The organism is Rhizobacter sp. OV335, assembly GCF_900142965.1.
In the GTDB taxonomy this organism is placed as follows: domain Bacteria; phylum Pseudomonadota; class Gammaproteobacteria; order Burkholderiales; family Burkholderiaceae_C; genus Rhizobacter.
Map to the genome: position 1 here is coordinate 109,564 of NZ_FRCQ01000003.1, position 226,411 is coordinate 335,974.

Here is a 226,411-nt window from a genome sequence, read left to right on the forward strand (position 1 = left end):
CGCACTGGCACCGGCCGCGCCGCCGGCCTACGCCGGCCCGGTCAGCCAGGCGCTCACCCGCATGGCCGGCCAGTCGCAGGCCATGCAGCAGGTGCGCCAGCTGATCGACAAGGTGGCGCGCAGCATGGCCCCGGTGCTGGTGAACGGCGAGTCCGGCACCGGCAAGGAACTGGTGGCGCGTGCGATCCACGAGATCAGCCCGCGCACCGGGCAACCCTTCGTGCCGGTCAACTGCAGTGCCATTCCCGAGCAGTTGCTCGAGGCCGAGTTCTTCGGCTACCGCAAGGGCGCGTTCACCGGCGCGGCCGAAGACCGCGAGGGCTTCTTCCAGGCCGCCAACGGCGGCACGCTGTTCCTCGACGAGATCGGCGACCTGCCGCTCGCGATGCAGAGCAAGCTGCTGCGCGCGATCCAGGAGCGCTCGGTGCGACCTGTCGGCGCGGTCGTCGAGCAGCCGGTCAACGTGCGGCTGCTCAGCGCGACCCACAAAGATCTGGGCGCCGAAGTGCAGGCCGGCAAGTTCCGCCAGGACTTGTATTACCGCCTCAACGTGATCCAGATCCGCGTGCCGCCGCTGCGCGAGCGCCTCGAGGACCTGCCATTGATCTGCGACCGCGTGCTCGACCGCATCGCGCGCGATGCCGGCGTGTCGCCCGCGCCGCGCCTGACGCGCGACGCGATGGTGCAGCTCAGCCGCTACAGCTTCCCCGGCAACGTGCGCGAGCTCGAGAACCTGCTGCACCGCGCGGTCGCGCTGACGGTGGGCGACGTGATCGACGTTGCCGACCTGGGCGTCTCCGAGCTGGTGTTCAGCGACAGCGAGTCGTCGGAGTTCGATGCCACGCCGGTGGTGTCGGCCAAGCCGTCGGCCGGCAGTGCGCCGGCCGCCGCCGAGGCGGCACGCGCGCCGGTCGTGCCGGTGCAGGCGCCGCTGCCGAGCGACCTCGCGGCCTACCTCGACGACATCGAGCGCGACGTGCTCGAACGTGCGCTCGAGCGCTACCGCTACAACCGCACCGCGGCCGGCGCGAGCCTCGGGCTCTCGCTGCGCCAGATGCGCTACCGGATGGCCCGCCTGGGCGTCAACGTCGGCGGCACCGACGACCCGGTCGATGTCGAACGCAGCGAACCGACCTGAGCCGCCGCTGCTGATCGAGGCCGACGGCTGGTGCAGCGGCGCCCGCCGCTGTGCCTGCCCGAACTTCGGGCCGCGGCCGGCCGGCTGCGCGGTCGAGCTGGCCGTCATCCATTCGATCAGCCTGCCGCCCGGCGAGTACGGCGGCGATGACATCGAGCGCCTGTTCGCGAACCGGCTCGACTGGGACGCGCATCCCTATTTCCAGCAGATCCGCGGGCTGCAGGTCTCGTCGCACTTCGTCGTGCGGCGCGACGGCGAGCTGCTGCAGTTCGTCTCGTGCAACGAGCGCGCATGGCATGCCGGCCGCTCGGCCTGGCGCGGTCGCGAGGGCTGCAACGATTTCTCGGTCGGCGTCGAGCTCGAAGGGCTGGAGGGCGAGCGCTTCGAGGACGCGCAGTACGCGCGGCTGCTGCCGCTGCTGCGCGCGATCGCGCGGCGCTATCCGCTGCAGGGCGTGGCCGGGCACGAGCATGTCGCGCCCGGCCGCAAGATCGATCCGGGCCCGGGCTTCGACTGGCCGCGTGTCACCGACGGGCTGCGTTGGCACGGTCGGTATTTTCCCGAGGGCCTGCGCGCGCCGCGTTGATCGCTGCGCGCCGATGCACGGGTTCGGGCATCGCGGCAAGCCAGTTTCCATCGGCGTCGCGGGCGCAAATCGGGCGGAGCGCAAGGCTGCTGGCGGATGCACCGATGCAGGTGCAGCGTTGGTGGGTGCCGAGGCCGCGCGATGCACTTTCACGATGCGTCGCGGGGCATCGCCGGAGCATCCCCCTTGTTTGTCGGGACGCTACAGCTAGTGCTTGAAGCCTGCCGGACCCCCAGATATAGTGTCCCTCGTGGTATCCTCTTGTCTCAGCAGCTTCAGACCCGTGCCCGTCCTCGCCATCTGGAATCCAGGGGCCTGCGCAGCGGGCGGCATCGACGGAAAACACGTCGGGCATCCGGGTCGCGCATGTTGGCAAGCCGTTCCACAGCCTCAACCATCGCGCTCGTCCTTCGTTCTTCATCGTTCCTCTCATGCGTCACCGGCGACTCAGCGCCGTGGGCGCGCCGCAGTCATTGGCTGCGGGGTGGTCGGCGTGAACATCGGGCATTGAATCCATACCGCGTCGACAGACCACAAGAAGGGGTATCCATGCAAGCAGTCAGCAACGTCACTCCCAACGCCGCCTCCACGTCCACCAGCACGCCGCGCAGCGGCACCGGCCCCGCGGCTTCCGCGTCGGCCTACCAGGGCTACCAGATCATCCGCCGCAACGGCGCGGTGGTGTCCTTCGAACCCAACAAGATCGCCGTCGCGCTGATGAAGGCCTTCCTGGCCGTGCACGGCACGCAGGGCGCGGCCTCGGCCAGCGTGCGCGAGACCGTCGATGGCCTGACCGAATCGGTCGTGCGTGCGCTGCTGCGCTCGCGCCCGGGCGGCGGCACCTTCCACATCGAAGACGTGCAGGACCACGTCGAGCTCGGCCTGATGCGCGGCGGCCACCACGAAGTGGCGCGTGCCTACGTGCTGTACCGCGAGCGCCGTTCGCAAGAGCGTTCGAAGCAGGGCCCGGTGGCCGCCACCGCCGCCGAGCCGGTGCTGACGGTGATCGACCGCGGCCAGCGCGTGCCGCTCGACTTCGCACGCCTGCAGGTGCTGATCGAATCGGCCTGTGCCGACCTGGGCGCCGACGTGAAGCCCGACCCGATCCTGGCCGAGACGCGCCGCAACCTGTATGACGGCGTGCCGATCGACGAAGTGCACAAGGCCGCGATCCTGGCCGCGCGCACGCTGATCGAGAAGGACCCCGGCTACACGCGCGCCACCGCGCGGCTGCTGCTGCACACGATCCGCAAGGAAATCCTCGGCGAAGAAGTGCTGCAGGGCGAGATGCCGGCGCGCTACGCCGACTACTTCCCCGGCTTCATCAAGAAGGGCGTGCAAGCCGAGCGGCTGGACGAGAAGCTGCTGCAGTACGACCTGGCCCGCCTGGGCGCGGCGCTGAAGGCCGAGCGCGACCTGCAGTTCGACTACCTCGGCCTGCAGACGCTGTACGACCGCTACTTCCTGCACATCAACGAAGTGCGCATCGAGATGCCGCAGGCGTTCTACATGCGCGTCGCGATGGGCCTGGCACTGAACGAGATCGACCGCGAAGCGCGCGCGATCGAGTTCTACGAAGTGCTGTCCAGCTTCGACTTCATGAGCTCCACGCCGACGCTGTTCAACGCCGGCACGCAGCGCTCGCAGCTGTCGAGCTGCTACCTGACGACCGTCGCCGACGACCTCGAAGGCATCTACGAGGCGCTGAAGGAGAACGCGCTGCTGTCGAAGTTCGCCGGCGGCCTGGGCAACGACTGGACCAACGTGCGCGCGCTCGGCTCGCACATCAAGGGCACCAACGGCAAGAGCCAGGGCGTCGTGCCGTTCCTGAAGGTGGTCAACGACACCGCGGTCGCGGTGAACCAGGGCGGCAAGCGCAAGGGCGCCGTCTGCGCCTACCTGGAAACCTGGCACCTCGACATCGAGGAGTTCCTGGAGCTGCGCAAGAACACCGGCGACGACCGCCGCCGCACCCACGACATGAACACCGCGAACTGGATTCCGGACCTGTTCATGCGCCGCGTGATGGAAGGCGCCGACTGGACGCTGTTCTCGCCGTCCAACTGCCCCGACCTGCACGACAAGTTCGGCAAGGCCTTCGAGGAAGCCTACACGCGCTACGAAGACAAGGCTGCGCGCGGCGAGATCAAGCTGTTCAAGAAGATCCCCGCCAAGGACCTGTGGCGCCGCATGCTCTCGATGCTGTTCGAGACCGGCCACCCGTGGATCACCTTCAAGGACGCCTGCAACGTTCGCTCGCCGCAGCAGCACGTCGGCGTCGTGCACTCGAGCAACCTGTGCACCGAGATCACGCTGAACACCAGCGAGACCGAGATCGCCGTCTGCAACCTGGGGTCGGTGAACCTGGTGCACCACCTGAAGCAGGTCGACGGCGTGGTGCAGATCGACCACGCGAAGCTGAAGAAGACCGTCTCGACCGCGATGCGCATGCTCGACAACGTGATCGACATCAACTACTACGCGGTCAAGAAGGCGCGTGACTCCAACCTGCGCCACCGCCCGGTCGGGCTGGGGATCATGGGCTTCCAGGACGCGCTGTACGAACTGCGCACGCCGTACGCCTCCGACGACGCGGTGTCCTTCGCCGACCGTTCGATGGAAGCCGTCTGCTACTACGCCTATTGGGCCTCGACCGAGTTGGCAGCCGAGCGCGGCCGCTACTCCAGCTACCGCGGCTCGCTGTGGGACAAGGGCATTCTTCCGATCGACTCGCTCGACCTGCTGGCCGAAGCGCGCGGCGGGTATGTCGACGTCGACCGCAGCACGACGCTGGACTGGCCGGCGCTGCGCGGGCGCATCGCCGAGCACGGCATGCGCAACTCCAACTGCGTGGCGATCGCGCCGACCGCGACCATCTCGAACATCATCGGCGTCAGCGCGTCGATCGAGCCGTCGTTCGGCAACCTGTCGGTGAAGTCCAACCTGTCGGGCGAGTTCACGATCGTCAACGAGTACCTGGTGCGCGACCTGAAGAAGCTCGGCCTGTGGGACGACGTGATGGTGATGGACCTGAAGCACTTCGACGGTTCGCTGCGCCGAATCGACCGCGTGCCGGCCGACCTGAAGGCGCTGTACGCGACGGCCTTCGAGGTCGAGACGCAGTGGCTGGTCGAGGCCGCCGCGCGCCGCCAGAAGTGGATCGACCAGGCGCAGTCGCTGAACATCTACATGGCCGGCGCATCGGGCAAGAAGCTCGACGAAACCTACAAGCTCGCGTGGACGCGCGGCCTGAAGACGACCTACTACCTGCGCACCGTCGGCGCCACGCACGCCGAGAAATCGACGGTGAAGGCGGGGCAGATGAACTCGGTGTCGAGCGGTGATGGATCGTCGTCGATGGGCGCGGCGCCGGTCGCTGCGGTGCAGGCCCACAGCGTGATGGCTGCGGCCGTTGCGCCGGTGATCTCGGCATCGCAAGAGCCTGCGACCGACATCAAGTTCTGCGCGATCGACGACCCGACGTGTGAGGCCTGCCAGTGATGCGTTGAACTCGCGCGTGCTTATCGAGATTGATCATCGAAGCACGCGCGTTTTTTCGATGCGACACAGCAACAGCGAAGTGCTCGCGATGTCAATAAGTGCTTGGTGTTTCAACACAACACTCTCATAATTCAACGCGTCAAGGAAGTCCACCATGTTGGTTTGGGAAGAAGACCTTAAACCCTCGATCTCTCACAAAGCGAGTCCCGCGCAGAGCCTGCCCTCTCAAGCGCGTGCAGTCGCTCCGTCTCCGGACTTCGATGCTGCGATCGCAGCACCTGCCTCCCTCTTGAACGACACCTCCTCCAGCATTTCCAGCACGACGACTCCCGCTGCCGCGCAGCGCGTGAAGGCCGCCGACAAGCGCATCATCAACGGCCGCACCGACGTCAACCAGCTGGTGCCGTTCAAGTACAAGTGGGCGTGGGAGAAGTACCTCGCGACCTGCGCGAACCACTGGATGCCGCAGGAAGTGAACATGTCGCGCGACATCGCGACCTGGAAGGACCCGAACGGCCTGACCGACGACGAGCGCCGCATCATCAAGCGCAACCTCGGCTTCTTCGTCACCGCCGATTCGCTGGCCGCCAACAACATCGTGCTGGGCACCTACCGCCACATCACGGCGCCCGAATGCCGCCAGTTCCTGCTGCGCCAGGCCTTCGAGGAAGCGATCCACACGCACGCCTATCAGTACATCGTCGAGTCGCTCGGGCTCGACGAGAGCGAGATCTTCAACGCCTACAACGAGGTGAAGTCGATCCGCGACAAGGACGAGTTCCTGATCCCGTTCATCAACGCGATCATGGACCCGAACTTCAACACCGGGACACCCGAGAACGACCAGACGCTGCTGAAGTCGCTGATCGTGTTCGCGTGCCTGATGGAAGGCATGTTCTTCTACGTCGGCTTCACGCAGATCCTTGCGCTCGGCCGCCAGAACAAGATGACCGGCGCGGCAGAGCAGTACCAATACATCCTGCGCGACGAGTCGATGCACTGCAACTTCGGCATCGACCTGATCAACCAGATCAAGCTCGAGAATCCGCACCTCTGGACGGCGGAGTTCAAGGCCGAGATCAAGGCCTTGTTCATGACGGCCGTCGAGCTCGAGTACCGCTACGCCGAGGACACCATGCCGCGTGGCGTGCTGGGCCTCAATGCATCGATGTTCAAGGGTTACCTGCGCTACATCGCCAACCGGCGTGCAACGCAGATTGGTTTGGAAGAGCTCTTCCCGAACGAGGAAAACCCGTTCCCGTGGATGAGCGAAATGATCGACCTGAAAAAGGAGCGCAATTTCTTCGAGACGCGCGTCATCGAGTACCAATCCGGTGGCGCCCTCTCGTGGGACTGACGCTTCGCTGACTGCATCAAACGATCAGCAACAGGTCATGGACGAGATCAAGATTCGCAAGCCGTCAAGAGATCACCGTCAAGCAAGCGGTGGCCAACGGTTTGCAACCCCATTCACCGTACCGGGGCGTCCCTCCTGGGCGACTTCGGACAGTGAATAACTGCCTCGCATCGGCATCCCGCCGGCGCAGGGCAGTGCTCTTTCAACTTGATCAAGGAGAAATGTAATGGCAACTGCAAAGAAGGCTCCGGCCAAGAAGGCGGCAGCGAAGAAGGCTCCGGCAAAGAAGGTCGCGGCGAAGAAGGCCCCGGCGAAGAAGGCCGCAGCGAAGAAGGCTCCGGCCAAGAAGGTCGCGGCCAAGAAGGTCGTCGCCAAGAAGGCGCCGGCGAAGAAGGCGGCAGCCAAGAAGGCTCCGGCGAAGAAGGTTGCAGCGAAGAAGGTCGCGGCGAAGAAGGCTCCGGCGAAGAAGGCCGCAGCCAAGAAGGCGCCGGCGAAGAAGGCTGCTGCCAAGAAGGCGCCTGCCAAGAAGGCCGCTGCGAAGAAGGCGCCTGCCAAGAAGGCTGCCCCTGCGAAGAAGGCCGCGAAGCCTGCTGCGAAGCCCGCTGCAAAGAAGGCTGCGAAGAAGCCTGCAGCGAAGAAGGCGGCACCCGCGGCGCCTGCTGCGCCTGCTGCTGCGAAGCCTGCGGCTGCTCCTGCAGCCAAGACCGCACTCAGCCCCGCTGCTGCGTGGCCTTTCCCGACGGGCAACAAGCCCTGAGGCCGGAAGGCATTCAGACAAAACCCGGCCTCGGCCGGGTTTTTTTATGGCCGTTACATCGGCTGCGTATCAGCGAAGCCGTTCGGGGGCAACGCGGGAGCGCCATCGCCGCCTGACGAATGACCGCTCGCCATCGGCAGGTCGACGTCGAGCTGCGATTGCATCACCGCCTGCAGGTCGCTGCGTTTTTGCTGCAGCACGGCCATCTGCTTGTGCAACTGCTCGATCTGCTTGCGGGCCTGCTGCGCATGCAGCCCGGCGACGTGCCGCGCCTTCTCCATCTTGTCGACCCGCTGCTGCAGGATCTTCAGGCGGCGGCCGTACCACCAATGGCAGGCGCCCCACGTCACCGCGCACAACGCGAGTGTCATGAAGGCCAATATGAGTGACTGGAAAGCCTGCATCGTGTTCCCTTTGCCGGCTCTTTCTGAACGACGAGCCGATCAACCCAACGAAGGTATCAACATTTGTCTGACGCAGGGCGTGAAGATATCCCGGAAACCCCGATAGGTCACCCCCTCGCTTCCGGGAACTTCCGCTTCACACCCCCAGCAGCGTGCGATCGATCACATGGTTCTGGCCGCCGCGGCTGGCGATCTTCAACGCGCCGATCCGGTTGCCGAGTTCGACGCAGCGCTCGAGCGTCCAGCCGCGCTCCAGGCCGTACAGCAACGCGGCGCGGAAGGCATCGCCACAGCCGGTCGGGTCGAGCACCTCGCTCGCCGGCACGCCGGGCACCAGCGTGCGCACGCCTTGCTGCCACAGCTCGCAGCCTTCGGCCCCCAGTGTCACGACGACGCCCTTCAGGTGCGAGCGCGACATCGCCTCGATGCTCAGCCCGGTGCGCTCCGACAGCATCCGCGCCTCGTAGTCGTTGACGGTGACCCAGCTCGCCTGCGCGACGAAGCGGCTCAGCTCGGCACCGTCGAACATCGGCAGGCCCTGGCCCGGATCGAAGATGAACGGGATCTGCGCATCGGCCAGCTGCTGCGCGTGCTGCAGCATCGCGTCGCGGCCATCGGGCGCGACGATCGCGATGCGCACGCCGCGGTCGGTCGGCACCGTGGTCGTGTGCGCCGCCTGCATCGCGCCGGGGTGGAAGGCGGTGATCTGGTTGTTGTCGGTGTCGGTGATGATGATGGCCTGCGCGGTGTAGCTGTCAGGCACGTTGCGAACGAACTCGGTGCTCGCGCCCCACGACGCGATGCGCGCGCGGTACTCCTCGTCGTCGGCGCCGACCGTGGCCATCACCAGCGGTTCGCCGCCCAGCTTGGCCAGCGTGTACGCGATGTTGCCGGCGCAGCCGCCGAACTCGCGGCGCAGCGTCGGCACCAGGAAGGACACGTTCAGGATGTGCACCTGCTCCGGCAGGATCTGCTGCGCGAAGCGGCCGGGGAACATCGTGATGGTGTCGAAGGCGAGGGATCCGCAGATGAGGGCTGACATGGAAGCTCCAGGAAAGAAGGGACGCCGGAGACGCGGTGCGCGCGTGCCCAGGCTCAGGGGTAGAAGATCTCGACGGTGTAGCCGCTGACACGGCGCCCGTCGGTGGCCAGCAGCAGCTGCAGGCTGCTCTCGGCACCGGCCGCGACGACCGGCGTCGCGACATGGAAATCCGACGGCGCGAGCGCGCGCCGTGCGACCAGCTGGCCGCTCGGGTCGCTCAGGCTCAGGTCGATCGACGGCATCGCGAGCGCGAGCGCGCTGCGGTTGCGCAGCACCACCGACAGCTTGTAGGCCGCGCCGCCATTGGCCGGCGCCAGCGCGCTGCTCTCGACGACGAGGTCATCGATGCGGCGCGGCGCACCGATCTCGCAATGCCATTGCTGGCAGGCCATCGCGAGCCAGGGCTTCGTCTCGGGCCACTGCGCGGCGACGGTGTCGCGGAAATGCAGCGCCGCCTGCCCGGCCAGGCCCGCCAGCAGCGCGAGTGTCAGCAGCGACAGCAGGCCACGCACCCACGGGCTGCGCCAGCGTTCGCGCTGGCGGGCCTCGCGCACGAAGCCGGGGGCCGCCGGCCGGGGCGGCGACGGCCGCGCGGCAGGCTTCGACGATGGCTTGGTCGACTTCGCGGCCGGCTTGGCCGTCGGCTTGGACTTGCGCGGCGGTGCCGGCGGCGGCGCACCGCCGTGCACCTCGCTCTCCAGCAGGTCCATGTTGAACTGCGCGTCCGAGAAATCGACGCGGTCGCGTTGCGCCACGCCTTGGGCCGGCGTCTGCGCGACGTCTTGCTGTTCGGGGTGGAAGAAGCGCGAGTGGATGCGGTCGTCTTCGCTCAGCTGGAAGATGTCGTCATCGTCCGGCGGCTCGGGCAGCGGCTGGAACGATGGCGTGGCCGGGGCGGCGGCGACCGGTATCGGTGCGCTCGGTGGCGGGGTCGGGGGGCGCCATTCGGGCGGCGCATCGCGTTCGAGGTCGAACAGGCCTTCGAGCGCATTGAAGACCTCGTCGCAGCGCCCGCAGCGGACCCAGCCTTCGGAGACCTTGAGCTGGTCCTGGACGACCCGGAAGACGGTACCGCAGGCAGTGCAACGAGTGGCCAGGCTCATGGCGAAATCATGCCATGGCCTTCTTCCGCGCCGTCATCAGGATCCAGCCTTCTTCCTGGTCGCTGACGTCCAGCGTGCACCAGGGCGCATAAGCCGCCTTCAGTTCGTCGGCCTGGCGCTCGAGGATGCCGGCCAGCACCAGGTCGCCGCCGGCCGCCACATGGCCGCACAGCAGCGGGGCCAGCAGCTTCAGCGGCGACGCGAGGATGTTCGCCAGCACCAGCGGGTACTCGCCGTGGGCCGCGTCGGGCAGGCCGGCGTCCAGCGTGACGCCGTTGGCGCTCGCATTGGCGCGGGTGGAGTCGACGGCGGCCGGGTCGATGTCGACCGCGTCGATGCCGCGCCCACCGTGCAGCGCCGCGCCGATCGCGAGGATGCCGGAACCGCAGCCGTAGTCGAGCACGCGCTGCCAGCCGGCCGCGCGCGCCGGCGCCTGCGTCGCGATCCAGCGCAGGCACATGCGCGTCGTCGGGTGCGTGCCGGTGCCGAACGCGAGGCCGGGGTCGAGCCGGATCACGGTGCGCGCCTGCGCCGGCGGCTCGTGCCAGGTCGGCACGATCCAGAAGGTGTCGGTGACCGGCACCGGTGCGAACTGCGATTGCGTCAGCCGCACCCAGTCCTGCTCCTCGACCTTCTGCAGCGCCTGCAGCTGAACGCCGGTCGCCCAGTCCTGCGCGAGCAGCAGCGCGCCCGCCTCGGTGGCGGTGTCTTCCTCGGCGAACAGCGCCTTCACGACCGAGCGTTGCCAGCCGCCGCGCGGCGCCGGCATGCCCGGTTCGCCGAACAGCGCGTGCTCGGCGTCGGTGTCGGCATCGGCGTCCTCGACCGACACGGACAGCGCCTGCAGCTCGTCCATCAGCGCATCGGACACCGGCTCGACCAGGTCCTCGGGCACCAGCAGCAACAGCTCGTACATCAGGGTCAGGGCCTCAGCGCTTGTGCTGGCTCATCCAGCCTTCGAGGTAGTGGATGCTGGTGCCGCCCTCGACGAACTTCGCATCCACCATCAGCTCGCGGTGCAGCGGGATGTTGGTCAGGATGCCCTCGACCACCGTCTCCGACAGCGCGATGCGCATGCGGGCCAGCGCCTGGTCGCGGGTGTCGCCGTGCGTGATGATCTTGCCGATCATCGAGTCGTAGTTCGGCGGCACGAAGTAGTTGGCATACACATGCGAGTCGACGCGCACGCCCGGTCCGCCCGGCGCGTGCCAGGTCGTGATGCGGCCCGGCGACGGCGTGAACTTGTACGGGTCCTCGGCGTTGACGCGGCATTCGATCGCATGCCCGCGCATCTGGATCTGGCGTTGCTGGAACGGCAGCTTCTCGCCGGCCGCGACGCGGATCTGCATCTGCACGATGTCGATGCCGGTCACCAGCTCCGTCACCGGGTGCTCCACCTGCACGCGGGTGTTCATCTCGATGAAATAGAACTCGCCGTTCTCGTACAGGAACTCGAAGGTGCCGGCGCCGCGGTAGCCGATGCGCTTGCAGGCGGCGGCGCAGCGGTCGCCGATCTTCTCGATCACGCGGCGCGGGATGCCCGGCGCCGGCGCCTCTTCGATGATCTTCTGGTGGCGGCGCTGCATCGAGCAGTCGCGCTCGCCCAGCCAGACGGCATTCTTGTGCTCGTCGGCCAGCACCTGGATCTCGATGTGGCGCGGGTTCTCGAGGAACTTCTCCATGTAGACCGCCGGGTTGCCGAAGGCCGCACCGGCCTCGGCGCGCGTCGTCTGCACCGCGTGGATCAGCGCGGCCTCGGTGTGCACGACGCGCATGCCGCGCCCGCCGCCGCCGCCGGCCGCCTTGATGATGACCGGGTAGCCGACCGCGCGGCCGATCTTGATGATCTCCTTCGGGTCGTCGGGCAGCGCGCCTTCGGAGCCGGGCACGCAGGGCACGCCGGCCTTGATCATCGACTGCTTGGCCGACACCTTGTCGCCCATCGTGCGGATGGCATCGGGGGTCGGGCCGATGAAGACGAACCCGCTCTGCTCGACGCGTTCGGCGAAATCGGCGTTCTCCGACAGGAAGCCGTAGCCGGGGTGGATGGCCTCGGCGTCGGTCACCTCGGCGGTCGAGATGATGGCCGGCATGTTGAGGTAGCTCAGCGCCGATGCCGCCGGGCCGATGCACACCGCTTCATCGGCCAGCTTGACGTACTTGGCGTCGCGGTCAGCCTCGGAGTAGACGACGACCGACTTGATGCCCATCTCGCGGCACGCACGCTGAATCCGCAGGGCGATCTCGCCGCGGTTCGCGATCAGGATCTTCTTGAACATGCGGAGCGCCTTATTCGATGATGAACAAGGGCTGGCCGAACTCGACCGGCTGGCCGTTGGCGCACAGGATCTTCGTGACGGTGCCGGACTTGTCGGCCTCGATCTCGTTCATGATCTTCATCGCCTCGATGATGCAGATCGGCTCGCCTTCCTTGATGGTGCTGCCGACCTCGACGAAGGGCTTGGCGCCCGGGCTGGCGGCGCCGTAGAAGGTGCCGACCATCGGCGACTTGACGGTGTGGCCGGCCGGCGCGGCGGGGGCCTCGGCCGGGGCGGCTGCCGCGGCGGCCGCCGGTGCGGCAGCCACCGGGGCCAGCACCGGTGCCGCGTAGGCCACCGGGCCTGCCGCGACGAGGTTCGGGTCGGCCTTGACGATCCGCACCTTGCCGTCCGCCTCGGTGATCTCCAGCTCGGAGATGTTCGACTCGGAGACGAGATCGATCAGGGTCTTCAGTTTGCGCAGGTCCATGGGTTCTCCAACTTCTGTCGTCTTTGTTGTCGGGCTTGTTGCCGGTCTCGGGCGCCACCGGCCCGGGTCGGGCCGTCGGCGCCGTGGGGTCAGGCCGTCCGCTGGGGAGGGCGCTTCACGTCACGCTGCAGCACGTGGCGCAGGGCGCAGGCATAGCCGTCCGCGCCCAGGCCGACGATCACGCCGTCGGCCAGGTCCGAGAAATAGGAATGGTGGCGGAAGGCTTCGCGCCGGTGCACGTTCGACAGGTGCACCTCGATGAACGGGATCGCGACGCCGGCCAGCGCATCGCGCAGCGCGATGCTGGTGTGCGTGAACGCGCCCGGGTTGATCAGGATGAACTGCGTGCCGTCGAGCCGCGCGGCCTGCACGCGGTCGATCAGCGCGCCTTCATGGTTGCTCTGGAAGCTGACCAGCGTCGAACCGGCCTTGGACGCGATCTCGGCGAGATCGGTATCGATCTGCGCCAAAGTCGTCGCGCCATAGACCTCCGGCTCGCGTGTGCCGAGCAGGTTCAGGTTCGGGCCGTGCAGGACCAGGATGTGCATGAAGCGCGGATCGGGCACCTGGAGCAGGCGGCCCGGAATTTTGCGAAGGCTGAACTTTACGCGCTTTAGGGGCCGAAGACTGCAATATAGAAAAATCTCGGCCGAAGGGCCCCGCTCGGCCGGTCAAGCGAGCTGTCGGACCCAGCCGGCCAGGTCCTGCTCGCCGATGCTGCCCAGTTTGCGCGCGATGATGCGCCCATCGCGGCCGAAGACGGCACTGAATGGCAGGCCGCCACGTTCGTTGCCGAGCGAGCGGGCCAGGTCGACGCCGGTCAGGCCGGCCAGGCCGATCGGGAACGTGACCGGCACGTTCTTCAGGAACTCGCGCACCGGGGTCGGGCTGTCGACGGCCAAGCCGACCACGCGCCAGCCGGCCGGCTGGTGGGTGCGCTGGAAGGCATCGAGCAGCGGCATCTCCTTCACGCAAGGCGCGCACCAGGTGGCCCAGAAGTTCAGCAGCAGCGGCTGGCCGCGCAGCCCGGCCAGCGGCAGCGAGCCGCCCTCGGGGCGGTCGAACTGGAGATCCCACAGCGCGCGTTCGGCTTCGGGCAGCGCCGTGCGGCGCTCACGCCACCAGCCGAAGCCGGCGCCCGCGGCCAGCGCGACGGCACCCACCCCGATCGTCAGTGCCTTCCGGCGGTTCATGCCGACGCCTCGTCCGAGGCCAGCAAGCGACGCAGCCCGGCCAGGTCGCCGCGCTCGCTGCGGCCGCGGCTGTCGGGTTTCAACGCACCGCGCAGGTCGTCGTGGTCCAGGATGGTCAGGTGCACGGTCACTTCCTCGCCGAGCGCGGCGCTCGGGCTGCTGACGGTCAGCACGTCGATCGGATCGCCGCGCGGGCCGTCGAGGCTGCCGACGTCATAGGACACGCGGCGGTCGATCAGCGCGAGCTCGGCTTCCTTCGAGTCGTCGCAGAACAGCTCCAGCCGCACGCTGTTGAGCCGCGTCGCGGTGCCGCGCCACACGGCGCCGTACAGGTGCGGGCGGAATTCCTGCAGCCGCTCCATCCACAGCAGCGCCACCTCGCGCAGCGCGCGCAGCTCGGCGGGCTGGGTGTCGGCGCAGAACAGCGCGAGGTAGGCCCGGACCTCGTCCTCGACCTGGTCGTTGTCGGGCAGGTCGACCTGGCGCGTGCTGCGCTTGCCGAGGTCGCGCGCGGCACGGCGCTTGGCCGGGCCGTATTCCATGCCCTCCTCGACGATCAGTCGCGCGGCGGCGCTGGCGAGTTCGGTGGCGAGGTCGGAAGGCATCGCGGGATTCTAGGAGGCATCCGGGCTACGGGAGTTCGACTGCCCCCATGCGAGACACGACCGTCCCCGCCCGCCCGACCACGTACGCCGACCCCGGCCGCTTCTCGAAGCGCTTCGGCGCCGGCAGCATCACCGCCAGGCGTGCCGCCTGGAGCGGCGCGAGCCTTGCCGCGTCGACCCGGAAGTAGTGCCGCGCGGCGGCCTGCGCGCCGAACACGCCTTCGCCCCACTCGACGTTGTTCAGGTAGATCTCGAGGATGCGCTGCTTCGACAGCAGCCCCTCCAGCATGAACGTGATGACGAACTCCTGCGCCTTGCGCGGCAGGCTGCGTTCGCTGCCGAGGAACAGGTTCTTCGCGAGCTGCTGCGTGATCGTCGAGCCGCCGATGATCTTGGGCTCGGCACGGCGGGCCGGCGTGGCGTGTGCCTTCGGCGGGCGTTGCTCGAGGCGATCGTTGATCCGGTCGGCCCGCGCCTCGGCCCGCTGGTTCTTCTCCCAGGCCTTCTCGACCGCTTCCCATTCGACACCGCTGTGCTCGGTGAAGCCGGCGTCTTCCGACGCGATCACCGCCCGCTTCAGCGTGTCGGCGATGTGGTCGTACGGCTGCCACTCCTGGCTCCACGGCACCTGGTGCTGCTCGGTCAGCAGCCGCCAGGCCTCGGAGCGCTGGAAGGTCGTCGACTGCGGGTCGACGACCAGCATCAGCGCGACGCGCGCCAGGAAGTACAGCTGCAGCGCGAGCACCGACAGCACCGACAGCGCGATCAGCCGCGCGACCTGGCGGACCGCGTTCTTCATCGGCTGGCGGCGGACAGCCGCGCCTGCAGCTCGGCCAGCACCGGCGCGGTGTCGGGGCGCACGCCGCGCCAGACGAAGAAGGCCTCGCCGGCCTGCTCGACCAGCATGCCCAGGCCGTCGCGGCCGACCGCGCCATGTTGCGCGGCCCAGGCGACGAAGCCCTGCGCGGCCGGGCCGTACATCATGTCCAGCGCCAGCGAGCCGGCGCGCAGCACGCGCGGCGACACCGGAATGCCGGCGCCCTGCAGGCTGCTCGCGCTCGCGTTGACGATGACGTCGAAGGCCTCGCCGCAGTCGGCCAGGCCGGTGGCGCGCAATTCGACCCCGGCATGGCGCGCCGGCCCCGCATGGCGGGCCACCAGCGCCTGTGCCTTGTCGATGCTGCGGTTGGCCAGCACCAGCTGCGCCGGGCGCGCCGCCAGCAGCGGGCCGAGCGCACCGGCCGCGCCGCCACCGGCGCCGACCACCAGCACGCGCTGCCCGGCCAGCGCCCGGCCGGCATTGCGCTCGATGTCGCGCACCAGGCCGCAGCCGTCGGCGTTGTCGGCCAGCCAGTCGTTGCGTTCGTCGAAGCGCAGGATGTTGGCGGCCCCGGCCAGCGCCGCACGGTCGGTGCGCCGCGCGGCCAGCGCGAACGCATCGAACTTGAACGGCACGGTGACGTTGCAGCCGCGCCCGCCCTCGTCGGCGAAGCGGCGCACGGTGCCGGCGAAGCCGTCGAGCGGGCACAGCAGCCGGTCGTAGTGCAGCGCCTGGCCGGTCTGCTCGGCGAAGCGGGCGTGGATGAACGGCGACTGGCTGTGCTCGACCGGATTGCCGGCGACGACGTAACGGTCCATGGAGGATTCTTCGAGATCAGCGCTGCTCGGGAGCGGTCAAGGTGGTTTCGAGGCCCTCGTCACGCGTGAAGCGGAAGCGCGACGTGATCACCAGCTGGTCGGCGCGCTTGCGCATCTCGGTGCTGAACTGGCCGAACGGCGCGGCCGCCCGCACGATGGCCTGGGCGCGCTTGTCGAGCAGCGGCGATTTCGACGGCCGCACGATCTCGGTCTCCATCACGCGGCCGGCGGCATCGATCGTGATCACCATCATCAGCTCGCCGTAGATCTTCTTGCCCTGCGATTCGGGGAAGTTGCGGGTGCCGCGGTCCTCGATCTTGCGGCGCAGCGAGTCGTAGTAGATCGCGTACAGCTCCTCGCGCGTGGCCGGGCTGATGTAGCGCTTCTTGGGCCGCGAGTTCTCCTCGTTGATGCGCTTCTCGATCTCGGCCAGCAGCTGCATCAGCTGGCGGCGGCGCTCTTCCTGCGCGCGCGCGGCGGGGTCGCCGCGGTCGCGCTTCGGGTCAGGCGCCGGCAGGTAGGCCAGCTCGCGGCGCACCTGCGCGAGCAGCTGCTGCTGCGTCTCCTGCAGCTGCTCGATCTGCTTGTGGGCCTCGTCGGCCGCGTCGCCGAGCTCCATCATCGGCGACGACGGCAGCGGCGAGGTCGCGCGGCCGCGTTCGGCTTCGCCGCCGCCGGCCAGGTTGCGCTGCGCGATCGCCTGCGCCTTGGTCGGCGCCTCGGCCGAGCTGCCGTTGACGAGGATGACCTCCAGCGGCGTGTCCTGGAACACGCGGTTGAAACTCTCCGGATCGACGAAGCGCACCACCAGCAACAGGGCGTGCACGCCGATCGACACCGTGAGCGCGATCTGCAGGGTGGAGAACTTCTTCAGCATCGATCTCTCAGGCGGCAGGGGTGGTGGCGGCCGCATCGGCCGGCGCGTCATCGGCATCGTCCGCGGCCACGTCGATCGCCAGCGTCAGCGGGCCGGCGGCGACGTCCTCGTTCTCGGCTTCGGCGTCCTCGACGACCGCGTCATCGGCCGTGGTGTCCGGATCGTCGATGCGCGACAGCACGCTCGCATGCACGTCCAGCGTCAGCAGGTCGGTGCCGGTGATGCGCACCTTCACGCGCGCACCGCGCGGCAACCGCTCGGCACCGACGGCGCGGAACACCAGCGGCAGCGTGTCGGCACGCACCAGGCCCTCTTTCATGACCGCGGCGTCGAGTTCGGCGATGCCGTTCTGCTCGAGGTACTTCAGCGTCCAGTAGCGCTCGATGCCCGACTGGAAGCCGTTGTAGGCGCTGTAGGCCGCATCGAAGCTGGAGATGACCGAGAACAGCGCCGCATCCTTCGGCTTGAACGGCGCGGCCAGCGCCGCGGTGCGGCCGTGGCGCGCGCAGGCGACGATCTGCCACTGGTTCAGCAGGTCGACATAGCGGCGCAGCGGCGAGGTGGCCCAGGTGTATTGCGCGACGCCCATGCCGGCGTGCGGTGCCGCGCGTGTGCCCATGCGCACCTTGACGCCCGGCGCCATGCTGGCCTGGCTGCGGTAGATGCCCGGCACGCCGAGGTCGTTGAGCCAGCCGCCCCAGGTGCTGTTGGCGAGGATCATCGCCTCGGCGACGATCAGGTCCAGCGGCGAGCCGCGCTGGCGCGTGCCGATGCTGACGCGCTCATGGCCCTGCGGCTCGGCGCCGTCGTTGCCGTCGAGCTTGAAGTTGTAGTCGGCCCGGTTGAACAGCTCCGGCTTGCCGCGCACCTGCTCGCGGCCGGCCTTCAGGTGGCGCGCCAGGCGGAAGCAGAACGCCAGTTCCGGCGCGAACTCGTAAGGCGCCGGCGCGTCGCCGAGCAGCGTGGCTTCGGTGATCACCGCGTCGAGCTGGTCGTGGCGCAGGTTGGCGGCGATCGGCACGCGCTCCAGCTTCGTCTCGCTGCCGGTCACTTTCAGCGTCGCCTCGTCGAAGCTGACGTACAGCGACACCGCAGGGCAGTCGCGCCCGGCCATCAGCGTGTAGGCCTGCACCACCTCGTCGGGCAGCATCGTCAGCTTGTAGCCCGGCATGTAGACGGTCGACAGCCGGTCGCGCGCGACCTTGTCGACCGGGCTGTCGGGCGCGATCGCGAGGCTGGGGGCGGCGATGTGCACGCCGAACACCACGGTGCCGCTGCCCAGGCCCTGCACCGACAGCGCGTCGTCGATCTCGGTGGTCTGCGAATCGTCGATCGAGAACGCCTGCACGGCCGCGACCGGCAGCACGTCCTTGATGGCCGGGGCCGACAGCGGCGGGAAGCCGGTGCCCTTCGGGAAGTTCTCGAACAGGAAGCGCCGCCAGTGGAACTGGTACGGCGAATCGATCGCGCCGGCCGCCGTCAGCAGGTCGAGCGGCGCCTTCTGCGCGCGGCGCGAGGCTTCGACGACGGCCTTGTACTCGGCGGCGTTCTTGTCGGGGCGGAACAAAATCTTGTAGAGCTGCTCGCGCACCGGCACCGGGCACTGGCCGGCCACCAGCTCGGCGGCCCAGCCCTCGATCTGCGCGGCCTGCTGCTTCTTGCGCTCGATGCCGAGCAGCGCGGCCTTCACGATCTCTTCCGGCGCCTTCTTGAACTGGCCCTTGCCGAGGCGGCGGAAGTAATGCGGCGCCTCGAACAGCCGGAACAGCGCGGCGGCCTGCTTCTCGGTGCCGGCCTTGGCGTCGAAGTAGTCGCGCGCCAGGTCGGCGAAGCCGAACTCGGTGTCGGGCGCGAACTCCCAGGCCAGGTCGAGGTCGATCTCGCGGGCGAGCCGCTGGCCTTCGGCGATCAGCTCGGCCGGCAGCGGCTTCTCGAACTTCAGCAGCACGTTGGCCGCCTTCACCTTCACGCGCTTGCCGGAGTCGAGCTCGACCTGCATCGAGCTGTCGGCTTCAGTCATCACGCGGCCGGCGAGGAACTTGCCGGCGTCTTCGAACAATGCATACATGGGGTGGGATTGTCGCGGAAAGCTCGGGCGTTCCCGGTCACGGGGAGGGCGCGAGCTGCAGGAAATGCATCAGGTGGGGCAGGTGGTGCTCGAACCCGCTGAGCGCGTGGTCGCTGCCCTCGACGATGCGCAGGTGGGCGCCGCGGTAGCGCTCGCTCATCTCGCGCCAGTCGAGCACCTCGTCGCCGGTGGCGATCACCGCGAAGTAGCGCGACGGCTTTGCGAGCGCGCCCGGCGTCATCGCGCGCAGCTGGTCGACGTAGGCCGGCATGAAGTAGAAGCGCTCCTCGCTGTGCCAGGCCTTGGTTTCGCCGATGTGCTTCGCCAGGTCGCGGGCCGGGTCGACCGCCGGGTTCAGCAGCACCGCCGGGCAGCCGAGCTGCTCGGCCAGCACCGTCGCATAGAAGCCGCCGAGCGAGCTGCCGATGATCGCCGTGCGCCCGCGCGGCCACCAGGCCAGCTCGGCGTGCAGGCCGTCGATCGCCTCCTGTGGCGACGGTGGCAGCTGCGGGCACCACCAGCTGACGCGCGGGGCGTGGCGCCGCACCCAGGCCTCGGCTTGGCGCGCCTTGGTCGAGCGTGGCGACGAACGAAAACCGTGCAGGTAGAGGAGGTGGGTGATCATGAAGCGTGAGGAATGCACATCCGGTGCAGCGCTCGCAGGCCGCGGGCGTCCGATAGGCGGGAGGCACGGAACCTGCAAAGCGCGACGGAGTCTAGCTCGGCGTTCCACGGGGTGGACGCCCGGTGCAAGGCTCTACACTTTGTTTCCACGCGGCCTCCATCCGACAGCCCGTGATTGCGTCCAATCGCTTCCAGAAGCCGCTCCCGGTCCCCTCCCACAAGGACATCACAAGGACACCGTTGACGTGAATGACTCCCTGAACCTCCCGAGATCCACGGCACCTGCCGGCCTGTCCCTGGCGCTGGCCGGCCTGCTGCTGCAAGGCTGCGTGACGACCGTGACGCCGACGCCGCCGGTCGTCGTCATCGCCCCGGCCGGCGCCGCGTCGGCACCGGTCAGCGCGGCGGCTTCTGCCGCCGCCGCCTCGGCTGCTGCTGCGGCCTCCGCGCCGGGCGCCATCGTGGTGCGGCTCGACCCGACCGCCCCGAAGCCCTTCGACGAGGTCATCAAGGGCGCGACCCACCAGGACGGCTTCGTGCCGGTGTGGCGCAAGGACGAGAAGACCTGGCTCGAGATCCCGGTCGAGCGCCTGGATCAGCCGTTCATGCTGTCGATCAACATCTCGAACTCGATCGGCGAGCGCGGGCTGTACGCCAGCCAGATGGGGCCGCAGTGGCTGGCCAGCTTCCGCAAGATCGGCAGCAACCTGATCCAGCTGGTGGCGCTGAACAGCAACTACGTCGCGACGACGCCGGCGATGCGCGCGAGCGTCGAGCAGGCGTTCTCGAACAGCCTGCTGGGCGCGGCCAGCATCGTCAGCGCGCCGCACCCGCAGCGCAAGTCGGTGCTGGTCGACGCGAACTTCCTGCTGGCGGACATGCCGGGCTACGCCACCGCGATCGAGACGGCGTTCCGCCTGCCGTACGCGCTGGACCGCGGCAACTCGTACTTCGAGAAGATCCGCGTCACCGACGACCTGACGACGCTGAACGCGCGCATGCACTACGCGACCGCGCGCATGCCGGCGCCGCCGCTGACGCCGAGCCCGGTGCCCACGCCGCCGCCGCCGCAGACCACGCCGGACCCGCGCAGCATGTTCGTCGGCTACGTCTACAACTTCGCGAAGCTCGGCGAGCCGATGGCGGCGCGCAAGACCGACCCGCGCCTCGGCCACTTCTTCGACGTCGTCACCGACCTGACGAGCGACACCAAGGCCAACCCGCGGCTGCACTACGTGACCCGCTGGCGCCTGGAGAAGCAGGACCCGCAGGCCGCGCTGTCCGAACCGAAGCAGCCGATCGTCTACTGGCTCGACAAGAACATCCCGGTGCAGTACCGCGGGGCGGTCGAGGCCGGCGTGCTGGAGTGGAACAAGGCCTTCGAGCGCATCGGCTTCAAGAACGCGATCGTCGCGAAGCAGCAGCCCGACGATGCCGACTGGGACAACATGGACGCGCGCCATGCGTCGATCCGCTGGTTCACCGGCGCCGACGTCGGCTTCGCGATCGGCCCGAGCCATTCCGATCCGCGCACCGGCGAGATCATCGATGCCGACATCGGCATGAGCGACGTGTTCGGCCGCGGCGCGCGGCGCTTCCTGGTCGAAGACGTGGGTCGCGCGACGCCGTTCGCGTCGCCCGCCTTTGCCGCCTGGAGCAAGTTCGGCGGTGCCGACTACTGCAACTACGCGCAGGAGGCCGCCGGCGAGATGGACTTCGCGATGGACCTGCTCGAGGCGCGCGGCGAGATCGCGCCGGACGGTCCGGAGGCGGATGCCTTCGTGCAGTCGCGCATCAAGGACGTGGTGATGCACGAGGTCGGCCACACGCTGGGGCTGAAGCACAACTTCAAGGCCTCGACGGTGGTCAGCCGCACGCAGCTGCAGGACACGGGTTTCACCGAGAGCAAGGGCATTTCCGGCTCGGTGATGGACTACAACGCCTACAACCTGGCGCTGGCGGGCGAGCACCAGGCGAGCCTGAACAACACGACGCTCGGGCCGTACGACTACTGGGCGATCGAATACGCCTACAAGCAGATCGCGCCGGCCGACGAGACGGCGGAGCTGGCGCGCATCGCATCGCGCAGCACCGATCCGCTGCTGGCCTATGCGGACGACGCCGAGGCCGGCGGCCAACGCGGCAACGACGGCATCGACCCGCTGGTCAACCGCTTCGACCTGGGCGACGACCCGCTCGCGTACTACGAGAAGCGGCTGCAGCTGTCACGCGAGCTGTGGCAGCGCGTGCAGGACCGTGCGCCGCAGCCGGGCGACGAGGCGATCCGCCAGCGCCGCGTGCTGCTCAGCGGCTTCCAGCAGCTCAACCGCGCGGCCGACCTGGTCGGCAAGTACGTCGGTGGCATGAACACCGTGCGCGACCTGCCGGGCTCGACCAAGCGGCCAGCCTATGCGCCGGTGGCGCCGGCCAAGCAGCGCGATGCGCTGCAGTTCCTGGCGAAGGGCTTGTTCAATGCGGACAGCTTCCGCTTCCGGCCGCAGTTCCTCGCGGGCCTGTCGCCCGACTACAACGAGTGGGACCGCGGCGGGCCGGTGAGCATTCCGGCCGCGGTGCTGCAGGTGCAGGTCACGGCGCTCGACCGGCTGATGAGCCCGGGCACCGCGTCGCGGCTGCTGGACCTGCCGCTGTACGTGGCCGATGCGAGCAAGCGCAACGTCATCTCGCTGGCCGAGGTGTACGGCACGCTGCAGGGCTCGGTGTGGAGCGAGCTGAAGACCGGCAGCGACATCGACCGGCTGCGCCGCAACCTGCAGCGCGAGCATCTGCGCCGCGTGCAGGCCTTGCTGATCCGCGGCGCGGGAACGCTGCCGCCGGACGCACTGAGCCTGGTGAGGATGGAGGCGGTGGAGCTGCAGGGGCAACTGCGTGCTGCGGTCAACGGGCCGAGGTTGTCGATCGAGAGCCGGGCGCATTTGCAGGACAGCCTGTCAACGCTGAACGAGGCGCTGAAGGCTTCGATGCTCAGGAGCTGACGAACACACACCCGTTCGCCCTGAGCAGGGACTGAGCCTGTCGAAGGCCCGTCCGTCGAAGGGTTGTGCCCGAAGCGCGCAGGGTCTTCGACAAGCTCAGTCCGACCCTTCGACAAGCTCAGGATGATCGGGCCCTTCGACAGGCTCAGGGCGAGCGGGGTTTCTTTGCCTTCGCGGGAATCTTCAGCCTGCCAGGGCTGTCAACAGCTTGTCGTGCACCCCGCCGAACCCGCCGTTGCTCATGCACAGCACATGGTCGCCGGGCTTCGCGGCCCGGCGCACCGCGGCCACCAGCGCGTCGATCGTGTCGCAGACGATGGCCTTGTCGCCCATCGGTGCCAAGGCCTCGCGCGCATCCCATCCCAGGTTGCCCTGGTAGCAGAACGACAGGTCGGCTTCTTCGAGCGACCACGGCAGCTGGGCCTTCATCGTGCCGAGCTTCATCGTGTTCGAACGCGGCTCCAGCACCGCGAGAATGCGGTCGAGCCCGACCTTGCGGCGCAAGCCGTTGACCGTGGTGCGGATCGCCGTCGGGTGGTGCGCGAAATCGTCGTAGACCTTCACGCCGCCGGCCTCGCCGCGCAGCTCCATGCGCCGGCGCACGTTCTGGAAGCTGGCGAGCGCCTTCGCAGCGACCTGCGGGTCGACGCCCACGTGCTCGGCGGCGGCGATCGCCGCCAGCGCGTTCAGCTGGTTGTGCTCACCGAGCAGCGGCCATTCGACGTGCGCGATCTTCAGGCTGCCACGCAGCACGTCGAACACATGCGGCTCGCCGCGCGCGCGCAGCGCACCCGGCGTTTCCTTGCGCGCGCCGAAGCGCACCACCTCGCTCCAACAGCCGCGCGCCAGCACGCGTTGCAGCGACTCCTCGCGCGCATTGACCACCAGCCGCCCGGCCGCCGGCACCGTGCGCACCAGGTGGTGGAACTGGGTCTCGATCGCCCCGAGGTCCGGGAAGATGTCGGCGTGGTCGAACTCGAGGTTGTTCAGCACCGCGGTGCGTGGGCGGTAGTGCACGAACTTGCTGCGCTTGTCGAAGAAGGCGGTGTCGTACTCGTCGGCTTCGATCACGAAGGTCTTGCCTTCGCCGAGCCTGGCGGAGACCCCGAAGTTCTGCGGCACGCCACCCACCAGGAAGCCCGGCTTCAGCCCCGCCTGCTCCAGCATCCAGGCCAGCATCGAGGTGGTGCTGGTCTTGCCGTGCGTGCCGGCGACCGCCAGCACATGGCGGCCCTGCAGCACGTTCTCGGCCAGCCACTGCGGCCCGCTGGTGTACGGCAGGCCGGCGTCGAGGATGGCCTCCATCAGCTCGTTGCCGCGCGAAACCACGTTGCCGACGACGAACAGGTCGGGTGCGAGCTTCAGCTGGTCGGCGCCCCAGCCTTCGATCAGCTCGATGCCGAGCGCGCGCAGCTGGTCGCTCATCGGCGGATAGACGCCGGCGTCGCAGCCGGTGACCCGGTGGCCGCCCTCGCGCGCGAGCGCGGCAATGCCGCCCATGAAGGTGCCGCAGATGCCCAGGATGTGGATGTGCATGCCTTACTTCAGCACGGATCGTGCCGCGGCGAGTGTGGCCGCTATGTCGTCGGCCGTGTGGGCGGCGCTGACGAAACCGGCCTCGTACAGGGCCGGTGCGATGTAGACGCCGTGGTCCAGCAGGCCGTGGAAGAAGCGGTTGAAGCGCTCCTTGTCGGTGGCCATCACGGTGGCGTAGTTCTGCGGCAGCGTGTCGGCGAGGAAGAAGCCGAACATGCCGCCCTCGCAGTCGGTCGACCACGGCACGCCGTTCTCGCGCGCGACCGCGGCCAGGCCGTCGACCAGGCTGTGGGTGCGTGCCGACAGCGCCTCGAAGAAGCCGGGGCGCTGGATCTCGCGCAGCGTCGCGAGCCCGCAGGCGGTGGCCACCGGGTTGCCCGACAGCGTGCCGGCCTGGTAGACCGGACCGAGCGGCGCGAGCTGCTCCATCACCGCGCGCTTGCCGCCGAAGGCCGCCAGCGGCATGCCGCCGCCGATCACCTTGCCGAACACGCTGAGGTCGGGCTCGAAGCCCGGCAGCGCGCGCGCGTACAGGCCTTGCGCGCCGTGCAGGCCGACGCGGAAACCGGTCATCACCTCGTCGAACACCAGCAGCGCGCCGTGCTGCGTGCACAGCTCGCGCAGCCGCTTCATGAAGGGCAGCTGGGTGCGCACGAAGTTCATGTTGCCGGCGATCGGTTCGATCATCACGCAGGCGATGTCGTGGCCGTGCAGGCTGAAGGCCTCCTCGAGCTGCGCCAGGTGGTTGTACTCGAGCACCATCGTGTGCTGCACCACCTCGGCCGGTACGCCGGCGCTGGTTGCATGACCGAAGGTCGCGAGGCCCGAGCCGGCCTTCACGAGCAGCGCATCGGCATGGCCGTGGTAGCAGCCCTCGAACTTGACGATCCGGTTGCGGCCGGTGGCGCCACGCGCCAGGCGGATCGCGCTCATCGCGGCCTCGGTGCCGGAACTGACCAGGCGGACCTGCTCGAGGCTCGGCACCAGCTTCAGGATCTCCTCGGCGAGCTCGATCTCGCGCTCGGTGGGGGCGCCGAACGAGAAACCGTCGAGCGCGGCCTTCTGGACCGCCTCGAGCACCGCCGGGTGGCCGTGGCCGAGGATCATCGGCCCCCAGGAGCCGATGTAGTCGATGTAGCGCTTGCCCTCGGCGTCGAACATGTAGGCGCCTTGCGCGCGCGCGATGAAGCGCGGCGTGCCGCCGACGGCGCGGAACGCGCGCACCGGCGAATTGACGCCACCGGGGATCACGCGGCGGGCGCGCTCGAACAGGGCTTCGTTGGTCTGGGTCATCTTCTGGATCTGGTAGCCCGGATGTCAATCCGGGATGCGGTCAGTGCACGTGCCGGGGGTCTTTCGGGGCCTCTTCGTCGTTGGCGGCGGCAGCTGCCTCGCCTTCTTCGCCTTCTTCGCCGGGCGGCAGCGCCCAGAAGAAGCGGTCGGGGATCACGTTGCCCATGCCGGGGCGGAAGCCCGCATCCAGCGCCTGGTCGAGGAAGGCGAGCGATTCGCCCACTGCCGCGTGCAGCTCGCTGCCGGCGGCCAGCAGCGCCGCCAGCGCCGACGACAGCGTGTCGCCCGCGCCGACGAAGCTGACCTCGAAGCGCTCGAACTTCTCGCCGGTGATCGCGCCCTGCGGCGAGGCCAGCACGTTGTCCATGAACTGGTCGGGCAGCGGCACGCTCGTGACCAGCACGAAGCGCGTGCCGTGCTGCGCCGCCGCCACCGCCAGCTCGCGCGGCGAGGCCGGGCGCTCGCTGCTCCACTCGGGCAGCAGGAAATCGGTCAGCGTCTGGTGGCTGCCCACCAGCACCTCGGTCTGCGGCAGCACCAGCTCGCGGAACGCGTCCAGGTAGGCCTGCTGGTCGTCTTCCTCGAGCCACGACAGGTTGGGCATGTAGGCCACCAACGGCACTTCGGGGTAGTCGGACAGCACCTCGGCCACCGCGCTGACACCCTCGGCGGAACCGAGGAAACCGACCTTCCAGGCGGCGATGCTGACGTCTTCGAGGATGCTGCGGGCCTGCTCGACGACCACGTCGGCGTCGATCGCGCTGTGGTCGAACACCTCGGCGGTGTCGCGCAGCACGATCGAGGTGACCACCGGCAGCGCATGCGCGCCCATCGCCGCGATCGTCGCGACATCGCCGGCCAGGCCGCCGGCACCGCTCGGGTCGCTCGCGTTGAAGGTCATCACGCAGGCGGGTGCGGGCGCTTCCTGGTTCGGGTCGGCCTGGGGGTCCGCGGAGGGGGCGTCTGGGGTCATTGGAAGTCCGTCGGGAAAGGTGAAGACGAGCCGCGTTTGCCGGCACTGACTTCTAGAAAAATGTGAGGAATGTGGCGTAGGTGCCTAGAAATCAATGTATTTTTGTCAATCTGCATCGCTACAATCTTTTCTCATTGTAGTGATGCGACAAAAACAAAGTGAGCAATGACCTCAGCGGTACCCGAACCTGGATGTGCCTGATCTGCGGCTGGATATACGACGAAGCCGCGGGCGATCCTGAACACGGTATTGCACCGGGCACCGCATGGGAAGCAGTACCCATGAACTGGACTTGCCCGGAATGTGGCGCACGCAAGGAAGATTTCGAAATGGTCCAGATCTGATGGTCGCTGAGGCTCTTACATGGCGTGCCGGGCAAGTGCCACGGCCGCTTTCAGTCATTGAGGGGATTCTCGGTGAGCAATGAAGCCATCGCAGGCATCAAGGTGCTGGTGATCGACGACAGCAACACGATTCGCCGCAGCGCGGAGATCTTCCTGAAGCAGGGCGGCCATACCGTGCTGCTCGCGGAAGACGGTTTCGACGCGCTGTCCAAGGTCAACGATCACGCGCCCGACCTGATTTTCTGCGACATCCTGATGCCGCGCCTGGACGGGTATCAGACCTGCGCCATCATCAAGCGAAATGCCAAATTCGCCGACGTGCCGGTCATCATGCTGTCCTCGAAGGACGGCCTGTTCGACAAGGCACGCGGCCGGATGGTCGGCTCCGAGGACTACCTCACGAAGCCGTTCACCAAAGACCAGTTGCTGCAAGCCGTGGCACAGCACCGGCCGGCCCGCGCCTGACGCGGCCACCGATGTTGCCCTGCAAGAATTGAAGGAGTAAGACGATGGCGATTCAGAAGATTCTGTTGGTCGACGATTCGAAGACCGAACTGCACTACCTGTCGGAGCTGCTGACCAAGCGCGGCTACGCGGTGCGAACTGCCGAGAACGGCGAAGACGCGATGCGCCGGCTGGGCGAAGAGAAGCCCGACCTGATCCTGATGGACGTCGTGATGCCCGGCCAGAACGGCTTCCAGCTGACCCGTGCGATCACGCGCGACCCGCGCTTCACCGACGTGCCGGTGATCATGTGCACCAGCAAGAACCAGGAAACCGACAAGGTGTGGGGCATGCGCCAGGGCGCACGCGACTACATCGTCAAGCCCGTCGACGCCGACGAGCTGGTGTCGAAGATCCGCGCGTTCGACTGAACGTCATCGGTACCGTTTCCATCACCTCACCGTCACACGTCGCCCCGCAGGCAGAGAACTGAATGGCCAACAAGGAAGCATTGCGCGAGCTGCAAAGTCGCCTGGCCGAAAGGCTGCAGGCGGCGCGTACGCAAGAGCGCGGCCGCGCCTGGCTGGCCGTCGAGTGCGGCAGCCACGGGTTCCTGTTTCCGCTGCAGGAAGCCGGTGAAATCTTCCCGTTCGCGCCGGCGATGCCCGTGCCCTACACCAGCCGCTGGTTCATGGGCGTGGCCAACCTGCGCGGCCGGCTGCACGGGGTGGTCGACCTGGCGGGCTTCCTGGGTGTGCGCGGCAACGAGCCGGTGCGCGAGCAGTCCTGGTTCGTCGCGTTCAACAACGATCTGAACATCAACTGCGCGGTGCTGGTGGACCGGCTCGCCGGCCTGCGCAACCTGCAGCAGTTGAAGCCCGAACCCGACGACGGACAGGTCAAGCCGGCCTTCGTCGGCACGCATTACCGCGACGAAGGCAACCGCCTCTGGCGCGAACTGAATCTGGCACAGCTGGCCACCGAGGCCGCTTTCCTGAAGATCGCAGGCTGAGGCGCGATGCGCGCCGGCCCTCCTGACTGCATTACCCAAGACGACGCAACGAGGCACCTATGAGCTTCCTGAACAAAATCAAAGGCAAGGGCAAAGGCCGTGACGACGCATATGGCGCCGACGGTGCCGTTGCGCTGGACGACGTGGCCGGCCTCGACCTGCACGACGATGGGCGGCCGGACGGCGGCGCCAACACGGTGAACCTCGACTCGTCGATCATCTCGGAGGCCGCGCCGTCCGAGATCGCCGACTTCTCCGAAACCCGGCTGCCGAGCGGCGACAACGCCGCGCTGATGTCGGGCACCGGCGTGCCGCTGATCGGCAACCGGCCGGTGGGACAGCAGCAGCGTCTGCTGGGTGCCATGGTGCTGATCGGCCTGGTCGGCCTGGTCGGCATGACGATCAGCTCGCTGAACCAGGCCAACAAGGGCGCCGCCCAGGTGGGCTACTCCGGTCAGGCGCTGATGCAGTCGCAGCGTCTGGCGAAGTCGGTGTCGCAGGCCTTGATCGGCAGCGCGCAGGCCTTCCCCGAGGTGAAGGAAAGTACCGAGGTGCTGGCGCGCAACGTGCGCGGCCTGGCCAAGGGCGATGCGAACGTCGATGCGGCGCCGGGCGTCGTGCAGGACACGCTGGAACCGCTGCTGCCGCTGGTCGACCGCGCCGAGAAGAACGCGAACACCGTGCTGCAACAGCAGAAGATCCTGACGCAGGTCGGCCAGGCGCTGCGCGCGATCAACCGCCAGTCGTCCGACCTGCTGGAAATCGCCGAGACGGTGTCGTCGCTGAAGCTGCAGCAGGAAGCCTCGCCGGCCGAGCTGTCGGCGGTCGGCCAGCTCGTGATGCTGACCCAGCGCATCGGCAAGTCGGCCAACGAATTCCTGACGATGGAAGGCGTGAGCCCCGAGGCCGTGTTCCTGCTGGGCAAGGACTTGAACTCGTTCCGCGAAATCGCCGACGGCCTGTCGAACGGCAACGCCGAGCTGCGCTTGCCGGGCACCAAGGATCCGCAGACCAAGGAGCGCCTGACCGCGCTGCTGAAGCAATACGAAGAGACGCGCACCCAGGCCAGCTCGATTCTGGGCAACCTGCAAGGCCTGGTGTCGGCCCGTGAAGCGCAGGCCGCGATCATTGGCGACAGCGAACCGCTGCGCAAGGGCCTGGAAACGGTGCAGGACCGCCTGTCCACCGTCACCGGCTTCAACGTCGTGAACCTGGGCCTGCTGGTGCTGTCGGCCGTCGTGCTGGCCCTCGGCGGCGCGGGTTTCCTGCAGCTGTATGTGCGAGACCAGGCGCAACGTGCCGCGCTCGCCGAAAACCAGCGACTCGAAGCCGAACGCCAGGAACAGGAAGCCAAGCGCGTCAACGACGCGAACCAGGCGGCCATTCTGCGGCTGATGAACGAATTGCAGACGGTTGCTGAAGGCGACCTGACGCAGCAGGCGACCGTGACGGAAGACATCACGGGCGCCATCGCCGACTCGGTGAACTACACGGTGGAAGAGCTGCGCACGCTGGTGTCGCAGGTGCAGGGCACGGTGGGTCGGGTGACCGAAACGACGCAGCAGGTGGAAGCCACGTCGACCGAACTGCTGGCCGCCTCCGACGAACAGCTGCGCGAGATTCGCGAAACCGGCGAGTCGGTGCTGCAGATGGCAGGCCGAATCAACGACGTGTCGAGCCAGGCGCAGCAGACGGCCCAGGTGGCGCGTCAGTCGCTGCAAGCTGCAGAGACCGGTCTGACCGCGGTGCAGAACACGATCGGCGGCATGAACTCGATCCGCGACCAGATCCAGGAAACCTCCAAGCGGATCAAGCGACTGGGCGAGTCGTCGCAGGAAATTGGCGAAATCACCGAACTGATTTCCGACATTACCGAACAGACCAACGTGCTGGCACTGAACGCCGCCATCCAGGCCGCATCGGCCGGTGAAGCGGGTCGGGGCTTCTCGGTGGTTGCGGAAGAAGTGCAACGGCTGGCAGAACGCTCCGGCGACGCCACGCGGCAGATTGCGGCCCTGGTGAAGACCATTCAGACCGACACCCAGGATGCTGCGGCCGCCATGGAACGCTCGACGCAGGGCGTGGTGGAAGGAACCCGGCTGTCTGACGCGGCAGGTAACGCACTGGGCGACATCGACCGCGTGTCACGCCAGCTTGCCGACCTGATTGCGCACATTTCGAGCCAGGCATCGCGAGAAGCCGAATCGGCCAACGTGGTGGCAGCGAACATCCAGCACATTTTCGCGGTGACCGAGCAGACCGGTGAAGGTACCCGTTCCACCGCACAGATGGTGCGCGAGCTGTCCCGGACGGCCGAGGAACTGAAGCAATCGGTTGCACGGTTCAAGATCGCTTGAGCTAGTGTGTTGCCTGCGGCCCTGATCGGGCCGCAGCCCTTCACCCCACACAGGCAGATGGATTGCCACCGCCCCCAACGCGACGATGAGCGACACCATGAGTGAGACCACAGACGACCTCAGCGCGCTCGCGTGGGTTCACGATGAACTGCGCAAGTCCCTGGACACGGCCCACAAGGCGTTGCGCCGCTACGTGAAGGAAGCCGAGGCGAACAGCGGCTCCGACGTCGACAGCGTCGATCCGTCGGTGCTGCGCACCGCGCGGCAACAGATCCACCAGGGCGTCGGTGCGCTCGAACTGGTCGGCCTGCCGGCCGTCGCCCGCCTGCTGGCCGCCAGCGAGGCGGCGGTGCAGCGCTTCGTCGCGAAGCCGCAAAAGCTCACGTCGGCCGAGGTCGACACCATCGAGCGCGCCTCGTTCGCGCTGCTCGACTACCTGCAGCGCCTGCTGGCCGACAAGCCGGTCTCGCCGCTCGCGCTGTTCCCGCAGTACCAGGCAGTGCAGACGCTGGCCGGTGCCGAGCGCGTGCACCCCGCCGACCTGTGGAACATCGACTGGCGCTGGCGCGAGCTGCCCAACGACACCACGGTCAAGCCGCGCGCCCCCGATTCGATCGCCCGCGGCCTGATGGAGCGCCAGCTGCTGCTGATCATGCGCGGCGAGCAGATGCCGGCAGTGCAGCGCATGAGCGACATCTGCGCCGGCCTCGGCGCGCAGGCGTCCGACCTGACCCACTCCACGCTGTGGAAGCTCGCGGCCGCGTTCTTCGAAGGCCAGGCCAACGGCCTGCTGAAGGGCGACGTGCACACCAAGCGCGTGGCTTCGCGGCTGCTCGCGCAGCTGCGCACGCTGGAGCGCGGCCAGCCCGACGTCTCCGAGCGCCTCGCGCAAGACCTGCTGTTCTTCTGCGCGCAGAGCGCCTCGCCCGGCGACGGCCGCAAGACGCCGCGCCTGGCCGCGGTCCGCCAGGCCTACGGCCTAGCGCAGCACCTGCCGGTCGACTACGACACCAGCCGCCTCGGTCGCTTCGACCCGGCGCTGATCGTGCAGGCGCGCAAGCGCGTCTCGACCGCCAAGGACGCCTGGTCATCGGTCGCCGGCGGCGAAATGCACCGCATGAGCGGGCTGGCCGAGCAGTTCTCGCTGGTCGGCGATTCGGTCAAGCGCCTGTACCCGAGCGGCGAGCTGCTGGCCGATGAAATCCAGCAGGCCGTCGTGCAGACGCAGCAGTCCAACGCTGCACCCGAAGCCGCGCTCGCGATGGAAGTCGCGACCAGCGTGCTGTACCTCGAAGCCTCGCTCGAGGATGCCGATTTCGACCACCCCGAGCAGGCCGCCCGCGTGCGCCGGCTCGCGCAGCGCGTCGCCTCGGTGCGTGCCGGCAACACCCCCGACCCGCTCGAAGCGTGGATGGAGGAGCTGTACCGCCGCGTCTCCGACCGCCAGACCATGGGCAGCGTCGTGCAGGAACTGCGCGCCTCGTTGTCCGAGGCCGAGAAGTCGATCGACCAGTTCTTCCGCAACCCGGCGCAGCGCGAGCTGCTGATGCCGGTGCCGAACCAGCTGTCCGCGATGCGCGGCGTGCTGTCGGTGCTGGGCATGGACCAGGCCTCGCATGCGGTGCTGCGCATGCGCGAAGACATCGACGGCATGATCACGACCGAGGTCGACCCGCAGCTGGTCGTCCAGTCGGGCACCTTCGACCGCCTGGCCGGCAACCTGGGTGCGCTCGGCTTCCTGATCGACATGCTCAGCGTGCAGCCGCAGATGGCGAAGTCGCTGTTCGTGTTCGATGCCAAGTCCGGCACGCTGAGCCCGCTGATGGGCCGCAGCGCCGCGGCGCGCCAGGCCTCGAACCTCGCGCTGGCGCATGCGCCGGCACCGGTCGAGCCGCGCCTGATCGAACAGGCCCAGTCGCTGTCGCTGACCGCGGCGAGCGACCACGTGCCGCTCGATGAAGTGTCGCGTGACCTCGACCTGCTGTCGCACGAAGCGCAGGCCGCGGCCCAGCCCGAGCTGGTCGCCGCCGTCGAGCACGCCAAGGACGCGATCGCGCATTCGCACAACACCGAAGAGGTGGCGGCCGCGCGCGAACAGCTCTCCGAAGCGCTGTCCGACTTCGTCCACACCGCCACCGACCCGGTGCTCGACATGCCCGAGGCCGCGCCGGCCAAGGTGCAGCCGGCGCTGTCGGCGGCCCCGGCCGGCACCGCGACCGACCTCGGCGACGATCCCGAGATGCGCGAGATCTTCCTCGAGGAAGCGCGCGAGGTGATCGAGACCGCCGGGACGGCGTTGAAGAGCCTGGCGCATGCCAGCGCCGACGTCGAGCAGCAGACCACCGTGCGCCGCGCCTTCCACACGCTGAAGGGCAGCTCGCGCATGGTCGGGCTGAAGGACTTCGGCGATGCCGCGTGGGCTTGCGAGCAGGTCTACAACACCTGGCTGGCCGGCCAGAAGGCGGCCGATCCGACGCTGCTGAATTTCTCCAACGAAGCGCTCGCCTACTTCGCGAAGTGGGTCGACGCGATCGCCGCACAGAACGTCTCCGGTTTCAACGCCGCGACGGTGAAGGTCGCCGCCGAGGCGCTGGGCCGTGGCGATCCGGTGCCGCCGATCAAGGTCGGCGCCAGCTCGCCGGTGTCGCTGATGTCGCTGTCGTTCGGCGACGCCGCCAAGCCGGCGGCTGCCGTGCCGGTCGTCACCGCGCCGGTGTCGAAGCCGGCGCCGCTGGGCGCGCTGCCGCCGGTCGCACGCCCGATGGCTGCGCCGCCGGTCGCGCCGGTGGTGCCGCCCGCGCCGGTGTCCGCGCCGCTCCCGCTGGCCGACCTGACGTTCGACCTGGACCTCGGTGCGTTCGACGACGCCCCGGCCGCGCCCATCGTCGCGCCGGCCGGCAACCTGCCGAGCTTCGAACTGCCCGACACCTCGATGCTCGACCAGCTCGGCGCGGCCGCGCCGATCGACACCGTGCTCGAACCGATGCCGGTCGCCGAGACCGTCGAGCCGCAACTGCTGTCCGCCGAATCGGTCGAGCTGATCGAACTCGACCTGGGCGACGACTTCTTCGGCAGCGCACCGGCCGTCGAAGCCGCGCCGCTGGTGTCCGAGCTGTCGCCGACGCCTACGGTTGCCACCACCGAAGCCGAGCCGGCACCGCTGTCCGACGACGACCAGGTCAAGATCGTCGGCCCGCTGCGCATCGGCATTCCGCTGTTCAACATCTACCTGAACGAAGCCGACGAGCTGTCGCGCCGCCTGACGACCGAGGTTGCCGAGTGGGCCATGGAGCTGCACCGCCCGGTCGGCGAAATGCCGATCGCGCTGGCGCATTCGCTGGCCGGCAGTTCGGCCACGGTGGGCTTCAGCGAGCTGTCGCACCTGTCGCGCCTGCTCGAACACGCGCTGATGCGTTCGCAGGCGATCGGCGTCGGCACGACCGACGAAGGCCGCCTGTTCGTCGATTCGGCCGAAGAAGTGCGCCGCCTGCTGCACCAGTTCGCCGCCGGCTTCCTGAAGCCCGCCGCACCGGAACTGCTGGAGCGCTTGGCCGAGCACGAGATCAGCTCGGCCCGCCGCCTCGAGGCCGCCAATGCGGCGGCCGACGTGGTGTCGCCGTCGACCGACGACATCCCGGCACCGCACCCCGAAGCCGGCTTCGACGAGATCGATGTGTCGTTCGACGACCTCGAGCCGTTGGAAGCCGCGCCCGAGATCGTGCTGAGCGAGCCGATGCTGCTGGCGCCCGAGCTGCCCGCGGTGGCCGAAGTGCTCGACCCCGAAGCCCTGTCGGCCGCGGCCGAGGGCTCGTTCGGCACCAACGACACCAACTTCGCCGGCCTCGGCCTGCCCGAGCTGAAGGCGTTCTCGCCGCTGGCCGCCGAGCCGCATCGCTCGACGCCGGTGCGCGTCGACGTCGACGACGAAGGTGACGATGACGACGACGACATCGACGCGATCGATGCCGTCGACGCCGAGCTGTTCCCGATCTTCGAGGAAGAGGGCGAAGAACTGATTCCCGAGCTGGCGACCAAGCTGCGCGAATGGTCGCACCGTCCGACCGACAACTCGGCGGCCGCGGCCTGCATGCGCACGCTGCACACGCTGAAGGGCGGTGCCCGCCTGGCCGGTGCGATGCGGCTGGGTGAAATGGCCCACCGGCTGGAAACCCGCATCGAGCACCTGCTGCAGCAGGCGACGCCTGCGACCACGCAGGATGTCGAGGCGCTGCAAGGTCGGGCCGACGGCCTGGCCCACACCTTCGAGGTGCTGCGCTCGCGCGATGCCCAGGCTTACGCCGAAGCGGTGGTGGCGCCGATCGCGCCGCCGCCTGCGCCGGTCCGTCCGCCGGTGTCCGCACCGGTGGCGCCGCCGGTCGTGCTGGCCCCGATGACGGTGGCTGCGCCGGCGCTGCCGGTGTTCACCGCGCCGCCGGTGGCTGCGCCTGTCGTGGCCGCGCCTGTGGTGGCCCCGCCGGTCGTCGCCCCGACGCCGGTCGCCGAGCCGCTGCCGGTCGCCGAAGCCACGCCGTTCATCGAGCCCCTCGCACCGACGATCCCGGCCGCTGCGCCGGTGGTTCCGGCGCCGGTCCAGGCCGCCGCATCGGCAACCCCGCCGGCGACCCCGCCGGCCGCCCAGGTCATGACGCCGGCACGCGTCGCCGCCCAGTCGCAGTCGCCGACCGGCGACATCGACTGGTCGCGCTTCCCCGCGACGGCGGTGGCTGCGGCGGTCGAACAGTCGATCTCGCCGACGCACTCCGCAGTGCGCGTGCGCGGCCCGCTGCTCGAACGCCTGGTCAACCAGGCCGGTGAGGTCAGCATCACGCGCTCGCGGATCGAGGCCGAGGTCGGCAACATCCGTGGCTCGCTGTCCGACCTGACGGACAACCTGGAGCGCCTGCGCGGCCAGCTGCGCGACATCGAGCTGCAGGCCGAGACGCAGATGAGCTCGCGGCTGGAGCAGGCCAAGGCGCAGGCCCAGTCCTTCGACCCGCTGGAGTTCGACCGCTTCACCCGCTTCCAGGAACTGACGCGGATGATGGCCGAGTCGGTGAACGACGTGGCCACCGTGCAGCGCACGCTGCACCGCACGCTGGAAACCACCGAAGACGAACTGGCGGCGCAGGCCCGTCTGACGCGCGACCTGCAGGACGACCTGCTGCGCACCAGAATGGTCGAGTTCGAAAGCGCCTCCGACCGCCTGTACCGCGTGGTGCGCCAGGCGGCCAAGGAAACCGGCAAGCAGGTGCGCCTGGACATCGTCGGCGGCTCGATCGAAATCGACCGCGGCGTGCTGGACCGCATGACGCCGGCCTTCGAACACCTGCTGCGCAACTGCGTGACGCACGGCATCGAGCGCCCCGAGGTCCGCACCGGCATCGGCAAGGAAGCCGCCGGCAGCATCGTCGTGTCGCTGCACCAGGAAGGCAACGAAGTCGGCGTGGAATTCCGCGACGACGGCGCCGGCCTGAACCTGATGCGCATCCGCGACAAGGGCGAGGCGATGGGCCTGATCAAGCCCGGCGAATCGCACAGCGATGCCGAGCTGGCCAACCTGATCTTCACGCCCGGCTTCTCGACCGCCGACCAGGTGACCGAGCTGGCCGGCCGCGGAGTCGGCATGGACGTGGTGCGCTCCGAAGTGAACGCGATGGGCGGCCGGATCGAGACCGCGACCTCGGTCGGCCAGGGCACCAGCTTCAAGCTGCTGCTGCCGCTGACGACGGCGGTGACGCAGGTCGTGATGCTGCGCTGCGGCAACACCGTGGTGGCGGTGCCGGCCACGCTGATCGAGATCGTGCGCCGCGCCAAGGTCGAAGAGCTGGAGCATGCCTACGCCAGCGGCACCTTCACGGTCGGCGACCGTTCGCTGCTGTTCTTCTGGCTCGGCGCCTTGCTGCAGCAGACGGCCATCACCCAGGAAGTGACCCGCATGCGGCCGGTGGTGGTGGTGCGCAGCGCGCAGCAACGCATCGCGCTGCACGTCGACGAAGTGCTGGGCAACCAGGAAGTGGTCGTGAAGAACCTCGGGCCGCAGCTGTCGCGCCTGCCGGGTCTCGCGGGCATGACGCTGCTGGCCTCCGGTGCGGTCGCGCTGATCTACAACCCGGTGGCACTGGCCACGCTGTATGGCGATGCGGCCCGTGCCGCGACGCTGGCGGCACGCCAGGCGCCGACGCAGGCGCAGATGATGGAAGCGGCGGCCGCCGAGGCGCCGCAACGCCTGGCGCCGCTGGTGCTGGTGGTCGACGATTCGCTGACGGTGCGCCGCGTCACGCAGCGCCTGCTGGTGCGCGAAGGCTACCGCGTGCAGCTCGCCAAGGACGGCATCGACGCGCTGGAGCGGCTGGCCGAAGACCTGCCGCAGGTCGTGCTGAGCGACATCGAGATGCCGCGCATGGACGGCTTCGACCTGGTGCGCAACATCCGCGGCGATGCCCGCCTGCGCGACCTGCCGGTGATCATGATCACCTCGCGGATCGCACAGAAGCACCGCGACTACGCGGCCGAGCTGGGGGTCGACCACTATCTGGGCAAGCCGTATTCGGAAGAAGACCTGCTGGCCTTGATCGGGCGCTACACGGCCGATGTCACTTTGGCGTAATCTGGTCACCATGCGCTCACACGAGAACATCCGATGTCCCAGCTGGTCGACAACCTCGCCGAGCTGACCGGTTTCCGCGACCGCGACATTCTCGACGTGACCCTGGTCGGCGCACTGCGCGACCTGCTGCGCCCCCTCTCGGTGGCGATCTACCGCAGCGTCGGCGACCAGGGGCAGGAGCGCTGGCTGACGCGGGCCCACCTGGGCCAGCACGATGCCGTGGCGCGTGCCGACCCGGTGTGGACCGATGTCGACACCCTGCCCGAGCTCGACGCCTTTCCGGTGCGGCAGCAGGCGATGAACGGGCAGACGGTGCTCGCGGTGCCCGGCACGCCGAACCTGACGATCTTCGCGGTCAGCACCGACCGCGAGGTGGTCGGCGTGCTCGAGGTCGAGACCGAGGCGCCGATGAGCGACGAGTCGCAGCGGCTGGTCTGCAGCATCCTGCGCATCTACCGCAACTTCGAAGGCCTGCTCGACTACAGCGAGCGCGACACGCTGACCGGCCTGCTGAACCGCAAGACCTTCGACGAGAGCTTCCTGAAGGCGACCAACACGCCGACGCTGGTGTCGCATGCCGACACGCGGCGCGCGCCGCCGTCATCGCAACAGCACTACTGGCTGGGCATGATCGACATCGATCACTTCAAGTCGGTCAACGACAACTACGGCCACCTGATCGGCGACGAGGTGCTGCTGCTGCTGTCGCGGCTGATGCGCAGCAGCTTCCGCTTCCACGACCGGCTGTACCGATTCGGCGGCGAGGAGTTCGTCGTGCTGATGCGCTGCGCGCGCGAGGAAGACACGGCCATGGCGCTGGAGCGCATGCGGCAGAACACCGAGGCCTATGCGTTCCCGCAGGTCGGGCGCATCACGATCAGCATCGGCTTCACCGAGGTCAAGCCGGGCGACACCCCGAGCGGCGCGTTCGAGCGGGCTGACAAGGCGGTGTACTACGCGAAGGGCCACGGCCGCAACCAGGTGCGCAGCCATGCGGCGCTGGTGGCCAGCGGTGCGCTCGAAGACGACTCGATCATCGGAGACGTCGAGCTGTTCTAGCTCGGACGGTCTGGCTCGCGGTCTAGCTCGGGGAGTCGGCCGGGTCAGTGGCCCGCGCGGCCTGCTCGGGCGTCTGCCCGGACGCTTGCCCGAAGGGCTGCCCATGCCGTTCCTCGGCACTGCGCACCACCCCCGAGACGACGCCGCAGAACGCGAGCAGGAACACCATCGACAAGGCCAGCGCGGCCATGATCAGCGCGTTCTCGGTCCGCCAGGCGGCCGGCAGGCGCTGCCAGAGCATGGTCGCGCTCATGATTTGAACGGCAGGGCATCAGGCCAGTGGCGGGCCTGCAGCGCCGGGTGCGCGGCTTCGTAGCCGAGGTCGTCCGGCAACGCGGGGGGCAGCAACTCGGCGCTGTCGCACGGCGACGCATGCGGCGGCACTTCGCCCAGGGCCCAACGTCGCACATCCTCCAGCCAATCAGCATCGCTTGCCATCGTCACTGCTCCTCGACGGAAGCCCCCGCGGGGTGGGGAGCATGGCAAGCATCGTCGCGTGCGGTCGACGCGCTTGCCATCGGCGAAGGCTGCGAATCGGCGTAGGAGCGTGCCTACAGCATCGCGGTGGGCGTTGCCCTACAGCCGATGGCGCCGGCCTCCTGCGCCGCGACGCGGCCGGCGGCGACAGCGTGCGCGCTGCGTCGGCGCGACCATCCTTCCGCATCCACCGGCCTGTGCCGGCACCGAAAGGAAGCAGCATGAACACGAAGAACTGGTACACCCCGAGCGTCATTGCGACGGCACTGTGCGCCGCGATGATCGTCACCGCCTGCGGCCCGCAGAACGGCGAACCGGTGGCGGCTGCCCCTGCCCCTGCGACCACACCTGCCCCGGCGCCGGTGCAGGCCGTGCCAGCGCCGGCACCGACCTATCGCGCCGCCGCACCGGCCCCTGCACCCGTGCGCAGCGACCGCCTCGGCCAGGTCAGCAGCATCGAGCCGATCACCGCGACCCCGAAGGCGAGCGGCGTCGGCGCGGTCGCCGGCGGCGTGCTTGGCGGCGTGCTGGGCCACCAGATCGGCAACGGCACCGGGCGCGACGTCGCCACGGTGGCCGGTGCCGTCGGCGGCGCGGTCGTCGGCAACAAGATCGAGAAGAACCGCTCCGAGAAGGTGGTCGGCTACCGCGTGCACGTGACGCTCGACAACGGCGAGCAACGCACGTTCGAGCAGACCGGCAGCACCGGCCTGCAGGTCGGCGACCGGGTGCGCGTCGACGGCAACCAGGTCCGCCGCGCCTGAGCGGGCATCCCCGCGCCGACCTGCTTACACTGCGTGACGGCCGCCGCGGCGCGGCCTTCAGGAGTCCGCCGTGGCCATCAGCTGGATCAGCGCGCTCAAGGTCATCCCCTGGGGTGACGTGATCGAGGCCGCGCCCGGCCTCGTGAAGGGCGCACGCAAGGTGTTCAGCCGCACGCAGGCCGAACCGGTCGCGGCGCCGGCATCGGCCAGCGATGCGGCCCAGTCCCCCGCACAACGCATCGAGCAGCTCGAAGCCGCGCTGGCCCGGCTGGGCGAGCAGCAGCAGGCCGCGGCCGCGCTGGTCGAATCGCTGGCCGAGCAGCATGCGAAGGTCGTCGACGCCGTCGAGGTGCTCCGCCTGCGCAGCAAGCTGTTGATGGGCGCATGTGCCGTGCTGCTGCTGGCCGTCGGTGTGCTGGCGGTGCAGGTCCTGCGCTGACCCGATGACAACGACAAGCTGACTCGACGAGGCGTCCATGGGCAGTTCTGAAGTCGAAGCCGTCGCCACCGCCGCCGAAGCCGGCACCGCTGCATCGCAGCCGGTGCGCCACCTGCGCCAGATCCTGCTGTGGCCGCTGCGGCTGGTCCCGCCCGAAGGCTCCGCGGCGCACCACGCCAAGCCGTGGGAACTGTTGCGCGACCTGCCCGATTCGCCATGGCGCGAAGAGGTCGACGAGTACACCGGCGACGCGACCCGCTTTCACGAGCGCCACTACAACGAGTTCGTCAGCTTCCTGCCCTATGTGCAGCGCTTCCTGTACGGCGAGGGTCGCGCAAGGCGCGATGGAACGAAGAGCGACGGCGCCTCGCCGATGCGCGTGTTCCGCCGCCACGACGTGAAGGCGGTGCGCGTGGTGTCGCGCCCCGGCGATGCGCCGCTGACGCTCGAGGTCGTGCACGCCGACCTGTACTTCTTCTACGACCTCGACATCGTGATGCTGAACCTCGAGGTCGGCATCAGCGACCTGAGCCTCGCGCAGGCGCAGGACCTGCTGTACCGCTTCGGCCGCGGCTACCCGGCCGGCTGGGATGCCGAGGGCTCGCCGCTGCACGGCATGCACGGCGTCGAATGGCTGGGCGCCGACGGCCAGGTGCTCGCGCGCTCCGACTCCGGCGAGCGCGGGGCCTTCCTCGCGCACGTGGCCGAGCACCGCGCGCCGCGCATCGCATCGCACTGGGCCTTCATGCTGCAGCCGCTGGTCAGCGACCACTCGGGCGAGCCCGGCCTGCTGCGCTACCGCCAGATCGAGTACCACCGCATGCCGGTGATGGGCTTCATCGCGGTCGACGAGCCGGCGCGGCTGACGCGCGGGGATTTCATCCGGCTCGGCCTGGTGATCGGTGGCAACGAGGCCGAGACCGCGTTGCCCTACCTCGAATCGACGCTGCAGGGCCGCGCCGCCGACTTCGAACAGCGTTTCTGCTACGACCGCTTCTGGATCGATGCCGGCATGGCGCCGCGCACCCGCTACCTGTGCAGCGGGCACGCGCTGATCGTCGTCGGCGATGCGCGCTCCACGTTCTACAACTGCCGCGACCGCGGCGTGCTGGCGCAGTTCCGCCACCAGCATTTCCTGCTGTTCCTGATCGCGCACTTCCAGAAGGCGGCGCTGCTGATGTTCTCCGACACGCTGGTCGAGGCGCTGAAGCAGCTCGACATCGGCCAGCCCGCCAGCGTGCGGCGCTTCAAGCGGGCGATCCGCGCGAGCTTCGAATCCTTCCTGCGCTTCACGCACCGCTACTGGTTCCATTCGGTGTCCGACCAGGCGCAGGTGCGCGCGCTGTTCCAGATGTGCTCGACGCACCTGGACCTCGACGCCCTCTATGCCGAGGTCAAGGAGCGCATCGCCGACATGAACGGCTACCTCGATGCCGACAGCCTGCGCCGCCAAGCCAACACCGTGGTGCGGCTGACGGTGGTCACCATCCTCGGGCTGGTCGGCACCGTGACGACCGGCTTCCTCGGCATGAACCTGCTGTCCGAGGCCGATGCGCCGGCCTCGCGCAAGCTGTGGCTGTTCGGCATCGTGTTCGTCGCGACGACGGTGTTGACGTTCTACACGATGGCCAAGTCGAAGGGCCTGTCGGATTTTCTCGACGCGCTGTCCGACGAGCGGCTGTCGACCTGGACCAAGTTCAAGGCGCTGCTCGCGGTGTGGCGGCGGCCGGTCGACTGATCAGCCGGCGAGCGCGCGGGCGTTCGACGCCGGGATGTTGTCGCGCGCGATCGCCCGGCCGGCCTGCACCGCACCGATCCAGTCGCCGGTGCCGGTCACCGCGGCAAAGCGGCTGTGGAACACGACGCTGAACACCCGGTGGATCTCTTCGGCGCTGGCCCGGCCGGCCGCGTTCGCATAGGGCAGCGCGCCGCTCGCGTCCGACAGCAGCTCCACCGCGAAGCCGCGGTGCGTCGCCTCGAACACCGTCGACGCGTTGCAGTTGTGCGTCATGTAGCCGGCGATGCTCAGCGTGTCGATGCCGCGCTGCGCCAGCCACTGCGCGAAACCGGTGTCGGTGAAGACGCTCGGCCAGTGCTTCTCGATCAGGTGGTCGCGCGGCCGGCTCGCGACCACCTCGTGCAGCGCCCAGCTGTCGGAGCCTGTCGCGAACAGCAGTGCATCCGCGGCCTCGCTGTGCTGCACGACGACCACCGGGATGCCGGCCGCGCGCGCCGCGTCCATCGCGCGGCCGATCTGCACGAGGCTTTGCGACACCGGCGGGTGCTCGATGCGCAGCTTGCCGGTGACGTATTCGTTCTGGACGTCGATCACGACGAGGGCACGACGGGGCGGGTGGGGGGTGGTCATGGAAGCTCCTGCGGGCGACGGCACCGTGCCGTCGATGGCATGCATTCTTCCGCGCCGACGCGCGAAGCGACAGTGGCCCGAAACACCACTTTCGATAGGATCGGGCCATGCCGACAAAAACCGCCTCCGAGCCGATCCACCGCGTCGCCGTCGTCGCGTTCGACGGCATCAGCCCCTTCCACCTGTCGGTGCCCTGCATGGTGTTCGGCCCCGACATGGCCGGCCCCGGCGTGCCGCCGTTCCGGCTGCAGGTTTGCGCGAGCGAGCCCGGCCCGCTGCGCACCACGGCCGGCTTCACGATCGGCGCGACGCACCGGCTGGCCGCGCTGGCGCAGGCGCACACGGTGATCGTCCCGTCGTGGCGCGACGCCGCCGAGCCGGTGCCGCCGGCGCTGCTGCAGGCGTTGCGCCGTGCCCATGCCCGCGGCGCGCGCGTCGTCGGCCTGTGCGTCGGCGCCTTCGTGCTGGCCGAGGCCGGCCTGCTCGACGGCCGGCCCGCGACCACCCACTGGCACCTGGCGGGCGAGTTCGCGCGCCGCTTCCCGCAGGTCGACCTGAAGGCCGACGTGCTCTATGTCGACGATGGCGATGTGCTGACCTCGGCCGGCACCGCGGCCGGCATCGACTGCTGCCTGCACGTGCTGCGCGGCCTCGCCGGCGCCGAGGTCGCGGCGCACGTCGCGCGGCGCATGGTGGTCGCGCCGCACCGGCAGGGCGGGCAGGCGCAGTACGTCGAGCAGCCGATGCCGCGCAGCGGTGCCGACGAGCGGCTGGCCGCCGTGATGGGCTGGGCGCTCGCGCGGCTCGACGAGGCCCACAGCCTCGACGCGCTGGCTGCGCGCGCGGCGATGAGCCGGCGCAGCTTCACGCGGCACTTCCGCCAGGCCACCGGCACGACGGTGCTGCAGTGGCTGCAGAACCAGCGGCTCGCGCGCGCGCAGCGGCTGCTGGAGACCAGCACGAAGCCGATCGAGGCGGTGGCGATGGAGGCGGGCTTCGGTTCGGCGCTGTCGCTGCGCCAGCTGTTCGCGGCCCGGCTCGCGATCTCGCCGTCGCAGTACCGCAAGGCGTTCCGCGCGGCTTGAAGGGTGTCGGGCAACGACCACACGCCTGCTGGTCGGTGGCCGACCTGCGGTTTTCCTCGCAGCCGATTCGCGATCCGGGAGGGCACGTGGACGATGGAGCGCAGTTCACCCACAGGAGCCGACCATGATCGCTCGCCCTCGCTCCCTGCTCACCCTCGCACGGCGTGCAGCGCTGGCGCCGGCGCGCATTTGCGGCCATCATCGCGCTTCCGCTTTTTTTTTCGGGAGCACGGTGGTGGCCACAGAGAACAAGCTCATCCGCGTCGGCGTCGGCGGCTGGACCTTCGAACCCTGGCGCGACAACTTCTTCCCGGCCGGCTGGCCGCATGCGCGCGAGCTCGAGTACGCGAGCCGCAAGCTGACCGCGATCGAGGTCAACGGCACCTACTACAGCACGATGAAGCCGGCCACCTTCGCGAAGTGGCACGACGAGACGCCGGACGGCTTCATGTTCTCGCTGAAGGCCTCGCGCTTCTGCACCAACCGGCGCGTGCTGGCCGAAGCCGGCGACTCGATCCAGCGCTTCATCGGCAGCGGCCTGTCGGAGCTGCGCTCGAAGCTCGGCCCGGTGGTCTGGCAGTTCGCGCCGACCAAGCGCTTCGATGCGGTGGACTTCGAGGCCTTCCTGAAGCTGCTGCCGGACAGCGTCGACGGCCGCCCGCTGCGCCACGTGATGGACGTGCGGCACGACAGCTTCCGCGCGCCCGAGTACCTCGCGCTGGCCCGCCGCCATCGGGTTGCGACGGTGTTCACGCATTCCGCCGACTACCCGTCCTTCGCCGATCTGACAGGTGACTTCCTGTACGCCCGGTTGATGTCGGCCCGCGCCGAGGTGCCGACCGGCTACGAGCCCGCGGCGCTCGACGCGATCGCCGGCTGCGCCCGCTGCTGGGCCGCCGGTGACGAGCCCGCCGGCCTGCCGCGTGTCGAGGATCCCCCGCCCGCGAGCGGCAGCCCGCGCGATGTGTTCATCTTCTTCATCAACGGCGCCAAGGAACGCGCCCCGGCCGGTGCAATGTCACTGATCGAACGACTCGCCTGAGGCGCCGGCGCCGGAAATCCACAGTTTCTCGACGATCGCCCGCTACAACTCCCGATGGGGCTGGCGCGGATGGACGATCCCTCTCGCTGGTGTCCCCTGACATCCAGCGAGCAGCGTTCCTTGAACACCCCGCAGTTCCGGTTCGGCGAGAACGAGGTCGATCCGGCGACCCGCCAGGTGACCCATGCCGGCCGCAGCCTGCGCACCGAGCCGAAGGTCTTCGACGTGCTGGTGCTGCTGCTGCGCCAGCGCCATCGCGTGGTCACCAGGCAGGAGCTGCTCGACGCCGTGTGGGGCCGCATGGTCGTCACCGACGGCGTGATCGCGCGCACCGTGATGAAGGCGCGCAAGCTGATCGGCGATGAGGCGGCCGAGCAGACGATGCTGAAGACGATCCGCCGCGTCGGCTACCGCTTCGTGGCCGATGTCGAGGAGGTGGTACCGCCCCCTTCGATGCTGGTCGCGGGTGAGACACCCGCCGCGCCGGGTCGGATCGCGGTGCTGCCGTTCGTCGACGACACCGGCCACCCGCAGCATGCGTGGATCGACCTGGGCCTGATGGCCACCACCGTCAACGAACTGGCGCACGCGATCGGCGCGGCCGGCGTGGTGCCGGTGGCCGACCTGCTGGGCGCCCTCGGCGCCTGCGATGCCGCAGCGCCGCTGGAAGCCATCGCCGCGAAGCTCGCCAGCGCGCTCGGACCGGTCGACGTGGTGCAGGCCAGCCTGTCGTGCGCGGCGCGCCCCGGCGCATTCACGCTGCGCTTCGCCACGGTCGGGGCCTCGTCGACGGGGCCGGGCGGTGTGCTGGACGGACCGGATCCGGTGCTGCTGTCGCGGCAGCTGGCCCGGCGCATCGGCGCGGCGCTCCCGCAGGCGCGGTCGGCTGGCGAGCCGCCCCTGCCGCTGTCGGCCGATGCGCGCTTCGCCGCGGCGGCGCAGGCGCGGGGCCTGAAGGCACTCCACGAAGAGCGCTGGGGCAGCGCGGCACGGCTGCTGCGCGTCGCGCTCGACCTGCTGCCGCACGATCCCGAGCTGCAACTCGACCACGCGTGCTGCCTCGCCGGCCAGCACGACCCGCGTGCACCGGCCCTGCTGCAGGCCGCGCTGTCCGACGCACGGGAGGCCGGCCACGCAGCCCGTGAACTGCGGGCACTGCACCTGCTCGCGACCTGCCACCACCGTCGCGGCGATTTCGCCGAAGCCGAACGGCTGCTGGGCGACGGCCTGCGCAGGGCCGAATCCGCGGGCGACGCCGACGCCGAGTTGCAGTTGCTGCTGTCCAGCGCGCAGACGCTCACCTGCCTCGACAAGTCGGCCATGGCGTCGTGGATGCTCGATCGTGCCGAGCAGCTGTCGCTGCGGCTCGGCAACCCGGTCGCGATGGCGCACCTGCTCGGCGTGCGCGGGCGGCTTGCGCTGTACCGGGCCGGGGTCGCCGGGGCGCTGGGCAGTTTCGAGGCGGCGGCGCGCTTGAACGAGCAGCACGGCCTGAACGCGGCATCCGCCCACGGGCTCGCGCACATCGGCCATTGCCTGCTCGACCTCGGCCGCACGGCCGACGCCGCCGCGCACTACCTGCGCGCGCTCGACCATGCCGAACGCTCCGGCAATCCGGTGGCGGTCGCGCTGTGCGGCGTGTGCAGCGTGAAGCACGCCACGCCCGATGCCGCCGACGCGCTGCTGGCCCGCATGCGGCGTGCCGGCGCCGTGCCGGCGGCGATCGCGCTGGCAGAGGCCTTCGCGCTCGGGCGCCGGGGCCAGCTGCGGCAGGCGGGCGCGGCGCTCGACCGGGCCGAGCACGGCATGGAGCACAGCCCCAGCTTCGGCTACCACGTGGCGGTGCTGCGCATCCGCATCCTGGTGCGGCTCGGCCTGCTCGACGAGGCGCTCGAGCTGTGCGACGACCTGCGCGCCCGCGCCGCCGGCCGGCTGCAGCGCGCGATGCTCGGCTCGAGCCTGCACCTGCGCGCGCTGGTCGCTGCGGCCGAGGGTTCCGACCGGTCCGCGCTCGCGCTGCTGCGTGACAGCCTGCGCCAGCAGGGGCCGTCGATGGCGCGCACCGAGGCTTTGCTGGATGCCGTCTGGCTTCACCTGAAGTCGGGAGATCCGGCCGATGCGCGAATCCTGCTGGGCGAGGCGGCGCCCTTCATGCAGGCGGCCCTGGCGAGCGGCCATGCGCCTGCGCTGTGCGTGCAATCCGCCTGGCAGGCGACCGTTGACGCGGCCCGGATGATGCTGCGCGACGACGACGACGCACGCTGGCTGCCCAGCCTGCTCGAACTGCGACCTGCGCGCCCGTTGCCTGCCGTCCACGCCAAGTCGGGCGTGCGGCGTGCAGTGGCCCTCCAGGTCCTGCGGTAGACCCTCTCGACGCCATGCCGAACGACGAACTGCAGGTGCCCCGCGAGCCCGGTTCGTGGCGCTTCGGCGATTTCGAGCTTGACGCGGCGCAGCGCGTGCTGACCCGCGCCGGCTTGCCTGTGCATCTGTCGACCCGTGCATTCGAGGTGTTGCGGTATCTCGTGCGCCACCACCCTCGCACCGTCCCGCGAGCCGAACTGCTGGCGCAATGCTGGCCGCAGCGCGAGGTCACCGAGGGTGCCGTGGCACGCATCATGATGTCGTTGCGCACCGCATTGGGCGATGCCGATCCGCAGCAGGGCTCGATCCGGACGGTGCCGCGCGCCGGTTATCGCTTCGCCGCACCGGTGCTGGCGCTGGCCGGGAAGCCATTGGCCAGCACGCGGGCGTGCGATGACGCGGCATCGCCACCCGCGGCCGTGCGTGTTGCGGTGCTGCCGGTGGACAACCGCAGTGCCGACCCGCAGCTGGCCTGGGTCGAGTTGGGCATGGCCTCGTTGCTCGGCACCTGCCTGGAGCAGCTGCACGTCGAAGGTGGGGTGGCGGTTCGGCAAGCCCTCATGGCATGGGCGGCGCTGCCCCCTGCGTTGCGCGCCGACACGCCGCGGTGCGCCCGCGCGATCGCGCAGTCGCTCGGCGCGCAGACGGTGCTCGAAGCCCGCCTCGGCCAGCAACAGGGCAGCTGCGTGTTGCACCTGACCCTGCATGGTGACGGTGCCGTGTTGCAGCAGGGCATCGTGCTCGCCGACGGCGCAGCCGAGGTGGCGCAGGTTGCCGCCGGACTGGTGGCCCGTTGGCTGGACCCGCCGGACGACGCGCACATGCCGATCGGAGCCGACCTCGACCTCGGCGATGCGTTCCTGAATGAAGCCTGGCAGCGCGTGCTGCGGCGTGGCAGCGACGAGAGCCTGCTGGAAGCCGAGCACTTGCTCGACATGCTGTGCGATGCCGGCGCGGACGCACCCGTCGTCGATCTCGAACAGGCGCGCATTGCGCTGCTGCTCGGCCGGCCGCACGCGTCGCAGGCGCTGCAGCGGATCGAGGCGCGTGCGGCCCGGCATGGCGACTCGCGCTTGCGGGTCGAGGTCCTGTTGCTGCAGGCGCTGCACCTGGAGCAACTCGGCCAGGCGGTGCAGGCCCTGGAGGTGTCGCGCGCGGCGGCAGCGCTCGCCGCGGGCCCGCGGTCGTTCGAACTGCCGCTTGAACTGCCGCTTGAACTGCAGTTGCGTGCCGCCGTGGCGTGCGCCCGCCAGACGACCGAGGCCCAGGCCGGGGTGGCGCGCGCGATGCTGGCGCAGACGATCCGCCGGGTGGAAGTCTGCGGCAATCGCATCCTGTTGCGCGATGCCTGCGTCGCGCTCGGCCACGCCGCGGCGGCCGACGAGGACGGGGTGGCCGCGCTGAGGCACCATGCGCTGGGCCTGGCCGCCGCGCAGACCTTGCACGAGTCGGCACGTGCAGCGCCGCTGCTGGGCCTGTCTCACGCCCGCCTGCAGATGGGCCTGCTGAGTGAGGCCCAGGCCCTCGGCGTCGAGGCGCTGCGCTGTGCCCGCTTGAGCGGCGCCCAGCCGGTCCAGGGGCAGGCTGCCATCGCACTGGCGGGGGCATTGCAGGCGCGGCGCGAGACGCAGGCCTTGCGCGAGCTGCTGTCGACGCTGGACGACCTGGCGGACGACCGGTCGGTGGCCATGCGGGTGGCACGCGAATCGCGTTGCCGCGCGGTGCTGCTGAGCCTGGCGGGTCGCCACGATGAAGCGCTGGCGTGCATCGCGCAGGCGCGGCAAGCCAGCCGGCGGCATCCGGTGCTGGCAGCGGTCTGCGTGCAAGACCGCCTGCAGGTGCTGCTGGCGGCTCGCCGCTTCGACGAGGTGCAGGCGCTGTGCCTGCCCTTGATCGCCTCGGGCACGGCCTGCCTCGATGCCCGCCTCGTGCCTTGGCTGGAACTCGCGATGGCCTGCTGCGAGCACGTGCTGCAGGCCGATCCCGGGATCGCGTTGCAGCGGCTGGAGGCCTTGCTCGCGCGCAGGGCATCGTCACAGGCGCATGCGATGGCGGGCCTCGCCGCGGCATGGATCGATCTGGAAGCAGGACGCGTCGCGCACGCGGCCGCGCGGGTCGCCTCGTTGCACGCCTGGACCGAGCAGTGCCCGGCGGGTCGACGTGTGGCGGCCCGGTTGCAGCAGGCGATGGTCGATGCCGACGGCGCACGGCCGCCCGCCGGCGACCGGCCTGTCGTCGCGTGGGAGGACCTCCCCCAACTGCTGTGGCAGGCGGCGTAGGCCGCCTGCCACGCGTCAGGCGATCTTCCGCGCAGGCGAGACGCAGGCCTCGCCGAAGGACTTCTGAATCGAGGAGGAGGCTTCGACGATCATCGTGAATTTGCTCGTCGCCGCCATCAGGAGGAACATGCCGGACGGGCCCACGTCGCCGGCAGACAGCGAGGTGGTCGCGGTGTTGATGTCCTCCACGGCCGCGTCGACGATGGCTCTGTTGCCGTCGGTGAAGGTGGTGATGGTGTTCTCTGACAAGTCGTTCTCCTTTGAACAAACAAGGATCAATCGCGCCGCGGCGCGAGGTGGGGCAAGGGACCGGCAAGGCTGCCGTCCGGACGGGGAACGTGGACGATGCGCAGGATCTCTAGCGCCGCATCGGTGGCCCGCGATGCGGCCTCCAGCTGGCGGTAGTGATCGAGCGGGTGCAGGCGCCGCAGCTGCGATCTCAGCGAGGTCTGCAGCGTGGTCAGCCGGGCGTACAGCGACGCGCGCAGCGCGCCGCTGTCGTCGCGGCCCAGCTGCTCTTCCAGCTCGGTCGTGTAGGTGTAGGGTTTGCGGGGGGTCATCTCATTGCCTCGTGTAGCGCACGCGTTCTCCGCCTTCGAACACCAGTTCGCCGTTCTGGATCGCCGTCAGCGTGCGTCCGGCGATGCGCCCGCCGCGGATCACGCGCGTGCCGTCTTCGGTGACCAGGTAGGGGGACGGGCCGCCGACCACCGCCTGCACGACGAAGGGCAGCACCGGTGGGGTGCCGTCGACGTTGGCCTGCAGCGGCAGCGCGTCGCCCCAGTCGGCGCGGAACTTCTGGTACAGCGCCTGCCACCGGGCCAGCTCGTCGCCGACCAGCTTGCCGTTGAGCACGACCTCGGGAATTTCGCGGGTGAACGTGATGCGGCGGTTCAGGCCCGCCGTGGTGATCTCGTCCTTCAGGCGCGCCAGCAACGCCTCGGGCAGCAGCACCTCGGATTCGAGCTGGTGCAGGCCCGGCACGCGCCGGATGGCCGTCAGCGCGGCGGCATCGGCCACCGCGTCGTTGCGCGCGCCGCCGACGAGCTTCAGCGTGCCGCCGACCGATGCCGGCGCGAAGTGCAGGCCGGCAGGAATGTCCGCGGCGATCAGCGCTTCCTGCGCGGCGACGATCAGGTCGTCCTGCGCATGCACCTGCAGTTGCGGTTCGGGCATCTCCGCGTGCAAGTCCTTCAATTCCTTCAGCGCCTTCACCAGCCCGGCCTTCACGGCCGCGGTGGGCACGTAGCCTGCGATGCGCCAGGCGCCATCAGGCTGCTGCGCGAGCGTGAGCACGTCGTCCAGCGCGAGCCGCTGCAGCAGCTCGGCGAGGACCGCCGGCGGCCCCGGGGGCACGGCCGATGCCGCCGATGCGGCTTCGGCCGGTTCCGAGGCGGCGCTGGCCGCAGAGGCTGGTGCCGAGGCCGCCGCGGCGACCTCGGTGACCTCGGTGACGGTGGCGCCGTCATGCCACCACGCGGCCGCGCCGCCGATGATCGACGACAGCAGTGCCGCGGCGATCAGCGCCATGACGGCTCGCCGCGGAATGCGCGGGCGCCGCGTGCCCGCGATGGACGGGCCGGCGGCGGCCTCGGCCGCATCCGGCGTGCTTGTTTCGCCGGCACCCGGCGCGCCGGGCCCGGCCTCGATCGCGTCGGTCGTCGCCACGGTGGCAACGGCAGCGAGGTCGCGCACATCGGGCCACTGCGCGTCGGCACTGTCGACGGTGATCCACACGCCGTCGAGTTCGATCGGCATGCCGGACGCCAGCGGCACGGCCTGGCCCAGCTCGCGCCCCTGGGCATCGAGCACGCGGCCCGCCTCCGGGCGCACCTGCACCGTGCCGGCGTCGATCAGCAGCGTGGCGTGCAGCGGGGCGATGCGCGGGCCGACCAGGATGATCGAGCCGTCGTCGCTGCTGCCGAGCGTGTACTCGCCGTCGCGCAGCGGCAGCCGGCTGCCGGCCTGCGCGCCCAGCAGCACGCGCAGTTCGTGCGAATGCTCCGAAGCCGGGGCGGAGCCGGGTTCGACCGGACCTGCCGGCAACGTGGTCTCGCTCATATCTCGACCCGCGCGAGCGGCTGGATGTTGACTATGTCGACAACACGAGGTCGGTGCGCGCGCTGCGGCGCATCGGTTTCCGCCGCATTCCGGTGCGCCGGCCGAGCGACAAGGAAGGCCTGCACTACATGGCGCTGAAGGCGCCGGGCGTGGAGGTCGATGCCCTGGCGGTGCTGATCGACCACAACCGGCGCGAGGACCAGCCGATCGATTTCGAGCCGGATCCGGACCTGGCCGCATGCGAAGGGGGCGAGACATGAGCGAATCGTCGGACGGACGCCGGCGCGTCGCCGAAATCCATGCCGCGCAGCGGGCCGCGCAAGTGCAGCGCTACCGTGTTTCGGGCGGAGAGCCGGTGGTGGATCGTGGGGGCGAGCACGACCCGGTTCCGGAGATCGAGCCCTGCAGGGTGCCGTGGCCGGCTCCGCTGGCGTCGGCGCAAGCGGGGCCTGCGCCGGAAGCGAGCTTGCTGTCATCGTTGCGCCAGGCCATTGCCGGCGAGACCTGGCAGATCGCGCCTCGGACGGCCGAGCCCGAGCCGGCGCCGGCGGGGCCGTCGACAACGACGCGCGCCGAACCCCCGGCCGAGCCGCGACAGCCGCCCGACGACGATGCCGGAGAGTCCGTGCCGCGCGAGCTTGCGCCGGCGCCGCTGCCCTTGCCGGGCCCGCCACCGCGGACGCCGACCGATTCGCACACGCGGTCGAACGCAGCGATGGCGGCCTTCGAAGCGGGCCTGCGCGAGGCGGCACCGCCGAGTTCGCGGCCGGCGTTGCCGCCGGACGAATTGCCTCGTCATGAGGACCCTGAAACCTGGCCGGCGGTTGAGGGCGATGACGCTGTCCGGCCCGAACTGCGGGCGCAGGAGCCGATGCCGGCTGACCCGATGGCGAACGAGGTGGCGCTCACCTTCGCCGCGGGTGCGCGCGAGATGGCGGCGTTGCCGGCGGTGTCGCTGCCGCTGCCCTCCGGGCGGCGTCTTGAGCTCCCGGTGCCGGAACGTCAGGTGCCCGCCGGCGACGCCGGGCAAGCCCGGCAGATGACGAGCCTGCCTGCAACGAGCACGGCATCGCAGCCGGTCGCACCGACACCGACGCGGCAACCGCAGCCGCAACCACATGAGTCGCGGCCACCGCAGATGGCACCGCGGGCCGCCCCGGCGGGCCCCGACGACGCAGCGATGGCCTTCGACGCGGGCGCGCGGGAAGTGGCCTCGCTGCCGGTGCGGCCGCCGGCAGTGCGACCGCGCGCCGAAGCTCCCATCGAGGCTGAGGGCCAGGAGCGGCTCGAAGTGCCCGGCGAAGCGTCCAGCGAAGAGGATGCGCCTGAAGGGAGCGATGCGCTCCTGGCGGCGCAGCAGGCCCTCGATGAGCGGCTGGCCCAGCTGACGTTTCGGGGCGTCGTCGCGAACGGCGTCGGCTAGGGTCTAGGCCAGCTGCGGTGCCAGCTGCGCGGGCGACCAGCGCAGCGGCAGCGCACCCGGGCGCCACACGCCAGCCTCGACACGCAGCCGCAGCAGCCGCTGCGCGCCCTCGAAGGCCGGCAGCTCGGCAGCGTCCCACACCAGTTCGGCATCGCCGGTGAGCTGCAGCAGGTCGCCGCGTTCGTAGTCGATGAACAGCAGCCCGGCGTGCGGGTGCGCGGCGATGTTGCCCAGCGTGTTGAAGAGGCGGTTGCCGCGGTAGTCGGGCACCGTCAGCACGCTGCGCCCGTCGACGGTGTCGACCCGCACGAAGCCCGGCCGCCCGCCGCGATGCGAGACGTCCACGCCATCGGCACCGGCATGGCCGCGCGCATGCGGCGACGCCGATGCGATGAACAGCGTGTCGGCGCCCCGCACCAGCGCGGCCGCCTCGGCGCTCAGCAGCGTGCCTTCCGGACGGCCCGGCAACGCGGCGGCGTCCACGCGCCGCGGCGCGCGCCCTTGGATGTACTGCGGGCAGTTGCCGAAGCTCTGGTCGACCTCCACGTCGATGCGCTGCGCGTCCAGCTGCGTCACGGTGCCGTTCAGCCGGTTGCGGCGCCGGGTGTGCGGCTCCAGGCCGAGCAGGCCGATCGGATCGCCCACCGCCAGGTGCTGCGACAGCGGATCGGCCGCATCGCGCGGCGCGCGGATGCGCAGGTGCCGGGCGTCCTGGGCGTCGATGAAACCGGGCGCGCCCGCCAGCACCGAGGCCCAGGGCCGGCGCAGCGCGTCCAGGCTGCCGACGAACAGCGTCGGCAGCTGCGCGAAGAACTGCTGGTGCTGCAGCGGCATCGCGTCGCGCAGCATGCGTGGCGCGAAGCCGTCGACCAGCGCGCGCGTGCCGGCGCGTTGCTGTACCGCCAGCTCGCCGGCGTGGAAGAGAGGGGTGTCGTTCATGGTACGGGTCCGTCGGGGTCGAGTTCCGAACGATAGGCCGTCGCGGCGCTCAACGGAATCCGTCCGGCGCGCAAGGGACCCTTCCGGCGCGCGGAATGGCGAGAATGCGCGGCTGGATCGATCACTCCCCCTGACATGGATTCCACGATGAAGCTGATTCGCCTGAGCCTGCTGGCCTTGTGTTCGATCGCGGGGGCCGCGCAGGCGGCGCCCGACCCGGCTCCCTCTCCTGCACCGTTTCCCGATCAGCCGGCCTTGCGCGAGATCGCCGCCGCCGTCAGCGCCGACGAGCTGCGCAGCACCATCACCCGCCTGGTCGGGTTCGGCACGCGCCACACCGCGTCGGACACCACGTCGCCGACGCGCGGCATCGGTGCCGCCCGCCGCTGGGTGCAGTCGCGCTTCACCGCGATCTCGCGCGACTGCGGCGGCTGCCTTCAGGTCGCGACGCCGTCGCAGACCTTCACCGGCCCGCGCCTGCCGCAGCCGACCGAGGTGATGGACATCGTCGCGGTGCAGCGCGGCACCGGCGATCCGCAGCGGGTGATCGTGATCACCGGGCACCTCGATTCGCGCGTCAGCGACGTGATGGACGTGACCAGCGACGCGCCCGGCGCGAACGACGATGCCTCGGGCGTCGCCGCGCTGATGGAAGCGGCGCGCGTGCTGTCGAAATACAAGTTCCGCGCGACCCTCGTCTATGCCGCGCTGTCGGGCGAGGAGCAGGGCCTGTACGGCGGCAAGGTGCTGGTCGACCATGCCAAGGTCGAAGGCTGGCAGGTGCAGGCCGACCTGAACAACGACATCGTCGGCAACAGCCACGGCCAGGACGGCGTGCACGACAACGGCACGCTGCGCGTGTTCTCCGAAGGCACCAAGGCGGTCGAGACGCCGGCGCAGGCGGGCAAGCGCCGCTACAACGGTGGCGAGGTCGATTCGCCGTCGCGCAACATCGCACGATTCATGGCGACGCTGTCGGAGCGCTACCTGACCAACCTGCGCGTGCAGATGGTCTACCGCACCGACCGCTACGGCCGCGGCGGCGACCAGGTGCCGTTCCTCGATGCAGGCATCCCGGCGGTGCGCGTGACCGAGGCGCACGAGGACTACACGCGCCAGCACCAGGACCTGCGCACCGAGGGCGGCATCGCGTACGGCGACACGATCGACGGGGTCGATTTTCCGTACCTCGCGCAGGTGACGCGGCTGAACGCGGTGACGCTGGCCGCGATGGCGAATGCGCCGATGCCGCCGAAGGGCGTGTCGATCGCCGGGGCGGTGACGCCGGACACCACCGTCAAGTGGCAGGCGCAGGCGGGGGTGTCGGGCTGGCGCGTGTGGTGGCGCGAGACGACCGCGCCGCAGTGGCAGCACAGCCGCTTCGTCGCGGGCGATGCGACGCAGCTGGTGCTGAAGAATGTCGTGATCGACGACTGGTTCTTCGGGGTGTCGGCGGTGTCGGCCGATGGGTATGAATCGCCGGTGGTGTTTCCGGGGGATCCGGGCGCGTTCTGACGGATCAGGCCTCGACCGTATCAGCCCGCAGGTCCGCTGCCAGTACCTGGTTGCGCCCGCCGCGCTTGGCCTCGAGCAGCCGGTCGTCGGCGATCTTCAGCAGCTGCTCCATCGCCGCCAGCTCGGCGAGCGAATCGGCGACGCCGGCCGAGAAGGTGTTGCTGCGCAGCGTGCCGGTGTCGAACTGGAACACCTCGTCGCGCCACGCACTCAGCAGCGCCTCGACCTTGCGCTGCGCCGCCGCTGCGTCGGTGCGCGGCATCAGCAGGCAGAACTCCTCGCCGCCGAAGCGGAACGCGATGTCGCTGCGCCGCCCGTGCGCGATCAGCAGCGCGCCGAACGCCGCCAGCAGCTTGTCGCCGGCGACGTGGCCGTGCCGGTCGTTCACCGACTTGAAATGGTCCAGGTCGATGATCGCGACCGCCAGCGGCTGCTGCTCGCGCTGCGCGAGCGCCAGCATCTGCGGCAGCACGTCGTTCAGGTGGCGGCGGTTGAACAGCCCGGTCAGGAAGTCGCGCGTGGCCTGCTGGCGCAACTCGGCCTGCAGCGCCTCGACCTCGTCGATCTTCTGCGACAGCTGCTGGTTGATGGCCTCCAGCTCGGCCTTCGCGCGCTCGGTGCTGCGCCGCCGCGCTTCGATCTCGTCGAGGTTCTGCTGCAGCCGGCGCAGCTCGGTCTGCAGCGAGGCGGCCTGGTAGCGCGCCCGCGAGGCCAGCTGCGCGCGCTCGACGTGCAGCGCCTGCCACAGGCGCAGCGAGGCCAGCGACTGCGCCGCATGGCCGAGCCGCTCGTGGGTGTCGGCCATCGCCTGGTGGAACAGGCAGCGCACGCGCAGGCTCAGGCCCTCGGCCGCGGTGTTCAGCACCGCCGGCTGGGCCTGTGCGAGCAGCGCGGCAGCCTGCGGCAGCAGGTCGCGCGCGGCCATCACCTCGGCGGTGGCGACGACCAGCGTGATGCGCTCGTCGGGCAGCTTGATGCCGGTCCTGTCCTGCGACGCGCGCTCGATCAGCTCGGCGCCGAGCGCGGTGTTGCCGGCGCGCAGCGCGGCGATCGCCATCGTCTCGAAGTTCGGGTTGGTGCTGCCGCGCCCGCTCGCATCGGTCGGCAGCGCGAGCAGCCGCTCGACATCGCCCAGCGCATCGGCGGCCCGCTCGAGGTTGGTCAGGCAGATCACCCGGTTGATCAGCAGCACGCTGAGCAGCCGCGGGTTGTCGAGCCGCGCGTAGCGGGCGATGCCCTCCTCGACGTAGCTGAGCGCCTGGTGGTAGTCGCCGAGCTGGATCAGCTCGTGCGCGAGGTTGCAGTACAGCACCACCTCGAAGCCGTTGCCGCGCGCCGGGCGCGACTCGTTCAGCGCCTGGAACATGTACGCGAAGGCCTGTTCCGACTGACCGAGCGACGCGTAGCAGCCGGCGATCACGTTCAGCAGCAGGCCGAGCTCGTCGTGCTTCAGCACCGCGAGGCCCTCAGCGCGCAACGGCAGCGCGCGCGCCAGCGATTCGCGGTACTTGCCCTCGCGCCACAGGCAGCGCGCGATGCCGACCTCGGCCAGCAGGTGGCCGGCGCGGTCTTGCGTGGCGTCGAAGCAGCGGTCGGCCTCGGCCAGCTCGCCGGCGGCTTCGAGCGGGGTCGAATACCAGATCAGGTGCAGCCCGCGCACCAGCCGGGCCCAGCCCTCGGCGGCCTGGTCGCCGTGCGCGAGGCTGCGCTCGAGCGCCTGGTCGGCCAGCGCGATGCACCGGCGCGAGTCGCTGTACAGCAGCCGCCACGCGCGGCGCGCGGTGGCCAGCGCGGTGGACGTCGATCGTCGGATGGGCGGCGCTTTCATGGCACCGGATTGTCATCGTTTTCGGTGACAGCCGGCATCCCCACCCTGGCGGATCGTCAGCGCGGGGCGCCGTCGCCGGCCGTCAGCGCCTGCAGCACGCGGGCGAGGTCCTCGGCATTGACGTCGCTGACGGCGAGCCAGGCCATGCCGTCGAACCCGGCCGCAGCGGTCTGGAAGCCGCGCCGCGCGGCCGGCGTGTCGATGGCCGGACGCTCGCGCGACGGCCAGATGAAGACGTCGATCTGGTGCGCCCGCAGCTGGTAGACCAGCACCGCGACCGGCCGGCCGCCGAGGTAGTCGATGCGGCCGCCCTGCAGCACCGCGCCGGCCGCGACCGGGTGTTGCACCGGCGGCGAGAAGTCCAGCCGCGCCGACAGCCACGGCTTGACGGTGTGCTGGTCGGTCGACGCGACGTCGATGCTGCGCTGCGCGAGGGTCGCGCGCACGTGGCTGGCGACGGCCTCGTTCAGCAGCAGGTCGCTCGCGCTCGGGGCCAGCGCCATCTGCAGCCCCCAGGCCAGGACCAGCGAGCACAGCGCGCCGGCACCGGCGATCCGCCAGGTGAACGACGGCAGCCAGCGCGGCTGGTGCGGCCGACGGCCCAGGTGCGCGCGCAGCGCGGCCGGCGCGGCGTGGTAGTCGGCTTGCAGGCGCACCGCGCGGCTCAGCTCGCGCAGCTGCTCGGTGTGCTGCCGCAGCGCGGCATCGCGCTCGACGAGCGCCTCGGCCTCCAGCTGCGTGGCGAGGTCGAGCTCGCCGTCGATGAAGGCGTTCAGTGCCTGAGGCGTGGCATCGAAGCGGCTCATGCGCCATCTCCCCCGCGCGCCGCCCGCGGCACCGGCCGCAGCACGGCGGTGCGTGGCCGCGCGGCCGGCTGCAAGGCCTCGCGCAGCAACGCGCGGGCGCGCGACAGCCGCGACATCACGGTGCCGATCGGAATGTCGGCGATGCGGGCGATGTCGCGGTACGACAGGTCTTCGAGTTCGCGCAGCACCAGCACCTCCCGGAAGTCGATCGGCAACGCGGCGATGGCCTGGTTCAGCCGCACGCGGTCGGCGTTGCGCAGTGCGGTCTCCAGCGGCTCGTCGGCCGACGGCGCGGCGGCCTCGGGCATCGCGTCGCCGTCGCCGACATGCACCAGCTCGGCCGGCCGGTTCTCGCGCAGCCAGGCGTAGCAGCTGTGGCGCACGACGGTCAGCAGCCACGGCCGCGCCTGCTCGCCGCGGAACGACGCGAAGTAGTGCATCGCGCGCAGGCAGGCCTCCTGCACGACGTCCTGCGCGTCGTGGTCGTTGCGCGTCAGCCAGCGCGCGAGGTTGTAGGCCGCATCGAGGTGCGGCAGCGCGAAGCGCTCGAAGCGTTGGCGGGTGTCATCGTCGTCCACCGAGGGCATACCGGTCTGCGGCCGGTTTTATTCCCGATGTCGAGTGATTCGCTCGGCGAGGAATTTCGGCCGGCCCAGGTCGGTAGGGCAGGGGTGTTCCATCCACCAGCAGGAGGGCTCATGGCCTCATCGAATCGCAGGGATTTTCTTCGCCTCGCCGGTCTGGGCGGCGTGGTGTTCGCGTCCGGCTGCGCCGGCACGGCCGGGCGCCCCTTGGCCGACGACTTCTACTTCGTGCAGTTGTCGGACACGCACTGGGGCTTCGAGGGCGCGCCGAACCCGGATGCGCGCGGCACGCTGCCGAAGGCGATCGCCGCGGTGAATGCGCTGGTTGACGGTGGCGCCGGTGGTGGCCCGGACTTCGTCGTCTTCACCGGCGACCTGACCCACACCACCGACGACCCGGCCGAGCGGCGCCGGCGGCTGCGCGAATTCCGCGAGCTCGCCGGCACGCTGGAGGTGCCGGTCGTGCACTTCATGCCCGGCGAGCACGACGCGGCGCTCGACCGCGGCGAGGCCTACCGCGAGTTCTTCGGGCCGACGAGCTATGCGTTCGACCACCGCGGCGTGCACTTCATCGTGCTGGACAACGTGTCGGACCCGGGCGCGAGCGTCGGCGATGCGCAGCGCGCGTGGCTGGCCGACGACCTGAAGCGCCGGCCGGTCGACGCGCCGATCGTCGTCTTCACGCACCGCCCGCTGTTCGACCTGGCGCCGGCCTGGGACTGGGCGACGCGCGACGGCGCGCAGGTGATCGAGCTGCTGATGCCGCACCCGAACGTGACGGTGTTCTACGGCCACATCCACCAGGAGCACCACGCGACGACCGGGCACATCGCGCACCACTCGGCGAAGTCACTGATCTTCCCGTTGCCCGCGCCGGGCTCGCAGCCGCGGCGCACGCCGCTCGCGTGGGACCCGGCGCAGCCGTACCGCGGGCTGGGCTTTCGCGAGGTGGAGCGCGAGCGGGCGGCGTGGCAGATCACCGAGCTGCCGGTGGTGAAGGCATGAAGCCGCCATCGAGGCGGCAGCTGTTCGCGATGACGGCGGTGCTCGCGCTGCCGGCCTGGGTGCGCGGTGCGGCGCCACGCGTGATCCCGGTCGTCGCGAAGAAGTTCGTGTTCGTGCCGGACGAGATCCGCGTGCAGGGCGGCGAGCCGGTCGTGCTCGAACTCAGCGCGCCCGAGGTGCTGATGGGCTTCAGCGCGCCGGAGCTCGGGCTGCGCGCCGACATCGTGCCGGGGCAGCCGACGCGGCTGGCGTTCACGCCGCGCAAGGCAGGGCAGTTCGCGTTCAGCTGCGACGTGTTCTGCGGCTCGGGGCACGAGGGGATGGACGGGGTGATCGTGGTTGCTGCAGAGCCGTGAGTCCAGATGTCTGGGTCATGCAGCAGGCGTGGGGTTGCTGTCGCACTCCGTTAAAGTCCTCGGCTGCTGTACCACTGCGCCCCAACGTCTGAACACGAGGCCCTGCCATGCGGCTTGAGACCCTGCGATTGCGAAATTTTCGCTGCTATGAAGACCGCGAGTTTCGACTGCATCCGCAGTTCAACCTGGTCGTCGGCGAGAACGGTGCTGGCAAGACGTCGTTCCTGGAAGCAGCGGCGATCGCCATGGGTTCATGGCTGCTGGGGTTCGGGGGCCACGACTCACGGAACATCCACAAGAGCGATGTTCGGGTCGAGCATGAGATCGTGGGCTCGCGCTATCGCGAGGTGCCGCAGTACCCCGTTCGGATCGATGCCAGCGGAATAGTTCGGACTGCGGAGGATGCGGAGAGGCTCAGTCACGACGACACGGCCATCGCCTGGAGTCGCTCCGTCGAGCGAGCGGGTGGCAGCACGACGCGGTCGGGCGCAGCAGGGTTGAAGAAAGTAGCGGAATCTCTGGCGCAAAGAGTGATGGCTCGGAAGCAGCCTTTGCTTCCACTGATTCGCTATTTCGGTGCCGGTCGGCTTTGGGACCCCGTGCGCGACTCCAGCAGCAAGACACTGAGCAAGCACCGTGGCAAACAACCGACGGAGCTGGCGGCGCACGCCGATGAGCTGGATCGATTGCTGGCGGATTCCAGGCGCCTCGCCGAGCCGTTCTACGGCTATCGGATGTCGGTCGACAAGCGCTGCAATCCAGGCGATCTCATTCGCTGGATGGGTTTCGAGCGTCGCACCGAGATCGACCGCGATGAGCCCTCGCCGGCGCTTGCGCTGGTCTTCCGCACCATCGAACAGATGGTGCCGGAGGCAGAGTCCGTGCGCTTCGACGTTGCGGCGAACACGCTGATGTTCAATCATCGCAATGGCAAGAAGCACACGTTCGACGAGTTGAGCGACGGCTATCGCAACGTCCTCGCCATCTCAGCGGATCTGGCCATCAAGGCGGTGATGCTCAACCCGCAGCTGGCGGGCGAGGCACTGGAGCACACGCCCGGCATCGTTCTTGTCGACGAACTCGACTTGCATCTGCATCCGATCTGGCAACGGCGGATCATCGAGGACCTGCGGCGGACCTTTCCGAGGCTGCAGTTCGTCTGCACGACGCATTCGCCGTTTCTCATCCAGTCGCTGAGGTCCGGCGACGAATTGCTGGTGTTGGACGGTGTGGCAACCGACAAGGTGGACAACCTCGGTATCGAGGCGATTGCGGCCGGCATCATGGGTGTCACGGATCCGCAGGCGAGCCCCCGATACATGGAGATGCTGCAGGCAGCGAAGAGCTATCTTGCCGAGTTGGACGAGGCCGGTCGCAGTCCTGCCGAGCGCCTGGAATCGTACAAGGAGAAGCTGGCGCAACGTTTGGCGCCCTTCGCCGACAACCCCGCCTTCCAAGCTGTTCTGGAAGCAGAGCGCATCGTCAAGCTGGGGCAGTGATGCGAGTGCTGCGAAAGGGCGGCGCGTACTTGTACGCCGATGGGTCTCCGTACGGACAGGCGCGTGCCGGTCTTGCAGCGCGAATCGGGCGTTACTGCAGCTACTGCGAGCGCAGGGAGAACCTGCTGGAAGTCGAGCACATCCAGCCGAAGGATGCGCATCTCGCGAAAGAGCGCTTGTGGAGCAACTTCCTGCTCAGCTGCAAGAACTGCAATTCGATCAAGCGAACGAAGGACCCGCAGCTGACGGACTGGCTCATTCCGGACCGTGACAACACGATGGCCGCCTTCGTCTATCGACAGGACGGCATTGTCGATATCGCGCCCATGGTTCCGCTTGCATTGATTCCGGCAGCGAAGGCCACCCTGGACCTTGTCGATCTGAACAAGGAGGTGCGGGAAGTGCTCGACGACGCAGGTAACCTGGTTGCGCTGGACCGACGCAGCCAACGCCTCGAAGCATGGTTGCTGGCCAAGCGCTTCCGCCTCCATTGGGACAAGGTCCCGAGCCCTGCGCTTCAGGACGCGATCATGGAACTGGCAAGGACGGGCGGCTTCTTCAGCATCTGGATGTCGGCCTTCGATGGTGTGGCACAGATCAGGCAAGGATTCATCCAACTCTTCCCCGGCACGGAATCGGCGTGCTTCGACCCGGTGTCATCAGCCGCAAACCGGCCCCATCCGAATGCGGATGGACTCGATGCAGGTGGCAAGCTGTAGTAGCCCCGCTCACATGCTCCGCCGGTACTGCCCGCCCACCTCGAACAGCGCCGCGGTGATCTGCCCGAGCGAGCAGCAGCGCACCGCGTCCATCAGCACCTCGAACACGTTGCCGTTCGCGATCACCGCCTGTTGAAGCCGCGCCAGCATCGCCGGCGATGCGTCGGCATGCGTTGCGTGGAAGGCCGCGAGCCGCGCGAGCTGCGACTGCTTCTCGTCGTCGGTGGAGCGCGCCAGCTCGATGTGATCCTGCACCGGGTCGCCGTGCGGGTTGCGGAAGGTGTTGACGCCGATGATCGGGTACTCGCCGGTGTGCTTGAGCATCTCGTAGTGCATGCTCTCTTCCTGGATCTGGCCGCGCTGGTAGCCGGTCTCCATCGCGCCGAGCACGCCGCCGCGCTCGGCGAGCTTCTCGAACTCGGCCAGCACCGCCTCTTCGACCAGCTCGGTCAGCTCGTCGATGATGAACGCGCCCTGGTTCGGGTTCTCGTTCTTCGCGAGGCCCCACTCGCGGTTGATGATCAGCTGGATCGCCATCGCGCGGCGCACGCTGTCTTCGGTCGGCGTCGTGATCGCCTCGTCGAACGCATTGGTGTGCAGCGAGTTGCAGTTGTCGTAGACCGCGATCAGCGCCTGCAGCGTGGTGCGTATGTCGTTGAACTGGATCTCCTGTGCATGCAGCGAGCGGCCCGAGGTCTGCACGTGGTACTTCAGCTTCTGGCTGCGCTCGTTGGCGCCGTAGCGCTCGCGCATCGCCACCGCCCAGATGCGCCGCGCGACGCGGCCGAGCACGGTGTACTCCGGGTCCATGCCGTTGCTGAAGAAGAAGCTCAGGTTCGGCGCGAAATCATCGATGTGCATGCCGCGCGCCAGGTACGCCTCGACGAAGGTGAAGCCGTTGCTCAGCGTGAACGCGAGCTGGCTGATCGGGTTCGCGCCGGCTTCGGCGATGTGGTAGCCGCTGATGCTCACCGAATAGAAGTTGCGCACCTGGTGGTGCACGAAGTACTCGGCGATGTCGCCCATCACCTTCAGGCTGAACTCGGTCGAGAAGATGCAGGTGTTCTGCCCCTGGTCTTCCTTCAGGATGTCGGCCTGCACCGTGCCGCGCACGTTCTGCTGCACCCACGCGCGGATCTTGTGCAGCTCGTCGTCGCTCGGCTCGCGGCCGTTGTCGGCCTCGAAGCGCGCCAGCTGCTGGTCGATCGCGGTGTTCATGAACATCGCGAGGATCGTCGGCGCCGGCCCGTTGATCGTCATGCTGACGCTGGTGGCCGGGTCGCACAGGTCGAAGCCGCCGTACAGCACCTTCATGTCGTCCAGCGTCGCGATGCTGACGCCGGAGTTGCCGACCTTGCCGTAGATGTCGGGCCGCAGCGCCGGGTCGTTGCCGTACAGCGTGACGCTGTCGAACGCGGTCGACAGCCGCTTCGCCGGCATGCCCTCGGACAGCAGCTTGAAGCGTCGGTTGGTGCGGAAGGCATCGCCCTCGCCGGCGAACATGCGCGTCGGGTCCTCGCCCTCGCGCTTGAACGCGAAGGTGCCGGCGCTGTACGGGAAGCTGCCCGGCACGTTGTCGAGCAGCAGCCACTTCAGGATCTCGCCATGGTCCTCGTAGCCCGGCAGCGCGACCTTGCGCACCTTCGTGCCCGACAAGCTTTGCGTCGTCAGCGCGGTGCGGATCTCCTTGTCGCGGATCTTCACGACGTACTCGTCGCCGGCATACGCCGCCTGCAGCTGCGGCCACTGCGCCAGCAGCTTGCGTGCGGCGGCATCGAGCTGCTGTTCGCGCTGGTCGGCGAGCTGGGCCGCGGCGTTCGCATGCGATTCGCCGGCGCCCGCTTCCGCCAGCATGCGGGCCGCTCCGCGCAGCTGCTGCACCTCGCGCGCGAGCCGCGCCTGCGCGCGCGCCTGCTGCTTGTAGCCGCGCACCGTCTCGCTGATCTCGGCCAGGTAGCGCACGCGCGCGCCCGGCACGATCGGCACCTGGTGCGTGCTGTGGCGCGTTGCGGCCGGCGGCAGCACGCCCTCGCGCACCGGCATGCCGAGGGCCGCCAGGCGCGGCAGCAGCGCCTGGTACAGCGCGGTCACGCCGTCGTCGTTGAAGCGGCTGGCCATGGTGCCGAACACCGGCATCTCGTCGGGCCGCGTGCCCCAGGCCTCGCGGTTGCGCTGCACCTGCTTGGCGACGTCGCGCAGCGCATCGGCGGCGCCCTTGCGGTCGAACTTGTTGATCGCGACGAACTCGGCGAAGTCGAGCATGTCGATCTTCTCGAGCTGGCTTGCGGCGCCGAACTCCGGCGTCATCACGTACATCGGCACGTCGACCAGCGGCACGATCGCCGCATCGCCCTGGCCGATGCCCGAGGTCTCGACGATCACCAGGTCGAAGCCGGCGGCGCGGCACGCGGCCAGCACGTCGGGCAGGGCCTGGCTGATCTCGCTGCCGAAGTCGCGGGTCGCGAGGCTGCGCATGAAGACCCGCTGGCCCGCACGCCACGGCGCGATCGCGTTCATGCGGATCCGGTCGCCGAGCAATGCGCCGCCGCTCTTGCGGCGCGACGGGTCGATGCTGATCACCGCGACGTGCAGCGCATCGCCCTGGTCCAGCCGCAGCCGGCGGATCAGCTCGTCGGTCAGCGAGCTCTTGCCGGCGCCGCCGGTGCCGGTGATGCCGAGCACCGGTGTGGCGTTCTGCTTCGCGATGGCGTGCAGCTCGGCCTTCAGGGCATCGGACACGGCGCCGTTCTCGAGCGCGGTGATCAGCTGCGCCAGCGCGCGCCGCTGCGGCTCGCCGCGGCCCTGGATCGCTGCCAGCGTGGCCGGCGCATGCGGCGACAGGTCGACGTCGCAGCGCATCACCATCTCGCCGATCATTCCCTGCAGGCCCATGCGCTGGCCGTCTTCCGGGCTGTAGATGCGGCTCACGCCGTACTGCTGCAGCTCGGCGATCTCGCTCGGCACGATCACGCCGCCACCGCCGCCGAACACCTGGATGTGTGCGCCGCCCCGCTCGCGCAGCAGGTCGACCATGTACTTGAAGTACTCGACGTGCCCGCCCTGGTAGCTGCTGATCGCGATGCCCTGCACGTCTTCCTGCAGCGCCGCGGTGACGACTTCGTCGACCGAGCGGTTGTGCCCCAGGTGGATCACCTCGGCGCCCATGCCCTGCAGGATGCGCCGCATGATGTTGATCGCCGCGTCGTGGCCGTCGAACAGGCTCGCGGCGGTCACGAAGCGCACCTTGTGCGCAGGCCGGTAGGCGGCCAGCGCCTTGAACTCGGCGGACAAATCAGTCATGCATGTCTCCGTGTCAGCGCACGCGCAGCTTGGTGAGATCCTCGCCGGCCGGCGGGTAGCGCAGCTTCAGCCCGACCAGCGCGCGCTTCACCAGCGTCGCGATCATCAGGTTGCGGTGCGTCTTCGAATCGGCCGGCACCACGGTCCACGGCGCCCAGCGCGTGCCGGTGGCCGCGATCGCGTCGGCGTACGCCTGCTGGTAGGCCTTCCACTGCTTGCGCACGGTGAGGTCGTCGGCCGCGAACTTCCAGTTCTTGGTCGGGTCGTCCAGCCGCTCCTGCAACCGGATGCGCTGCTCGTCCTTCGAGATGTGCAGCATGAACTTCAGCACCACGGTGCCGGTCTCGGTCAGCATGCGCTCGAAGTCGTTGATCTGGGCGTAGCGCTGGCGCGTCTGCTGGGGCGTGATCCAGCCGTTGACCACCGGCACCAGCACGTCTTCATAGTGGCTGCGGTTGAACACCATCACCTCGCCGGCGCCCGGCACCTTCTGGTGGATGCGCCACAGGTAATCGTGGTCGCGCTCCGGGGCGGTCGGGGCCTTCCAGCCGACCGTCTGTACGCCGAGCGCGCTCATCTGGCCGAACACGCCGCGCAGCGTGCCGTCCTTGCCGCTGGTGTCGGTGCCCTGCAGCACCACCAGCAGCTTGAAGCGCCGGTCGGCGTAGAACAGGTTCTGCAACTCGTCGAGCTCCAGCGCCAGCGCATCGACCGCGGCCTTGTCGGCCACCTTGTCGCCGGTCGAAAATGGCTTCGCGCCGGGATCGATCGCCGAGAGGTCGAAGGCGCGCTTCTTGCTCCCCGCGTCCGCATACTGGAAATACGCCCCATCCGGTGCCTTGGTCGCCACGTGGACTCCGATCGTTGCAATTGACGTATACGTCAATCGCGAGTGTATCGCCGATACTTCGCGGCGGGCGGCCGCACTCCGTTGCGGGGAATCATGGTCTACCCGACCCGATTCCGGCGGCACAATCGCGCCGTTCAGAAGTACGGCGCCGGAGGGGGCGCCAGGGCAGAACATCAGGAGTGGTTCCGTGCCGAGCATCAATATCCCCGTGAAGACGCCGGAAGGCGTCGACGAGTTGGGCAGTCGACAACGAAAACTGGGACAGCGGCATCGCACGGTCTTGCTGCTGGTCGATGGGCGCAGGCGCGAGAGCCAGGTGCGGCAGCTCGCCGTGCAGGCCGGGGTGCCCGACCAGATCTTCGACGAGCTGGTGGCCATGGGCCTGATCATGTTCACGCACGGCACCGGCTCGATGCAGGGCAACTCGGGCCTCGCACCGCTCGATGTCGACCTGCCGCTGGACACCGTCTCCGGCCCGTTGCCGCCGTCGCTGAGCCTGCAGCCGGAGTCGGTGCTCACCGATTCGATGCTCGGCGACCTGCCGATCTCCGACCTGGCCCCGCTGGACGAAGCCGATGCCGCGCTCGACGAAGCGCGCGCGATCCTGATGCGGGCCGTGAAGGCCGAGGCGCCGGTGGCCGGCTCGCTGACGCTGATGCGCCTGAAACGTGCGCGCTCGCGCAACGACATCGAGGCGCTGCTCGACGAGGTGGAGCAACGCATCACGAAGCCGTTCAAGGGCATCTGGGCGGCGCAGACGATTGCCCGCGTGCGCGAGCTGCTGCGCACCGTCAATTCACCGTCGGCGGCCTGACGCCGCCGCGCTCGACGCCCGGGACTTACCCGGGTTTGCCGGCTGCCGGGCTGTCGATCGGGCGGCAGCGGTTACCCTTCGGCCCATGACGTTCCTGGCCATCGACATCGGCAACACCCGGCTCAAGTGGGCGCACTACGCGAGCCCGCAACCGGGCGCGCGCCTGCTGGCGCATGGCGCCGTCTTCCTCGAAACCATCGACCGGCTGGCCGACACCGAATGGAAGAGCCTGCCGCCGCCGAGCAGCATGCTGGGGTGCGTGGTGGCCGGCGAGGGCATCCGGCGCGAGGTCGAGGAGCAGCTGGAGCAGCTCGCGCACTGGCAGGTCGAGCCGCGCTGGGTGGTCTCGACCGCGCAAGCCGCCGGCGTCACCAACGGCTACGACCACCCGAACCGCCTCGGCACCGACCGCTGGGTCGCGCTGATCGGCGCCTGGCAGCGCGTGCGGGCCGCCGGCGCGCCGCGGCCGGCGCTGGTGGTGATGGTGGGCACGGCCGTCACCGTCGATGCGCTGGACGAAACCGGCCGTTTCATCGGCGGCATGATCCTGCCGGGTTTCGGGCTGATGCTGCGCGCGCTGGAAATGGGCACCGCCGGCCTGAAGGCACCGACCGGCGAGGTGGTCGATTTCCCGACCAACACCAGCGATGCGCTGATGAGCGGCGGCGCGCATGCGATGGCCGGTGCGATCGAGCGCATGGCGCACAAGCTGCGCGAACGCACCGGGCGGGAGCCGGTGTTCGTGATGACCGGCGGCGCGGCGGTGAAGCTCGCGCCGATCGTCAGGCTGCCGTTCGAGACGGTCGACACGCTGATCTTCGACGGCTTGCTGGAGCTGCAGTCGCACCGGCTGGCGCTGTGATCAGCCGGCGACGCGGATGACGACCTTGCCGAGGTGCGCGCTGTCGGCCAGGTGCCGGTAGGCGGCTTCGGCTTCCTCGACAGGGAACACGCGGTCGATCACCGGCCGCAGCCGGTGGGCGGCGATCAGCCGGTTCATCGCCTCGAAGTCGCTGCGGCTGCCGACGGCGATGCGGCGCAGCGTCAACACCCGGCCGCTGAAGGCGCGCGGATCGAAGCGGCTGTCGTCGCCGCCGAACACGCCCATCAGGCCGATGTCGGCGTCCCATGCGGCGCAGCGCAGCGAGCGCTCCAGCGTCGCCGGCCCGATTGCCTCGATCACGTGGTCGGCGCCGCGCCCGCCGGTCAGGCGCAGCACCTCACGGTCCCAGTCGACTGACTGCCGATAGTTCAGCACCTCGTCCGCGCCGAGCGAGGCCAGCCGCGCGGCCTTGTCGTCGCTGGAGGTCGTCGCGATCACGCGGGCGCCGAGCGCCTTCGCGAACTGGATCGCGAACACCGCGATGCTGCCGGCGCCCAGCGTCAGCACCGTGCTGCCGGCGCGCACCGGCCGCCCGCCGGTCAGGCCGTTCCAGGCGGTCAGCCCAGCGCAGGGCAGCGTGGCCGCCTCGTCGAAGCCGAGGTGATCGGGCATCGCGAGCACCGCCTGCTCCTCTGCGACGACCTCGTCGGCCAGCCACCCAGGCAGGCTGCAGCCGGCCTGTTGCATCGCCTGCGCCAGGCTCAGCCGACCGTCGATCCATTGCGGGAAATAGCAGCTGGTCACGCGGTCGCCGATGGCGAAGCGCGTCACCGCACGGCCCACCTCGACCACCTCGCCGGCACCGTCGCTGAGCGGCACGACGCCCGGCGTCGGCGGCACCGGGTAGGTGCCGGCGCGGATCATCAGGTCGCGCCGGTTCAGCGACACCGCGTGCACCCGCACCCGCAGCGCGGTCGGCCCGAGCGGGGCGCGCGGCAGGTCTCGCGTCACCAGCGGGGCGGCCGGGTTGTCGGCATCGAGATGAAGGCTTCGCATCGAGGGCTCCTGCAGGTGGATGTGTCCATTCTCGAAGCGAGGCTGCGGACGATGCATGCCTGCTACGCTCGATCTCTTGTCTGCTCGTCCAGGCCGCGATGGATCCTCTCGATGACATCTTTGCCGCGATGCGAGTGCGCAGCGCGCTCTACGCACGGCTCGAGCTGAGCGCGCCCTGGGGCCTGGATTTCGCGGCCGGCCGCATGGCGCGCTTCGGGCTCGTCGTGCGCGGCAGCGTCTTGCTGCGGCTGGACGGCACCGGAACGCCGGTCGCGCTGGCCGCGGGCGATTGCTTCGTGATGCTGCGCGGCTCGCGCTACGTGCTGAGCGACGCGCCGGGTTCCGCGACGCGGTCGTGCAGCGAGACGGTGCGCGACCATGTCGGCGGCGTCGTGGCGCTCGGCGGCGGTGGCGCGCCGGCCACCGTGATCACCGGGTGGTTCGACTTCGATGCGCTGGCAGCGACGCCGCTGGTCGAACTGATCCCGACGTTGTTGCTCGCACGGCTCGACGACGACCGCAGCCAGCTGCTGCAGGCGACGCTGCAGATGCTCGCCGTCGAAACCGGCACGCCGGCGCTCGGCTCGGGCACCGTGATCAGCCGGCTCGCCGACATCCTGTTCGTGCATGCGGTGAGGTCGCATGCGCAGGCGCTCGCGGCGGACGACGCGGCCGGTGCGAACTGGCTGAGCGCGTTGGCCGATCGGCGCATTGGCACCGCCTTGCGCCGCATGCACCACGAGCTCGCGCGCGCCTGGACCGTGGACGAGCTGGCGGCGGCCGCGGGGCTGTCGCGCTCGGCCTTCGCGCTGCGCTTCAAGCAGAAGGTGGGCGAGCCGCCGCTCGAGTACCTGACGCGCTGGCGGATGTTTCGCGCCGGCTGCCTGATGCGCGCCGGCGATGCGCCGCTCGCGGGCATCGCGGCCCAGGTGGGCTACGACTCCGAGCCGGCCTTCAACAAGGCCTTCAAGCGCGTCACCGGTCGGCCGCCCGGCGCTTGGCGGCGCGAGGCGGCCGCGCAGGCTCAGAGAATGTAGCGCGACAGGTCTTCGTTCTTCGCCAGCTCGCCGAGCTTCGCGTCGACCTCGGCGGCGCCGATCGACACCGTCTGGCCCGACAGCTTCGGGGCGTCGAAACTCACCTCGTCGAGCAGGCGCTCCATCACCGTGGACAGGCGGCGCGCGCCGATGTTCTCGGTGCGCTCGTTGACGTCGAACGCGATCTGCGCCAGGCGGCGGATGGCGTCGGGCCGCAGTTCGAGCGTGACGCCTTCGGTCGCGAGCAGCGCCTGGTATTGCTTGACCAGGCTCGCATGCGTCTGCGTCAGGATGGCCTCGAAATCGTCGACGCTCAGCGAGCCGAGCTCGACGCGGATCGGGAACCGCCCCTGCAGCTCCGGGATCAGGTCGCTCGGCTTGCTCAGGTGGAACGCACCCGACGCGATGAACAGGATGTGGTCGGTCTTCACCATGCCGTACTTGGTGTTCACCGTGGTGCCCTCGACCAGCGGCAGCAGGTCGCGTTGCACGCCTTGGCGCGACACGTCGGCACCGCTCGATTCGTTGCGTGACGCAACCTTGTCGATCTCGTCGAGGAACACGATGCCGTTCTGCTCGGTGTTGTGCAGCGCCGCGGTCTTGATCTCGTCCTCGTTGACGAGCTTGGCTGCTTCGTCGTCGACCAGCAGCTTCAGCGCCTCGCCGATCTTCAGCTTGCGCAGCTTGCGCTTTCCTTGGCCGAGGTTCGCGAACATGCCCTTCAGCTGCTCAGCCATCTCGTCCATGCCGGGCGGGCCGATGATGTCCAGCGTCGGCTTGGTGTCGGCGACTTCGATCTCGATCTCCTTGTCGTCGAGCACGCCCTCGCGCAGCCGCTTGCGCATCACCTGGCGGGCGGTGTTGTCGGCCGCCGGTGCGGCGGGCGTCGGCGGCGCGAGGCCGAAATCGCTGCTCGCCGCGCGCGGCGGCGGCACCAGGATGTCGAGCACGCGGTCTTCGGCGGCGTCTTCGGCGCGCACGCGCTGGCGCTTGATCTGCGTCTCGCGCTCCTGCTTGACGGCCATGTCGACCAGGTCGCGGATGATGGTATCGACGTCCTTGCCGACGTAGCCGACCTCGGTGAACTTGGTGGCTTCGACCTTGATGAACGGCGCATCGGCCAGCTTGGCCAGCCGGCGCGCGATCTCGGTCTTGCCGACGCCGGTCGGGCCGATCATCAGGATGTTCTTCGGCGTGATCTCGCCGCGCAGCGCGCCGTCGACCTGCTGGCGACGCCAGCGGTTGCGCAGCGCGATCGCGACCGCGCGCTTGGCGCCGGCCTGGCCGACGATGTGGCGGTCGAGTTCAGAAACGATCTCTTGCGGCGTCATGGAACTCATCGCGTGCTTTCGCCCAGGATTTCGATCGTGTGGTTCTGGTTGGTGTAGATGCACAGGTCGCCGGCGATCTCGAGCGAGCGCTTGACGATGTCTTGCGGCGCCAACTCGGTGTGTTCGAGCAGCGCGATGGCGGCGGCCTGCGCGTACGCGCCGCCGGAGCCGATCGCGACGATGCCTTTCTCGGGCTCCAGCACGTCGCCATTGCCGGTGATGATCAGCGAGGCCTCCTTGTCGGCCACCGCCAGCATCGCCTCGAGGCGGCGCAGCACGCGGTCGGTGCGCCAATCTTTGGTCAGCTCGATCGCGGCGCGCACCAGGTGGCCCTGGTGTTTCTCGAGCTTGGCCTCGAAGCGTTCGAACAGGGTGAAGGCGTCGGCGGTGGCCCCGGCGAAGCCGGCGAGCACCTGGTCGCGGTAGAGCTTGCGCACCTTGCGGGCCGTCGACTTCACGACGACGTTGCCGAGGGTGACCTGGCCGTCGCCGCCGAGCGCGACGAGGTTGCCGCGCCGCACGCTCAGGATGGTGGTGCCGTGGTATTGATCCATGGGGTCTCAGATTCGGGCGAAGCCGCAGGCTTCAAGCCGAAGATTGTGACCCGGGATTCAGACCACCCGAACCTTGACCTTCGCGTGCTCGTTGATGCCCATCGCGCCGAAGAACAGCGCGACCAGCCGGTGCGCTTCGGAGAAGGTCACCGAGCGGTTCTCGCCGCGGCGTGCCAGCACCCAGTTCAGCAGGTCGCCGGCCGCGATGAAGTCGACGCGGATCAGGCGCGCGCAAGACACGTTGACGACCTCGGCATGGCCCAGTTCGTCGTTCATCTTGGTCAGCGTGGCACCGATGTCACCGACCAGCTGGCCGGACAGCTCGACCCCCGCGACCTGCACGCCCGGTTCGTCGGGCATCTGCGATTCGAGGAAGCTGGTGGACACGTCGCTCACCACCGACATCGGCGGCGATTGCGTGCTCATGTTGGAGCCGCTGATGCGCACCTGGCACTTCGCGCTTTCCCACGACGGCGGGGACACCTCGTAGGTGACGCAGTAGTCGATGGCCGCTTCGTCGAATTGATCGGCGCGGTTGGCCATGCGCAGCGCGTCGAGGCGCAGCTGCCAGAACACCGGGTCGGCATCGCGCACGCCGGTCGGCGCGGCATCCTGGATCACCTGCATCAGGCGGTCGCCGCCGAGCCAGCGCATGTCGAGCGGCTCGTTGATCCAGCCGCGGAACAGCTCGCTCATGCGCGCGCAGGCCTCGGCATCGATGCTTTGCAGCGCGCTCCAGTCGAACACCCACGGCAGCGGCATCTGCAGCGACTGCGAACGCAGCCGCGCGACCGCGTCGGCATCGACGATGCTCGGGCACACCCAGCCGACCTGGCCGTCGATGCGCGAGCTGGGGCGGCGTTCTTCGCCGGCGGCCTCGGCCACCAGCTTGGGCATCGAGAACCACTGCGGCGCCGACCAGCCGAACTGCTGGGCGTAGTCGATCGCGAGGCTCTCGAACTTGTGGTGCTGGCCGATCGCGCGGTACAGGTCAAACAGCGCGAGCCAGGTTTCGGCGTGCTGGGCGCGCGGGCCGCCCTGGCCGGTGAGCGCCGCCAGCGACGATTCGCAGCTTTCGAAGTCGGCATTCGCGAACGCGATCACCGCTTCGTCGAGTTCGGGGTCGTGGGCGACTTCGCTCACTTCCACTGCATACGGGCTGCCCAGGTCGCCGCCGGCGATGTCCAGATGAAGTGGCGACAACGGCGACAGCCCTGCGCCCATCACGACAGTGGCGGGGGCACCGGCCGGCGGGCGGGCCGGCTTGACCGCCGCCGGGGCGCCGTTCGCGCGGACCGGTTCGGGGCGGATGCGGCTCTGGTCGGGCTCGGTGGCCGCATAGCCGATCGCGGCCGGCTGGGTCGGCGCGTCATAGAAAGAGGGCGGGCGGCGCGACGGCGAGGCGAGGCCGTCGCCGACCATCTGCTGCTCGATCTCGTCGATCTTGGCCTTGACGCCGACATCCGGCTTCGCGCCGCTGTCCTGCATGCGGGCTTCGGAGTCGTCGAGGCGGGAGGATCCGCCCAGCGCCGCCAGCTGTTCGCTGGTCAGGCCTTCGCGGCGCACCTTGCGCAGCATGTCGAATTCGCGCTTGCGGACGAAGTCGTTGCGCCGCTTGCGCTCGATCATCGCCTTCAGTTCGGACTTCGCGTACTCGCTCTCGCGAGCTTCTTCCGTGGGCGTGCCGAGTTGCGCCCAGTCCGTGGCCGGGTTGGCGACGAACTTGACAACCTTACGGAAGAAGCTGGTGTTGTCTTTCTGGTCCGACATGTCGGGTGACGGGATGCGCGAAGGGGGATGTCAGTCGCCGAACATCTTCTGCTTCAGCTCGCGCCGTTGCTGGGCTTCGAGGGACAGTGTAGCGGTCGGCCGTGCGATCAGGCGGCCCAATCCGATCGGTTCGCCAGTTTCGTCGCAGAAACCGTAGTCACCGGCCTCGATGCGGCCCAGCGACTGTGAGATTTTCTTCAGAAGCTTGCGCTCACGGTCACGCGTGCGCAGCTCGAGCGCGTGCTCTTCCTCGATGGTGGCGCGATCGGCAGGATCGGGGACGATCGAGGTGTCTTCGCGCAAATGCTCGGTGGTTTCGCCGGCGTTGCTGAGCAGATCGTCTTTCAGCTGCTGCAGGCGCGCCTTGAAGAACGCCAGCTGCTTCTCGTTCATGTACTCGCTGTCGGGCATGGCCTGCAGCTCGTCGTCGGTCAGGGCTTCGCCCGGCTTGCTCTTCCAGGCGTTGGCCAGCTTGGGGTCGGCTTTGTGTTCGTGCTTGGAAATGTCGGTCACAAGAGAATTCATCTGTCGGGTGGGCGGCCTCGGAGGCGCGAAGCGGTCTGCAAAACGGGACGTGGCCGGTGGAATGGGGGCCGGGGACGATGCCGCAGCCGATGCCCGGGCCGCGGCGGAAAGCTTGGGAGCGGGCGGCGGCTTCACGACCACCGGCTTCGGCGCGGGGGCCTGGGGTGCCGCAGCCGCCTTGGCGACCGGCTTGGCCGCCGCGGCGGCCGGCGCATGCGCCGTCTTCGCCGCCGGCTTGGCCGCAGGTGCGGCCTTGCTGGCCGGCGCCTTCGGCGCAGGGGCCGCCTTGGCCGGCGCCTTGGCGGCCGGCTTCACGGTGGTCTTGGCGGCCGGTGTCGTCGGCTTCTTGGCCGCTGGCTTGGATGGTGTTGCTGGCTGGGCCGGGGTCTTTGTCACTGAGATCTCCTCGCAACGGCGGTTATACCCGCTCTGTGGGGTGGGCATTCACCCCGCAGCCAAACTTGGGCGCCGCGGATTGTAGCCACGTTGTTTTCCAGCTCAACGGGTTTTTCGACAGAATCAGACGAGGCACTGCTCCAGCCCCTGCAGAAAGATTTCCCGCGGCAGGTCCAGGCCGATGAACACCATCTTGCTGGTCTTCTTCTCGCCCTTCGCCCAGGCCGGGCCCAGGTCGCTGCCCATCAGCTGGTGCACGCCCTGGAAGATCACCTTCTTGTCGCTGCCCTTCATGTTCAGCACGCCCTTGTAGCGCAGCATCTTCGGGCCGTAGACCTGCACGATCGCGCCCAGGAAATCCTCCAGCTTGGCCGGGTTGAACGCCCGGTCGGAGCGGAACACGAACGACTTCACGTCGTCGTCATGGGCATGGTGGTGCGGGTGGTCGCAGTGCTCGCCGTGCTCGTGGTCATGATCATGGTCGTGGCCATGGTGATCGTGGTCGTGATGGGCGTGGTCATCGGCCTTCAGGAAATCGGGGTCGATGTCGAGCTTGGCGTTCAGGTTGAAGCCGCGCAGGTCGAACACCTCCGCCAGCGGCACCTCGCCGAAGTGAACCTTGCGTTGCGGGGCGCGCGGGTTCATGTGCTTGATGCGGTGGATCAGCGCGTCGACCGTCGGGGCGTCGACCAGGTCGGTCTTGCTGATGAAGATCTGGTCGGCGAAGCCGATCTGGCGGCGCGCCTCCTGGCGGGTGTCGAGCTGCGATTCGGCGTGCTTGGCGTCGACCAGGGTCAGGATCGAGTCCAGCAGGTAGCTCTCGGCGATCTCGTCGTCCATGAAGAAGGTCTGGGCGACCGGGCCGGGGTCGGCCAGGCCGGTGGTCTCGATCACGACGCGGTCGAAGCTCAGTTCGCCCTTGCGGCGCTTTTCGGCCAGGTCGTTCAGCGTGGTGCGCAGGTCTTCGCGGATCGTGCAGCACACGCAGCCGTTGTTCAGCTGGATGATCTGCTCCTGGGTGTCCTGCACCAGGATCTCGTTGTCGATGTTCTCGTCGCCGAACTCGTTCTCGATCACGGCGATCTTCTGGCCGTGCGCTTCGGTGAGCACGCGCTTCAGCAGCGTGGTCTTGCCCGAGCCGAGGAAGCCGGTCAGGATGGTGGCGGGGATGAGGCTCATGGGATGTCGGTCCTTGACGAGGAAGCGGGCCAGATGCGGCCGAAAAACTTTTGTTCAAGGTATCAGATGTGTCAACCCCGTGTGACTCCCTGCTTCGAGTAAGCTTTTGCCCCTACGAACTCTTCGCCCCCGGCGCGATGTCAGACCCCCACCCGAGTCGATCTTCCAGAGGCGCTGACAAGCACCCCGCCCCCACGGACAAGCGCGGCCTGTTCGAGCGGCTGATGGAATTCATGTCCCCCGGCCCCGACTCCAAGGACGAGCTGATCTCGACGCTGGCCGACGCGGAGAACCGCGAGGTGATCGCGCCCGAGTCGCGCATGATGCTCGAGGGTGTCATCCGCATGGCCGACCTGACCGCCGGCGACGCGATGGTGGCCGCCCCGCGCATGGACCTGCTCGACATCGAGGCCCCCTACGACGAGTTGCTGGCGCTGGTGATCGACACCGGCCACTCCCGCTTCCCGGTCTTCGAGGGCCAGCGCGACAACATCGTCGGCACGCTGATGGCGAAAGACCTGCTGAAGCTGCAGCGCGCGCCCGAGCTGAACCTGCGCACGCTGCTGCGCCCGGCGGTGTTCGTGCCCGAATCGAAGGGCCTGAACGAGCTGCTGCGCGATTTCCGCTCCAACCGCAACCACCTGGCGATCGTGATCGACGAGTTCGGCAACACCGCCGGGCTGATCACGATCGAGGACGTGCTGGAAGAGATCGTCGGCGAGATCGAGGACGAATTCGACGAGAAAGACGGCGAATCCGGCATCTACACGCTGGCCGACGGCAGCCACCGGGTGGCCGGCGACACGACGATCGAGGCCGTCAACGACTCGTTCGGCGAGGTGCTGCCGCTCGACGATTTCGACACCATCGGCGGCCTGGTGGCCCAGGAACTCGGCCGGGTGCCGCGCCGCGGCGAGGCGGTGACCGTCGGCAGCCTGGTCTTCACGGTGATGCTGACGCGCGGTGGCGCGGTGCGCTGGTTCAAGGTGACGCGCGCGCCCGAGGCCGCCGTGGGTGAAGACGGTGCCTAGGTCGGTGCCGCAGGCGCCGGCCCCACGCCCCGGACTCGGTCGCCGTGACGCCCGCCACGTGGCCGGGGCGTCCGACAACATGTTCCTCGGCCTGGACCTGCTGCTGGTGCTGGTGCTCGGCGGGGTGCACAGCCTGGCCGCCACTTACACGCACGCCTGGGTGCTGCAGCTGCTGGCGGTCGCCGGGCTCGCGTTCCGCGTCAGCCGGGCCTCGCCGCGCCGGGCGGCGCTGCTCGGCTGGGCCTTCGCCACCGCCTGGTTCGTGGCCGGCACCTTCTGGCTCTACATCAGCATGCACCGCTACGGCGGCTTGCCGGCCTGGATGGCGGTGGCCGCGGTGCTGGCGCTGTCGGCCGTGCTGGCGCTGTATTTCGCGCTGGCGATGGGGGTGTTCGGCCTGTTGCGGCGCAACCACCTGGTCGTCGATGCGCTGGTGTTCGCCGCCTGCTGGCTGCTGGCCGAGCTGGCGCGCGGGCTGCTGTTCACCGGCTTCCCGTGGGCGGCGTCGGGCTATTCGCATGTCGACAGCCCGCTCGCGCACCTGGCGCCCTGGGTCGGCGTGTACGGCATCGGCTGGGTGTCGGCGCTGGTGGGCGCGCTGGCGGTGATCGGATTCCGCAGCGGCATCGGCCCGGGCGGGCTGGGCGCGATCACCGCGGTGGCGGTGGTGGGTGGCCTGGCCGTCATGCAGCCGGTCGGTTTCACCCGCGGCAACGGCATCCTGCAGCTGTCGCTGCTGCAGTCGAACGTCGCGCAGGACGAGAAGTTCGCCGAAGAGAAGCTGCCGCTGGCGCTGGCCTGGGCCACGGCGACGCTGCAGTCGGCGCGCGGCGACCTGGTGCTCGCGCCCGAGACCATCGTGCCGCTGTTGCCCGACCAGCTGCCCGAAGGCTACTGGGCGGCGCTGGCCGCCGGTTTCCAGCGCGGCGACCGGGCGGCGCTGATCGGCGTGCCGCTGGGCAGCTTCGAGGCCGGCTACACCAACTCGGCGGTCGGGCTGTCGCGCGAGACCGCGAAGTGGCCGGGCGGCTTCTACCGCTACGACAAGCACCACCTGGTGCCGTTCGGCGAGTTCATCCCGACCGGCTTCCGCTGGTTCACCGAGTTGATGAACATCCCGCTCGGCGACTTCAACCGCGGGCCGGTGGGTGCGCCGTCGTTCGAGGTCAAGGGCCAGCGCGTCGCGCCGAACATCTGCTACGAGGACTTGTTCGGCGAGGAGCTGGCGGCGCATTTCCGCGAGCCCGAGCGGGCGCCGACGATCTTCGCGAACATCAGCAACATCGGCTGGTTCGGCGACACCATCGCGCTGGCGCAGCACCTGAACATCTCGCGCATGCGGGCGCTCGAGTTCCAGCGGCCGATGCTGCGCGCGACCAACACCGGCGTGACGGCGGTGATCGACCACACCGGGCGTGTCACGCACCAGCTGCCGCCGCTGACGATGGGCGTGCTGCAGGCGCCGGTCGAGGGCCGCCAGGGCATGACGCCGTACGCGAGCTGGGCGGCGAAGTGGTGGCTGTGGCCCTTGCTGGCCGGCGCGATCCTGTCGTTGCTGATCGTCGTGCCCCTGCGCCGTTCGTAGCACCACCCTCTAAAATCGCCCCTTCCGCGTTCACCGGGCGCGATGTCTCTCTCCACTTTCGAGTCCATATGCTGACCTTCCAGCAAATCATCCTGCGCCTGCAAGACTACTGGGACCGCCAGGGCTGCGCGCTGCTGCAGCCGTACGACATGGAGGTCGGCGCCGGCACCAGCCACACCGCCACCTTCCTGCGCGCGCTGGGCCCGGAGCCGTGGAAGGCCGCCTACGTGCAGCCCAGCCGCCGCCCGAAGGACGGCCGCTACGGCCAGAACCCGAACCGCCTGCAGCACTACTACCAATACCAGGTCGTGCTGAAGCCCGCGCCGGCCAACATCCTCGAGCTGTACCTCGGCTCGCTCGAAGCACTCGGCTTCGACCTGAAGGCCAACGACGTGCGCTTCGTCGAGGACGACTGGGAGAACCCGACGCTCGGCTGCTGGGGCCTCGGCTGGGAGGTCTGGCTGAACGGCATGGAGGTCACGCAGTTCACCTACTTCCAGCAGGTCGGCGGCATCGACTGCAAGCCGATCACCGGCGAGATCACCTACGGGCTGGAGCGCCTGGCGATGTACCTGCAGGGCGTCGACAACGTCTACAACCTGCAATGGACCGACACGCTGAGCTACGGCGACGTCTACCTGCAGAACGAGATCGAGCAGAGCACCTACAACTTCGAGCACAGCGACGTCGACTTCCTGCTGCAGGCCTTCGCTGCGCACGAGAAGCAGGCCACCTACCTGATGGCGCAGCAGCTCGCGCTGCCCGCCTATGAACAGGTGCTGAAGGCCGGCCACACCTTCAACCTGCTGGACGCGCGCGGCGCGATCAGCGTGACCGAGCGCGCCGCCTACATCGGCCGCATCCGCACGCTGGCGCGCGCCGTCGCGAAGAGCTACCTCGACAGCCGCGCCCGCCTCGGGTTCCCGATGGCGCCCAAAGGCTGGGCCGACGAAGTGATCGAGCAACTGAACAAGAAGAAGGCGGCCTGAGCGATGAGCCACAAGAACCTGCTGGTCGAGCTGTTCGTCGAGGAACTGCCGCCGAAGGACCTGAAGCGCTTCGGCGAGGCCTTCGCCGCGACGCTGTTCGCCGGGCTCAAGACGCGCGGCCTGGCCACCGAGCATTCCGCCACCACCCCGTACGCGACGCCGCGGCGCCTCGCGGTGCACGTGAGCGCGGTGCGCGCGCAGGCCGACGACCGCGCGGTGTCGCTGAAGCTGATGCCGGTCAGCGTGGGCCTGACGGCCGACGGCCAGGCCACGCCGGCGCTGCTGAAGAAGCTCGCGAGCGTCGGTGCCGATGCGTCGGTGCTGCCGCAGCTGAAGCGCCAGCCCGACGGCAAGGCCGAGGCGCTGTTCTACGACAGCCTCGTCAAGGGCCCGATGCTCGCCGAAGGCCTGCAGCAGGCGCTCGATGAAGCACTGGCCGGCCTGCCGATCCGCAAGGTGATGCAGTACCAGCTGGCTGACGGCTGGACCAGCGTGAACTTCGTGCGCCCGGCGCACGGGCTGGTCGCGCTGCACGGGGCCGACGTGGTGCCGCTGCAGGTGCTGGGCCTCAGCTCCGGCCGCGAGACGCGCGGCCACCGCTTCGAAGCGGCGATCGAGCCGGTGGTGCTGCTGGATGCTGACCACTACGCGCGCCAGCTCGAAGAGCAGGGCGCGGTGATCGCGAGCTTCGCGGCCCGCCATGCCGAGATCGTGCGCCAGCTCGACCATGCGGCGAAGCAGCAGGGCCTGCAGCCGATCGACGATGCCGCGCTGCTCGACGAAGTGACGGCGCTGGTCGAGCGGCCGAACGTGCTGCTGTGCCGCTTCGAGCCGGAGTTCCTCGACGTGCCGCAGGAATGCCTGATCCTGACGATGAAGGCCAACCAGAAGTACTTCCCGCTGCTCGACGCGGCCGGCAAGCTGACCAACCAGTTCCTGGTCGTCAGCAACATCCGCCCGGCCGACGCGAGCCGCGTGACCGGCGGCAACGAGCGCGTGGTGCGCCCGCGGCTGGCCGATGCGAAGTTCTTCTTCGACCAGGACCGCAAGAAGACGCTGGCCGATCGGGTCGGCGGGCTCGACAAGGTGGTCTACCACGGGAAGCTGGGCTCGCAGGGCGAGCGGGTCAAGCGCGTGCAGGCAATCGCGCGTGGAATTGCGAATGCGGTTGCGTTGTATGAAGGCGTCGACAAGCGGCAATCGCTGGTGCGAGACGTCGAGCGCGCAGCGTTGCTGGCCAAGGCCGACCTGCTGACCGACATGGTCGGCGAGTTTCCCGAGCTGCAAGGGATCATGGGCGGCTACTACGCCCGCCACGATGGCGAGACCGACGAGGTCGCGCTGGCGGTCGAAGACCACTACAAACCGCGCTTCGCCGGAGACGAACTGCCGCGCGGCCAGGTCGGCGAGATCGTCGCGCTGGCCGACAAGCTGGAGACGCTGGTCGGCCTGTTCGGCATCGGCCAGTTGCCCACCGGCGACAAGGACCCCTTCGCGCTGCGCCGCCACGCGCTCGGCGTGATCCGGCTGCTGACCGAGCGCCAGCTCGCGATCCCGCTCGACAAGCTGCTGCGCGATGCAGCCGGTGTCTTCGGCGACAAGATCACCGATGCCACCCCCGCGCTGAGCGACTTCATCTACGAACGCCTGGCCGGCATGCTGCGCGAGCAGGGCGCCACCGCGCAGCAGGTCGATGCCGTGCTGTCGCTGCGCCCGAAGGAACTCGACGATGTCGGCAAGAAGCTGGCCGCCGTGCGTGCGTTCGCGGCGCTGCCCGAGTCCGGGTCGCTGGCCGCGGCCAACAAGCGGGTCAGCAACATCCTGAAGAAGGCCGACGGCGAGGTGATCGAGCAGGTCGATGCGGCGCTGCTGACCGACCCGGCCGAGCAGGCGCTGCACGCCGCGCTGGTCGAGATCGAGCGGATCGCCCGGCCAGCCTTCGACCGCCGCGACTTCACCGCGTCGCTGCAGGCGCTCGCAGCGCTGAAGGCGCCGGTCGACGCGTTCTTCGACCAGGTGATGGTGAATGCCGACGATCCGAAGATCCGCGTCAACCGGCTCGGCCTGCTGGCGATCCTGCGCAGTGCAATGAACCGCGTCGCCGACCTCTCCCGGCTCGCCGTCTGACCATGCCGCGCGAAGCACGCCCACCGAGGTCCGACGCCATGAACCTGATCATCCTCGACCGCGACGGCACCATCAACGAAGACCGCGACGACTTCGTCAAGACGGTCGACGAGTGGGTGCCGATGCCCGGTGCGCTCGAGGCGATCGCGCGGCTCAACCATGCCGGCTGGCAGACGGTGATCGCGACCAACCAGTCGGGCCTCGGCCGCGGCCTGTTCGACATGGCCACGCTGAACCTGATGCACGCGAAGATGAACGTGCAGCTCGCGCGCGTCGGCGGGCGCATCAGCGCGGTGTTCTTCTGCCCGCACACCCCCGAAGACCAGTGCGATTGCCGCAAGCCGCTGCCCGGCCTGTACCTGCAGATCGGCGAGCGCTTCGGCGTCGACCTGAAGGGCGTGCCGGTGGTCGGCGATTCGCTGCGCGACCTCGAGGCGGCGGTCGCGGCCGGCTGCCCGCCGCACCTGGTGCGCACCGGCAAGAGCCGCGCGCTCGACGACGCGCAGCTCGCGCAATTGCACGCCAAGGTGCCCGGCCTGCAGGTGCATGACGACCTGACGGCGTTCGCCCAATACATGATCCAGCAGGAGCGCACGCTGCGCGGCGCCTCCGGCAAGACCGACTCCGGATTCGGAAGGCTCGATTGATGTCGAAATTCATTGCGGCGCTGCGTTCGCTGCTGTTCGTGCTGTGGATGGCCGCCACCGTGATCCCGTGGGCGGTGTTCTCGCTGATCGCGTCGATCTTCATCCGCGGCACGCCGCTGTTCTGGTTCACCACCTTCTGGCTGCGCATCGCGATCACCGGCTGCCGCTTCATCTGCGGCGTGCGCTACCGCGTGCAGGGCATGGAGAACCTGCCCGACGGCCCGGCCATCCTGTGCCCCAAGCACCAGTCGACCTGGGAGACCTTCGCTTTCCCGACGCTGATGCCGCGCCCGCTGTGCTACGTGTTCAAGCGCGAGCTGCTGTACATCCCGTTCTTCGGCTGGGCGATGGCGCGGCTCGACATGGTGCACATCGACCGCAGCAAGCGCACCGAGGCCTGGTCGCGCGTGGCCGAGCAGGGCAAGCGCTTCATGGCGCAGGGCAACTGGGTGATCATGTTCCCCGAGGGCACGCGCATCGCGCGCGGCCAGCAGGGCACCTACAAGACCGGCGCGACGCGCCTGGCGGTGGCGACCGGCGCGGCGCTGGTGCCGATCGCCGTCAGCTCGGCGCGCTGCTGGCCGCGCAAGTCGTTCCTGATCCGCCCGGGCCTGGTCACCGTGTCGATCGGCAAGCCGATCGCGCCGGCCGGGCGCGAGGCCGATGATCTGATGCGCGAGGTCGAGGCCTGGATCGAAGGCGAGATGCGGCGCATCGATCCCGAGGCGTACGCACAGTAGTCGCGGCCCACCTTTACAATCGCGGCCCATGACTCGACATGCGCCGGGCCCCGAAGAATCACAGCTCTCGCTGTTCGATGAGTCGCCTGCGTCGGTGTCTTCTTCCCCCTCCCTCTGGCCCTCGCTGCCGCGCATGCCCTTGCGCCCGCCGGTGGCCGAGGCCCCTGCGGCACCGCCGCCCGTCGCCGCGCCTGCGGTGTCCAATCTCCAGCCCGCCGTCTTCCGCCATCCGCAGGCGCAGCGCGAGATCCGGCTGAACGAGCACCTCGTCGGCTACGCGCTGCGGCGTGCGCGCCGCCAGAGCATCGGCTTCGTCGTCGGCACCGACGGGCTGAGCGTCGCGGCGCCGAAGTGGGTCGGCCAGCAGGACATCGAGGCCGCGCTGCGCGAGAAGGCCGGCTGGATCCTGCGCAAGCTGGTCGAGCAGCAGCAGCGCGGGCAGCGGCTGCAGGCGGCCAAGGTCGACTGGCGCGACGGCACCGGCATCCCGTTCCTCGGCGAGACGGTGATCATCGTGCTCGATTCGCGCGCCACCGGTGCGATCCTGAACACCGATGCCGCGGCGCTGCCTGGCGTGCCGCGGCTGACGCTGCACGTGGGGCTGCCGCAGACGGCCGCGCCCGAGCAGATCCGCGACGCGGTGCAGAGCTGGCTGCAGCGCCAGGCGCGGCGCATCTTCGAAGACCGCTGCCGGCATTTCGCGGCGCAGCTGAACGTGCGCTACACGCGGCTGAGCCTGTCATCGGCGCAGACGCGCTGGGGCAGTGCGAGCGCCGACGGCCGCATCCGGCTGAACTGGCGGCTGATCCATTTCGCGATGCCCAGCATCGACTACGTGGTCGCGCACGAGCTGGCGCACCTGCGCGAGATGAACCACAGCCCGCGCTTCTGGGACGTGGTGCGCTCGGTGATGCCGGATTTCGAGCAGGTGCGCGGCACTTTGAAGGACGACGCGCTGCCCGTGTTCGATTGAACGGGGCGGGCACAATCCCCCGCTGATGTTCAGCCTCAACCGCTACTCCTTCCGCCAGCTGCTGCTCGTCGCCTTCCTGCTGATCGCCGCGCTGCTCAGCGCGGCCTCGCTGCGCGGCCTGTTCCAGCTCGAAGGCCTGTTGCGCCAGAGCAGCGAGGGCGCGCGCCAGGCCGTCGCCCACACCGCCGACGCGCAGGTGCTGGCCGAACGCACCGTCGCGATGGAGCGTGCCGCGCGCCAGTACCTGGTGCTCGACGACCCGGTGCTGCGCCAGCGCTTCGAAGAGGCCGCGCGCGACGCCACCTCGGCGCTCGCCCGGCTGGCCGACAACCGCATCCCGTCGAACCTGGCCGCCGACTGGCGCGCCACCGAGGCCGACATCGAGGCCCAGCTGAGCGGCCCCGAGCCGGCGATCCGGCTGCGCGAGGTCACCGTCACCACCGCGTTCCGCGAGCTCGAATCGATCAATGCCGCGATCGCCGAGCAGGTGCGCCTGGCCACCGAGGCGCGCAACCAGGTGCTGATGAACGAACTCGAGGCCGGCCGCACCCAGCTCGGCCGGCAGATCCTCGCCGCGATCGGCATCTCGATCGTGATGGCGCTCGGCTTCGGCCTGTGGCTCGCGCGGCCGCTCAAGCGCCTGGAGCGCGCCGTCGTCAGCCTCGGCGAGAACCGGCTCGACCAGCCGATCGACATCCAGGGCCCGACCGACGTGCGGCTGCTCGGCCGCCGCCTCGAATGGCTGCGGCTGCGGCTGGCCGAGCTCGATTCCGACAAGTCGCGCTTCCTGCGCCACGTCTCCCATGAGCTGAAGACGCCGCTGGCCGCGCTGCGCGAGGGCGTCTCGCTGCTCGAGGACGGCGTCACCGGCGAGCTCAGCGAGAACCAGCGCGAGGTCGCGCGCATCCTGCGCCAGAACACCCACGTGCTGCAAAGCCAGATCGAGGACCTGCTGCGCTTCAATGCCGCGGCCTTCGAGGCCCGCCAGCTGGTGCGCCGCAAGACCGAGCTCACCGCACTGATCAAGGACCTGGTCGCCCAGCAGCGGCTGCAGTGGCAGGCCCGCCAGCTCAGCGTGCAGGTCGAGGGCGAGCCGCTCAGCGCCGAGGTCGATGCCGACAAGCTCGGCACCGCGCTGGGTAACCTTTTGTCGAACGCGATACGCTTCAGCCCGCTGGGCGCTACCATCCGTTTTTCCGTGACCCGCGTGCCCGGCCGTGCCTGCATCGACATCGTCGACCAGGGCCCGGGCGTTGCGGCTGCCGACCGGGCCCGCGTGTTCGAGCCCTTCTACCGCGGCGAACGCCAGCCGGGCGACGCGGTGCGCGGCAGCGGCATCGGCCTGTCCATCGTGCACGAGTACGTCACGGCCCATGGCGGCCAGGTCGAACTGATGGACGACGGCGGCTCCGGCGCTCACTTTCACATCGAATTGCCCCATGCGCGTTAGTCCTGCCCTTCGTTGCGCTCCCGCCTGGCTGGCCATGCCGCTGTTGTCCACGCTGCTGGCGGCTTGCGTGACGCAACCGGTCGAGGTGCCGCCGCCGGCGCCTGCCGCGTCGGCCCCGCTGCCGGCTGCACCCGCGGCTTCTGCCGTCGTGATCATGGTGCCGGCGCCGATCGAGCCGGCCGACCAGGTGTCGCGTCAGATCCTCGGCTACCACGAGCAGATCCGTCAGATGCCGGCGGCCGACCTCGGCAACGAGATCACGCGGCTGAACGCCATCGTCAGCGCGAACAGCGCCGCGGCACCGACCGGCGCGGTGCTCGAACTGGCGCTCGCGCTCTCGCAGCAGCACAACGGCGGCGACGTGGCGCGTGCGGCGCAGTTGCTCGAATCGGTCGTGAAGGCCGGCGCCCCCGAGCTGCAGCCCTGGCAGCCGATGGCGCGCCTGCTGCTCGCGCGCGTCACCGAGCAGCGCCGGCTCGAGGACGCCTTCAACCGCGAGGCCGCGCAGCGCCGCGACCAGCAGCGCACGCTGCAGCAGCTCAATGAAAAGCTCGAGGCGCTGAAGGCGATCGAGCGCAGCATGACGACCCGGCCCGGCTCGGGCGCCGCTGCGGTGCCGGTGACCCCGGTGCCGGCCGCGCCAGCGGCCGCCTCGGCGCCGTCCGCCCCGAAGGCGCCCTGACGCGCCGCTGCCTTCGCTCCCCATGGCCAACATCCTGCTCGTCGACGACGACCCCGACCTGCTGAAGCTGCTGTCGATGCGGCTCGGCGCGGCCGGCCACCGCGTGACCTCGGTCGAATCGGCCGAGGCGGCGCTGACGCAGCTGGCCGTCGCGCGGCCGCAGCTGGTGGTGAGCGACGTGCAACTGCCCGGGCGCGACGGGCTCGCGCTGTTCGACGAGATCCGCGCGCGCCATCCGGCGCTGCCGGTGATCCTGCTGACGGCGCACGGCACCATCCCCGATGCGGTCGAGGCCACTGCGCGCGGCGTGTTCAGCTACCTGACCAAGCCGTTCGACGGCAAGGCGCTGCTCGACAAGGTGAACCAGGCGCTCGCGCTCGCGCCGCCGGTGCCGCAGGCCGAAGACGGCGACGGCGCGTGGCGTGCCGCGATCGTCAGCCGCTCGAACGCGATGACCGAGCTGCTCGGCGAAGCCAAGATGGTGGCCGCGTCCGATGCGAGCGTGCTGATCCGCGGCGAGAGCGGCAGCGGCAAGGAGCTGCTCGCGCAGGCCATCCACCGCGCCAGCGCGCGCGCCGCGAAGCCGTTCGTCGCGGTGAACTGCAGCGCGATCCCCGAGGCCTTGCTCGAATCCGAGCTGTTCGGCCACGTGAAGGGCTCGTTCACCGGCGCGGTGGCCAACCACCGCGGCCTGTTCGTCACCGCCGACGGCGGCACGCTGTTCCTCGACGAGATCGGCGACATGCCGCCGGCCCTGCAGGTCAAGCTGCTGCGCGTGCTGCAGGAGCGCTCGGTGCGGCCGGTCGGCGCGAGCCAGGCGCTGCCGGTCGACGTGCGCATCCTGTCGGCCACGCACCGCGACCTCGATGCGGCGATGGCCGAAGGCCAGTTCCGCGAAGACCTGTACTACCGGCTCAACGTGGTGTCGCTGCACCTGCCGACGCTGGCCGAGCGGCGCGACGACATCCCGCTGCTGGTGAACCACTTCCTCGCGAAGCTGGGCGAGAAATACGGCAAGCGCTTCAACGGCTTCGCACCCGAGGCGATGAAGGCACTGACCACCGCGAGCTGGCCCGGCAACGTGCGCCAGCTGCACAACGTGGTCGAGCAGGTGTGCGCGCTGACGACCACGCCGCTGATCCCGCTGACGCTGGTGCAGCGCGCGCTGCGCGTGCCGTCGGTCGAGGTGCTGACCTATGCGCAGGCGCGCGAGCGCTTCGAGCGCGACTACCTGGTCGGGCTGCTGAAGCTCACCGACGGCAACGCGGCCGATGCGGCCCGGCTGGCCGACCGCAACCGCACCGAGTTCTACCGGCTGCTGCAGCGCAGCGGGCTGACACCGGGGCAGTTCAAGGCGGGTTCGGGCGACGCGGACTGAGCGGCGCGTTCAGCATGTCGGCCACGCGGCGGGATGCGTCCCCGGTGGCATCGACGGCCAGCGCCACAGCGGCGGTGTCTCGGCAAACTGCGCCGCATGGCGCGCCGCGACCAGGCGGCCGAAGCCCGAGGGCTCGCTGACGAGCAACGGTGCGATGTCGGGCGCCTTCGCGGTCAGTCCGTGGTCGACCCGCCCGAGCGAGCGCAGCCAGTGGCCGACCCCCGCCAGCGACACCTGCACATGCCAGCTGCCGCCTTCGCACGCCTGGCGCCACAGCGCGGCCTGCGCGCCGAAGGCCAGCAGGTAGCCGGCGGCGTAGTCGAGCGCCTGCAGCGGCAGGGCCTGCGGCTTCGCGGCGCCGGCCGCGCGCGCCTCGGCATCGTTGAAGCCGGTGGCGGTCTGCACCAGCGAATCGAAACCGCGCCGCGCCGACCACGGGCCGGTCGATCCGTAGGCCGACAGCGACACCGCGACGATGCCCGGCCGCAGCGCCGCGAGCTGCTCCGGCCCGAAGCCGAGCGCCTGCAGGCCGCCCGGCCGGTAGCCCTGGACGAAGACCTGCGCGTCGGCCAGCAGCGCCTTCAAGCGCTGGCGCCCTGCGTTGTCGCGCAGGTCGAGGTGGGCCGAGCGCTTGCCGCGGCTGGTCTCGGCAATCGCCTCGATGTTGGGCAGCTGCGGCGCGTTCAGCAGCAGCACCTCGGCCCCGTAGGCCGCGAGCGTGCGGCCGGCCACCGGGCCGGCGAGGATGCGCGTCAGGTCGAGCACGCGCAGTCCATGCAGCGGGCGATCGGCGGCGGCGGCGTCTGGCCATGCGAGCGGGGCGGCGTCGCCGATGCGTTCGATGCGCACCGTCGGCTGATCGGCCAGCGCGAGGGCTTGCGGGTGCCGGTCCCAGGCCTCGAAGCTGCGCAGCGCGGCGACGACCAGGCCGGCCTGCGCCGCGGCGTCTTCGACATCCTCGGCGCGCCAGCCGCGCAAGGCCTGCTCGACCACCGGGCGCTCGGTGGCGTCGCCGGTCGGGCAACCGAGCAGCTTCAGCGCGCCATCGCGGTGGTGGGCGAAGTTCGCATGCAGGCGCACCCAGCCGGGCTCGCCGAGGGCCTCGCCGCAGCGGTACAGCCCCGACAGCTTGTCCCACACCTGCGGTGCGCGGCCGTCGAGCGTGAAGTGCGCGCAGCTCTCCAGCACGGCGTGCTCGCGCGGCACCAGCACGCGCTGGCGGCGGCCATGGCGCAGGTGCCACAGCTCGGCCGCTGCGGCGGCCGCGGCGGCCATGCTGGCCTGGATCGCATCGGCGACGGCGAAGCTGCTCGGCAGCACCGGCGCGTGGCCGGGCACGTCGATGGCGTCGAGCGCCGCGGCCGGCAGGCCGGCCTGCCGCCACAGTCCGGACAACGCGCGTTGCGCCGGACCGGCATCACGATCATCGATGGGCACGCAAGGCTCCCAGGCGGGTGAAGATGGCGCGCATTCGACACCGCGACGCGGCGCCGGTCAATCGCCCACCTTGATCGCCCACGTCAAGCGCCCAGTCCGGCGATCAGCGAATGGTGCATCGAGACGCCGGCCAGCACACCATCGGCCGATGCGAAGGTGGCGTTGTGGCGCAGGTGGGCGGCGTCGCCGGCCGCGTAGACACCGGGGACGCTGGTCTGCTTCAGCTCGTCGACGCGCAGCATCGGGCCGAACGGGCCATCGATGAGTTCGCAGCCCAGGGAGTCGACCAGTTCGTGGCCGATGCGCACGCGCGGCGCGACGAACAGCGCCTCCAGCGGCAGCGACCGTCCGTCCGCGAGGCGCACCGCGCTGAGCCGCGGCAGCGGCCCTTCGAGGGCCTGCACCACGGCGGGCTCGATCGCGACGCCATGTGCGCGCAGCCGCCGGGCCTCGTCGTCGGCCAGCGGCTGCCCGTTCAGCAGCAGCGTGGTCGGCCCCCACTCCTTGATCAGCAGCGCATGGTGCACCGAGGCCGGCCCGGCCGACAGCACGCCGAGGCGGCGACCGGCCTCCTCGTAGCCGTGGCAGTACGGGCAGTGCAGCACGCTCGCGCCCCAGCGCGGCGCGAGTCCGTCGATGTCGGGGAAGGTGTCCTGCACGCCGATCGCCAGCAGCAGCCGGCGCGCGGCGAGCGTGCGGCCATCGTCGAGCGAGACACTGAACTGCCGCCCGCCATCGCCGTCACCGTTGCCGTCGTCCACGCGGCGAGCCCGCAGCGCGCGGCCGCTGACGAACTGCACCGTCGGGTAGGCCTGCACGCGTTCGCGTGCGGCAGCGATCAGCTGCAGCGGCGGCGTGCCGTCCTGCGCGAAGAAGCCGTGCGACCGGGCCGCGAAGCGATTGCGCGGTGCGCCGTCGTCGATCACCGCGACCGTGCGGCGGGCGCGGGCCAGCTGCAGTGCCGCGGACAGGCCGGCGAAGCTGCCGCCGATCACGACGGCGTCGACGGATGCATCGAGGGTTTCAATGGGCATGGTGGATGTCCTTCATCGTGTGGCCGGTGGCCTGCAGGCGGTGGTGGAAGTCACGTGACAGATCGGCGAGCGTCACCTGGCCGAGCCGTGCCAGCAGCAGCGCCTCGGCCTCGTGGCAGGCGCTGTCGAGCGCCGCGTTGACCGCCTGCTCGACGAGGCAGCCGGGGCTCTCGGTGCGATTGCCGAAGGCAAGCAGCGCGGGCGCGCCGAGCGCCGCATGGATGTCGCCGAGCGTCACGTCGTGCAGCGGGCACGACAGCACCCATCCGCCGCCGTGTCCCTTGGCCGACGCGACGAAGCCGGCTTCACGCAATCCGGTCATCAGCCGGCGCACGACCACGGGGTTCGTCTGCATCGCCGAGGCGAGCGATTCGGACGTGGCCGGCCCGTCCTGCTCGGCCATGTGCAACAGCACGTGCAGGACGCCGGAAAGCTTGCTGTCTCGTTTCATGCAACATTATGAGTTGCATGATATTGGAGGTGCCGAAACCGACCCGGAAAGCCCCAGGCGTGGCAGGGCAATCCGACGGACGGAGCGTCAGCGCCGGGGCTTGCCCGTCTCGCCCGTCTGCTGCTTCTCATCCGGCTCGGCGGCACCATTCACCGGTTCGGTGATCGCCTTGCCGATCGATTCCAGCGCGTTGTCCTTGTCCCGCGGCGGCACGCCGGGGCGCTTTTCTTCGCGCGCGGTCGGCGTGCTGGCGGGCGTGTACGAAGGCGGGGCGGAGCGGTCGTTGCGGGTCGTCATGGCGAAGGTCCTTCGGATGAAGCTGCCGCGGCAGCGGGGATGTCGTTCGGTGTTGCAGCGGCCGGCGATCCAGCAGTCCGCGCCGCCGTCACGACGCGGTGCACGAACGCCAGCTTGCGCACCACCGGCTCGGGCACGACGAACGGGTAGGCGTCGTGCGAGCCGAGGCTGCGCGACATCGCGTTGATGAACTGCGAGATCGGCAGCCAGCGCTCGATCAGTGCCGCTTCGAATGCGCCGTCGCGCGGCGCCAGCGCCACCGCACGCACCGGTTCGCCGCCCGGCGACGCGAGCTGCAGGCCCCAGGCCGACGCGGTCTCCAGCCCGTCCTGCACGTGCAGGTAGTGGGCCCAGCATTCGGCCCAGTCCTCCCACGGGTGCGCGCTCGCATAGGCGCTGACGAACTGCTCCTGCCAGTCGGCGCGCGGCGTCGCGTAATGCGCCTGCAGCGCCTGCGCATAGTCGGCGCGTTCGTCGCCGAACAGCGTGCGGAACTCGTCGAGCCACGGCGTGCCGTCGACCAGCAGGTCCCAGTAGTAGTGGCCGATCTCGTGCCGGAAGTGGCCGAGCAGCGTGCGGTACGGCTCGTGCATCTCGCTGCGCGCCCGTTCGCGGCGTGCGTCGTCGGCCTCGCCGACGTTCAGCGTGATGATGCCGTTGTCGTGGCCCGTCAGCACGCGCTGGCCGGGTTGCAGCTCCTGCAGGAATTCGAACCACACGCCGTGCTCGGGGTCGACGGCCTTGCTGCGCACCGGCAGCCCGAGCGACAGCAGGCTGTACACCAGCCGCCGCTTGGCCTGCTCGATCAGCTGCCACGACACCAGGTTGTCGGGCTCGCTGAGCGCCGGCAGGATGTGCGTGGTCTGGCACGAGGTGCACAGCGTCGCGTCGCTGTCGGCCGGCACCATCCAGTTGCAGGCCTGCACGCTGGTGTAGTTGTGGCAGGGCTTCTGCGCGGCCGCCCCGTCGCGCAGCCGCTGCCACGTGCCGTCGGCACCGATCTCGAAGGCGCCCATCTCGCGCTCGCCGGGCACGAAGCCGAGCGCCGCGCCGCAGCGCTCGCAGGCCACGTTCTCGAAGAACACGCGCAGTCCGCAGCGTTCGCAAGCCAATGTCTTCATGCGGCGAGGATAGGGTGCCCCCGCGGCGCGGGCCGGCGTCGAGGTGGCCGTCGGCGTGTAGGACGATGGCGCATTCGATGCCCACTCCCCCCGGACGAGGGGAATGCGCGAGCCCATTCACCCTGAAGGGCGGGTTCCATCTGTCATGCAAGCTCACCACAATCGCCGTTCAGGTCCAGGGACACAGAACAGGACCGCAAGAAAGGGACAGGCCGATGATGTTCACGCTGCGTGTAGCGCCCGACTGGGCGGAGCAGATCCGCAAGATCCGCGAGGCGGTCACCGAAGAGACGCACCTGATCCGGGCCGACCACCGCTTCTACCGGGTCTGCCGCGCGGGCGACGCAAGCTTCCAGATTCACCTGCTGCCCAGCGCCGGCGCGCGCGGCGTGGCGCTGCGCTTGCGCGAGAGCGATCTCGAGTTGACCCACATCGATGGCGGGCCGTTCGAGCCCGGCGCGGCACGGCTCGACCCGCGCCGGCTGCAGGCGCCTGCGCTCGACGAGGCGCTGCTCGCATTGCCCCGCGCCACCGGCCAGGCTCGTGTCGAGGCGCAGTCGCTGATCGTGCTGTGCGTGGCCGGCTCGCTGCGCAGCGATGCGCTGGCGGCCAAGGTCGGCCAATTGCTGCGCGTCGTGACGACCGGCCTGCCGGGTGCGTCGGCGCAGTTGCCAGCCGGTGAGTTGCTGCAGGAGGCACGGGCCTGGGGCCCCGCCTGCGAATCCATCTTCAACGCGATCACCTCGACCGCACGCGGCATCGCGCTGAAGCGCCGCTCGGAGTTGACGCCGTTGCAGCGGCATTTCAGCGAGCGCGTCGAGCTGGCGAAGGTCGAGCCCGGGCTGCAGGCCTCGGCGCGCAGCATCACGGTGCTGAAGCGGCCGAAGTGAAGCGGCCGAAGTGAACCCACCAAACTGACGCGAACGCTCAGGGCACCGCGCGGCACCCGGTCAGCAACTCCAGCAGCCGGGCCTGGATCGCCTGGCGCGATTTCGGGCTCGCGAACTCGCTGTGCGACACCAGCTGCGTGCCGGCCGGCGTCTTGCGGAAGCGCTCGAGCGCGGCGAGCTCCTCCTCGGTGTACTCGGCCATCGGCGCCGTCAGCGTGCCGCCGGCGTCGAGCCGTGCCTGCGCGGCGCTGCGTTCGGCGTACTTGCGGCCGGCCGGCGTCGCGAGGAAGGCCTCGATGGCGTCGATGTCGGCCGCACTCCAGTTGTCCTTCACGGCGGTCTCGAAGACCGGCACCAGCGCGGCCGGCTGCAGCGACTGCACGCAGGTGGCGGCGTCGACGCTGATCTTGTTGCCCAGCCGGGCCTCGCGCATCGCGCCCTGCACGCCGAGCAGCGTGGAGCGGGCGAGCAGCGTGGCGCTGTTGGTGGGCGTGGCCGCCAGGCCGGGGATCGCCTGGGTGGCGAGCAGGGCGGCGACGATGGCAGCAGTCAGGGGGGTGGTGATTCGCATCGCGCGATTTTCCCGCATTCGGCGGCAGCGTCCGCAACGCAAGGTAAGCGGGGGTGGTGCAGCGCGTTCGACGTAGGCGGATCCTGCGTTCCGCTCGGCCCGCTGTCCGACAGACTCCGGACCCGATGGTGCACAGACTTCAGCGATCCACAGCTTGAAGGAGCCGCTCGTGAAGACTTCCACCTTGTTCCGCTCGCTCGCGCTGGTGCCGTTGATGGCGCTCAGCGTTCCCGCCGCGATGGCCGCCGACCAGACGGCCCAGCAATCGGCCCGTGCCCGCTACGAGCAGGACCGCGCCGTCTGCAACAGCGGGCGCTCCAACCAGGACCGCAAGACCTGCATGCAGGAGGCCAACGCCGCGCTTGCCGCAGCCCAGGGCGGGCGCCTGCCCGCGCCCGACCCCAGCCTGGCCCGCAACGCGACCAAGCGATGCGCAGCCTTGCCGGTGGAGGACCGCAAGGATTGCGAAGCGCGCATGCGAGGGCAAGGGACGACCAGCGGCAGCGCCGCCGACGGCGGCATCTACCGCGAGCTCGTCACGCGCACCGTCGGCCCGGTGGAAAACGCGGCCTCGGCCGTCATGCCGGACGACAGCGCGCCCAAGTGACGCGCCTGTCAGGCTGACGCCAGCGCTGCCGCATCCACCGGCAGCTTGCGCAGCCGCCGGCCGGTGGCCGCGAAGATCGCGTTGGTCACCGCCGGCGCAAGGCCCGAGGTGCCCGGCTCGCCCATGCCGCCGGGCATCTCGCCGCTCGCGACCAGGTGCACCTCGATCGCCGGCGCCTCGTTCATCCGCACCACGCGCACGTCGTGGAAGTTCGATTGCTCGATGCGCCCGTTCGCGAGCGTCGCCTGCCCCCACAGCGCACCCGAGATCCCGAAGATCACGCCGCCCATCAGCTGCGCGCGCACGGTGTCCGGGTTGACGATCACGCCGGCATCGACCGCGCACACCACGCGCTGCACGCTGACGCTGCCGTCGGCCGCGACCGCCACCTCGGCGACCGTCGCGAGGTAGGTGCCGAACGCGAACTGCAGCGACACGCCGCGGCCGTGCCGTGCCGGCATCGCCCGCCCCCAGCCCGCCTTCTGCGCCGCCAGTTCGAGCACCGCCTTCGCGCGCGGGTTCTGCTGCAGCAGGTCGAGCCGGTACGCCACCGGGTCGGCCTTCGCGGCCGCGGCCAGTTCGTCGATGAAGCTCTCGACGACGAAGACGTTGTGCGTCGGCGCCACGCCGCGCCAGAACGCGGTCGGGATCGGCGGCTCGTGGTTCACGTAGTCGACGTGGATGTTCTTGAACGCATACGGCGGCTGCGCGGCGCCGTCGATGGTCTCGGGGTCGAAGCCGTTGTTGTAGAGCGGCGGCGCCCAGCGTTTCAGGATCGACGAGCCGGTCAGCCGGTGCGTCCACGCCACCGGCCGGCCCTGCGCGTCCAGCCCGGCGGCGACGCGGTCGAAGAAGTACGGCCGGTACATGTCGTGCTGCGTGTCTTCCTCGCGCGTCCAGATCACCTTCACCGGGTGGTCGAGCCCCTTGGCGATCTGCACCGCGCGCGTGATGCTGTCCACCTCCAGCCGGCGCCCGAAGCCGCCGCCCAGCAGGTGGTTGTGCACCTTCACCTTGTCCAGCGGCAGGCCGGTCACCTGCGCGGCCGCGGCCTGCGCGCGTGACAGCACCTGCGTGCCGACCCACACGTCGCAGCCGTCGGGGCGCACGTGCACCGTGCAGTTCAGCGGCTCCATCGCGGCGTGCACGAGGAAGGGCACCTCGTACACCGCCTCCAGCCGCGTCGCGGCGCCGGCCAGCGCGGCCGCGGCATCGCCGTCGTGGCGCACGGTGGCGCCGGGCTGCAGCGAGGCCACGCGCATCGATTCGACGATGTCGGCGGTGGCGAGCGTCGCGTGCGGGCCGTCGTCCCACTCGATCGCGAGGGCCGCGAGGCCCTTCTTCGCGGCGCCCATGTGGTCGGCGACCACCGCGACGCAGTCGTCGAGCTTCACGATGCGGCGCACGCCGCGCACCTTCAGTGCCGCGCGCTCGTCGACACGGCGCAGCCGGCCGCCCGGAACCGGCGATTGCGCGAGCGTCGCGATCTTCATGCCGGGCACCTGGGCATCGATGCCGTAGCGCGCCTTGCCGTTCACCTTGTCGGGCGTGTCCAGGCGATGGGCGGGCGTGCCGATCAGCCGGAACGCCGAGGCCGGCTTCAGCACGATGTCCTTCGGCTCGGGGAGCTTTGCCGCGCTGGCGCTGAGTGCGCCGTAGCCGAGGCGGCGACCGCTCGCCGCATGCACCACCTGCCCGCGCTCGGCTCGGCAGGCCGACGGCTCCACCGACCAGCGCTGCGCCGCAGCCTGCACGAGCAGCGTGCGCGCGACCGCGCCGGCCCGGCGCAGCGGCTCGAAGGCCGCGCGGATCGTCGTCGAGCCACCGGTGACCTGGAAGCCGAGCAGCGGATTGGCGTACAGCTTGTCGTCGGGCGGTGCGTGCGCCACGCGGATCGTCGCGAGCTCGACCTCGAGCTCCTCGGCGATCAGCATCGGCACGCTGGTGTAGGTGCCCTGACCCATCTCGATGTAGCCCATCGTGACGGTGACCTGGCCGTCGGGCGCGATCTGCACGAAGGCGTTCGGCGCGAACGCTGCCGCGGCCTGCGCCGCGCGCGCCGGGCCGGCCAGGCCCAGGCTCACGCCGACCAGCAGCCCGCCGCCGGCCGCAGCGCCGATGCTCAGGAAGTTTCTGCGCGACAGCGTCGCGTCGTCGAGGTGCGCGCTCATGTCATGCGCCTTTCGACAAGGCGCGTGCCGCGGCATGGATGCCGTCGCGGATGCGCGGGTAGGTGCCGCAGCGGCACAGGTTGCCGCTCATCGCGGCGTCGATGTCGGCGTCGTTCGGCGCGCGGTTCGCCGCGAGCAGCGCCGCGGCCGACATCAGCTGGCCCGACTGGCAGTAGCCGCACTGCACGACCTCGAGGTCCAGCCAGGCGTGCTGCAGCGCGCGGCCGATGCGGGTGCCGGCCAGCGCCTCGATCGTCGTCACGTCGGCCCGGCCGACCGATTCGACGCTGGTGATGCACGAGCGCGTGGGCACGCCGTCGACGTGCACCGTGCAGGCGCCGCACAGGCCGGCGCCGCAACCGAATTTGGTGCCGGTCATGCCGAGCACGTCGCGCAACACCCACAAGACCGGCGTGTCGCCGTCGACATCGGCGTTGCGCCGGGTTCCGTTCACTTTCATGGGGGCTCCTGCTTCGTGGCGACGGCCACAGGCGGACGCAAGCATGGCCGCCCGCCGCGCGCGGCGTCGGTCGAATACCCCACCAATCAGGACGCGCTCAGCGGAATACCTTCTGCAGCAGCGTCACCGCGATGCCGAGCACGCCGACCAGCGCCACCGTGCTGAAGTGATCGATGTGCGCGAGCATCGCCGACTGCTGGGCGAGCAGGCGTGCCACCTGCGCGAGTGCCGCGCGGGCCGCGTCGTCGGGCGCCATCGCGGCGGCGAAGGCCTGTTGCAGCTGGTGCAGCGCCGCGTCGAACGACGGGTTGTACGGCGTCGCCTGCGCCGAGAGCTGGTCGTAGTGCACCGCCGTGCGCCATTGCAGGCCGAGCGACGCCAGCGTGAGGCCGATCGCGGTGCCGGCCTGCCCCAGCATGTTCTTCAGCTGCTGCGCATGGGAGAACACCGTCTGGTCGTGCTCCAGTTCGCGGAAGGTCTGCATCGCCGCGACCGGCAGCACCGTCAGCAGGAAGACGCTGTTCAGCGCCAGGGCCGGCAGCACGTGGGTCGCCAGGTCGGCGCCGGTGTCGATGCGCGCGAGCAGCAGGCCGAAGCAGGCCAGCGCCGCGAAGCCGGTGACCAGGTATTTGCGCGGCGCCGGCATGCGCGGCAGCAGCCGTGACAGCGCGACCCAGGTCAGCAGCGCGGCGCCCAGGCCGATCGCCTCGATGCGCCCGACCGTCTCCCACGCGAAGCCCAGCGTGCCGACCAGCAGCGCCGGCGCCATGAAGTTGTTCGCGCCCAGCATCACGTAGGCGGTGAAGAACAGCGCGAGGCCCCCCAGGTAGCGCGGCTGCAGCAGCGCGCGCACCTGCAGCAGCGGGCGGGCGGCGCGGTGCTGCCGGTGCAGGTAGAACAACCCGCCGGCGAGGCCCGAGACCAGCATCAGCGTGGCCGGCAGCGCGGCGCCCGACGCATCGTCCTGGAAACGCTGCAACGCATGGACCAGCAGGAAGCTCGACGCGGCGAGCAGCACCTGCAGGCCGGCATGCAGCTCGGTGCGCGTCGAGGCGACCGGTGGGGCGGTCGGCAGCGCGAGGCCGGCGAGCACGAAGATCGCCGCGGCGAGCGCTGCGACCACCCCGTAGATCGCGCTCCAATGGCCGGCGTCGACCGCCAGCGAAGCGAGCCACGGCGCCGCGGCGATGCCGAGGGCGAGGCCGCTGGCCAGGCTGCGGATGCCGGCGAAGCGCTTCGGCCCGACCAGCGTGTGCTGGATGATCATGCGGCTCGCGGTGAAGAAGCTGCCGCCGCCGAGCGCCATCACGGCGCGGCCGGCGAGGAAGCTGGTGAAGTCGTCGCTCGTCGCGCACAGCAGCGCGCCCGCCGCCGACAGCGCGGCGCACGCCTGCACGAGGCGGCGCCCGCCGATGCGCTCGACGCACCAGCGCTGCATCGAGATCGCGACGATGGCCACGCTCGCATGCACCGCGGCGACGAGGCTGAACTCCTGCGGGCCGATGCCGACCTCGCCCATGATCGGCCCCGCGGCGAAGGCCGTCATGCCGGCCTGCAGGAACTCGGTCAGCGAGAGCAGCAGGATCGTCGCGTACAGCAGGCGGGAAGGCGCGGGCGTCGTCTCCATGGCCGTCACGCCGGCAGCTTGCGGAAGGCGATCGCGAAGCGGTTCCACGCGTTGATCGTCGCGACCAGCAGCGTCAGGTCGACGGTCTCTTCCGGCGTGAACTGCGGGCGGACCTGCTCCCACACCGCGTCGGGCACGTGCGAATCGGCGACGCGCGTGACGGCCTCGGTCCAGGCCAGCGCGGCGCGCTCGCGGTCGCTGAAGAACGGCGTCTCGTGCCAGACCGACAGCGTCGCGAGCCGGCGCGGGTCTTCGCCGGCCTTCAGCGCATCGGCGGCATGCAGGTCGACACAGTAGGCGCAGCCGTTGATCTGCGAGGCGCGCAGCCGCACCAGCTCGACCAGCGGCTTCTCCAGCGCGCAAGCCGCGATGCGTTGCTCGAGCGCGGCCATCGCCTTCATCGCGTCGGGGCCGGCCTTGTAGAAATTGAGGCGGGGTTCCATCTCGTGACTCCTTCGGTGGTTTGGACAGGAGTTACGATATTCGCGATAACAATCGCCGATAAGACGGCTTTTTCAGGACTCATTGTTCTATGAATGAGACGAAAGCATGGACCTGAACGACCTGCGCTACTTCGCCCTGATCGTCGAGCACGGCGGCTTCAGCGCGGCCGAGCGCATCACCCACATCACCAAGTCCAAGCTCAGCCGGCGCGTCTCGCTGCTGGAAGAACGCATGGGCGTGCGGCTGTTCCAGCGCAGCACGCGGCGGCTGTCGCTCACCGAAGCCGGCCAGGTGTTCTACGAGCACTGCGCGGCGATGCTGGTGGAGGCCGAGGCGGCGCAGCACGCGGTCGAGCAGCTGAGCGCGTCACCGGCCGGCACCGTGCGCATGACCTGCCCGGTCGCGATCGCGCAGTTCTACGTGGCCCGCATCGTCGCGGACTTCATGCGCCAGCACCCGAAGGTGCGCGTCGAGATCGAGTCCACCGACCGGGTGGTCAACCTGATCGAGGAGCGCATCGACCTCGCGCTGCGCGTGCGCGACACCGGGCTCGACGACCCGGGCCTGGTGTCGCGGCGCATCGCGTCCGGGCGCATGGTGCTGGTCGCGAGCCCGTCGTACCTCGCCGGCCGGCCGGCCATCGACGCGCCGACGCAGGTCGAGCCCTCCGACACCATCGGCGGGCAGCGCGAGGGCGGCCAGCAGGCGTGGTCGCTGGTCTCGTCGCAAGGGGCCGAGTGCCGGCTGCAGCACCGGCCGCGGCTGCTGTGCTCCGACTACACGGTGCAGGTCGAGGCGGCGGCCGGCGGCGTGGGTGTTGCGCTGCTGCCGCTGCGCGTCGCGTGGCGCGGGCTGCAGGACGGCACGCTGGTGCACGTCGCGAAGGCGTGGAGCACGCCCGAGCAGGCGATCCACCTGGTGTTCGTCAGCCGCCGCGGCATGCTGCCGTCGGTGCGCGCGCTGATCGACCACCTGGCTCAGCAGGTGCCGGTGGCGCTGGCACAGTGACCGCCGGCCGGCCACTGCCACCGGTGGCTCGGTCGCAGCGCGTCGATGAACTCCGCATCGTGGCTCGCCACCAGCAGCGCGCCCTCGAAGCCCTGCAGCGCGCGCTGCAGTTCCAGCGTGCTGTCGAGGTCGAGGTGGTTGGTCGGCTCGTCCAGCAACAGCAGGCAGGCCGGCTGGCCGCGCCACAGCGCGCAGGCGAGCGCGGCCTTCAGGCGCTCGCCCGCGCTCAGCGCACCCATCGGCAGCGCGACGTGCGCCGCGCCCAGGCGCAGCTGGGCCAGGCGGGTGCGCAACTCGGCGGGCGGCAGCGGGCTGTCGAGATCGCGCAGGTGCTCCAGCAGCGTGCGCTGCGCCGGCAGCGCGGCCGCACCGTCCTGGTCGAGCACCGCGAACGGCACATGCAGCGTCGCGCTGCCCGCGGCCGGCGGCAACAGGCCGGCGATCACCCGCAGCAGCGTGCTCTTGCCGCAGCCGTTCGGGCCGGTCAGCGCGATGCGCACCGGGCCGCTGAACGACGCGTCGGTCACCGGCGTTTCACCGTGCGGCAGCTGCAGCTCGTCGAGGCGCAGCACGAGCTTGCCGGGCACGACGCGGCTGGCCGGCAGCGCGACGAACACCGCCGGCTCCTGCGCGACGCGCCGGGCGGCATCGCGCACCGCGGCGTCGAGCGCCTGGCGGGTGCCGGCGCCGCGCTTCACGTCGCGCGCGTTCGTGGCCTCGGCCGTCTCGCGCATGCTGTTGATCGTGATCGCCGACAGGTTCGCGCTGCGGGCGCTGCGGCGCGCCTGCGACTGCTTGCGCTGTCGCGCGTCGTGCTCGCGGCGCAGCCGGGCCAGCACGGTGTCGCGCTCGTTGCGCGCATGGGCGAGCGCCGCGCCGGCCGCGGCCGCCTGCGCATCGCGTTGTGCGGCGTACAGGCCATAGTCGCCGCCGTAGACCGACAGGCCGCGCGGCCCGAGCTCGACGATGCGGTCGACCGCACGCAGCAGTTGCCGGTCGTGGCTCACCAGCACCACCGGGCGCTGGCACTGCCGCAGCCAGCGCTGCAGCCACGCACGCGCCGGCGCATCGAGGTGGTTGCTCGGCTCGTCGAGCACCAGGATGTCGGCGTCTGCCGCCATCGCGCCGGCCAGTGCGACGCGCATGCGCTCGCCGCCGCTCAGCGTGGCCATCGGCGTGCCGGGCGGGAGGCCGGGCAGCCCGGCGTCGGCCAGCGCTTGCGCGGTGCGCGCCGGCAGGTCCCACTGGCCGTCCGCGAGCAGCAGGTCGTCGGCTGTCGCGAGGCCCGCCGCGAGGCGATCGACCGCCGCGAGCGCCGCGGCCAGGCCCATCGCATCGGCCACGCACCGCGGGTCGTGCGCGAGCAGCGGCGGTGACACCCGATGCGCGCGGCCGGCGCGTTCGACGCGACCGCCCGAGGGCTCGAGGCCGCCGGTCAGCAGCCGCACCAGCACGCTCTTGCCGACGCCGTTGCGCCCGACGATGCCGAGCCGCCCGGGCCCGATCGACAGCGACAGCGGGGTCGACCACAGCGCGCGGCCGTCGGGCGTGCGCCATTGCACGTCGCGCAGCTGGAACGCGAACGACGCAGATGAGGAGGACGAAGAAGCAGGAGAGGTGGGCGGGTGCGCCCCGGACGGGCGAGGGCCCGTGGAGATCGATGACATGGCTGGCTTTCCGAGGAAGCTTCCGAAGAAGCAGGCACGCCACGCCGCCTCAAGGGGGCGTGGAACGGCGTTCAATGGAAAGGCTCAGCGGCGCATCGGACGGGCAGTCAGGGCTGGAAAAGCGGCGATCCTAGCGACGCTGTCGCGCACCGTCAACGCGCCGTCATCAACTTGAAGGATGAACGGTCGGCGGCGGACCCTCCAAAGGTGTGGTGCCGCGCCGCGCCGCGCTGTAGGACCGCGTACCATCTCCCGCAGACCAAGCGACCGCAGATCCAGCAAAGGCGCGAGTGGAGACGACAGCCCCCAGTCCCGGCGACCAGCCCGGCCTCATGCTCGAGGCCGGCGAGCTCGCCGCGCGCAAGGCCGGCAACGCGTGCCGTGTCAACACGGTCCAGATCCCGGCGATCCGCACCATCGGCTTCGTGATCGTCTGCCTGATGGTGATCCTGCAGGCGGCACGCGAGGGCACCGCGCTGGCGCCGCTGCAGCTGGCGCTGATCGGCATCAACCTGCTCTACGCCGCGGCCGGCTGGATCGCGCTGCGCGTCGGCTGGCGGCGCACCGGCCGGCTCGACCTGGCGATGCTGCTGTTCCATGTCGACGTGCTGGTGTGGATCGCGAACCTGCACTACCTCGAGAAATCGAACCTGTTCTTCGCCTACCTGCTGCTGATGCGGGTCGCCGACCAGGTCGGGTTCGGCTTCCGGCGCGCGTTCTGGTTCAACCACGTCACGGTGGTCGCCTACCTGGTCTACGCGCTGTGGCTGTGGGCCTACGAGCCGGCCGCGGTGCAGTGGCTCGACCGGCTCGCGATCGCCGCGACGATGTACGTGCTCGGCGCCTACCTGGCGGTGACCGGCCTCGTGATCGAGCGGCTGCGCAACCGCATGAGCGTCGCGGTGCGCTCGGCGCGCGACATGGTCGACAGCCTGGAGCAGGCGAGCCGCGCGAAGTCGCAGTTCCTCGCGATGGTGAGCCACGAGATCCGCACGCCGATGAACGGCATCCTCGGCACCACCGAGCTGCTGCTGGCCAGCCCGCTGGAGCCCGAGCAGCACCGCTATGCGAAGACGGCGCACCGTTCGGCGATGGCGCTGCTCGCGCTGATCGACGACGTGCTCGACCTGTCGCGCATCGAGGCCCGCAAGCTCACGCTGCACCCGACCGCGGTCGACGTGCGCGCGCTCGCCTCCGAGACCGTCGAACTGATGAGCTTCGCCGGCCGCGACAAGCCGGTGACGCTGAGCTGCACGCTGCCGACCGGGCTGCCGGCCGTCGTCGAATGCGATCCGGTGCGCGTGCGCCAGGTGCTGGTCAACCTGCTGCACAACGCGATCAAGTTCACCGAGCGCGGCACGGTCGCGCTCGTCGTCACCTTGCTCGACGACACGCCCGAGGCGGTGCGGCTGCGCTTTCGGGTCGAGGACACCGGCATCGGCATCCCGGCCGACCAGCTCGGGCTGATCTTCGACGCGTTCACGCAGGTCGACGGCAGCAGCACGCGCCGCCACGGCGGCACCGGGCTGGGCCTCGCGATCGTCAAGCAGCTGGTGGAGCTGATGGACGGACGCATCGGCGTCACCAGCGAGCCGGGCGTCGGCTCGAGCTTCTGGGTCGAGCTCGACATGAAGAAGTCGAGCGCGACGCCGGTGCCGGCCGCCTCCGCCGAACCGGCCGAGCCGCGCGGCCCGCTGCGCGCGCACGTGCTGCTGGCCGAGGACGATCCGGTCAACCAGATGGTGCTGCACAGCATGCTGATGAAGCTGGGCTGCGAGGTCGACATCGCGTCCGACGGCGCGGCCGCGCTGCGCGCCGCGCAGGAGTTCCGCCACGACCTGATCTTCATGGACCTGCACATGCCGGTGATGGACGGCCACGACGCGGCGCGCCGGATCCGTGCCTGGGAGCGCGAGCAGGGCGGCTACACGCCGATCGTCGCGCTGACCGCCGATGCGCTCGACGGCGACCGCGAGCGCTGCCTGGAGGCCGGCATGAACGACGTCGTCACGAAGCCGGTCAGCACCGCGATGCTGGCCGCGGTGATCGAACGCTGGACGGCGCACCGCGCGCCACCGGCCTCGACGTGGTGACTGACAAGACCGTTCGCCCTGAGCAGGGACCGAGCTTGTCGAGGGCCCGTCCGTCGAAGGGTTGCGCCCGAAGCGCGCAAGGCCTCCGACAAGCTCAGGTCCTTCGACAAGCTCAGGATGATCGGGCCCTTCGACAAGCTCAGGGCGAACGGGGGGTTCTTTGCAACGGCCGGGCGCTGTCAAGCGCCTGTTGTGCTCAGAGCCAGCCCTTGCGCCGTGCGGCCTCGATGTCGCGTGTCTTCTGGACCTTCGCCAGGTTGATCGCATTCAGCCTGTCGTGCTGAGGGTGCTTCGCGAAGTAAGGCCCGAGCCAACCGTCCTCGTGCGTGAACGACATCGTCCACGCGAGGTTCGGCGGAAACACCTGGTAGTCGCGCAGCATCGCGCGCACCGGGCGCTGGTCGGTCGTGAACGCGAGGTCTCGGTCGTTCGACAACACGATGTACTCGTGCGCCTGCTGCTGGTCGTACGCGGCCTGTGCCGGCGCGCCCGAGACGCTCGGGTAGCGCTCGAAGCTGAAGACGTGCCAGAGGTAGGCGCGTGCATTGGCGCCAAAGCGATCCTGGCCGAAGACCTCGAGCCACTGCGCGACCAGCGCGGCCACCTCCTGCTTCGAGAAGGTGTGCGTGACCTGGCCCGGCGTGACCAGCGGTTCGTGGAAGCGGCGATCGACCATCGCGCGCACTCTAGCGCACCGGATTGCTCACCGAAACCGGCGCACTGAAACCCGCTGTTACCCGGCGCGCGATGCGAGCCATCGCGAATCTCGCCTACCCTCGGCGCTTCATTTTGAAAACGGTTTCAAACCGGAAGGGAGCGTGATGGTGTCGAACAGGAAGTCCGTGTTGTCGCTGCGTGCGGGCCTCGCCGCCGCGCTATTGTCGATGGTCGCGGCCAGCCCGGCGCTGGCCGACGTGCCGGCGCTGTCGGTGCGCGGCAACCAGGTGCTGGTGGGCGGCACGCCGGGCAGCCTGTCGGGCGTCAGCTACTACTGGAGCAACAACGGCTGGCCGGGGGCGCGGTTCTACAACGCAAGCACCGTCGGCTGGCTGAAGTCGGACTGGAAGGCGACGGTCGTGCGCGCTGCGATGGGGGTCGACGAAGCCGGCGGCTACCTGCAGGACCCGGCCGCCAACAAGGCGCGGCTGAAGGCGGTGGTCGACGCGGCGATCGCGAACGACCTGTACGTGATCATCGACTGGCACTCGCACTACGCGTACCAGTACCAGGCGCAGGCGATCGAGTTCTTCCAGGAGATGGCGCGCACCTACGGCAAGAACAACCACGTCATCTACGAGATCTACAACGAGCCGAAGAACGACGCGAGCTGGAGCGGCAACGTCAAGCCGTATGCGCAGGCGGTGATCGGCGCGATCCGCGCGATCGACCCCGACAACCTGATCATCGTCGGCTCGCCGAACTGGTCGCAGGACGCCGACGTGGCCTCGCGCGATCCGATCACCGGCTATTCGAACATCGCCTACACGCTGCACTTCTACGCCGGCACGCACGGCCAGTTCCTGCGCGACAAGGCGACCACCGCGATGAACAACGGCCTCGCGCTGTTCGTCACCGAATGGGGCTCGGTCAATGCCGACGGCAACGGCGGCGTCGCCACCCCGGAGACCAACGCCTGGGTCGCCTTCATGAAGGCCCACAACCTGAGCAATGCCAACTGGGCGCTCGACGATGCGCCGGAAGGCTCGGCCGCGCTCGCGTCCGGCGCCAGCTCGACCGGTGGCTGGCCTGAATCGGGGCTCACCGCATCTGGCAAGCTCGCGCGCAGCATCGTGCAGGGCTGGGGCGGCACCCCGCCGCCGACCAGCTGTGCCAACACCGCGGTGCCCGCGACCTTGCAGGCCGAGCGCTACTGCCAGATGGCCGGCGTGCAGGTCGAGGGCACGACCGATGCCGGGGGCGGCAGCAACCTGGGCTACATCGATGCCGGCGACTGGATGACCTATGCGGTCGACGTGCCGTCCGACGGCAACTACCGCGTCTCGTACCGCGTGGCCGCCGCCGGCAACGGCGCGAGCCTGCAGCTCGAGCAGGGCGGCGGCACACCGGTGTTCGGCAGCGTCGACATCGCCAGCACCGGCGGCTGGCAGAACTGGTCGACGGTGTCGCACGTCATTGCGCTGAAGGCCGGCAAGCAGGTGCTGGGCGTGTCGACCAAGACCGGCGGCTTCAACCTGAACTGGCTGCAGGTCGAGCGCGCCGACAGCGGTGGAGGGGCGCCGATCGCCACCGTGAAGGCGAGCAGCTTCTCGCAGATGAGCGGCGTGCAGACCGAGGCCACCACCGACAGCGGCGGCGGGCAGTCGGTGGGCTACATCGACGCGGGCGACTGGCTGTCGTATGCCGGCACGCCGATCACGGTGCCGAGCACCGGCACCTACACGATCGCGTTCCGCGTCGCGAGCCTGAATGGCGGCGGCTGGTTCTCGTTCGAGGAAGCCGGCGGCGCGCCGGTGTACGCGACGGTGTCGGTGCCCGCCACCGGCGGCTGGCAGAACTGGACGACGATCAAGGCCACGCTGACGCTGACCGCGGGCACGCACAAGTTCGGATTCAAGTCGCAGACCGGCGGCTGGAACCTGAACTGGTTCAGCGTGACGCCAGGGGTGCAGTAAGGTGCTTCGGCGGCCACCCGCAGGGGTGGCTCAGGGCGGTGCGAACCGACCGGCATGCCCGGCAGACATCAAGGTCCGCAGCCCGGGCCACTTGCGGGTCCAGAACGGCCCGGCCGGGATCAGGCTCGGGTCGATGGCGTCGGCCACATGCTGCCCCCAGCGCGCGGCGACCTTGCGACCGGCATCGCTGAGCGCCAGGCGTTCGATTTCCGACACGAGGGGCTGGAGGGGGCTGCGGCCGGTGGCGGTCTCGGAGGGAGATGCCAGCGCAGCCTCCGACTGCAGAAACTTCCGCGCGACCTGGATCGCCAACGCGAGTTGAAAGACGCCCTTTTCGTTCTGCTTCTCTTGAAGCTGGTGCAGGTTGGCCAGACGGCTGCGGAGCACATCGAACGGGTGCATCACCTGGAAGCGGCTTGTGCCGAACGTCACCTGTATCGCGCGTTCCAGGACCTTCTTCGCGTCCAGTCCGATGACCTGGAAAATGATGTCGACGCTGAGGTACTCCTCCTCGGACAGTTCCAGCTCCACCTGACCGACGAGCGCCGTGAGCGCCAGTTTGCGAGGAAACCGCGGCGTCCCGGCGATGGCTTGGGCGAACTTTCTTACCGTCTCCCTGGCGGCCGGCGACTGGGCCAGGAAGTCGGCATCGTGAGTGATGACGGGCAACTGATCCGGAACCGTCAGGCCGAACTTCACGACCCAGACCGTCAATGCCTGGCCGCCCACGAGCACGTCGGAGTCGTCACACGCGCCGAGCAGGCGCTCCACCACGTGCGGTGGCGTCGCGACGGCCTTCTTTCTGGCTACCACCCCTTGCCCGGCTTGGCGGGTGAGCGCTGAGTGAACACCGCGCCCTTGATCTGCTCCGGTGAGAACAGGAAGAGGCTCTCAGGGCTGCGCTCGCCCCGCTCGACCTCGCGTTCGAGCTGGGCGTTCCTGGCAGCAATCGATGCGGCGCCCGTGTAGCGCTGTCGACGGCGGCTCTTTGCGGGTGCCGAGGTCACGTGGGTGAGCATGCGGTCGACGACGCTGCGGTCGCCCTGCAGCAACAGCAGCGACTCCTCCATCGTGATGCCGGCCGCATCGAGGGCCGCGCCCAGCCGCACCCAGTACTCGATCTGCTCCGCCAGCGAGCGGTGCACCGCCTCGCCGGCTGCAGCGGCAAGTTCATAGACGCCGTCGGAGACACGGATCGATTTGGCCATGCCGCCATCTTATGTGGCATTTGGCGACATAACAAGCCGCCATCAGCAACCCCCGAACGCCTTCGCCACCCGCACCAGCTTGTCCGGATTGCGCTGCACGTGGATGCGCACGATGCGCTCGCCGTCGGTCTCGAACGACTGCGCCGATTCGAGCACCCCGTTGAAGAAGCGCAGCAGCCCCCACTCGCCGTTGATCAGCGCGAGCTCGATGCGCTGCTCGTCTTTCAGGCGCAGGTTCGCCGCGAAGAACAGCTGCGCGATGCGCTGTGCGCCCAGCATCGGGCGGCCGAAGCTCGGCACCTTGCCGCCGCCGTCGCCGATCAGTTCCGCGTCGTCGGCCAGCATCGCCTTCAGCGCCGAGAAATCGCTGCCGGTCAGCGCCTGCGCGAAGCGGCCGAGCAGGCGCCGGTGCGTGTCGGGCGACACCTCGAAGCGCGGCCGCTTCTCGCGCAGTTGCGCGCGGGCCCGGTGCACCAGCTGCCGGCACGCGGCTTCGCTCTTGCCGATCGCGCTGGCCAGCTCGTCGTACTCGGCATCGAACACCTCGCGCAGCAAAAAGGCCGCGCGCGCCTCGGGCGTCAGCCGCTCCAGCATCAGCAGGAAGGCGACCGACACGTCGTCGGCACGCTCCAGCATCTGCTCCGGCGAATCGGCGGCATCGGTCAGCACCGGTTCGGGCAGCCACAGGCCGGCGTAGTGCTCGCGCTGCACCTTGGCGGCCCGCAGGCGGTTGATCGACAGCCGGGTCGTGACGGTGACCAGCCAGCCGGTCGGGTCGTCGCGCGCGACATAGTCGGCCTCGTGCCAGCGCAGCCAGGCGTCCTGCACCACTTCTTCGGCCTCGGCCAGCGAGCCCAGCATGCGGTAGGCGATGCCGCGCAGCCGGGGGCGCAGGCGGTTGAAGGTGAGCGAGGCGGTGTCCATCGAATGAGAACGTTCGAGGGACCCATTCTGTGACAAGCCTAGGCTTGGCCCGCGAACCACTCGGCGAAGTTCACCTTGCCGATGCGCGCGCCGTCACCGGCCACCAGCGTGCCGTCATCGATCTCGGCGCCGAAGTAGCGCGCCTGCGCGTCCGCGACGACGCGGCGCGGGTCGCCCTTGGCGACCAGGAAGCGCTGCACCAGCTCGGCCAGCCGGATGCGCTCCGGGCCGCCGATCTCGACCGTCGTGCGCAGCGGCTTGCCGAGCGCCACGTCGTGCATCGCATCGGCCACGTCGTCCGACGAGATCGGCTGCACGAAGGCCGGCGACAGCCGCACCGTCTTGCCGTCGGCCTCGGTGCCCGATTGCGCGATGCCGCCGAGGAATTCGAAGAACTGCGTCGAATGCACCAGCGAGTACGGCAGCGGCGAGGCCTTGATCAGCGCCTCTTGCGCGAGCTTGGCGCGGAAGTACCCGCTCGCCTGCAGCCGCTCGGTGCCGACCACCGACAGCGCGACGAGGTGCCCCACGTCCGCCGCGGTGGAGGCGGCCAGCAGGTTGCGGGTCGAGGTCTGGAAGAACGACATCACCGCGTCGTCGGCGAACGACGGCGAGTTCGACACGTCGACCACCACCTTCGCGCCGGCCAGCGCCGCGGCCAGGCCTTCGCCGGTCAGCGTGTTGATACCGGAGTTGGGCGAGGCGGCCAGCACCTCGTGGCCGCTGCGGGCCAGGCGTTGCACGAGCTTGCTGCCGATCAGGCCGGAGCCGCCGATCACGACGATCTTCATGGTGGGCTTTCAGAGTTGCGGAGGGTGGAACGGATGCTAGGCAGCGCATCCCACCCCCGGAAGCCCTGCGGCAGGGACCACGCTGTTGCCTGCCGTGCACCAATCTTTTTTGCGGCGGCGTGTCACAAACCGGGCGGCTCGCGTGTTCTACCGGCATGGACACCTCGAACCCACTCGCCACACCCGCGGCCGCCGACACGCTGGCCGCCAGTTTCGCGGCCAGCTATGCCGGCGTGGTCGCCTTCATCGCCGTCGTCGACGAGGGCAGCTTCGCGAAGGCCGGCAACCGGCTCGGCATCGGCCGCTCGGCGGTCAGCCGCAGCGTGCAGAAGCTGGAGGCCCAGCTCGACGCGCGGCTGTTCCACCGCACCACGCGCAGCACCGCGCTGACGCGCGAGGGCGAGCTGTTCCATGCGAACTGCCGGGTCGGCGTCGCGCACATCGTGCAGGCGCTGGACGACATGCGCGAGCTGCGCCAGGGCCCGCCGCGCGGGCAGCTGCGCATCGCGTCGACGGTGGCCTTCGGCCGCAAGGTGGTGGCGCCGCTGCTGCGCGGCTTCCAGGCACGCTACCCGGAGATCGCGGTCGACCTGCGGCTCGACGATCGCCCGGCCGATTTCGCGAGCGACGGCATCGACGTGGCTTTCCGCGACGGTCGCATGGACGACAGCCAGGTGATCGCGAAGCAGCTGATCCCGATGCAGATGCTGGTGGTCGCCTCGCCCGGCTACGCGCGCGAGCACGGGCTGCCGCGCCACGTTGATGAGCTGGCGGCGCACCGCTGCATCAACCTGCGGCTGGCGTCGGGGCGGGTGCGCGACTGGGAGTTCAAGGTCGACGGCCAGCCGCGCAAGCTGGTGCCGGCGGCGCTGCAGAGCTTCAACGACGAGGACCTCGCGCTGCAGGCGGTGCTCGATGGCCAGGGGCTCGCGCAGGTCGCGGCCTACCAGGCCTGCGAACTGCTGCGCAGCGGCGAGCTGGTGGTCTGCCTCGATGGCCAGGCACCGGACGACCGTGGGCACTACCTGTGCTGGCTGAGCCGCCGGCAACTGCCGGCGCGCATCCGGGTGTTCATCGACCACATGAGCACCGAGACGCGCGCGCTCGACCTCGGCTGCCCGCGCGCGGCGCCGTCGATGGCCCTCAGCTGAGCTTGGCCTTGTCGAGACCGAACGCGGTGTCGGACGATCCCGGCACGGTGCGGAACGCGACGTTGATGCGGTTCCACGCGTTGATGTTCATCACCGCGTAGGTCAGGTCGGTCAGTTCCTTCTCGGACAGCTGGCCGCGCACGCGCTCGTACACCTCGTCGGGCACGCCTTGCGCCGGCAGCGTGGTCAGCGCTTCGGTCCACGCCAGCGCGGCGCGCTCGCGCGGCTCGAACAGCGTCGATTCGCGCCAGATCGCGAGGTGGTGCAGGCGCAGCGGGCGCTCGCCATGGATCGTCGCCTGCTTGACGTGCATGTCGACGCAGAAGCCGCAGCCGTTGATCTGCGAGGCGCGGATCGAGACCAGGTCGTGGATCTTCTCTTCGATCGTGCTGTCCTTCACCGCGCCGCTGAACTCGACGAACTTCTTGAAGAGTTCCGGCGCTTGGTGGACGTAGTTGATGCGTTGGGTCATCACATGCTCCTTCGTGTCCCCAGTGCGGCTGGGGTGCCCGGTTTCTGCGGAGTGCGGAATGGGCAAATCGTAGGAGCGGGGTGCGCGCCGCGGTAGGCCTGCGGCGGGGACCACGGTGTTGACCGCCGCACACCAATCGGGCCGGCGCCGCGCTTCAGCTCAGGCCGGCGGCGGCGTCAGCTTGCGCACCTGGGCGGCCACGTCGGTGAGCTGGATCTTCAGCGCATCGATCTCGCCATCGACCGCTTCCGAGAAGGTCTCGAGCAGCGCGCCGAAGGCCTGCACGTCCGGGTTGTCGCCCCAGCCATTGGCCTGGGCCAGGCCCTGGAACTTCTTCGCGATGCGTTCCGCCGTGATGCCGGACTTGGTGTGGGTGGCGTTCATGGGTGGTTTCCCTGGGTGAGTGGTTCGGATCGCCATCGTGCCACCCTTGGCGCACTCCTCCGGCGCGTTGCAAGGTGGTGCTTTATGAAACCGCTTGCAAAACCGCTAGGATCCGGCGATGGGCGCCGTCAGAGTGCCCGGCAGCCGCGCCGATCGCCACACACATCGTTGGAGGACACCCATGAGAAACCTGAGACCTTTGCTTGCGCTGCTGCTGGGCCTGCTCAGCGCGCCGTTCGCTTTCGCGCAGAACTGGCAGCTCGTCTGGCAGGACGAATTCCACGGCAGCATCAGCCCCGACTGGGTCTTCGAGACCGGCACCGGCTCGGGCGGCTGGGGCAACAACGAACAGCAGTACTACCGGCGCGAGAACGCGACGGTCGAGAACGACGCGCTGGTCATCACCGCGAAGCGTGAAGACTTCGGCGGCATGCGCTACACCTCGGCGCGCATGAAGACGCAGGGCAAGAAGAGCTTCAAGTTCGGCCGCATCGAGGCGCGCATCGCGCTGCCGGGCAAGCAGGGCACCTGGCCGGCGTTCTGGATGCTGGGCAGCAACATCTCGACCGTCGGCTGGCCCGCGTCGGGCGAGATCGACGTCATGGAGCAGATCAACACCGGTGCCGACGTCTACGGCACGGTGCACTGGCAGGCCGCCAACGGCAGCTACGCGTCGTACGGCGGGCACATGGCCACCAGCATCAACAGCTACCACGTGTACGCGGTCGAGTGGGACACGAACACCATCAAGTGGTTCGTCGACGGAACGCAGTACCACGTGATCGACATCAGCAACAACGCCGGCGGCACCGATGAATTCCAGCGCGATTTCTTCCTGCTGCTGAACATGGCGGTGGGCGGCAACTGGCCGGGCTTCAACATCGACGAAGGCGCCTTGCCGGCGCGCATGCTGGTCGACTACGTGCGGGTCTACCAGCCCGGCACGGCGACCACGACGCAGGCGGCCTGGACCAGCCAGAACATCAACGGCAACGTGATCCGCCACCAGGCGAGCCGCGGCCGCATCGATCCGGCCGGCAGCGTGTCGCCGATCGCCGACGGCAACTGGACGATGGTGCCTGGCCTGGCCGGCGGCGGCGTCTCGTTCCAGTCGGTGAACTTCCCGAACAGCTACCTGCGCCACCGCAATGGCGAGGTCTGGCTCGACGCGAACGACAACTCGACGCTGTTCCGCCAGGACGCCACCTTCAACCAGCGCGCGGGCCTGGCCAACGCCGGCGCGACCTCGTTCGAATCGTGGAACTTCCCCGGCCGCTACCTGCGCCACCGCAACTCGCTGCTGTATGTCGAAGGCATCGCGAGCGACGGCGACCGCAACGACGCGACCTTCGCGCGCACGCCGCTGCTGCAGGGCTCGGCGATCACGCTGGAGGCCGAGAACTACGCGGTGATGCAGGGCATGACGGCGGAGGCTTGCACCGAGGGCGGCCAGAACCTCGGCTACATCGACGCCAATGACTGGGTGGTGTGGGACGTGAATGTGCCGAGCAGCGGGACGTGGACGGTGCAGTACCGCGTCGCGAGCCAGAGCGGCGGCGGCGTGCTGCAACTCGAGCGCGCCGGCGGCACGCAGGTGTACGGCAGCCTCGGCGTGCCGTCGACCGGCGGCTGGCAGAACTGGACCACGGTCTCGCACCAGGTGCAGCTGAGCGCCGGGCAGCAGCAGATCGCGGTGAAGGCGCTGCAGGGTGGGTGGAACCTGAACTGGATCAAGCTGAGCCGCTGATTCTTCGGCCGGCGATCTGCCGCGAGTTCAAGCCCTAGGTCCGCCAGACGCGTGGCGCCTGCGCCGGCAAGCCCCACGCGATCTCGCGCCAGCGCTTCCATACACCGGTCAGCAATTCCATCGCCGGCTCCACGCGGTGCGCCAGCACGCGCAGCAGCACCACCTCGTCATGCGGCGAGGTCGCACCGGCGGTGAGGCGCAACGCATGCGCCTCGAGCTGCTCGCGCGCCGCATCGATCAACACCTCGCGCCGCGCACCGGCCAGCGCCGTGCCCGCGGCGAACCACATCGTCGCCAGCACGCTGTGCCCGGCGAAGCCCACCGGCGAGTCGAGCAGCAAACGATCCTGCCCGTCGACCGTCCCACGTTCCAGCCACACGCCCGGCAGCTCGATCTGCTGCGTGTAGCGTCCCTCGTCGAACAGCTCGCCGCTGGCCGGCAGGCCGAGCGCCAGCACGTCCCAGCCGATCATCTCAGCCCCCGGCGCCAGCTCGAAACGCATGCGGTTCTCGGCCAGCGTGCGGCGGTAGCACAGCGTCTCCAGCGGCAGCCATTCGAGGCGCGCGCCGTCGGCCACGCGGGCCGTCAGGCTCTGCACCGCGGTCTCGCCGAGGCTGCGGTAGAAGCGGGTCGCACCGGGCGTCGTGATCAGCGCATGCGCGCCGGCATCGAGCTCTGCCTCTATCGCCAGCACGTCCCCGCCGACGATGCCGCCGGGCGGGTGCACGAGCACGTTGTGGCAGATCCCGGTGCCTTCGGGATAGAGGCTTTGCAGGATGCGCAGCGGCCCGCTGTGTCGGTCGTGGACGACGCAGCGGCCGGCGTCGTGGCGGTAGTGGAGTTGCAGGCGACCGTTCCAGGCCATGGGCTCGGGGTGTTGATGCGGGGCGCGTGCAGTGTAGGGGCGGTCGCCGCTTCCTTGGCCGGCGCCGGCCGCTGCGTCTCCAGCAGCCAGATGCCCGGCGTGGTGTCGGCGAACGGGATGGCGACCGGCCCGAGCGCGGCCAGGCGGCGTTTGATCGACGGCAGCATGCAGGCCTCCGCTCAGTGGGTGCGGGCGGGACCGCGCGTGAACAGCGGCTCCGGCGTTTCGTCGGCGGCCTGCTCGTCGAAGTAGCGGGCCGCCATCGCCTGCGCCATCTGCGACGGCGTCAGCAGCTGCAGGTGGGCTGGCGGCGCGGTGCTGCGGCTGATCAGGTCGAGCAGCAGGTCGAGCGCGATCGCGGTGGTCGACAACGCGAGCCACAGCAGCACCTGCTCGACCCAGTCCTGCCCGATCACCAGCGCGACCGGCACCGAGACCCACAGGCTCAGGCAGTAGAAGCAGGCCAGCGACGAGCTCTCGCCAGCCCAGCGCCGCAAGGTCTCCAGCACGCGGCGCGGGCCGGCTTGCACGTGCAGCAGGTGGGTGAGGCGCCAGACGGCCAGCGCGCCGAGAACGGACAGGTACCACTTCATGTGCGTCTCCTGGGAGGGGTGGGGTGCGGGGCGGGGTGCGGTGGAGGAATCCATGGACCGCATTCCATCGGCGACGCCTTCCCATTGACACGCCCGCTCGCCGCCCGATCGGCGCAGGCGCTGGACGATGGCCAGACGATGCGTGGCCAGACGCAAAAAACCCCTGGGAGGACGGGCCTCGCAGGGGTTCGGGTGGGGGCGCGGAGATGCGCCGGTTGCGTCAGGCGCGGCGCGGTTTGTCATCTCCCTTGGGGATGTCCCCGTCGCCGCAGGGGTCGGGCTGGCGGCCCTTCGGCGGCTCGTAGCGCGCGTTGAACACCGGGAACTCGGGAATGGCGGCCGGCAGCAGACCCTTGAACGGCTGGCCCTTGTGGTATTCGACGATGAAGTCGACCCAGTCGGTGACCTTCACGAAGTCGATGATGTGCGGCTGCACGCGCGGCAGCGTCGGGTCGGGGTTCACGTCGAGGTAGTACGGCGAGCGCCAGTCCCACAGGCCGAGCAGCAGCGGGTCGGGCAGGAAGATGTTCATCGCGAGGTTCTTCGCCGAGAAGTCCCACAGCGCGCCGGGCGCCGTCCACGGCGCGTCGACGGCGCCGTAGCGCTTGATGTCCTTCAGCGCATCGCGCAGCCCGGCGGCCGCCTGCTGCACCTTGAACGGTGCGAAGTCGGTGGCCATCAGCTCGGTCGCCAGGCTGTCGATGTCGGTCAGTTCGTCCGGCGTCTCCAGGTCCATGTTGGCGTTGGTGTCGAACTGCTGGGCGCGGCGGATCGCGCTGCGGATCTTCTGCACGATGGTCGGGCGCTGCGCCGGCGCGGAGGTGCGCAGCGCAGCGAGCAGCGCATCGGCCAGGTCGTCGATGCGCTCGACGATGGCCTGCAGCCGGGCGAGCTGCACGACGCAGCCGACGGTCGGGTGGTTGCCCTTGGCCGCGAGGATGTCCTTGTTGCCGTCGGCGAACCACTGCGCGAGCTGCTGGGCGGTGGCGCTGCCGGCGGCCGCCAGCTTCTGGAAGACGGCAGGGTAGGCCGCGCCGGCGGTGAAGAAGTTGTAGTTCTCGTAGCCGGTCGCGTAGTCGGCATACGGCGCCACCGTGTGCAGCACCTCGACCGACATGTTGAAGCAGTTGTTGAAGTGGATCGCGGCGAGCTTGGGTACGCCGGCGTCCAGGGCCTGTTTCAGCGCATCGCCGAGGGCCCAGGTGGACAGCGGCATGTGGTTGACCGGCAGGGTGGGCGAGCCGAAGGGCAGCGTGGGCGAGCCGAACGGCAACACCGGGTCGCCGTTGGAATTCACCGGGGTGGTGGCGTCCTGGCTGACCTTCCACTGAATGGTGCCGTTGGCGGTGACGCTGGCCAGGCTCAGCTTGCTGCGGTCGAGGTCCGGCAGGAAACCGGCACCGTGTCCCTCCAGTGCCAGCACCAGCGCGGCGTCCGGTGCTTGCAGGTGGGCATGCCGCAGCAGCCCGGCGAGCGTGATCGGCGAGGTCATGTCCTGCTTCCAGCGCTCGGTGACCTGCAGATCCGCCGGGTGTCCGGCCGGGATGTCGACGAGGTAGGTCGAATCATCGAACAGGTCGATCGCCGCACAGACGTTGACGCCCGACTCGGCCACCTTCAGCAGTGCCCGCATCAGTGGGTGTTGCGCCAGATCCTGGGACGCGCCATCGGGGTAGGCGCTCAGCACCTCGTCCGTTCCGAAGGGGGCGAACACCGCCAGCGTGACACCGGTGGTTCGCGGGGTCGCTGCGCCGCCGGCAGGCAGCAGATTCGGCTGGTTCATCAGACTCTCCATGTTGTCCAGGGGATGGGGTTGTGCGCGACGCACGGTGACGCGCCGCGAAGCGCAGGCCATACACTATTCGCGAGGCTGTCTCAAGGACACGCATGTCGGATCGCCTTCGACAGGCCGATGCTGGACGACAACCAGACGATGCGCCTTCCAGCACCCGCGTGCCCCCCTAACTTGAAGTCGGTTCATTGCATGCCTTTGATCTCTTCCGAGGTAGCGGAGTCGCTGATCAACGCGGCCCTGGCCGCGCACAAGAGCGGATCGCTCAGTGCGTTGCCTGCGCGCCGCCCGCGCGCGTGGCGCTGGTTCTCGCGGCGCTGGCTGGGACCGGTGTTGGGAACGGCGGGCGAGGGGCTGCGCGGGGAGCAGGGCCAGGTCGAGGCGCTCGCACTGCTGTTGCGCTGGTCGGCCCTTCAGTTGCGTCCAGAGTTCGGTCAGGAACCTGCCGCAGGCGATCGCCAATCGTGGCTCGAGCGCACCAGCTGGCGGCCGGCGCTGGCGGTGCTGTGCCATTTCGGTTTCGTGCTGGTGCCGGATTTTCCCGACCGCTACCGGCGGCGGGCTGATGAATCCCCAGCCGACAACCTGTGCGGTTTGTGGGCGGTTGGGCCGAGCACGTTCTACCGCTATCTCGACAAAGGCAAGCGCCTGATGGCCGAGGGCTGGCTCGCGCATCCGCTGGCGGGCGCCCGCCGGCTGTCCCTGCGACAGATGGTGCAGCATGAACTGGCCCGGCGCGGGAGCGAGCGCGGCGCAGAGCAGTCCGCGACCTGGCATCACAGGCAGGCGGAGCTGGCACTGGCGCGACGCGACGCGGCCTCGGCGATATGGCACCACCTGCAGGCAGCGGACCCTGTCGCCTTCACCCAGTCGCTGCAGCGTTTTCGCACCGAGCTGTCGCGCGACGCCGAGACGGACCTGCTGGTCGACCAGATGCTCGAGCTGCCGCTGTCACCTCGTCAAAGCTTCGACCTGCGGCTGGCGATGGCGTCGCTGTGGCGCATGCGCAATGCCGAGGAGCGCGAGCGCCAGGCCTACGAAAGCGCGCTGCGCATCGCAACCACGCATGACGACAAGTTGATGCTCGGCATCGTCTACGGCGCGCTGGGCCGCTTCCACGAGCCTCGCGACACCGATCGCGCGCTGGCCTGCTTCGAAGACAGTGCCGATTTCCTGCGCCAGGCGCGCGCGGTCGAATCGGCACAACCCGGAACCGGCCTGGAGGAATACGTGGCCGCGCTGGTGCGCCTCGCGTGGCTGTACGTGCTGCGAAACGACCCTCGCTCACGAGCGGTGTTGGACAAGGCCGAAGCGGCACGCACGGACCCGGCCGTGTCGGCCGAGAACGTCGCGCTGCTCGAGCAGACCTGGGGCGAATACTGGCGGCGCGCCGGCGAGCCGCGCCGCGCCATCGAGCACAAGCACAAGGCACTCAACATCTTCGAGCGCCTGGGTGACACGCGGCAGATCCTGTCCACGTACAACAACCTGAGCCTGATCTATGGCGAGGCCAAGGAGTTCGACCGCGCCGTCGAGTACGCCCGGCGGGTGGTCGCGATGGCGGAGCAGACCAGCGTCGACCCGTACATCCTCACGAGCAGCTACCTGAACATGGGGGTCGCCCACTACCTGCAAGGCCAGTACGACCAGGCGATCGAGATGTACCGGGCCGGGCTCGATCACAGCGTGCGTGCGCACCTGGCCGTGCATGTCAACCGAGCCCACTACAACCTGGCCGAGGCCTACTACAAGCGCTTCTCACTGACCGGCATCGCGGGCGACGAGCAATTGGGCGATGCCCATGCCGCGGCGGCACTGAAGGCCAGCCCGGCCGAAGGCGACCTGCTCCTGCAGCAAGCCGCTCGCGGACTGAAGGCGGAGATCCTGGGGGCGCACGACGGCTTGGTGAACGAACGCCTGCTCCCGGAGGAATTCGCGGCCCACTTCGACGAGATGGCCGACGTGCAGCGGCAGCGCGCCATCCTGGCGGTGCCGGTGGGCACGGAGGCCCACGTGAAGGCGCACCTGGCGGTTGCGCGGTCCTACCTGGCCATTGCCGGCAAGGAGCGCGAAGCGGCGCTGTCGCTCATCCAGAAGCATGGTCTTGGCGACCGCTTTGTCGCCGAGTTCGAGCAGCTGCGCGATACCTTCAACCGCGAGCTGACGCGCGAGCAGCAGCTGGCGACACAGTGGGAGCGCGAGGCCGGCGAGCTGCTGCAGGAGCAGCGGCGCATCGCGTTGCTGGACCACCTGTTCCGCGCTGGGTCGATCCAGAAGAGCATGTATGCCAAGGTCTGCGGCGTGGGGTTGGCCACGGCCTCCAAGCACCTGAGCACGCTGGCGCAACTCGGTCTGCTCGAACAGACCGGCAACGGGCCCAGCACGCGTTACGTGCTGCCCCATTGATGCGCAGCCCGGAACGGCTCCGGGCCACGGACTGTCAGAGCACGGGTGACCCTTGGGGCCCACCCACGACCTGGCGAAGCTCCTGCTCGGTGAGCGGTTTCATGCCGGCAGGCACTGCGGGGGTGCCGGGCTGCGGGGGAGTCTGGTGCGAAGTGCTCGGTGCCATGGGTTCCTTCAGAAGTGAAGGTACAGGCTATCGGCGTGAAGCCCTCGGCGTCAATGGATTTCCCGGGTTCTTCCTCAATCTGGAGGATGAAGACCGATCAGGGCGCGCCGACGGCGCCGCTCTCAAACCACCGCTTCAGCAGCGCCCGCTCCTCGTCGGTGATCCCGGTCGCGTTGTTCAGCGGCATCAGCTTCAGCACCACCGCCTGCTGGACCACCTGCTGCGCATGCGCAGCGATGCCCTGCGGCGAATCCAGCCGCACGCCCTTGCTCGCGAGCTGCTCGTTGTGGCACATCACGCAGCGCGTGCCGATCACCTGCTGCACCTGCGCGAACGTTGCGGGCTGCGCCGCCTGCACGGCCGGCCCGGGCGCCGGCGCGAGCCACACCGCGACGCCCAGCAGCAGCACCGTGCCGGCCAACGCGAACTCCCACGGCACCCGCTTGCCCTGCACCAGCGCCTTGTGCCGCACGACGAACGCATGACGGATCAACGCGCCCGCCAGCATCACCAGCACCAGCACCGCCCAGTTGTGCGGCGCGCCGTACAGGAAGCCGTAGTGGTTGCCGAGCATCGCCGCCAGCACCGGCAGCGTGAAATACGTGTTGTGCACGCTGCGCTGCTTGGCGCGTTGACCGTGCACCGGGTCGACCGGCTGGCCGGCGCGCATCTGCGCGATCACCGTGCGCTGGCCGGGGATGATCCAGAAGAACACGTTGGCGCTCATCGCCGTCGCCATCATCGCGCCGACCAGCAGGAAGGCAGCCCGCCCGGCGAACAGTTGGCACGCGAGCCATGCACCGAGCACCACCACCACCGCGACGGCCGCGCCGACGATGCGGTCGCCGTTCACGCGCCGGCCGAACGCGCGGCAGATGCCGTCGTACACCAACCAGAACACCGCGAGGAAAGCCAGCGCCGCCGTGATCGCCCCGGCCGGCGACCATGCATGCACCCGCTGGTCGATCAGGAAGGTGCTGGCCTGCAACAGGTACAGCACCGTGAACAGCGCGAAGCCGGTCAGCCAGGTCGAGTAGCTCTCCCAGTAGAACCAGTGCAGGTGCGCCGGCAGCGACTTCGGCGCCACCATGTACTTCTGCGGGTTGTAGAAGCCGCCGCCGTGCACCGCCCACAGCTCGCCGTCGACGCCCTTGTCCTTCAGGTCCGGCGCCTCGGGCTTCAGCAGGCTGTTGTCGAGGAAGACGAAGTAGAACGACGAGCCGATCCACGCGATCGCGACGACGACGTGCGCCCAGCGCAGCAGCAGGTTGACCCAGTCCAGCACATAGGCTTCCATGCGCGTCAGCTGCCGCGGTAGGTGGAGTAGGCCCAGGGGCTCGCGAGCAGCGGCACGTGGTAGTGGGCGCTGGTGTCGGCCAGGCCGAAGTCGAGCGGCACGCCGTCGAGGAAGGGCGGGTCGGGCAGCGCGACGCCGCGCGCACGGAAGTAATCGGCCAGCTCGAACACCAGCCGGTAGCGGCCGGCGATGAAATCGGCGCCTTCCAGCAGGGGCCCGCCGGCGCGGCCGTCGGCGTCGAGCTGCACGCTGCGCAGCAACTGCGGAGCTGCGCCATCCAGCCGATAGAGCCGCACCGCCATGCCGGCAGCCGGGCAACCGTTCATCGTGTCGAGCACGTGCGTCGTCAGTTTTCCCATGGTGGCGAAAGTGTATACACTTTGCCATGCCCCGCGCCATCCCTGCCAGATCGGCAACCCCGTTGAAGCAGATCCGCCCCGCGCGGGCGCGCGCCGACGCGGCCGATGGCGGCACCACCCAGCGCATCGTCGACGCGATCACCACCGCGATCGTCGAGCGCCGGCTGATGCCAGGCACCAAGCTCGCCGAGCAGAAGATCGCCGACCTGTTCAAGGTCTCGCGCACGCTGGTACGCCAGGCGCTGAACCAGCTGAGCCGCGACAAGCTGATCACGCTCGAGCCGGCGCGCGGCGCGCGCGTCGCGATGCCCAGCGTCGACGAGGCGCGCCAGGTGTTCGAGGTGCGCCACATGATCGAGGCCGCGCTGGTGCGCCGCGCCGCCGGCGCGCTCGATGCCGCGCAGCTCGCCGCGCTGCGCGCCCACCTCGCCGCCGCGCAGGAGGCCGTGCTGCGCACCGACGTCACCGGCCGCACGCGGCTGCTGGCCGATTTCCACGTCGTGCTCGCGCGCATGCTCGGCAACGAGGTGCTGGCCGAGCTGCTGGCCGACCTGGTGTCGCGCTCGTCGCTGATCTCGCTGATGTACCAGTCGGCGCATTCGGCCGAACACTCCTTCGAGGAGCACGTGGCCATCGTCGACGCGCTGGAGCGGCGCGACGCGCGCGCCGCAGTGCGCCTGATGCAGTCCCACCTGCGCAGCGTCGAGCGCAACCTGCAGCTCGACCCGCGCGTCCCTGATCTTGCCGGCGCCCGGCCGGCGCACGCCTGACCGCCATGCCATCACCCAACTATCCCCGCGACCTCGCCGGCTACGGTGAACACCCTCCGCATGCCGAATGGCCGGGCGGCGCCCGCATCGCGGTGCAGTTCGTGCTGAACTACGAAGAGGGCGGCGAGAACAGCGTGCTGCACGGCGATGCCGGCAGCGAGCAGTTCCTGTCCGAGATGTTCAACCCGGCCGCCTACCCGGCGCGCCACCTGTCGATGGAGTCGATCTACGAGTACGGCTCGCGCGTCGGCGTGTGGCGGCTGTTGCGCGAGTTCGAGCGGCGCGCGCTGCCGCTCACGGTGTTCGGCGTGTCGATGGCGCTGGAGCGCCACCCCGAGCTGACGCAGGCCTTCGTCGAACTCGACCACGAGATCGCCTGCCACGGCTGGCGCTGGATCCACTACCAGCAGATGGACGAGGCCACCGAGCGCCAGCACATGGACATCGGCATGGACATCATCCACAAGCTGACCGGTGACCGCGCCTTCGGCTGGTACACCGGCCGCGACAGCCCGAACACCCGCCGCCTGGTGGCCGACTACGGCGGCTTCGAGTACGACAGCGACTACTACGGCGACGACCTGCCGTTCTGGATGCAGGTGCGCAAGACCGACGGCAGCCTCGCGCCGCACCTGGTGGTGCCGTACTCGCTCGACACCAACGACATGCGCTTCTCGCTGCCGCAGGGCTTCGCGACCGGCGACGATTTCTTCACCTACCTGCGCGACAGCTTCGACGTGCTGTACGCCGAGGGCGACGAGTCGCCGCGCATGATGAACATCGGCATGCACTGCCGGCTGCTCGGGCGGCCCGGGCGCTTCCGGGCGCTGCAGCGCTTCCTCGACCACGTCGAGGCGCATGACCGGGTGTGGGTGTGCCGCCGCGTCGACATCGCACGCCACTGGAAGAGCGTGCATCCGTTCAACGCCGACAACGCCTGGATCTGGACATGAGCATCAGCCTGCAGCAACTGAACGAGGCGACGGTCGAGGGCTTCGTCGCGCTGCTCGACGGCGTCTACGAGCATTCGCCGTGGATCCCCGAGCGGGCCTTCGCGGCGGCGCCTTTCACCAGCCTGGCGCAGCTGAAGCACGCGCTGGTGCAGGTGGTGCGCGATGCCGGGCGCGACGAGCAGCTCGCGCTGGTGCGCGCCCACCCCGAGCTGGCCGGCAAGGCGAAGGTCGCGTTGACGCGCGAATCGGCCGGCGAGCAATCGGTGTCCGGCCTCACGCAGTGCACGCCGCAGGAGTTCTCGCGGCTGCAGGCGCTGAACGCGGCCTATGCGGCGCGCTTCGGCTGGCCCTTCATCCTGGCGGTGCGCGGCCCGCGCGGCAGCGGGCTCACGCGCACGCAGGTCATCGAGACCTTCGCGCGCCGCGTCGAAGGCCATGCCGATGTCGAACTGGCCGAGTGCCTGCGGCAAATCGACCGCATTGCCGAACTGCGCCTGGACGACAAGTTCGGCAGCGAGCCGACGCTGGGCAACCAGGTCTGGGACTGCGCCGAGCTGCTCGCGCAGCACAGCGACCCGGGCTACGCCGAGCACGGCCAGTTGACGGTCACCTACCTGACCGAGGCGCACCTTGCCTGCCAGCGGCAGCTGGTGCGCTGGATGCACGATTGCGGCTTCGACGAGGTGTCGGTCGATGCGGTCGGCAACGTGGTCGGTGTCTACCAGGGCAGCGATCGCGCCGCGCCGCGCCTGCTGACCGGCTCGCACTTCGACACCGTGCGCAACGGCGGCCAGTACGACGGCCGGCTCGGCATCCTCGTGCCGATGGTCTGCGTGCGCGAGCTGCAGCGCACCGGCCGGCGGCTGAAGCACGGCATCGAGGTGGTCGGCTTCGCGGAGGAAGAAGGCCAGCGCTACAAGGCCACCTTCCTCGGCTCGGGCGCGCTGATCGGGCAGTTCGACACCCGCTGGCTCGACCAGCAGGATGCCGACGGCATCGCGATGCGCGACGCGATGCGCACTGCCGGTCTCGACCCCGCGAAGATCCCCGCGCTGCAGCGCGACCCGGCGTGCTACCTCGGCTTCGTCGAGGTGCACATCGAGCAGGGCCCGGTGCTCGACGAGCTCGACCTGCCGCTGGGGGTCGTCACCTCGATCAACGGCAGCGTGCGCTACCTCGGCGAGGTGATCGGCCTGGCCAGCCATGCCGGCACGACGCCGATGGACCGGCGCCGCGATGCCGCGACCGCGGTGGCCGAGCTGGCGCTGTACGTCGAGGAGCGCGCCGCCGCGCAGCCGAACCTGGTCGGCACCGTCGGCATGCTGGGCGTGCCGAACGGCTCGATCAACGTCGTGCCCGGCCGCTGCGTGTTCAGCCTCGACCTGCGCGCCACCACCGACGAGGCGCGCGATGCGCTGGCACGCGACGTGGTGGCCGAGCTGGAACGGATCTGCCGGCAGCGCGGCCTGCACCACACGCTCGAGGAGACGCTGCGTGCGTCGGCCGCGCCGAGCGCGCCGGCCTGGCAGCGGCGCTGGGAACGCGCGGTCGAGGCGAGCGGCCTGCCGGTGCACCGCATGCCCAGCGGCGCCGGCCACGATGCGATGAAGCTGCACGAGGTGATGCCGCAGGCGATGCTGTTCCTGCGCGGCGGCAATTCCGGCATCAGCCACAACCCGCTGGAAACCATCACCAACCACGACGCGCAGCTGTGCGTCGAGGCCTTCCAGCACCTGCTGGACCACCTGGAGACGACATGAGCGACGACACGTACGCGCGCCTCGATGCGTGGATCGACGCGCACTTCGACGAGCAGACCCGGTTCCTGCAAGCCTTGGTGCAGGTGCCCACCGACACGCCGCCGGGCAACAACGCGCCGCATGCGGAGCGCACCGCGGCCTTGCTGGCGGGCTTCGGTTTCGAGGCCGAGCAGCACGCGGTGCCGGGCGACGAGGTGCGCGCGGCCGGCATGGAGAGCATCACCAACCTGATCGTGCGTCGCCGCTACGGGAAGGGTGATGAGGGCCCGACCATCGCGCTGAACGCCCACGGCGACGTGGTGCCGCCCGGTGAAGGCTGGTCGCACGGGCCGTACAGCGGCGACATCGAGGACGGCAAGCTCTACGGCCGCGCATCGGCGGTCAGCAAGAGCGATTTCTCGACCTACGCCTTCGCGGTGCGCGCGCTCGAGGCGCTGGGCGTGCCGCTGAAGGGCGGCATCGAGCTGCACTTCACCTACGACGAGGAGTTCGGCGGCGAGCTCGGCCCCGGCTGGCTGCTGAAGCACGGCCTCACGAAGCCCGACCTGCTGATCGCCGCCGGCTTCAGCTACCAGGTGGTGACGGCGCACAACGGCTGCCTGCAGATGGAGGTGACGGTGCACGGCCGCATGGCGCATGCGGCGATTCCCGACACCGGCATCGACGCGCTGCAGGGCGCGGTCGCGCTGCTGAACGCGCTGTATGCGCAGAACGCGCTGTACCGGCAGGTCACGTCGAAGGTGCCGGGCATCCGCCACCCGTACCTCAATGTGGGGCGCATCGAGGGCGGCACCAACACCAACGTGGTGCCGGGCAAGGTGGTGCTGAAGCTCGACCGCCGGATGATCCCGGAAGAGAACCCGGTCGAGGTCGAAGCGGCGCTGCGGAAGGTGATCGCCGACGCGGCGGCGCAGGTGCCGGGCATCACCGTCGAGATCCGCCGCTTGCTGCTGGCGCGGGCGCTGCAGCCGCTGCCGGGAAACCGGCCGCTGGTCGAGGCGTTGCAGCGGCATGGCGAGGCGGTGTTCGGCGAGCCGATCCCCACCTCGGGCTCGCCGCTGTACACCGACGTGCGGCTGTACAGCGAGCGCGGCATCCCGGCGGTGATCTACGGCGCCGGGCCGCGCACGGTGTTCGAGAGCAATGCGAAGCGGGCCGACGAGCATGTGGTGCTCGAGGACCTGCGGCGGGCGACCCGGGTGGTGGCGCGCGCCTTGCATGACCTGCTGACAGGCTGAAAGGCCCGACCCACCGGAGACTGTGCATGTTCGCTCGCCTGCTGGCCCTCGTCACCGCCTTCCTCGCGCAGGTTGCCATCGCCCAGGAGACCCCCGTCAAGTTCCAGCTCGACTGGCGCTTCGAAGGCCCGGCGGCGATGTTCCTGGTGCCGGCCGCGAAGGGCTACTTCAAGGCCGAGAAGCTCGACGTCACGATCGACGCCGGCAACGGCTCGGGCGGCGCCGTCGCGCGGGTCGCGTCGGGCGCGTACGACATGGGCTTCGCCGACCTCGCGGCGCTGATGGAGTTCCACGCCAACAACCCGACCGCGCCGAACAAGCCGGTGGCGGTGATGATGGTCTACAACAACACGCCGGCCGCGGTGCTGGCGCTGAAGAAGTCCGGCATCAAGGCGCCGGCCGACCTGAACGGCAAGAAGCTCGGCGCGCCGGTGTTCGATGCCGGCCGCAAGGCCTGGCCGATCTTCGCGAAGGCCAACGGCATCGGCACCGTGGCCTGGACCGCGATGGACCCGCCGCTGCGCGAGACCATGCTGGTGCGCGGCGACATCGACGCGATCACCGGCTTCTCGTTCACCTCGCTGCTGAACCTGGAGGCGCGCGGCGTGAAGGCCGACGACGTGGTCGTGCTGCCGTACCCGCAGTACGGCGTGAAGCTGTACGGCAACGCGGTCATCGTGTCGCAGGAGTTCCTGAAGAAGAACCCGGACGCGGTGAAGGCCTTCCTGCGCGCGTTCACCAAAGGCATGAAGGACGTGGTAGCCGATCCGGCCGCAGCGGTCGCGACCGTGAAGGCGCGCGACGGCATCGTCAACGAGGCGCTGGAACTGCGGCGCCTGAAGCTCGCGCTCGATGCGACGGTGCTGACCGCCGATGCGCGGGCCGAGGGCTTCGGCGCGGTGCTGGCGCCGCGGCTGAGCCTGATGGCCAGCCAGGTGTCCGACGCGTTCGGCACCAAGGAGCGCGTGAACCCGGCGGCGGTGTGGAGCGACGCCTACCTGCCCGATGCAACCTCGCGCAACATCTTCGCGGTCGCGCGCAAGTGAGCCCGTCAGGGCACCACGGCCGAGACCTGGAACATCAGCGCCGAGTTGCCCAGCACGTTGACCTGCGTCGACACGGTGGGCGTCAGCTGCCAGCCGACCGTCAGCACCAGCCCGGGCGAGAAGCCCTTGTAGTTCAGCGGCACCTTGTCGTCGAACGGCGGCTTGTAGCCGTAGATCAGGCCGGCGGTCCACTGCGCGTAAAGCCGGTTCCACTCGCTGAAATCGGTCAGCCGCTGGCCGACGTAGGCATAGGCGCTCGGCTGCCCGAACGAATTGCTGAAGTAGGTGAAGCCCGAGACCACGCCGTTCGGCCGCTCGCGCTCGACCCCCACCATCCACACGTAGTGGTGGTCGGGGTCGCGCGAGTAGTGGTAGGTCGCCGGCGAATACATCAGGCGCCAGACATCCTCACTTACAGTGGCCGGCGGCGCTTCGGGCGCGTCAGGGGCAGCGGGTACGGTTTGCGCAGGGGTGCAGATCGACACGCCGCAGGCGCACACGGCAGACGCCAGGGCAGGAAACTTCATGGCGCTGATTGTCGCGAACTCTCGACCTGGTTTTTGGAGGCAGGCATCCAGGCTTGTCGGATGGCTGTGCGCATCGGTGTCATGCGTTGTCATGCTGCAAGGCTGTGCGTGGTGGGACCTGAAGCAAAGGCAATGGGTGTTCCGGCCCTCGCCGGGGCAGCCGGCCGAGTTCGCGCTGCGGCCGGGCGACCTGTCGTATGCGGTGGCGGTGCCTGGGGCAACACCCGGGATGCAGGACCGGCTGCAGCTGTGGTGGATGCCGAACGCCGACCCGCAGGCACCGACACTGCTGTACCTGCACGGCACCTTTCGCGCGCTCTACCGCAACCTGCCGAAGATCGACGCGCTGCGCGACGCCGGCTTCTCGGTGCTGGCGGTCGACTACCGCGGCTGGGGCGAGAGCACGCCGCTGATCCCGTCGGAATCGACGATCCTGGCCGATGCCGACAGCGCGTGGGCCGAGCTGGTGAAGCACCAGCCCGATCCGGGGCGGCGCGTGATCTTCGGGCATTCGATGGGCGGCGGCGTGGCGGTTGACCTCGCGAGCCGCCAGCACGCCGGGCGCGACTACGGCGGCCTGATCCTGGAGTCGACCTTCACGCGGCTGCCGGACGTGGCCGCCGAGCTCGGCGTGGTCGGCACGATGGTCTCGTGGCTCGCGACCGAGAAGTTCGATTCGGTAGCCAAGATCGGCCGCATCGACGCCCCGATCCTGATCATGCACGGCAGCGCCGACGACACGGTGCCGGTGACGCTGGGCCGCGCGCTGCGCGATGCGGCGCCGGCCGGCACGCGCTGGGTCGAGTTCAGCGGCGGCTCGCACAGTCGCTTGCACGACGACGACCCGGCGCTGTACCGCGAGGCGGTCAAGTCGTTGATCTCGCGCCTCGCCCCCTCGTCACCGCCTGCCTCCCGATGAATCCACCGATGCCGCCCTTCGTCGACTTCCGCAAGGTCTGGCTCGCCTACGACGACGAGTTGCTCGCGCGCCGCCAGTTCGCGGTCGAGGACATCTCGCTGCAGGCGCAGCCGGGCGAGTTCATCGCGATCGTCGGGCCCTCGGGCTGCGGCAAGTCGACCTTCATGAAGCTCGCGACCGGGCTGAAGCGGCCGTCGCAGGGCGCGGTGCTGGTCGACGGCCGCGAGGTCGCCGGCCCGCTGAAGATCACCGGCATGGCCTTCCAGGCACCGTCGCTGCTGCCGTGGCGCAGCACGCTGCGCAACGTGCTGCTGCCCTTGGAGATCGTCGAGCCGCACCGCTCGCAATTCCGCGCGCGCCGCGCCGAGTACGACGCGAAGGCGCGTGCGCTGCTGGCGAGCGTGGGCCTGGCGGGTTACGAGGACAAGTTCCCGTGGCAGCTGTCCGGCGGCATGCAGCAGCGCGCGTCGATCTGCCGCGCGCTGATCCATGAACCGAAGATGCTGCTGCTCGACGAGCCGTTCGGCGCGCTCGACGCGTTCACGCGCGAGGAGCTGTGGTGCACGCTGCGCGACCTGCAGGCGGCGCAGCGCTTCAACGTGATCCTGGTGACGCACGACCTGCGCGAGGCGGTGTTCCTCGCCGACACGGTGCACGTGATGAGCCGCGGCCCGGGGCGCATGCTGGTGCGCCGCGAGATCGGCTTCGAGCGGCCGCGCGACCTGGCGCTCACCTACACCCGCGAGTTCAGCGACGTGGTGCTCGAGCTGCGCGAGCACATCGGCAGCATCCGCCGCGCACCAGAGGCGGTGTCGTGACGCGCCGCCAGCGTGAGCGCCTCGCGCCGTGGCTGCTGCTGGCCGCGGTGCTGCTGGGGTGGGAGCTGGCGTGCCGCGGCTTCGGCATCTCCGATTTCATCTTCCCGAGCCCGTCGCGCATCGCGCAGCAGCTGTGGGAGTTCCATGCGGTCATTGCCGCGCATGCATGGCGTACGTTCTGGGTCACGATGCTGGGCTTCGGGCTGGCGATCGTCGTCGGCGTGCTGCTGGGCGTGCTGGTCGGCAGCTCGCGGCTGGCGTATGCGGCGATGTACCCGCTGATGACGGCCTTCAATGCGCTGCCGAAGGCCGCGTTCGTGCCGATCCTCGTCGTGTGGTTCGGCATCGGGGTCGGGCCGGCGGTGCTGACGGCGTTCCTGATCTCGTTCTTTCCGATCACGGTCAACATCGCGACCGGGCTCGCGACGCTGGAGCCGGAGCTGGAAGACGTGCTGCGCGTGCTCGGCGCGCGGCGCACCGACGTGCTGCTGAAGGTCGGCCTGCCGCGCTCGATGCCGTATTTCTACGCTTCGCTGAAGGTCGCGATCACGCTGGCCTTCGTCGGCACGACGGTGTCGGAGATGACGGCCGCCAACGAGGGCATCGGCTACCTGCTGATCTCGGCCGGCTCGTCGATGCAGATGGGGCTGGCGTTCGCCGGACTGGTGGTGGTGGGCGCGATGGCGATGGGGATGTACGAGCTGTTCGCGGTGGTCGAGCGGCGCACGACGGGGTGGGCGCATCGGGGGGCGAACGCGGCGTGATGGACTGCGCACACATCCCGTTCGTCCTGAGCCTGTCGAAGGACTGCCCTGAGCTTGTCGAAGGGTTCCTCGCGCGGCACCGGGGCTTCGACAGGCTCAGCCCGAACGGGGAGAGGGTTCAGCCTGCCGGTGACCATGGCGCAGCCAGCCCCACATAGTCCTTGCGCAACGGCGCCGCGTAGTCCCCGCGCTTGCTCGTCCCCAGCCTCATCGCGACCAGCCCTTCGGCCAGCTTGACCGCGGCCGCGACGCCATCCACCACCGGCACGCCCAGCTCGGCCTGCAGCCGCGCGCACAGGTCGGCCATCCCCGCGCACCCCAGCACGATCGCGCCGGAGCGGTCGCGCTCCAGCGCCTGCCGTGCGCTCGCCAGGATGCGTGCATAGGCGTCGCTCGCCGGGTCGTCGAGTTCCAGCACCGCGATGTCGGTGCCGTGGATGCCGCGGCAGCGTCGCTCGAAGCCGTACTGCAGCACCAGGTGCTCGGCGATCACGCAGGTGCGCGTCAGCGTCGTGACGACCGAGAAGCCGGTGGCCAGCAGCGATGCGCAATGGAACGCCGCCTCCGCGATGCCGATCACCGGCCCGCGCGCGAGCTCGCGCGCGGCGTGCAGCCCCGGGTCGCCGAAGCAGGCGATGACGTGCGCATCGGCGCCGCCCCGCTCACCGGCACGCACCTGTTCGGTCACCCCGGCGGCGGCCCACACGTCGTCGTGGTGCCCCTCGATCGACGGTGCACCAAAGCTCGGCTGCACCGCATCGATCACGGTGCCGGGCGCGGCCACCGCGCGCGCGGCCTCGCCGATCTTGGCGGTCATCGACGCGCTGGTATTGGGGTTGATCACGCGGATCTTCATCGTCGGCTCCTCGGGTCAGAGGGCTGCTTTGTATACAAAGCGGGCCCGGGTATCGTGATCAGCTGAGCAAGTCGTGCGCCCGTTCCAAGGCGTGCGGTCGCCCCAAAACCGGGCAGAGGCCGACGACAAGCAGCGCACTTGGTGCGAGCCGCGAGCCAAGCGGACGCCGCGGAACCGGCTCCGCCGGGCCGCTGGCGGCGCCCCCTGGGGGGAGGCGCCGAAGGCGCTTCGGGGGGAGCGTCATCTGGCACATGCTTTGCATACAGCCGGATCCATGAAGCCCGACTCGTCCCTGGTGCTCACCTCGCTCGTCAAGCGTTACGGCAACACCGTCGCCGTCGACGGCATCGACCTGACGATTCCCTCCGGCAGCTACTGCTGTTTGCTCGGACCCTCGGGCTGCGGCAAGACCTCGACGCTGCGCATGATCGCCGGCCATGAGCTCGCGAGCGACGGGCAGATCCTGCTCGGCGGCAAGTACATCACCTACAGCGCCGCCGCCGACCGCGGTACCGCGATGATGTTCCAGAGCTACGCGCTGTTCCCGCACCTGAGCGTGCTCGACAACGTCGCCTTCAGCTGGAAGATGCGCGGCAAGCCGCCGGCCGAGCGCCATGCGCGGGCGCGCGAGCTGCTCGCGCTGGTCGCGATGACGCCCTACCTCGCGCGCCTGCCGAGCGAGCTGTCCGGCGGCCAGCAGCAGCGCGTGGCGCTGGCGCGCGCGCTGATGACCGAGCCGCGCGTGCTGCTGCTCGACGAGCCGCTGTCGGCGCTCGATCCGTTCCTGCGCGTGCAGATGCGCGCCGAGCTGAAGCGCTGGCAGCAGGAGCTCGGCTTCACCTTCGTGCACGTGACCCATTCGCAGGAAGAGGCGATGGCGCTGGCCGACCAGGTGGTCGTGATGAACCAGGGCCGCATCGAGCAGACCGGTTCGCCGCGCGAGGTGTTCAACGCGCCGCGCAGCGAGTTCGTCGCACGTTTCATGGGTGCGCACAACGTGATCGCGTCGCCGGCCGGCGCGGTCGCGGTGCGTGCCGACCGCATGCGGCTGCAGCGCCATGCCGACACCGACGGCCGTGCCGCCGCGGTGCGCGCCGTCGAATACCAGGGCACGTACGTGCAGGTGAGCCTGGCGCCGCAGGGCGAGGCGGCCGACGCGCAATGGACGGCCACCGTCTCCGATGCCAGCTTCGACGCCGCGCCGTTCGCGCCCGGCGACACCGTCTACGTCAGCTGGGCCGCGCACGAGGCGCACGCGCTGGCTTGAACCGTTTCCGTTCCCACAAACACCCCGAGGAGCCTTCCATGTCCGACCACAACGACTCGACCGCCACATCGGCCACACCGAAGCTCGGCCGCCGCACGCTGCTGAAGGGCGCGGCCGCCGCCGGCAGCGCGCTGGCCTTCCCGTTCGTGCATGCGCAAGAGAAGATCACGCTGCGCTACCTGGGCACCGCGGTGAACCAGGACAAGGCCATCGCCGACAAGTTCAAGGCCGACACCGGCATCGAGATCCAGTACATCCCGGTCACCACCGACGACGTGACCAAGCGCGCCGTCACCGCGCCGAACTCGTTCGACCTGATCGACACCGAATACTTCTCGCTGAAGAAGATCCTGCCGACCGGCAACCTGCTGGGCATCGACACCAAGCGCATCAAGAACGCCGACAAGATCACCACGCTGTTCACCAAGGGGGAGGTCGGCGGCAAGAAGGTCGGCGACCAGGGCACCGCGCCGAAGAAAGTGATGTACGTCGCGTCGCCGACCGCGAAGGACTTCGCGAAGGAGCCGACGCAGTTCATGACGCTGATCCCCACCGTCTACAACGCCGACACCTTGGGCATCCGCCCCGACCTGATCAAGCGCCCGATCGACAGCTGGAAGGAGCTCTTGAACCCCGAGTTCAAGGGCAAGGCCGCGATCCTGAACATCCCGTCGATCGGCATCATGGACGCCGCGATGGTGGTCGAGGCGGCGGGCCTCTACAAGTACCCCGACAAGGGGAACATGACGAAGAAGGAAATCGACCTGACGATCAAGACGCTGATCGAGGCGAAGAAGGCCGGCCAGTTCCGCGCGCTGTGGAAGGATTTCAACGAGAGCGTGAACCTGATGGCCTCGGGCGAGGTCGTGATCCAGTCGATGTGGTCGCCGGCCGTCACTGCCGTGCGCACCAAGGGCATCGCCTGCACCTTCCAGCCGTTGAAGGAAGGCTACCGCGCCTGGGCCGCCGGCTTCGGCGTGCCGAAGACGGTGAGCGGCAAGAAGGCCGATGCGGTCTACGAATTCATCAACTGGTTCCTCGACGGCTGGGCCGGCGCGTACCTGAACCGCCAGGGCTACTACAGCGCGGTGCTGGAGACCGCCAAGGCCAAGATGGAGGCCTACGAATGGGCCTACTGGATGGAAGGCAAGGCGGCTGCGCAGGACATCAAGTCGCCCAACGGTGACCTGCTGGCCAAGGCGGGGAGCGTGCGCGACGGCGGCAGCTACGAGACGCGCATGGGCGGCATAGCCTGCTGGAACGCGATCATGGACGAGAACGCGTACATGGTTCAGAAGTGGAACGAGTTCGTCGCAGCCTGAGCTGAGCGCCCATGAGCAGCACGAAGCCCCTTCGCGCCGCGGCCTGGCTACAGGCCGCGCCGTTCTCGCTGGTGTTCGTGCTGTTCCTCGTGCTGCCGCTGCTGCTGGTGGTGACGGTGAGCTTCTGGCGCGCCACCGACTACGAGCTGATCCCGGCCTTCACCGCGCAGAACTACCTCGACGTCTTCAACGAGACCACGCTGCGGACCTATTTGTCGACGCTGAAGTTCTGCTTCCTCGTCTGGCTCGTCACGCTGCTGATCGGCTTCGCGGTGGCGTACTTCCTCGCGTTCCACGTGCGCTCGGTCGGTGCGCAGACGCTGCTGTTCATCGTCTGCACCGTGCCGTTCTGGACCTCCAACGTGATCCGCATGATCTCGTGGGTGCCGCTGCTCGGGCGCAACGGGCTGATCAACCAGGGGCTGCAGGCGGCCAACGTGATCGACTCGCCGATCGAGTGGCTGCTGTTCAGCGATTTCTCGGTGGTGCTCGCCTTCGTGCACCTGTACACGATGTTCATGATCGTGCCGATCTTCAACTCGATGATGCGCATCGACCGCGCGCTGATCGAGGCGGCACGCGACTCGGGCGCGAGCGGCTGGCAGACGGTGTGGAACGTCGTCGTGCCGCTGAGCCGCACCGGCATCATCATCGGCTCGATCTTCGTCATCACGATCGTGATGGGTGATTTCGTCACCATCGGCGTGATGGGCGGCCAGCAGATCGCCTCGGTCGGCAAGATCATCCAGGTGCAGACCTCGTACCTGCAGTTCCCGATGGCCGCGGCCAACGCGGTGATCCTGCTGGCGGTGGTGCTGATGATGATCTGGGGCCTGACCCGGCTCGTCGATATCCGCAAGCAGCTCTGAACCATGCACGCCGACAAGCGCCCCCGCAGCTTCTACGCGCTCGCCGCGGTGTTCGGCGCCTTCGTGCTGTTCCTCTACGGCCCGATGATCACGATCTTCGTGCTGAGCTTCCAGGGGCCCGAGGGCGGGCTCACGTTCCCGATGCGCGGCGTCTCGCTGCACTGGTTCGCGAAGCTGTGGGAGGGCATGGGCGTGGTCGACATCGCGGCCGCGTTCCGGCGCTCGGTGGCGCTGGGCACCGTCGTGATGCTGCTGACGGTGCTGCTGTCGCTCGGTGCCGGCCTCGCGTTCCGCAAGAAGTTCTCCGGCTCGGGCGTGCTGTTCTACACCTCGGTCGCCAGCCTGATCATGCCGTCGATCGTCGTCTCGCTCGGCATCGGGCTGCAGTTCCGGCTGATCGACACCGCGCTGCGGGGCGTGCTGGAAAGCCTCGGCGCGACCGGCCTGCTGGAGAGCTACGGCACCGCGATGGGGCTGTACACCTCGGCGCTCGGCGCGCACATGACCTGGACGCTGCCGTTCGGGCTGCTGATCATGCTGGCCGTCTTCAACCGCTTCAACCCGGCCTTCGAGGAGGCGGCGTCCGACCTGGGCGCGACGCCGTGGCAGAGCTTCCGCCACGTGGTGCTGCCGCTGATCGCGCCGAGCCTGGTGGGGGTCGGCATGTTCGGCTTCACGCTGAGCTGGGACGAGATCGCGCGCACCTCGCAGGCGATCGGCGACGTCAACACGCTGCCGCTGGAGCTGCAGGGGCTGACGAGCACGGTGACCACGCCGGCGATCTATGCACTCGGCACCGTGACGACGGTGGTGTCGTTCGTGGTGATGGGTTGCACGCTGGCGCTGGTGAAGTGGCTCGGCAAGCGGCGCGGCGACCGACAATGACGCATGCCCGCTCGCCAGCTTCGCGTTGAAGATCCGCCGCCGCCCACGATGGCGGCCGACCGCGTCTACGACGCCATCTATGCCGCGGTGATCGACCACCGCCTCGCGCCCGGTTCGCGGCTGCGCGAGGAGGAGCTGGCGCAGACCTTCGCGGTGTCGCGCACGCTGGTGCGCCAGGCGCTGCACAAGCTCGCGCAGGACGGCGTGATCGTGCTGCGGCCGAACCGCGGCGCGCAGGTGCCCGAGCCGACGCGGCGCGACGGCGAGCATGTGTTCGATGCGCGGCGCGTGGTCGAGTGCGAGGTCGCGCGGCGGCTCGCGGGCAAGCTGAGCGCCGAGCAACTGGCCGAGCTGCGCCAGCTGGTCGAGGCCGAGGCGCGGGCGACGAAGTCGCAGAACAAGCAGGAGGCGATCCGGCTGTCGGGCGAGTTCCACCTGAAGCTCGCGCGGATGAGCGGCAACCCGATCTTCGTGCGGCTGCTCGAGGAATTGCTGCCGACCACCTCGCTGCTGATGGCGCTCTACAAGTCGCCCGGCGAGCCGATGTGTGTGGCGCACAGCCACCAGCAATTGCTGCAGGTGCTCGCCAAAGGGGCCGGCGCGGGCGCGTCGACCGAGATGCGGCGGCACCTGAACGAGATCGAGCGCTCGTTGTCGCAGCCGGTGGCGAAGGTGGTGCCGGCGTTGCGGGACGTGTTCAAGGGATATCGCGCGTAGGTCTGCCACCCGTTCGCCCTGAGCAGGGACCGAGCTTGTCGAGGGCCCGTCCGTCGAAGGGTTGTGCCCGACGCGCGCATGGCCTTCGACAAGCTCAGTCCGACCCCTTCGACAGGCTCAGGTCCTTCGACGGGCTCAGGATGATCGGGCCCTTCGACAGGCTCAGGGCGAACGGGGTCTCAGAGGCACGCGAAGCGGTACACCCCCGCCCCATCCACCGACCGCACCAGCTTCCCCGCCAGCCACAGCGCATGCAGGTGCGCGATCGATTCCCCCATCGCGAACGTCGTCTGGTGCAGATCGAGCTTGCGCGTGAACAGCACCGTCAGCAGGTCGGCCGCGCTCTGCGGTGATTTCGCGCAGGCATCCATCACATCGGCAAACCGCTCGTCGTGGTGCGTCACCAGCTGCTGGATGCGCGTGTGCATGCCGCGGAACGGCCGGCCGTGCGACGGCAGCACCAGCGTGTCGGCCGGCAGCGCGTTGAAGCGCTGGATCGACGCCAGGTACAGCGGCAGCGGATCGGCCTCGGGCTCCAGGTCGATCACGCTGACGTTGGTCGAGATGCGCGGCAGCAGCATGTCGCCCGAGATCAGCACGCCGAGCTCGGCGCAGTACAGCGACATGTGCTCCGGCGCATGCCCGTAGCCCGAGATGCACTGCCAGCCGCGCCCGCCGATGCTGATCACCATGCCGTCGAGCAGGCGCCGGAACGCGGTGGGCACCTGCGGCACCATCGTCGCGTAGTAGTTGCTGCGCGCCCTGATCTTGGCCACCGCCTCCGGGTCGGTCAGCCCGTGGCTGGCCATGAACGCCGCCGCCGCCTCGCCGCCGAAGCCGGTGGTGGAGGTGCTGGCCAGCCGCGCCGCGTTGTAGTCGGTCGCGCTGATCCACAGCCGCACGTTCCAGCGCTCGGTCAGCCAGTGCGCCAGCCCCATGTGGTCCGGGTGCATGTGCGTCACGATCACCCGCAGCACCGGCAGGCCCTGCAGCTCGGTCTCGAAGACCTGCTCCCAGGCGGCGCGGGTCGCGTCGTTGGTGATGCCGCAGTCGACGATCGTCCAGCCGGCGCGGCCGTCGAGCTCGTCGCGCAGCAGCCAGAGGTTGATGTGGTCCAGCGCGAACGGCAGCTGCATGCGCAGCCAGCGCACGCCGGGCGCCACCTCCAGCGTCCTGCCTGTCTCGGGCAGGCTCTCGCCCAGCGGGTACTGCAGCGCTCGCTCGAGCTCGTTCATCGGCTTGGTGGTGGTTGTCATGAGGGCAGCTACACTTTACGTATACGTCAATCAGCCGATTCTAGGTTTTCATGCCGCACGCTGCTGTCGCCGAGGTGCCTGCCACCTCGTCCCTCCCGGGAATCACCTACACGATCAGCGAACTCGCGCGCGAATTCGACCTGACGACGCGCGCGATCCGCTTCTACGAGGACTGCGGGCTGCTGTCGCCGCAGCGCGCCGGCCGCAACCGCATCTACACCGCGCGCGACCGCACGCGGCTGAAGCTGACGCTGCGCGGCAAGCGGCTCGGGCTCACGCTGTCCGAGGTGAAGGAGCTGGTCGACATGTACGAGTCGCCGCGCGACACGCAGGCCCAGCTGAAGAAGTTCCTCACGGTGCTGGCGCTGCACCGCCAGCAGCTGGAGCAGCAGATGGCCGACCTGCACGTCACGCTCGACGAGGTGCGCACGCACGAGAAAGAGGCGAAGCGGCTGCTGAATTCGCCCTGACACGTTTCATCCCGAAAACCGACGGAGACACCCCATGAACCTGCCCGGACTCGACTTCCAGCTCGGCGAAGACATCGATGCGCTGCGCGACACCGTGCGCGCCTTTGCCGAGGCCGAGATCGCCCCGCGCGCTGCCGAGATCGACCGCAGCGACCAGTTCCCGATGGACCTGTGGCGCAAGATGGGCGAGCTCGGCGTGCTCGGCGTCACCGTCAGCGAGGAGTACGGCGGCGCGAACATGGGCTACCTCGCCCACATGATCGCGATGGAAGAGATCAGCCGCGCGTCGGCCAGCGTCGGCCTGAGCTACGGCGCGCACAGCAACCTGTGCGTGAACCAGATCAAGCGCAACGGCAGCGAGGCGCAGAAGCGCAAGTACCTGCCGAAGCTGATCAGCGGCGAGCACGTCGGCGCGCTCGCGATGAGCGAGCCGGGCGCCGGCTCCGACGTGATCAGCATGAAGCTGAAGGCCGAAGACAAGGGCAGCCACTACCTGCTCAACGGCACCAAGATGTGGATCACCAACGGCCCCGACGCCGACACGATGGTGGTCTATGCGAAGACCGAACCCCAGCTCGGCGCGCGCGGCGTCACGGCCTTCATCGTCGAGAAGGGCATGGCGGGTTTCAGCACCGCGCAGAAGCTCGACAAGCTCGGCATGCGCGGCTCGCACACCGGCGAGATGGTGTTCCAGAACGTCGAGGTGCCGGCCGCCAACGTGCTGGGCAACCTGAACGGCGGCGCCAAGGTGCTGATGAGCGGGCTCGACTACGAGCGCGCGGTGCTCGCCGCCGGGCCGATCGGCATCATGCAGTCGGTGATGGACAACGTGGTGCCGTACATCCACGACCGCAAGCAGTTCGGCCAGAGCATCGGCGAGTTCCAGCTGATCCAGGGCAAGGTCGCCGACATGTACACCGTGCTGCAGGCCGGGCGTGCCTTCTGCTACACCGTGGGCAAGAACCTCGATGCGCTCGGCGTGGAGCATGTGCGCCAGGTGCGCAAGGATTGCGCGAGCGTGATCCTGTGGTGCGCCGAGAAGGCCACCTGGATGGCCGGCGAGGGCGTGCAGATCTTCGGCGGCAACGGCTACATCAACGAGTACCCGCTCGGCCGTCTCTGGCGTGACGCGAAGCTCTACGAAATCGGCGCGGGCACGTCGGAGATCCGGCGGATGCTGATCGGGCGCGAGTTGTTCGCCGAAACGATGTGAATATGCTGTGCCGCACCGGTTCGCCCCCATTTCCTGACGGCTTTTTGACAGCTTCGGGCGAATATCGCGCGGCACCAAAAAAGCAAGAAAAATCTTCGCGCAGCAGTTCACATCGGCTTGCAATTGAATCGCGAAATGAGTAGGGATATCCCGGCCCATCTTTCTAAGATGCTGTCCATACGGCGCCGTTCGCGCCATACCGGACCATCTGATGTATACCAAACCGACTTCCGCTGTGCAGCGCTTCCGTCTGCACGCGCTGGCCGTCACCGGCCTGTTGGCCGCCACGCTGGCCTTCCCGTTCGCGGCGCTGGCCGCCGAGCCGATCGTGATCGGCCAGGTCGCGCCGTTCAGCGGCCCGCAGGCCGTCACCGGCAAGGCGATGAATGCCGGCGCGAAGCTGTACTTCGATGCGGTGAACCTGAAGGGCGGCGTGCGCGGCCGGCCGATCAAGCTGGTGACGCGCGACGACGCGCAGAAGCCCGAGGACAGCGTGCGCCTGACGCGCGAGCTGATCGCCGCCGAGGCGCCGGTCGCGATGATCAGCACGGTAGGCACCGCCAACCTGGAGGCGCTGGCCAAGGACGGCGTCTACACGCAGACCAAGACCTCGCTGGTCGGCGCGGTGTCGGGTGCGGCCACGGTCGTCAAGGCGCCGGGCATGCACATCGTGAAGGCGAGCTACCACGACGAGGTGGGCCGCCTGTTCGACCAGCTGTCGCACGTCGGTGTGAAGCGCGTGGGCCTGGTCTACCAGGACGACGGCCTGGGCAAGGACGTGCTGGCCGGTGCGCAGATCGCCGCGCAGGCGCATGGCATCGAACTCGCGGTGACGAGCGGCTACCCGCGCAACACGATCCAGGTCGAGAAGTCGGTCGCCGAGATCATCGACTCGAAGGTGCAGGTGGTGTTCCTCGGCGCGACGACCGCGGCCGGCATCGAGTTCGTCAAGCAGTACGCCGCCAAGGGCGGCCAGGGCATCCTGTACGGCATGTCGATCATCGACACCGATGCGCTGCTGAAGGCGCTCGGCCCGGAGCGTGCGCGTGGCTACGCGTTCTCGGTGGTGCTGCCGCTGCCGCAGCAGAGCAACCTCGCGGTCGTGCGCGAGTACATGCAGCTGAAGGCCGCGTCGAACAACCCGGACCTGTCGGCCCGTTCGATCGAAGGCTTCATCGCCGCGAAGGCGCTGGTCAAAGTGCTGGAGACCACCAACTCGCTGACGCCGGCCGGCGTGACCGCTGCGCTGAACGCGGCCAACGCGATCGACGTTGGCGGCTACACGCTCGACTTCAGCCTGAACGACAAGCCGGGTTCGCACTACGTGAACTTCGCGATGTTCGGCGCGAACGGCAAGATCCTCAACTGATTCCCCGGGCGTCCCTGCCCCGCGGGAGCGGAGGCGGGACGCTCCTGTCCGGGCACGTCGGATCGGTCCGCGTGCAGCCTGGGGATGGATGCGTAAACTGCGTCCGTCTTCGCTGCACTGCAACATCATGACCACCGACCTGCAAGAACTCCTGGACAGCAACCGCCTGTGGGCGCAGCGCACCGAAGCACGCTCGCCGGGCTTCTTCACCGGGCTGCTGAAGCAGCAGGCGCCGCAGTACCTGTGGATCGGCTGCGCCGACAGCCGCGTGCCGGCCAACGAACTGGTCGACCTGGCGCCGGGCGAGCTGTTCGTGCACCGCAACGTCGCCAACGTGGTGGTGCACTCCGACCTGAACTGCCTGTCGGTGATCCAGTTCGCGACCGACATGCTGAAGGTCAAGCACATCATCGTGGTCGGCCACTCCGGCTGCGGCGGCGTCGCGGCGGCACTGCACGACCGCCACGTCGGCCTGGCCGACAACTGGATATGCCACGTCAAGGACGTGCGCAACAAGCACCAGGCCTGGCTCGACACGGTGCAGGAAGCGCGCCGCGTCGATGCGCTGTGCGAGCTGAACGTGATCGAGCAGGCGCGCAACGTCTGCCAGACCACCGTCGTCGAAGAGGCCTGGCGGCGCGGCCAGGACCTGGTCGTGCACGGCTGGTTCTACGGCCTGTACAACGGGTTGCTGCAGGACATGAAGATCACGATCGGCCGTGCCGACGAGGTCGGGCCGGCGTACGAAGCGGCGCTGGCCGGCCTGCAGTCGCGCTATGCCTCCATCGGGGCCACGACCGGCTGACCAGGCGCGCCCGATGTTCCCGCAGGCCCTCACCGACGCGCGCGCGTTCGGCATCGCGCAGGCGATGCTCGACGGCTTCAACCGCCACTACCGGTTGTTCCGCGCGGCCAGCGCCGGGGCCAAGCAGCGCTTCGAGGTGGCCGACTGGCACGGCCAGCAGCGCGCGCAGCGCGAGCGCATCGAGTTCTACGACCTGCGCGTCGACGAGGCCGTCGAGCGGCTGCAGACCGAGTTCGATGCCGCCAGCCTGAGCTCCGAGGCCTGGCAGGAGGCCAAGCTGCACTACATCGGGCTGCTGACCAACCACCACCAGCCCGAGCTCGCCGAGACCTTCTTCAATTCGGTGACGACGAAGATCCTGCACCGCAGCTACTTCAACAACGACTTCATCTTCGTGCGCCCGGCGGTGTCGACCGAGTACATCGAGAACGACGAGCCGGCCTCGCAGCCGACCTACCGCGCCTACTACCCGACGCGCGAGACGCTGCGCGAGACCTGGCTGCGCGTGGTGCACAACTTCCAGCTCGATTGCGAGTTCGAGGACCTGGAGCGCGACATCGACCACGTGCTGGCGGCGGTGAACGAGCAGATGGGCGATTTCCGGCCGCGCGCGAACTTCCAGATCCAGGTGCTGAGCTCGCTGTTCTTCCGCAACAAGGGCGCGTACGCGGTCGGCAAGGTGATCAACGGTTTCCGCGAGACGCCGTTCGCGTTGCCGATCCTGCACAGCGCCGGCGGCAAGGGCCTGACGATCGACACCGTGCTGCTCAGCGAGGACGACCTGCTGATGCTGTTCAGCTTCGCGCGGGCGTACTTCCTGGTCGACATGGAGATCCCGTCGGCCTACGTGCAGTTCCTGCGCACGCTGATGCCGCGCAAGCCGCGCTCGGAGCTGTACAGCGCGCTCGGGCTGCAGAAGCAGGGCAAGAACATCTTCTACCGCGACCTGCTCGCGCACCTGCGCCACAGCAGCGACACCTTCCGCATCGCGCCCGGCATCAAGGGCATGGTGATGCTGGTGTTCGACCTGCCGTCGTTCCCGTACGTGTTCAAGGTGATCAAGGATTTCTACCCGCCGCAGAAGGAGACCACGCGCGAGCTGATCAAGAGCAAGTACCTGCTCGTGAAGCAGCACGACCGCGTCGGGCGCATGGCCGACACGCTGGAGTACAGCAACGTGGCCTTCCCGCGGGTGCGCTTCGACGACGAGCTGGTGGCCGAGCTGAAGCACTTCTGCGGCAGCCTGCTCGAGGAAGACGGCGCCGACCTGGTGATCCGCCACGTCTACATCGAGCGCCGCATGATCCCGCTGAACATCTACCTGCAGGAGGCGACGCCCGAGCAGATGGCGCACGCGGTGGTCGAGTACGGCAACGCGATCAAGGACCTGGTCGCGGCCAACATCTTTCCCGGCGACATGCTGTGGAAGAACTTCGGCGTCACGCGCAACGGCAAGGTGGTGTTCTACGACTACGACGAGATCGAGTACCTGAGCGACTGCAGCTTCCGCCGCGTGCCGGCCGCGCGCACCGAAGAGGAAGAACTGTCCGGCGAGGTCTGGTACCGGGTCGGGCCGCGCGACGTGTTCCCCGAGACCTTCGGGCCCTTCCTGCTCGGCCACCCGGGGGTGCGCGAGGTGTTCATGAAACACCATGCCGACCTGCTGGATGCCGATTTCTGGCAGCGTCGCAAGGAGCGCATCCAGGCCGGGCATGTGCACGACGTGTTCCCGTACGACCCGGCGCGGCGTTTCAAGAACCAGAGAAGGCTGCGCGCAGCGCAGCAAAGCTCCGACGTGACGACATCGACATGACGACATTGAATGAACGCAGCCGCGCCGCGGTGTGGCACCCCTGCAGCCAGATGAAGCAGCACGAGACGCAGCCGCTGCTCGAAGTGGCGAGCGCCGAGGGAGTGTGGCTGGTCGACACGGCCGGCCGGCGTTACCTCGACGGCATCAGCTCGTGGTGGGTCAACCTGTTCGGCCATGGGCACCCGCACCTGCGCGCGGCACTGCATGCGCAGCTCGACACGCTGTGCCACGTGATGCTGGCCGGCTGCACGCACGAGCCGGTGGTCGCGCTGTCGGAGCGGCTGGCCGAGCTGACCGGCCTGGGCCATGCGTTCTACGCGAGCGATGGCGCGGCCGCCACCGAGATCGCGCTGAAGATGAGCGCCCACCACTGGCGCAACCGCGGCCGGCCCGGCAAGACGAAGTTCATCGGCCTGGAGGGCGGCTACCACGGCGAGACGGTGGGTGCGCTGTCGGTCACCGACATCCCGCTGTTCCGCGAGGCCTACGGCCCGCTGGTGCGGCTGAGCGCGACGGTGCCGAGCCCCGATGCGCGCAACGCGTTGCCGGGCGAGACGGCGGCCGACCTGGCGCGCCGTTGCGCGCAGGCGCTGCAGGCGGTGCTGGAGACGCGGCACGACGAGATCGCTGCGGTGATCGTCGAGCCGCTGATCCAGTGCGCCGCCGGCATGGCGATGCACGACCCGGCCTACCTGCGCGAGCTGCGCGCGCTGTGCGACCGCTACGAGGTGCACCTTGTCTGCGACGAGATCGCGGTCGGCTTCGGCCGCACCGGCAGCCTGTTCGCGCACCAGCAGGCCGGCATCCGGCCCGACCTGCTGTGCCTGTCGAAGGGGCTGACGGGCGGCACCATGGCGCTGTCCACCGTGCTGACCACCGACGAGGTGTTCGCGTCGTTCTACGACGACAGCACCGCGCGCGGCTTCCTGCATTCGCATTCGTACACCGGCAACCCGCTGGCCTGCCGCGCCGCGCTCGCGACGCTGGAGATCTTCGGCCAGCGCGACTGGATGGCGCACAACGCGGTGACGGCCGCGACGCTCGACGCACTGTGCGAACCGCTGCGCGCGCACCCGGCGGTGCTGCGCAGCCGCCGGCTCGGCATGGTGTGGGCGTTCGACATCGACAGCGCCGACCCGCTGTTCGCACGCCGCTACCACGCGGCCGCGCTGCGGCACGGGCTGATGCTGCGGCCGATCGGCAGCACGCTGTACTTCATGCCGCCGTACGTGATCGACGAGGCAGCGTGCGAGCAGCTTGCGGCGGGTGCACTCGCCGCATTGCAGGAGACCCTGGCATGAGCGTCGAAGGCTATTTCGTCACCGGCACCGACACCGGCGTCGGCAAGACCCTCGTCAGCTGCACGCTGATGCTCGACCTGCGCCGGCGCCACAAGCGCGTCGTCGGCATGAAGCCGGTGGCCGCCGGCACCATCGCGACGCCGCACGGCGATGACAACGAAGACGTGCTCGCGCTGCGCGCCGCCGGCAACGTGACCGTGCCGCGCGAGCTGGACAACCCGTACTGCCTGCCGCTGCCGATGTCGCCGCACCTGGCGGCCCACGCGGCCGGCGAGGCCATCGACATCTGCCTGCTGTCGCGGCGCTACCGCGAACTGGCGTCGCTGGCCGACGCGGTGGTCGTCGAAGGCGCCGGCGGCTTCCTGGTGCCCTTGAGCGACACGCACACCGGCGCCGACCTCGCGCAGGCGCTCGACCTGCCGGTGCTGCTGGTGGTCGGCCTGCGGCTCGGCTGCCTAAACCACGCGTTGCTGACGCAGGAGGCGATCCGTTCGCGCGGCTTGCGCCTGGCCGGCTGGGTCGCGAACCGCGTCGACCCGGCGATGCGCGCGGTCGACGAGAACATCGCGACGCTGCGGAATCGCATCGACGCCCCGCTGTGGGCCGAGCTGCCGCACCAGCCGCACGCGAACGCGCAGGACATGCTGCGCCACTGGACCGCCCGATGAACGCCTTCGACCTCGGCGAGATGGCCGCGCAGCTCGACGCGCTGGACGGCCACAGCCTGCGCCGCCGGCGCCGCGTGGTGCAGCAGGTCGACGGGCCGCGCATGGTGGTCGACGGCGAAGCGCTGCTCGCGTTCTGCAGCAACGACTACCTCGGCCTCGCGCAGCACCCGGACCTGATCGCCGCGGCGCAGCGCGCGGCGCAGCAGTGGGGCGTCGGCGCGACCGCGTCGCCGCTGGTCTGCGGCCACACCGAAGCCCACGATGCACTGGAGCGCGAACTGGCGGCCTTCGTCGGCATGCCGGCCGCGCTGAGTTTCTACGCCGGCTTCGCGGCCAACGTCGGGCTGCTGCCGGCGCTGGTCGGGCGCGGCGATGCGCTGTTCTGCGATGCGTTGAACCACGCCTGCCTGATCGACGGCTCGCGGCTGTCGGGTGCGCAGATCAGCGTGTATCCGCACGGCGACCTGGCGGCGCTGGCCGAGCGGCTCGCCGCATCGACCGCCGAGCGCAAGCTGGTCGTCACCGATGCGGTGTTCAGCATGGACGGCGACCTCGCGCCGCTGCCCGAACTGCTGGCGCTGTGCGAGCAGCATGACGCCTGGCTGCTGGTCGACGATGCGCACGGCTTCGGCGTGCTCGGGCCCGACGGCCGCGGCAGCGCGGCGCACTTCGGGTTGAGCTCGCAGCGGCTCGTCTACATGGCGACGCTCGGCAAGGCGGCCGGCGTGGCCGGCGCGTTCGTCGCCGGCCACGAGACGCTGATCGACTGGCTGCTGCAGCGCACCCGCAGCTACATCTTCGCGACTGCAATGCCGGCGATGCAGGCCGAGGTGCTGCGCGAGAGCCTGCGCGTGATGCAGCGCGAGCCGCAGCGCCGCGCGCACGTGATGGCGCTGGTGCAGCGGCTGCGCGCCGGGCTGGCCGGGCTGCCGTGGGCCAACCCGCCGTCGTCGACGCCGGTGCAGCCGCTGATCCTCGGCGGCAATGCCGAGGCGCTTGCGATGGCGGCGGCGCTGCGCGAACGCGGCCTGTGGGTGCCGGCGATCCGGCCGCCGACGGTGCCGGTCGGCAGCGCCAGGCTGCGCATCACCTTGTCGGCGGCGCACACCGAGGCCGAGGTCGACCGGCTGCTCGGTGCATTGCGAGAGATCGCCGCGAGGCGTAAAACCGATTCACCCCACCATGAAGGAGACCCTCATGTCTGACCCCATCGTCATCGTGTCCGCCGCCCGCACGCCCATCGGTGGCCTGCTGGGTGATTTCAGCGCGCTGGCCGGCCACCAGCTCGGTGCCATCGCGATCAAGGCCGCGGTCGAGCGCGCCGGCATCACCGGCGACGCCGTCAACGAGGTGCTGATGGGCAACTGCCTGATGGCCGGCCAGGGCCAGGCACCGGCGCGCCAGGCCGCGCTCGGCGCCGGGCTGCCGCAATCGGCCGGCGCGGTGACGCTGTCGAAGATGTGCGGCTCGGGCATGCGCGCGATGATGTTCGCGCACGACATGCTGAAGGCCGAGAGCGTCGACGTGATGGTGGCCGGCGGCATGGAGAGCATGACGAATGCGCCGCACCTGATGTTCGCGCGCAAGGGCGTGCGCTATGGCGCGGCCCAGATGTTCGACCACATGGCGATCGACGGGCTGGAAGACGCCTACGACCGCGGCCGTGCGATGGGCGTGTTCGCCGAGGAGTGCGTGGCCAAGTACCAGTTCAGCCGCGAGGCGCAGGACGCGTTCGCGATCGCGTCGACGCAGCGCAGCAAGCAGGCCAACGAAGACGGCAGCTTCGACTGGGAGATCGCACCGGTCAGCGTGGCCAGCAAGGGCGGCGACACGGTCGTGAAGTTCGACGAACAGCCGTTCAAGGCCAGGCTCGACAAGATCCCGACGCTGAAGCCGGCGTTCAAGAAAGACGGCACGATCACCGCGGCGAACGCGTCGAGCATCTCCGACGGCGCCGCGGCGCTGGTGCTGATGCGCGAGAGCACCGCGAAGCGGCTGGGCAGCACGGTGCTGGCGCGCATCCATGCGCACGCGGTGCATGCGCAGGCGCCGAACTGGTTCACGACGGCACCGATCGGCGCGATCGACAAGGTGCTGAAGAAGACCGGCTGGGCCGCGAAAGAGGTCGACCTGTGGGAGGTCAACGAGGCCTTCGCCGCGGTGACGATGGCGGCGATGCACGAGTTCAAGCTGCCGCACGAGATCGTCAACGTGCACGGCGGTGCGTGCGCGCTGGGCCACCCGATCGGCGCGAGCGGCGCGCGCATCGTCGTCACGCTGCTGGGCGCACTGCGCAAGCGCGGGCTGAAGCGCGGCGTCGCGGCGCTGTGCATCGGCGGTGGCGAGGCGACGGCGATGGCGGTGGAACTGGCCTGATGGGCGTGCGGGGAGCGACGCCTTCGCCGGCGGCGATCCGCATCGGCACCGCGGGCTGGGCGATCTCCGCCGCGCAGGCCGAGGCGCTGCCCGGCGAAGGCACGCACCTCGAACGCTACGCACGGCGGATGAACTGCGTCGAGATCAATTCGTCGTTCTACCGCAGCCACCGGATGCAGACCTATGCACGCTGGGCCGACAGCACGCCCGACGACTTCCGCTTTGCCGTGAAGCTGCCGAAGCGCATCACGCACGAATGCCGCTTCGAGGGTGTCGACGAGCTGCTGGCGGCGTTCGTTGCCGAAGCGGGGGGCCTGGGCGCCAAGTGGGCCGTCACGCTGGTCCAGTTGCCGCCCTCGCTGGCGTTCGACGACAAGGTGGCGGGCCGGTTCTTCGAGCAGCTGGGCGAGGCCTTCGATGGCGCCGTCGTCTGCGAGCCGCGGCATCTCAGCTGGTTCACGCCGCAGGCCGAGCAGCTGCTGGAGCAGTGCGAAGTCGCCCGTGCGGCCGTCGACCCGTCGAAGTGGCCGCAGGCGAACGAACCCGGCGGCTGGACGGGCCCGGCGACGGCGCGCCGCCCGGCCGTTTTCTACCACCGCTGGCACGGTTCGCCGCGGATCTACTGGTCGACCTACAAGACCGACTGGCTGCGCGAGCGCGCGCAGGAACTCGCGCAACTGCCGGCCCACGCGGACCGCTGGTGCATCTTCGACAACACGGCGGCGGGCGCGGCATTGCCGAACGCCCTGCAGCTGGAGACACTCACCTCCCCATGAACATCCTGATCATCGGCGCCTCGCGCGGCATCGGCCTCGAATTCGTCCGCCAGTACCGCGAGGCCGGCGCCCGCGTCACCGCCACCGCGCGCGACGAGGCCGGCATCGCACGCCTGCAGCAACTGGGCGCCGAGGCCTTCGCGCTCGACGTGACCGACACCGCCAGTGCCGCGGGCGTCGCCTCGCGCATCGACGGGCAGGCGTTCGACGTCGTCGTCGTCAACGCCGGTGTCCTCGGGCCGCGCCTCGCGGCACCGCAGACGCCGAGCGAGGCCGATTTCGATGCGGTGATGCACACCAACGTGCTCGGTGCGATGCGCATCCTGCCGCAGGTGATGGCGTCGCTCGCGCCCGGCGCGAAGCTCGCGGTGCTGTCGTCGCGCATGGGCTCGATCGGGCTGCGCAGCTCGGGCAGCAGCTGGCTGTACCGCGCGTCGAAGGCGGCGCTGAACTCGGTGCTGAAGGACGTGTCGTTCTCGCTCGACGGCCGCGCGACCTGCGTCGCCTTCCACCCCGGCTGGGTGCGCACCGACATGGGCGGCTCGTCGGCCGACATCAGCGTCGAGCAGAGCGTGGCCGACATGCGGCGCACGCTGGCCGCGCTGACGCCGTCGGAGAACGGCAGCTTCCTGAACCACGACCACCAGCCGCTGGCCTGGTGAACTGAAGAAGAACGCGAGGAGACAAGACCCATGCTGACCGAAGACCACCGCGCGGTGCAGGACGCCGTGCGCGCCTACGTGCAGGACCGCATCGCGCCGCAGGCCGCCCGCTGGGACAAGGCGCACCACTTCCCGAAGGACGAGCTGCGCGGCCTGGCCGAGCTCGGCTGCTACGGCGTCGCGGTGCCCGCCGAGTGGGACGGCGCCGGGCTCGACTACCTGAGCCTGTCGCTGATCCTCGAGGAGATCGCGGCCGGCGACGGCGCCACGTCGACCATCGTCAGCGTCAACAACTGCCCGGTGTGCTCGATCCTGATGGCCTGGGGCGACGACGCGCAGAAGGTGCTGTGGCTGAAGCCGCTGGCGCGTGGCGAGATGCTCGGCGCGTTCTGCCTGACCGAACCGCACGTCGGCTCGCAGGCCGACGGGCTGAAGACGACCGCGGTGCGCGATGGCGACCACTTCGTGCTCAACGGCGTCAAGCAGTTCATCACCAGCGGCAAGCACGGCGACGTGGCGATCGTGATGGCGGTGACCGACAAGACGGCCGGCAAGAAGGGCATCAGCGCGTTCATTGTGCCGACCTCGACGCCGGGTTACGTGGTGGCGCGGCTGGAAGACAAGATGGGCCAGCACGCGAGCGACACCGCGCAGATCCTGTTCGAGAACTGCCGCATCCCGGTGGCGAACCGGCTGGGCGATGAAGGGCAGGGGCTGAAGATCGCGTTGTCGGGGCTGGAGGGCGGGCGCATCGGCATCGGCTCGCAGGCGGTGGGCATGGCGCGCGCGGCCTTCGAGGCGGCGCTGCGCTACGCGAAGGAGCGGGTCGCGTTCGGCAAGCCGATCTTCGAGCACCAGGCGCTGCAGTTCCGGCTGGCCGAGATGGCGACGCAGATCGAAGCGGCGCGGCAGCTGATCCACCATGCGGCGCGGCTGAAGGATGCCGGCCAGCCATGCCTGAAGGAGGCGGCGATGGGCAAGCTGTTCGCGAGCGAGATGGCCGAGCGCGTGTGCAGCGAGGCGATCCAGATCCACGGCGGGTATGGGTACGTCAGCGATTTCCCGGTCGAGCGCATTTATCGCGACGTGCGGGTGTGCCAGATCTACGAGGGCACGAGCGACGTGCAGAAGATCCTGATCGGGCGGGCGCTGGCGGGGTGATGCCGACGTGAACGCCCTTCACACCCTCGGCTACGCCGTCGCCTTCTTCATCGGCTCCAACCTCGCCTCGTTCGTCTCCAAGTTCATCAGCAGCTTCTTGGCAGCGGCGAAGCGGCCACTGTCTCCCGATGCGCTGTTCATTCTCGAACGGGTGGAGGACCTGGCCGAACTGCTGCTGTGGATCGCCGTCATGGTGCATGCGTTGCGACATCCGTCGCCCGAGCCCGGTCTCACCATCGCCAGCTCATTCCTGCTGGTGACCGTGGTCGCCTTCTTCATCGAGAAGAAGTTCGGCAAGATCTCCAGCCGCGTGTTCTGGCTGAGAATTTCGGCGTCGTTCATGGCTTGCCTGTGGATCGCGTCCACGATCGTCGAGCATCTGTCGCGCACACGTCCCGCGTAGCCACGAAGAACTTCTCGCCATTTGCAGCGACATGGAAGTTTCCCGATCACCATCGCATTCGCCCGCGACCGCCCGGAATCGCTTTTGCCATGAACGCCATGAACACCCCCATCGACTTCTACTTCGACTTCTCGTCGCCCTATTCCTACATCGCCTCCGAGTGGATCGAGGCGCTGGCCGCGCGCCATGGCCGCACCGTCGAATGGAAGGCGGTGATGCTCGGCGCGGTGTTCCAGGCGGCCGAACTGAAGAGCCCCGTCTCGCACCCGATCAAGCGCGAGTACTCGCTGCACGACTTCGAGCGCTCGGCGCGCTTCGCCGGCGTGCCATTCGCGATCCCGTCGAAATTCCCGGTCGCGACCCAGAACGCGTCGCGCGTGTTCTGGTTCCTGCATGCCGACGACCCGGCGCGCGCCGTGGCCTGGGCCCGGCTGTGCCTGCGCGCGTACTTCACGCGCGGCGTCGATCTGGGCGACACGACGGCGCTGGCCGCACTGGCCACCGAGGCCGGCCTCGAAGCGGGCGCCGCCGAGCGCGTGTGGACCGATCCGCACTGGAAGGATCGCCTGCGCCAGGCCAACGACGCGGCAATCGCGGCCGGTGTGTTCGGCGCGCCATTCTTCGTGCTCGATGGCGAGCCGTTCTGGGGCAACGATCGACGCCCGCAGATCGAGCGCTGGCTGGAGAGCGGCCCGTTCTGATCAAGCCTCGGATCACGGGCTGCGGATCGGCTTCTTGCGGCTGACGCGGCCGCTGCCACCGGCCCCCGCCTTCGTCCCCTCCGGCGGCCGCGCCATCACCCACTCATACAAGCCCTGCGCCGCCACCGACAACCCGCGGTCGCGCCGCCGCACCAGGTAGAGCTGCCGTTGCAGCCCCGCCCACGGCAGCGGCCGCGTCACCACCCCGGGCGCCTTGAAGTGGAACAGCGTCAGCCACGGCACGATGCTCACGCCCAGCCCCGCGCGCACCATGCCCATCACGGTGGCGAGCTGGTCGACCTCCATCACCGCGTTCATCACCTGCGGATGCGTCGCGGCATCCAGGTACTGCCGCACGCTCGAGGTGCGCGACAGGTGGATGAAGGGCCAGGCCGCCACGTCCTTCGGCCGCACCTCGGCCAGCCGCGCCAGCGGATGGCGGGTCGGACACACCAGGTGGAAGTCGTCGCTGCAGAACGGCTCGGCGCGCAGCTCGGGCGTCTCGGCGCGCGTGGCCGCGAGCGCGAAATCCGCATGCCCGCTGCGCACGAGCTCGATGCACGGCTCGGACAGCACGTCGGCCACCTGCAGCTCGATGCCCGGCCAGGCCTTGCGGAACTCCGCCAGCACCGGCGGCAGCCAGCCGGCCGCGAGCGACGGCAGCAGCGCGATCGAGACCCGCCCGCGCCGCCGCGCGGCCTGGTCGCGCACGCCGGCCAGCGCGCCGTCGAACTCGTCGAGCACACGCCGCGCCGACAGCTCGAACTCGCGGCCCTCGGTCGTCAGCTCGACCGAACGCGTGCTGCGGTCGAACAGCCGCAGCCCGAGTGCCTCTTCCAGCTGGCGAATCAGCGCACTGAAGGCCGGCTGCGACAGGTGCATCGCCGCCGCGGCCCGCGTGAAGTTGCGCTGCGCCGCCAACAGCACGAAGGCACGCAGCTGGCGGGTCGACACATTCATTTGCATTGCAGATCAACTCATCCGAAATTGCGAATTCACATATTAATCGCCGCTGCCTACAGTCGGCGCGATGAATCGAACCCCCTTGCGCATCGGCTGCGCCGCAGGCTTCTCCGGCGACCGCACCGATGCGGCCGGCCCGGTGGTCGACGCGCTGATCGCCGCGGGCGGCGGCGTGCTGATCTTCGAGACGCTGGCCGAGCGCACGCTGGCGCTGGCCCAGCTGGCGCGCCGCGACGATCCGCACGCCGGCTACGAACCGCTGCTCGACGACCTGCTGCGCCCGGTGCTCGCGCGCTGCCTGGCCGGCGGCGTGCGCGTCGTCAGCAACTTCGGTGCGGCCAACCCGCCGGGCGCGGCACGGCGCATCGCGGCACTGGCCCGCGAGCTGGGCCTGCGCGTGCCGCGCATCGCGGTGGTGTCGGGCGACGATCTCGCCGGCGACACGCACCGCGGGCTGCTGCTCGAAGCGCTGGGTCGCCAGGCGGCCGCGCTCGACATCGTCGCGGCCAACGCCTACCTCGGTGCCGAGGCGATCGCCGATGCGCTGCTGGCCGGCGCCGAGATCGTCGTCTGCGGGCGGGTCGCCGATCCGTCGCTGACCGTCGGCCCGGCGCTCGCGCATTTCGGCTGGGCACGCGACGACTGGGACCGCATCGCCGGCGCCACGATGGCCGGGCACCTGCTCGAATGCGGCGCGCAGGTCAGCGGCGGCTACTACGCCGACCCGGGCTACAAGGACGTGCCCGGGCTGGCGACGCTGGGCTACCCGATCGCCGAGATCGATGCCGACGGCGGCTGCGTCATCACCAAGCCCGCCGGCAGCGGCGGGCGCATCGACGAGCACACCGTGAAGGAGCAGTTGCTCTACGAGGTGCACGACCCCTTCGCCTACCTGACGCCCGACGTCGTGGCCGACATCGGCCAGGCGCAGGTGCGGCAGCTCGGGCCCGACCGTGTGCGGCTCGACGGCGTGCGCGGCCATGCGCGACCGGCGCAGCTGAAGGTGAACGTGTGCCACGAGACCGGCTGGCTGGCCGAAGGGGAGATCTCGTACGCCGGCCCGCGGGCCGAGGCGCGCGCGCGGCTCGCGGCCGAGGTGCTGCGCGAGCGGCTGCACGGCCTGGGCACGCTGCGCGCCGACCTGATCGGCGTCAGCAGCGTGTTCGCCGACGACGCCGGCACCTGGGACGATGCCGCGATCGCGCACGACGGCCGTGACGTGCGGCTGCGCGTGGCGCTGCAGCATGCCGACCGCCGGCAGGCCGAACGCCTCGCGCGCGAGGTGACTGCGCTGTACACCTGCGGTCCGGCCGGCGGCGGCGGCGTGCGCACCGCGCTGCGCCGTCGTCTGGGCATCGCCAGTTGCAGCGTGCCGCGCGAGCGCGTCGATGCGGGTTTCACCTTCCTGCCGGATGGAGAGGGCGCATGAGCGACGAGATGGACATCGAGGTCCCGCTGTACCGCGCCGCGCACGCCCGCACCGGCGACAAGGGTGACCGCGCCAACATCAGCCTGATCGCCTGGCACCCGCAGCTGTGGCCGCTGCTGGTCGCGCAGATCGACGAAGACGCGGTGCGCCGCCAGTTCGCGCACCGCCGGCCGGGCCGCATCGTGCGGCACCTGCTGCCGCTGCTGCACGCGATGAACTTCGTGCTCGATGAGGTGCTCGACGGCGGCGTCAACGGCTCGTTGAACCTCGACGGCCATGGCAAGGCCTTGTCCTTCCTGCTGCTGGAGTTGCCGCTGCGCGTGCCGCGCGCACTCGTGCCGCTGCTGGCCGGCCCACCGATCGACGCTGACGAATCCAAGAACCACACCGGAGACAAACAATGAAGATGTACCGTTCCCTGCACGCGGCCGCACTGGCGCTCACGGCACTCGCCGCCCTGCCGCTGCACGCGCAGGCGCAGGCCTGGCCCGCCAAGCCGATCACCTTCATCGTGCCGTTCGCGGCCGGCAGCGCGACCGACCAGCTGGCGCGCGCGCTCGGCCAGTCGATCACCGTCGACACGAAGCAGGCGGTCGTCGTCGACAACAAGGCCGGCGCAAGCGGCATGCTGGCGGCGCAGAGCGTGGCCCGCGCCGCGCCCGACGGCTACACCGTGCTGATCACCACCAACACCACGCATGCGGCCAACGAGCACCTCTACAAGAAGCTGCCCTACGACCCGGTGAAGGATTTCGTGCCGGTCACCGGGCTCGGCAAGGGCGGGCAGGTGATGGTGGTGAACGTGAACTCGCCGTACAAGACGGTGGCCGACGTGCTCGCCGCGGCGAAGCAGCAGCCGGGCAAGCTGAGCTTCGGCAGCGGCAGCTCGTCGAGCCGCGTGGCCGGCGAGCTGTTCAAGCAGATGGCGCACGTCGACCTGCTGCACGTGCCGTACAAGAGCAACCCGCTCGCGATCACCGACCTGCTGGGCGGCCAGATCGACCTGATGATCACCGACACCTCCACCGGCGTGCCGCAGGTCAAGGCGGGCAAGCTGCGCGCGCTGGGCATCTCGACGGCGCAGCGCTCGCCGCTGCTGCCCGAGGTGCCGACCATCGACGAGGCCGGCGTGAAGGGCTACGACATGGGCTACTGGTTCGCGGCCTACGTGCCGGCCGGCACGCCCGCCGCGGTGGTGCAGCGGCTGCGCGAGCTGCTGGTCAGCGGCACCGGCAGCGCCGCGGCGAAGAGCTTCTTCGACGCGAGCGGCTCGGTGCCGTTCACGACCACGCCCGAGGGGCTGGCGGCGTTCCAGGCGACCGAGACCCAGAAGTGGGGCAAGGTCATCAAGGCGGCCGGCATCGACCCCGAGTAGTTCCGCGCCACGGCGCATCCCCTTCGCCACCCACCAGCGGGCGCCGCCAGAGCGCTCCGGGGGCGGAGCCTTTCCAAAACCAGGAGACATCGATGACGAAGCTTTCGCTGAACCGCGTGGCCACGCTTGCGCTGGCCTGCGGACTGGCCGCCTGTGGCGGCGATTCCGGCGATGCCGGCGGCAACGCGCCGCCGCCCGCCGCCCAGGCTCCCCGCATGCACCTGAGCATCACCGCCACCGAAGACTTCGCCGGCAGCTACGGCGCTGTCGGCGCCTACGAGAAGCTCAGCGGCACCTTGCGCGGCGAGGTCGATCCGAAGGATGCGCACAACGCGATCATCCAGGACCTGGACCTCGCGCCGGTGAATGCCCGCGGCATGGTCGAGTACAGCGCCGACTTCGTGCTGCTGAAGCCCAAGGACATGAGCAAGGCGAGCGGCGTGCTGCGCTACGACGCGCCGAACCGCGGCAACATCCTGACGATGCCGAACCCGGCCGCGACGCCGAGCGATGCGGTGTTCCTCGAGCGCGGCTACGTGCTGCTGTATTCGGCGTGGCAGGGCGACGTGCCGAAGAGCAGCGCCGCGCGGCTGACGCTCACGGTGCCGGTGGCGGTCAACCGCGACGGCTCGTCGATCACCGGCACCTACCGCAGCGAACTCGTTCCATCGGCCTCGACGCCGGTGATGACGCTGCCCGGCGGCGTCTTCAACGGCACGATGATCCCGTACGCACCGGCCAGCCTGGACAACAGCTTGCCGGGCCACTCGCTGACGCGGCGGCTGAACGACACCGATGCGCGCGTGGCGATCCCGCCGTCCGACTGGAAGTTCGCCGACTGCGATGCCGCGGCCAGGCCCTTCCCCGGCGCGCCCGACGGCAGCAAGGTCTGCCTGAAGGGCGGCTTCGACCCGGCCTGGCTGTATGAGCTGGTCTACGTCGCGAAGGACCCGAAGGTGATGGGCGTGGGCCTGGCGGCACTGCGCGACACGGTGAGCTTCTTCCGCCACCAGGCGGCCGATGCCGACGGCGTGGCCAATCCGCTCGGCGGGCGCATCACGCATGCGATCGGGCAGGGCACCTCGCAATCGGGCAATGCGATGAAGACCTTCCTGCACCTGGGCTTCAACCAGGCGCTCGACGGCAGCAAGGTGTTCGACGGCGTGTACGCCCACGTCGCGGCGCGGCAGACCAACATCAACACGCGCTTCGCGGTGCCGGGTGGCGGCGGTGCGATCCGCACCGACCACACCGCGTTCGGCCAGACCGCGCCGCGCGCGCTGGACAAGGACTATGTCGACCCGATCACCGGCCGCAAGGGCGGCGTGATGACGCGCTGCGCCGCGAGCAACACCTGCCCGAAATTCTTCCTCGGCCTGTCGGGCACCGAGTTCTGGCAACTGCAGGGCTCGCCGGTGCTGACCGATGCCTGGGGATTCGCCGACCTCGCGCAACCCGACAACGCGCGCATCTACTACTACGCGAGCACGCAGCACGGCGGCGCGGGCGGCACCGCGAGCATCGCGTACGTGCCGGCCAACAGCGTCTACCCGCGGGGCACGGTGGCGCACCACAGCGACACCTTCCGCGCGCTGTTCATCGCGCTGGAGGACTGGGTGGTGCACGACACCGCGCCGCCGCCGAGCCAGGTGCCGGCCATCGCGGCCGGCACGCTGGTGCGGCCCGAGCAGCTGAGCTGGCCCGCGATCAAGGGCCTGAGCTGGCCGGTCGGCGGCGTCGCGACCGCGATCCCCGACTTCAGCTACCGCGGCTGGTTCAACGCCTACCGGGTGCTGGACTTCGGTCCGCAGTACGTGCCGCAGGACGAGAGCGGTGTCGCGACGCAGCTGCCTCCGCTGGCCGGCACCGACTACGCGATCCTGGTGCCGAAGGTCGATGCGTCGACCGGCCTGGCGTTGGCCGGCATCCGCGGCATCGAGGTGCAGGCGCCGCTGGGCACCAGCATCGAGTTCAACTACGTCGCGACGCCGGGCCAGGTCGACCTGACGAGCCTGACCGGCAGCTACCTGCCGTTTCACAGGACCGAGGCATCGCGGCTCGCCGCCGGCGACGCGCGGCCGTCGCTGGAGTCGCTGTACGGCAACCAGGCGGGGTATGTGAGCGCGGTGACGGCGGCGGCGAGCCGCCTGGTGGCGCAGCGCTTCCTGTTGCAGCGCGATGCGGACCTGCGGATCCAGCAGGCGACGGCGGCAACGGTTCTGCCGTAGCCCGGGTGCTAACCCGGGTTGCGGAACTCGCGCGGTGACTTGCCCGTCCACTGCTTGAACGCCCGCGCGAAGCTCTTGTCGTTGTCGAACCCGACCGCCTGCGCCACCTGCTTGACCGGGCGGGCGGTGCGCAGCAGCAGCTCGCAGGCCTGGTCGCGCCGCACCTCGTCCTTCAGGGCCTGCAAGCCGACGCCCTCGTCCTTCAGCTGCCGGTGCAGGCTGCGCACTGAAAGATTCAGCGCCTGCGCCAACGCGTCCGCGGTGCCGAGCCGCGCGGCATCCTGCCGCAACAGCTCGCGCACGCGGCGCGCCAGCAGCCGGTCGCGCCGATACGGCAGCACCGTCAGCGGCAGCGCGCGTTGCAGCATCGATTGCAGTGCGCGCTCGTCGCGCCGCAGCGGCATCGCCAAATCCTGCGCATCGAAGCTGAAGCCGGCCTGCGCGGCATCGAACTGCACCGGCCCGGGGAACAGCACCGGGTAGACGTCGCGGTGCGGCGGCGGCGCGAACGGAAAGCGCGCGTCGCGCAGCGCGATCCGCGAGTCGATCGCCCAGCACGCGAAGCCGTGCAGGTAACGCAGGCTGGTGACCAGGCAGAACTCGCGCAGCGCGCCGAAGCGGCGGTGCTCGTCGATCGTCACGGTGGCGAGCGGGCCGTCCACCGTCAGCTCGAGCACCAGGTCGTCCGTCAACAGCCGGTGGTGCCGGCACCAGCGCTTCAACGCGACCCCCAGCGTCGGCGCCGTGATCGAGGCCCGGCACAGCATGCCGTAGCTGCCCCACGGCAGCTTGCGCGCGAACCAGCCGAGCGCTTCGTCATCCAGCTCCTGCATCGCGAAGGCGCACAGCGCCTCCATCTGCGCCGCGGTGATGCGGGCCTCGCTGCGCCGCAGTTCGGCTGGCGTGATTTGTGCCTGCTGCAGTGCGCCGCGCGGATCGACGCCGTAGCGCTCGTAGGCCAGCACCACGGCGCGCACGAAGGCCATCGGCGTGGCGGCGGTGCGGCTGCCGCGCAGCGGGGCGGGGGTGGGGGACGGGGCTCTCGGCATGCCGGCAAGTCTGGCACGATTTGCAACCTGCATGGCCGCCGATGCGGCCCGGGCCTGCGTATGCTGCGCAGGCCTAGACTTCGCCCAGCGCGGCGCCGACGACCGCGCGCCCAGGAGACTTCATGCCCGCCCTCGCGTCCAAGCTCAGCCCTCGCTCGGAAGACTTCAAGGCCAATGCCGCGGCGATGCGCGCACTGGTCGACGACCTGAACGCCAAGCTCGCGCGCATCGCCCAAGGTGGCGGCGACGGTCCGCGGGCCAAGCACCTCGCGCGCGGCAAGCTGCTGCCGCGCGACCGCGTCGAGATGCTGCTCGACCCCGACACGCCCTTCCTCGAGGTGGCGCCGCTCGCCGCGCTCGGGCTCTACAACGACGATGCACCGGGCGCCGGGCTGATCGCCGGCATCGGCCGGGTCTCGGGCGTCGACTGCATGATCGTCTGCAACGACGCCACGGTGAAGGGCGGCACCTACTACCCGATGACCGTCAAGAAGCACCTGCGCGCGCAGGAGATCGCGCAGGCCAACCGGCTGCCGTGCATCTACCTGGTCGACAGCGGCGGCGCGAACCTGCCGAACCAGGACGAGGTCTTTCCCGACCGCGACCACTTCGGCCGCATCTTCTTCAACCAGGCGCAGATGAGCGCGCAGGGCATCCCGCAGATCGCGGTGGTGATGGGCTCGTGCACCGCAGGCGGCGCCTACGTGCCGGCGATGAGCGACGAATCGATCATCGTGAAGAACCAGGGCACGATCTTCCTGGCCGGCCCGCCGCTGGTGAAGGCCGCCATCGGCGAGGTGGTGAGCGCCGAAGACCTGGGCGGCGGCGACGTGCACACGCGGCTGTCCGGCGTGGCCGACCACCTGGCGCAGAACGACACCCATGCGCTGGCGATCGCGCGCACCGCGGTCGCGCACCTGAACTGGCGCAAGGAGATGCCGGTGCGCTGCATCGCGCCGCGCGCGCCGCTGTTCGATGCCGCCGAGCTGCACGGCGTGATCCCGACCGACACCCGCAAGCCGTTCGACGTGCGCGAGATCATCGCCCGCATCGTCGACGCGAGCGAGTTCGAGGAGTTCAAGGCGCGCTACGGCACGACGCTGGTCACCGGCTTCGCGCACATCGACGGCATGCCGGTGGGCATCGTCGCGAACAACGGCGTGCTGTTCTCCGAATCGGCGCAGAAGGGCGCGCACTTCATCGAGCTGTGCTGCCAGCGCAAGATCCCGCTGGTGTTCCTGCAGAACATCACCGGCTTCATGGTCGGCCGCAAGTACGAAGCCGAGGGCATCGCCAAGCACGGCGCGAAGATGGTGACGGCGGTGTCGACCGCGCAGGTGCCCAAGTTCACCGTGATCATCGGCGGCAGCTTCGGCGCCGGCAACTACGGCATGTGCGGCCGCGCGTTCGATCCGCGGCTGTTGTGGATGTGGCCGAACGCGTGCATCTCGGTGATGGGCGGCGAGCAGGCCGCGAGCGTGCTGGCCACCGTGCGGCGCGACGGCATCGAGGCCAAGGGCGGCAGCTGGAGCGCCGACGAAGAGGCCGCCTTCAAGCAGCCGGTGCTCGACCAGTTCGAGCGGCAGGCGCACCCGTACTACGCGAGCGCACGGCTGTGGGACGACGGCGTGATCGACCCGGCCGACACGCGCCGCGTGCTGTCGCTCGCGATCAGCGCGAGCCTGAACGCGCCGATCCCCGACGTGAAGTTCGGCGTGTTCCGGATGTGATGCGAAAGGACGCCGCATGACCACCCTCGATGTTCAACGGCACGGCCCGGTGGCTCGCGTCTACCTGAACCGCCCCGACGTGCGCAACGCCTTCAACGACGGTGTGATCGCCGAGCTGTGCGAGACCTTCGCCACGCTGGGCGCCGATGCCGGCCTGCGCGCGATCGTGCTCGGCGGCCACGGCAAGGCCTTCTGCGCCGGCGCCGACCTGGCGTGGATGCGCGCGATGGCCGACTACAGCTGGGAGCAGAACCGCGCCGATGCGCAGGCGCTGGCCGACATGCTGTGGGCCGTCTACAGCTGCCCGGTGCCGGTGGTCGGCCGCATCCACGGCGACTGCTATGCCGGCGGCGTCGGCCTGGCCGCGGTGTGCGACGTGCTGGTGGCGTCCGATGCGGCGGCCTTCTGCCTCAGCGAAGCGAAGCTCGGCCTGCTGCCCGGCACCATCGGCCCCTACGTGATCCGCGCGCTGGGCGAGCAGGCCTCGCGGCGCTACATGGTGACGGCCGAGCGCTTCACGGCCACGCAGGCGCATGCGCTCGGCTTCGTGCACGAGGTCTGCCCGGCCGACGCGCTGGACGCCAAGGTCGACGAGGTCGTCGCCGCCTTGGTGGCGAACGGCCCGATGGCGGCGCGCGCCTGCAAGCGGCTGGTGCAGGACATCGCCGGCCAGCCGATCACCGCGGCGCTGCGCGAGGACACCGCGCGCCGCATCGCCGACATCCGCGCGAGCGGCGAGGGCCGCGAGGGCGTGCAGGCCTTCCTGGCCAAGCGCAAGCCCGCGTGGCTGGAGCCGGGCTGACCCCGCCATGAACCTCGACACGCCGCAACTGCTCGCGATCGCCGCCGCGCTCGGCTGGGCCAGCGGGCTGCGCCTGTATGCGGTGCTGTTCCTGACCGGTGCGGCCGGCGCGCTGGGCTGGATCGAGCTGCCGCACGGGTTGCGACTGCTGCAGCATCCGCTGATGCTGGGCGCGAGCGGGGTGATGCTGTGCGTCGAGTTCTTCGCCGACAAGATTCCCGGCGTCGACAGCCTGTGGGACGTGCTGCACACCGTGCTGCGCATCCCGGCCGGCGCGGCGCTGGCGGCCGCGGTGTTCGGCGCCGACCAGGCCACGTGGGCGACGATCGCGGCGGTGCTGGGTGGCGGGCTGGCGGCCAGCAGCCACGTCGCGAAGGCCACCACGCGCGCGGCCGCCAACACCTCGCCGGAGCCGTTCTCGAACATCGGCCTGTCGCTGCTGGGCGACGGGCTGGTGCCGGCGGTGCTGTGGTTGTCGTGGACGCATCCGCTGGTGTTGGCGGCGTTCCTGGTGCTCGCGCTCGCGGTGTCGGCGGCGCTGGTGTGGGTGCTGGCCAAATTCCTGCGGCAGCTGGTGCGCCGCTTTTCTGCCATGTCGCGTGGCACCGGCGCTGCCGTCAGGGAGAGATCTTGAAAGCAATCTGGACATCGGCATCGACCCTGGCGCGGCTTGCAGCCGTGCTGTTGCTCGGCCTGTGGGGTGCAGGGGCCGGCGCGCAGGCGCAGGCCCCGGACGAGGCGGCCGTGCTGAGGGACCTGCGCGAGCAGACGCAGTTCATCAGCGTCACCGTGACCGACCTGTACGGCAAGCAGCAGACGCGGCAGATCCCGGTGATGATCTTCCGCCCGGCTGGCGACGGGCCGTTTCCGCTGGTCATCATGAACCACGGCCGCGCGACGGCCGAGAAGCGATCGGCGCAAGGCCGCCAGCGCTACGAATGGCTGTCGCGCTACCTCGTCGGCAAGGGGTTCGCGGTGCTGCTGCCGACGCGCGTGGGCTATGCCGACACGTATGGCGATTTCGACCCGGAGGACACCGGCAGCTGCCAATCGCGGCGTCCCGGGCCGATGGCCGTCGCGGTGGCCGACCAGGTGATGGCCACGCTGGCATTCGCGAAGACGCTGCCCTACGTCGACACCTCGCGCTGGCTCGTGATGGGCCAGTCGGCGGGCGGCCTGACGGCGGTCGCCACCGTGTCGCGGCATCCGCCCGGCCTGGTGGGTGCGATCAATTTCTCGGGCGGCAGCGGTGGCGATCCGGACGGCCGCCCGCGCAATCCCTGCAGCCCTCAGCAGATCGAGAGCCTGTGGAAGGAGCAAGCGCGCAGCGCGACGGCACCGATGCTGTGGCTCTACTGGGAGAACGACCTCTACTGGGGGCCGGACGTGCCGCGCCGCTGGCACGAGGCCTGGACCGCCGGCGGCGGCAAGGCCGAGTTCCACACGCTGGCCGCGGCCGGCCAGAACGGCCACGGCGCGGTCAACTTCGACATGGACCACTGGGTGCCGTATGCCGAGGCCTTTCTCGCGAAGCTCGGCTTCGAGACGCCGGGCGTGATCGCGCGTCCGCCGGCATCGTCGTTCGCGGCCGTCGACGAGGTCGACAAGGTGCCGGTCCATGCCGCGACACGCGAAGGCCACTACCGCAAGTTCCTCGCCTCGAAGCTGCCGCGCGCCTACGCCATCGGCCCGAAAGGCGCGGCCGGCACCGCCAGCGGCGACTGGGCCATCGGCCGCGCCCTGGGCTTCTGCCAGCGCAAGGGCGAGCCCTGCAAGCTGTACGCCGTCGACAACGACGTGGTGTGGACGCCCTGAAAACCCGGAGACGACGATGTTCATCAAGATCCTGATCGCCAACCGTGGCGAGATCGCCTGCCGCGTCGCGGCCACCGCACGCAAGCTCGGCATCCGCACCGTGGCGGTGTACTCCGACGCCGATGCCGGCGCGAAGCACGTGCAGGCCTGCGACGAGGCGGTGCACATCGGCGGCCCTGCGCCGAAGGACAGCTACCTGCGCGGCGAACGCATCATCGCGGCGGCCCGCGCCACCGGCGCGCAGGCCATCCACCCCGGCTACGGCTTCCTCAGCGAGAACGAGGAGTTCGCACAGGCCTGCGCCGATGCCGGGCTGGTCTTCATCGGCCCGCCGCCGTCTGCCATCCAGGCGATGGGGCTGAAGGCCGAGTCGAAGCGCCTGATGGCCGAGGCCGGCGTGCCGCTGGTGCCCGGCTACCACGGAGCCGACCAGGACCCGCAGCTGCTGCAGCGTGAGGCCGACCGCATCGGCTACCCGGTTCTGATCAAGGCCAGCGCCGGTGGCGGCGGCAAGGGCATGCGGGCAGTGCAAGCGTCGGCCGACTTCCAGGACGCGCTCGCGTCGTGCAAGCGCGAGGCGATCAACAGCTTCGGCGACGACGCGGTGCTGGTCGAGCGCTACGTGACCCGGCCGCGCCACATCGAGATCCAGGTGTTCGCCGATGCGCACGGCCGCTGCGTCTACCTGTTCGAGCGCGACTGCTCGGTGCAGCGCCGCCACCAGAAGGTGCTCGAGGAAGCACCGGCGCCCGGCATGACCGAGGCGCGGCGGCGCGAGATGGGGCAGGCCGCGGTCGCGGCGGCGCAGGCGGTGGGCTACGTCGGCGCCGGCACGGTGGAGTTCATCGCCGAGCCGGCGGCCGACGGCGACCTGCGCTTCTACTTCATGGAGATGAACACCCGGCTGCAGGTCGAGCACCCGGTGACCGAGGCGATCACCGGGCTCGACCTGGTGGAGTGGCAGCTTCGCGTGGCCGCGGGCGAGCCGCTGCCGCTGGCGCAGGATCAACTGCGCATCCACGGCCATGCGATCGAGGCGCGGCTGTGCGCCGAGAACCCCGATGCGCAGTTCCTGCCGGCCACGGGCACGCTGCAGGTGTTCCGCACGCCGCAGGCCGCCGCGTTCGAGCGCGGCGAGCTGCGGCTGGATGCCGGCGTGCGCGAGGGCGACGCGATCTCGCCGCACTACGACTCGATGATCGCGAAGCTGATCGTCTGGGGCGCCGACCGCGAGCAGGCGCTCGCGCGGCTGGATGCGGCGCTCGCGCAGACGCACATCGTCGGGCTGCACACCAATGTCGCGTTCTTGCGGCGGGTGGTCACGAGCCAGTCGTTCGCGACGGCCGACCTCGATACCGCGCTGATCGAGCGCGAGCGCGTCGCGCTGTTCGAGGCGCCGCCGCTGCCGCTCGAATGCGTCGCGGCCGGCGTCGTCGCGCATGCGATGGCGGCCGAGGCGGCGCTGCAGACCGACGACCCGTGGTCGCGGCGCGACGGCTGGCGGCTGCACGGCGGTGCGCACCGGCGCTTCGACATCGAGCTGCAGGGCACGCACCACACGGTGATGCTGGAACGCAACCACCGCGGCGCGATGACGCTGGCGATCGGCGCGCAGCGGCATGCGTTCGCGCTGCAGTCGCTGTCAGCGCAGCGGCATGCGGTGGTGGTCGGCGGGCGCCGCTGGGTGTTGACCGTCTACGCGGTGGGCGAGCGCATCGCGGTGTTCGCGCCCGAGGGTTCGGCGCTGGCGAGCGAGGTCGATTTGCTGGCGCATGCCGGCGACGGCGCGGCCGAAGGCGGCCGGCTGACCGCGCCGATGCCGGGCAAGGTGGTGGCCTTCCTTGCGAAGGTGGGCGAGCAGGTCAAGCAGGGCCAGCCGCTGGCGGTGCTGGAGGCGATGAAGATGGAGCACACGATCACCGCGCCGCGTGACGGCACGGTGGAGGAGTTGCTCTACGGGGTCGGTGACCAGGTGGGCGAGGGCGGCGAACTGCTGCGGCTGCGGGCCGCCGGCTGACGATGTCAGTGTCGACTCGACCCCAGGCGCAGCCAGCTCGACGGCTTGTGCCAGCGGGCGCCGGTGGTGTCCGCCTCCGGCGGCGACAGCTCGGCCGGTTGCGTGATGCCGAAGCCGCTGGTGTCGCGGGCCCAGGCCAGGTCCTGCTTGGCGGCGGCGCGTGGTGCGGCGGTCTTGGGCGTGCTCGGCCGGGCCACCGGCTTCTCTGCCACGGCGCGCGGCCGGGCGGCCTTCTTCAGCTCGCCCCGGGCGTCGGCCCATTGCCGGGCCAGCGATTCCAGCTCGGCGTTGCCCGACGCCTGGCACACGAAGAGGATCTCGCGGGCTTCATCGGGCTGCCGCAGCATCACCTCGACGTCGATGCCCTCCCCGAGCCATTGCTTCAGGCCGAAGTGGATTCGGGTCGCGATGCGCAGTTCGGAGGGTGTGGACACGACGTGCTCCAGTCAGTTCAGGTATCTTCGACAGACCCCGCACGGCTCGCCATCCCCGGACAAAGGGGGGTGCCGCACGCGGTTCTTCCAATCGAGACTTAAGTCATGATTCCAACCCATGTCACGCTGGTCGATGTCAGTCCACGCGATGGATTGCAGAACGAAGCGAAGCAGGTCGACGCCGCGCACAAGATCGAGCTGGTGCACCGGCTGCAGGCGGCCGGGCTGCGCGAGATCGAGGTCACCAGCTTCGTCAGCCCCAAGTGGGTGCCGCAGATGGCCGACAACGCCGAGGTGATGGCCGGGCTGCAGCGCAAGCCGGGCGTGCGCTATTCGGTGCTGACGCCGAACCTGCGCGGCTTCGAGGCGGCGCTCGCGACCCAGCCCGACGAGATCGTCGTGTTCGCAGCCGCCACCGAGGCCTTCAGCCAGCGCAACATCAACTGCAGCATCGAAGAGAGCATCGAGCGCTTCCGCCCGGTGGTCGACGCGGCGCATGCGAACGGCATCAAGGTGCGCGGCGCGATCTCGTGCGCGCTCGGCTGCCCGTACCAGGGCGAGGTCAGCCCCGACGAAGTCGAGCGCGTGGTGCGGCTGATGCGCGGCATCGGCGTCGACCATTGCGGCGTGGCCGACACCATCGGCGTCGGCACGCCGAAGCGGGTGCAGGCCGCGCTGGAGCGCGCGCTGCGCCACTACCCGCTGGTGGAGGTGAGTGGGCATTTCCACGACACCTACGGCCAGGCGCTGGCCAACATCTACGCCAGCCTCGAGCTCGGCGTGCACACCTTCGACGCCAGCGCGGCCGGCCTGGGCGGCTGCCCGTATGCGAAGGGCGCGACCGGCAACGTCGCGACCGAAGACGTGCTGTTCATGCTCGACGGCCTGGGCATCGACACCGGGATCGACCTGGATGCGTTGGTCGACACCGGCAATTTCATCTCGCAGGTGCTGGGCCGCGCGCCGGTGTCGCGCGCGGGCAAGGCCTTGCTGGCGAAGCGGGCGGCCAAGGCGGAGGTGAAGGCATGAGCGATGCCACGGTGACGCAGGACTTGCCCGACGGCTTCCGCCACGTCAGCGCGGTGCTGGGCACGCTCGGCCATCCGCATGTGCCGATCCTGCTGGCGGTGAACGCGCGCACCGCGCAAGAGGCCGCCGATGCGCTGGGCGTGCAGCTCGGCCAGATCGCGAAGAGCGTGATCTTCCGGCGCCGCGCCGACGACGTCGCGGTGCTGGTCGTGACCTCGGGCGACCGCCGCGTCGACGAGAAGAAGGTGGCCGCGCTGGCCGGCCCGCTCGGCCGCGCCGATGCCGATTTCGTGAAGGCGCAGACCGGCTTCACGATCGGCGGCGTGTCGCCGGTCGGCCATGCGAACACGCCGGTGACGCTGATCGACCGCGAGCTGCTGCGCTTCGACGAGATCTGGGCAGCGGCGGGGCACCCGAAGGGCGTGTTCAGGCTGAGCCCGGCGCAGCTGCAGGGTCTGACGCAGGCGCCGGTGGCCGACGTGACGCAAGTCGCGCCAAGCCCGCAAAGCCCGTAATGCCCGGCCGGCCGCCGCGACCAAGGCACAGCTCCACTTCTGCAGGCCGCGCCATGACCTCCCGCATCGATCGCCGTTTCTTCCTGTCGGCCACGGCTTCGGCCCTGCTCGGCACCGCCGTCCCGCTGCGCGCTGCGCCAGCAGTCCCAGCCCATGCACTGGCCGGCAACACGCTGGAGGGCCAGCGCTACGAGCTGGCGCAGGACGCGGGCAAGGCGGTGCTGGTGTTCTTCTGGTCAACCGACTGCGCGGTGTGCCGCGACAAGATGCCCGAGCTGCGCGCGAACTACGAGGCCTGGCGCGACAAGCCGTTCCAGCTGGTCGCGGTGAGCCTCGACCGCAGCCTGGCCGCGGTGCGCGAGTACGACGCGATCCTGAACCGCGTCGTGCCGATGAAGCAGCAGTTCCCGATGCTGTGGCGCGCCGATGCGACGCACCGCGACGATTTCGGCGCGATGGCGCAGACGCCGACCTCGTTCATCCTCGACAAGCAGCACCGCGAGGTGAAGCAGATCCGGGGCCGCATCGATGCGTCGCTGTGGGACGACATCGCCGAACTGGTGCTCACCTGATGGATGAAGCGGCCGCCGTCCCCAGCCCTTGCGTGAACATCTGCCGGATGGACGCGGCCAGCGGGCTGTGCGTTGGCTGCTGGCGCACGATCGACGAGATCGCGGCGTGGTCGAAGATGGATGACAACGGCAAGCGCCAAGTCTGGCAGGTGATCGCGCTGCGCAGGGCGGATGCGCCTGTTGTCGATGGGGAGCGATCGCGATGAAGCAACTCCGGTTCTGGTTCGACGTGATCTCGCCGTACGCGTACCTCGCGTTCGAGCGCCTGCCGCAGGTGCTGGAGGGCCGCAGCGTCGAAGTGGTCTACCAGCCGGTGCTGTTCGCCGGCTTGTTGTCGCAATGGGGGCAGAAGGGCCCGGCCGAGATCGGGCCGAAGCGCGACTGGACCTACCGGCAGGTCGCGTGGCTCGCGCACCGGCACGGCATCCCGATGCAGATGCCGGCGCAGCACCCGTTCAACCCGCTCGCGCTGCTGCGCCTGGGCCTGGCCTGCCGCGGCCCGCTCGCGACGCCGAACCGCTGGGTGTGCGAGCAGCTGATGCACCATGTGTGGCGCGGCGGCGCGGATGCGAACGAGCCGCAGCGCCTGTCGGAGCTCACGCAGCGGCTGCAACCGGCGCTCGATCCGCAGGGCGACGAGGTCAAGGCGGCGCTGAAGGAGGCGACGGCGCAAGCGGTGTCGCTCGGCATCTTCGGCGTGCCGACGGTCGAGGTCGACGGCCGGCTGTTCTGGGGTCTCGATGGCCTGGAGCTGCTGCAGGGCTACCTCGGCGGCGACCCCTGGTTCGACGGACCGGCGTGGGACGACGCGGCGCGGCAACCGTTGGGGCTTCAGCGTAAGCCCTAGGTCGGGTCATCCCTCGTTTCCCACGATGAGAAACGTTTCGTCAGGGTTGTCACTGAAGTTGTCAGCCGGCGTTCAGCTTGGCGTCAGGGATGGGTCAGAGGGCGTCGTGAAGATGCGGCACGCCCTGCCGTTCGGCAGGGAGCCTGACGACAAGGAGACATTCCAATGGCAACTGCAGTGGCCAAACCGGCACGCAACCCCGCGGGGCCGATGACGCGCGAGGAGCGCAAGGTCATCTTCGCGTCCAGCCTCGGCACGGTGTTCGAGTGGTACGACTTCTACCTGTACGGCACGCTCGCCGCCATCATCGGCAAGCAGTTCTTCTCCAACCTCGACCCGGCCTCCCAGGTCATCTTCTCGCTGCTCGCGTTCGCGGCCGGCTTCATCGTGCGGCCGTTCGGCGCACTGGTGTTCGGGCGGCTGGGCGACATGATCGGGCGCAAGTACACCTTCCTGGTGACGATCCTGATCATGGGCCTGTCGACCTTCATCGTCGGCGTGCTGCCCACCTACGCATCGATCGGCGTCGCCGCCCCGGTGATCCTGATCGGCCTGCGCCTGCTGCAGGGCCTGGCACTCGGCGGCGAGTACGGCGGTGCAGCCACCTACGTGGCCGAGCATGCGCCGCACGGCAAGCGCGGTGCGTTCACGTCGTGGATCCAGACCACGGCGACGCTCGGGCTGTTCCTGTCGCTGCTGGTCATCCTGGGCACGCGCACCTGGATCGGCGAAGAGGCGTTCGCCGACTGGGGCTGGCGCATTCCGTTCCTGGTCTCGATCCTGCTGCTGGCCGTCAGCGTGTGGATCCGCCTGTCGATGAACGAATCGCCGGCCTTCAAGAAGATGAAGGAAGAGGGCAAGACCTCGAAGGCGCCGCTGACCGAGTCGTTCGGCCAGTGGAAGAACCTGAAGATCGTGATCCTGGCGCTGGTCGGGCTGACGATGGGCCAGGCGGTGGTCTGGTACACCGGTCAGTTCTACGCGCTGTTCTTCCTGACCGGCGCGCTGAAGGTCGACGGGCCCACCGCCAACGTGCTGATCGCTGCCGCGCTGCTGATCGGCACGCCGTTCTTCATCGTCTTCGGCACGCTGTCGGACAAGATCGGCCGCAAGCCGATCATCATGGCCGGCTGCCTGATTGCCGCGCTGACCTACTTCCCGCTGTTCAAGGCGCTGACCGAGGCCGCCAACCCGGAACTCGCGGCGGCCCAGAAGAGCGCCAAGGTCACCGTGACGGCCGACCCGTCGGAATGCTCGTTCCAGTTCAACCCGACCGGCGTGGCCAAGTTCACCAGCTCGTGCGACATCGCCAAGCAGGTGCTGGCCGCGGGATCGGTGAGCTATGAGAACGTGGCGGGCACCGGCCCGGCGAAGATCGTGATCGGCGACAAGACGATCGAGTCCTTCACGTCGAAGGGCTTGCCCGCCGACGAAGCCAAGGCCAAGGACGCGGCGTTCAAGAAGGACGTGGCCGCGGCGCTGAAGGAGCACGGCTACCCGGCGAAGGCCAAGCCGATCCCCTTCATGAGCGGCCAGTGGTGGACGCTGGTGTCGATCCTGACGCTGCTGGTGATCTACGTGACGATGGTCTACGGCCCGATCGCCGCGATGCTGGTGGAGATGTTCCCGACGCGCATCCGCTACACCTCGATGAGCCTGCCGTACCACATCGGCAACGGCTGGTTCGGCGGCCTGCTGCCGGCCACCGGGCTGGCGATCGTGGCGCAGACCGGGAACATGTACAACGGCCTGTGGTACCCGATCGTGTTCGCGTCGATCACCTTCGTGGTGGGGATGCTGTTCGTCAAGGAGACGAAGGACGTCGATATCTACGCGAGCGATTGAGCGCTGAGTTGAATCGAGACGCGGGCCGTGGCGACACGGCCCGCGTTTGCTTTGGGGCCGCAGGAACTTCCTCCGGCGCGGGGTCACTCAGTCCCGATTGGCGAGAACGACGCGCTGCGCAGCGATGGGGTGTTCTTGCCAAATCGGCATCGATGACTGAAGGGTCACTGTCGCCGCGAGGGGTTCCGCTCGAGCTGCGCGTCGAGATCAGCAGCCTGAGACATCTCGATCAGGCAATTGCCACACAGGCACCGGTCGTACGCCGACCGAAGCCGCGCCAGCATCCCTGCGCTGAGCACCATTCGACTGCACCAGCACGGCTGGTCGTCATTGACGCCGCAACGGAACGCCTGCTCGCAGCGCGGGCAGGTGCTGCCGTCGTCGCTGTCAGCCGGTAGCGCGTCCACGTTGCCGCCGCAGCAGTGCTGTCGTCAGCGCCAAGCCGCCCAGCCAGCCGAAGCCCAGCGCACCGCCGCCCTCGTCGCTGTTGCTGTTGCCACTGCTGCCACCCCCATTCCCGCCGCTCGGCGGCGGCGTCGTCACCACGCCGACCGCGCCGTCGAGCGCGACCGTGCGAGTGAACTTGGTGGTCGAGGTGCCTTGGTGCATCGTCATGGTCAGCGTCGCACTGTAGCCCGCGGTGTCGGCCGCGCTGAACGAAATGGTGGCCCGGCAGGTGGCCGAGGCGGCCAGCTTCTGCGCGGTGCAGGTGTCGGTCTTCAGCGTGAAGCGTGCCGCGCCGGCGCCGCCGATCGCGACGCTGTCGACCGTGACCTGCCCGAAGGTCACGCCGTTGCTCAGGTCCAGGTTCTGCGACACCGTCGGCACGTTGACCGCGCCGGCCGAGAAGCTCAGCGCGGCGTCGCTGGTCTTCGGCGTGTCGGCGATGAAGGCGGCGAGGTCGGTCATCTCTTCCGCGTCCAGCACCTGGAACTGCTTCATCGCGCTGACGTTGTTCAGCGCATAGCCGATGCGGTTCACCGCGGTCTCGGAATCGATCGCGGCGAACGGATCGCGTGCGCCGCCGCCGGTCTTGAAGTAGATCTCCGCGCGGCGGTTCTGCACGTTGGTGTGGCAGCTCGTGCAGTTGCCGGTGAACGACAGGCCCGTCTGGTTCATCGTGTCCTCGAACAACAGCTTGCCGGTGGCCGGGTTGTAGTTCGCGTGGGCGGCGAAAGCGCTCGTCGCCAGGGCGGCGGCGAGGGCAGTGCGGGCAAGGATCGAGGAGGGCATGCGGCATTCCCGGTGAGCGTGAGCTCAGAACCCTGCAAGGGCCCTGCCACCCGCGCTGGAACACCCGTTCCCCGTAGGACCGCCGCGGCGAGCGACGATTCGCGCCCACCCGAGTGCCGCAGCGTGTCAGTCACGTTGCGCGCCCTCACAGCCGACGCATTCGCTTACGCCGCGCGCGCGAAGCTCAGCCCGTGGCGAACAGCCCCTTGTGCCTCTCGCGCAGCAGGTTCTTCTGCACCTTGCCCATCGTGTTGCGAGGCAATTCCTGCACCAGCTCGACCAGCTTCGGCACCTTGAAGTTCGCGATCTGCGCCTTCAGCGCCGCCGCGATCGCGGCCCCTTCGAGCTGCGCACCGGCGCGCGGCACCACCACCGCGACCACCGCCTCGCCGAAATCGGGATGCGGCACGCCGACCACCGCGCTCTCGGCGACGCCCGGCATGTCGTTGATGTAGCCCTCGATCTCGGCCGGGTAGACGTTGTAGCCACCGCTGATGATCAGGTCCTTGCTGCGCCCGACGATGCACACGTAGCCGCGCTCGTCGATGCGGCCGACGTCGCCGGTCTTGAACCAGCCGTCGTCGGTGAACTCTTCCTTCGTCTTCTCGGGCAGGCGCCAGTAGCCGGCGAACACGTTCGGGCCCTTCACCTCGATGCCGCCGATCTCGCCGCGAGGGCAGTCGCGGCCTTCGTCGCGCACGCGCAACTGCACGCGGGGCAGCGGGAAGCCCACCGTGCCGGCGCGGCGCTCGCCGTCGGCCGGGTCGTACGGGTTCGAGGTCAGCATCACCGTCTCGCTCATGCCGTAGCGCTCGAGAATGGCCTGCCCGGTGCGCTCGCGCCAGGCGTTGAAGGTCTCGGGCAGCAGCGGCGCCGAGCCGGCGACGAACAACCGCATGCCCGAGCACGCCGCGCGCGTGAGACCCGGCTCGGCCAGCAGCCGCACGTACAGCGTCGGCACGCCCATGAACACCGTGGCGCGCGGCAGCGCGGCCAGCACGCGCTTCGGGTCGAACTTCGCGAGCCAGATCATCTTGCTGCCGTTCAGCAGCGCACCATGGATCGCGACGAACAGGCCGTGCACATGGAAGATCGGCAGCGCATGCACCAGCACGTCGCCCGGCTGCCAACCCCAGTACGCCTTCAGCGTGCGCGCATTGCTCAGCATGTTGCCGTGCGTCAGCATCGCGCCCTTGCTGCGCCCGGTCGTGCCGCTGGTGTACAGGATGGCCGCCAGGTCGTCGGCACCGCGCACTGCGGGCACGTGCTGGTCGCCCTGGTGCGAAGCCCGCTCCAGCAGGCTGCCGCTGCGGTCGTCGCCGAGCGTGAACACATGGCGCGTGCCGGCCTTGAACGCGAGCTTGCTGACCCAGCCGAAGTTCTTCGGCGCGCACACCACCACCGCCGGTTCGGCGTTGCCGATGAAGTACTCGATCTCGGCCGCCTGGTAGGCGGTGTTCAGCGGCAGGTAGACGAAGCCGGCGCGCAGCACCGCGAGGTACAGCATCAGCGCCTCGACCGACTTCTCGGTCTGCACCGCGACGCGGCTGCCGGCCGGCAGCTCCAGCGACTCGAGCAGGTTCGCGAGCATCGCGGTGGCGCGCTCGAGGTCGCGCCAGCTGTAGCTGAGCGGCGCCTCGCCATCGGCCACCTCGATCGCGGTCGCGTCGAGGTCGGCGGGAAAGGCCGCGCGCAACGCGGCGAACAGGTTGTCACTACTCATCGAACCTCCTCGGGGGATCTTCAGCCGCGCTGGAAATGCGGCGGTCGCTTCTCGATGAAGGCCTGGATGCCTTCACGGTGTTGGGGGCTGTCGGCATAGCCGTAGTGCGCGCGGCGCTCGTCGGCGCTCGGCCCGCCGGCGGCCAGCTGGCGCAGCGTGCGCTTGTTGATGCGCGCGGCCTGCGGTGACAAGGCCGCGAGCGCGCGGGCGCGCTGCAGCGTGTGCGGTGCGACCTGCTCGTCGGCCACCACCGCATGCACCAGGCCGCGTTGCAGCGCGATCGACGCATCGACGAGGCGCGCTTCGAGCAGCATCTCGCGCAAGGTGGGCGCGGGCACCACGCGCGCGAGCATCTGCAGCTCGCCGGGCGCCATCGGGAAGCCGAGCTTCGCGATCGGCGCACCGAAGCGGCTGCCCATGCCGGCGATGCGGATGTCGCAGCAGGCCGCGATCTCGAGCCCGCCGCCGACGCAGGCACCTTCGATCTGCGCGACGACCGGGATGTCGCAGTCGAGCAGCGCCTGCAGCGCCGGCGCGACGGTGTGCTCGTGGAAATCGTGCAGCCGCTGCTCGTCGAAGCGGAACTGCGCGAACTCGCCGATGTCACCGCCGGATGCGAACTGGCCATCGGCGCCGCAGACGATCACCGCATGCGGCGCCTGCGCGGCGTCGAGCGCCTGCAGCCGCGCGAACACGTCGCGCAGCGCCTGCCACATCGCGATGTCGATCGCGTTGTGCTTGCCGGGATTCGCGATGACGACCCGGGCGATGCCCGGTTCGTCGTGGCTCAGCGTGATGGAACCGGGCACGCTTGCCTCGTCAATCAAGTTTTGCGCCCGAGGCCTTCACCACATCGGCCCAGCGCTTGATCTCGCTGTTGACGAACTTGCCGAAGGCGTCGCCGTACAGGTTGGGCGTCTCGGCGCCGAGGCCGTTCCAGGACTTCACGAGGTCGTCGGAGGTCAGCGCCTTCTTCATCTCGGCACGCATCGACTCGACGATCTCCTTCGGCGTGTTCTTCGGCGCCCACAGGCCGTACCAGGTGGCGACCTGGTAGCTCGGCAGGCCGGCCTCGGTCGAGGTCGGCACGTCGGCGAAGCCCGGCGCGCGCCGCTCCGAGGCGACGGCCAGCGCCTTGATGCGCCCGCCCTTGATGTGGTTGGCCGACGAGCCCAGGCCGTCGAACATCATGTCGACCTGCCCGGCGATCAGGTCCTGCAGCGCGGGGCCCGCACCGCGGTAGGGGATGTGCGTGATGAAGGTCTTGGTCTGCAGCTTGAACAGCTCGCCGGCCAGGTGGTGCGAGGTGCCGTTGCCGGCCGAGCCGTAGTTCAGCTTGCCCGGGTTCTTGCGGGCGTACTCCAGCAGGCCCTTCAGGTCGGTGACCGGCACGCGCTGCGGGTTGACCACGACCACCTGCGGCACGCTGGAGATCAGGCCGACCGGGATGAAGTCGGTCTCGATGTTGTAGTCGAGCTTCGGGTACATCGACGGCGCGATCGTGTGGTGCACCGCGCCCATGAAGAAGGTGTAGCCGTCGGCAGCCGCATGCGATGCGACGGTGGCGCCGACGTTGCCGCCCGCGCCGCCCTTGTTGTCGATCAGGAACTGCTTGCCGGCGTTCTTGCTCATCAGCCCGAACAGCGGTCGCGCGAAGGCGTCGGTGCCGCCGCCGGCCGGGAACGGCACGATGATCGTGACCGGCTTGCTCGGCCAGGCGCTCTGCGCGCCGGCGAACGGCATGGCCAGCGTGGCAGCCGCCGCGGCGCCGGTGCGAAGAACGTCTCGGCGTGTCGGCGCGCGTCGTGATTCGAAGCTCATGTTGTCTCCCGGTCGTTGATGTGAAGCAAGGGGGCCGAGGGCGGCCCGGGGTCAGAGCAGGGCGGCCACGGCGCGCGAATGCGCCACGTCGCCCTGGGTGAATTTCTCGTGGCTGGTCTCGACCTTCTGGAGGTCGTAGAGGTAATTGACCATCATCCCGAACGATTGCTTGAGTCCTTTGCGCGACAGGTTACCCGAAGGATTGAGCCGTTCGAGCCGCGCGCCGTTGTCGAGATGAAAACGCGCCACCGCATCGCCGCCCGGCGTGGTCGACACGTGCACCAGGTAGGCGGCGCACAGGCGGGCCAGCGCCTCGCGTTCGGCCTCGGCCAGGCCGTTCAAGGTGGCCGCGGTGGCGAGCGTTGCCAGGTCGCCACCGCTGGCTTCGTCGAGCAGCTCGCGCGCCTGCACCAGGCGCTCGGCCTCGCCGCGTTTCAGGCCGGGCAGCGCGGCCAGGTCGCTGCGGCTGGTCAGCCACGTGGCGAAGCCGGGGATCGGCGACAGCGTGCAGAAGGTCTTGAGCTGCGGCAGCTCGCGCTTCAGCTGCTCGGCCACGCGCTTGATCAGGAAGTTGCCGAGCGACACGCCCTTCAGCCCGGGCTGGCAGTTGCTGATCGAGTAGAACGCCGCCACCTTGAACTGGTCGGGTGGCAGCGGCTGCGAGTTCTTGTCGATCAGCGGCGCGATCGCGCCCGGCATCTCGGGCAGCAGCGCCACCTCGACGAAGATCAGCGGCTCGTCGGGCAGCTGCGGGTGGAAGAACGCGAAGCAGCGGCGGTCGGGCTGCAGGCGGCGGCGCAGGTCGTCCCAGCCGTCGATCTCATGCACCGCCTCGTGGTGGATGATCTGTTCCAGCAGCTGCGCGGGCGAGCGCCAGTCGACCTTCTGCATCTGCAGGAAGCCGGGGTTGAACCACGACGACAGCAGGTGCAGGAAATCGGCTTCCAGCGCGCGCAGCTCGGGCTGCGCCTTCACGCGGGCCAGCAGCTTGCGGCGCATCGAGACGATGTGCGCGGTGCCGCCGGGCGTGCGGTTGATGCGGCGCAGCAGCTCCTGGCGCGGCGGCTCGGCCAGGTGCGTCAGGCGGATCAGGTTGTCGGCCGAGGGCTCGTCGGCATAGGCCTGCGCGACCGACAGCACCGCCTTCGGGTCGGGGCTGAAATCGCGCGACAGGCGCTCGAAGAAACCGGCCTGCTGGTCGTCGGCCAGGTTGCTGAAGCGCGCCACCAGGCCGCTCGCGATCGCGACGCTGTTGGCCTCGCCGCGCTCCGAGAGCAGGCGCCGGCAGTCGAGCATCAGGCTGCGCAGCGCGCGGTCGTTGCCGGCGCGGCGCGCGGCGTTCTTCAGGCCTTCAAGCATGGTGTTGTCCCTGGTCCAAGGTGGCTTCCTGGGCCGCTTCATGCGCGCGCAATGCCTTCAGCGCGGCGAGCTGGGCCATCAGGTGGTCGTGCATCAGCTGCTCGGCGCGCGCGGCGTCGCGCTGCTCGATGGCGTCGATCAGGCGACGGTGCTCGCCGATCGATTCCTCGATGCGGCCCGGCCAGTTCAGCTGGCGCCCGCGCAGCAGCCGCACGAAGCGGCGCAGGTCGGTGGTGGCGCGGTCGAGCCAGCGGTTGGCGGCCAGGGCCTGCACCGTGCTGTGGAAATCGTGGTTCGCGCGGTAGTAGCCGTCGATGTTGCGGGCCGCGGCGTGCTTCTCGAGCGCGGCGTGCAGGCGCTGCAGCAGCTTGATGTCGGCGGGCGTCGCCTTGCGCACCGCCTCGAACGCGCAGCGGCCTTCGAGCAGGGCCATCACCGGGAACAGCTCGTCGGCATCGTCCTCCGACAGCTCGGTCACCCTGCAGCCCTGGCGCGGCACCAGCTCGACCAGCCCTTCGGCGGCCAGCACCTTCAGCGCTTCACGCAGCGGCGTGCGGCTGATCTTCCAGTCGCTGGCCAGCGCGAGCTCGTCGATCCACTGCCCGGGCACCAGCTGGCGCTCGAACACCATGTTGCGCAGGCGAGCGGCCACTTCTTCGTGGAGCGATGCCAGGCGCAGGGGTGTCGGGTCAACCATGGGTGCTCACCGGTGGACCGCCACGGCGCGGCGGTTCAAGCCACTCTAAATCCAGTAATTCATAATTACAAGAGGGGCTGCGACAAAGACAAACCCTGAGTGCGCGGCGCGGCGTGCTCGCTACAGTGTCCGCGTGCCAGACACCCCTGAGTTCCTGACGCCGCCGACCCTGCCGGCCGATGCCGACGCGCTGCTGAAGCTGGCGGCGCGCAGCATGTTCGACACGCTCGCGCGCACCGCGATGGGCACGCTGGTGGTCGATCGCCGGCACCGCATCGTGTGGATCAGCGAGGGCTACAAGCGTTTCCTGCCCGCGCTTGGCCATGCGGAGGACGACTTCGTCGGCCGGTTGGTCGAGGAGGTGGTGCCGAACACGCTGATGGCGCACGTGATCGACAGCGGCCAGCCGATGCTGGTGGACCTGCTGACCAACCAGGCCGGCACCTTCCTCGTGAGCCGCCTGCCGTTGCGCGACGAACGCGGCGAGGTGATCGGCGCGATGGGCATGGTGCTGCTCGATCACCCCGAGACGACGATGCAGCCGCTGATCACGAAGTTCAGCCACCTGCAGCGCGAGCTGGACGACGCGCGCCGGCAACTCGCCGCGCAACGCCGCCCGAAGTTCACGGTGGCGAGCTTCATCGGCGCGAGCCCGCAGGCGATGGAGGTCAAGCGCCAGGCGCGGCGCGTGGCGCAGACCGACAGCACGGTGCTGCTGCTCGGCGAGACCGGCACCGGCAAGGAACTGCTCGCGCATGCGATCCATGCGGCGAGCACGCGAGCGTCGCGGGCGTTCGTCGGCGTCAACATCGCCGCAGTGCCGGACAGCCTGCTGGAGGCCGAATTCTTCGGCGTGGCGCCAGGCGCATACACCGGGGCTGACCGCAAGGGCCGCGACGGCAAGTTCAAGCTGGCCGATGGCGGCACGCTGTTCCTCGACGAGATCGGTGACATGCCGATCGCATTGCAGTCGAAGCTGCTGCGCGTGCTGCAGGAGCAGGAGGTGGAGCCGCTGGGCAGCAACACGGTGCAGCGCGTGGACGTGCGCATCATTGCGGCGACCAGCCGCGACCTGCCGGCGATGGTGGCCGATGGCCGCTTCCGCGCCGACCTGTTCTATCGACTGAACGTGCTGCCGATCCGGCTGCCGGCGCTGCGCGAGCGCATGGCCGATCTCGAGGCGCTGATCGAGGCGCTGGCCGACGACATCGCGCGGCGCAGCGGGCTGCCGCACAAGAACCTGGAGCCGGATGCGCTGGCGCTGCTGGCGCGCCACCGCTGGCCGGGCAACATCCGCGAGCTGCGCAACGTGCTGGAGCAGGCGACGCTGATGACGGATGACATGACGCTGACGGCGCGGCATTTCAGGCAGGTGGTGGGACAGGACAGCGTGGTCGGCTCGTTGATCGAGGCGGCGGTGGAACCGTTGCCGGTGGCGGTGGGCATCGCTGCGCCGAAGTCGCTGCCGCAGGCGATCGCCGAGCTGGAGTGCCGCGCGATCCGCGAGGCGCTGGCTGCGACCGGTGGCAACAAGCTCGCGGCCTCGCGGTTGCTGGGGATCTCGCGGGCGACCTTGTACGAGAAGCTGCCGCATCTGAACGGGTAGGTCCGCGTCGATTGGAAATCTGCATGCGTCGCACAACTGAAGTGCGATGGATCTGCATCATTCGCGCCGGTGTGACGCAGGCTCACTTCACGTGAGGGAACGGCAAATCGTCAACAACTGTCGGCGAGTCGCGACAGGCACTTGCTCCGGTCATTCTGTTCCCGTCTAATGCGCTCGCTCCGCTGTTGATCCACTCCCACGAAGAGGGTGCGACAGCGGGCCTGTCGAGGTACGCGGGTCATCAGGGAGAACTGAATGTCGAGCAGATGGAAGCGCCTGTGGGCGCTGGCGGCGCCGTGGATGTGTGTGCTGGCGATGGCGGTGGCGAGCGATCCTGCGAGGGCCGCAGGGTACTGGGAGCTGGACACGGGAAACCCGGTGAATTGCCAGGGTGCAATTCTGAAAGCTGCCACGCCCGAAGGCGTGATGCGGGCGTGGATCGCGTGGGCCGATGGCTGTCCGCACGACGCGATCGAGCACTATGAGTACCTGTCGTGTTCGTATTCCACCTCGAACGTCTCATGGGCGGGAAGCGCCGGCTGCTGGGAACGCACCTATGCATGGTGGGGCGCTCTGGACCATCCGCACTCGATCACCAAGTACTGTCTTTCGGGGACCATCTACAGCAACGACGCACATGATTGCGTCTGCCCGCCAGGCCAGGTCTGGGATGAAGCGACGCAGGCTTGTGCGGTCGAACTCGAGGAGATCTCCGTGCCGTACGCCTCGGACCCCCCGCCCCCCGAGTGCGAGGTGTGCAAGGGCAACCCGATCTACCCGCTGCGCGGGGTCAAGCGCGAGGTGGTGGACACGGGGCTGGCGATCGGGCGCACGACGCTGCAGTTCACCTACGACAACGCGAGCCGAATCCCGACCGCCTCGGGGGCGCTGACCGACATCGGCGCGGTGGAGAACCGCGCCGGCGTGATGGGCAGCCTGCAGTGGGTCAGCAACCTGCACCGGCAGGTGAACCTGTTCACGGTCGGCAGCGGTTCGGCCCCGGGGCTGCCGGTGCCCACCGTCTTCCCGCGCGGCAACGGCGTGACCAAGACGATGACGAGCACGGACGGCGGCCCGCGGGTGGGGCAGGCGGACAACGCGGATCGCTTCGTGCAGCTGCCCAATGGCGATGCCTCGTACACCGACAGCGCCGCCAACCTGCAGGAGACCTACACCGGCGTCGGCATTCTGACGGCGATGACATGGGCCGACGGCACGCGCATAGTCTTCACGTACGACACCACCAGCGGCGTCCGCCGGCTGGCGCAGGTGAGCGACAACCTGGGGCGCAGCCTGAGCTTCGGCTACACGCTGTCGACCAGCGGCGTGCCGCGGGTGAGCAGCATCACCGATGCGACGGGCGGGATCACGACGCTGAGCCACGACAGCCGCAACAACCTGGTGGGCATCACCTGGGCGGACGGCCGCACAAGGAGTTTCCTGTACGAGAACGCGGACCTGCCGTGGGCGCTGACGGGGGTGAGCGACGAGCGGGGCCTGCGGTATGCCAGCTTCGGCTACGACGCGCAGGGCCGGGCGATCAGCACCGAGCACGCCGGGGGCACGCAGAAGTACACGGTGAGCTACACGACGCCGCCGAGCATCCAGGTGACGAAGCAGAACTTTGGAAGTGCTGTTGCGCGTTTCCACACCTGGAACCTGCCGCAGGGCACGGTGATGACCGAGCCGAGCGGGCAGGTGACGAGCTGGAGCGCGCTCAGCCTGAACGGCAAGAACTACTTCAGCAGCCAGACCCAGCCGGCGGGGGCGGGGAGCCTGCAGAGCAGCAGGAGTCAGGCCTATGACGCCAACGGCAACATCGCGAGCCGGGATGATTTCAACGGCAAGCGAAGCTGCTACCTGAACGATCTGCCGCGCAATCTGAAAATTGCGCAGGTCACCGGGCTGAACCAGGGCCAGGACTGCACAGCCGTGACCACGACGAACGCCACGTTGCCGGCCGGTGCGCTGAAGACCAGCACGCAGTGGCACCCGGACTGGAGCCTGCCGATCAAGGTGGCCGAACCGAGCCAGATCACGATCAACGTCTACAACGGGCAGCCGGATCCGCTCAACGGCAATGCCGTCGCGAGCTGCGCACCGACCGCGGCCACGCTGCCGGACGGCAAGCCGATCGCGGCCCTTTGCAAGCAGGTGACGCGGGCGACGACCGATGCAGACGGGCACCTGGGGTTCGGTGCCGCACTGCAGGCCGGCACCATCGACACGGTGCGCACGTGGACCTACGACGCAGATGGAAGGATGTTGACGGCAACCGATCCCGACACCGACACGACGACCTTCGGCTACCACACCGAGGCGAACGCCGACCATCAGCGTAGTGACCTGAAGTCGATCACGACCTCGCTTGGCAAGGTGACCACCTTCGATCGCTACAACCGATACGGCCAGGTGCTGCAGAGCACGGACCCGCGTGGGATCGTGACGGTCAACACCTATGACCTCCGGCAGCGTTTGCTGACCAACACGGTCGGTGGCGAGACGACCACGTATGCCTACGACGAAGCCGGTCAGCTAAAGAAAGTGAGCTTCGACAACGGCACGTGGGTGGGCTTCGACTACGACGACGCGCACCGGCAGGTGGCGGCCTACGACAACAAGGCCAATCGCATCGACTACGTGCTCGACAACGCCGGCAACCAGACCGATCAGCGGGTGAAGGATCCAGTCGGTGCGCTCAAGCGCGGCTTGGCCCGGGCGATGGATGCGCTGGGTCGTGCGCAGCAAAGCACGGGCAAGGAGTGAGAACATGAAGAAGACGATGAAGCACAACCTGACCGCCGCGGCTGCAGCGGCCTTGCTGACCCACGCGGCGATGGCCCAGGTGCCGCCCCCGCCGGTGTCGCCAACGCCGGTGACGACCTATGAGTACGACGCCGAGGGCAGTCCGACCAAGGTGACCAAGGCTCCCGAGAGTCTGAACCTGCAGAACAAGGCGAGCTACGACGCGCAATACCGCGTGAAGGAGCTGACCGACCCGAAGAACGGCAAGACCGCCATCGAGTACGACGGCGGTGGCCGACCGACCAAGGTGACCGACCCACGCAGCCTGGTCACGCAGTACCCGCGCAACGGCTTCGGTGACGCGACACAGTTGATCAGCCCGGACACCGGCATCACCAACATCACCTACGACGCCGCCCGGCGGCTGAAGACCCGCACCGACAGCCGCGGCGTCACCGAGACCTACACCTACGACCTGGAAGGCCGGCTGGCCAGCGTCGTCTACACGCAGAGCGGCCAGCCGAGCCAGACCATCACGTGGAGTTGGGACCTGACCGGCCCCGACTACACCTACAGCATCGGCCGCCTGAGCCGCACCGATCACCCGGCTGGCTTCGCCCGCGTCAAGTACGACCCACGGGGACGGATCACGGAAGCCGTGCAGTCGGTGAACGCGAAGGCCGGAGCGAACACCGTGCCGATCGTGACGACGGTGAAGTACGCCTACTCGCACGGCGACCTGATGACCATCACCTACCCGTCGGGCCGGGTGCTGGTGATCACGCGCGATGTCGGCGAGCTCATCGGCATGAGCTTGGCCAAGGACGCGGGGAGCACGCCCGTCCCGTTGATCAGCAACGTGAAGTGGGAGCCCTTCGGCCCGGTGAGCGGCTGGGACTGGCACATGACGAGCGGCTTGGTGCCGCACCAGCGGCAGTTCGACCTGAGCGGTCGCATCGTGCGCTACCCGATGGGTAACGCGCTGCGCGACGTGACCTACGATGCGGCCGATCGCATCACCGGCTTCACGCACCTGCTCGCAAGCGATGGCACCGCGCAGCCCGCGTTGGACCAGAGCTTCGGCTACGACGAGAACAGCCGGCTGACCAGCATCACGACAGCCGCATCGAGCTGGTCGATCGCGTATGACCCGAACGGCAACCGCACGAGCGTGAGCCTGAACGGCAGCCCGAGCACCTACACAACCGAGGCGACGAGCAACCGGCTCACGAGCATCACGAACCCGGCCCGCAGCTTCGGCTACGACAACGCCGGCAACACGACCAGCGACAGCGCGGGCTACACGGCGACCTACGGCCTGAACGGCTCGGTCGCGAGCATCACCAAGGCGGGCGTGACCGGCAGCTACGACCACGACGCCGAGCGGCGGCGCATCCGAAAGGTGACGAGCACCGGCGAGACGGTGATCTTCGTGTACGACCTCGAAGGCCAGCTACTCGGCGAATACGACCAGACCGGCAAGGCGCTGCGCGAATACGTGTGGCTGGACAACATCCCGGTGGCGATGTTCGTGTCGGATCCAGCCAACCCGAGCAACCCGCCGCTGGTGTTCTACATCCACGCCGATCACCTGAACGCGCCGCGGATTGTGGTGGACCAGAACGGCGCCAAGCGCTGGCGCTGGCTGGCCGAGCCGTTCGGTACGACGGCGCCGGAGACGAATCCGGAAGGGCTTGGGGTCTTAGTGCAGAACCTGCGGTTCCCGGGGCAGTATGCGGATGCGGAGAGCGGGCTTTGGTACAACTACTTCCGAAACTACGATCCGTTGCGCGGCTATATCCAGAGCGATCCTATTGGGTTGGCAGGAGGGAGTCCCTCGACGTACACGTACGTCGACGGCAACCCGTTGATCGGCACGGACTCCCTTGGACTTTTCAACTTCGGCAACTCTCAGCAGACTCTGCAAATCCTTGCGCCGGCTGCTGGGGCTGTCGGAGCAGTACCTGCTCTGGGCGCAGGTGCCGTGGCCGGTGGCGCTGTGGTCGGTCTTGGAGTTGGTGTGGGAATAGGTTTGGGTATCAATGCCGGAGTCGAGAGTTTGACGGGGAATTCCATTGGATCGATTCTCTATGACATTACTCACCCCGACCCATTGAATTTGTATCCACTCAGTGACAAAGACCTTCAGAAAGCGATCGAAAAGGGTGCAAATCAAAGCGAAGCTCATCGAATTTGTGATGAACCACCGCCCCCGGGCCTGGATCCTTGTCAACTTCTTCGATGGAATCTGACTAAACAGCTACGATGCAAAGCGGCGAGAAACAATCTTTCCAATAAATGGTTCGGTGGTCCGGATCAAGCTCACGTCGATCACATCAAGAATTATGTTGATCCAGCAATCCAAAGGTTGCGAGATGCAATTGATCGGCAATGTAAGCCCTGCCCATACAGGTGAAACCATGTCCATAGAGCACGTTGACGAAGCATTGGAATTTTTCCTTGAAGGGATAGTTGTGGCGGATGAAAGCAATCCCGATGCGCTTGATCATTGGATAATGGCCTCCTCCAATGAAGAGAGGTTGAATTTTATTGGAGGAGTCTTTGATAAGATCGTTGCTTCAGATGGGGCGTTGCCTGATCCCATTGTTTTAGGAGGACTGCGTGCAGCAATCGATCCGGGCATTACTCTCTTGCCGTACTCCATTCTTTCTGAGGACATCTCTGAAGATTCACGCAGTTTGGTGATCGAAAAGATGTATGAATGTTTCGAAGTTATTCTGAGTAGGCGTTGCGATTCGATCTTAATGAAGGACTCAAGAGTTGCTGGCGCGATTTCTGAATGGAATCTTCTCTGCTATATGTGGTGGGATATATTTCCGAGGCATGGAATTCCGAGCATTGGTTACTTGAAGGGTGCTGATAAAAAAATAATTGGCGTGTTGAAGGACATTTTGTCAATTGACAATCTGTCATGCAAGGAATCGGCGCTTCATGGACTTGGGTTGTGGTGCCTTGCCTATCCGACCGAAGTCAGTGCGTTGATCAAGGAGGCGCATGCGTCAATTCCCGAAGAATTGAAGGATTACGCGGCAAGGGCTGCTGTCGGCAATATTCAATAGCATTGGCCGGGACTGGCACATGGCCAGCGGCTTGGTCACTCATACGCGCTTGTTCGACTGAGCGGGCGCATCGTGCGCTACCCGCTGGGCGACGTGACCTATGACGCGGCCGACCGCATCACCGGCTTCAGGCATCTGAGTTCAATGACGGCACCGCGCAGCCTGCACTCAACCAGAGCTTCGGCTGCGACCAATGCAGGTTTAGTTCTTATGAGATGACTCATGAATAAATATTTGAAACTTTATGGGGCATCAAGATATCCCAAGCCGCCGGAAATTGTCGAGCACGATGATTTCTCTATTGCGGCGGATCCAGATACCTTTCGCAAGCTATCGAATTTCTTTTTGCAATGCGCAGCGGAGTTGGAGAATATCCGCGGAGATGCGACAAATGATTGGCACCGCCATTTCAGGGATTTCTCTGAGAACTGGACCGAAGACATGTGTGACTTGGTAGTTTGTGCGCCGCCTGTGAAGTAGTCAGTCGCCGGCTCAGCAAGTCGCACCTTTCTTTGCACACCTGAAACCCACCCGATACGCTCTCCCACGACGATCGCATCGTCCAGGAGACCGACATGGCAACCATCCAGCGATTCGTGTTGACCGGTGCGATCCTCGCGCTGGCAGTTCTTTCAGGCATGACCCAGGCCCAGGAGCGCCACGGCCGCGGCGGCCCGCCGCCCGGCTACCGCTCCCCGCACTGGCAGTTCGACAACCGCTACCACCACGACCACTACTACCCGTCGCGCGGGTATGTCGCCGCGGCGCTGCCGGGCGGCAGCATCAGCATCGGGTTCCACGGCGGCAACTACTTCTACCAAGGCGGCGTCTGGTTCCGCCCGCAGGGCCCGCGCTACGTCGTCGTCGCGCCGCCGTTCGGCATCGTCGTGCCGCTGCTGCCGCCGGCCTACACCACGCTCTACATCGGCGGCGCGCCGTACTACTACGCGAACGGTGCGTACTACGCGACCGCGCCGGGCGGTTATGCCGTGGTCGAGCCGCCACCGGGCGCCGATGCCGCGCAACCGGCACCGGTTCCGCCGCCGCCGAAGCCCGAGCCGGATCCGATCCTCTACCCGCGCACCGGTCAGAGCCCAGCGCAGACCGAGGCCGACCGCCAGGAATGCAACCGCTGGGCGACCACGCAGCCGGCGGCGATGGCGGATGCCTCCGTCTTCCAGCGCGCAGTGGCGGCCTGCATGGACGGGCGCGGCTACACGGTTCGGTGACCTAGGGGGCCTGACCCCCTCGGCTGGGCGGTTGTGGGCAGGGAGCGGGGCCGTTAAGTTTCGGCTCCACGCCCTCTCGCCCGACCGATGCGCCTGCCCACCCTCCTGCTGTTGCTCTGTTGCCTCGCCGGAACGGCGCGGGCGCAGGTGCAGTCGGATGCATCCACGTCAGATGACCTGCTGGTCCGCCTGACGCGCGACGAAGCCGTCGCCTACGAAAACGGCGAAGGCGTGCCGCGCGATCCGGTGCGCGCCGCGCAGCTGTATTGCCAGGCCGCCCGCCAGGGCGACGCCGAATCGCAATACAACCTCGCGTGGATGTACGCGAACGGTCGCGGCATCGACCGCAACGACGCGACCGCCTCGTTCTTCTTCCACGCTGCCGCCGAGCAGGGCCTGCCGCAGGCGGTGCGCATGCTCGAACGCGTCGGCCAGCCCGGCACCGACATTCCCGATTGCATGCGCCCGCCCGCACCGGTGGTCGCCGCCGCGGTGCAGGCCACGCCCGCCGCCGCCGCACCCGCTGCCGAGCTGCGCAGCAACGGTCCGAAGTACATCGTCGACCTGGTGAAGACCATCGCACCGGAGTACCGCGTCGACCCGCAGCTCGCGCTCGCGTTCATCCAGGTCGAGTCGAACTTCGACGTGGTCGCGCAGTCGCCGAAGAACGCACAGGGCCTGATGCAGCTGATCCCCGAGACCGCGGCCCGCTTCAACGTGAAGCGGCCGTTCGACCCGGCGCAGAACATCCGCGGCGGGCTCGCCTACATCCGCTGGCTGCTCGCCTATTACCGGGGCGACGTGACGCTGGTCGCCGCCGCCTACAACGCCGGTGAAGGCGCGGTGAACCGCTACCGCGGCGTGCCGCCGTATGCCGAGACGCTGGGCTACGTGAGCCGCATCCTGAAGTCGTCGCGCATGCTGACGCACCCGTTCGACACCACGGTCACCGAGGCCTCACCGCAGCTCGCGGTCATGCGCAAGTTCTAGCCACTCTGCCTGCTGTCCGGACAGTGCGCACTGTCCGCGTTCCGTTCACGGCCGCGTGGCCCGGCCTGCGGGACAACCCGAAGACGCCGGCACAAAGTCCTTGCCGCTCAAGGGCTTGAACGCCGCGGCGCACGATCGTCCCGGCGTGGCACGTCGCTTGCGCTGTGCTGGTGCACGCGCTTCCCCATTCCAATAAAACAGGAGACAGCATGACCGCGACCCGACAGCGCCCGATGGCGCTGCTGGCCTGCCTTGCCCTGGCCGGCGCTTTGATCGCCGCCGCCGGCGCGCAGGCGCAGACCCAGGACATTCGCATCGCCCACGTCTACAGCAAGACCGGCCCGCTCGAGGCCTACGGCAAGCAGACGCAGACCGGCTTCATGATGGGGCTCGACTACGCGACCGGCGGCACGATGACGGTGGCCGGCCGCAAGCTCACGGTGATCGAGCGCGACGACCAGGGCAAGCCCGACGTCGGCAAGAGCCAGCTCGCCGCGGCCTATGGCGACGACAAGGCCGACATCGCGGTCGGCCCGTCGTCGTCGGGCGTCGCGCTGGCGCTGCTGCCGGTGGCCGAGGAGTACAAGAGAGTGCTGCTCGTCGAGCCCGCGGTCGCCGATTCGATCACCGGCGACAAGTGGAATCGCTACATCTTCCGCACCGGCCGCAACAGCTCGCAGGACGCCATCGCGAATGCGGTCGCGCTCGACAAGCCCGGCGTCACGATCACGACGCTCGCGCAGGACTACGCGTTCGGGCGCGACGGCGTGAAGGCCTTCAAGGAGTCGATCAAGAAGGCGAAGCTGATCGACGGCGAGTACCTGCCGACCAGCACCACCGACTTCACCGCCGGCGCGCAGCGCCTGATCGACAAGCTGAAGGACCAGCCCGGCCGCAAGATCATCTGGATCCTGTGGGCCGGCGCCGGCAACCCGTTCAAGATCGCCGACCTCGACCTGAAGCGCCACGGCATCGAGATCGCGACCGGCGGCAACATCCTGCCGGCGATGGCCGCGTACAAGAACTTCCCCGGCATGGAAGGCGCCACCTACTACTACTTCGGCATCCCGAAGAACCCGGTCAACGAATGGCTGGTGGCGAACCACTACAAGCAGTTCAAGACACCGCCGGATTTCTTCACCGCGGGCGGCATGAGCGCGGCGATCGCGGTCGTCGAGGCGCTGAAGAAGACGCAGGGCGCGACCGCCACCGACAAGCTGATTGCCGCAATGGAAGGCATGGCCTTCGAGACGCCGAAGGGCCGCATGGTGTTTCGCAAGGAGGATCACCAGGCGATGCAGAGCATGTACCACTTCCGCATCAAGGCCGACCCGGCCTTCGCCTGGGGCGTGCCGGAGCTGGTGCGCGAGATCAAGCCCGACGAGATGGACGTGCCGATCCGCAACAAGCGCTGAGCAACGTCCACTAACCCACCAAGGAGACATCACGATGAAGAACCGGTTCGCCAGGATCGGGGCTGCGGCCTCGCTCGTGTTCGCTGCGGCCTGCCAGGCCACCCCGCTGCCGCAACTGCAGATCGACCCCGCCGAGGTCAGCGTGTCCGGCCTGTCGTCCGGCGGCTTCATGGCGGTGCAGATGCACGTTGCCTACTCGGCCACCTTCAAGCGCGGTGCCGGCATCGTGGCCGGCGGGCCGTATTACTGTGCCGAAGGCTCGATCGTCAACGCGACCGGCCGCTGCATGACGCACGCCAGCACCATCCCCGTCAGCAGCCTCGTCAGCACCACCAACAGCTGGGCCACGAGCGGCCTGATCGACCCGGTATCGAATCTCACCAACTCGAAGGTCTACCTCTACTCCGGCACCTCCGACAACACCGTCAAGCAAGCGGTGATGAACGACCTGAAGACCTACTACCAGAGCTTCGTGCCGGCGGCGAACCTCTTCTACAAGAACACCATCGCGTCCGGCCACGCGATGATCACCGACGACTACGGCAGCAGCTGTGCCACGACCGCGTCGCCCTACATCAACGACTGCGATTTCGACCTCGCCGGTGAGATCCTGAAGCAGCTGCACGGCACGCTGAACCCGCGCAACAACGGCACGCTGTCGGGCACGTTCACCGAGTTCGACCAGACCGCCTTCATCTCCGGCCACGGCATGGCCACCACCGGCTGGGTCTACGTGCCGCAGAGCTGCAGCACGGGCGCCGTGTGCAAGCTGCACGTGGTGTTCCACGGCTGCCAACAGAACACCGCGCTGGTCGGCCAGCAGTACGTGCGCAACACCGGCTACAACCGCTGGGCCGACACCAACAACATGGTCGTGCTGTACCCGCAGACCAGCACGCAGGCCACCAACAGCTGCTGGGACTGGTGGGGGTATGACAACGCGAACTACGCGAAGAAGTCCGGTCCGCAGATGGCGGCGGTGCGCGCGATGATGACGACGCTGGGCAGCGGCTCGGCACCGTCCGGCCTGCCGGCTCCCACCGGCGTCGGCACCTCGGGCGCGACCGCCAGCAGCATGGTGATCGGCTGGGGCAGCGTCAGCGGCGCGAGCGGCTACAACGTGTACCGCGGCGGCAGCAAGGTCAACGCGAGCCTCATCGCGGGCACGAGCTACACCGACACCGGGCTGGCCGCCGGCACCACCTACTCCTGGACGGTGAAGGCGGTCGATGGCGGCGGCGTCGAAGGGCCGTCGTCTGCTGCTGCCACCGGCACCACCACCGGCGCACCGCCGGCCGCCACCTGCACCACCGCGAGCAACTACGCGCACGTCGCGGCCAATCGCGCGCACGTGCAGGGCGGCTATGCGCTCGCGAACGGCTCGAACCAGAACATGGGGCTATGGAATCTCTTCGTCACGACGACGCTGAAGATGACCGGCACCAACTTCTACGTGATCGGAACCTGCCCTTGAATGCCTGACGCCCCGATGCTCGAGACCCAGGACCTCACCATCCGCTTCGGCGGCCACGTCGCGGTCGACCGCGTCAGCTGCAGCTTCGAGGCCGGCACGCTGACCGCGATCGTCGGGCCGAACGGTGCCGGCAAGACGACGTACTTCAACCTGGTCTCGGGCCAGCTGCGCGCGAGCGCCGGCCGCGTGCGCCTGCACGGCGTCGACATCACCGCCGAAGGCCCGGCCGCGCGCACGCAGCACGGCATCGGCCGGGCCTTCCAGCTCACCCAGCTGTTCCCCGGCCTGCCGGTGCGCGAGAACGTGCGGCTGGTCGTGCAATCGCGGGCGCGGCTCGGCCTGAACCTGTGGTCGGTGTGGCGCGACCACCGCGACACGCTCGAACGCACACAGGCGCTGCTCGAACAGGTGCGCCTCACCGATCAAGCAGACCGGCTTGCCGGCAGCCTGCCGCACGGCGACCAGCGCAAGCTGGAGGTCGCGATGCTGATGGCGCTGGAGCCGCGCGTCTTCATGTTCGACGAGCCCACTGCCGGCATGAGCGTCGACGAGGTCCCCGTGGTGCTGGACCTGATCCGCATGCTGAAGGCGCGCCGCGATTGCGCGATCCTGCTGGTCGAGCACAAGATGGACGTGGTGCGCGAACTCGCCGACCGCATCGTCGTGCTGCACAACGGCCAGCTCGTCGCCGACGGCGAGCCCGACATCGTGATCGCGTCGCCGATCGTGCAGCAGGCCTACCTGGGGCTGGCGGCATGACGCTCTCGCTGCAGGGCGTGCACACGCACATCGGCGCGTACCACATCCTGCAGGGCGTCGACATCGACGTGCCGGCCGGGCGGGTGACGATGCTGCTCGGCCGCAACGGCGCCGGCAAGACGACGACGCTGCGCACGGTGATGGGCCTGTGGACAGCCTCGGCCGGCCGCATCGCGTTCAACGACGACGACATCACGCGCCTCGGAACGCCGCGCATCGCGCAGCGCGGCATCGCCTACGTGCCGGAGAACATGGGCATCTTCGGCGACCTGACGGTGCGCGAGAACCTGCTGCTGGCCGCACGCGGCGCCCGCTCGCTGGACGACATCGACACGCAGCGCCTCGACTGGCTGTGCGGCCTGTTCCCCGCGCTGCGCACGTTCTGGCTGCACCCGGCCGGCGCGCTGTCGGGCGGGCAGAAGCAGATGCTCGCGATCGCGCGCGCGATGATCGAGCCGCGCCGCCTGCTGCTGATCGACGAGCCGAGCAAGGGCCTGGCGCCGGCCATCGTGCACAACCTGGTCGCGGCGCTGCGCGAGATGAAGGCGACGAACACGACGATCCTGCTGGTCGAGCAGAACTTCGCGATGGCGCGCGCGCTCGGCGACCACGTCGCGGTGATGGACGGCGGCCGCATCGTGCACCGCGGTGCGATGGCCGAGCTCGCCGACGACGACGCGTTGCAGCACCGCCTGCTCGGCCTGTCGCTCGGAGTGCACCAATGAGCACCACGCTGCCCCGTTCGTCGTTCGACTGGCTTCCGATCGCGCTGGTGCCGCTGCTCGCGCTCGCCGCCTGGCCGCTGATCGGCTCGTCGTCGAGCTGGCTGACGCTGACCGTCGCCGGCCTCGCGATGGGGATGATCGTCTTCATCGTCGCGTCGGGCCTGACGCTGGTGTTCGGCCTGATGGACGTGCTGAACTTCGGCCACGGCGTGTTCATCGCGTTCGGCGCCTTCATCGCGACCAGCGTGCTCGGCGGCCTGGCCGACTGGACCGGCGCCGACAGCCTGTGGCTGAACCTGGCGGCGCTGTTCCCGGCGATGCTGGCCGCGATGGCGCTGGCCGCCGCGGTGGGCTGGGCCTTCGAGCGCGTGCTGGTGCGCCCGGTCTACGGCCAGCACCTGAAGCAGATCCTGATCACGATGGGCGGCATGATCATCGGCGAGGAGCTGATCAAGGCGATCTGGGGCCCGGCGCTGATCCCGTTGTCGCTGCCGCAGGCGCTGCGCGGCGTGTTGGCGCTCGGCGATGCGTCGGTCGAGAAGTTCCGGCTGCTCGCCACCGGCCTCGGCGCCATCGTGCTGGCCGCGATGCTGTACACGCTGAACCGCACCAAGCTCGGCCTGCTGGTGCGCGCCGGCGTGCAGGACCGCGAGATGGTCGAGGCCCTCGGCTACCCGGTGCGCACGCTGTTCGTCGGCGTGTTCGTCGCCGGCTCGGCGCTGGCCGGGCTCGGCGGCTCGCTGTGGGCGCTGTACCAGCAGGGCGTGGTGCCGCAGATCGGCGCGCAGCTGAACGTGCTGATCTTCATCGTGATCATCATCGGCGGGCTCGGCTCGACACTCGGCTGCTTCGTCGGCGCGCTGCTGGTCGGGCTGCTCGCCAACTACACCGGCTTCCTGTGGCCGAAGGTCGCGCTGTTCTCGAACATCGGGCTGATGGTCGCGGTGCTGCTGTGGCGCCCGCGCGGGCTGTACCCGGTGAGTTCGCGATGAGGGCTCGCCCGCTGGACCGCCTGCTGTCGCACGACTTGCCGCGCAGCCGACCGCTCGCGGCGCTGCTGGTCGCCATCGTGCTCGGCCTCGCGCTGACGCCGTTCGTGTTCCCCGGCACGCAGGCGATGAACGTCGCCGCCAAGGTGATGGTCTTCATCGTGCTGGTCGCGAGCTTCGACCTGCTGCTCGGCTACACCGGCATCGTCAGCTTCGCGCACACGATGTTCTTCGGCATCGGCGCCTACGGCATCGCGATCGCCAGCACGCGGCTCGGGCCGGGCTGGCTTGCGCTGGCGCTGGGCGTCGCGGTGGCGCTCGCGGTCTCGCTGGTGCTGTCGCTCGTGATCGGCCTGTTCAGCCTGCGCGTGAAGGCGATCTTCTTCGCGATGATCACGCTGGCGGTGGCCTCGGCCTTCCTGACGCTCGCGTCGCAGCTGTCGGACTGGACCGGCGGCGAAGACGGCCTGAGCTTCCGCTTGCCTGAAGCCTTGAGCGACCGCCGGGTCGCGTACTACCTGCTGTTCGCATGCGCCACCGCGCTGGTGCTCGCGATGCTGCGCATCGTCAACTCGCCGTTCGGCCGCGTGCTGCAGGCGATCCGCGAGAACGACTTCCGCGCCGAGGCGATCGGCTACCGCACGGTGGTGTACCGCACGCTGTCGAACGTGCTGTCGGCGCTGTTCGCGACGCTCGCCGGTTGCCTGCTCGCGCTCTGGCTGCGCTACAACGGGCCGGACACCTCGCTGAGCTTCGAGATCATGCTCGACGTGCTGCTGATCGTCGTGATCGGCGGCATGGGCACGGTGTATGGCGCGGTCATCGGCAGCCTGCTGTTCGTGCTGGCGCAGAGCTACCTGCAGAACCTGATGGCGCTCGCGGCGCCGCTGGTGGGTGGCGTGCCGCTGCTCTCCACGCTGATCTCGCCCGAGCGCTGGCTGTTGTGGCTCGGGGTTCTCTTCGTGCTGTCGGTCTACCACTTCCCGAACGGGATCGTGGGGCGGCTGCGTGCGATGCGAACAAGCCAGCCGGCCCATCCCACCCAGAAGGAGACATCGCCATGAAGATGAACCTGCACCCGCTCACGCTCGCCGCCCTCGGACTGTCTGCCGTGGCCCTCGCCGGCTGCGGCAGCGACGACGACACGCCGCCGCCCGTCAACGCGCTGCCTGCCAACGTCACGCAGCAGTCGGTGACGGACTATCCCGCGACCACCGTCGGCAGCGGCAGCACCGCGGCCACGCAGGACCTGCTGACCGGTGGTCTTGGCAAGTCCGGCCTGATCTTGACCGCGCCCACCCCCACCTACGCCGACCCGCTGAACCCGACCGCCGCCGAGCTGCGCCGCAACGCGCTGTTCAGCAACTACCGCGGCTTGGTCGACGTGAGCGCGGCCGGCGGCTACGGCACGCTGTACGGCCCGAACGTCGATGTGACCGGCCAGGCGACGACCGGCGAAGGGCTGATCCCGGGTCGCGAGTACGTCGCGGTGCTGGACAACGCGGGCGGCACCAAGCGGGTCGCGATTGCGGTGCAGATCCCCGACACCTTCAACCAGAGCGCGCCCTGCCTCGTGCTCGGCCCGTCGTCCGGCTCGCGCGGCGTGTATGGCGCGATCGCGACCTCGGCCGAGTGGGGCCTGAAGCACGGCTGCGCGGTCGCGCTGACCGATGCCGGCAAGGGCATGGGCCTGTACGACATGAGCGACGACACGGTGACCCGCATCGACGGCACACGCGTGACGCGCGCTGCGGCCGGTGCCACCAGCTCGTTCGCCGCCGCGGTGACCGACACCGCGCGCGCCACGTACAACGCGCTGTGGCCGAACCGGCTGTCGCTGAAGCAGGCGCACTCGCAGCAGAACGCCGAGAAGGACTGGGGCAGCGACACGCTGGTGGCCGCCGCCTACGCGCTGTATGCGTTGAACGATCGCTACGGCAACGCGGCCGCGCCGCTGCCGTTCACCGCGGCGAACACGCTCGTGATCGCCGGCTCGGTGTCGAACGGTGGCGCCGCGGTGCTGCGTGCAGCGGAGGCCGACTCAACTGGCCTGATCGACGGCGTGGTCGCCGGCGAACCGGTCACCGAGCTGCCGACCACCACCGGCTACGGCGTGCAGTTCGGCGGCGTGGCGGTCATCGGCTACGGCAAGAAGCTGGGCGATTTCACGACCTTCGGCAACGTCTACCAACCCTGCGCCGCGCTGGCCGTGGGCGCGGCGATGGCCGAGAGCTCGACCTTCAACTACCTCGTCGCGACCGCGCAGACCGGCAAGGCCGCGGCTCGTTGCACCGGCCTCGCGGCCAAGGGGCTGGTGAGCGGCGCCGACACCGCGGCGCAATCGGCAGATGCATTGGCGAAGCTGCGCGCCTACGGCTGGACCGCCGACAACGACCAGATGCACAACGCGCACTACGCGCTCGGCAACGGGCCGATCCTGTCGGCCATGTACCCGATGATGTACGGCCGCTTCTCGGCGATCGACAACCTGTGCAACACGAGCTTCGCGCAGGTGGATGCCGGCGGCAACCCGATCGCGGCGCTTGCGACGAGCAAGGCGCCGAGCTTCGCGACCGGCAACGGCACGGCCAACGGGTCGCCGGCCAGCGTGGTCTACAACGACTCCGTCGGTGGCGCGAAGCTGTGGTCGGTGGCGACCTCGGTGTCGACCGGCGTGCAGGACTTCGGTCTCGACAACGCGCTGTGCCAGCGCGCGCTGGTGACCGGCGTCGACGAGACCGGCGCGGCGCTGACGGCCACCGCCACGTCGACGCGCCCGACCGCGGCGCAGGCCGCCGCCGTGCAGGCCGGCATGGCCGAGGTGGTGGTCAACGGCAACCTGCGCGCGAAGCCGGCGCTGGTGGTGGCGGGCCGCAGCGATGCGCTGGTGCCGGTCAACAACAACGCGCGGGCCTATGTGGCGTTCAACAAGACGGTGGAGGCGGCGGCGAGCAAGCTGGGCTACATCGAGGTGGCGAACGCGCAGCACTTCGACGGCTTCCTGTCGTTCGCCGGCTTCGACACCCGCTTCGTGCCGCTGCACGTGTACTTCAACCGCGCGATGGACGCGATGTATGCGCACCTGAAGACCGGCGCCGCGCTGCCGCCCAGCCAGGTGGTGCGGGCAACGCCGCGTGGCGGCCTGCCGGGTGCGGCACCGGCGATCACCGCGGGCAACGTACCGGCGATCAGCGCGACGCCGCTGGTGGCCGACCAGATCGGGTTCAGCGGCACGTCGGTGGCCGTTCCGAACTGAAACCGTGGTCGCCTTCACCTCGCACTACGTCGCCTGCGAAGGCCGCGAACTCCACTACACCGAGTGGGGCGCCGGCCGCGCCGAGACCGTGATCGCCTGGCACGGCCTCGCGCGCACCTGCCGCGACATGGACGAGGTGGCGGCGCACCTGTCGCAGCGCTTCCGCGTGATCTGCCCGGACACGCTGGGCCGCGGCTTGAGCGAATGGAGCCGCGATCCCGAGCGCGAGTACTGCCTGGCGTTCTACGTGCAGCAGGCGGTGTCGCTGGTCGACCAGCTGGGGCTGCACGAGGTTCATTGGCTGGGCACGTCGATGGGTGGGGCGATCGGCACGCTGGCGGCGGCGGGGCTCTTGCGAGGCCGCATCCGCAAACTGGTGCTGAACGACAACGGACCGGAGCTCGCCGAGCCGGCGATCGCGCGCATCCGCGGCTATGCAGGCCGGCCGGCGGCCTTCGAGACGGTGAGCGAGCTGGAGCGGTACTTCCGCAAGATCTACCAGCCCTACGGCTGGCTGAGCGACGGCCAGTGGCGGCGCCTGACCGAGACCTCGACGCGCCGCCTGCCCGACGGCCGCGTGACGCCGCACTACGACCCGGCGATGGTGATGCAGTTCACCCACCACGACGACGACTACGGGCTGTGGGATGCGTGGGACACGCTGACGCTGCCGGTGCTGTGCCTGCGCGGCGAGCACTCCGACCTGCTGCTACCCGAGGTCGCCGAGCAGATGCGCCGGCGCGGCCCGTGCGCGCAGGTGGTGACCGTGCCGGGCTGCGGGCATGCGCCGGCGTTGAACGTGCCGGAGCAGTTGACGGCGGTGGAGCGGTTCTTGATGGCGCCGTAAGGATCTTCTTCGGATTGGGCCGGCCGGATGTGGCGGGAGTGAAGCGCAAGCGTCTGCATGTCTCGGTTGCTTTGGCGCACGAACACGATTTCACAGGTTTCGTGAAGATCGACATGGCGGAAATCGATGTACTGAAGGGCCGCGACGGCGTGTATGTTGTGCTTGGTCGAGAGCCCCTCGATCTCTCGGGGCGGCTCATTCGCAGTGGAGAAAACTGAATGGACTACGTGAAAGTTCGCTGGCTGCACCAGCATGCGTCCGAGCCGATTCTTCTCCTGAGCGAACTCGATGCGGAGCGCTATGAGGTTCGCAAGGTGGAGGTCTTCGCCGACGGCCACATGGGCTTCGCCAGCGACCACCAGACGAGCGGGCACACGGTTCTGGGCGAAAGACCCGTGCCGCCTGCTGCCGATATCGCGGCCGACCCGGAGTTCGTGGTCGAGGGGCTGGACGGTCGGGAGTTCGAGATGGCGTGGCGGGCCGCCATCACCGGATCACGCTGGAAACTGCAAGCCTGAAACCTGCAAGGCCTTCAGAAGGCGGCGAATGCCTTGTCGAGCTTCTGCTCCCACGCAGCCTTCTGAGCTTCATCCACGAAGCTCGCCTCGAAGCTGTTCTTCGCCAACTGATAGGCCTGCCGCGCCCCCAGCGCCGGCAGCGCCTCGAAGGTCGCAAGGAAGTTCGCGTTCATGTACCCGCCGAAGTACGCCGGATCATCCGAATTGACCGTCGCGCACAGGCCTGCATCGAGCAAGGCCCCCAACTGGTGCGCCCCCATGTCCGGGTACACGCACAGCTTCACGTTCGACAGCGGGCACACCGTCAGCGGCACGCGCTCGGCGGCCAGCCGCTTCACCAGCGCCGGGTCTTCGACGCAGCGCACGCCGTGGTCGATGCGCTCGACCTTCAGCACGTCGAGCGCGCTCCAGATGTAGGCGGGCGGGCCTTCCTCGCCGGCATGCGCGACCAGCCTCAGCCCGAGCTCGCGGCACTTCGCGAACACCCGCGCGAACTTCTCCGGCGGGTGGCCGCGCTCGCTGCTGTCGAGGCCGACGCCGATGAAGCGCTCGCGAAACGGCAGCGCCTGTTCCAGCGTCTCGAACGCCGCCTCTTCGCTCAGGTGTCGCAGGAAGCACAGGATCAGCGCGCTGCTGACGCCCAGCTCGCGCCGCGCCGTCTCGCCGGCACGCGTCAGCCCGTTGATCACGGTCTCGAAACTCACGCCGCGCTCGGTGTGCGTCTGCGGATCGAAGAACAGCTCGGCATGCACGACGTTGTCGGCCGCTGCGCGGCGGAAGTAGGCCATCGCCATGTCGTAGAAGTCCTCCTCCTTCAGCAGCACGCTGGCGCCGGCGTAGTAGATGTCGAGGAAGCTCTGCAGGTCGGTGAACGCATAGGCCTCGCGCAGCGCCTCGACGCTCGCGTACGGGATCGCCACGCCGTTGCGCTGCGCCAGCGCGAAGATCAGCTCCGGCTCCAGCGAGCCCTCGATGTGGATGTGCAGCTCGGCCTTCGGCATTGCGCACAGCAAGGCAGGCAGGCGGTCGCGGGGGATGGCGTCGAGGTTCATGTCAGGGCTCCAAAACGGATGCCGCGTTCACTGAGGAAGCGGCGATAGGCGGCCGAACTGCGATCGGTCGCGCAGTGCACCTCGCCACCCGCGAGCGGCAGCCGCTTGGGCTGCTGCGACTCGAGGACGGGCTGGTCCTGCGTGAAGATGGTGTGCTGGAAGGCGCGCAGCGCGTCGTCGCTGGAATCGTGGTCGGTCACCGCGAGGCGGAACCAGACGCGGCTGCGCTCCTCGTCGAGCGGGCACACGAACAGGCCGATCACGTCGCGATAGTCCTCCTGCGCCTGCGGCAGCTTGGTCAGCACCGCGCTGAACGGCGCCGTCAGCTCGTAGCGGTAGTCGACCCAGCTGCCTTCGGTCGACAGCCGGTTGCTCTGTGGCTGCCAGGCCTTGCAGCCGGTCGCGACGAAGCCGGTGGGTGTTGCTTGCACGCTGTAGCCGGGCGTCTGCGGCTGCGCACGCTCGCCGAGCCAGCCGTCGTGCACGAAGCCGAAGTGCGACAGGTCGAGGAAGTTCTCGACGATGCGGCCAGCGCCGGTCGCCACGTCGTACGGGCCGCACAGCAGCTTGCGCAGCTGCGGGTCGGCCTCGGCCTCGAAGGCGGGCAGCGGCGTGTCACCCGGTTGCAGCCGCACCCACACGAGGCCGTGCGCCTCCTGCGTTTCATGCGCGCAGGCCGCATGCGAGGTTGGCGGCGCGAACGACGGTTGCGACGCGATCAGCACGCAGGCGCCATCGCCGCCGAAGCGCCAACCATGGTACGGGCATTCGAGCGCCGCGCGGCCGTCGTGCTGCACGATCCGGCCGAGCGACAGCCGCGTGCCGCGGTGCGGGCAGCGGTCGGTGAACGCGCGGGCGCGACCGGCGTCGTCGCGCCACAGCACCAGGTCCTGCGACAGCAGGCGCACCGGCAGCGGGGAGGCGCCGAGCGCCTCGCTGCCGGCCACCGGGTGCCACAGCGTCGCTTCGATCAAGGCCTACTTGCCTCCAGGAACCTTGCCTTCGACGCCCTTGACGAAGAACTTGATGCCGCTCATGAACTTGTCGTCGGCGACCTCGTCCTTCTTCAGCACTTCCTTGCCGTCGTTGCCGACGATCGGGCCCTTCCAGATCGCGAAGCTGCCGTCCTTCAGGCCGGCCTTCACCTTCTCGACCTTGTCCTTCAGCTCGGCCGGCACCTTGTCGGAGATCGACACCAGGTCGATCGCGCCTTCCTTGACGCCCCACCACGACGCGCTGTTGCCGGTCCACTTGCCGTCCAGTGCATCCTTGGTCGCCTTGATGTAGTACGGCCCCCAGTTGATGACGCTCGAGGCCAGGTGGGCCTTCGGGCCGTAGGCGGTCATGTCGCTGTCCCAGCCGAACGCGTACTTGCCGGCCTTCTCGGCCGTCTGCAGCACCGCGCTCGAATCGGTGTTCTGCATCAGCACGTCGGCGCCGCCGTTGATCAGCGATTGCGCGGCCTCGGTCTCCTTCGGCGGGTTGAACCATTCGTTGACCCAGACCACCTTGGTCTTGATCTTCGGGTTCACCGACTGCGCACCCAGCGTGAAGCTGTTGATGTTGCGGATCACCTCGGGGATCGGGATCGAGCCGACCACGCCCAGCGTGTTGGTCTTGGTCATGCCGCCGGCGATCACGCCGGCCATGTACGCGCCTTCATAGGTGCGGCTGTCGTAGGTGCGCATGTTCTCGGCCTGCTTGAAGCCGGTGGCATGCTCGAACTTCACGTCCTTCAGGTCGGCCGCGACCTTCAGCATCGGCTCCATGTAGCCGAAGGTGGTGCCGAAGATCAGCTTGTTGCCCTGGCCGGCCATGTCGCGGAACACCCGTTCGGCATCGGCCGCCTCGGGCACCTTCTCGACGAAGCTGGTCTGGATCTTGTCGCCGAATTCCTTCTCGAGCGCCTTGCGCGCGTTGTCGTGCGCGAAGGTCCAGCCGCCGTCACCGACCGGGCCGACGTAGGCGAACGCGATCTTCAGCGGCTCGGGCTTCGGCGCCGGGGCCGACGCGGCGGCCACCGGGGTCGGCGCCGGCGCGGGCGCCTCTTCCTTCTTGCCGCAGCCCACCAGCGCGGTGCCGGCCGCCAGCGTGCTCCACCCTGCGAGCTTCAGCAGGGCACGTTTCGAGAATGAGGTCATGGGAACTCCAGGGTGAGGAACGCAAGAATTTATCAGCAGCTAGCTGCCGGGGAAGAAGGGCTTGCCCAACGAGGCCGGCATGTTCACGCGGATCCAGCCGGCATTGCGCGAGATCAGCACCAGCACGACGATGGTCGACAGGTAGGGCAGCATCGTCAGCAGCTGCGCCGAGACCTGCACGCCTTCGCCCTGCAGGTAGAACTGCAGCATCGTCACGCCGCCGAACAGGTAGGCGCCGAGCAAGACGCGTGCCGGTCGCCAGGTCGCGAAGGTGGTGAGGGCCAGCGCGATCCAGCCCTTGCCGGCGATCATGCCCTCGACCCACAGCGGCGTGTAGACCACCGAGATGTAGGCGCCCGACAGCCCGCACAGCGCGCCGCCGGCCAGCACCGCGGCGAGGCGGATGCGGCGCACCGGGTAGCCGAGCGCATGCGCCGATTCGGGCGATTCGCCGACCGCGCGCAGCACCAGTCCGGCGCGCGAGCGGTACAGGAACCACGCGAGCCCGGCCGTCAGCGCGATCGCCGCATACACCATCGGGTGCTGGCGGAACAGCGCCGGGCCGAGCAGCGGGATGTCGGCCAGGAACGGCAGCTCGAAGTGCGGCCGCTCGCTCAGCTTCGCCTGCACGAAGTTGATGCCGAGGAAGGCCGAGAAGCCGCTGCCGAACAGGCTGAGCGCGAGGCCGGTGGCGTACTGGTTGGTGTTGAGCCAGATCACCAGCACGCCGAAGGTCGCGGCCAGCAGCGCGCCGGCCCCGGCACCGGCGGCGAACGCGAGCCAGTCGTTGCCGGTGTGCACCGCGGTCGCGAAGCCGGCGATCGCGGCGATCAGCATCATCCCCTCGGCACCGAGGTTGACGATGCCGGCGCGTTCGTTGATCAGCAGCCCGAGCGCGGCCAGCGCCAGCACGGTGCCGGAGTTCAGCGTCGCGGCGATCAGCAGGGCGATGGCGTCCATCAGGCTTGTCCTTCGGCCGGGGCCGGCTGCACGGTGTTGGTGTCGGTGCTGGCGGGTGCCGGTTCGGCCGGCACGTGCGCCGGCTTCCAGCGGAGGCGGTAGTGGATCAGCGTGTCGCAGGCCAGCAGCGTGAACAGCAGCAGGCCCTGGAACACGCCGGTCAGCGATTTCGGCAGGCCGAGGCGCGACTGCGCGAGCTCGCCGCCGATGTAGAACATGCTCATCAGGATCGCCGAGAACACGATGCCCACCGGGTGCAGACGGCCGACGAACGCGACGATGATGGCCGCGAAGCCGTAGCCCGCCGGCACGTGCGGCGTCAGCTGCCCGAGCGGCCCGGCCGCCTCCAGCCCACCGGCCAACCCCGCCATGCCGCCCGACAGCAGCAGCGCCGTCCACAGCGCGCGCCGCGACGAGAAGCCGGCGTAGCGTGCCGCGGCCGGCGCCAGCCCGCCGACCTGCAGCTGGAAGCCGGCGTAGGTGCGGAACAGGAAGGCCCAGAACCCGGCCACCGCGAGCAGCGCGATCAGCAGGCCGATATTGACGCGCGAGCCGGCGAACAGGCGCGGGATCTTGGTCGCCTCGAGGAAGGTGATGGTCTGCGGGAAGTTGTAGCCGTCCGGGTCCTTCCACGGCCCGTAGACCAGGTAGCCGAGCACCTGGTCGGCGACGTAGACGAGCATCAGGCTGACCAGGATTTCGTTCGCGTTGAAGCGGTCGCGCAGCAGCGCGACGATCGCGGCCCAGGCCATGCCGCCGAGCACGCCGGCCAGCAGGATCGGCACGACGATCCAGCGGCCCGTGCCTGGCTCGGCCAGCATCGCGACGCCGCCGGCCGCAATCGCCCCGAGCACGAACTGCCCCTCGGCGCCGATGTTCCAGACGTTGGAGCGGAAGCACACCGCCAGCCCGAGCGCGATCAGCAGCAGCGGCGTCGCCTTCACGGCCAGCTCCGACAGCGCGTACACGCTCTTCAGCGGCTCGACGAAGAACACCTGCAGCCCGCGCAGCGGGTCCTTGCCGAGCAGCAGGAACAGCACGACGCCGATCACCACCGTGATCGCCAGCGCCAGCAGCGGCGAGGCGATCGACATCACGCGGCTCGGCGCCGGGCGCGGCTCAAGTTTCAGCATGCGTCGCCTCCTGGTGGAAGGCCGCGCCGCGTGGCGCCCACAGCCCGCTCATCCATTCGCCGATCTGCTCGACCGTCGCCTGCGAGGTCGCGATCGACGGCGACACGCGGCCCTGCGCGATCACCACCAGCCGGTCGCAGACCTCGAACAGCTCGTCGAGTTCTTCGCTGACGACCAGTACCGCGCAGCCCTGGTCGCGCAGCTTCAGCAGCTCGCCGCGGATCTGCGCGGCCGCGCCGACGTCGACGCCCCAGGTCGGCTGCGAGACGATCAGCAGGCGCGGCGCGGCGTCGATCTCGCGGCCGACGATGAACTTCTGCAGGTTGCCGCCCGAGAGGCTCTTGGCCGGCGCATCGGGGCCGCCGGCCTTCACGTTGAAGCGCTGGATCAGCCGGTTCGCGAGCGCGGCGACCTCGGCGGTGCGGATCCAGCCCTGCGCCGTCACCGCGGTGGTGCGCGTCAGCAGCGTGTTCTGCGCGAGCGACAGCGACGGCACCGCGCCGCGGCCGAGGCGTTCCTCCGGCACGAAGTTCAGCCCCTGCGCGCGGCGCCGGCGCGGCGACTGGCGGCCCACCGGCCGGTCGAACAGCACGATGCTCTCGGCCTCGGCGCGCGGGTCCTCGCCCGACAGTGCCGCCATCAGCTCCTGCTGGCCGTTGCCGGAGACGCCGGCGATGCCGACGATCTCGCCGCAGCGCACGTCGAAGCTGATGCCGTGCAGGTCCATGCCGAACTGGTCGCGCTTCGGCACGCCGAGCTCGCGCACCGACAGCGCCACGTCGCCGAGCCGCGCCTGCAGGTGCTGCAGCTGCGGCGGCTCGGCGCCGATCATCAGGCGCGACAGGCTGGCGTTGGTTTCCTGCGTCGGGTCGACCTCGCCGGTGACGCGGCCGCCGCGCAGCACGGTGCAGTGGTGGCACAGCGCGCGGATCTCGTCGAGCTTGTGGCTGATGTAGAGGATGCTGCAGCCCTCGGCGGCGAGCTGGCGCAGCGTGATGAACAGCGTCTCGACCGCCTGCGGCGTCAGCACCGAGGTCGGCTCGTCGAGGATCAGCAGCTTCGGGTTCGTCATCAGCGCGCGCACGATCTCGACGCGCTGGCGCTCGCCGACCGACAGCGTGTGGACCGGGCGCAGCGGGTCGACCTCGAGGCCGTAGACGCGGGCCACTTCGGTGATGCGCTGCGTCACGGCGGCGAGCGTCAAGGATTTGTCGAGGCCCAGCCAGACGTTCTCGGCGGCGGTGAGGGTGTCGAAGAGGCTGAAGTGCTGGAACACCATGCTGATGCCCAGCGCGCGCGCCTCCTGCGGGTTGCGGATCTCGACCGGCTGGCCGTTCCAGCGGATCACGCCGGCATCGGGGCGGACGGCGCCGTAGATCATCTTCATCATCGTCGACTTGCCGGCGCCGTTCTCGCCGAGCACGGCATGGATCTCGCCCGGCTTGACGCGCAGGTTCACGCGGTCGTTGGCCTTGACGGCGGGGTAGCTCTTGCTGAGGTCGGTCAGTTCCAGTCGAAGCATCGCTGTCCCCTCAATCGCGTCGCCCATGCCGTTGCACTCCGTTCACCCACGTCGACACCAGATTCCGCTCGTCCGCCAGCGTCATCCACGCAAAAACCTTCTCATGCAAGCCCCGCGCCACCTCCATCCGACGCTCGGCGACCGGCCCCACGGCCCAGTCCCAGACGCACAGGTCGGCGACCCGCCCGATCTCCAGCGAGCCGATCTCGTCGGCCAGCCCGAGCGCCTTCGCAGCGCCCCGCGTGCAGGCGTGCAGCGCCTTCCAGGCCGTGAGCCGCTCGCCGGCCATCGCCTGCACCCGGTAGGCATCGCTCGCCGCGCGCAGCAGGCACAGGCTGGTGCCGCCGCCCACGTCGGTCGCCAGGCTCACCGCGCAGCCGGCCGCCTCGGCCGCGCGCCAGCCGAACAGCCCGCTGCCGAGAAACAGGTTCGACGACGGGCTGTGGGCGATCTGCGCACCGCTCGCGTGGATCGCGGCCCGGTCGGCATCGTCCAGCCAGATGCCGTGCGCCAGCACGCTGCGCTCGTTCAGCAGCCCGGCGCGGGCGTACACGTCGAGGTAGCTGCGCGCCTCGGGGAACAGCTCGGCCACCCACAGCACCTCGTCGCGGTTCTCGGCCACGTGGGTCTGCATGTAGATGCCGGGGTACGCCGCGCACAGCCGGCCGGCCATCGCGAGCTGTTCCGGCGTGCTGGTCGGCGCGAAGCGCACCGTCACCGCATAGGCGAGCCGGCCGGTGCCGTGCCAGCGCTCGATCAGCTCGACGCAATCGCGTTCGGCCTGGTCGACGTCGTCGCGCAGCCCGTCGGGCGCATGCCGGTCCATCAGCACCTTGCCGGCGATCAGCCGCATGCCGCGCGCCTGCGCGCCGGCCAGCAGCCGGTCGGCGCTGACCTTGTGCACCGTCGGGAACACCACCGCGGCGGTCGTGCCGTGCGCCAGCAGCGCATCGAGGAAGCGCGCGGCGCCGCGCTCGGCCTCGCCCTCATCCGCATAGCGTCGCTCGGCCGGGAAGGTGTAGGTGTCCAGCCAGTCGAGCAGCGCGGTGCCGTAGCTCGCGATCACGTCGAGCTGCGGGCTGTGCACGTGGGTGTCGATGAAGCCGGGCATCAGCAGCCGGCCGCGGTGGTCGTGCAACTGCCAGCTGGCGTCGGGGGTGTCGTGCTGCGCACCGGCGATGCGGCCGTCCTCGACCAGCAGCCAGTGGTCGGGGCGAAAGCGCACGGCCGGCGACTCGGTGGCGCCCCAGTCGGGTGCGGCGGTGAAGTCGAGCAGGTCGGCACGCAGCGCGATGCGGCGGGGTGTCATGCGGGAAGGATCCTCGGGCGGGCCCGTGAATTGCAAAGCCAGGGCGTCGGGGCGCATCGTATCCCGGCGGCGACGGAGGTTTACCCTTGCGGAGTCTGTCCTATGCTTGTCGAGCAACCCCGGATTTCCATGAGCACACAGCCCATTCGCTTCTTCCACCGCGGCGAGGTCGTCGAGGTGAGCGGCGTGCATCCGACGCGCTCGGTGCTCGACTGGCTGCGCGAGGACGCGCACTGCACCGGCACCAAGGAGGGTTGCAACGAGGGCGATTGCGGTGCCTGCACGGTGGTGGTGGGCGAACTGGCCGATGAGCAGGCGCCGCCGTCGCAGCGGGTCGGAGGCCTCGCGCTGCGCACCGTCAACGCCTGCATCCAGTTCCTGCCGACGCTGGCCGGCAAGGCGCTGTTCACCGTCGAGGACCTGAAGGACCAGGCCGGCGGCGCGCTGCACCCGGTGCAGCAGGCGATGGTCGAGTGCCACGGCTCGCAGTGCGGCTTCTGCACGCCGGGCTTCGTGATGTCGCTGTGGGCCGGCTACGAAGGCCACCGCGCCTGCGGGCAGGTGCCGACCCGGCAGCAACTGGCCGACGAGCTGTCGGGCAACCTGTGCCGCTGCACCGGCTACCGGCCGATCCTCGATGCCGGCGAGCGCATGTTCCAGCTGCCGCCGGTCGCGCTCGACACCGCGCCGGTGGTGGCCGCATTGCAGGCGCTGGCCAGCGGCAAGAACGGACTGAACCACGCCGGCCTGCACTACGCCGGCTTCAACCGCCAGCGCGAAGGCGCCCCGCGCGTCGACGACTACTTCGCGCCGCGCACGCTGGAGGCGCTGGCGACGCTGCGCGAGCAGCACCCGAAAGCCACGCTGCTCGCCGGCTCGACCGACGTCGGGCTGTGGGTCAACAAGCAGTTCCGCGACCTCGGCGAGATCCTCTACCTGGGCGACGTGGCCGAGTTGAAGCGCATCGACGAGCGCGACGGCCACCTGCACATCGGCGCCGGCGCGTCGCTCGAAGACGCCTGGTCGGCGCTCGCGCGGCGCATCCCGGCGCTGACCGAGGTGTGGCTGCGCTTCGCGTCGCCGCCGATCCGGCATGCCGGCACGATGGGCGGCAACGTGGCCAACGGCTCGCCGATCGGCGACTCGGCGCCGGTGCTGCTCGCGCTCGACGCCGAGCTGGTGCTGCGCCGCGGCAGCAAGGCGCGGCGCGTGCCGCTCGCGGCCTTCTACCTCGACTACATGAAGAACCAGCTGCAGCCGGGCGAGTTCGTGCAGGAGATCGTGGTGCCGCTGATGACAGCGCAGCGGCAGAACCGCGCCTACAAGATCAGCAAGCGCAACGACTGCGACATCTCGGCGGTGTGCGCCGGCCTGTCGATCGGGCTCGCGGCCGACGGCACGGTCGCGCAGGTGCGGCTCGCGTTCGGCGGCATGGCGGGCATCGTCAAGCGCGCCGCGCAGGCCGAGGCGGCGCTGCAGGACCGGGCCTGGGACGAAGGCGCGCTGAAGGCCGCGCAGGCCGCGCTGGCACACGACTTCACGCCGCTCACCGACATGCGCGCAAGCGCCGCCTACCGGATGCACGTCGCGCAGAACCTGTTGCGGCGCTTCTGGCTGGAGACGCGGGCGGTGGATCCGCTGCCGGTCGAGGCCACGCGGGCCTGGAGCGTGCTCGCATGAACAAGCCGCTCGATCCGTTCCTGCAGGCCACCGGACCCGAGGCCGAAGCCATCGCGCTGCGCGAGGGCGCGCGCGTCGGCATCAGCCGCCCGCATGAGTCGGCGCACCTGCACGTGGCCGGCGAGGCCGCCTACATCGACGACCTGCCGGAGCTGGCCGGCACGCTGCACGCGGCGCTCGGGCTGTCGCCGATCGCGCATGGCCGGCTGCTGGCCATCGATCTCGCGGTGCTGCGCGCGCAGCCGGGCGTCGTCGCGGTGCTGACCGCCGCCGACATTCCCGGTGCCAACGACTGCGGGCCGATCCTGCACGACGACCCGATCCTCGCCGACGGCGAGCTGCGCTACCTCGGCCAGCCGGTGTTCGCGGTGATCGCCACCACGCGCGATGCGGCGCGGCGTGCCGCGGCCCGGGCCAAGGCGGTGCTGAAGGTGGAGCCGCTGCCGCCGATCCTGACGCCCGAGGCGGCGCATGCGGCGGGCGCCTACGTGCTGCCGCCGATGCACCTGGTGCGCAGCACGCGCGACGGCGGCGCACGGGCCGCGATCGACGCGGCGCCGCACCGCCTGAAGGACACGCTCAGCGTCGGCGGCCAGGAGCAGTTCTACCTCGAAGGCCAGATCAGCTACGCGATCCCGAAGGAAGACCGCGGGCTGCTGCTGCACTGCTCGACGCAGCACCCGAGCGAGATGCAGCACCTGGTGGCGCATGCGCTGCAGCTGAACTCGCACCACGTGCAGGTGGAGTGCCGGCGCATGGGCGGCGGCTTCGGCGGCAAGGAATCGCAGTCGGCGCTGTTCGCCTGCGTGGCCGCGGTGGCCGCGCAGAAGCTGCGCCGGCCAGTCAAGCTGCGCGTCGACCGCGACGATGACTTCCTGATCACCGGCAGGCGCCACTGCTTCTGGTACGAGTACGAGGTGGGATACGACGACGACGGCCGCATCCTCGGCAGCGAGGTGACGATGGTGTCGCGCGCCGGCCATTCGGCCGACCTGTCGGGCCCGGTGATGACGCGCGCGCTGTGCCACTTCGACAACGCCTACTGGCTGCCCGACGTCGCGATGCACGGCTTCTGCGGCAAGACCAACACGCAGAGCAACACCGCGTTCCGCGGCTTCGGCGGCCCGCAGGGCGCGATCGCGATCGAGAACATCATCGACAGCGTCGCGCGCGCGCTCGGCAAGGACGCGCTGGATGTGCGGCGCGTCAACTTCTATGGCACCGACACGAATCGCACCACGCCGTACGGCCAACCGGTCGACGACAACATCCTGCACGAGCTGTGCGCGCAGCTCGAGGCCGACAGCGACTACCGCGCACGCCGAGAGGCTGCCGCCGCGTTCAACCTCGCGAACCCGGTGCTGCAGCGCGGCCTCGCGTTCACGCCGGTCAAGTTCGGCATCTCGTTCAACGTGAAGCACCTGAACCAGGCCGGCGCGCTGGTGCACGTGTATGCCGACGGCTCGATCCTGGTGAACCACGGCGGCACCGAGATGGGCCAGGGGCTGAACACCAAGGTGGCCCAGGTGGTGGCGCACGAGTTGGGCGTCGGCTTCGAGCGGGTGCGCGTCAGCGCGACTGATACGCACAAGGTCGTCAACACCTCGGCCACCGCCGCCTCGACCGGCAGCGACCTGAACGGCAAGGCGGCGCAGGACGCGGCGCGCCAGATCCGCGAACGGCTGGCCGACGTGGCCGCGCAGCGGCTGGCCTGCCGCGCTGACGAGTTGCGCTTCGCGAACGACGAGGTGACTGGCCCGGCCGGGCGCATCGGCTTCGTCGAGCTGGTGATGCAAGCCTATCTGGCACGCGTGCAGCTGTGGTCCGACGGCTTCTACGCGACGCCCGGCCTGCACTGGGACAGCGCGACGCTGACCGGCCGGCCGTTCTTCTACTTCGCGTACGGCGCCGCGGTCAGCGAGGTGCTGGTGGATACCCTGACCGGCGAGTGGAAGCTGCTGCGCGCCGACGTGCTGCACGACGCCGGCCGCTCGCTGAACCCTGCCGTCGACATCGGCCAGGTCGAGGGCGCGTTCATCCAGGGCATGGGCTGGCTGACCAGCGAGGAGCTGGTGTGGCACCCGCAGACGGGGCTGCTGGCGACGCATGCGCCGAGCACCTACAAGATCCCGACCGCGAACGACTGCCCGGCTGTCTTCAACGTGCGGCTGTACGACGGCGAGAACGTCGAGGACAGCATCCACCGCAGCAAGGCGGTCGGCGAGCCGCCGCTGCTGCTGCCGTTCTCGGTGTTCTTCGCGATCCGCGATGCGGTGTCGGCCGTGGGTGGGCACCGCGTCGACCCGCCGCTGCGCGCGCCGGCGACGCCGGAGGCGATCCTCGATGCGATCACCGCGGTGCGCGCGGCCGTCTGACGGCGACCCGGCGCAAGCAGTCGCAACCGAACGCAACGTGGTCGAGCAAACAGCGCAAGACGGGCCGGATTCGTGCGGTATTCACGCACGAACCCCCGGGGCGAGGGAGACGGCGAAAGCGTCGCCGTCGATATCCTTGGCGTCGATTCGCAGGCGTCCGCACCGGGCGCCGTTGTCCGGTCGATCCTCCGCGAGCTCCAGCCGTCTTCATGAGCGCCACCTCTTCTGCTTTCGCCCCCGTTGCCACGCCGCCCGCTTCGCCGGTGGTGTTCTCGCGGGCGGCCGCCACCGACAGCCAGCTGATGAAGGGCTGGGACGGCCTGCTCAGCGACAGCGGGCACGTCTACCGCATCTACCAGTCGCCGGAGTGGTGGAACCACCTGGTCGCGACGCGCCCGGCCGACGACCTGCTGCTCGGCGTGCTGCCGGCGCAAGCGGGCGCCGAGGTCGGCGTGGTGCCGATGGACGTGCAGCCGTACCCGCTCGCGTTTTCGGCCGGGCGCTGGACCTTCGCGTCGCTGAAGCTGCGCGCGGCGCACCTGCTCGGCGGCGCGCCGCTGGTGGCCGGCCGGCCGCAGGCGCTGGCCGACGTGGTCGAGCGGCTGTGGCGCGAGCGCCCCGACCTGGATGCGCTGTTCCTGAAGGGCATTCCTGCGGGCTGCAGCGCCTGGGCCGGCTGGGAGGCGCAACTGCGCCAGCGCGGCGGCTCGCTGCTGTACAGCGAGCACGGCAAGCGCCCGCTGTACACGATCGCGCTGCCCGAGACCTTCGATGCCTACCTGGCGCGCTTCGGCAGCAAGAAGCGCTACAACCTGCGCCGCCAGGTGCGGGTGCTGGAAGAGCAGATGCCGGGGCTGGAGCTGGTGCGTGTCGATGCCGAGGAGCAGGTTGCCGAGTTCGTGCGGCAGGCCCAGCACATCGCGAAGCGCACCTGGCAGCACCAGGCGATCGGCCCGCTGGGCATCGAGCGCGACGACATCGCGCTGCGGCTCACCGACCTGGCGCGCCGCGGGCTGTTGCGCAGCTACGTGCTGCGCAGCGGCGGGCGGGCGCTGGCCTTCGTGCTGGGCTACCAGGGGCGCGGCGTGTTCCATTACGCCGACATCGGCCACGACGCGGAGCTGTCGAAGTTCAGCCCCGGCACCGTGCTGCTGTACCGGCTGATCGAGGACCTGATCGCGCACCAGTGCCCGCAGACGCTGAACTTCGGCATCGGCGTGTCGGAATACAAGCGCCAGTTCGCGACCGAGGTGCGCGAGGAGACCTCGCTGCTGATCCTGCGCGACACGTTGCGCAACCGGCTGCGCGTCGGGCTGCACCGCGGCTGGCGCGGGCTGCTGGCGAAAGCCAAGGCGGCGCTGCGCCGGCCGAAGCTGGTGCTGGCCGGCGTGCTGACGCACGAGGCGGTGTACGAGCTGGTCGGCACCGTGATCAACGCGCCGCTGCCGGTGCTCGTGGGCTGACCCGAACTCCGTTCGCCCTGAGCCTGTCGAAGGGCCCGATCATCCTGAGCTTGTCGAAGGACCTGAGCCTGTCGAAGGGTCGGGCTGAGCCTGTCGAAGCCTTGCTCGCCGGGAGGCCGTGGTGATGAGCGCGCTGCGCGACGCCGCGCTCGTCCTGCTCTCAGCCGGCGTGCCGACGATGGACGTGCAGGTGTTGTCGCACCGCGGCTCGGTGCCGCGCGAGGCCGGCACGCACATGCTGGTGACGCGCGACGCGGTGCTCGGCACGATCGGCGGCGGTCACCTCGAACTGACGGCGATCGCGCAGGCGCGGCAGTGGCTGGAGGCCGGCGACACGAATTCCCATGACGCCGAGTTCGCGCTCGGCCCCTCGCTCGGCCAGTGCTGTGGCGGCGCGTTGACGCTGCGCACGCAGCGCCTCGGCGACGCGGTGCTGGCGGCCTGGCGCGACAACGCGCCACGCTTCTTCCTGCAGCTGTACGGCGCCGGCCACGTGGGCCGCGCGATCGTCGCGCTGCTGGCCGGCATCGACTGCCGCGTGCAGTGGATCGACGAACGCGACAGCGAATTCCCGCCGCAGCCGCTGCCGCCGCACATCGAGCGCCTGTGCGTCGAGCCGGTGGAGGCCGAGGTGGCGCAGGCGCCGCCCGGCGCGCACTACCTGGTGCTGACCCACAGCCACGACCTGGACCTGCGCATCACCGAGGCCATCCTGCGCCGCGGCGATTTCGCGTACCTCGGCCTGATCGGCAGCCGCACCAAGCGTTCGCGGTTCATGCATCGCTTCGAGGAGCGCGGCGTGCCGGCGGCGGCGCTGGCGCGGCTGACCTGCCCGATCGGCGTGCCGGGCATTGCCGGCAAGGAGCCGGAGGTGATCGCGGTGGCGGTGGTGGCGCAGCTGCTGCAAGGGTGAAGGCCGGCGCGGCCCAGTCCTACAGGCAGGGCGGCTGCCTTCCGATGTCGGTGGGGGCGGATGCTTCCTACAGTGAAGGGATCCGCAACCCTGACCCCGAACGGAGATGGCCATGCTTCAGAAAGTCGCCCCTGACAAGAATTCGAACGACAAGAACGAGCGCAAAGGACAGACGCTGCGCCTGGACGAGGCCGCGCTGGAGGCCGCCCGCAAGCGCACCGAAGATGGCGCCGTGACGCCGAGCTTCGGGCCCTGGCGCGACGACATCGTCAAGCTGCTGAACGATGCGCTGGCCACCGAGCTGGTCTGCGTGCTGCGCTACAAGCGCCACCACTTCACCGCGCACGGCATGTCGTCGCCGGCGATCGCGGCCGAGTTCATGGTGCACGCGAACGAAGAGGCCGCGCATGGCGACCTGATCGCCGAGCGCATCGTGCAGCTCGGCGGCGAGCCCGATTTCGCGCCGAACTCGCTGCTCGAACGCAGCCATGCGCAGTACGACGACTCGTCCGACCTGAAGGCGATGATCCGCGCCAACCTGGTGGCCGAACGTGTCGCGGTGGAGGCCTACCGCCAGATGATTGCGCTGATCGGCGACAAGGACCCGACGACCCGCCGCATGCTGGAAGGCATCCTCAGCGACGAGGAAGAGCATGCGGACGAGATGAAGGACCTGCTGGAGCAGTGAGCTCCCGGCCGGGTCACAGCACCAGCATCGCGCGGAAGTCGTTGACGTTGGTGAAGGTCGGCCCGGGCACCACCAGGTCGCCGAGCGGCGCGAAGAAGTTGTAGGCGTCGTTGCGGTCCAGCCGGTCGCGCGCGCTGAGGCCTTGCGCCTCGGCGCGCGCGAGCGTGTCGGGCGTGACGATCGCGCCGGCGTTGTCCTCGACGCCGTCGATGCCGTCGGTGTCTGCCGCCAGCACGAACACGCCCGGCTGCCCTTGCAGCGCGAGTGCGCAGCCGAGCAGGAACTCGGTGGCTCGCCCACCGCGGCCGCCCTTGCTGGCGACCGTCACCGTGGTTTCTCCGCCCGACAGGATCACGCACGGCGTCCTGAACGGCTGCCCGCGCTTCGCCACCTGCCGCGCGAGCGCCGCGTGCACCTTGCCGACCTCGCGCGATTCGCCCTCGATCTCATCGCCGAGGATGTGCGCCTCGATGCCCGCCGACCGTGCCAGCGCGGCCGCCGCTTCGAGCGACTGTTGCGGTGTCGCGATCATCCGCACCTCGTGGCCGGCGAAGCGCACATCGCCGGGCTTCGGCGTTTCGAAGGCGCCGCTCTCCAGGCCGGCCCGCGCCGCGGCCGACACCTCGATGCCGTAGCGCGCGAGGATCGCCAGCGCATCGGCGCAGGTCGTCGCATCGGGCACCGTCGGGCCGCTCGCGATCACCTCGGGCGAATCGCCCGGCACATCGGAGATCAGCAGCGTGACCACCCTGGCCGGCGCGCACATCGCCGCCAGCCGGCCGCCCTTGATGGCCGACAGGTGCTTGCGCACGCAGTTCATCTCGTCGATCGCGGCGCCGCTCTTCAGCAGCGCCTTGTTGATCGCCTGCTTCTCCTCGAGCGTGACGCCGTCGGCCGGCAGCGCGAGCAGCGCCGAGCCGCCGCCGGACACCAGGCACAGCACCAGGTCGTCGGCCGTCAGCCCCTGCGCGAGCGCCGCGATGCGCTGCGCCGCCTGGCGCCCGGCGGCATCGGGCACCGGATGGGCTGCCTCGACGACCTCGATGCGGCCCGGCTTCGCGCGGTAGCCCGGCGGCACATGGTCGTAGCGCGTGACCACCAACCCCGACAGCGGTGCGTCCTGAGGCCACAGCGCATCCAGCGCCTCGGCCATCGCGCCGCCCGCCTTGCCGGCGCCCAGCACCAGCGTGCGCCCGCGCGGCGGCGGCGGCAGGAAGGCGCCCAGCGTCTGCGCCGGCAGCGCCCGCGCGACCGCGGCGTCGTACAGCGCGCGAAGAAATCCCCGGGGATCGGTGTGCGGTGAGGGTGCAGTCATGGCCCAATTATCGAATGACCATCGACATGCAGGCGGTGCTCGACCGCATCCACGACGAAGCGCAGCCCTTGCTCGAGCAGGGCGAAGTCGCGCGCTACATCCCCGAACTCGCGAAGGTGCCGAAGCACCGCTTCGGCATGGCGGTCAGCATGCTCGACGGGCGGCTCTACACCGTCGGCGATGCGCGCGAGGATTTCTCGATCCAGTCGGTCTCGAAGCTGTTCTCGCTGACGCTGGCGTTCCAGCTGGTCGGCGACACGCTGTGGGAGCGCGTCGGGCGCGAGCCCTCGGGCACCGCGTTCAACTCGCTGGTGCAGCTCGAGACCGAGCAGGGCAAGCCGCGCAACCCGTTCCTGAACGCCGGTGCGCTGGTCGTCACCGACGTGCTGAGCACCCGCTTCGTGCAGCCCGAGATGGCGCTGGTGGAGTTCGTGCGGCGGCTGTCGGGCAACCCGGCGCTGCAGTACGACGACGCGGTCGCGCGCTCGGAGCTGGCCACCGGCTCGCGCAACCGCGCGATGGGGCATTTCATGCACAGCTTCGGCAACCTGAAGAACCCGGTCGACACGGTGATCGAGGCCTACTGCCGGCACTGCGCGATCCGCATGAACTGCGTCGACCTGGCGCGCGCGGTGGGCTTCCTCGCGAACGGCGGCGTGAGCCCGGTGAATGGCGAGCAGGTGCTGGACGCGAGTTCGGCCAAGCGGCTGTCGGCGCTGATGCTGACCTGCGGCACCTACGATGCGGCCGGCGATTTCGCGTACCGCGTCGGCATCCCGGCCAAGAGCGGTGTAGGCGGCGGCATCGTCGCCCACATCCCGCGCACGCTGGGCGTGTGCGTCTGGTCGCCGGGGCTGGAGCACACCGGCAACTCGCTCGCGGGCAGCTTTGCGCTGGAGCGCTTCACGTCGCTGATCGGGCAGTCGTTGTTCTGAGGCTTCACCGGCTCAAGGTGCGATGGAACGTGGACCGGTTGGCGTTCACCACGGCGTCCACGTCGCGGGTGGCACGCACGCTGTCGGCCAGTGGATCGGTCACCAGCAGGCCGGCCACGGCACCGCCGACAAACACCACTTGCTCGCGCAGGTCGCCCAGTGCTTCGGCGATGCGGCGCAGATGCGGAAGATTGGGGTCATCGGCTCGCATCGATAGCTCCCGAATCGAACTGCATCAGTTCGGTTTCCATCAATTTGGCGGCCAGCAAACGCTCGCGTGCACGCCCTGTGCGCAAGGCATCCAGCAGGGCGAGCAGGCGATGCAAGGCAGGGTCGGCGAGGGCCGCCTGCGGTGCCGTTCGATAGAGAGGTGACAGTGTGGGACCTTTGGCGCTGCCGGTGGGGTGTGCCCATACCGGGGCCTCGCTCTGGGCAGCCGTCAGCATGCTGGCCAAGGGCTCGACACCGAAAGCCGTCGGCACGCCGCGCTTGACCGGCCCGGGTGTGGTCGGCCAGATGTAGCGCACGCCGTGCAGCATGAACTCCAGCAAGCTGGGGCGCACCGGCGACCACTCGCCACGCCCTGGCGCCACTGCGAGGCCGGACGCCACGGCGCGTTTCACGCTCGCATGCGTTTCCGAGGCGCTCATGGCCAACGCCTCGCCAAGCGCGGCATAGGTCCAACGCTGCGGCGGGTGCGCCGCCGCCTTCAACAGCACCAGCAGATCTTGCGGTTTGAGTTCCATCATCCGGCCATATTCGCTATTCGCGAATTGCGAATATCGCCGATGAGGTCATGTCCTGGCAAGCCCTCGCTGCTGCTGTTCACGCAGCAGCGAATTCAGCCGGTGTTGCGCAACCCTGCCGCCACCCCGTTGATCGAGATGTGGATCCCGCGCTGCACCCGCTCGTTCGCCGGATCGCCTTCGCGCCGCTGGCGGTAGCGCCGCATCAGCTCGACCTGCAGGTGGTTCAGCGGGTCGAGGTACGGGAAGCGGTGCTCGATCGAGCGCGCGAGCGACGGGTTCGACGCGAGCCGGTGCTTCTCGCCGGTGATCAGCGACACCGCGTCGCTGGTGCGCTGCCACTCGGCCTGGATCAGCCCGAAGATCTTCTTGCCCAGCTTCTTGTCCTCGACCAGGTCGACGTAGCGCGCCGCGATGCCCAGGTCGCTCTTGGCCAGAACCATGTCCAGGTTCGACAGCAGCGTGCGGAAGAACGGCCACTGCTTGTGCATGCGCTGCAGCAGCACCAGCCGTTCCTTGCGCTCGGCCGGCACCTTGCCGAGGAAGGCCTCGATCGCCGAGCCGAAACCGCACCAGCCCGGCAACGCGACGCGGCACTGCCCCCAGCTGAAGCTCCACGGGATCGCGCGCAGGTCCTCGATCGCGCGCGTGGCCTTGCGCGAGGCCGGACGCGAGCCGATGTTCAACTCGGCGATCTCGCGGATCGGCGTGGCCGAGAAGAAGTAGTCGGTGAAGCCCGGGGTCTCGTAGACCAGCTTGCGGTAGGCCGCCATGCTGGCCTCGCTGATCGCCGCGGCGGCGTCCAGGAAGCTTTTCGGCGCGCTCTTGGTCGGGTGCAGCAGCGTGGCCTCGAGCGTCGCGGCCACCAGCGTCTCGAGGTTGCGCCGGCCGATCTCCGGGTGCGCGTACTTCGACGAGATCACCTCGCCCTGTTCGGTCAGGCGGATCTGCCCGTTCACCGTGCCCGGCGGCTGCGCCAGGATCGCCTGGTAGCTCGGGCCGCCGCCACGCCCGACGGTGCCGCCGCGGCCGTGGAACAGGCGCAGCGTGATGCCGTGCTGCTCGCCCAGTTTGCCGAACAGCTCGACCAGCGCGATCTCGGTGCGGTACAGCTCCCAGTTGCTGGTGAACGAGCCGCCGTCCTTGTTGCTGTCGCTGTAGCCGAGCATCACGTCCTGCTCGCGGCCGGAGCGCTTGATCAGGTCGGCGATGCCCGGCAGCGCGTAGTAGTCGCGCATGATCGGCTCGGCGTTGCGCAGGTCGCCGATGGTCTCGAACAGCGGCGAGACGATGAGCTGGCACACGGCGCCGTCATCCAGCGTGCCGTGCATCAGCCCGGTCTCCTTCTGCAGCAGCAGCACCTCCAGCAGGTCGCTCACGTCTTCGGTGTGCGAAATGATGTAGTGGCGCAGTGCCTCGCGGCCGTAGCGGTCGAGCATCTTCAGCGCCGCCTCGAAGATCGCCAGTTCGCCCACCGCGTGCTCCGAGTACGCCGCGCCATGCACGCGCAGCGGACGCGCGTCGTTCAGCAGCTTCATCAGCAGCGTGCGGCGCGCGGGCTCGTCGAGTGCGCTGTAGTCGGCCTCGATCTTGGCGGTCTTCAGCAGCTCGGCGACCACCGCTTCGTGCTTGTCCGAACTCTGGCGCAGGTCGACGGTGGCCAGGTGGAAGCCGAACACCTGCACCGCGCGCATCAGCGGGCGCAGCCGCGGCGCAATCAGCGCATCGGCATGGTGCGAGCGCAGCGAGGCCTCGATCACCTTCAGGTCGGCCCCGAAATCATCGCTGCGCCGGTACGGGTCCTGCGGCGCCACCGCATGGCGCAGCGCCTCGGTGCCGGTGAAGGCCTGCAGCGTCGCGGCCAGCCGCGCATACATGCCGATCAGCGCGCGGCGGTAGGGCTCGTCCTCGCGGTGCGCGCTGTGGTCGGGCGAGCGCTCGGCCAGCGCCTGCATCGCGGCCGTCACCGGCGCGAGCGTGGCCGAGATCGACAGCTCGGCCCCCAGTTCGTGCACCTCGGTCAGGTAGAAGCGCAGCACCGTCTCGCTCTGCCGGCGCAGCGCCATCTGCAGCGTCTCGGCGCTGACATTGGGGTTGCCGTCGCGGTCGCCGCCGATCCAGTTGCCCATGCGGAAGAACGGCGCGATCGGGTGGCCGGGCAGCGCTTCCTCGATCTCCTGGTAGAGCTTCGGGATCTGGCGCAGGAAGGTGGCCTGGTAGTAGCTGAGCGCGTTCTCGATCTCGTCGGCCACCGTCAGCTTGGTGTAGCGCAGCATGCGCGTCTGCCACAGCTGCGTGACGCGGGCGCGCAGCAGCGCCTCGTTGTCGGCCAGCTCGCGCGCGCTGCGCAGTTCGTCGCGCTGGCCCACCAGCTCGGCGATGGCGCGCTCGGCGTCGAGGATGCTCTTGCGCTGCACCTCGGTGGGGTGGGCCGTCAGCACCGGCGAGATGAAGGCGCGCTGCAACACGCCGGCGATGTCGGCCGCGCGCACGTCGGCCTCGGCCAGGCGCTCGAAGCTCATCGCGAGCGAGCCTTCCTGCAGGTGGCCCTGGCGCTCGTGGTGCTCGCGGCGGCGCACGTGGTGGCGGTCTTCGGCGATGTTGGCCAGGTGCGAGAAGTAGCTGAAGGCGCGGATCACGCTGACCGTCTGGTCGCCGCTCAGGCTCTTGAGCAGCCGGTCGAAGGTCTTGCCGGCCTGCGCGTCGCGCTTCAGCCGGTACGCGACCGACAGCTGCCGGATGCGCTCGATCAGGTCGAACGCGCCCTGGCCCTCCTGCTCGCGGATCACGTCGCCGAGGATGCGGCCGAGCAGGCGGATGTCGTCGACCAGCGGGCGGTTCTTGTCGGCGGCCTCGGCGGCGCTCTCGCGGGCCGGCTTGGCCGAGGCCTTGCGGGCAGCAGTGCGGACGGCGGACTTGGGGGCAGGTGTGGCACGTGGCATCTTTGTCCTCAGGGCCTCGTCGAGGCTGTAACTTGGTTACGAACCGCGATGGTATCAGCGCCGCCGCGGGGATCACCCATACCGTCAGGCAAGAGATGGGCCTGATAGCATTTGCCGATGTCTTCGCTGCCCGAACCCCTCGTCATCGCCACCCGCGAAAGCCGCCTCGCCCTCTGGCAGGCCGAACATGTGCGCGACCTGCTGCAACAACGCTTCGGGCTGCGCGTCGAGCTGCTCGGCATGACGACCCGCGGCGACCAGATCCTCGACCGCACGCTGTCGAAGGTCGGCGGCAAGGGCCTGTTCGTCAAGGAGCTCGAGGCCGCGCTCGAAGACGGCCGCGCGCACCTGGCCGTGCATTCGCTGAAGGACGTGCCGATGGACCTGCCGGACGGCTTCGAGCTGGCCGCGGTGCTGGAGCGAGAGGACCCGCGCGATGCCTTCGTCTCCAACCGTTTCGCGACGCTGGCCGAGCTGCCGCAAGGCGCCTGCGTCGGCACCTCCAGCCTGCGGCGGGTCTCGCAGGTGCTGGCGCGCCGGCCCGACCTGCGCATCGAGCCGCTGCGCGGCAACCTCGACACCCGGCTGCGCAAGCTCGACGACGGCCAGTACGACGCGATCGTGCTGGCGGCGGCCGGGCTGAAGCGGCTGGGTCTCGCGCAGCGCATCCGTTCGGTGTTCGCGGTCGACGAGATGATTCCGGCGGCCGGGCAGGGCGCCCTCGGCATCGAGATCCGCAGCGACCAGCCGGCACTGCGCGAGCTGCTGGCGCAACTGAGCGACCGGCCCACCTGGTGGGTCGCGCAGGCGGAGCGCGCGGTGTCGCGCTCGCTGGGCGGCAGCTGCAGCATGCCGCTGGCCGCGCATGCGGTGTGGGACGGTGCGCAGCTGCGCATCACCGCCGCGCTCGGCCATGTCGACGATCCGGCGCGCCCGCTGCTGCACACGACGGCCGTGGCCGTGGTGGCCGACGATGGCGCGGCCCGTGGCCTGGGCGAACTCGCCGCGGCGCAACTGAGGTCCGCGGGTGCCGATGCCTACCTCGGCACCGGCTGACGTCGATTCGCCGCTGCGCGTGCTGGTCACGCGGCCTGCGGCCCAGGCGCGCGAGTGGGTCGACGGGCTGCGCGCGGCCGGGCTCGATGCGCAGGCCCTGCCGCTGATCGACATCCGGCCGATCGACGATCCCGCTGCGCTGCACGCCGCCTGGCACGGGCTGGCGGAGGTCGGGCTCGTGATGTTCGTGAGCCCGAATGCGGCCGAGCAGTTCTTCGCGCATCACCCGCCTGGGGCTGTGTGGCCGGCGGCGCTGCAGGCCGCTTCGCCGGGCCCGGGCACGACGCGCGTGCTGCGTGCGCTGGGCGTGGCGCAGGTCGTCGAGCCGGCGGCCGATGCGCTGCAGTTCGATTCGGAGGCGCTGTGGGCGCAGCTGCGCACGCAGGCCTGGACGGGGCGCCGCGTGCTGGTGGTGCGGGGCACCAGCGGGCGCGACTGGCTGGCCGATCGCCTTCGCGAGCAGGGCGCCGAGGTGTCGCTGGTGTGCGCCTATGGCCGCAGCGCGCCGGTGCTCGACGACGCCGGCAGCGCGCTGCTGCAGGCCGCGCTCGACCGCCCGGCGCGGCATCTGTGGTTCTTCAGCAGCTCCGAAGCGGTCGATCACCTGGAGGGCCTGGTGCCGTCGGCGAGCTGGGCCGCGGGCCGCGCGCTCGCGACGCACCCGCGGATCGCCGCCCGCGCGCGGGCCCTCGGCCTCGGGCAGGTGCTCGAATCCCGGCCCTCTCTCGCGGAAGTGGTGGCCTGCATACAATCGATCGCATCGTGACCGAGACCGTCTCCTCCCCACCCGCCCTCGCCGAACCCGTGCCGACCGCTCCCGCGGTCGTGGTGACGCGCCGCCTGCCCGGCTGGCTCGCGCCGGCGGTGCTCGCGCTGCTGGTGCTGCTGATCGTCATCGCGCTGGTGCAGGCCTGGTCGGCGCAGCAGCGGGTGCGCACGCTTGAACAAGAACTGGTGCGCCGCCAGCAAGACAGCGGCCGGCTGTCCGGCGAGGCGCAGTTGATGGCGCGCCAAGCCCAGGAGGTCGCACGCGACAGTGCGGCCAAGGTCGCGCTGCTCGAGGCCAAGCTGTCCGAGGTCGCGATCCAGCGCAGCCAGCTCGAGGACCTGATCCAGTCGCTGTCGCGCTCGCGCGACGAGAACGTGCTGGTCGACATCGACGCCGGCCTGCGCGTCGCGCAGCAGCAGGCGGCGATCACCGGCAGCGCCGAACCGCTGGTGGCCGCGCTGAAGCAGGCCGACGAACGCCTGGCCCGCTACAGCCAGCCGCGGCTCGACGGCGTGCGCCGCGCGATCGCGCGCGACATCGACCGCGTCAGGTCGGTCGGCGTGGCCGACATCGGCGGGCTCTCGATCAAGGTCGACGAGGTGGTGCGGCTGGTCGACGAACTGCCGTTGCTGTCGCAGGCGGAGCCGCGGCGCGAGACGCCCAAGCCGGCGGCCTCGGCGGCTTCGGTGCCGCGTCCGAGCGCGCGCAGCGCCTCGCCGGTGGGCAGCACGCCGACGCCGGTGGGCGGCGGGCTGGCCGAACTGTCCGATCGCTTGGGTGCGCTGTTCGACCGCGTCTGGGGCGAGACCCGTTCGCTGGTGCGCGTGAGCCGCGTCGACAACCCGGACGCGATGTGGCTGGCGCCCGAGCAGGCCTTCTTCCTGCGCGAGAACCTGAAGCTGCGGCTGCTGAACGCCCGGCTGGCGGTGCTGAGCCGGCAGTTCGACGCAGCGCAGACCGACCTGCTGAGCGCCCAGCAGGCGCTGGAGCGCTACTTCGACCGCAGTTCGCGCCGCACGACGGTGGCGCTCGAGCTGGTCAAGCAGGTGGCGGCCGGCGCACACCAGGTGGTGCTGCCGCGTCCCGACGACACGCTCGCGGCGCTGGCCACCGCGACGGCCGGACGTTGACCTGAGGCCCCCGCTGCCGATGCGTGCCGTCATCTGGTTCGTGCTGTTGTTCGTGCTGGCGGTGGTCAGTGCGTCGGTGCTCGGCACCAACGACGGCCTCGCCTCGTTCTACTGGGGCTCGTGGCGGCTCGACGTCTCGCTGAACCTGTTCCTGATCGCGCTGGTGGCGACCTGCTTCGCGCTGGTCGCGGTGATCCAGGCGATCAATGCGCTGATCGGGCTGCCGAGAAGGGCGCACGAATGGCGCGTCGCGCGCCGCGACCGCACCGCGCAGGCGGCGCTGCGCGATGCGCTGTCGCAGTACTTCGGCGGGCGCTACAGCCGGGCGCAGAAGTCGGCGCAGCGCGCGCTGCTGATCCAGAGCGACACGCCCGACCTGGTGCAGGACAACGAATTCACCGTGCTCGGCCACCTGCTGGCCGCCGGCAGCCTGCACAAGCTGCAGGATCGTGTGCGCCGCGACGAGCAACTGCGCCTGGCGCTCGACCTGTCGAGCCGCAGCGGCCTCGCGCGGCCGGCCGAAGAAGGTGCGCGCCTGCTGGCGGCCGAATGGGCGCTCGACGACCGCGATGCGGCGCGCGCGCTCGAACTGCTGGGCGAGTTGCCGCCGGGGGTCGCGCGCCGCACGCATGCGCTGCGGCTGCGCCTGCAGGCCACGCGCCTCGCGCGCCAGCCGCACGAGGCGCTGAAGACCGCGCGGCTGCTGGCCAAGCACCAGGCCTTCTCGAAGGAGGCAGCGCAGGGGCTGCTGCGCTCGCTCGCGTTCGAATCGCTCGATGGCGCGCGCGATGCCGACCAGGTGCGGCGCGTGTGGCTGTCGCTCGAGGCGGTCGACCGGCGCGACCCGTTCGTCGCGGCGCGCACCGCGACGCGGCTGTCCAAGTTCGGCGCGCAGGCCGACGCGCGCAATGCGCTGCGGCCGTTCTGGGAGCGGCTGGGCGAACTCGGCATCGACGAGCGCTGTGCGCTGGCCGAGGCGCTGGTCGCGTCGATCGACGGCATCGGCGCCGATTGGCTGCCGCGGCTGGAGGCCTCGCTGCAGGCGTTCCCACGCGAGCCGGCGCTCGCGCATGCGGTGGGCCGGGCGCTGGCGCAGCGCGAGCTGTGGGGCAAGGCGCGGCTGCTGCTGCAGCAGGCCGCCGATGCCGAAGAGTTGCCGATGGCCGCGCGCCGCGACGCCTGGGTGCTGCTCGCGCACCTGGCCGAGCAGCAGGGCGACGTCGAGCGCACCGCCGATTGCTATCGACACGCCGCAACGCTGGCGGAGATCTGAAAAAGTCGTGCTACACTGCGAGGCTCAGCGGCTGTAGCTCAGTTGGATAGAGTACTTGGCTACGAACCAAGGGGTCGTGGGTTCGAATCCTGCCAGCCGCACCAAAAAACAAGAAATGATTCAACGCCTTAGAGGTTCACGCCTCTAGGGCGTTTTTTCTTGCCGGGGGAGTTTTGGGGGAGTGGCCGTCGAGCGCTCTGCCTCTTGCTCCATCCGCAGCGTGGCCAGGCTCTTGTTCCAGCGGCCCGAATAATCCTTGATCGCTGACCTCCGATGGAGCAGGGGGCAGGCATTGCCGGCCGAACTCATCAATCGGACAGGAGACTTGAGCGACTCGAACTCACTGCGCTGAAGCGGCCCCGTGCGTGCGCGCCTGCTGAAAGGCGTGCGAGGCCTGGGACCCGCAGTTCTCTCCCGCCGCCAGATGCCGCGCCCGCTGCAGATCCGGTTGCGCTGAACCGTCGTCGATGGCGTTCAGTATTGTCAACAGCATGCCTCTCGCTGACGCCCGCTCAGCGGAATCTGCCGCAGCCACCTCGAAGAGGCTGATGGCAATCCGCAACGACCAGAAACGCGCGCCTTGCTCCACACTGAGCTCGAATGCCGCGCGGAGCTCGGCGATACAGCGGCCCCGGCCGGCTTCATCGTGCGGATCAAGCGCCGCCAGTGCGGCCAGGCGCAGTACCTCCGGAGCGCACCAGCCCACCTCGCCCCGACGTGCTCGGGACAGCGTGATGGGGTCCGGAGCGGCCAACTGCAATGCGGCGCATATGTCCATCAGCACAGCGTTCTTGGCCAGCAGTTGGCCCTCGGCGCGGTCGGGCAGCAGCGGCCGGCCGGCCAGAAGGCAGTCGAACACCTGGGCGAACGATTGCCAGTAAGGCACGTTGCCGCGCACGGAATGGTTCAGCAGTTGGTGGTTCCACAGGGCCGCTGCCTGCATGTCGCCGCGCCAGATGGCGATGGGAATCGCCGCGAAAGCAAGTGGATGGATCTTGATATAGATGTGAGCCTCGTCGTCACTCACGACGATGTCCTGAACCATCGCCCAGGCCACCCGGAAATCACCGCGCAGCCAATGGATGCGAGCCAGTCTGATCTGCATCGAGAGCTGAAAGGGCAGCGGGCTCTGAAAGCGCGACTCGAGCCCATCGGCATCCAGCGTCATCACCCGGTGAGCCAACCGCTCCGCGGCATCGTGCTGACCCAATTCGTGCAATGCAATCGCCGTGAGCCGGTCGCCCACGGCGACAGACAAGATTTCCAGATCCCCTTGCGCGAGCTCCCGTATTTCCTCGCAGCAGCTCAACACCTGCAGATAGTCACCTCGACCGAAAGCGCTCGCGCACAGGGCGAAGAGCGCCTCGATCTTGTCCCCATGGCCGTCGAACCGGTCCACGAGGCGTCGATCAACGGCCATCCCGCGCTGGTGACTTTCGCTGTCTGCCAGCGTTTGGCCTGACAGGAAGGTCTGCAGCAGTTGCAATCGCGTGAGAAGGCGCGCGCCCGCCACGCCGGCACGCCCGGCCTTGTCGGCCGCGGCGATCAGGTGGAGACCGTACTCTTCGAACAGGCCCGCCATGTGCCACTTCGGCATGGACTCGGCGACCACCTCCACTCCGAGCGCGAGGTCGTTCTCCTCCAACAACGCCCAGGTGATGGCGGCGCGCAATTCGGCGATGGCCGACGCCAGCGCAGCGCTGCGGCGGAAGCGGGAGAGTTGCTGCCGGCCCTTGTTCGAATCCACCGTGCAGCCCAGCACGAAGACGGCATGCCGGCGGTGCACCTGCACAGCTTCCGGCATGGCCGCAAGGATCCGCTCGGCGAACAGGCGGGTGACATAGAGCAGCCGATGGCGCGGTGAACCACCGCTGCCCGTCTCAAGCACCATCAGCGACTTCCCGCACAGGCTCAACACGCTGTCAATGACCTGCTGTTGGGCCAGTTCGGGGCCGGCTGCAACGGCAACGGCGGCCTCCAGGTCGAAGGCACTCCTGAACACCGCCAGGCGCTGCAGCACCCGCCGTTCGGTCTCGGTCAGCAACTCGTAGCTCCAGTTCATCACCGCATGCAGGGTCTGGTGGCGGCTCATGGCGGTACGCCGCCCCCGCGTCAGCAACTCGAAGGCGCTTTCCAGGCGCAGCAGCAGCCCTTGCGCGCCCAGGCTGTTCACGCGGGCGGCGGCGAGCTCGATCGCCAGCGGAATGCCGTCCAGATACTCGCAGAGCTGCCTGATCGCCGAGACGTTGGCGTTGGTCAGGACAAACGACGCGCAAGCTGCCCGCGCACGCTCGACGAACAGCTGGATGGCGGGGTAGTCCAACACAGCGTCGACAGACAGCAGGGCATCAGGGGCCGGCACGCCCAGCGGCGGAAGCCTGAACACCCATTCGGCCTCGGCCTCCAACGGCTCCCGGCTCGTCGCCAGGATGCGCAATCGAGGGCAACTGCGGAGCAACCGGTCGGCCAATGCCGCGACGGCGTCGATCACGTGCTCGCAGTTGTCCAGCACGAGCAGAGCCTGCTGGCGGCTGAGAGCGTTCTCCAGCGTGGCCCACGGCTCGCCACGGGCGACATCAAGGCCGCAGGACTGCCCGACCTCGACGACCACCAGTGCCGGGTCGGTCAGCATGGAGAGATCGACGAAGAACGATCCCTGCTCGTGCAGCGGTGTCTGGTGCTCCGCCACGGCCAGGGCGACCGTCGTCTTGCCCATGCCGCCGGCGCCGACGACGCAGACGAGGCGCTCCCGGGACAGGAGTTCGCCGATCCTGGCGATGTCCTGGCCGCGGCCGACGGGGCGCGTGAGCAGGGGCGGCAGCTTGCGCACTGCGTCCTTCGGGTCGTCAATCGCCTGGACGGGCGGCGCCAAGGTCGACGTGAAGGCCCGCACCTCGCCGACGAAGGCGTAGCCCCGACCCGGCACGTTGGTGATGTACCTGGCTCCGCCCTGTCCGTCGCCGAGCACCCGCCTCAGTGCGGACATGTGGACCCGCAGGCTGGTTTCCTCGACCACCGTGCTTGGCCAGACCTGGGCAACCAGTTCGTCGCGGCTGCAGAGCCGACCGGGCGTTTGGAGCAGTGCCTCCAGCAGCTGCAGCGAGCGGTTGCCGGCGCGAACAGGCCCATTGGCGTCGCGGAGCTCGCGACGGATCAGGTCGTACCGGAATGGCCCGAAATCAAAGGCTGTCGTCTGACCGTGGGCGACCTGCTCTGCCGTTGTGGAGTCCATGTCGGGTGCCGAACTGCCGGAGTTGCATGGTGCGTCGGCATCATGGAAGAAAATCGCTCACCTGTGGTGTGAATCGCCGTGAATTCAAAACGCCCAGCACGAGCAGCCCAGCGCGCCCCAGAAGCTGCGGGCGTCCTCCGCCGGCGCCGTGCGGTCCCAGGCGTGGGCATGCGCATGCACGCCGCACGCGCTCGCGCAGCCGCAGGCCGGGCCGGCGCGATTGCCGGTGCGGGTGAACAGCCCGGCCGCGGGGTTGCGGTGCTGGTAGCCACCGAAGCGGCGCACAGGGCTCCAGTCGGGGCTCGCGGGCGGCAGCGGCGGTGCCAAGTCCGAGAAGGGGCCGCTGCCATGCACGACACGACCGTCCATGACGGTGAGTTCCGAATACAGGTCGGCGATGTCGCTTTCGCTGACCTGGAAGTAGTCGGCAGACAGCACGGCGAAGTCCGCCCATTGGCCCACCGCGATCTGACCCTTGCGGCCCTCGTCGTGGCTGAACCAGGTGTTGGCCTGGGTCCACAGCGTCAACGCCGTGTGTCGGTCCAGCAGGTTGCGCTCGGCGGTCAGCTGCAGCCCGCCGACGGTCTTGCCCGTGACCAGCCAGCCCAGGCCGACCCACGGGTTGTAGCTGGCCACGCGCGTGGCGTCGGTGCCGGCACCGACAGGCAGACCGGCGTCCAGCATGGCCGTGATGGGCGGCGCCGCCTCGGCAGCCGAGGCGCCGTAGCGCTCGACGAACGCCTCGCCCTGGTAGGCCATGCGGTGCTGCACGGCAATGCCGCCCTGCAGCCATGCCACGCGGTCGATGTTGGACCGCGAGATGGTCTCGGCATGGTCGAACCACCAGTGCAGGCCGGCAAAGGGCGTGTCGCGGTCGACCTTCTCGAACACGTCCAGCGCGCGGCCGATGGACTCGTCGTAGGTGGCATGCAGCCGGAAGGGCCAGCGCTTTTCCACCAGCAGCCGCACCACGCCTTCGAGTTCGCCTTCCATGCCCGCCGGCAAATCCGGCCGAGGCTCGCGGAAATCCTCGAAGTCGGCGGCGCTGAACACCAGCATCTCGCCCGCGCCGTTGTGGCGGAACGTGGGCGAGCCAGACAGCGGCGGTAGCATGTCGGTCCAGCGCGTGAAGTCGCCCTTCTCGCCGCCCTTGTTCTGCGTGAAGAGGTTGTAGGCAATGCGCACCGTCAGCTCGTTGCCTGCGGCGAGCTTCTCGATGATCTGGTAGTCGTCAGGGTAGTTCTGGAAGCCGCCACCGGCGTCGATGACCGAGGTGATGCCCAGCCGGTTGAGCTCGCGCATGAACAGGCGCGTGGAGTTGACTTGGTCCCGCGGGTCCAGCTTCGGGCCTTTGGCCAGGGTGGCATACAGGACGAGGGCGTTGGGCTGAGCCAGCAGCAGGCCGGTGGGCGTGCCGTCTGCCTGGCGCTGGATGCGGCCGCCCGGTGGGTCGGGCGTGTCCTTGCCGTAGCCCACGGCGCGCAGGGCAGCGGCATTCAGCAGCGCGCGGTCGTAGAGGTGCAGGATGAAAACCGGCGTGTCGGGCGCCACGGCGTTGAGTTCGTCCAGTGTCGGCAGGCGCTTCTCGGCGAACTGGTGCTCGCTGAAGCCGCCCACCACGCGCACCCATTGCGGTGCCGGCGTCACGTCCACCTGCTGTTTCAGCATGCCCATCGCGTCGGCAAGGCTGCGCACGCCGTCCCAGCGCAGCTCCATGTTGAAGCTCAGTCCGCCGCGGATCAGGTGGGTGTGGCTGTCGATGAGGCCGGGAATGAGGCGCTTGCCCCGCGCATCGACTCGCCGCGTGGTGGGGCCGGCCAGTGCCATCACGGCGGCCTCGTCGCCCACGGCGATGAGGTGGCCGTCTTTCACGGCCAGGGCGCTGGCCTGCGGCTGCGCCGCGTTCAGCGTGGTGATGCGGGCGTTCGTGACGACCAGGTCTGCGCTCACGACTGCCTCTCCTTGGGGGAGGTTTCGATGCCGGTGATCCTGGGGACACAGGTCTGCTTGAACCAGGTGATGCTGACGTGCTCGCGGTTCAACATGCGCAGCGCCAGCGTCCCCAGTTGTTCACCGGTGGCGATGCCCAGCAGGCCGAGCAAGGCGATGGCGGGCGGAGCCGGGGACTTCACATGCAGCACTGCGTAGACCAGGCCGGCCAACAGCCCGGCACCCAGCGACAGGAGATAGACCTTCATCGGGAGCCCCTCGTCCGTGATCAGTGGCCACGCTCGGACGCCGAGAACATCATCGACGCGTAGGCAATGCCGATGCCATAGGCGCCGCCGTGCCTCTGCGCTATGCCCGTGGTGAGGCCATAGGTCTCGCCACGCGCCCAGTCGCGCTGCAATTCCAGCAGGTACTGCAGCGACGTCATCGGCCGAGCGCCGGCCTGCACCATGCGTTGCAGCGCGTGCTCGTGGGCAGCGGTGCTGACATCACCGCAGGCATCGGCAATCACGCAGAGCTCGAAGCCCTGCTCCAGCGCCGACAGCACCGGGCCGACGATGCACACCGAGGTCCACAGCCCGGCCATGACCAGCCGGTTCTTGTCCAGACGGTTGATCTCGACGGCGATGTGCTCGTCCTCCCAGGTGTTCATCGACGTGCGGTCGATGACCGGGTGGCCGGGGAAGGCCTGCTTGATCTCGTCGAACATCGGTCCGCTGAAGCTCTTCTCTGCCACGGTGGTCAGCAGGGTCGGCACCTTGAAGCCAGCGGCCGCCTGCGAGATCAGCGCCACGTTGTTGCGCAGTTCGATCGCGTCGATGGACTTCGTGGCGAAGGCCATCTGGGACTGGAAATCGATCAGCACCAACGCGTGATTGCTGGGGCTGAGCAGGGCTTTGGCGGGGACGGCTTTGGCAATCGACATCGTGTTCTCCGGCGGGTTGGGTTGCAGTTCATCCAGGATAGAAAACCAGGCGCCCGATGGCGTCTCTCAGATGGCAGATCCGGTGCTCGCCTCTTTGGCATCCTGGCGACGCGCGAGCCATGCCGCCACGGCCCGCGGCCAGCAGCGCGAGCTGGCTTGATCTCACGCCTCGGGCTCCATCAACGCCGCGTACAGCAGCGCGCCGACCAGCGCGATATGCTCCCAGAAGCCGTTGAACGCCTGCGAGCGGCCCGGCCCCGATGGCAGCCCCCACCAGCGGTGCGCCAGGAAGGTAGCGGCCAGCGTGAAGGCCGCCAATGCGAGACCGCCCAGCCACGCCCACCGTCCGCCGCGCAGCAGCAGCGCGCTACCGCCGAGCTGGAGAG

At 69.5% G+C, this 226,411-nt stretch carries 204 protein-coding genes and 1 tRNA gene (2 of these 205 running past the window's edge); 118 read left to right on the forward strand and 87 right to left on the reverse strand.

Going from position 1 to position 226,411, the window contains the following annotated elements:
- The 5 genes from BUE42_RS04145 to BUE42_RS04165 form a co-directional block, all read left to right on the forward strand.
- Positions 1-1,138, forward strand: the 3' portion of a protein-coding gene (locus BUE42_RS04145) for a sigma-54-dependent transcriptional regulator (protein WP_073462991.1). Its footprint begins 482 nt before the window's first position; the window shows 1,138 of its 1,620 coding nt (coding positions 483-1,620); its start codon lies beyond the left edge, outside the window; the stop codon is at positions 1,136-1,138.
- On the forward strand, positions 1,113-1,724 hold the full coding sequence (gene ampD, locus BUE42_RS04150) for a 1,6-anhydro-N-acetylmuramyl-L-alanine amidase AmpD (protein ID WP_073462993.1): 612 nt from the start codon (positions 1,113-1,115) through the stop codon (positions 1,722-1,724). The genes BUE42_RS04145 and ampD overlap by 26 nt, the downstream gene beginning before the upstream one ends.
- Positions 1,725-2,273: 549 nt before the next feature.
- A complete protein-coding gene (locus BUE42_RS04155) occupies positions 2,274-5,225 on the forward strand; it encodes a ribonucleoside-diphosphate reductase subunit alpha (RefSeq protein ID WP_073462995.1) in 2,952 nt (983 codons plus the stop codon).
- Between the two features lie 154 nt (positions 5,226-5,379).
- Positions 5,380-6,582, forward strand: a complete 1,203-nt coding sequence (locus tag BUE42_RS04160; protein WP_073462997.1) for a ribonucleotide-diphosphate reductase subunit beta — start codon at positions 5,380-5,382, stop codon at positions 6,580-6,582.
- A 226-nt stretch (positions 6,583-6,808) separates the two neighbouring features.
- Positions 6,809-7,339 (forward strand): histone H1-like DNA-binding protein, encoded by a 531-nt coding sequence (locus BUE42_RS04165; RefSeq protein WP_056806204.1) that lies wholly within the window; start codon positions 6,809-6,811, stop codon positions 7,337-7,339.
- Positions 7,340-7,392: 53 nt separating this feature from the next.
- Here BUE42_RS04165 and BUE42_RS04170 read toward each other — a convergent pair whose 3' ends face one another.
- The 14 genes from BUE42_RS04170 to BUE42_RS04235 form a co-directional block, all read right to left on the reverse strand.
- Positions 7,393-7,710, reverse strand: a complete 318-nt coding sequence (locus tag BUE42_RS04170) for a prefoldin domain-containing protein (protein WP_143171288.1) — start codon at positions 7,708-7,710, stop codon at positions 7,393-7,395.
- Positions 7,711-7,879: 169 nt separating this feature from the next.
- A complete protein-coding gene (locus tag BUE42_RS04175) occupies positions 7,880-8,785 on the reverse strand; it encodes a carbohydrate kinase family protein (RefSeq protein ID WP_073463001.1) in 906 nt (301 codons plus the stop codon).
- 53 nt (positions 8,786-8,838) lie between these two features.
- Entirely contained in the window at positions 8,839-9,888 is a 1,050-nt protein-coding gene (locus BUE42_RS33620; protein ID WP_073463003.1) for a zinc-ribbon and DUF3426 domain-containing protein, read from the reverse strand.
- 7 nt (positions 9,889-9,895) lie between these two features.
- Positions 9,896-10,804, reverse strand: coding sequence for a 50S ribosomal protein L11 methyltransferase (gene prmA, locus BUE42_RS04185; protein WP_073463005.1), 909 nt, complete (start codon positions 10,802-10,804; stop codon positions 9,896-9,898).
- 13 nt (positions 10,805-10,817) lie between these two features.
- Entirely contained in the window at positions 10,818-12,167 is a 1,350-nt protein-coding gene (gene accC, locus BUE42_RS04190) for an acetyl-CoA carboxylase biotin carboxylase subunit (RefSeq protein WP_073463007.1), read from the reverse strand.
- Positions 12,168-12,177: 10 nt separating this feature from the next.
- Positions 12,178-12,636 (reverse strand): acetyl-CoA carboxylase biotin carboxyl carrier protein, encoded by a 459-nt coding sequence (gene accB / locus BUE42_RS04195; RefSeq protein WP_073463009.1) that lies wholly within the window; start codon positions 12,634-12,636, stop codon positions 12,178-12,180.
- Between the two features lie 89 nt (positions 12,637-12,725).
- Entirely contained in the window at positions 12,726-13,184 is a 459-nt protein-coding gene (aroQ, locus tag BUE42_RS04200; protein WP_073463397.1) for a type II 3-dehydroquinate dehydratase, read from the reverse strand.
- Between the two features lie 123 nt (positions 13,185-13,307).
- Positions 13,308-13,829: a TlpA family protein disulfide reductase gene (locus BUE42_RS04205; RefSeq protein ID WP_073463011.1), complete on the reverse strand. Its 522-nt coding sequence runs from the start codon at positions 13,827-13,829 to the stop codon at positions 13,308-13,310.
- Entirely contained in the window at positions 13,826-14,434 is a 609-nt protein-coding gene (locus tag BUE42_RS04210) for a hypothetical protein (RefSeq protein WP_073463013.1), read from the reverse strand. The genes BUE42_RS04205 and BUE42_RS04210 overlap by 4 nt, the downstream gene beginning before the upstream one ends.
- Before the next feature lie 25 nt (positions 14,435-14,459).
- Positions 14,460-15,233, reverse strand: coding sequence for a transglycosylase domain-containing protein (locus tag BUE42_RS04215; protein WP_073463015.1), 774 nt, complete (start codon positions 15,231-15,233; stop codon positions 14,460-14,462).
- Positions 15,230-16,072, reverse strand: a complete 843-nt coding sequence (gene aroE, locus BUE42_RS04220; RefSeq protein ID WP_073463017.1) for a shikimate dehydrogenase — start codon at positions 16,070-16,072, stop codon at positions 15,230-15,232. Before aroE ends, BUE42_RS04215 begins: the two co-directional genes overlap by 4 nt.
- Positions 16,073-16,088: 16 nt before the next feature.
- Complete coding sequence (locus tag BUE42_RS04225; protein ID WP_083613891.1) at positions 16,089-16,949, reverse strand: energy transducer TonB; 861 nt, start codon at positions 16,947-16,949, stop codon at positions 16,089-16,091.
- Between the two features lie 7 nt (positions 16,950-16,956).
- Complete coding sequence (locus BUE42_RS04230) at positions 16,957-19,017, reverse strand: ribonuclease catalytic domain-containing protein (RefSeq protein ID WP_073463019.1); 2,061 nt, start codon at positions 19,015-19,017, stop codon at positions 16,957-16,959.
- Between the two features lie 37 nt (positions 19,018-19,054).
- The gene (locus tag BUE42_RS04235; protein ID WP_073463020.1) at positions 19,055-19,642 is read right to left on the reverse strand and encodes a YqiA/YcfP family alpha/beta fold hydrolase; all 588 of its coding nucleotides are present in this window, start codon (positions 19,640-19,642) and stop codon (positions 19,055-19,057) included.
- A 244-nt stretch (positions 19,643-19,886) separates the two neighbouring features.
- On the opposite strand from BUE42_RS04235, the gene BUE42_RS04240 reads away from it, so the two are divergent.
- Positions 19,887-22,634 carry a zinc-dependent metalloprotease gene (locus tag BUE42_RS04240; protein ID WP_143171289.1) on the forward strand — a complete coding sequence of 916 codons (2,748 nt, stop codon included), beginning with the start codon at positions 19,887-19,889 and terminating at the stop codon, positions 22,632-22,634.
- A gap of 183 nt (positions 22,635-22,817) precedes the next feature.
- Here BUE42_RS04240 and mpl read toward each other — a convergent pair whose 3' ends face one another.
- The 3 genes from mpl to BUE42_RS04255 are packed head-to-tail and all read right to left on the reverse strand — an operon-like array spanning position 22,818 to position 26,436.
- On the reverse strand, positions 22,818-24,170 hold the full coding sequence (mpl, locus tag BUE42_RS04245) for a UDP-N-acetylmuramate:L-alanyl-gamma-D-glutamyl-meso-diaminopimelate ligase (protein WP_073463021.1): 1,353 nt from the start codon (positions 24,168-24,170) through the stop codon (positions 22,818-22,820).
- A gap of 3 nt (positions 24,171-24,173) precedes the next feature.
- Entirely contained in the window at positions 24,174-25,463 is a 1,290-nt protein-coding gene (hemL, locus tag BUE42_RS04250) for a glutamate-1-semialdehyde 2,1-aminomutase (RefSeq protein WP_073463023.1), read from the reverse strand.
- A 40-nt stretch (positions 25,464-25,503) separates the two neighbouring features.
- A complete protein-coding gene (locus BUE42_RS04255; RefSeq protein ID WP_073463025.1) occupies positions 25,504-26,436 on the reverse strand; it encodes a bifunctional hydroxymethylpyrimidine kinase/phosphomethylpyrimidine kinase in 933 nt (310 codons plus the stop codon).
- 191 nt (positions 26,437-26,627) lie between these two features.
- Between BUE42_RS04255 and BUE42_RS04260 the strand changes: the two genes are divergently transcribed.
- The 7 genes from BUE42_RS04260 to BUE42_RS04290 all read left to right on the forward strand — a co-directional run bounded on the left by BUE42_RS04260 (position 26,628) and on the right by BUE42_RS04290 (position 38,259).
- Positions 26,628-26,780 (forward strand): rubredoxin, encoded by a 153-nt coding sequence (locus tag BUE42_RS04260; protein ID WP_073463028.1) that lies wholly within the window; start codon positions 26,628-26,630, stop codon positions 26,778-26,780.
- Between the two features lie 72 nt (positions 26,781-26,852).
- Positions 26,853-27,245: a response regulator gene (locus BUE42_RS04265; protein WP_073463030.1), complete on the forward strand. Its 393-nt coding sequence runs from the start codon at positions 26,853-26,855 to the stop codon at positions 27,243-27,245.
- A gap of 44 nt (positions 27,246-27,289) precedes the next feature.
- Positions 27,290-27,655 carry a response regulator transcription factor gene (locus BUE42_RS04270; RefSeq protein WP_047509914.1) on the forward strand — a complete coding sequence of 122 codons (366 nt, stop codon included), beginning with the start codon at positions 27,290-27,292 and terminating at the stop codon, positions 27,653-27,655.
- 62 nt (positions 27,656-27,717) lie between these two features.
- The gene (locus BUE42_RS04275; protein WP_073463032.1) at positions 27,718-28,236 is read left to right on the forward strand and encodes a chemotaxis protein CheW; all 519 of its coding nucleotides are present in this window, start codon (positions 27,718-27,720) and stop codon (positions 28,234-28,236) included.
- Positions 28,237-28,295: 59 nt separating this feature from the next.
- Positions 28,296-30,593, forward strand: a complete 2,298-nt coding sequence (locus tag BUE42_RS04280; RefSeq protein ID WP_073463034.1) for a methyl-accepting chemotaxis protein — start codon at positions 28,296-28,298, stop codon at positions 30,591-30,593.
- 97 nt (positions 30,594-30,690) lie between these two features.
- Positions 30,691-37,200, forward strand: a complete 6,510-nt coding sequence (locus BUE42_RS04285; protein ID WP_159445364.1) for a hybrid sensor histidine kinase/response regulator — start codon at positions 30,691-30,693, stop codon at positions 37,198-37,200.
- 33 nt (positions 37,201-37,233) lie between these two features.
- Positions 37,234-38,259, forward strand: coding sequence for a GGDEF domain-containing protein (locus BUE42_RS04290; protein ID WP_073463039.1), 1,026 nt, complete (start codon positions 37,234-37,236; stop codon positions 38,257-38,259).
- A 22-nt stretch (positions 38,260-38,281) separates the two neighbouring features.
- Here the strand turns inward: BUE42_RS04290 and BUE42_RS04295 are convergent, their stop codons facing one another.
- Positions 38,282-38,500, reverse strand: a complete 219-nt coding sequence (locus BUE42_RS04295; protein ID WP_143171290.1) for a hypothetical protein — start codon at positions 38,498-38,500, stop codon at positions 38,282-38,284.
- A gap of 8 nt (positions 38,501-38,508) precedes the next feature.
- A complete protein-coding gene (locus BUE42_RS04300) occupies positions 38,509-38,697 on the reverse strand; it encodes a hypothetical protein (RefSeq protein WP_073463043.1) in 189 nt (62 codons plus the stop codon).
- Between the two features lie 260 nt (positions 38,698-38,957).
- Between BUE42_RS04300 and BUE42_RS04305 the strand changes: the two genes are divergently transcribed.
- The 3 genes from BUE42_RS04305 (at position 38,958) to BUE42_RS04315 (ending at position 41,677) form a co-directional block, all read left to right on the forward strand.
- Positions 38,958-39,500, forward strand: coding sequence for a glycine zipper 2TM domain-containing protein (locus BUE42_RS04305; RefSeq protein WP_073463045.1), 543 nt, complete (start codon positions 38,958-38,960; stop codon positions 39,498-39,500).
- A 70-nt stretch (positions 39,501-39,570) separates the two neighbouring features.
- Positions 39,571-39,939 (forward strand): hypothetical protein, encoded by a 369-nt coding sequence (locus BUE42_RS04310; RefSeq protein WP_073463047.1) that lies wholly within the window; start codon positions 39,571-39,573, stop codon positions 39,937-39,939.
- A 37-nt stretch (positions 39,940-39,976) separates the two neighbouring features.
- Entirely contained in the window at positions 39,977-41,677 is a 1,701-nt protein-coding gene (locus tag BUE42_RS04315) for a magnesium transporter CorA family protein (protein ID WP_073463049.1), read from the forward strand.
- Here the strand turns inward: BUE42_RS04315 and BUE42_RS04320 are convergent, their stop codons facing one another.
- The gene (locus BUE42_RS04320) at positions 41,678-42,307 is read right to left on the reverse strand and encodes a cysteine hydrolase family protein (RefSeq protein ID WP_073463051.1); all 630 of its coding nucleotides are present in this window, start codon (positions 42,305-42,307) and stop codon (positions 41,678-41,680) included.
- Between the two features lie 107 nt (positions 42,308-42,414).
- Here BUE42_RS04320 and BUE42_RS04325 point away from each other — a divergent pair, with 107 nt between their 5' ends.
- The 4 genes from BUE42_RS04325 (at position 42,415) to BUE42_RS04340 (ending at position 49,077) form a co-directional block, all read left to right on the forward strand.
- Entirely contained in the window at positions 42,415-43,392 is a 978-nt protein-coding gene (locus BUE42_RS04325) for a GlxA family transcriptional regulator (protein WP_073463053.1), read from the forward strand.
- A gap of 235 nt (positions 43,393-43,627) precedes the next feature.
- Positions 43,628-44,434, forward strand: a complete 807-nt coding sequence (locus BUE42_RS04330) for a DUF72 domain-containing protein (protein WP_369822943.1) — start codon at positions 43,628-43,630, stop codon at positions 44,432-44,434.
- 120 nt (positions 44,435-44,554) lie between these two features.
- A complete protein-coding gene (locus BUE42_RS04335; RefSeq protein ID WP_073463056.1) occupies positions 44,555-46,798 on the forward strand; it encodes a winged helix-turn-helix domain-containing protein in 2,244 nt (747 codons plus the stop codon).
- A gap of 14 nt (positions 46,799-46,812) precedes the next feature.
- Positions 46,813-49,077: a winged helix-turn-helix domain-containing protein gene (locus BUE42_RS04340; protein WP_073463058.1), complete on the forward strand. Its 2,265-nt coding sequence runs from the start codon at positions 46,813-46,815 to the stop codon at positions 49,075-49,077.
- Positions 49,078-49,092: 15 nt separating this feature from the next.
- Here the strand turns inward: BUE42_RS04340 and BUE42_RS04345 are convergent, their stop codons facing one another.
- From BUE42_RS04345 to sctD, 3 genes are read right to left on the reverse strand one after another with little or no spacing between them, the layout of a single operon-like run.
- The gene (locus tag BUE42_RS04345; protein ID WP_073463060.1) at positions 49,093-49,326 is read right to left on the reverse strand and encodes a hypothetical protein; all 234 of its coding nucleotides are present in this window, start codon (positions 49,324-49,326) and stop codon (positions 49,093-49,095) included.
- 26 nt (positions 49,327-49,352) lie between these two features.
- Complete coding sequence (locus BUE42_RS04350) at positions 49,353-49,637, reverse strand: EscE/YscE/SsaE family type III secretion system needle protein co-chaperone (RefSeq protein WP_073463062.1); 285 nt, start codon at positions 49,635-49,637, stop codon at positions 49,353-49,355.
- Position 49,638: 1 nt separating this feature from the next.
- A complete protein-coding gene (gene sctD / locus BUE42_RS04355) occupies positions 49,639-51,138 on the reverse strand; it encodes a type III secretion system inner membrane ring subunit SctD (protein ID WP_073463064.1) in 1,500 nt (499 codons plus the stop codon).
- A 53-nt stretch (positions 51,139-51,191) separates the two neighbouring features.
- Between sctD and BUE42_RS32910 the strand changes: the two genes are divergently transcribed.
- Entirely contained in the window at positions 51,192-51,398 is a 207-nt protein-coding gene (locus BUE42_RS32910) for a hypothetical protein (RefSeq protein ID WP_073463065.1), read from the forward strand.
- The gene (locus BUE42_RS04365) at positions 51,395-52,561 is read left to right on the forward strand and encodes a hypothetical protein (protein WP_073463067.1); all 1,167 of its coding nucleotides are present in this window, start codon (positions 51,395-51,397) and stop codon (positions 52,559-52,561) included. Before BUE42_RS32910 ends, BUE42_RS04365 begins: the two co-directional genes overlap by 4 nt.
- 3 nt (positions 52,562-52,564) lie before the next feature.
- Here the strand turns inward: BUE42_RS04365 and BUE42_RS04370 are convergent, their stop codons facing one another.
- Positions 52,565-53,500, reverse strand: a complete 936-nt coding sequence (locus BUE42_RS04370; RefSeq protein WP_073463069.1) for a pyridoxamine 5'-phosphate oxidase family protein — start codon at positions 53,498-53,500, stop codon at positions 52,565-52,567.
- A 147-nt stretch (positions 53,501-53,647) separates the two neighbouring features.
- Between BUE42_RS04370 and BUE42_RS04375 the strand changes: the two genes are divergently transcribed.
- Complete coding sequence (locus BUE42_RS04375) at positions 53,648-55,015, forward strand: M28 family metallopeptidase (RefSeq protein WP_073463402.1); 1,368 nt, start codon at positions 53,648-53,650, stop codon at positions 55,013-55,015.
- Positions 55,016-55,019: 4 nt separating this feature from the next.
- Here BUE42_RS04375 and BUE42_RS04380 read toward each other — a convergent pair whose 3' ends face one another.
- The 3 genes from BUE42_RS04380 to BUE42_RS04390 are packed head-to-tail and all read right to left on the reverse strand — an operon-like array spanning position 55,020 to position 58,236.
- Complete coding sequence (locus BUE42_RS04380; protein ID WP_073463071.1) at positions 55,020-56,843, reverse strand: diguanylate cyclase; 1,824 nt, start codon at positions 56,841-56,843, stop codon at positions 55,020-55,022.
- Positions 56,844-56,899: 56 nt separating this feature from the next.
- Positions 56,900-57,649, reverse strand: a complete 750-nt coding sequence (locus tag BUE42_RS04385; protein WP_073463073.1) for an anti-sigma factor family protein — start codon at positions 57,647-57,649, stop codon at positions 56,900-56,902.
- Positions 57,646-58,236: a sigma-70 family RNA polymerase sigma factor gene (locus BUE42_RS04390; RefSeq protein WP_073463075.1), complete on the reverse strand. Its 591-nt coding sequence runs from the start codon at positions 58,234-58,236 to the stop codon at positions 57,646-57,648. Before BUE42_RS04390 ends, BUE42_RS04385 begins: the two co-directional genes overlap by 4 nt.
- Positions 58,237-58,347: 111 nt before the next feature.
- On the opposite strand from BUE42_RS04390, the gene BUE42_RS04395 reads away from it, so the two are divergent.
- The 4 genes from BUE42_RS04395 (at position 58,348) to BUE42_RS04410 (ending at position 61,812) form a co-directional block, all read left to right on the forward strand.
- Positions 58,348-59,238 (forward strand): metallophosphoesterase family protein, encoded by an 891-nt coding sequence (locus BUE42_RS04395; protein WP_073463077.1) that lies wholly within the window; start codon positions 58,348-58,350, stop codon positions 59,236-59,238.
- A complete protein-coding gene (locus BUE42_RS04400; RefSeq protein ID WP_073463079.1) occupies positions 59,235-59,594 on the forward strand; it encodes a cupredoxin domain-containing protein in 360 nt (119 codons plus the stop codon). Before BUE42_RS04395 ends, BUE42_RS04400 begins: the two co-directional genes overlap by 4 nt.
- 107 nt (positions 59,595-59,701) lie before the next feature.
- On the forward strand, positions 59,702-61,093 hold the full coding sequence (locus BUE42_RS04405; RefSeq protein ID WP_073463081.1) for an AAA family ATPase: 1,392 nt from the start codon (positions 59,702-59,704) through the stop codon (positions 61,091-61,093).
- A complete protein-coding gene (locus tag BUE42_RS04410; protein WP_073463083.1) occupies positions 61,093-61,812 on the forward strand; it encodes an HNH endonuclease in 720 nt (239 codons plus the stop codon). Before BUE42_RS04405 ends, BUE42_RS04410 begins: the two co-directional genes overlap by 1 nt.
- A gap of 9 nt (positions 61,813-61,821) precedes the next feature.
- Here BUE42_RS04410 and icmF read toward each other — a convergent pair whose 3' ends face one another.
- On the reverse strand, positions 61,822-65,112 hold the full coding sequence (gene icmF, locus BUE42_RS04415) for a fused isobutyryl-CoA mutase/GTPase IcmF (protein WP_073463085.1): 3,291 nt from the start codon (positions 65,110-65,112) through the stop codon (positions 61,822-61,824).
- 13 nt (positions 65,113-65,125) lie between these two features.
- Complete coding sequence (locus BUE42_RS04420) at positions 65,126-65,962, reverse strand: PPK2 family polyphosphate kinase (protein ID WP_235002085.1); 837 nt, start codon at positions 65,960-65,962, stop codon at positions 65,126-65,128.
- A 187-nt stretch (positions 65,963-66,149) separates the two neighbouring features.
- Between BUE42_RS04420 and BUE42_RS04425 the strand changes: the two genes are divergently transcribed.
- Both BUE42_RS04425 and BUE42_RS04430 read left to right on the forward strand, forming a co-directional pair.
- A complete protein-coding gene (locus tag BUE42_RS04425; RefSeq protein WP_143171291.1) occupies positions 66,150-66,776 on the forward strand; it encodes a hypothetical protein in 627 nt (208 codons plus the stop codon).
- A gap of 85 nt (positions 66,777-66,861) precedes the next feature.
- Positions 66,862-67,638, forward strand: a complete 777-nt coding sequence (locus tag BUE42_RS04430; protein ID WP_073463089.1) for a type III pantothenate kinase — start codon at positions 66,862-66,864, stop codon at positions 67,636-67,638.
- Here BUE42_RS04430 and BUE42_RS04435 read toward each other — a convergent pair whose 3' ends face one another.
- Positions 67,639-68,655 (reverse strand): zinc-dependent alcohol dehydrogenase family protein, encoded by a 1,017-nt coding sequence (locus BUE42_RS04435; protein ID WP_073463091.1) that lies wholly within the window; start codon positions 68,653-68,655, stop codon positions 67,639-67,641. It lies immediately after the preceding gene.
- A gap of 98 nt (positions 68,656-68,753) precedes the next feature.
- Between BUE42_RS04435 and BUE42_RS04440 the strand changes: the two genes are divergently transcribed.
- On the forward strand, positions 68,754-69,692 hold the full coding sequence (locus tag BUE42_RS04440; protein WP_073463093.1) for an AraC family transcriptional regulator: 939 nt from the start codon (positions 68,754-68,756) through the stop codon (positions 69,690-69,692).
- On the opposite strand, the gene hslU is transcribed toward BUE42_RS04440, so the two are convergent.
- The 5 genes from hslU to BUE42_RS04465 form a co-directional block, all read right to left on the reverse strand.
- Positions 69,680-71,032 carry an ATP-dependent protease ATPase subunit HslU gene (gene hslU / locus BUE42_RS04445; RefSeq protein WP_073463095.1) on the reverse strand — a complete coding sequence of 451 codons (1,353 nt, stop codon included), beginning with the start codon at positions 71,030-71,032 and terminating at the stop codon, positions 69,680-69,682. The genes BUE42_RS04440 and hslU overlap by 13 nt on opposite strands.
- Positions 71,029-71,577, reverse strand: coding sequence for an ATP-dependent protease subunit HslV (gene hslV / locus BUE42_RS04450; RefSeq protein WP_073463097.1), 549 nt, complete (start codon positions 71,575-71,577; stop codon positions 71,029-71,031). The genes hslU and hslV overlap by 4 nt, the downstream gene beginning before the upstream one ends.
- A gap of 57 nt (positions 71,578-71,634) precedes the next feature.
- Positions 71,635-73,347, reverse strand: coding sequence for an STAS domain-containing protein (locus BUE42_RS04455; protein WP_073463098.1), 1,713 nt, complete (start codon positions 73,345-73,347; stop codon positions 71,635-71,637).
- Positions 73,348-73,377: 30 nt separating this feature from the next.
- The gene (gene dksA, locus BUE42_RS04460) at positions 73,378-74,187 is read right to left on the reverse strand and encodes an RNA polymerase-binding protein DksA (RefSeq protein WP_235002087.1); all 810 of its coding nucleotides are present in this window, start codon (positions 74,185-74,187) and stop codon (positions 73,378-73,380) included.
- A 204-nt stretch (positions 74,188-74,391) separates the two neighbouring features.
- Positions 74,392-75,447 carry a CobW family GTP-binding protein gene (locus BUE42_RS04465; RefSeq protein ID WP_073463103.1) on the reverse strand — a complete coding sequence of 352 codons (1,056 nt, stop codon included), beginning with the start codon at positions 75,445-75,447 and terminating at the stop codon, positions 74,392-74,394.
- A gap of 137 nt (positions 75,448-75,584) precedes the next feature.
- Between BUE42_RS04465 and BUE42_RS04470 the strand changes: the two genes are divergently transcribed.
- The 10 genes from BUE42_RS04470 to BUE42_RS04515 all read left to right on the forward strand — a co-directional run bounded on the left by BUE42_RS04470 (position 75,585) and on the right by BUE42_RS04515 (position 87,049).
- The gene (locus BUE42_RS04470; RefSeq protein ID WP_073463104.1) at positions 75,585-76,478 is read left to right on the forward strand and encodes an HlyC/CorC family transporter; all 894 of its coding nucleotides are present in this window, start codon (positions 75,585-75,587) and stop codon (positions 76,476-76,478) included.
- A gap of 79 nt (positions 76,479-76,557) precedes the next feature.
- Positions 76,558-78,063, forward strand: a complete 1,506-nt coding sequence (gene lnt, locus BUE42_RS04475; protein WP_073463404.1) for an apolipoprotein N-acyltransferase — start codon at positions 76,558-76,560, stop codon at positions 78,061-78,063.
- A gap of 68 nt (positions 78,064-78,131) precedes the next feature.
- A complete protein-coding gene (glyQ, locus tag BUE42_RS04480) occupies positions 78,132-79,052 on the forward strand; it encodes a glycine--tRNA ligase subunit alpha (RefSeq protein WP_073463106.1) in 921 nt (306 codons plus the stop codon).
- 3 nt (positions 79,053-79,055) lie between these two features.
- Positions 79,056-81,179 carry a glycine--tRNA ligase subunit beta gene (glyS, locus tag BUE42_RS04485; protein WP_073463107.1) on the forward strand — a complete coding sequence of 708 codons (2,124 nt, stop codon included), beginning with the start codon at positions 79,056-79,058 and terminating at the stop codon, positions 81,177-81,179.
- A 38-nt stretch (positions 81,180-81,217) separates the two neighbouring features.
- Positions 81,218-81,826, forward strand: a complete 609-nt coding sequence (gene gmhB, locus BUE42_RS04490; protein WP_083613868.1) for a D-glycero-beta-D-manno-heptose 1,7-bisphosphate 7-phosphatase — start codon at positions 81,218-81,220, stop codon at positions 81,824-81,826.
- Entirely contained in the window at positions 81,826-82,566 is a 741-nt protein-coding gene (locus tag BUE42_RS04495; RefSeq protein ID WP_073463111.1) for a lysophospholipid acyltransferase family protein, read from the forward strand. Before gmhB ends, BUE42_RS04495 begins: the two co-directional genes overlap by 1 nt.
- Positions 82,567-82,699: 133 nt before the next feature.
- Positions 82,700-83,539 (forward strand): M48 family metallopeptidase, encoded by an 840-nt coding sequence (locus BUE42_RS04500; protein ID WP_235002091.1) that lies wholly within the window; start codon positions 82,700-82,702, stop codon positions 83,537-83,539.
- A gap of 25 nt (positions 83,540-83,564) precedes the next feature.
- Positions 83,565-84,989, forward strand: coding sequence for a sensor histidine kinase (locus BUE42_RS04505; protein ID WP_073463116.1), 1,425 nt, complete (start codon positions 83,565-83,567; stop codon positions 84,987-84,989).
- A 34-nt stretch (positions 84,990-85,023) separates the two neighbouring features.
- Positions 85,024-85,671, forward strand: a complete 648-nt coding sequence (locus BUE42_RS04510; RefSeq protein WP_083613869.1) for a hypothetical protein — start codon at positions 85,024-85,026, stop codon at positions 85,669-85,671.
- Positions 85,672-85,693: 22 nt separating this feature from the next.
- A complete protein-coding gene (locus tag BUE42_RS04515; RefSeq protein WP_073463120.1) occupies positions 85,694-87,049 on the forward strand; it encodes a sigma 54-interacting transcriptional regulator in 1,356 nt (451 codons plus the stop codon).
- A gap of 9 nt (positions 87,050-87,058) precedes the next feature.
- Here the strand turns inward: BUE42_RS04515 and BUE42_RS04520 are convergent, their stop codons facing one another.
- The 5 genes from BUE42_RS04520 to BUE42_RS04540 form a co-directional block, all read right to left on the reverse strand.
- A complete protein-coding gene (locus BUE42_RS04520) occupies positions 87,059-88,486 on the reverse strand; it encodes a CoA transferase (protein WP_073463123.1) in 1,428 nt (475 codons plus the stop codon).
- A gap of 83 nt (positions 88,487-88,569) precedes the next feature.
- On the reverse strand, positions 88,570-89,520 hold the full coding sequence (locus BUE42_RS04525) for an NAD(P)/FAD-dependent oxidoreductase (RefSeq protein ID WP_073463125.1): 951 nt from the start codon (positions 89,518-89,520) through the stop codon (positions 88,570-88,572).
- A complete protein-coding gene (locus tag BUE42_RS04530; protein WP_073463126.1) occupies positions 89,510-89,971 on the reverse strand; it encodes an Rrf2 family transcriptional regulator in 462 nt (153 codons plus the stop codon). The genes BUE42_RS04525 and BUE42_RS04530 overlap by 11 nt, the downstream gene beginning before the upstream one ends.
- A gap of 87 nt (positions 89,972-90,058) precedes the next feature.
- Positions 90,059-90,268, reverse strand: coding sequence for a hypothetical protein (locus BUE42_RS04535; protein WP_073463128.1), 210 nt, complete (start codon positions 90,266-90,268; stop codon positions 90,059-90,061).
- The gene (locus BUE42_RS04540; RefSeq protein WP_073463130.1) at positions 90,265-91,389 is read right to left on the reverse strand and encodes a zinc-binding metallopeptidase family protein; all 1,125 of its coding nucleotides are present in this window, start codon (positions 91,387-91,389) and stop codon (positions 90,265-90,267) included. Before BUE42_RS04540 ends, BUE42_RS04535 begins: the two co-directional genes overlap by 4 nt.
- 215 nt (positions 91,390-91,604) lie before the next feature.
- Here BUE42_RS04540 and BUE42_RS04545 point away from each other — a divergent pair, with 215 nt between their 5' ends.
- Positions 91,605-92,279 (forward strand): hypothetical protein, encoded by a 675-nt coding sequence (locus BUE42_RS04545; protein WP_073463132.1) that lies wholly within the window; start codon positions 91,605-91,607, stop codon positions 92,277-92,279.
- 37 nt (positions 92,280-92,316) lie between these two features.
- Here BUE42_RS04545 and BUE42_RS04550 read toward each other — a convergent pair whose 3' ends face one another.
- Complete coding sequence (locus BUE42_RS04550; RefSeq protein WP_073463134.1) at positions 92,317-92,850, reverse strand: hypothetical protein; 534 nt, start codon at positions 92,848-92,850, stop codon at positions 92,317-92,319.
- 169 nt (positions 92,851-93,019) lie between these two features.
- Here BUE42_RS04550 and BUE42_RS04555 point away from each other — a divergent pair, with 169 nt between their 5' ends.
- Entirely contained in the window at positions 93,020-93,457 is a 438-nt protein-coding gene (locus BUE42_RS04555; RefSeq protein ID WP_143171292.1) for a hypothetical protein, read from the forward strand.
- 8 nt (positions 93,458-93,465) lie between these two features.
- On the opposite strand, the gene BUE42_RS04560 is transcribed toward BUE42_RS04555, so the two are convergent.
- The 4 genes from BUE42_RS04560 to BUE42_RS04575 form a co-directional block, all read right to left on the reverse strand.
- Entirely contained in the window at positions 93,466-95,628 is a 2,163-nt protein-coding gene (locus BUE42_RS04560) for a xanthine dehydrogenase family protein molybdopterin-binding subunit (protein WP_073463136.1), read from the reverse strand.
- Position 95,629: 1 nt separating this feature from the next.
- A complete protein-coding gene (locus BUE42_RS04565; protein WP_073463138.1) occupies positions 95,630-96,088 on the reverse strand; it encodes a (2Fe-2S)-binding protein in 459 nt (152 codons plus the stop codon).
- 97 nt (positions 96,089-96,185) lie between these two features.
- Positions 96,186-97,763: an MFS transporter gene (locus BUE42_RS04570; protein WP_235002093.1), complete on the reverse strand. Its 1,578-nt coding sequence runs from the start codon at positions 97,761-97,763 to the stop codon at positions 96,186-96,188.
- Entirely contained in the window at positions 97,721-98,158 is a 438-nt protein-coding gene (locus BUE42_RS04575; RefSeq protein WP_073463142.1) for a carboxymuconolactone decarboxylase family protein, read from the reverse strand. The genes BUE42_RS04570 and BUE42_RS04575 overlap by 43 nt, the downstream gene beginning before the upstream one ends.
- 106 nt (positions 98,159-98,264) lie before the next feature.
- Here BUE42_RS04575 and BUE42_RS04580 point away from each other — a divergent pair, with 106 nt between their 5' ends.
- Positions 98,265-99,167, forward strand: a complete 903-nt coding sequence (locus BUE42_RS04580) for a LysR substrate-binding domain-containing protein (RefSeq protein WP_073463144.1) — start codon at positions 98,265-98,267, stop codon at positions 99,165-99,167.
- On the opposite strand, the gene BUE42_RS04585 is transcribed toward BUE42_RS04580, so the two are convergent.
- Entirely contained in the window at positions 99,137-100,834 is a 1,698-nt protein-coding gene (locus BUE42_RS04585; RefSeq protein WP_083613871.1) for an ATP-binding cassette domain-containing protein, read from the reverse strand. The genes BUE42_RS04580 and BUE42_RS04585 overlap by 31 nt on opposite strands.
- 332 nt (positions 100,835-101,166) lie before the next feature.
- On the opposite strand from BUE42_RS04585, the gene BUE42_RS04590 reads away from it, so the two are divergent.
- On the forward strand, positions 101,167-102,927 hold the full coding sequence (locus BUE42_RS04590) for an ATP-binding protein (RefSeq protein WP_073463145.1): 1,761 nt from the start codon (positions 101,167-101,169) through the stop codon (positions 102,925-102,927).
- A 196-nt stretch (positions 102,928-103,123) separates the two neighbouring features.
- On the opposite strand, the gene BUE42_RS04595 is transcribed toward BUE42_RS04590, so the two are convergent.
- Positions 103,124-103,603, reverse strand: coding sequence for a DUF4275 family protein (locus BUE42_RS04595; protein WP_073463410.1), 480 nt, complete (start codon positions 103,601-103,603; stop codon positions 103,124-103,126).
- Between the two features lie 169 nt (positions 103,604-103,772).
- Between BUE42_RS04595 and BUE42_RS04600 the strand changes: the two genes are divergently transcribed.
- Positions 103,773-105,560, forward strand: coding sequence for a cellulase family glycosylhydrolase (locus BUE42_RS04600; RefSeq protein WP_235002096.1), 1,788 nt, complete (start codon positions 103,773-103,775; stop codon positions 105,558-105,560).
- A gap of 30 nt (positions 105,561-105,590) precedes the next feature.
- Here the strand turns inward: BUE42_RS04600 and BUE42_RS04605 are convergent, their stop codons facing one another.
- From BUE42_RS04605 to BUE42_RS04620, 4 genes are read right to left on the reverse strand one after another with little or no spacing between them, the layout of a single operon-like run.
- Positions 105,591-106,373, reverse strand: coding sequence for a hypothetical protein (locus BUE42_RS04605; RefSeq protein WP_073463149.1), 783 nt, complete (start codon positions 106,371-106,373; stop codon positions 105,591-105,593).
- A complete protein-coding gene (locus BUE42_RS04610) occupies positions 106,367-106,768 on the reverse strand; it encodes a TA system antitoxin ParD family protein (RefSeq protein WP_073463151.1) in 402 nt (133 codons plus the stop codon). Before BUE42_RS04610 ends, BUE42_RS04605 begins: the two co-directional genes overlap by 7 nt.
- A 42-nt stretch (positions 106,769-106,810) precedes the next feature.
- A complete protein-coding gene (locus BUE42_RS04615; RefSeq protein WP_073463153.1) occupies positions 106,811-107,692 on the reverse strand; it encodes an RNA polymerase sigma-70 factor in 882 nt (293 codons plus the stop codon).
- Positions 107,693-107,730: 38 nt separating this feature from the next.
- Entirely contained in the window at positions 107,731-108,483 is a 753-nt protein-coding gene (locus BUE42_RS04620) for an SDR family oxidoreductase (RefSeq protein ID WP_073463155.1), read from the reverse strand.
- Between the two features lie 155 nt (positions 108,484-108,638).
- Between BUE42_RS04620 and BUE42_RS04625 the strand changes: the two genes are divergently transcribed.
- A complete protein-coding gene (locus tag BUE42_RS04625) occupies positions 108,639-109,634 on the forward strand; it encodes a LysR family transcriptional regulator (protein WP_073463158.1) in 996 nt (331 codons plus the stop codon).
- Here BUE42_RS04625 and BUE42_RS04630 read toward each other — a convergent pair.
- Positions 109,627-110,106 (reverse strand): carboxymuconolactone decarboxylase family protein, encoded by a 480-nt coding sequence (locus BUE42_RS04630; RefSeq protein WP_073463160.1) that lies wholly within the window; start codon positions 110,104-110,106, stop codon positions 109,627-109,629. The two genes, BUE42_RS04625 and BUE42_RS04630, sit on opposite strands and share 8 nt — an antisense overlap.
- Before the next feature lie 159 nt (positions 110,107-110,265).
- Positions 110,266-110,490: a hypothetical protein gene (locus BUE42_RS04635; RefSeq protein ID WP_073463162.1), complete on the reverse strand. Its 225-nt coding sequence runs from the start codon at positions 110,488-110,490 to the stop codon at positions 110,266-110,268.
- A gap of 181 nt (positions 110,491-110,671) precedes the next feature.
- On the opposite strand from BUE42_RS04635, the gene BUE42_RS04640 reads away from it, so the two are divergent.
- Positions 110,672-112,237: an AbfB domain-containing protein gene (locus BUE42_RS04640; protein WP_073463165.1), complete on the forward strand. Its 1,566-nt coding sequence runs from the start codon at positions 110,672-110,674 to the stop codon at positions 112,235-112,237.
- Between the two features lie 34 nt (positions 112,238-112,271).
- On the opposite strand, the gene BUE42_RS04645 is transcribed toward BUE42_RS04640, so the two are convergent.
- The 3 genes from BUE42_RS04645 to BUE42_RS04655 form a co-directional block, all read right to left on the reverse strand.
- Positions 112,272-113,102, reverse strand: coding sequence for an urease accessory protein UreD (locus tag BUE42_RS04645; protein ID WP_073463167.1), 831 nt, complete (start codon positions 113,100-113,102; stop codon positions 112,272-112,274).
- A gap of 179 nt (positions 113,103-113,281) precedes the next feature.
- Positions 113,282-113,695 (reverse strand): hypothetical protein, encoded by a 414-nt coding sequence (locus BUE42_RS04650; RefSeq protein ID WP_073463169.1) that lies wholly within the window; start codon positions 113,693-113,695, stop codon positions 113,282-113,284.
- Between the two features lie 220 nt (positions 113,696-113,915).
- Positions 113,916-115,478, reverse strand: coding sequence for a clostripain-related cysteine peptidase (locus BUE42_RS04655; RefSeq protein WP_073463171.1), 1,563 nt, complete (start codon positions 115,476-115,478; stop codon positions 113,916-113,918).
- Between the two features lie 129 nt (positions 115,479-115,607).
- On the opposite strand from BUE42_RS04655, the gene BUE42_RS31450 reads away from it, so the two are divergent.
- Positions 115,608-117,893, forward strand: coding sequence for a tetratricopeptide repeat protein (locus tag BUE42_RS31450; protein ID WP_159445365.1), 2,286 nt, complete (start codon positions 115,608-115,610; stop codon positions 117,891-117,893).
- Positions 117,894-118,156: 263 nt separating this feature from the next.
- Here the strand turns inward: BUE42_RS31450 and BUE42_RS04665 are convergent, their stop codons facing one another.
- Positions 118,157-119,356 (reverse strand): urate hydroxylase PuuD, encoded by a 1,200-nt coding sequence (locus BUE42_RS04665; RefSeq protein WP_073463175.1) that lies wholly within the window; start codon positions 119,354-119,356, stop codon positions 118,157-118,159.
- A 5-nt stretch (positions 119,357-119,361) separates the two neighbouring features.
- On the reverse strand, positions 119,362-119,715 hold the full coding sequence (uraH, locus tag BUE42_RS04670; RefSeq protein ID WP_073463177.1) for a hydroxyisourate hydrolase: 354 nt from the start codon (positions 119,713-119,715) through the stop codon (positions 119,362-119,364).
- A gap of 38 nt (positions 119,716-119,753) precedes the next feature.
- Between uraH and BUE42_RS04675 the strand changes: the two genes are divergently transcribed.
- From BUE42_RS04675 to BUE42_RS04695, 5 genes are read left to right on the forward strand one after another with little or no spacing between them, the layout of a single operon-like run.
- Entirely contained in the window at positions 119,754-120,485 is a 732-nt protein-coding gene (locus tag BUE42_RS04675; protein ID WP_369822948.1) for a GntR family transcriptional regulator, read from the forward strand.
- A gap of 5 nt (positions 120,486-120,490) precedes the next feature.
- Positions 120,491-121,438, forward strand: coding sequence for an allantoinase PuuE (gene puuE, locus BUE42_RS04680; protein ID WP_073463179.1), 948 nt, complete (start codon positions 120,491-120,493; stop codon positions 121,436-121,438).
- Entirely contained in the window at positions 121,435-123,198 is a 1,764-nt protein-coding gene (uraD, locus tag BUE42_RS04685; RefSeq protein WP_073463181.1) for a 2-oxo-4-hydroxy-4-carboxy-5-ureidoimidazoline decarboxylase, read from the forward strand. Before puuE ends, uraD begins: the two co-directional genes overlap by 4 nt.
- Positions 123,195-124,436 (forward strand): M20 family metallopeptidase, encoded by a 1,242-nt coding sequence (locus BUE42_RS04690; RefSeq protein WP_073463183.1) that lies wholly within the window; start codon positions 123,195-123,197, stop codon positions 124,434-124,436. The genes uraD and BUE42_RS04690 overlap by 4 nt, the downstream gene beginning before the upstream one ends.
- A 26-nt stretch (positions 124,437-124,462) precedes the next feature.
- Positions 124,463-125,482 (forward strand): ABC transporter substrate-binding protein, encoded by a 1,020-nt coding sequence (locus BUE42_RS04695; RefSeq protein WP_073463185.1) that lies wholly within the window; start codon positions 124,463-124,465, stop codon positions 125,480-125,482.
- A gap of 5 nt (positions 125,483-125,487) precedes the next feature.
- Here the strand turns inward: BUE42_RS04695 and BUE42_RS04700 are convergent, their stop codons facing one another.
- On the reverse strand, positions 125,488-126,009 hold the full coding sequence (locus BUE42_RS04700) for an ABC transporter ATP-binding protein (protein ID WP_143171296.1): 522 nt from the start codon (positions 126,007-126,009) through the stop codon (positions 125,488-125,490).
- 91 nt (positions 126,010-126,100) lie between these two features.
- Here BUE42_RS04700 and BUE42_RS04705 point away from each other — a divergent pair, with 91 nt between their 5' ends.
- From BUE42_RS04705 to BUE42_RS04715, 3 genes are read left to right on the forward strand one after another with little or no spacing between them, the layout of a single operon-like run.
- Positions 126,101-126,928 carry an alpha/beta hydrolase gene (locus BUE42_RS04705; protein WP_073463187.1) on the forward strand — a complete coding sequence of 276 codons (828 nt, stop codon included), beginning with the start codon at positions 126,101-126,103 and terminating at the stop codon, positions 126,926-126,928.
- An 8-nt stretch (positions 126,929-126,936) separates the two neighbouring features.
- Positions 126,937-127,746 carry an ABC transporter ATP-binding protein gene (locus BUE42_RS04710; protein ID WP_073463188.1) on the forward strand — a complete coding sequence of 270 codons (810 nt, stop codon included), beginning with the start codon at positions 126,937-126,939 and terminating at the stop codon, positions 127,744-127,746.
- Positions 127,743-128,510 (forward strand): ABC transporter permease, encoded by a 768-nt coding sequence (locus tag BUE42_RS04715; protein WP_073463190.1) that lies wholly within the window; start codon positions 127,743-127,745, stop codon positions 128,508-128,510. The genes BUE42_RS04710 and BUE42_RS04715 overlap by 4 nt, the downstream gene beginning before the upstream one ends.
- 118 nt (positions 128,511-128,628) lie before the next feature.
- Here the strand turns inward: BUE42_RS04715 and BUE42_RS04720 are convergent, their stop codons facing one another.
- Positions 128,629-129,366, reverse strand: coding sequence for an aspartate/glutamate racemase family protein (locus BUE42_RS04720; protein ID WP_073463192.1), 738 nt, complete (start codon positions 129,364-129,366; stop codon positions 128,629-128,631).
- A gap of 274 nt (positions 129,367-129,640) precedes the next feature.
- On the opposite strand from BUE42_RS04720, the gene BUE42_RS04725 reads away from it, so the two are divergent.
- From BUE42_RS04725 to BUE42_RS04745, 5 genes are read left to right on the forward strand one after another with little or no spacing between them, the layout of a single operon-like run.
- A complete protein-coding gene (locus BUE42_RS04725; RefSeq protein WP_073463193.1) occupies positions 129,641-130,633 on the forward strand; it encodes an ABC transporter ATP-binding protein in 993 nt (330 codons plus the stop codon).
- A gap of 38 nt (positions 130,634-130,671) precedes the next feature.
- Positions 130,672-131,955, forward strand: coding sequence for an ABC transporter substrate-binding protein (locus BUE42_RS04730; protein WP_073463195.1), 1,284 nt, complete (start codon positions 130,672-130,674; stop codon positions 131,953-131,955).
- 11 nt (positions 131,956-131,966) lie between these two features.
- On the forward strand, positions 131,967-132,824 hold the full coding sequence (locus BUE42_RS04735) for an ABC transporter permease (RefSeq protein ID WP_073463197.1): 858 nt from the start codon (positions 131,967-131,969) through the stop codon (positions 132,822-132,824).
- A gap of 3 nt (positions 132,825-132,827) precedes the next feature.
- Positions 132,828-133,709, forward strand: a complete 882-nt coding sequence (locus BUE42_RS04740; protein ID WP_073463199.1) for an ABC transporter permease — start codon at positions 132,828-132,830, stop codon at positions 133,707-133,709.
- A 48-nt stretch (positions 133,710-133,757) separates the two neighbouring features.
- Positions 133,758-134,426, forward strand: coding sequence for a GntR family transcriptional regulator (locus BUE42_RS04745; RefSeq protein ID WP_235002099.1), 669 nt, complete (start codon positions 133,758-133,760; stop codon positions 134,424-134,426).
- Between the two features lie 179 nt (positions 134,427-134,605).
- On the opposite strand, the gene BUE42_RS04750 is transcribed toward BUE42_RS04745, so the two are convergent.
- The gene (locus BUE42_RS04750; protein ID WP_073463416.1) at positions 134,606-135,661 is read right to left on the reverse strand and encodes an MBL fold metallo-hydrolase; all 1,056 of its coding nucleotides are present in this window, start codon (positions 135,659-135,661) and stop codon (positions 134,606-134,608) included.
- Between the two features lie 71 nt (positions 135,662-135,732).
- Between BUE42_RS04750 and BUE42_RS04755 the strand changes: the two genes are divergently transcribed.
- From BUE42_RS04755 to BUE42_RS04820, 14 genes are all read left to right on the forward strand, one after another.
- Entirely contained in the window at positions 135,733-136,152 is a 420-nt protein-coding gene (locus BUE42_RS04755) for a MerR family transcriptional regulator (protein ID WP_073463204.1), read from the forward strand.
- 34 nt (positions 136,153-136,186) lie between these two features.
- Positions 136,187-137,365: an isovaleryl-CoA dehydrogenase gene (locus BUE42_RS04760; protein ID WP_073463206.1), complete on the forward strand. Its 1,179-nt coding sequence runs from the start codon at positions 136,187-136,189 to the stop codon at positions 137,363-137,365.
- Between the two features lie 211 nt (positions 137,366-137,576).
- Positions 137,577-138,734, forward strand: coding sequence for an ABC transporter substrate-binding protein (locus tag BUE42_RS04765; RefSeq protein WP_083613878.1), 1,158 nt, complete (start codon positions 137,577-137,579; stop codon positions 138,732-138,734).
- Positions 138,735-138,861: 127 nt separating this feature from the next.
- A complete protein-coding gene (can, locus tag BUE42_RS04770; protein ID WP_073463208.1) occupies positions 138,862-139,539 on the forward strand; it encodes a carbonate dehydratase in 678 nt (225 codons plus the stop codon).
- Positions 139,540-139,552: 13 nt separating this feature from the next.
- Positions 139,553-141,352, forward strand: coding sequence for a bifunctional isocitrate dehydrogenase kinase/phosphatase (gene aceK, locus BUE42_RS04775; protein WP_073463209.1), 1,800 nt, complete (start codon positions 139,553-139,555; stop codon positions 141,350-141,352).
- Positions 141,349-142,653, forward strand: coding sequence for an adenosylmethionine--8-amino-7-oxononanoate transaminase (gene bioA / locus BUE42_RS04780; protein ID WP_073463211.1), 1,305 nt, complete (start codon positions 141,349-141,351; stop codon positions 142,651-142,653). Before aceK ends, bioA begins: the two co-directional genes overlap by 4 nt.
- Positions 142,650-143,321: a dethiobiotin synthase gene (bioD, locus tag BUE42_RS04785; RefSeq protein ID WP_073463213.1), complete on the forward strand. Its 672-nt coding sequence runs from the start codon at positions 142,650-142,652 to the stop codon at positions 143,319-143,321. Before bioA ends, bioD begins: the two co-directional genes overlap by 4 nt.
- Positions 143,318-144,526: an 8-amino-7-oxononanoate synthase gene (gene bioF, locus BUE42_RS04790; RefSeq protein ID WP_073463215.1), complete on the forward strand. Its 1,209-nt coding sequence runs from the start codon at positions 143,318-143,320 to the stop codon at positions 144,524-144,526. Before bioD ends, bioF begins: the two co-directional genes overlap by 4 nt.
- Complete coding sequence (locus tag BUE42_RS04795; protein WP_073463217.1) at positions 144,519-145,697, forward strand: acetyl-CoA C-acyltransferase; 1,179 nt, start codon at positions 144,519-144,521, stop codon at positions 145,695-145,697. The genes bioF and BUE42_RS04795 overlap by 8 nt, the downstream gene beginning before the upstream one ends.
- On the forward strand, positions 145,697-146,473 hold the full coding sequence (locus BUE42_RS04800; protein ID WP_073463219.1) for a DUF72 domain-containing protein: 777 nt from the start codon (positions 145,697-145,699) through the stop codon (positions 146,471-146,473). The genes BUE42_RS04795 and BUE42_RS04800 overlap by 1 nt, the downstream gene beginning before the upstream one ends.
- Entirely contained in the window at positions 146,470-147,135 is a 666-nt protein-coding gene (locus BUE42_RS04805; RefSeq protein ID WP_073463221.1) for an SDR family oxidoreductase, read from the forward strand. The genes BUE42_RS04800 and BUE42_RS04805 overlap by 4 nt, the downstream gene beginning before the upstream one ends.
- A gap of 30 nt (positions 147,136-147,165) precedes the next feature.
- A complete protein-coding gene (locus tag BUE42_RS04810) occupies positions 147,166-148,296 on the forward strand; it encodes an acyl-CoA dehydrogenase family protein (protein WP_073463222.1) in 1,131 nt (376 codons plus the stop codon).
- Positions 148,297-148,303: 7 nt separating this feature from the next.
- Positions 148,304-148,699 (forward strand): hypothetical protein, encoded by a 396-nt coding sequence (locus tag BUE42_RS04815; RefSeq protein WP_073463225.1) that lies wholly within the window; start codon positions 148,304-148,306, stop codon positions 148,697-148,699.
- Positions 148,700-148,797: 98 nt separating this feature from the next.
- Positions 148,798-149,400, forward strand: a complete 603-nt coding sequence (locus BUE42_RS04820) for a 2-hydroxychromene-2-carboxylate isomerase (protein WP_073463421.1) — start codon at positions 148,798-148,800, stop codon at positions 149,398-149,400.
- Between the two features lie 12 nt (positions 149,401-149,412).
- On the opposite strand, the gene BUE42_RS04825 is transcribed toward BUE42_RS04820, so the two are convergent.
- On the reverse strand, positions 149,413-150,360 hold the full coding sequence (locus BUE42_RS04825; protein WP_073463227.1) for a LysR family transcriptional regulator: 948 nt from the start codon (positions 150,358-150,360) through the stop codon (positions 149,413-149,415).
- 70 nt (positions 150,361-150,430) lie between these two features.
- Here BUE42_RS04825 and BUE42_RS04830 point away from each other — a divergent pair, with 70 nt between their 5' ends.
- The 4 genes from BUE42_RS04830 to BUE42_RS04845 all read left to right on the forward strand — a co-directional run bounded on the left by BUE42_RS04830 (position 150,431) and on the right by BUE42_RS04845 (position 155,395).
- The gene (locus BUE42_RS04830; protein ID WP_073463229.1) at positions 150,431-151,792 is read left to right on the forward strand and encodes an acyclic terpene utilization AtuA family protein; all 1,362 of its coding nucleotides are present in this window, start codon (positions 150,431-150,433) and stop codon (positions 151,790-151,792) included.
- Positions 151,789-152,196 (forward strand): AtuA-related protein, encoded by a 408-nt coding sequence (locus BUE42_RS04835; protein WP_073463231.1) that lies wholly within the window; start codon positions 151,789-151,791, stop codon positions 152,194-152,196. The genes BUE42_RS04830 and BUE42_RS04835 overlap by 4 nt, the downstream gene beginning before the upstream one ends.
- Positions 152,193-153,167: a Bug family tripartite tricarboxylate transporter substrate binding protein gene (locus tag BUE42_RS04840; protein WP_073463233.1), complete on the forward strand. Its 975-nt coding sequence runs from the start codon at positions 152,193-152,195 to the stop codon at positions 153,165-153,167. Before BUE42_RS04835 ends, BUE42_RS04840 begins: the two co-directional genes overlap by 4 nt.
- Before the next feature lie 92 nt (positions 153,168-153,259).
- Complete coding sequence (locus BUE42_RS04845) at positions 153,260-155,395, forward strand: alpha/beta hydrolase domain-containing protein (RefSeq protein ID WP_073463235.1); 2,136 nt, start codon at positions 153,260-153,262, stop codon at positions 155,393-155,395.
- 8 nt (positions 155,396-155,403) lie between these two features.
- Here the strand turns inward: BUE42_RS04845 and BUE42_RS04850 are convergent, their stop codons facing one another.
- On the reverse strand, positions 155,404-156,444 hold the full coding sequence (locus BUE42_RS04850) for an AraC family transcriptional regulator (RefSeq protein WP_073463237.1): 1,041 nt from the start codon (positions 156,442-156,444) through the stop codon (positions 155,404-155,406).
- 122 nt (positions 156,445-156,566) lie between these two features.
- On the opposite strand from BUE42_RS04850, the gene BUE42_RS04855 reads away from it, so the two are divergent.
- The 5 genes from BUE42_RS04855 to BUE42_RS04875 are packed head-to-tail and all read left to right on the forward strand — an operon-like array spanning position 156,567 to position 162,808.
- Positions 156,567-158,174 (forward strand): carboxyl transferase domain-containing protein, encoded by a 1,608-nt coding sequence (locus tag BUE42_RS04855; protein WP_073463239.1) that lies wholly within the window; start codon positions 156,567-156,569, stop codon positions 158,172-158,174.
- 16 nt (positions 158,175-158,190) lie between these two features.
- A complete protein-coding gene (locus tag BUE42_RS04860) occupies positions 158,191-158,976 on the forward strand; it encodes an enoyl-CoA hydratase/isomerase family protein (RefSeq protein ID WP_073463241.1) in 786 nt (261 codons plus the stop codon).
- A gap of 7 nt (positions 158,977-158,983) precedes the next feature.
- On the forward strand, positions 158,984-159,610 hold the full coding sequence (locus BUE42_RS04865; protein ID WP_073463243.1) for a DUF4126 domain-containing protein: 627 nt from the start codon (positions 158,984-158,986) through the stop codon (positions 159,608-159,610).
- Positions 159,607-160,791, forward strand: a complete 1,185-nt coding sequence (locus BUE42_RS04870) for a dienelactone hydrolase family protein (RefSeq protein ID WP_073463244.1) — start codon at positions 159,607-159,609, stop codon at positions 160,789-160,791. The genes BUE42_RS04865 and BUE42_RS04870 overlap by 4 nt, the downstream gene beginning before the upstream one ends.
- Before the next feature lie 16 nt (positions 160,792-160,807).
- Positions 160,808-162,808 (forward strand): acetyl/propionyl/methylcrotonyl-CoA carboxylase subunit alpha, encoded by a 2,001-nt coding sequence (locus BUE42_RS04875; protein WP_073463246.1) that lies wholly within the window; start codon positions 160,808-160,810, stop codon positions 162,806-162,808.
- A 5-nt stretch (positions 162,809-162,813) separates the two neighbouring features.
- Here the strand turns inward: BUE42_RS04875 and BUE42_RS04880 are convergent, their stop codons facing one another.
- Complete coding sequence (locus BUE42_RS04880) at positions 162,814-163,242, reverse strand: hypothetical protein (RefSeq protein WP_073463248.1); 429 nt, start codon at positions 163,240-163,242, stop codon at positions 162,814-162,816.
- A 105-nt stretch (positions 163,243-163,347) separates the two neighbouring features.
- Between BUE42_RS04880 and BUE42_RS04885 the strand changes: the two genes are divergently transcribed.
- The 6 genes from BUE42_RS04885 to BUE42_RS04910 all read left to right on the forward strand — a co-directional run bounded on the left by BUE42_RS04885 (position 163,348) and on the right by BUE42_RS04910 (position 168,050).
- Positions 163,348-164,271 (forward strand): hydroxymethylglutaryl-CoA lyase, encoded by a 924-nt coding sequence (locus BUE42_RS04885; protein WP_073463250.1) that lies wholly within the window; start codon positions 163,348-163,350, stop codon positions 164,269-164,271.
- Complete coding sequence (locus BUE42_RS04890) at positions 164,268-164,786, forward strand: YbaK/EbsC family protein (protein ID WP_073463253.1); 519 nt, start codon at positions 164,268-164,270, stop codon at positions 164,784-164,786. Before BUE42_RS04885 ends, BUE42_RS04890 begins: the two co-directional genes overlap by 4 nt.
- 53 nt (positions 164,787-164,839) lie before the next feature.
- Positions 164,840-165,358: a TlpA family protein disulfide reductase gene (locus tag BUE42_RS04895; RefSeq protein WP_073463255.1), complete on the forward strand. Its 519-nt coding sequence runs from the start codon at positions 164,840-164,842 to the stop codon at positions 165,356-165,358.
- Positions 165,358-165,564, forward strand: coding sequence for a DUF1289 domain-containing protein (locus BUE42_RS04900; RefSeq protein WP_073463257.1), 207 nt, complete (start codon positions 165,358-165,360; stop codon positions 165,562-165,564). Before BUE42_RS04895 ends, BUE42_RS04900 begins: the two co-directional genes overlap by 1 nt.
- Positions 165,561-166,205, forward strand: a complete 645-nt coding sequence (locus BUE42_RS04905) for a 2-hydroxychromene-2-carboxylate isomerase (protein WP_073463259.1) — start codon at positions 165,561-165,563, stop codon at positions 166,203-166,205. The genes BUE42_RS04900 and BUE42_RS04905 overlap by 4 nt, the downstream gene beginning before the upstream one ends.
- Positions 166,206-166,370: 165 nt before the next feature.
- Positions 166,371-168,050 carry an MFS transporter gene (locus BUE42_RS04910; RefSeq protein WP_073463261.1) on the forward strand — a complete coding sequence of 560 codons (1,680 nt, stop codon included), beginning with the start codon at positions 166,371-166,373 and terminating at the stop codon, positions 168,048-168,050.
- Between the two features lie 164 nt (positions 168,051-168,214).
- On the opposite strand, the gene BUE42_RS34250 is transcribed toward BUE42_RS04910, so the two are convergent.
- The 7 genes from BUE42_RS34250 to BUE42_RS04945 form a co-directional block, all read right to left on the reverse strand.
- Positions 168,215-168,457, reverse strand: coding sequence for a cysteine-rich CWC family protein (locus BUE42_RS34250; RefSeq protein ID WP_073463263.1), 243 nt, complete (start codon positions 168,455-168,457; stop codon positions 168,215-168,217).
- Positions 168,438-169,283 carry a hypothetical protein gene (locus BUE42_RS04920; RefSeq protein WP_073463265.1) on the reverse strand — a complete coding sequence of 282 codons (846 nt, stop codon included), beginning with the start codon at positions 169,281-169,283 and terminating at the stop codon, positions 168,438-168,440. Before BUE42_RS04920 ends, BUE42_RS34250 begins: the two co-directional genes overlap by 20 nt.
- 184 nt (positions 169,284-169,467) lie before the next feature.
- Positions 169,468-171,006, reverse strand: a complete 1,539-nt coding sequence (locus tag BUE42_RS04925; protein WP_073463267.1) for a malonate--CoA ligase — start codon at positions 171,004-171,006, stop codon at positions 169,468-169,470.
- A 20-nt stretch (positions 171,007-171,026) separates the two neighbouring features.
- Positions 171,027-171,815, reverse strand: a complete 789-nt coding sequence (locus tag BUE42_RS04930) for an enoyl-CoA hydratase/isomerase family protein (RefSeq protein WP_073463269.1) — start codon at positions 171,813-171,815, stop codon at positions 171,027-171,029.
- Positions 171,816-171,825: 10 nt separating this feature from the next.
- Entirely contained in the window at positions 171,826-172,827 is a 1,002-nt protein-coding gene (locus BUE42_RS04935) for a Bug family tripartite tricarboxylate transporter substrate binding protein (RefSeq protein WP_073463272.1), read from the reverse strand.
- A gap of 51 nt (positions 172,828-172,878) precedes the next feature.
- Positions 172,879-174,186, reverse strand: a complete 1,308-nt coding sequence (locus BUE42_RS04940; protein WP_073463274.1) for a malonyl-CoA decarboxylase — start codon at positions 174,184-174,186, stop codon at positions 172,879-172,881.
- Positions 174,179-174,883: a GntR family transcriptional regulator gene (locus BUE42_RS04945; protein WP_073463276.1), complete on the reverse strand. Its 705-nt coding sequence runs from the start codon at positions 174,881-174,883 to the stop codon at positions 174,179-174,181. The genes BUE42_RS04940 and BUE42_RS04945 overlap by 8 nt, the downstream gene beginning before the upstream one ends.
- Positions 174,884-175,097: 214 nt before the next feature.
- Here BUE42_RS04945 and BUE42_RS04950 point away from each other — a divergent pair, with 214 nt between their 5' ends.
- The 17 genes from BUE42_RS04950 (at position 175,098) to BUE42_RS05030 (ending at position 194,516) form a co-directional block, all read left to right on the forward strand.
- Positions 175,098-176,489, forward strand: a complete 1,392-nt coding sequence (locus tag BUE42_RS04950; protein ID WP_083613893.1) for a sigma-54 interaction domain-containing protein — start codon at positions 175,098-175,100, stop codon at positions 176,487-176,489.
- Positions 176,490-176,744: 255 nt separating this feature from the next.
- Positions 176,745-179,255: an RHS repeat domain-containing protein gene (locus BUE42_RS04960; protein ID WP_143171298.1), complete on the forward strand. Its 2,511-nt coding sequence runs from the start codon at positions 176,745-176,747 to the stop codon at positions 179,253-179,255.
- Positions 179,256-179,259: 4 nt separating this feature from the next.
- Positions 179,260-181,650 (forward strand): RHS repeat domain-containing protein, encoded by a 2,391-nt coding sequence (locus tag BUE42_RS04965; RefSeq protein WP_159445366.1) that lies wholly within the window; start codon positions 179,260-179,262, stop codon positions 181,648-181,650.
- Positions 181,610-182,314: a hypothetical protein gene (locus BUE42_RS31925; protein WP_073463286.1), complete on the forward strand. Its 705-nt coding sequence runs from the start codon at positions 181,610-181,612 to the stop codon at positions 182,312-182,314. The genes BUE42_RS04965 and BUE42_RS31925 overlap by 41 nt, the downstream gene beginning before the upstream one ends.
- A gap of 222 nt (positions 182,315-182,536) precedes the next feature.
- Positions 182,537-182,794, forward strand: a complete 258-nt coding sequence (locus tag BUE42_RS31930; RefSeq protein WP_143171300.1) for a hypothetical protein — start codon at positions 182,537-182,539, stop codon at positions 182,792-182,794.
- 95 nt (positions 182,795-182,889) lie between these two features.
- On the forward strand, positions 182,890-183,543 hold the full coding sequence (locus tag BUE42_RS04975) for a DUF6515 family protein (RefSeq protein WP_143171301.1): 654 nt from the start codon (positions 182,890-182,892) through the stop codon (positions 183,541-183,543).
- An 87-nt stretch (positions 183,544-183,630) separates the two neighbouring features.
- Entirely contained in the window at positions 183,631-184,533 is a 903-nt protein-coding gene (locus BUE42_RS04980) for a transglycosylase SLT domain-containing protein (protein WP_073463290.1), read from the forward strand.
- A gap of 233 nt (positions 184,534-184,766) precedes the next feature.
- Entirely contained in the window at positions 184,767-185,948 is a 1,182-nt protein-coding gene (locus BUE42_RS04985) for a substrate-binding domain-containing protein (RefSeq protein ID WP_200798901.1), read from the forward strand.
- 34 nt (positions 185,949-185,982) lie between these two features.
- Complete coding sequence (locus BUE42_RS04990) at positions 185,983-187,422, forward strand: extracellular catalytic domain type 2 short-chain-length polyhydroxyalkanoate depolymerase (protein WP_073463294.1); 1,440 nt, start codon at positions 185,983-185,985, stop codon at positions 187,420-187,422.
- 15 nt (positions 187,423-187,437) lie between these two features.
- Positions 187,438-188,181 carry an ABC transporter ATP-binding protein gene (locus BUE42_RS04995; protein ID WP_073463296.1) on the forward strand — a complete coding sequence of 248 codons (744 nt, stop codon included), beginning with the start codon at positions 187,438-187,440 and terminating at the stop codon, positions 188,179-188,181.
- Positions 188,178-188,906 (forward strand): ABC transporter ATP-binding protein, encoded by a 729-nt coding sequence (locus tag BUE42_RS05000; RefSeq protein WP_073463298.1) that lies wholly within the window; start codon positions 188,178-188,180, stop codon positions 188,904-188,906. The genes BUE42_RS04995 and BUE42_RS05000 overlap by 4 nt, the downstream gene beginning before the upstream one ends.
- Positions 188,903-189,898: a branched-chain amino acid ABC transporter permease gene (locus BUE42_RS05005; protein ID WP_073463300.1), complete on the forward strand. Its 996-nt coding sequence runs from the start codon at positions 188,903-188,905 to the stop codon at positions 189,896-189,898. Before BUE42_RS05000 ends, BUE42_RS05005 begins: the two co-directional genes overlap by 4 nt.
- On the forward strand, positions 189,895-190,959 hold the full coding sequence (locus tag BUE42_RS05010; RefSeq protein WP_073463302.1) for a branched-chain amino acid ABC transporter permease: 1,065 nt from the start codon (positions 189,895-189,897) through the stop codon (positions 190,957-190,959). The genes BUE42_RS05005 and BUE42_RS05010 overlap by 4 nt, the downstream gene beginning before the upstream one ends.
- Positions 190,956-193,151, forward strand: coding sequence for a 3-hydroxybutyrate oligomer hydrolase family protein (locus BUE42_RS05015; RefSeq protein ID WP_073463304.1), 2,196 nt, complete (start codon positions 190,956-190,958; stop codon positions 193,149-193,151). The genes BUE42_RS05010 and BUE42_RS05015 overlap by 4 nt, the downstream gene beginning before the upstream one ends.
- A gap of 4 nt (positions 193,152-193,155) precedes the next feature.
- Positions 193,156-193,998, forward strand: a complete 843-nt coding sequence (locus BUE42_RS05020; protein ID WP_073463306.1) for an alpha/beta fold hydrolase — start codon at positions 193,156-193,158, stop codon at positions 193,996-193,998.
- A 38-nt stretch (positions 193,999-194,036) separates the two neighbouring features.
- Entirely contained in the window at positions 194,037-194,216 is a 180-nt protein-coding gene (locus tag BUE42_RS05025; protein WP_073463308.1) for a hypothetical protein, read from the forward strand.
- Complete coding sequence (locus BUE42_RS05030) at positions 194,217-194,516, forward strand: DUF6881 domain-containing protein (RefSeq protein ID WP_073463311.1); 300 nt, start codon at positions 194,217-194,219, stop codon at positions 194,514-194,516.
- Between the two features lie 14 nt (positions 194,517-194,530).
- Here BUE42_RS05030 and BUE42_RS05035 read toward each other — a convergent pair whose 3' ends face one another.
- Genes BUE42_RS05035 through guaD form a run of 7 tightly spaced genes read right to left on the reverse strand, consistent with a single transcriptional unit; the run spans position 194,531 to position 202,633 of the window.
- The gene (locus tag BUE42_RS05035) at positions 194,531-195,568 is read right to left on the reverse strand and encodes an adenosine deaminase (RefSeq protein WP_073463313.1); all 1,038 of its coding nucleotides are present in this window, start codon (positions 195,566-195,568) and stop codon (positions 194,531-194,533) included.
- The gene (locus BUE42_RS05040) at positions 195,565-196,542 is read right to left on the reverse strand and encodes an aromatic ring-hydroxylating oxygenase subunit alpha (RefSeq protein WP_073463315.1); all 978 of its coding nucleotides are present in this window, start codon (positions 196,540-196,542) and stop codon (positions 195,565-195,567) included. The genes BUE42_RS05035 and BUE42_RS05040 overlap by 4 nt, the downstream gene beginning before the upstream one ends.
- A gap of 3 nt (positions 196,543-196,545) precedes the next feature.
- Complete coding sequence (locus tag BUE42_RS05045; RefSeq protein WP_073463317.1) at positions 196,546-197,709, reverse strand: BMP family ABC transporter substrate-binding protein; 1,164 nt, start codon at positions 197,707-197,709, stop codon at positions 196,546-196,548.
- A 39-nt stretch (positions 197,710-197,748) separates the two neighbouring features.
- Complete coding sequence (locus BUE42_RS05050; protein WP_073463319.1) at positions 197,749-198,669, reverse strand: ABC transporter permease; 921 nt, start codon at positions 198,667-198,669, stop codon at positions 197,749-197,751.
- A complete protein-coding gene (locus BUE42_RS05055) occupies positions 198,669-199,802 on the reverse strand; it encodes an ABC transporter permease (protein ID WP_073463321.1) in 1,134 nt (377 codons plus the stop codon). Before BUE42_RS05055 ends, BUE42_RS05050 begins: the two co-directional genes overlap by 1 nt.
- Positions 199,789-201,324, reverse strand: coding sequence for an ABC transporter ATP-binding protein (locus tag BUE42_RS05060; RefSeq protein ID WP_073463323.1), 1,536 nt, complete (start codon positions 201,322-201,324; stop codon positions 199,789-199,791). The genes BUE42_RS05055 and BUE42_RS05060 overlap by 14 nt, the downstream gene beginning before the upstream one ends.
- Positions 201,325-201,334: 10 nt before the next feature.
- On the reverse strand, positions 201,335-202,633 hold the full coding sequence (guaD, locus tag BUE42_RS05065; RefSeq protein ID WP_073463325.1) for a guanine deaminase: 1,299 nt from the start codon (positions 202,631-202,633) through the stop codon (positions 201,335-201,337).
- Positions 202,634-202,762: 129 nt separating this feature from the next.
- Here guaD and xdhA point away from each other — a divergent pair, with 129 nt between their 5' ends.
- From xdhA to BUE42_RS05090, 5 genes are all read left to right on the forward strand, one after another.
- Positions 202,763-204,313, forward strand: a complete 1,551-nt coding sequence (xdhA, locus tag BUE42_RS05070) for a xanthine dehydrogenase small subunit (RefSeq protein WP_083613880.1) — start codon at positions 202,763-202,765, stop codon at positions 204,311-204,313.
- Positions 204,310-206,688 carry a xanthine dehydrogenase molybdopterin binding subunit gene (gene xdhB, locus BUE42_RS05075; RefSeq protein ID WP_073463329.1) on the forward strand — a complete coding sequence of 793 codons (2,379 nt, stop codon included), beginning with the start codon at positions 204,310-204,312 and terminating at the stop codon, positions 206,686-206,688. Before xdhA ends, xdhB begins: the two co-directional genes overlap by 4 nt.
- Positions 206,689-206,897: 209 nt before the next feature.
- A complete protein-coding gene (locus BUE42_RS05080; protein WP_083613881.1) occupies positions 206,898-208,151 on the forward strand; it encodes a GNAT family N-acetyltransferase in 1,254 nt (417 codons plus the stop codon).
- 124 nt (positions 208,152-208,275) lie between these two features.
- Positions 208,276-209,064: a xanthine dehydrogenase accessory protein XdhC gene (xdhC, locus tag BUE42_RS05085; protein WP_073463334.1), complete on the forward strand. Its 789-nt coding sequence runs from the start codon at positions 208,276-208,278 to the stop codon at positions 209,062-209,064.
- A gap of 112 nt (positions 209,065-209,176) precedes the next feature.
- On the forward strand, positions 209,177-209,752 hold the full coding sequence (locus tag BUE42_RS05090) for a ferritin-like domain-containing protein (protein ID WP_073463423.1): 576 nt from the start codon (positions 209,177-209,179) through the stop codon (positions 209,750-209,752).
- Positions 209,753-209,765: 13 nt separating this feature from the next.
- Here the strand turns inward: BUE42_RS05090 and BUE42_RS05095 are convergent, their stop codons facing one another.
- Positions 209,766-211,067 carry a glycerate kinase type-2 family protein gene (locus BUE42_RS05095; RefSeq protein WP_073463336.1) on the reverse strand — a complete coding sequence of 434 codons (1,302 nt, stop codon included), beginning with the start codon at positions 211,065-211,067 and terminating at the stop codon, positions 209,766-209,768.
- A gap of 20 nt (positions 211,068-211,087) precedes the next feature.
- On the opposite strand from BUE42_RS05095, the gene BUE42_RS05100 reads away from it, so the two are divergent.
- Positions 211,088-212,002, forward strand: a complete 915-nt coding sequence (locus BUE42_RS05100; protein WP_073463425.1) for a glutaminase — start codon at positions 211,088-211,090, stop codon at positions 212,000-212,002.
- A gap of 4 nt (positions 212,003-212,006) precedes the next feature.
- Here BUE42_RS05100 and BUE42_RS05105 read toward each other — a convergent pair whose 3' ends face one another.
- The 3 genes from BUE42_RS05105 to ppc form a co-directional block, all read right to left on the reverse strand.
- The gene (locus tag BUE42_RS05105; RefSeq protein ID WP_143171302.1) at positions 212,007-212,213 is read right to left on the reverse strand and encodes a hypothetical protein; all 207 of its coding nucleotides are present in this window, start codon (positions 212,211-212,213) and stop codon (positions 212,007-212,009) included.
- Positions 212,200-212,748, reverse strand: a complete 549-nt coding sequence (locus tag BUE42_RS05110; protein WP_073463427.1) for a hypothetical protein — start codon at positions 212,746-212,748, stop codon at positions 212,200-212,202. The genes BUE42_RS05105 and BUE42_RS05110 overlap by 14 nt, the downstream gene beginning before the upstream one ends.
- Before the next feature lie 95 nt (positions 212,749-212,843).
- On the reverse strand, positions 212,844-215,690 hold the full coding sequence (gene ppc / locus BUE42_RS05115) for a phosphoenolpyruvate carboxylase (RefSeq protein ID WP_073463338.1): 2,847 nt from the start codon (positions 215,688-215,690) through the stop codon (positions 212,844-212,846).
- Between the two features lie 117 nt (positions 215,691-215,807).
- On the opposite strand from ppc, the gene hemC reads away from it, so the two are divergent.
- The 5 genes from hemC to BUE42_RS05140 all read left to right on the forward strand — a co-directional run bounded on the left by hemC (position 215,808) and on the right by BUE42_RS05140 (position 220,022).
- A complete protein-coding gene (gene hemC / locus BUE42_RS05120; RefSeq protein ID WP_073463429.1) occupies positions 215,808-216,746 on the forward strand; it encodes a hydroxymethylbilane synthase in 939 nt (312 codons plus the stop codon).
- Positions 216,724-217,512 (forward strand): uroporphyrinogen-III synthase, encoded by a 789-nt coding sequence (locus BUE42_RS05125; RefSeq protein WP_073463340.1) that lies wholly within the window; start codon positions 216,724-216,726, stop codon positions 217,510-217,512. The genes hemC and BUE42_RS05125 overlap by 23 nt, the downstream gene beginning before the upstream one ends.
- On the forward strand, positions 217,509-218,645 hold the full coding sequence (locus BUE42_RS05130; RefSeq protein WP_235002102.1) for a uroporphyrinogen-III C-methyltransferase: 1,137 nt from the start codon (positions 217,509-217,511) through the stop codon (positions 218,643-218,645). Before BUE42_RS05125 ends, BUE42_RS05130 begins: the two co-directional genes overlap by 4 nt.
- A gap of 19 nt (positions 218,646-218,664) precedes the next feature.
- Positions 218,665-219,918: a heme biosynthesis HemY N-terminal domain-containing protein gene (locus tag BUE42_RS05135; protein WP_073463342.1), complete on the forward strand. Its 1,254-nt coding sequence runs from the start codon at positions 218,665-218,667 to the stop codon at positions 219,916-219,918.
- Between the two features lie 27 nt (positions 219,919-219,945).
- Positions 219,946-220,022: transfer RNA gene (locus BUE42_RS05140), tRNA-Arg, on the forward strand.
- A 236-nt stretch (positions 220,023-220,258) separates the two neighbouring features.
- Here the strand turns inward: BUE42_RS05140 and BUE42_RS05145 are convergent.
- From BUE42_RS05145 to BUE42_RS05165, 5 genes are all read right to left on the reverse strand, one after another.
- Positions 220,259-223,150 (reverse strand): ATP-binding protein, encoded by a 2,892-nt coding sequence (locus BUE42_RS05145; protein WP_073463344.1) that lies wholly within the window; start codon positions 223,148-223,150, stop codon positions 220,259-220,261.
- A gap of 84 nt (positions 223,151-223,234) precedes the next feature.
- A complete protein-coding gene (locus BUE42_RS05150) occupies positions 223,235-225,100 on the reverse strand; it encodes an amidohydrolase (RefSeq protein ID WP_073463346.1) in 1,866 nt (621 codons plus the stop codon).
- Positions 225,097-225,348, reverse strand: coding sequence for a DUF1427 family protein (locus BUE42_RS05155; RefSeq protein WP_073463348.1), 252 nt, complete (start codon positions 225,346-225,348; stop codon positions 225,097-225,099). The genes BUE42_RS05150 and BUE42_RS05155 overlap by 4 nt, the downstream gene beginning before the upstream one ends.
- A gap of 20 nt (positions 225,349-225,368) precedes the next feature.
- Positions 225,369-226,025, reverse strand: a complete 657-nt coding sequence (locus BUE42_RS05160; RefSeq protein ID WP_073463350.1) for a hydrolase — start codon at positions 226,023-226,025, stop codon at positions 225,369-225,371.
- Positions 226,026-226,187: 162 nt separating this feature from the next.
- Positions 226,188-226,411, reverse strand: partial view of a DoxX family membrane protein gene (locus tag BUE42_RS05165; RefSeq protein WP_073463352.1) — the 3' portion only. It continues 181 nt past the right edge of the window; 224 of the gene's 405 nt are visible here — the last part of the coding sequence; its start codon lies off the right edge, out of view; the stop codon is at positions 226,188-226,190.

Excerpts from the sequence above, each read along its gene's own strand:
- ampD (WP_073462993.1), top strand. The coding sequence starts at position 1,113 with ATGTCGAACGCAGCGAACCGACCTGAGCCGCCGCTGCTGATCGAGGCC.
- BUE42_RS04155 (WP_073462995.1), top strand. The coding sequence starts at position 2,274 with ATGCAAGCAGTCAGCAACGTCACTCCCAACGCCGCCTCCACGTCCACC.
- BUE42_RS04160 (WP_073462997.1), top strand. The coding sequence starts at position 5,380 with ATGTTGGTTTGGGAAGAAGACCTTAAACCCTCGATCTCTCACAAAGCG.
- BUE42_RS04165 (WP_056806204.1), top strand. The coding sequence starts at position 6,809 with ATGGCAACTGCAAAGAAGGCTCCGGCCAAGAAGGCGGCAGCGAAGAAG.
- BUE42_RS04170 (WP_143171288.1), bottom strand. The coding sequence starts at position 7,710 with ATGACACTCGCGTTGTGCGCGGTGACGTGGGGCGCCTGCCATTGGTGG.
- BUE42_RS04175 (WP_073463001.1), bottom strand. The coding sequence starts at position 8,785 with ATGTCAGCCCTCATCTGCGGATCCCTCGCCTTCGACACCATCACGATG.
- BUE42_RS33620 (WP_073463003.1), bottom strand. The coding sequence starts at position 9,888 with ATGAGCCTGGCCACTCGTTGCACTGCCTGCGGTACCGTCTTCCGGGTC.
- prmA (WP_073463005.1), bottom strand. The coding sequence starts at position 10,804 with ATGTACGAGCTGTTGCTGCTGGTGCCCGAGGACCTGGTCGAGCCGGTG.
- accC (WP_073463007.1), bottom strand. The coding sequence starts at position 12,167 with ATGTTCAAGAAGATCCTGATCGCGAACCGCGGCGAGATCGCCCTGCGG.
- accB (WP_073463009.1), bottom strand. The coding sequence starts at position 12,636 with ATGGACCTGCGCAAACTGAAGACCCTGATCGATCTCGTCTCCGAGTCG.
- aroQ (WP_073463397.1), bottom strand. The coding sequence starts at position 13,184 with ATGCACATCCTGGTCCTGCACGGCCCGAACCTGAACCTGCTCGGCACA.
- BUE42_RS04205 (WP_073463011.1), bottom strand. The coding sequence starts at position 13,829 with ATGAACCGCCGGAAGGCACTGACGATCGGGGTGGGTGCCGTCGCGCTG.
- BUE42_RS04210 (WP_073463013.1), bottom strand. The coding sequence starts at position 14,434 with ATGCCTTCCGACCTCGCCACCGAACTCGCCAGCGCCGCCGCGCGACTG.
- BUE42_RS04215 (WP_073463015.1), bottom strand. The coding sequence starts at position 15,233 with ATGAAGAACGCGGTCCGCCAGGTCGCGCGGCTGATCGCGCTGTCGGTG.
- aroE (WP_073463017.1), bottom strand. The coding sequence starts at position 16,072 with ATGGACCGTTACGTCGTCGCCGGCAATCCGGTCGAGCACAGCCAGTCG.
- BUE42_RS04225 (WP_083613891.1), bottom strand. The coding sequence starts at position 16,949 with ATGCTGAAGAAGTTCTCCACCCTGCAGATCGCGCTCACGGTGTCGATC.
- BUE42_RS04230 (WP_073463019.1), bottom strand. The coding sequence starts at position 19,017 with ATGTATGCATTGTTCGAAGACGCCGGCAAGTTCCTCGCCGGCCGCGTG.
- BUE42_RS04235 (WP_073463020.1), bottom strand. The coding sequence starts at position 19,642 with ATGATCACCCACCTCCTCTACCTGCACGGTTTTCGTTCGTCGCCACGC.
- mpl (WP_073463021.1), bottom strand. The coding sequence starts at position 24,170 with ATGCACATCCACATCCTGGGCATCTGCGGCACCTTCATGGGCGGCATT.
- hemL (WP_073463023.1), bottom strand. The coding sequence starts at position 25,463 with ATGACCCAGACCAACGAAGCCCTGTTCGAGCGCGCCCGCCGCGTGATC.
- BUE42_RS04255 (WP_073463025.1), bottom strand. The coding sequence starts at position 26,436 with ATGACCCCAGACGCCCCCTCCGCGGACCCCCAGGCCGACCCGAACCAG.
- BUE42_RS04260 (WP_073463028.1), top strand. The coding sequence starts at position 26,628 with ATGTGCCTGATCTGCGGCTGGATATACGACGAAGCCGCGGGCGATCCT.
- BUE42_RS04270 (WP_047509914.1), top strand. The coding sequence starts at position 27,290 with ATGGCGATTCAGAAGATTCTGTTGGTCGACGATTCGAAGACCGAACTG.
- BUE42_RS04275 (WP_073463032.1), top strand. The coding sequence starts at position 27,718 with ATGGCCAACAAGGAAGCATTGCGCGAGCTGCAAAGTCGCCTGGCCGAA.
- BUE42_RS04280 (WP_073463034.1), top strand. The coding sequence starts at position 28,296 with ATGAGCTTCCTGAACAAAATCAAAGGCAAGGGCAAAGGCCGTGACGAC.
- BUE42_RS04285 (WP_159445364.1), top strand. The coding sequence starts at position 30,691 with ATGAGTGAGACCACAGACGACCTCAGCGCGCTCGCGTGGGTTCACGAT.
- BUE42_RS04290 (WP_073463039.1), top strand. The coding sequence starts at position 37,234 with ATGTCCCAGCTGGTCGACAACCTCGCCGAGCTGACCGGTTTCCGCGAC.
- BUE42_RS04295 (WP_143171290.1), bottom strand. The coding sequence starts at position 38,500 with ATGCTCTGGCAGCGCCTGCCGGCCGCCTGGCGGACCGAGAACGCGCTG.
- BUE42_RS04300 (WP_073463043.1), bottom strand. The coding sequence starts at position 38,697 with ATGGCAAGCGATGCTGATTGGCTGGAGGATGTGCGACGTTGGGCCCTG.
- BUE42_RS04305 (WP_073463045.1), top strand. The coding sequence starts at position 38,958 with ATGAACACGAAGAACTGGTACACCCCGAGCGTCATTGCGACGGCACTG.
- BUE42_RS04315 (WP_073463049.1), top strand. The coding sequence starts at position 39,977 with ATGGGCAGTTCTGAAGTCGAAGCCGTCGCCACCGCCGCCGAAGCCGGC.
- BUE42_RS04320 (WP_073463051.1), bottom strand. The coding sequence starts at position 42,307 with ATGACCACCCCCCACCCGCCCCGTCGTGCCCTCGTCGTGATCGACGTC.
- BUE42_RS04325 (WP_073463053.1), top strand. The coding sequence starts at position 42,415 with ATGCCGACAAAAACCGCCTCCGAGCCGATCCACCGCGTCGCCGTCGTC.
- BUE42_RS04340 (WP_073463058.1), top strand. The coding sequence starts at position 46,813 with ATGCCGAACGACGAACTGCAGGTGCCCCGCGAGCCCGGTTCGTGGCGC.
- BUE42_RS04350 (WP_073463062.1), bottom strand. The coding sequence starts at position 49,637 with ATGACCCCCCGCAAACCCTACACCTACACGACCGAGCTGGAAGAGCAG.
- sctD (WP_073463064.1), bottom strand. The coding sequence starts at position 51,138 with ATGAGCGAGACCACGTTGCCGGCAGGTCCGGTCGAACCCGGCTCCGCC.
- BUE42_RS04365 (WP_073463067.1), top strand. The coding sequence starts at position 51,395 with ATGAGCGAATCGTCGGACGGACGCCGGCGCGTCGCCGAAATCCATGCC.
- BUE42_RS04370 (WP_073463069.1), bottom strand. The coding sequence starts at position 53,500 with ATGAACGACACCCCTCTCTTCCACGCCGGCGAGCTGGCGGTACAGCAA.
- BUE42_RS04375 (WP_073463402.1), top strand. The coding sequence starts at position 53,648 with ATGAAGCTGATTCGCCTGAGCCTGCTGGCCTTGTGTTCGATCGCGGGG.
- BUE42_RS04380 (WP_073463071.1), bottom strand. The coding sequence starts at position 56,843 with ATGAAAGCGCCGCCCATCCGACGATCGACGTCCACCGCGCTGGCCACC.
- BUE42_RS04385 (WP_073463073.1), bottom strand. The coding sequence starts at position 57,649 with ATGAGCCGCTTCGATGCCACGCCTCAGGCACTGAACGCCTTCATCGAC.
- BUE42_RS04390 (WP_073463075.1), bottom strand. The coding sequence starts at position 58,236 with ATGCCCTCGGTGGACGACGATGACACCCGCCAACGCTTCGAGCGCTTC.
- BUE42_RS04395 (WP_073463077.1), top strand. The coding sequence starts at position 58,348 with ATGGCCTCATCGAATCGCAGGGATTTTCTTCGCCTCGCCGGTCTGGGC.
- BUE42_RS04400 (WP_073463079.1), top strand. The coding sequence starts at position 59,235 with ATGAAGCCGCCATCGAGGCGGCAGCTGTTCGCGATGACGGCGGTGCTC.
- BUE42_RS04405 (WP_073463081.1), top strand. The coding sequence starts at position 59,702 with ATGCGGCTTGAGACCCTGCGATTGCGAAATTTTCGCTGCTATGAAGAC.
- BUE42_RS04410 (WP_073463083.1), top strand. The coding sequence starts at position 61,093 with ATGCGAGTGCTGCGAAAGGGCGGCGCGTACTTGTACGCCGATGGGTCT.
- icmF (WP_073463085.1), bottom strand. The coding sequence starts at position 65,112 with ATGACTGATTTGTCCGCCGAGTTCAAGGCGCTGGCCGCCTACCGGCCT.
- BUE42_RS04430 (WP_073463089.1), top strand. The coding sequence starts at position 66,862 with ATGACGTTCCTGGCCATCGACATCGGCAACACCCGGCTCAAGTGGGCG.
- BUE42_RS04435 (WP_073463091.1), bottom strand. The coding sequence starts at position 68,655 with ATGCGAAGCCTTCATCTCGATGCCGACAACCCGGCCGCCCCGCTGGTG.
- BUE42_RS04440 (WP_073463093.1), top strand. The coding sequence starts at position 68,754 with ATGGATCCTCTCGATGACATCTTTGCCGCGATGCGAGTGCGCAGCGCG.
- hslU (WP_073463095.1), bottom strand. The coding sequence starts at position 71,032 with ATGAGTTCCATGACGCCGCAAGAGATCGTTTCTGAACTCGACCGCCAC.
- hslV (WP_073463097.1), bottom strand. The coding sequence starts at position 71,577 with ATGGATCAATACCACGGCACCACCATCCTGAGCGTGCGGCGCGGCAAC.
- BUE42_RS04455 (WP_073463098.1), bottom strand. The coding sequence starts at position 73,347 with ATGTCGGACCAGAAAGACAACACCAGCTTCTTCCGTAAGGTTGTCAAG.
- BUE42_RS04465 (WP_073463103.1), bottom strand. The coding sequence starts at position 75,447 with ATGAGCCTCATCCCCGCCACCATCCTGACCGGCTTCCTCGGCTCGGGC.
- BUE42_RS04470 (WP_073463104.1), top strand. The coding sequence starts at position 75,585 with ATGTCAGACCCCCACCCGAGTCGATCTTCCAGAGGCGCTGACAAGCAC.
- lnt (WP_073463404.1), top strand. The coding sequence starts at position 76,558 with ATGTTCCTCGGCCTGGACCTGCTGCTGGTGCTGGTGCTCGGCGGGGTG.
- glyQ (WP_073463106.1), top strand. The coding sequence starts at position 78,132 with ATGCTGACCTTCCAGCAAATCATCCTGCGCCTGCAAGACTACTGGGAC.
- glyS (WP_073463107.1), top strand. The coding sequence starts at position 79,056 with ATGAGCCACAAGAACCTGCTGGTCGAGCTGTTCGTCGAGGAACTGCCG.
- gmhB (WP_083613868.1), top strand. The coding sequence starts at position 81,218 with ATGAACCTGATCATCCTCGACCGCGACGGCACCATCAACGAAGACCGC.
- BUE42_RS04495 (WP_073463111.1), top strand. The coding sequence starts at position 81,826 with ATGTCGAAATTCATTGCGGCGCTGCGTTCGCTGCTGTTCGTGCTGTGG.
- BUE42_RS04500 (WP_235002091.1), top strand. The coding sequence starts at position 82,700 with ATGCCCTTGCGCCCGCCGGTGGCCGAGGCCCCTGCGGCACCGCCGCCC.
- BUE42_RS04505 (WP_073463116.1), top strand. The coding sequence starts at position 83,565 with ATGTTCAGCCTCAACCGCTACTCCTTCCGCCAGCTGCTGCTCGTCGCC.
- BUE42_RS04510 (WP_083613869.1), top strand. The coding sequence starts at position 85,024 with ATGCCGCTGTTGTCCACGCTGCTGGCGGCTTGCGTGACGCAACCGGTC.
- BUE42_RS04515 (WP_073463120.1), top strand. The coding sequence starts at position 85,694 with ATGGCCAACATCCTGCTCGTCGACGACGACCCCGACCTGCTGAAGCTG.
- BUE42_RS04525 (WP_073463125.1), bottom strand. The coding sequence starts at position 89,520 with ATGCCCATTGAAACCCTCGATGCATCCGTCGACGCCGTCGTGATCGGC.
- BUE42_RS04530 (WP_073463126.1), bottom strand. The coding sequence starts at position 89,971 with ATGAAACGAGACAGCAAGCTTTCCGGCGTCCTGCACGTGCTGTTGCAC.
- BUE42_RS04535 (WP_073463128.1), bottom strand. The coding sequence starts at position 90,268 with ATGACGACCCGCAACGACCGCTCCGCCCCGCCTTCGTACACGCCCGCC.
- BUE42_RS04540 (WP_073463130.1), bottom strand. The coding sequence starts at position 91,389 with ATGAAGACATTGGCTTGCGAACGCTGCGGACTGCGCGTGTTCTTCGAG.
- BUE42_RS04545 (WP_073463132.1), top strand. The coding sequence starts at position 91,605 with ATGATGTTCACGCTGCGTGTAGCGCCCGACTGGGCGGAGCAGATCCGC.
- BUE42_RS04550 (WP_073463134.1), bottom strand. The coding sequence starts at position 92,850 with ATGCGAATCACCACCCCCCTGACTGCTGCCATCGTCGCCGCCCTGCTC.
- BUE42_RS04560 (WP_073463136.1), bottom strand. The coding sequence starts at position 95,628 with ATGAGCGCGCACCTCGACGACGCGACGCTGTCGCGCAGAAACTTCCTG.
- BUE42_RS04565 (WP_073463138.1), bottom strand. The coding sequence starts at position 96,088 with ATGAAAGTGAACGGAACCCGGCGCAACGCCGATGTCGACGGCGACACG.
- BUE42_RS04575 (WP_073463142.1), bottom strand. The coding sequence starts at position 98,158 with ATGGAACCCCGCCTCAATTTCTACAAGGCCGGCCCCGACGCGATGAAG.
- BUE42_RS04580 (WP_073463144.1), top strand. The coding sequence starts at position 98,265 with ATGGACCTGAACGACCTGCGCTACTTCGCCCTGATCGTCGAGCACGGC.
- BUE42_RS04585 (WP_083613871.1), bottom strand. The coding sequence starts at position 100,834 with ATGTCATCGATCTCCACGGGCCCTCGCCCGTCCGGGGCGCACCCGCCC.
- BUE42_RS04590 (WP_073463145.1), top strand. The coding sequence starts at position 101,167 with ATGCTCGAGGCCGGCGAGCTCGCCGCGCGCAAGGCCGGCAACGCGTGC.
- BUE42_RS04595 (WP_073463410.1), bottom strand. The coding sequence starts at position 103,603 with ATGGTCGATCGCCGCTTCCACGAACCGCTGGTCACGCCGGGCCAGGTC.
- BUE42_RS04610 (WP_073463151.1), bottom strand. The coding sequence starts at position 106,768 with ATGGCCAAATCGATCCGTGTCTCCGACGGCGTCTATGAACTTGCCGCT.
- BUE42_RS04615 (WP_073463153.1), bottom strand. The coding sequence starts at position 107,692 with ATGGACACCGCCTCGCTCACCTTCAACCGCCTGCGCCCCCGGCTGCGC.
- BUE42_RS04620 (WP_073463155.1), bottom strand. The coding sequence starts at position 108,483 with ATGAAGATCGTCGTGATCGGCGGCTCCGGCCTGATCGGCAGCAAGCTC.
- BUE42_RS04625 (WP_073463158.1), top strand. The coding sequence starts at position 108,639 with ATGGACACCTCGAACCCACTCGCCACACCCGCGGCCGCCGACACGCTG.
- BUE42_RS04630 (WP_073463160.1), bottom strand. The coding sequence starts at position 110,106 with ATGACCCAACGCATCAACTACGTCCACCAAGCGCCGGAACTCTTCAAG.
- BUE42_RS04635 (WP_073463162.1), bottom strand. The coding sequence starts at position 110,490 with ATGAACGCCACCCACACCAAGTCCGGCATCACGGCGGAACGCATCGCG.
- BUE42_RS04640 (WP_073463165.1), top strand. The coding sequence starts at position 110,672 with ATGAGAAACCTGAGACCTTTGCTTGCGCTGCTGCTGGGCCTGCTCAGC.
- BUE42_RS04645 (WP_073463167.1), bottom strand. The coding sequence starts at position 113,102 with ATGGCCTGGAACGGTCGCCTGCAACTCCACTACCGCCACGACGCCGGC.
- BUE42_RS04650 (WP_073463169.1), bottom strand. The coding sequence starts at position 113,695 with ATGAAGTGGTACCTGTCCGTTCTCGGCGCGCTGGCCGTCTGGCGCCTC.
- BUE42_RS04655 (WP_073463171.1), bottom strand. The coding sequence starts at position 115,478 with ATGAACCAGCCGAATCTGCTGCCTGCCGGCGGCGCAGCGACCCCGCGA.
- BUE42_RS31450 (WP_159445365.1), top strand. The coding sequence starts at position 115,608 with ATGCTGGACGACAACCAGACGATGCGCCTTCCAGCACCCGCGTGCCCC.
- BUE42_RS04665 (WP_073463175.1), bottom strand. The coding sequence starts at position 119,356 with ATGGAAGCCTATGTGCTGGACTGGGTCAACCTGCTGCTGCGCTGGGCG.
- uraH (WP_073463177.1), bottom strand. The coding sequence starts at position 119,715 with ATGGGAAAACTGACGACGCACGTGCTCGACACGATGAACGGTTGCCCG.
- puuE (WP_073463179.1), top strand. The coding sequence starts at position 120,491 with ATGCCATCACCCAACTATCCCCGCGACCTCGCCGGCTACGGTGAACAC.
- uraD (WP_073463181.1), top strand. The coding sequence starts at position 121,435 with ATGAGCATCAGCCTGCAGCAACTGAACGAGGCGACGGTCGAGGGCTTC.
- BUE42_RS04690 (WP_073463183.1), top strand. The coding sequence starts at position 123,195 with ATGAGCGACGACACGTACGCGCGCCTCGATGCGTGGATCGACGCGCAC.
- BUE42_RS04695 (WP_073463185.1), top strand. The coding sequence starts at position 124,463 with ATGTTCGCTCGCCTGCTGGCCCTCGTCACCGCCTTCCTCGCGCAGGTT.
- BUE42_RS04700 (WP_143171296.1), bottom strand. The coding sequence starts at position 126,009 with ATGAAGTTTCCTGCCCTGGCGTCTGCCGTGTGCGCCTGCGGCGTGTCG.
- BUE42_RS04705 (WP_073463187.1), top strand. The coding sequence starts at position 126,101 with ATGCTGCAAGGCTGTGCGTGGTGGGACCTGAAGCAAAGGCAATGGGTG.
- BUE42_RS04710 (WP_073463188.1), top strand. The coding sequence starts at position 126,937 with ATGCCGCCCTTCGTCGACTTCCGCAAGGTCTGGCTCGCCTACGACGAC.
- BUE42_RS04720 (WP_073463192.1), bottom strand. The coding sequence starts at position 129,366 with ATGAAGATCCGCGTGATCAACCCCAATACCAGCGCGTCGATGACCGCC.
- BUE42_RS04725 (WP_073463193.1), top strand. The coding sequence starts at position 129,641 with ATGAAGCCCGACTCGTCCCTGGTGCTCACCTCGCTCGTCAAGCGTTAC.
- BUE42_RS04730 (WP_073463195.1), top strand. The coding sequence starts at position 130,672 with ATGTCCGACCACAACGACTCGACCGCCACATCGGCCACACCGAAGCTC.
- BUE42_RS04735 (WP_073463197.1), top strand. The coding sequence starts at position 131,967 with ATGAGCAGCACGAAGCCCCTTCGCGCCGCGGCCTGGCTACAGGCCGCG.
- BUE42_RS04740 (WP_073463199.1), top strand. The coding sequence starts at position 132,828 with ATGCACGCCGACAAGCGCCCCCGCAGCTTCTACGCGCTCGCCGCGGTG.
- BUE42_RS04745 (WP_235002099.1), top strand. The coding sequence starts at position 133,758 with ATGGCGGCCGACCGCGTCTACGACGCCATCTATGCCGCGGTGATCGAC.
- BUE42_RS04750 (WP_073463416.1), bottom strand. The coding sequence starts at position 135,661 with ATGAACGAGCTCGAGCGAGCGCTGCAGTACCCGCTGGGCGAGAGCCTG.
- BUE42_RS04755 (WP_073463204.1), top strand. The coding sequence starts at position 135,733 with ATGCCGCACGCTGCTGTCGCCGAGGTGCCTGCCACCTCGTCCCTCCCG.
- BUE42_RS04760 (WP_073463206.1), top strand. The coding sequence starts at position 136,187 with ATGAACCTGCCCGGACTCGACTTCCAGCTCGGCGAAGACATCGATGCG.
- BUE42_RS04765 (WP_083613878.1), top strand. The coding sequence starts at position 137,577 with ATGTATACCAAACCGACTTCCGCTGTGCAGCGCTTCCGTCTGCACGCG.
- can (WP_073463208.1), top strand. The coding sequence starts at position 138,862 with ATGACCACCGACCTGCAAGAACTCCTGGACAGCAACCGCCTGTGGGCG.
- aceK (WP_073463209.1), top strand. The coding sequence starts at position 139,553 with ATGTTCCCGCAGGCCCTCACCGACGCGCGCGCGTTCGGCATCGCGCAG.
- bioA (WP_073463211.1), top strand. The coding sequence starts at position 141,349 with ATGACGACATTGAATGAACGCAGCCGCGCCGCGGTGTGGCACCCCTGC.
- bioD (WP_073463213.1), top strand. The coding sequence starts at position 142,650 with ATGAGCGTCGAAGGCTATTTCGTCACCGGCACCGACACCGGCGTCGGC.
- bioF (WP_073463215.1), top strand. The coding sequence starts at position 143,318 with ATGAACGCCTTCGACCTCGGCGAGATGGCCGCGCAGCTCGACGCGCTG.
- BUE42_RS04795 (WP_073463217.1), top strand. The coding sequence starts at position 144,519 with ATGTCTGACCCCATCGTCATCGTGTCCGCCGCCCGCACGCCCATCGGT.
- BUE42_RS04800 (WP_073463219.1), top strand. The coding sequence starts at position 145,697 with ATGGGCGTGCGGGGAGCGACGCCTTCGCCGGCGGCGATCCGCATCGGC.
- BUE42_RS04805 (WP_073463221.1), top strand. The coding sequence starts at position 146,470 with ATGAACATCCTGATCATCGGCGCCTCGCGCGGCATCGGCCTCGAATTC.
- BUE42_RS04810 (WP_073463222.1), top strand. The coding sequence starts at position 147,166 with ATGCTGACCGAAGACCACCGCGCGGTGCAGGACGCCGTGCGCGCCTAC.
- BUE42_RS04820 (WP_073463421.1), top strand. The coding sequence starts at position 148,798 with ATGAACACCCCCATCGACTTCTACTTCGACTTCTCGTCGCCCTATTCC.
- BUE42_RS04825 (WP_073463227.1), bottom strand. The coding sequence starts at position 150,360 with ATGAATGTGTCGACCCGCCAGCTGCGTGCCTTCGTGCTGTTGGCGGCG.
- BUE42_RS04830 (WP_073463229.1), top strand. The coding sequence starts at position 150,431 with ATGAATCGAACCCCCTTGCGCATCGGCTGCGCCGCAGGCTTCTCCGGC.
- BUE42_RS04835 (WP_073463231.1), top strand. The coding sequence starts at position 151,789 with ATGAGCGACGAGATGGACATCGAGGTCCCGCTGTACCGCGCCGCGCAC.
- BUE42_RS04840 (WP_073463233.1), top strand. The coding sequence starts at position 152,193 with ATGAAGATGTACCGTTCCCTGCACGCGGCCGCACTGGCGCTCACGGCA.
- BUE42_RS04845 (WP_073463235.1), top strand. The coding sequence starts at position 153,260 with ATGACGAAGCTTTCGCTGAACCGCGTGGCCACGCTTGCGCTGGCCTGC.
- BUE42_RS04850 (WP_073463237.1), bottom strand. The coding sequence starts at position 156,444 with ATGCCGAGAGCCCCGTCCCCCACCCCCGCCCCGCTGCGCGGCAGCCGC.
- BUE42_RS04855 (WP_073463239.1), top strand. The coding sequence starts at position 156,567 with ATGCCCGCCCTCGCGTCCAAGCTCAGCCCTCGCTCGGAAGACTTCAAG.
- BUE42_RS04860 (WP_073463241.1), top strand. The coding sequence starts at position 158,191 with ATGACCACCCTCGATGTTCAACGGCACGGCCCGGTGGCTCGCGTCTAC.
- BUE42_RS04865 (WP_073463243.1), top strand. The coding sequence starts at position 158,984 with ATGAACCTCGACACGCCGCAACTGCTCGCGATCGCCGCCGCGCTCGGC.
- BUE42_RS04875 (WP_073463246.1), top strand. The coding sequence starts at position 160,808 with ATGTTCATCAAGATCCTGATCGCCAACCGTGGCGAGATCGCCTGCCGC.
- BUE42_RS04885 (WP_073463250.1), top strand. The coding sequence starts at position 163,348 with ATGATTCCAACCCATGTCACGCTGGTCGATGTCAGTCCACGCGATGGA.
- BUE42_RS04890 (WP_073463253.1), top strand. The coding sequence starts at position 164,268 with ATGAGCGATGCCACGGTGACGCAGGACTTGCCCGACGGCTTCCGCCAC.
- BUE42_RS04895 (WP_073463255.1), top strand. The coding sequence starts at position 164,840 with ATGACCTCCCGCATCGATCGCCGTTTCTTCCTGTCGGCCACGGCTTCG.
- BUE42_RS04900 (WP_073463257.1), top strand. The coding sequence starts at position 165,358 with ATGGATGAAGCGGCCGCCGTCCCCAGCCCTTGCGTGAACATCTGCCGG.
- BUE42_RS04905 (WP_073463259.1), top strand. The coding sequence starts at position 165,561 with ATGAAGCAACTCCGGTTCTGGTTCGACGTGATCTCGCCGTACGCGTAC.
- BUE42_RS04910 (WP_073463261.1), top strand. The coding sequence starts at position 166,371 with ATGGCAACTGCAGTGGCCAAACCGGCACGCAACCCCGCGGGGCCGATG.
- BUE42_RS04920 (WP_073463265.1), bottom strand. The coding sequence starts at position 169,283 with ATGCCCTCCTCGATCCTTGCCCGCACTGCCCTCGCCGCCGCCCTGGCG.
- BUE42_RS04925 (WP_073463267.1), bottom strand. The coding sequence starts at position 171,006 with ATGAGTAGTGACAACCTGTTCGCCGCGTTGCGCGCGGCCTTTCCCGCC.
- BUE42_RS04935 (WP_073463272.1), bottom strand. The coding sequence starts at position 172,827 with ATGAGCTTCGAATCACGACGCGCGCCGACACGCCGAGACGTTCTTCGC.
- BUE42_RS04940 (WP_073463274.1), bottom strand. The coding sequence starts at position 174,186 with ATGCTTGAAGGCCTGAAGAACGCCGCGCGCCGCGCCGGCAACGACCGC.
- BUE42_RS04945 (WP_073463276.1), bottom strand. The coding sequence starts at position 174,883 with ATGGTTGACCCGACACCCCTGCGCCTGGCATCGCTCCACGAAGAAGTG.
- BUE42_RS04950 (WP_083613893.1), top strand. The coding sequence starts at position 175,098 with ATGTTCGACACGCTCGCGCGCACCGCGATGGGCACGCTGGTGGTCGAT.
- BUE42_RS04960 (WP_143171298.1), top strand. The coding sequence starts at position 176,745 with ATGTCGAGCAGATGGAAGCGCCTGTGGGCGCTGGCGGCGCCGTGGATG.
- BUE42_RS04965 (WP_159445366.1), top strand. The coding sequence starts at position 179,260 with ATGAAGAAGACGATGAAGCACAACCTGACCGCCGCGGCTGCAGCGGCC.
- BUE42_RS31925 (WP_073463286.1), top strand. The coding sequence starts at position 181,610 with ATGCAATTGATCGGCAATGTAAGCCCTGCCCATACAGGTGAAACCATG.
- BUE42_RS31930 (WP_143171300.1), top strand. The coding sequence starts at position 182,537 with ATGAATAAATATTTGAAACTTTATGGGGCATCAAGATATCCCAAGCCG.
- BUE42_RS04975 (WP_143171301.1), top strand. The coding sequence starts at position 182,890 with ATGGCAACCATCCAGCGATTCGTGTTGACCGGTGCGATCCTCGCGCTG.
- BUE42_RS04980 (WP_073463290.1), top strand. The coding sequence starts at position 183,631 with ATGCGCCTGCCCACCCTCCTGCTGTTGCTCTGTTGCCTCGCCGGAACG.
- BUE42_RS04985 (WP_200798901.1), top strand. The coding sequence starts at position 184,767 with ATGGCGCTGCTGGCCTGCCTTGCCCTGGCCGGCGCTTTGATCGCCGCC.
- BUE42_RS04990 (WP_073463294.1), top strand. The coding sequence starts at position 185,983 with ATGAAGAACCGGTTCGCCAGGATCGGGGCTGCGGCCTCGCTCGTGTTC.
- BUE42_RS04995 (WP_073463296.1), top strand. The coding sequence starts at position 187,438 with ATGCTCGAGACCCAGGACCTCACCATCCGCTTCGGCGGCCACGTCGCG.
- BUE42_RS05000 (WP_073463298.1), top strand. The coding sequence starts at position 188,178 with ATGACGCTCTCGCTGCAGGGCGTGCACACGCACATCGGCGCGTACCAC.
- BUE42_RS05005 (WP_073463300.1), top strand. The coding sequence starts at position 188,903 with ATGAGCACCACGCTGCCCCGTTCGTCGTTCGACTGGCTTCCGATCGCG.
- BUE42_RS05010 (WP_073463302.1), top strand. The coding sequence starts at position 189,895 with ATGAGGGCTCGCCCGCTGGACCGCCTGCTGTCGCACGACTTGCCGCGC.
- BUE42_RS05015 (WP_073463304.1), top strand. The coding sequence starts at position 190,956 with ATGAAGATGAACCTGCACCCGCTCACGCTCGCCGCCCTCGGACTGTCT.
- BUE42_RS05030 (WP_073463311.1), top strand. The coding sequence starts at position 194,217 with ATGGACTACGTGAAAGTTCGCTGGCTGCACCAGCATGCGTCCGAGCCG.
- BUE42_RS05035 (WP_073463313.1), bottom strand. The coding sequence starts at position 195,568 with ATGAACCTCGACGCCATCCCCCGCGACCGCCTGCCTGCCTTGCTGTGC.
- BUE42_RS05045 (WP_073463317.1), bottom strand. The coding sequence starts at position 197,709 with ATGACCTCATTCTCGAAACGTGCCCTGCTGAAGCTCGCAGGGTGGAGC.
- BUE42_RS05050 (WP_073463319.1), bottom strand. The coding sequence starts at position 198,669 with ATGGACGCCATCGCCCTGCTGATCGCCGCGACGCTGAACTCCGGCACC.
- BUE42_RS05055 (WP_073463321.1), bottom strand. The coding sequence starts at position 199,802 with ATGCTGAAACTTGAGCCGCGCCCGGCGCCGAGCCGCGTGATGTCGATC.
- BUE42_RS05060 (WP_073463323.1), bottom strand. The coding sequence starts at position 201,324 with ATGCTTCGACTGGAACTGACCGACCTCAGCAAGAGCTACCCCGCCGTC.
- guaD (WP_073463325.1), bottom strand. The coding sequence starts at position 202,633 with ATGACACCCCGCCGCATCGCGCTGCGTGCCGACCTGCTCGACTTCACC.
- xdhA (WP_083613880.1), top strand. The coding sequence starts at position 202,763 with ATGAGCACACAGCCCATTCGCTTCTTCCACCGCGGCGAGGTCGTCGAG.
- xdhB (WP_073463329.1), top strand. The coding sequence starts at position 204,310 with ATGAACAAGCCGCTCGATCCGTTCCTGCAGGCCACCGGACCCGAGGCC.
- BUE42_RS05080 (WP_083613881.1), top strand. The coding sequence starts at position 206,898 with ATGAGCGCCACCTCTTCTGCTTTCGCCCCCGTTGCCACGCCGCCCGCT.
- xdhC (WP_073463334.1), top strand. The coding sequence starts at position 208,276 with ATGAGCGCGCTGCGCGACGCCGCGCTCGTCCTGCTCTCAGCCGGCGTG.
- BUE42_RS05090 (WP_073463423.1), top strand. The coding sequence starts at position 209,177 with ATGCTTCAGAAAGTCGCCCCTGACAAGAATTCGAACGACAAGAACGAG.
- BUE42_RS05095 (WP_073463336.1), bottom strand. The coding sequence starts at position 211,067 with ATGACTGCACCCTCACCGCACACCGATCCCCGGGGATTTCTTCGCGCG.
- BUE42_RS05105 (WP_143171302.1), bottom strand. The coding sequence starts at position 212,213 with ATGCGAGCCGATGACCCCAATCTTCCGCATCTGCGCCGCATCGCCGAA.
- BUE42_RS05110 (WP_073463427.1), bottom strand. The coding sequence starts at position 212,748 with ATGGAACTCAAACCGCAAGATCTGCTGGTGCTGTTGAAGGCGGCGGCG.
- ppc (WP_073463338.1), bottom strand. The coding sequence starts at position 215,690 with ATGCCACGTGCCACACCTGCCCCCAAGTCCGCCGTCCGCACTGCTGCC.
- hemC (WP_073463429.1), top strand. The coding sequence starts at position 215,808 with ATGTCTTCGCTGCCCGAACCCCTCGTCATCGCCACCCGCGAAAGCCGC.
- BUE42_RS05125 (WP_073463340.1), top strand. The coding sequence starts at position 216,724 with ATGCCTACCTCGGCACCGGCTGACGTCGATTCGCCGCTGCGCGTGCTG.
- BUE42_RS05135 (WP_073463342.1), top strand. The coding sequence starts at position 218,665 with ATGCGTGCCGTCATCTGGTTCGTGCTGTTGTTCGTGCTGGCGGTGGTC.
- BUE42_RS05145 (WP_073463344.1), bottom strand. The coding sequence starts at position 223,150 with ATGGACTCCACAACGGCAGAGCAGGTCGCCCACGGTCAGACGACAGCC.
- BUE42_RS05155 (WP_073463348.1), bottom strand. The coding sequence starts at position 225,348 with ATGAAGGTCTATCTCCTGTCGCTGGGTGCCGGGCTGTTGGCCGGCCTG.
- BUE42_RS05160 (WP_073463350.1), bottom strand. The coding sequence starts at position 226,025 with ATGTCGATTGCCAAAGCCGTCCCCGCCAAAGCCCTGCTCAGCCCCAGC.